This is a genomic window from Allobosea psychrotolerans, from assembly GCF_002917105.1.
GTDB classification, from domain to species: Bacteria; Pseudomonadota; Alphaproteobacteria; order Rhizobiales; family Beijerinckiaceae; genus Allobosea; species Allobosea psychrotolerans.
The window spans coordinates 113156-333056 of sequence record NZ_PQFZ01000001.1; the positions used below are offsets into that span (position 1 = coordinate 113156).

Annotated in this window: 228 protein-coding genes, 1 tRNA gene and 1 pseudogene (2 of these 230 cut by a window edge); 120 read left to right on the forward strand and 110 right to left on the reverse strand. The window is 66.0% G+C overall.

Annotation, left to right across the window (positions count from 1 at the left end; translation table 11 throughout):
- Both CYD53_RS00520 and CYD53_RS00525 read left to right on the forward strand, forming a co-directional pair.
- A protein-coding gene (locus tag CYD53_RS00520) for a mannose-1-phosphate guanylyltransferase/mannose-6-phosphate isomerase (RefSeq protein ID WP_103716626.1) crosses the window boundary here: on the forward strand, positions 1–401 show its 3' portion. It extends 1018 nt beyond the left edge of the window; only the last 401 of its 1419 coding nucleotides appear in the window; the start codon falls outside the window, past its left edge; the stop codon is at positions 399–401.
- Between the two features lie 60 nt (positions 402–461).
- Entirely contained in the window at positions 462–1211 is a 750-nt protein-coding gene (locus CYD53_RS00525; protein ID WP_103716627.1) for an aspartate/glutamate racemase family protein, read from the forward strand.
- Positions 1212–1227: 16 nt separating this feature from the next.
- Here CYD53_RS00525 and CYD53_RS00530 read toward each other — a convergent pair whose 3' ends face one another.
- The 4 genes from CYD53_RS00530 to CYD53_RS00545 form a co-directional block, all read right to left on the reverse strand.
- Positions 1228–2145, reverse strand: a complete 918-nt coding sequence (locus CYD53_RS00530; protein WP_103716204.1) for a 3-hydroxyacyl-CoA dehydrogenase NAD-binding domain-containing protein — start codon at positions 2143–2145, stop codon at positions 1228–1230.
- Between the two features lie 6 nt (positions 2146–2151).
- Positions 2152–3882 carry an L-arabinonate dehydratase gene (araD, locus tag CYD53_RS00535; RefSeq protein WP_103716205.1) on the reverse strand — a complete coding sequence of 577 codons (1731 nt, stop codon included), beginning with the start codon at positions 3880–3882 and terminating at the stop codon, positions 2152–2154.
- A gap of 84 nt (positions 3883–3966) precedes the next feature.
- On the reverse strand, positions 3967–4914 hold the full coding sequence (locus CYD53_RS00540; protein ID WP_103716206.1) for a dihydrodipicolinate synthase family protein: 948 nt from the start codon (positions 4912–4914) through the stop codon (positions 3967–3969).
- A complete protein-coding gene (locus tag CYD53_RS00545; protein ID WP_245928020.1) occupies positions 4904–5623 on the reverse strand; it encodes a GntR family transcriptional regulator in 720 nt (239 codons plus the stop codon). Before CYD53_RS00545 ends, CYD53_RS00540 begins: the two co-directional genes overlap by 11 nt.
- 225 nt (positions 5624–5848) lie before the next feature.
- Here CYD53_RS00545 and CYD53_RS00550 point away from each other — a divergent pair, with 225 nt between their 5' ends.
- From CYD53_RS00550 to CYD53_RS00565, 4 genes are all read left to right on the forward strand, one after another.
- A complete protein-coding gene (locus CYD53_RS00550; protein ID WP_103716207.1) occupies positions 5849–6817 on the forward strand; it encodes a Bug family tripartite tricarboxylate transporter substrate binding protein in 969 nt (322 codons plus the stop codon).
- Positions 6818–6978: 161 nt separating this feature from the next.
- Positions 6979–7692: a ribonuclease activity regulator RraA gene (locus tag CYD53_RS00555; RefSeq protein ID WP_103716208.1), complete on the forward strand. Its 714-nt coding sequence runs from the start codon at positions 6979–6981 to the stop codon at positions 7690–7692.
- Positions 7693–7813: 121 nt separating this feature from the next.
- Complete coding sequence (locus tag CYD53_RS00560; RefSeq protein WP_103716209.1) at positions 7814–8908, forward strand: SMP-30/gluconolactonase/LRE family protein; 1095 nt, start codon at positions 7814–7816, stop codon at positions 8906–8908.
- A 194-nt stretch (positions 8909–9102) separates the two neighbouring features.
- Positions 9103–10605, forward strand: coding sequence for a methyl-accepting chemotaxis protein (locus CYD53_RS00565; protein ID WP_181011654.1), 1503 nt, complete (start codon positions 9103–9105; stop codon positions 10603–10605).
- Here the strand turns inward: CYD53_RS00565 and CYD53_RS00570 are convergent, their stop codons facing one another.
- Positions 10606–11643 (reverse strand): NAD-dependent epimerase, encoded by a 1038-nt coding sequence (locus CYD53_RS00570; RefSeq protein ID WP_103716211.1) that lies wholly within the window; start codon positions 11641–11643, stop codon positions 10606–10608.
- A gap of 442 nt (positions 11644–12085) precedes the next feature.
- On the opposite strand from CYD53_RS00570, the gene CYD53_RS00575 reads away from it, so the two are divergent.
- From CYD53_RS00575 to CYD53_RS00590, 4 genes are all read left to right on the forward strand, one after another.
- Positions 12086–12661 carry a hypothetical protein gene (locus tag CYD53_RS00575; protein WP_103716212.1) on the forward strand — a complete coding sequence of 192 codons (576 nt, stop codon included), beginning with the start codon at positions 12086–12088 and terminating at the stop codon, positions 12659–12661.
- Positions 12662–13095: 434 nt separating this feature from the next.
- Positions 13096–14070, forward strand: coding sequence for a GAF domain-containing protein (locus tag CYD53_RS00580; RefSeq protein ID WP_103716213.1), 975 nt, complete (start codon positions 13096–13098; stop codon positions 14068–14070).
- 148 nt (positions 14071–14218) lie between these two features.
- Positions 14219–15736: an aldehyde dehydrogenase gene (adh, locus tag CYD53_RS00585; RefSeq protein ID WP_103716214.1), complete on the forward strand. Its 1518-nt coding sequence runs from the start codon at positions 14219–14221 to the stop codon at positions 15734–15736.
- A 139-nt stretch (positions 15737–15875) separates the two neighbouring features.
- A complete protein-coding gene (locus tag CYD53_RS00590) occupies positions 15876–16283 on the forward strand; it encodes a DUF779 domain-containing protein (protein WP_103716215.1) in 408 nt (135 codons plus the stop codon).
- Between the two features lie 200 nt (positions 16284–16483).
- Here CYD53_RS00590 and CYD53_RS00595 read toward each other — a convergent pair.
- Positions 16484–16560: transfer RNA gene (locus tag CYD53_RS00595), tRNA-Met, on the reverse strand.
- Positions 16561–16776: 216 nt separating this feature from the next.
- Positions 16777–16980, reverse strand: coding sequence for a hypothetical protein (locus tag CYD53_RS29795; protein WP_146055782.1), 204 nt, complete (start codon positions 16978–16980; stop codon positions 16777–16779).
- Between CYD53_RS29795 and CYD53_RS00600 the strand changes: the two genes are divergently transcribed.
- Positions 16979–17200, forward strand: coding sequence for a hypothetical protein (locus CYD53_RS00600; protein ID WP_146055783.1), 222 nt, complete (start codon positions 16979–16981; stop codon positions 17198–17200). The two genes, CYD53_RS29795 and CYD53_RS00600, sit on opposite strands and share 2 nt — an antisense overlap.
- A gap of 49 nt (positions 17201–17249) precedes the next feature.
- On the opposite strand, the gene CYD53_RS00605 is transcribed toward CYD53_RS00600, so the two are convergent.
- Both CYD53_RS00605 and mnmA read right to left on the reverse strand, forming a co-directional pair.
- Positions 17250–17897 carry a class I SAM-dependent methyltransferase gene (locus tag CYD53_RS00605; RefSeq protein ID WP_103716217.1) on the reverse strand — a complete coding sequence of 216 codons (648 nt, stop codon included), beginning with the start codon at positions 17895–17897 and terminating at the stop codon, positions 17250–17252.
- Positions 17898–17951: 54 nt separating this feature from the next.
- Positions 17952–19136, reverse strand: a complete 1185-nt coding sequence (mnmA, locus tag CYD53_RS00610; RefSeq protein WP_103716218.1) for a tRNA 2-thiouridine(34) synthase MnmA — start codon at positions 19134–19136, stop codon at positions 17952–17954.
- 238 nt (positions 19137–19374) lie between these two features.
- Between mnmA and CYD53_RS00615 the strand changes: the two genes are divergently transcribed.
- The 8 genes from CYD53_RS00615 (at position 19375) to flbD (ending at position 27336) form a co-directional block, all read left to right on the forward strand.
- The gene (locus tag CYD53_RS00615; protein ID WP_103716219.1) at positions 19375–20907 is read left to right on the forward strand and encodes a flagellar hook-length control protein FliK; all 1533 of its coding nucleotides are present in this window, start codon (positions 19375–19377) and stop codon (positions 20905–20907) included.
- A gap of 17 nt (positions 20908–20924) precedes the next feature.
- The gene (locus CYD53_RS00620; protein ID WP_103716220.1) at positions 20925–21614 is read left to right on the forward strand and encodes a flagellar hook assembly protein FlgD; all 690 of its coding nucleotides are present in this window, start codon (positions 20925–20927) and stop codon (positions 21612–21614) included.
- A 110-nt stretch (positions 21615–21724) separates the two neighbouring features.
- Positions 21725–22000: a CtrA inhibitor SciP gene (gene sciP, locus CYD53_RS00625; protein WP_038359348.1), complete on the forward strand. Its 276-nt coding sequence runs from the start codon at positions 21725–21727 to the stop codon at positions 21998–22000.
- Positions 22001–22196: 196 nt separating this feature from the next.
- Positions 22197–23870 (forward strand): flagellar basal-body MS-ring/collar protein FliF, encoded by a 1674-nt coding sequence (gene fliF / locus CYD53_RS00630; RefSeq protein ID WP_103716221.1) that lies wholly within the window; start codon positions 22197–22199, stop codon positions 23868–23870.
- A 14-nt stretch (positions 23871–23884) separates the two neighbouring features.
- Entirely contained in the window at positions 23885–24964 is a 1080-nt protein-coding gene (gene fliG / locus CYD53_RS00635) for a flagellar motor switch protein FliG (protein WP_103716222.1), read from the forward strand.
- Between the two features lie 2 nt (positions 24965–24966).
- Positions 24967–25566, forward strand: coding sequence for a FliH/SctL family protein (locus CYD53_RS00640; RefSeq protein WP_092167400.1), 600 nt, complete (start codon positions 24967–24969; stop codon positions 25564–25566).
- Positions 25567–25576: 10 nt separating this feature from the next.
- Complete coding sequence (gene fliN / locus CYD53_RS00645) at positions 25577–25927, forward strand: flagellar motor switch protein FliN (protein ID WP_092167398.1); 351 nt, start codon at positions 25577–25579, stop codon at positions 25925–25927.
- A gap of 44 nt (positions 25928–25971) precedes the next feature.
- Positions 25972–27336: a sigma-54-dependent transcriptional regulator FlbD gene (flbD, locus tag CYD53_RS00650; protein ID WP_103716223.1), complete on the forward strand. Its 1365-nt coding sequence runs from the start codon at positions 25972–25974 to the stop codon at positions 27334–27336.
- 15 nt (positions 27337–27351) lie between these two features.
- Here the strand turns inward: flbD and CYD53_RS00655 are convergent, their stop codons facing one another.
- The 3 genes from CYD53_RS00655 to CYD53_RS00665 all read right to left on the reverse strand — a co-directional run bounded on the left by CYD53_RS00655 (position 27352) and on the right by CYD53_RS00665 (position 29664).
- Positions 27352–27648 carry a hypothetical protein gene (locus CYD53_RS00655; RefSeq protein ID WP_146055784.1) on the reverse strand — a complete coding sequence of 99 codons (297 nt, stop codon included), beginning with the start codon at positions 27646–27648 and terminating at the stop codon, positions 27352–27354.
- Between the two features lie 124 nt (positions 27649–27772).
- Entirely contained in the window at positions 27773–29236 is a 1464-nt protein-coding gene (locus CYD53_RS00660; protein ID WP_103716225.1) for an MFS transporter, read from the reverse strand.
- 119 nt (positions 29237–29355) lie between these two features.
- On the reverse strand, positions 29356–29664 hold the full coding sequence (locus CYD53_RS00665; RefSeq protein WP_103716226.1) for a hypothetical protein: 309 nt from the start codon (positions 29662–29664) through the stop codon (positions 29356–29358).
- A gap of 271 nt (positions 29665–29935) precedes the next feature.
- Here CYD53_RS00665 and flhA point away from each other — a divergent pair, with 271 nt between their 5' ends.
- The 3 genes from flhA to CYD53_RS00680 all read left to right on the forward strand — a co-directional run bounded on the left by flhA (position 29936) and on the right by CYD53_RS00680 (position 33669).
- Positions 29936–32059: a flagellar biosynthesis protein FlhA gene (flhA, locus tag CYD53_RS00670; protein ID WP_103716227.1), complete on the forward strand. Its 2124-nt coding sequence runs from the start codon at positions 29936–29938 to the stop codon at positions 32057–32059.
- Between the two features lie 153 nt (positions 32060–32212).
- Positions 32213–32701 carry a GNAT family N-acetyltransferase gene (locus tag CYD53_RS00675; protein WP_103716228.1) on the forward strand — a complete coding sequence of 163 codons (489 nt, stop codon included), beginning with the start codon at positions 32213–32215 and terminating at the stop codon, positions 32699–32701.
- Positions 32701–33669 (forward strand): DMT family transporter, encoded by a 969-nt coding sequence (locus tag CYD53_RS00680; protein WP_181011656.1) that lies wholly within the window; start codon positions 32701–32703, stop codon positions 33667–33669. The genes CYD53_RS00675 and CYD53_RS00680 overlap by 1 nt, the downstream gene beginning before the upstream one ends.
- A 127-nt stretch (positions 33670–33796) precedes the next feature.
- Here the strand turns inward: CYD53_RS00680 and CYD53_RS00685 are convergent, their stop codons facing one another.
- Entirely contained in the window at positions 33797–34876 is a 1080-nt protein-coding gene (locus CYD53_RS00685) for a lysylphosphatidylglycerol synthase transmembrane domain-containing protein (RefSeq protein ID WP_103716230.1), read from the reverse strand.
- Between the two features lie 414 nt (positions 34877–35290).
- On the opposite strand from CYD53_RS00685, the gene CYD53_RS00690 reads away from it, so the two are divergent.
- Positions 35291–35905 carry a GNAT family N-acetyltransferase gene (locus CYD53_RS00690; RefSeq protein ID WP_181011657.1) on the forward strand — a complete coding sequence of 205 codons (615 nt, stop codon included), beginning with the start codon at positions 35291–35293 and terminating at the stop codon, positions 35903–35905.
- A gap of 183 nt (positions 35906–36088) precedes the next feature.
- Here the strand turns inward: CYD53_RS00690 and fliJ are convergent, their stop codons facing one another.
- Positions 36089–36499, reverse strand: a complete 411-nt coding sequence (gene fliJ, locus CYD53_RS00695) for a flagellar export protein FliJ (RefSeq protein WP_103716231.1) — start codon at positions 36497–36499, stop codon at positions 36089–36091.
- Positions 36500–36737: 238 nt separating this feature from the next.
- On the opposite strand from fliJ, the gene CYD53_RS00700 reads away from it, so the two are divergent.
- The gene (locus CYD53_RS00700) at positions 36738–37958 is read left to right on the forward strand and encodes an MFS transporter (protein ID WP_181011658.1); all 1221 of its coding nucleotides are present in this window, start codon (positions 36738–36740) and stop codon (positions 37956–37958) included.
- A 20-nt stretch (positions 37959–37978) separates the two neighbouring features.
- Here the strand turns inward: CYD53_RS00700 and CYD53_RS00705 are convergent, their stop codons facing one another.
- Together CYD53_RS00705 and fliI are read right to left on the reverse strand one after the other, a co-directional pair.
- Positions 37979–38332 carry a DUF1304 domain-containing protein gene (locus tag CYD53_RS00705; protein WP_103716233.1) on the reverse strand — a complete coding sequence of 118 codons (354 nt, stop codon included), beginning with the start codon at positions 38330–38332 and terminating at the stop codon, positions 37979–37981.
- Between the two features lie 153 nt (positions 38333–38485).
- Positions 38486–39826 (reverse strand): flagellar protein export ATPase FliI, encoded by a 1341-nt coding sequence (gene fliI, locus CYD53_RS00710; RefSeq protein ID WP_103716234.1) that lies wholly within the window; start codon positions 39824–39826, stop codon positions 38486–38488.
- Between the two features lie 342 nt (positions 39827–40168).
- Here fliI and ctrA point away from each other — a divergent pair, with 342 nt between their 5' ends.
- The gene (gene ctrA, locus CYD53_RS00715) at positions 40169–40870 is read left to right on the forward strand and encodes a response regulator transcription factor CtrA (protein ID WP_069692841.1); all 702 of its coding nucleotides are present in this window, start codon (positions 40169–40171) and stop codon (positions 40868–40870) included.
- 247 nt (positions 40871–41117) lie between these two features.
- Here the strand turns inward: ctrA and CYD53_RS00720 are convergent, their stop codons facing one another.
- From CYD53_RS00720 to chpT, 6 genes are all read right to left on the reverse strand, one after another.
- On the reverse strand, positions 41118–42008 hold the full coding sequence (locus CYD53_RS00720) for a CheR family methyltransferase (protein WP_103716235.1): 891 nt from the start codon (positions 42006–42008) through the stop codon (positions 41118–41120).
- Positions 42005–43117: a chemotaxis-specific protein-glutamate methyltransferase CheB gene (cheB, locus tag CYD53_RS00725; protein WP_103716236.1), complete on the reverse strand. Its 1113-nt coding sequence runs from the start codon at positions 43115–43117 to the stop codon at positions 42005–42007. The genes CYD53_RS00720 and cheB overlap by 4 nt, the downstream gene beginning before the upstream one ends.
- Positions 43118–43193: 76 nt before the next feature.
- On the reverse strand, positions 43194–43559 hold the full coding sequence (locus CYD53_RS00730) for a response regulator (protein WP_043237911.1): 366 nt from the start codon (positions 43557–43559) through the stop codon (positions 43194–43196).
- A gap of 31 nt (positions 43560–43590) precedes the next feature.
- Complete coding sequence (locus tag CYD53_RS00735) at positions 43591–44106, reverse strand: chemotaxis protein CheW (RefSeq protein WP_103716237.1); 516 nt, start codon at positions 44104–44106, stop codon at positions 43591–43593.
- A complete protein-coding gene (locus tag CYD53_RS00740; protein ID WP_103716238.1) occupies positions 44103–46724 on the reverse strand; it encodes a hybrid sensor histidine kinase/response regulator in 2622 nt (873 codons plus the stop codon). Before CYD53_RS00740 ends, CYD53_RS00735 begins: the two co-directional genes overlap by 4 nt.
- Before the next feature lie 98 nt (positions 46725–46822).
- Complete coding sequence (gene chpT, locus CYD53_RS00745) at positions 46823–47464, reverse strand: histidine phosphotransferase ChpT (protein ID WP_103716239.1); 642 nt, start codon at positions 47462–47464, stop codon at positions 46823–46825.
- 130 nt (positions 47465–47594) lie between these two features.
- On the opposite strand from chpT, the gene CYD53_RS00750 reads away from it, so the two are divergent.
- Positions 47595–48434, forward strand: coding sequence for a 3'(2'),5'-bisphosphate nucleotidase CysQ family protein (locus CYD53_RS00750; protein ID WP_103716240.1), 840 nt, complete (start codon positions 47595–47597; stop codon positions 48432–48434).
- A 15-nt stretch (positions 48435–48449) separates the two neighbouring features.
- Here CYD53_RS00750 and CYD53_RS00755 read toward each other — a convergent pair whose 3' ends face one another.
- Positions 48450–49034 (reverse strand): YHS domain-containing (seleno)protein, encoded by a 585-nt coding sequence (locus CYD53_RS00755; RefSeq protein ID WP_245928021.1) that lies wholly within the window; start codon positions 49032–49034, stop codon positions 48450–48452.
- Positions 49035–49375: 341 nt separating this feature from the next.
- Here CYD53_RS00755 and CYD53_RS00760 point away from each other — a divergent pair, with 341 nt between their 5' ends.
- From CYD53_RS00760 to CYD53_RS00775, 4 genes are all read left to right on the forward strand, one after another.
- Positions 49376–49903, forward strand: coding sequence for a DUF1134 domain-containing protein (locus tag CYD53_RS00760; RefSeq protein WP_245928055.1), 528 nt, complete (start codon positions 49376–49378; stop codon positions 49901–49903).
- 100 nt (positions 49904–50003) lie between these two features.
- Entirely contained in the window at positions 50004–51260 is a 1257-nt protein-coding gene (locus CYD53_RS00765; protein WP_103716242.1) for a coiled-coil domain-containing protein, read from the forward strand.
- Positions 51261–51441: 181 nt separating this feature from the next.
- Positions 51442–52386, forward strand: a complete 945-nt coding sequence (locus tag CYD53_RS00770; protein WP_245928022.1) for a sugar kinase — start codon at positions 51442–51444, stop codon at positions 52384–52386.
- Positions 52386–53246, forward strand: a complete 861-nt coding sequence (locus CYD53_RS00775; RefSeq protein WP_103716244.1) for a TIGR01459 family HAD-type hydrolase — start codon at positions 52386–52388, stop codon at positions 53244–53246. The genes CYD53_RS00770 and CYD53_RS00775 overlap by 1 nt, the downstream gene beginning before the upstream one ends.
- 12 nt (positions 53247–53258) lie before the next feature.
- Here the strand turns inward: CYD53_RS00775 and CYD53_RS00780 are convergent, their stop codons facing one another.
- The 3 genes from CYD53_RS00780 to ribA form a co-directional block, all read right to left on the reverse strand.
- Positions 53259–54794 (reverse strand): MFS transporter, encoded by a 1536-nt coding sequence (locus tag CYD53_RS00780; RefSeq protein ID WP_425428247.1) that lies wholly within the window; start codon positions 54792–54794, stop codon positions 53259–53261.
- Positions 54795–55022: 228 nt separating this feature from the next.
- Entirely contained in the window at positions 55023–57389 is a 2367-nt protein-coding gene (locus CYD53_RS00790) for a glycosyltransferase family protein (RefSeq protein ID WP_103716245.1), read from the reverse strand.
- Positions 57390–57420: 31 nt separating this feature from the next.
- Positions 57421–58548 (reverse strand): GTP cyclohydrolase II RibA, encoded by a 1128-nt coding sequence (gene ribA, locus CYD53_RS00795; protein ID WP_103716246.1) that lies wholly within the window; start codon positions 58546–58548, stop codon positions 57421–57423.
- 257 nt (positions 58549–58805) lie between these two features.
- On the opposite strand from ribA, the gene CYD53_RS00800 reads away from it, so the two are divergent.
- Complete coding sequence (locus CYD53_RS00800) at positions 58806–59390, forward strand: cytochrome b (RefSeq protein WP_245928023.1); 585 nt, start codon at positions 58806–58808, stop codon at positions 59388–59390.
- A 121-nt stretch (positions 59391–59511) separates the two neighbouring features.
- Here the strand turns inward: CYD53_RS00800 and CYD53_RS00805 are convergent, their stop codons facing one another.
- The 4 genes from CYD53_RS00805 to CYD53_RS00820 form a co-directional block, all read right to left on the reverse strand.
- A complete protein-coding gene (locus CYD53_RS00805) occupies positions 59512–60354 on the reverse strand; it encodes a class I SAM-dependent methyltransferase (protein ID WP_103716247.1) in 843 nt (280 codons plus the stop codon).
- The gene (locus tag CYD53_RS00810; RefSeq protein WP_103716248.1) at positions 60354–61403 is read right to left on the reverse strand and encodes a glycosyltransferase family 4 protein; all 1050 of its coding nucleotides are present in this window, start codon (positions 61401–61403) and stop codon (positions 60354–60356) included. The genes CYD53_RS00805 and CYD53_RS00810 overlap by 1 nt, the downstream gene beginning before the upstream one ends.
- Positions 61400–61801, reverse strand: coding sequence for a 6-pyruvoyl trahydropterin synthase family protein (locus CYD53_RS00815; RefSeq protein ID WP_092167351.1), 402 nt, complete (start codon positions 61799–61801; stop codon positions 61400–61402). The genes CYD53_RS00810 and CYD53_RS00815 overlap by 4 nt, the downstream gene beginning before the upstream one ends.
- A 121-nt stretch (positions 61802–61922) precedes the next feature.
- A complete protein-coding gene (locus CYD53_RS00820) occupies positions 61923–62930 on the reverse strand; it encodes a zinc-dependent alcohol dehydrogenase (protein ID WP_103716249.1) in 1008 nt (335 codons plus the stop codon).
- A gap of 89 nt (positions 62931–63019) precedes the next feature.
- Between CYD53_RS00820 and mdoH the strand changes: the two genes are divergently transcribed.
- The 6 genes from mdoH (at position 63020) to CYD53_RS00850 (ending at position 69637) form a co-directional block, all read left to right on the forward strand.
- Positions 63020–64855, forward strand: a complete 1836-nt coding sequence (mdoH, locus tag CYD53_RS00825) for a glucans biosynthesis glucosyltransferase MdoH (RefSeq protein WP_103716250.1) — start codon at positions 63020–63022, stop codon at positions 64853–64855.
- Positions 64852–65610, forward strand: coding sequence for an FkbM family methyltransferase (locus CYD53_RS00830; RefSeq protein ID WP_210202270.1), 759 nt, complete (start codon positions 64852–64854; stop codon positions 65608–65610). Before mdoH ends, CYD53_RS00830 begins: the two co-directional genes overlap by 4 nt.
- A gap of 8 nt (positions 65611–65618) precedes the next feature.
- Positions 65619–66602: a hypothetical protein gene (locus CYD53_RS00835; RefSeq protein WP_146055785.1), complete on the forward strand. Its 984-nt coding sequence runs from the start codon at positions 65619–65621 to the stop codon at positions 66600–66602.
- 174 nt (positions 66603–66776) lie between these two features.
- A complete protein-coding gene (otnI, locus tag CYD53_RS00840) occupies positions 66777–67556 on the forward strand; it encodes a 2-oxo-tetronate isomerase (RefSeq protein WP_103716253.1) in 780 nt (259 codons plus the stop codon).
- Complete coding sequence (locus CYD53_RS00845; RefSeq protein ID WP_181011659.1) at positions 67553–68554, forward strand: glucokinase; 1002 nt, start codon at positions 67553–67555, stop codon at positions 68552–68554. The genes otnI and CYD53_RS00845 overlap by 4 nt, the downstream gene beginning before the upstream one ends.
- A 36-nt stretch (positions 68555–68590) precedes the next feature.
- Positions 68591–69637 (forward strand): acyltransferase family protein, encoded by a 1047-nt coding sequence (locus tag CYD53_RS00850; protein WP_245928024.1) that lies wholly within the window; start codon positions 68591–68593, stop codon positions 69635–69637.
- A gap of 57 nt (positions 69638–69694) precedes the next feature.
- Here the strand turns inward: CYD53_RS00850 and CYD53_RS00855 are convergent, their stop codons facing one another.
- Positions 69695–70054, reverse strand: coding sequence for a hypothetical protein (locus tag CYD53_RS00855; protein ID WP_342751631.1), 360 nt, complete (start codon positions 70052–70054; stop codon positions 69695–69697).
- Between the two features lie 154 nt (positions 70055–70208).
- On the opposite strand from CYD53_RS00855, the gene CYD53_RS00860 reads away from it, so the two are divergent.
- A complete protein-coding gene (locus CYD53_RS00860; RefSeq protein WP_103716256.1) occupies positions 70209–72020 on the forward strand; it encodes an ABC-F family ATP-binding cassette domain-containing protein in 1812 nt (603 codons plus the stop codon).
- A 374-nt stretch (positions 72021–72394) separates the two neighbouring features.
- Complete coding sequence (locus CYD53_RS00865) at positions 72395–73141, forward strand: SDR family oxidoreductase (RefSeq protein WP_103716634.1); 747 nt, start codon at positions 72395–72397, stop codon at positions 73139–73141.
- Positions 73142–73379: 238 nt separating this feature from the next.
- On the opposite strand, the gene CYD53_RS00870 is transcribed toward CYD53_RS00865, so the two are convergent.
- Positions 73380–74273 carry a metallophosphoesterase family protein gene (locus CYD53_RS00870; RefSeq protein WP_103716257.1) on the reverse strand — a complete coding sequence of 298 codons (894 nt, stop codon included), beginning with the start codon at positions 74271–74273 and terminating at the stop codon, positions 73380–73382.
- A 416-nt stretch (positions 74274–74689) separates the two neighbouring features.
- Between CYD53_RS00870 and CYD53_RS00875 the strand changes: the two genes are divergently transcribed.
- The 3 genes from CYD53_RS00875 (at position 74690) to CYD53_RS00885 (ending at position 76375) form a co-directional block, all read left to right on the forward strand.
- A complete protein-coding gene (locus tag CYD53_RS00875; RefSeq protein ID WP_245928056.1) occupies positions 74690–75136 on the forward strand; it encodes an NUDIX domain-containing protein in 447 nt (148 codons plus the stop codon).
- A gap of 67 nt (positions 75137–75203) precedes the next feature.
- On the forward strand, positions 75204–75653 hold the full coding sequence (locus CYD53_RS00880; protein WP_103716259.1) for a hypothetical protein: 450 nt from the start codon (positions 75204–75206) through the stop codon (positions 75651–75653).
- A 221-nt stretch (positions 75654–75874) separates the two neighbouring features.
- On the forward strand, positions 75875–76375 hold the full coding sequence (locus CYD53_RS00885; protein WP_103716635.1) for a GNAT family N-acetyltransferase: 501 nt from the start codon (positions 75875–75877) through the stop codon (positions 76373–76375).
- Positions 76376–76516: 141 nt separating this feature from the next.
- Here CYD53_RS00885 and CYD53_RS00890 read toward each other — a convergent pair whose 3' ends face one another.
- The 4 genes from CYD53_RS00890 to CYD53_RS00905 form a co-directional block, all read right to left on the reverse strand.
- The gene (locus CYD53_RS00890) at positions 76517–78613 is read right to left on the reverse strand and encodes a hypothetical protein (protein ID WP_103716260.1); all 2097 of its coding nucleotides are present in this window, start codon (positions 78611–78613) and stop codon (positions 76517–76519) included.
- Between the two features lie 3 nt (positions 78614–78616).
- Positions 78617–81433: a DUF4159 domain-containing protein gene (locus CYD53_RS00895; RefSeq protein WP_103716636.1), complete on the reverse strand. Its 2817-nt coding sequence runs from the start codon at positions 81431–81433 to the stop codon at positions 78617–78619.
- A 215-nt stretch (positions 81434–81648) separates the two neighbouring features.
- The gene (locus CYD53_RS00900; RefSeq protein WP_103716261.1) at positions 81649–82563 is read right to left on the reverse strand and encodes a DUF58 domain-containing protein; all 915 of its coding nucleotides are present in this window, start codon (positions 82561–82563) and stop codon (positions 81649–81651) included.
- 14 nt (positions 82564–82577) lie between these two features.
- Positions 82578–83600, reverse strand: coding sequence for an AAA family ATPase (locus CYD53_RS00905; RefSeq protein WP_103716637.1), 1023 nt, complete (start codon positions 83598–83600; stop codon positions 82578–82580).
- Positions 83601–83834: 234 nt separating this feature from the next.
- Between CYD53_RS00905 and CYD53_RS00910 the strand changes: the two genes are divergently transcribed.
- From CYD53_RS00910 to opgC, 5 genes are all read left to right on the forward strand, one after another.
- Positions 83835–84425 (forward strand): DUF1285 domain-containing protein, encoded by a 591-nt coding sequence (locus tag CYD53_RS00910; protein ID WP_103716638.1) that lies wholly within the window; start codon positions 83835–83837, stop codon positions 84423–84425.
- Positions 84422–85081: a CoA pyrophosphatase gene (locus CYD53_RS00915; RefSeq protein ID WP_103716262.1), complete on the forward strand. Its 660-nt coding sequence runs from the start codon at positions 84422–84424 to the stop codon at positions 85079–85081. The genes CYD53_RS00910 and CYD53_RS00915 overlap by 4 nt, the downstream gene beginning before the upstream one ends.
- A 21-nt stretch (positions 85082–85102) precedes the next feature.
- Entirely contained in the window at positions 85103–85360 is a 258-nt protein-coding gene (locus CYD53_RS00920) for a DUF6111 family protein (protein ID WP_103716263.1), read from the forward strand.
- Positions 85357–86649 (forward strand): CCA tRNA nucleotidyltransferase, encoded by a 1293-nt coding sequence (locus CYD53_RS00925; protein ID WP_103716264.1) that lies wholly within the window; start codon positions 85357–85359, stop codon positions 86647–86649. The genes CYD53_RS00920 and CYD53_RS00925 overlap by 4 nt, the downstream gene beginning before the upstream one ends.
- Before the next feature lie 131 nt (positions 86650–86780).
- Positions 86781–87923 carry an OpgC domain-containing protein gene (gene opgC / locus CYD53_RS00930; RefSeq protein WP_181011660.1) on the forward strand — a complete coding sequence of 381 codons (1143 nt, stop codon included), beginning with the start codon at positions 86781–86783 and terminating at the stop codon, positions 87921–87923.
- 42 nt (positions 87924–87965) lie between these two features.
- Here the strand turns inward: opgC and hemF are convergent, their stop codons facing one another.
- A complete protein-coding gene (hemF, locus tag CYD53_RS00935) occupies positions 87966–88853 on the reverse strand; it encodes an oxygen-dependent coproporphyrinogen oxidase (RefSeq protein WP_103716639.1) in 888 nt (295 codons plus the stop codon).
- Between the two features lie 41 nt (positions 88854–88894).
- Positions 88895–89374: a tRNA (cytidine(34)-2'-O)-methyltransferase gene (locus CYD53_RS00940; protein ID WP_103716640.1), complete on the reverse strand. Its 480-nt coding sequence runs from the start codon at positions 89372–89374 to the stop codon at positions 88895–88897.
- Positions 89375–89581: 207 nt separating this feature from the next.
- Between CYD53_RS00940 and CYD53_RS00945 the strand changes: the two genes are divergently transcribed.
- The 10 genes from CYD53_RS00945 (at position 89582) to CYD53_RS00990 (ending at position 99878) form a co-directional block, all read left to right on the forward strand.
- On the forward strand, positions 89582–89806 hold the full coding sequence (locus tag CYD53_RS00945) for a helix-turn-helix domain-containing protein (RefSeq protein WP_103716266.1): 225 nt from the start codon (positions 89582–89584) through the stop codon (positions 89804–89806).
- A 409-nt stretch (positions 89807–90215) separates the two neighbouring features.
- A complete protein-coding gene (locus CYD53_RS00950; protein ID WP_103716267.1) occupies positions 90216–92081 on the forward strand; it encodes an ABC transporter ATP-binding protein in 1866 nt (621 codons plus the stop codon).
- 222 nt (positions 92082–92303) lie between these two features.
- Positions 92304–92855: a ubiquinol-cytochrome c reductase iron-sulfur subunit gene (petA, locus tag CYD53_RS00955; protein ID WP_281261237.1), complete on the forward strand. Its 552-nt coding sequence runs from the start codon at positions 92304–92306 to the stop codon at positions 92853–92855.
- Between the two features lie 86 nt (positions 92856–92941).
- Positions 92942–94225 (forward strand): cytochrome b, encoded by a 1284-nt coding sequence (locus CYD53_RS00960; protein WP_103716269.1) that lies wholly within the window; start codon positions 92942–92944, stop codon positions 94223–94225.
- Positions 94226–94232: 7 nt separating this feature from the next.
- Complete coding sequence (locus CYD53_RS00965; protein ID WP_103716270.1) at positions 94233–95114, forward strand: cytochrome c1; 882 nt, start codon at positions 94233–94235, stop codon at positions 95112–95114.
- Positions 95115–95284: 170 nt separating this feature from the next.
- The gene (locus CYD53_RS00970; protein ID WP_103716271.1) at positions 95285–96163 is read left to right on the forward strand and encodes an S-methyl-5'-thioadenosine phosphorylase; all 879 of its coding nucleotides are present in this window, start codon (positions 95285–95287) and stop codon (positions 96161–96163) included.
- Between the two features lie 74 nt (positions 96164–96237).
- Complete coding sequence (locus CYD53_RS00975) at positions 96238–96765, forward strand: adenine phosphoribosyltransferase (protein ID WP_092167307.1); 528 nt, start codon at positions 96238–96240, stop codon at positions 96763–96765.
- 4 nt (positions 96766–96769) lie between these two features.
- Positions 96770–97876: an S-methyl-5-thioribose-1-phosphate isomerase gene (gene mtnA / locus CYD53_RS00980; protein WP_103716272.1), complete on the forward strand. Its 1107-nt coding sequence runs from the start codon at positions 96770–96772 to the stop codon at positions 97874–97876.
- Entirely contained in the window at positions 97873–98517 is a 645-nt protein-coding gene (locus tag CYD53_RS00985) for a class II aldolase/adducin family protein (RefSeq protein ID WP_103716273.1), read from the forward strand. The genes mtnA and CYD53_RS00985 overlap by 4 nt, the downstream gene beginning before the upstream one ends.
- Positions 98518–98570: 53 nt before the next feature.
- Entirely contained in the window at positions 98571–99878 is a 1308-nt protein-coding gene (locus tag CYD53_RS00990) for a GGDEF domain-containing protein (RefSeq protein WP_103716274.1), read from the forward strand.
- On the opposite strand, the gene CYD53_RS00995 is transcribed toward CYD53_RS00990, so the two are convergent.
- The 3 genes from CYD53_RS00995 to ychF form a co-directional block, all read right to left on the reverse strand.
- Entirely contained in the window at positions 99879–100889 is a 1011-nt protein-coding gene (locus tag CYD53_RS00995; protein ID WP_103716275.1) for a MaoC family dehydratase, read from the reverse strand.
- A 101-nt stretch (positions 100890–100990) separates the two neighbouring features.
- Positions 100991–101164 (reverse strand): hypothetical protein, encoded by a 174-nt coding sequence (locus CYD53_RS30075; protein ID WP_181011662.1) that lies wholly within the window; start codon positions 101162–101164, stop codon positions 100991–100993.
- Positions 101165–101287: 123 nt separating this feature from the next.
- The gene (gene ychF, locus CYD53_RS01000) at positions 101288–102385 is read right to left on the reverse strand and encodes a redox-regulated ATPase YchF (protein WP_103716276.1); all 1098 of its coding nucleotides are present in this window, start codon (positions 102383–102385) and stop codon (positions 101288–101290) included.
- A gap of 324 nt (positions 102386–102709) precedes the next feature.
- Here ychF and CYD53_RS01005 point away from each other — a divergent pair, with 324 nt between their 5' ends.
- Positions 102710–103315 carry a hypothetical protein gene (locus CYD53_RS01005; protein ID WP_103716277.1) on the forward strand — a complete coding sequence of 202 codons (606 nt, stop codon included), beginning with the start codon at positions 102710–102712 and terminating at the stop codon, positions 103313–103315.
- A 25-nt stretch (positions 103316–103340) separates the two neighbouring features.
- Here CYD53_RS01005 and pth read toward each other — a convergent pair whose 3' ends face one another.
- From pth to CYD53_RS01040, 7 genes are all read right to left on the reverse strand, one after another.
- On the reverse strand, positions 103341–103955 hold the full coding sequence (gene pth / locus CYD53_RS01010; RefSeq protein ID WP_103716278.1) for an aminoacyl-tRNA hydrolase: 615 nt from the start codon (positions 103953–103955) through the stop codon (positions 103341–103343).
- A 91-nt stretch (positions 103956–104046) separates the two neighbouring features.
- Positions 104047–104676 (reverse strand): 50S ribosomal protein L25/general stress protein Ctc, encoded by a 630-nt coding sequence (locus CYD53_RS01015; RefSeq protein ID WP_103716279.1) that lies wholly within the window; start codon positions 104674–104676, stop codon positions 104047–104049.
- Positions 104677–104825: 149 nt separating this feature from the next.
- Positions 104826–106691, reverse strand: a complete 1866-nt coding sequence (locus CYD53_RS01020; protein WP_245928025.1) for a putative bifunctional diguanylate cyclase/phosphodiesterase — start codon at positions 106689–106691, stop codon at positions 104826–104828.
- 97 nt (positions 106692–106788) lie between these two features.
- Positions 106789–107352, reverse strand: coding sequence for a VUT family protein (locus CYD53_RS01025; RefSeq protein ID WP_069692786.1), 564 nt, complete (start codon positions 107350–107352; stop codon positions 106789–106791).
- Positions 107342–108088, reverse strand: a complete 747-nt coding sequence (gene queC, locus CYD53_RS01030; protein ID WP_103716280.1) for a 7-cyano-7-deazaguanine synthase QueC — start codon at positions 108086–108088, stop codon at positions 107342–107344. Before queC ends, CYD53_RS01025 begins: the two co-directional genes overlap by 11 nt.
- Before the next feature lie 16 nt (positions 108089–108104).
- Complete coding sequence (locus CYD53_RS01035) at positions 108105–109049, reverse strand: ribose-phosphate pyrophosphokinase (protein WP_103716281.1); 945 nt, start codon at positions 109047–109049, stop codon at positions 108105–108107.
- 278 nt (positions 109050–109327) lie between these two features.
- Positions 109328–109888, reverse strand: a complete 561-nt coding sequence (locus tag CYD53_RS01040) for a hypothetical protein (protein WP_103716282.1) — start codon at positions 109886–109888, stop codon at positions 109328–109330.
- A gap of 336 nt (positions 109889–110224) precedes the next feature.
- Here CYD53_RS01040 and CYD53_RS01045 point away from each other — a divergent pair, with 336 nt between their 5' ends.
- From CYD53_RS01045 to CYD53_RS01075, 7 genes are all read left to right on the forward strand, one after another.
- The gene (locus CYD53_RS01045; protein ID WP_092167283.1) at positions 110225–110479 is read left to right on the forward strand and encodes an accessory factor UbiK family protein; all 255 of its coding nucleotides are present in this window, start codon (positions 110225–110227) and stop codon (positions 110477–110479) included.
- A 377-nt stretch (positions 110480–110856) separates the two neighbouring features.
- A complete protein-coding gene (locus CYD53_RS01050) occupies positions 110857–111363 on the forward strand; it encodes a type III secretion system chaperone family protein (protein ID WP_103716283.1) in 507 nt (168 codons plus the stop codon).
- Between the two features lie 123 nt (positions 111364–111486).
- Positions 111487–112308 carry a pyrroline-5-carboxylate reductase gene (proC, locus tag CYD53_RS01055; protein WP_103716284.1) on the forward strand — a complete coding sequence of 274 codons (822 nt, stop codon included), beginning with the start codon at positions 111487–111489 and terminating at the stop codon, positions 112306–112308.
- A 66-nt stretch (positions 112309–112374) separates the two neighbouring features.
- Positions 112375–113121: a TetR family transcriptional regulator gene (locus CYD53_RS01060; RefSeq protein ID WP_103716285.1), complete on the forward strand. Its 747-nt coding sequence runs from the start codon at positions 112375–112377 to the stop codon at positions 113119–113121.
- A gap of 104 nt (positions 113122–113225) precedes the next feature.
- Positions 113226–115190 (forward strand): methyl-accepting chemotaxis protein, encoded by a 1965-nt coding sequence (locus CYD53_RS01065; RefSeq protein ID WP_210202271.1) that lies wholly within the window; start codon positions 113226–113228, stop codon positions 115188–115190.
- A 2-nt stretch (positions 115191–115192) separates the two neighbouring features.
- Positions 115193–115546, forward strand: coding sequence for a tRNA-binding protein (locus tag CYD53_RS01070; RefSeq protein ID WP_103716642.1), 354 nt, complete (start codon positions 115193–115195; stop codon positions 115544–115546).
- A gap of 30 nt (positions 115547–115576) precedes the next feature.
- Positions 115577–116110, forward strand: coding sequence for a GNAT family N-acetyltransferase (locus CYD53_RS01075; protein ID WP_103716287.1), 534 nt, complete (start codon positions 115577–115579; stop codon positions 116108–116110).
- 114 nt (positions 116111–116224) lie between these two features.
- On the opposite strand, the gene CYD53_RS01080 is transcribed toward CYD53_RS01075, so the two are convergent.
- Positions 116225–117136 (reverse strand): pyridoxamine 5'-phosphate oxidase family protein, encoded by a 912-nt coding sequence (locus tag CYD53_RS01080; RefSeq protein ID WP_103716288.1) that lies wholly within the window; start codon positions 117134–117136, stop codon positions 116225–116227.
- A 5-nt stretch (positions 117137–117141) separates the two neighbouring features.
- The gene (locus tag CYD53_RS01085) at positions 117142–117765 is read right to left on the reverse strand and encodes a glutathione S-transferase (protein ID WP_103716289.1); all 624 of its coding nucleotides are present in this window, start codon (positions 117763–117765) and stop codon (positions 117142–117144) included.
- A gap of 98 nt (positions 117766–117863) precedes the next feature.
- Here CYD53_RS01085 and CYD53_RS01090 point away from each other — a divergent pair, with 98 nt between their 5' ends.
- On the forward strand, positions 117864–118772 hold the full coding sequence (locus CYD53_RS01090) for a LysR family transcriptional regulator (protein WP_103716290.1): 909 nt from the start codon (positions 117864–117866) through the stop codon (positions 118770–118772).
- Positions 118773–118790: 18 nt separating this feature from the next.
- Here the strand turns inward: CYD53_RS01090 and CYD53_RS01095 are convergent, their stop codons facing one another.
- Positions 118791–119480, reverse strand: a complete 690-nt coding sequence (locus CYD53_RS01095; RefSeq protein WP_146055786.1) for an alpha/beta hydrolase — start codon at positions 119478–119480, stop codon at positions 118791–118793.
- 130 nt (positions 119481–119610) lie between these two features.
- Positions 119611–120534 carry a transcriptional regulator GcvA gene (locus CYD53_RS01100; RefSeq protein WP_103716292.1) on the reverse strand — a complete coding sequence of 308 codons (924 nt, stop codon included), beginning with the start codon at positions 120532–120534 and terminating at the stop codon, positions 119611–119613.
- A 104-nt stretch (positions 120535–120638) separates the two neighbouring features.
- Here CYD53_RS01100 and CYD53_RS01105 point away from each other — a divergent pair, with 104 nt between their 5' ends.
- Positions 120639–120863, forward strand: coding sequence for a YjiS-like domain-containing protein (locus CYD53_RS01105; RefSeq protein WP_103716293.1), 225 nt, complete (start codon positions 120639–120641; stop codon positions 120861–120863).
- Between the two features lie 127 nt (positions 120864–120990).
- Here CYD53_RS01105 and CYD53_RS01110 read toward each other — a convergent pair whose 3' ends face one another.
- The 3 genes from CYD53_RS01110 to CYD53_RS01120 all read right to left on the reverse strand — a co-directional run bounded on the left by CYD53_RS01110 (position 120991) and on the right by CYD53_RS01120 (position 123804).
- Positions 120991–122346, reverse strand: a complete 1356-nt coding sequence (locus CYD53_RS01110; protein WP_425428257.1) for an ATP-binding protein — start codon at positions 122344–122346, stop codon at positions 120991–120993.
- A 98-nt stretch (positions 122347–122444) separates the two neighbouring features.
- Positions 122445–123173, reverse strand: a complete 729-nt coding sequence (locus tag CYD53_RS01115; protein WP_103716294.1) for a response regulator — start codon at positions 123171–123173, stop codon at positions 122445–122447.
- 112 nt (positions 123174–123285) lie between these two features.
- A complete protein-coding gene (locus CYD53_RS01120; protein ID WP_103716295.1) occupies positions 123286–123804 on the reverse strand; it encodes a MarR family winged helix-turn-helix transcriptional regulator in 519 nt (172 codons plus the stop codon).
- Between the two features lie 190 nt (positions 123805–123994).
- Here CYD53_RS01120 and CYD53_RS01125 point away from each other — a divergent pair, with 190 nt between their 5' ends.
- Positions 123995–124882 (forward strand): branched-chain amino acid aminotransferase, encoded by an 888-nt coding sequence (locus CYD53_RS01125; RefSeq protein WP_092167263.1) that lies wholly within the window; start codon positions 123995–123997, stop codon positions 124880–124882.
- 100 nt (positions 124883–124982) lie between these two features.
- Here CYD53_RS01125 and CYD53_RS01130 read toward each other — a convergent pair whose 3' ends face one another.
- The 5 genes from CYD53_RS01130 to uvrC form a co-directional block, all read right to left on the reverse strand.
- Positions 124983–126053, reverse strand: coding sequence for a DUF1176 domain-containing protein (locus CYD53_RS01130; protein ID WP_181011665.1), 1071 nt, complete (start codon positions 126051–126053; stop codon positions 124983–124985).
- Positions 126054–126065: 12 nt separating this feature from the next.
- Complete coding sequence (locus CYD53_RS01135; RefSeq protein ID WP_245928027.1) at positions 126066–126527, reverse strand: molybdenum cofactor biosynthesis protein MoaE; 462 nt, start codon at positions 126525–126527, stop codon at positions 126066–126068.
- 148 nt (positions 126528–126675) lie between these two features.
- The gene (gene moaD, locus CYD53_RS01140; RefSeq protein WP_103716645.1) at positions 126676–126927 is read right to left on the reverse strand and encodes a molybdopterin converting factor subunit 1; all 252 of its coding nucleotides are present in this window, start codon (positions 126925–126927) and stop codon (positions 126676–126678) included.
- Between the two features lie 26 nt (positions 126928–126953).
- Positions 126954–127565, reverse strand: a complete 612-nt coding sequence (pgsA, locus tag CYD53_RS01145) for a CDP-diacylglycerol--glycerol-3-phosphate 3-phosphatidyltransferase (protein ID WP_103716297.1) — start codon at positions 127563–127565, stop codon at positions 126954–126956.
- Positions 127566–127631: 66 nt separating this feature from the next.
- The gene (gene uvrC / locus CYD53_RS01150; protein ID WP_425428248.1) at positions 127632–129680 is read right to left on the reverse strand and encodes an excinuclease ABC subunit UvrC; all 2049 of its coding nucleotides are present in this window, start codon (positions 129678–129680) and stop codon (positions 127632–127634) included.
- 249 nt (positions 129681–129929) lie between these two features.
- Between uvrC and CYD53_RS01155 the strand changes: the two genes are divergently transcribed.
- From CYD53_RS01155 to CYD53_RS01160, 3 genes and pseudogenes are all read left to right on the forward strand, one after another.
- Entirely contained in the window at positions 129930–130997 is a 1068-nt protein-coding gene (locus tag CYD53_RS01155; protein ID WP_103716298.1) for a ParA family protein, read from the forward strand.
- Positions 130990–131589 (forward strand): HEPN domain-containing protein, encoded by a 600-nt coding sequence (locus CYD53_RS29800; protein ID WP_181011666.1) that lies wholly within the window; start codon positions 130990–130992, stop codon positions 131587–131589. The genes CYD53_RS01155 and CYD53_RS29800 overlap by 8 nt, the downstream gene beginning before the upstream one ends.
- A gap of 67 nt (positions 131590–131656) precedes the next feature.
- Positions 131657–131851 (forward strand): annotated as a pseudogene (locus CYD53_RS01160) (NADP-dependent oxidoreductase); the annotation flags it as partial.
- Between the two features lie 30 nt (positions 131852–131881).
- On the opposite strand, the gene CYD53_RS01165 reads toward CYD53_RS01160, so the two are convergent.
- Entirely contained in the window at positions 131882–132274 is a 393-nt protein-coding gene (locus CYD53_RS01165; RefSeq protein ID WP_103716300.1) for a RidA family protein, read from the reverse strand.
- A 127-nt stretch (positions 132275–132401) separates the two neighbouring features.
- On the opposite strand from CYD53_RS01165, the gene CYD53_RS01170 reads away from it, so the two are divergent.
- The 6 genes from CYD53_RS01170 (at position 132402) to CYD53_RS01195 (ending at position 137447) form a co-directional block, all read left to right on the forward strand.
- Positions 132402–133418, forward strand: a complete 1017-nt coding sequence (locus CYD53_RS01170; RefSeq protein ID WP_103716301.1) for an NADP-dependent oxidoreductase — start codon at positions 132402–132404, stop codon at positions 133416–133418.
- A 96-nt stretch (positions 133419–133514) separates the two neighbouring features.
- Positions 133515–134375, forward strand: coding sequence for a prolipoprotein diacylglyceryl transferase (gene lgt / locus CYD53_RS01175; RefSeq protein WP_181011667.1), 861 nt, complete (start codon positions 133515–133517; stop codon positions 134373–134375).
- On the forward strand, positions 134372–135463 hold the full coding sequence (locus tag CYD53_RS01180; protein WP_103716303.1) for a class I SAM-dependent methyltransferase: 1092 nt from the start codon (positions 134372–134374) through the stop codon (positions 135461–135463). Before lgt ends, CYD53_RS01180 begins: the two co-directional genes overlap by 4 nt.
- A 36-nt stretch (positions 135464–135499) precedes the next feature.
- Entirely contained in the window at positions 135500–136264 is a 765-nt protein-coding gene (gene pgeF / locus CYD53_RS01185) for a peptidoglycan editing factor PgeF (protein ID WP_103716647.1), read from the forward strand.
- 103 nt (positions 136265–136367) lie between these two features.
- Positions 136368–136652 carry a hypothetical protein gene (locus CYD53_RS01190; protein ID WP_103716304.1) on the forward strand — a complete coding sequence of 95 codons (285 nt, stop codon included), beginning with the start codon at positions 136368–136370 and terminating at the stop codon, positions 136650–136652.
- A gap of 165 nt (positions 136653–136817) precedes the next feature.
- A complete protein-coding gene (locus CYD53_RS01195; protein ID WP_103716305.1) occupies positions 136818–137447 on the forward strand; it encodes a 2-hydroxychromene-2-carboxylate isomerase in 630 nt (209 codons plus the stop codon).
- Positions 137448–137510: 63 nt separating this feature from the next.
- On the opposite strand, the gene CYD53_RS01200 is transcribed toward CYD53_RS01195, so the two are convergent.
- Entirely contained in the window at positions 137511–138257 is a 747-nt protein-coding gene (locus CYD53_RS01200; protein WP_103716648.1) for an SDR family oxidoreductase, read from the reverse strand.
- Positions 138250–139047: a glycosyltransferase family 2 protein gene (locus CYD53_RS01205; protein ID WP_103716306.1), complete on the reverse strand. Its 798-nt coding sequence runs from the start codon at positions 139045–139047 to the stop codon at positions 138250–138252. The genes CYD53_RS01200 and CYD53_RS01205 overlap by 8 nt, the downstream gene beginning before the upstream one ends.
- Before the next feature lie 375 nt (positions 139048–139422).
- Between CYD53_RS01205 and CYD53_RS01210 the strand changes: the two genes are divergently transcribed.
- The gene (locus CYD53_RS01210) at positions 139423–140106 is read left to right on the forward strand and encodes an outer membrane protein (RefSeq protein WP_103716307.1); all 684 of its coding nucleotides are present in this window, start codon (positions 139423–139425) and stop codon (positions 140104–140106) included.
- Positions 140107–140302: 196 nt separating this feature from the next.
- Here the strand turns inward: CYD53_RS01210 and CYD53_RS01215 are convergent, their stop codons facing one another.
- From CYD53_RS01215 to CYD53_RS01230, 4 genes are read right to left on the reverse strand one after another with little or no spacing between them, the layout of a single operon-like run.
- Positions 140303–140908, reverse strand: a complete 606-nt coding sequence (locus tag CYD53_RS01215) for a glutathione S-transferase (RefSeq protein WP_103716308.1) — start codon at positions 140906–140908, stop codon at positions 140303–140305.
- A gap of 44 nt (positions 140909–140952) precedes the next feature.
- On the reverse strand, positions 140953–141804 hold the full coding sequence (locus CYD53_RS01220) for a 23S rRNA (adenine(2030)-N(6))-methyltransferase RlmJ (RefSeq protein WP_103716309.1): 852 nt from the start codon (positions 141802–141804) through the stop codon (positions 140953–140955).
- 31 nt (positions 141805–141835) lie between these two features.
- A complete protein-coding gene (locus tag CYD53_RS01225) occupies positions 141836–142507 on the reverse strand; it encodes a ribonuclease T2 family protein (RefSeq protein ID WP_103716310.1) in 672 nt (223 codons plus the stop codon).
- Positions 142508–142524: 17 nt separating this feature from the next.
- Positions 142525–142986, reverse strand: coding sequence for a hypothetical protein (locus CYD53_RS01230; protein WP_103716311.1), 462 nt, complete (start codon positions 142984–142986; stop codon positions 142525–142527).
- Positions 142987–143167: 181 nt separating this feature from the next.
- Between CYD53_RS01230 and CYD53_RS01235 the strand changes: the two genes are divergently transcribed.
- The gene (locus CYD53_RS01235; RefSeq protein WP_103716312.1) at positions 143168–143803 is read left to right on the forward strand and encodes a pyridoxamine 5'-phosphate oxidase family protein; all 636 of its coding nucleotides are present in this window, start codon (positions 143168–143170) and stop codon (positions 143801–143803) included.
- A gap of 64 nt (positions 143804–143867) precedes the next feature.
- Here CYD53_RS01235 and CYD53_RS01240 read toward each other — a convergent pair whose 3' ends face one another.
- Both CYD53_RS01240 and CYD53_RS01245 read right to left on the reverse strand, forming a co-directional pair.
- A complete protein-coding gene (locus CYD53_RS01240) occupies positions 143868–144968 on the reverse strand; it encodes a TRAP transporter substrate-binding protein (protein WP_103716313.1) in 1101 nt (366 codons plus the stop codon).
- Between the two features lie 104 nt (positions 144969–145072).
- The gene (locus CYD53_RS01245) at positions 145073–146206 is read right to left on the reverse strand and encodes an iron-containing alcohol dehydrogenase (protein ID WP_103716314.1); all 1134 of its coding nucleotides are present in this window, start codon (positions 146204–146206) and stop codon (positions 145073–145075) included.
- A 140-nt stretch (positions 146207–146346) separates the two neighbouring features.
- Here CYD53_RS01245 and CYD53_RS01250 point away from each other — a divergent pair, with 140 nt between their 5' ends.
- On the forward strand, positions 146347–147048 hold the full coding sequence (locus CYD53_RS01250; protein WP_181011669.1) for a FadR/GntR family transcriptional regulator: 702 nt from the start codon (positions 146347–146349) through the stop codon (positions 147046–147048).
- Here CYD53_RS01250 and CYD53_RS01255 read toward each other — a convergent pair.
- Positions 147035–147952, reverse strand: a complete 918-nt coding sequence (locus CYD53_RS01255; protein WP_103716316.1) for a DMT family transporter — start codon at positions 147950–147952, stop codon at positions 147035–147037. The genes CYD53_RS01250 and CYD53_RS01255 overlap by 14 nt on opposite strands.
- Positions 147953–148229: 277 nt before the next feature.
- On the opposite strand from CYD53_RS01255, the gene CYD53_RS01260 reads away from it, so the two are divergent.
- The gene (locus CYD53_RS01260) at positions 148230–148568 is read left to right on the forward strand and encodes an ArsR/SmtB family transcription factor (protein ID WP_103716649.1); all 339 of its coding nucleotides are present in this window, start codon (positions 148230–148232) and stop codon (positions 148566–148568) included.
- Positions 148549–149103 (forward strand): SRPBCC family protein, encoded by a 555-nt coding sequence (locus CYD53_RS01265; RefSeq protein WP_103716317.1) that lies wholly within the window; start codon positions 148549–148551, stop codon positions 149101–149103. Before CYD53_RS01260 ends, CYD53_RS01265 begins: the two co-directional genes overlap by 20 nt.
- A 226-nt stretch (positions 149104–149329) precedes the next feature.
- Here the strand turns inward: CYD53_RS01265 and CYD53_RS01270 are convergent, their stop codons facing one another.
- Entirely contained in the window at positions 149330–149893 is a 564-nt protein-coding gene (locus CYD53_RS01270; protein ID WP_103716318.1) for a TetR/AcrR family transcriptional regulator, read from the reverse strand.
- 119 nt (positions 149894–150012) lie between these two features.
- Here CYD53_RS01270 and CYD53_RS01275 point away from each other — a divergent pair, with 119 nt between their 5' ends.
- A complete protein-coding gene (locus CYD53_RS01275; protein WP_181011691.1) occupies positions 150013–150669 on the forward strand; it encodes a glutathione S-transferase in 657 nt (218 codons plus the stop codon).
- A 306-nt stretch (positions 150670–150975) separates the two neighbouring features.
- Here CYD53_RS01275 and CYD53_RS01280 read toward each other — a convergent pair whose 3' ends face one another.
- The 4 genes from CYD53_RS01280 to CYD53_RS01295 all read right to left on the reverse strand — a co-directional run bounded on the left by CYD53_RS01280 (position 150976) and on the right by CYD53_RS01295 (position 154594).
- On the reverse strand, positions 150976–151500 hold the full coding sequence (locus CYD53_RS01280; RefSeq protein ID WP_103716320.1) for a winged helix DNA-binding protein: 525 nt from the start codon (positions 151498–151500) through the stop codon (positions 150976–150978).
- A gap of 209 nt (positions 151501–151709) precedes the next feature.
- Complete coding sequence (locus CYD53_RS01285; protein ID WP_103716321.1) at positions 151710–152699, reverse strand: TRAP transporter substrate-binding protein; 990 nt, start codon at positions 152697–152699, stop codon at positions 151710–151712.
- Between the two features lie 39 nt (positions 152700–152738).
- Positions 152739–154043: a TRAP transporter large permease gene (locus CYD53_RS01290; protein ID WP_103716322.1), complete on the reverse strand. Its 1305-nt coding sequence runs from the start codon at positions 154041–154043 to the stop codon at positions 152739–152741.
- A 2-nt stretch (positions 154044–154045) separates the two neighbouring features.
- Positions 154046–154594 (reverse strand): TRAP transporter small permease, encoded by a 549-nt coding sequence (locus tag CYD53_RS01295; RefSeq protein ID WP_103716650.1) that lies wholly within the window; start codon positions 154592–154594, stop codon positions 154046–154048.
- A gap of 227 nt (positions 154595–154821) precedes the next feature.
- Here CYD53_RS01295 and CYD53_RS01300 point away from each other — a divergent pair, with 227 nt between their 5' ends.
- The gene (locus tag CYD53_RS01300) at positions 154822–158421 is read left to right on the forward strand and encodes a hydantoinase B/oxoprolinase family protein (RefSeq protein WP_103716323.1); all 3600 of its coding nucleotides are present in this window, start codon (positions 154822–154824) and stop codon (positions 158419–158421) included.
- 13 nt (positions 158422–158434) lie between these two features.
- Here CYD53_RS01300 and CYD53_RS01305 read toward each other — a convergent pair whose 3' ends face one another.
- Positions 158435–159229, reverse strand: a complete 795-nt coding sequence (locus CYD53_RS01305) for a class I SAM-dependent methyltransferase (protein WP_103716324.1) — start codon at positions 159227–159229, stop codon at positions 158435–158437.
- A gap of 95 nt (positions 159230–159324) precedes the next feature.
- Between CYD53_RS01305 and CYD53_RS01310 the strand changes: the two genes are divergently transcribed.
- Positions 159325–160020: an SDR family oxidoreductase gene (locus CYD53_RS01310; protein ID WP_103716325.1), complete on the forward strand. Its 696-nt coding sequence runs from the start codon at positions 159325–159327 to the stop codon at positions 160018–160020.
- 18 nt (positions 160021–160038) lie between these two features.
- On the opposite strand, the gene CYD53_RS01315 is transcribed toward CYD53_RS01310, so the two are convergent.
- Complete coding sequence (locus tag CYD53_RS01315; protein WP_103716326.1) at positions 160039–160656, reverse strand: LysE family translocator; 618 nt, start codon at positions 160654–160656, stop codon at positions 160039–160041.
- 91 nt (positions 160657–160747) lie between these two features.
- Here CYD53_RS01315 and CYD53_RS01320 point away from each other — a divergent pair, with 91 nt between their 5' ends.
- Positions 160748–161332, forward strand: a complete 585-nt coding sequence (locus tag CYD53_RS01320; protein WP_103716327.1) for a GNAT family N-acetyltransferase — start codon at positions 160748–160750, stop codon at positions 161330–161332.
- 7 nt (positions 161333–161339) lie between these two features.
- Here CYD53_RS01320 and CYD53_RS01325 read toward each other — a convergent pair whose 3' ends face one another.
- Positions 161340–162197, reverse strand: a complete 858-nt coding sequence (locus tag CYD53_RS01325) for an alpha/beta fold hydrolase (RefSeq protein ID WP_103716328.1) — start codon at positions 162195–162197, stop codon at positions 161340–161342.
- A gap of 196 nt (positions 162198–162393) precedes the next feature.
- Between CYD53_RS01325 and dapB the strand changes: the two genes are divergently transcribed.
- The 4 genes from dapB (at position 162394) to CYD53_RS01345 (ending at position 166591) form a co-directional block, all read left to right on the forward strand.
- On the forward strand, positions 162394–163197 hold the full coding sequence (dapB, locus tag CYD53_RS01330; protein ID WP_103716329.1) for a 4-hydroxy-tetrahydrodipicolinate reductase: 804 nt from the start codon (positions 162394–162396) through the stop codon (positions 163195–163197).
- A gap of 161 nt (positions 163198–163358) precedes the next feature.
- Positions 163359–165020, forward strand: a complete 1662-nt coding sequence (locus CYD53_RS01335) for a methyl-accepting chemotaxis protein (protein WP_103716330.1) — start codon at positions 163359–163361, stop codon at positions 165018–165020.
- Between the two features lie 240 nt (positions 165021–165260).
- The gene (locus tag CYD53_RS01340) at positions 165261–166352 is read left to right on the forward strand and encodes an ATP-dependent DNA helicase (protein WP_103716651.1); all 1092 of its coding nucleotides are present in this window, start codon (positions 165261–165263) and stop codon (positions 166350–166352) included.
- Between the two features lie 11 nt (positions 166353–166363).
- Positions 166364–166591 (forward strand): hypothetical protein, encoded by a 228-nt coding sequence (locus tag CYD53_RS01345; protein ID WP_103716331.1) that lies wholly within the window; start codon positions 166364–166366, stop codon positions 166589–166591.
- Between the two features lie 103 nt (positions 166592–166694).
- Here the strand turns inward: CYD53_RS01345 and CYD53_RS01350 are convergent, their stop codons facing one another.
- On the reverse strand, positions 166695–167465 hold the full coding sequence (locus tag CYD53_RS01350; RefSeq protein WP_245928029.1) for an anti-sigma factor: 771 nt from the start codon (positions 167463–167465) through the stop codon (positions 166695–166697).
- Positions 167462–168025: a sigma-70 family RNA polymerase sigma factor gene (locus tag CYD53_RS01355; protein ID WP_103716332.1), complete on the reverse strand. Its 564-nt coding sequence runs from the start codon at positions 168023–168025 to the stop codon at positions 167462–167464. The genes CYD53_RS01350 and CYD53_RS01355 overlap by 4 nt, the downstream gene beginning before the upstream one ends.
- A 197-nt stretch (positions 168026–168222) precedes the next feature.
- Here CYD53_RS01355 and CYD53_RS01360 point away from each other — a divergent pair, with 197 nt between their 5' ends.
- The 3 genes from CYD53_RS01360 (at position 168223) to CYD53_RS01370 (ending at position 171971) form a co-directional block, all read left to right on the forward strand.
- Positions 168223–169017 carry a DUF4394 domain-containing protein gene (locus CYD53_RS01360; protein WP_103716333.1) on the forward strand — a complete coding sequence of 265 codons (795 nt, stop codon included), beginning with the start codon at positions 168223–168225 and terminating at the stop codon, positions 169015–169017.
- Between the two features lie 207 nt (positions 169018–169224).
- Entirely contained in the window at positions 169225–170718 is a 1494-nt protein-coding gene (locus tag CYD53_RS01365) for a DUF1800 domain-containing protein (RefSeq protein WP_103716334.1), read from the forward strand.
- A gap of 8 nt (positions 170719–170726) precedes the next feature.
- Entirely contained in the window at positions 170727–171971 is a 1245-nt protein-coding gene (locus CYD53_RS01370; RefSeq protein ID WP_245928030.1) for a DUF1501 domain-containing protein, read from the forward strand.
- Between the two features lie 101 nt (positions 171972–172072).
- Here CYD53_RS01370 and leuD read toward each other — a convergent pair whose 3' ends face one another.
- The 7 genes from leuD to CYD53_RS30080 form a co-directional block, all read right to left on the reverse strand.
- Positions 172073–172675: a 3-isopropylmalate dehydratase small subunit gene (leuD, locus tag CYD53_RS01375; RefSeq protein ID WP_103716335.1), complete on the reverse strand. Its 603-nt coding sequence runs from the start codon at positions 172673–172675 to the stop codon at positions 172073–172075.
- 44 nt (positions 172676–172719) lie between these two features.
- Positions 172720–173352: a LysE family translocator gene (locus CYD53_RS01380; RefSeq protein WP_103716336.1), complete on the reverse strand. Its 633-nt coding sequence runs from the start codon at positions 173350–173352 to the stop codon at positions 172720–172722.
- On the reverse strand, positions 173349–174146 hold the full coding sequence (locus tag CYD53_RS01385; protein ID WP_103716337.1) for an RDD family protein: 798 nt from the start codon (positions 174144–174146) through the stop codon (positions 173349–173351). Before CYD53_RS01385 ends, CYD53_RS01380 begins: the two co-directional genes overlap by 4 nt.
- 3 nt (positions 174147–174149) lie before the next feature.
- Complete coding sequence (locus CYD53_RS01390) at positions 174150–174620, reverse strand: metallopeptidase family protein (protein WP_103716338.1); 471 nt, start codon at positions 174618–174620, stop codon at positions 174150–174152.
- Entirely contained in the window at positions 174620–174865 is a 246-nt protein-coding gene (locus tag CYD53_RS01395; RefSeq protein ID WP_092167190.1) for a hypothetical protein, read from the reverse strand. The genes CYD53_RS01390 and CYD53_RS01395 overlap by 1 nt, the downstream gene beginning before the upstream one ends.
- 25 nt (positions 174866–174890) lie before the next feature.
- Positions 174891–176309, reverse strand: a complete 1419-nt coding sequence (gene leuC, locus CYD53_RS01400; protein ID WP_103716339.1) for a 3-isopropylmalate dehydratase large subunit — start codon at positions 176307–176309, stop codon at positions 174891–174893.
- Positions 176310–176433: 124 nt separating this feature from the next.
- Positions 176434–176610 carry a hypothetical protein gene (locus CYD53_RS30080; protein WP_158516284.1) on the reverse strand — a complete coding sequence of 59 codons (177 nt, stop codon included), beginning with the start codon at positions 176608–176610 and terminating at the stop codon, positions 176434–176436.
- A 172-nt stretch (positions 176611–176782) separates the two neighbouring features.
- Here CYD53_RS30080 and CYD53_RS01405 point away from each other — a divergent pair, with 172 nt between their 5' ends.
- The gene (locus CYD53_RS01405; protein WP_146055789.1) at positions 176783–177181 is read left to right on the forward strand and encodes a hypothetical protein; all 399 of its coding nucleotides are present in this window, start codon (positions 176783–176785) and stop codon (positions 177179–177181) included.
- A 115-nt stretch (positions 177182–177296) separates the two neighbouring features.
- On the opposite strand, the gene rplS is transcribed toward CYD53_RS01405, so the two are convergent.
- Positions 177297–177692, reverse strand: coding sequence for a 50S ribosomal protein L19 (gene rplS, locus CYD53_RS01410; protein WP_244546293.1), 396 nt, complete (start codon positions 177690–177692; stop codon positions 177297–177299).
- Between the two features lie 222 nt (positions 177693–177914).
- On the opposite strand from rplS, the gene CYD53_RS01415 reads away from it, so the two are divergent.
- Positions 177915–178703 carry an SDR family NAD(P)-dependent oxidoreductase gene (locus tag CYD53_RS01415; RefSeq protein WP_103716341.1) on the forward strand — a complete coding sequence of 263 codons (789 nt, stop codon included), beginning with the start codon at positions 177915–177917 and terminating at the stop codon, positions 178701–178703.
- A gap of 78 nt (positions 178704–178781) precedes the next feature.
- Here CYD53_RS01415 and CYD53_RS01420 read toward each other — a convergent pair whose 3' ends face one another.
- Positions 178782–179684, reverse strand: a complete 903-nt coding sequence (locus tag CYD53_RS01420; protein ID WP_103716342.1) for a LysR family transcriptional regulator — start codon at positions 179682–179684, stop codon at positions 178782–178784.
- Positions 179685–179779: 95 nt separating this feature from the next.
- Here CYD53_RS01420 and CYD53_RS01425 point away from each other — a divergent pair, with 95 nt between their 5' ends.
- The 4 genes from CYD53_RS01425 to CYD53_RS01440 all read left to right on the forward strand — a co-directional run bounded on the left by CYD53_RS01425 (position 179780) and on the right by CYD53_RS01440 (position 185957).
- Positions 179780–180499, forward strand: coding sequence for an SDR family oxidoreductase (locus CYD53_RS01425; RefSeq protein ID WP_103716343.1), 720 nt, complete (start codon positions 179780–179782; stop codon positions 180497–180499).
- A gap of 288 nt (positions 180500–180787) precedes the next feature.
- Positions 180788–182866, forward strand: coding sequence for an elongation factor G (locus CYD53_RS01430; protein ID WP_103716344.1), 2079 nt, complete (start codon positions 180788–180790; stop codon positions 182864–182866).
- 167 nt (positions 182867–183033) lie between these two features.
- On the forward strand, positions 183034–184740 hold the full coding sequence (locus CYD53_RS01435) for an AMP-binding protein (protein ID WP_181011692.1): 1707 nt from the start codon (positions 183034–183036) through the stop codon (positions 184738–184740).
- Between the two features lie 110 nt (positions 184741–184850).
- Positions 184851–185957, forward strand: a complete 1107-nt coding sequence (locus CYD53_RS01440) for a sulfite oxidase (RefSeq protein ID WP_103716346.1) — start codon at positions 184851–184853, stop codon at positions 185955–185957.
- 19 nt (positions 185958–185976) lie between these two features.
- On the opposite strand, the gene mtaB is transcribed toward CYD53_RS01440, so the two are convergent.
- Together mtaB and dapF are read right to left on the reverse strand one after the other, a co-directional pair.
- Positions 185977–187251, reverse strand: a complete 1275-nt coding sequence (gene mtaB / locus CYD53_RS01445; protein WP_103716347.1) for a tRNA (N(6)-L-threonylcarbamoyladenosine(37)-C(2))-methylthiotransferase MtaB — start codon at positions 187249–187251, stop codon at positions 185977–185979.
- Positions 187251–188135 (reverse strand): diaminopimelate epimerase, encoded by an 885-nt coding sequence (gene dapF, locus CYD53_RS01450; protein WP_103716348.1) that lies wholly within the window; start codon positions 188133–188135, stop codon positions 187251–187253. Before dapF ends, mtaB begins: the two co-directional genes overlap by 1 nt.
- A 141-nt stretch (positions 188136–188276) precedes the next feature.
- On the opposite strand from dapF, the gene CYD53_RS01455 reads away from it, so the two are divergent.
- Positions 188277–189140, forward strand: coding sequence for a GyrI-like domain-containing protein (locus CYD53_RS01455; RefSeq protein ID WP_146055790.1), 864 nt, complete (start codon positions 188277–188279; stop codon positions 189138–189140).
- 202 nt (positions 189141–189342) lie between these two features.
- Here CYD53_RS01455 and CYD53_RS01460 read toward each other — a convergent pair whose 3' ends face one another.
- The 5 genes from CYD53_RS01460 to CYD53_RS01480 all read right to left on the reverse strand — a co-directional run bounded on the left by CYD53_RS01460 (position 189343) and on the right by CYD53_RS01480 (position 192914).
- Positions 189343–190401, reverse strand: coding sequence for an MBL fold metallo-hydrolase (locus tag CYD53_RS01460; protein WP_103716350.1), 1059 nt, complete (start codon positions 190399–190401; stop codon positions 189343–189345).
- A gap of 90 nt (positions 190402–190491) precedes the next feature.
- A complete protein-coding gene (locus tag CYD53_RS01465; protein ID WP_342751640.1) occupies positions 190492–191094 on the reverse strand; it encodes a class I SAM-dependent methyltransferase in 603 nt (200 codons plus the stop codon).
- A 66-nt stretch (positions 191095–191160) separates the two neighbouring features.
- A complete protein-coding gene (locus tag CYD53_RS01470) occupies positions 191161–191787 on the reverse strand; it encodes a LysE family translocator (RefSeq protein WP_103716352.1) in 627 nt (208 codons plus the stop codon).
- A gap of 63 nt (positions 191788–191850) precedes the next feature.
- A complete protein-coding gene (locus CYD53_RS01475; protein WP_103716353.1) occupies positions 191851–192417 on the reverse strand; it encodes a CAP domain-containing protein in 567 nt (188 codons plus the stop codon).
- A gap of 65 nt (positions 192418–192482) precedes the next feature.
- A complete protein-coding gene (locus CYD53_RS01480) occupies positions 192483–192914 on the reverse strand; it encodes a hypothetical protein (RefSeq protein WP_245928031.1) in 432 nt (143 codons plus the stop codon).
- Positions 192915–193305: 391 nt separating this feature from the next.
- Between CYD53_RS01480 and ffh the strand changes: the two genes are divergently transcribed.
- The 6 genes from ffh to trmD all read left to right on the forward strand — a co-directional run bounded on the left by ffh (position 193306) and on the right by trmD (position 197532).
- Positions 193306–194892 carry a signal recognition particle protein gene (gene ffh, locus CYD53_RS01485; protein WP_103716354.1) on the forward strand — a complete coding sequence of 529 codons (1587 nt, stop codon included), beginning with the start codon at positions 193306–193308 and terminating at the stop codon, positions 194890–194892.
- Positions 194889–195152 (forward strand): hypothetical protein, encoded by a 264-nt coding sequence (locus CYD53_RS01490; RefSeq protein ID WP_069692704.1) that lies wholly within the window; start codon positions 194889–194891, stop codon positions 195150–195152. Before ffh ends, CYD53_RS01490 begins: the two co-directional genes overlap by 4 nt.
- Positions 195153–195194: 42 nt before the next feature.
- Positions 195195–195554: a 30S ribosomal protein S16 gene (gene rpsP, locus CYD53_RS01495; RefSeq protein WP_069692703.1), complete on the forward strand. Its 360-nt coding sequence runs from the start codon at positions 195195–195197 to the stop codon at positions 195552–195554.
- 99 nt (positions 195555–195653) lie between these two features.
- Complete coding sequence (gene rimM / locus CYD53_RS01500; protein WP_103716355.1) at positions 195654–196181, forward strand: ribosome maturation factor RimM; 528 nt, start codon at positions 195654–195656, stop codon at positions 196179–196181.
- On the forward strand, positions 196171–196842 hold the full coding sequence (locus CYD53_RS01505; RefSeq protein ID WP_103716356.1) for an HAD family hydrolase: 672 nt from the start codon (positions 196171–196173) through the stop codon (positions 196840–196842). Before rimM ends, CYD53_RS01505 begins: the two co-directional genes overlap by 11 nt.
- 3 nt (positions 196843–196845) lie before the next feature.
- Positions 196846–197532: a tRNA (guanosine(37)-N1)-methyltransferase TrmD gene (trmD, locus tag CYD53_RS01510; protein ID WP_103716357.1), complete on the forward strand. Its 687-nt coding sequence runs from the start codon at positions 196846–196848 to the stop codon at positions 197530–197532.
- Between the two features lie 79 nt (positions 197533–197611).
- On the opposite strand, the gene CYD53_RS30085 is transcribed toward trmD, so the two are convergent.
- Complete coding sequence (locus tag CYD53_RS30085; RefSeq protein ID WP_103716358.1) at positions 197612–197830, reverse strand: hypothetical protein; 219 nt, start codon at positions 197828–197830, stop codon at positions 197612–197614.
- Positions 197820–197984, reverse strand: coding sequence for a hypothetical protein (locus CYD53_RS30090; protein ID WP_181011671.1), 165 nt, complete (start codon positions 197982–197984; stop codon positions 197820–197822). The genes CYD53_RS30085 and CYD53_RS30090 overlap by 11 nt, the downstream gene beginning before the upstream one ends.
- Positions 197985–198112: 128 nt before the next feature.
- Between CYD53_RS30090 and CYD53_RS01520 the strand changes: the two genes are divergently transcribed.
- Positions 198113–198952: a DUF6502 family protein gene (locus CYD53_RS01520; protein WP_103716359.1), complete on the forward strand. Its 840-nt coding sequence runs from the start codon at positions 198113–198115 to the stop codon at positions 198950–198952.
- On the forward strand, positions 198949–200136 hold the full coding sequence (locus CYD53_RS30095) for a DUF5666 domain-containing protein (protein WP_181011672.1): 1188 nt from the start codon (positions 198949–198951) through the stop codon (positions 200134–200136). The genes CYD53_RS01520 and CYD53_RS30095 overlap by 4 nt, the downstream gene beginning before the upstream one ends.
- Before the next feature lie 48 nt (positions 200137–200184).
- On the opposite strand, the gene CYD53_RS01535 is transcribed toward CYD53_RS30095, so the two are convergent.
- Both CYD53_RS01535 and CYD53_RS01540 read right to left on the reverse strand, forming a co-directional pair.
- Positions 200185–201312 carry a PQQ-dependent sugar dehydrogenase gene (locus CYD53_RS01535; RefSeq protein ID WP_103716655.1) on the reverse strand — a complete coding sequence of 376 codons (1128 nt, stop codon included), beginning with the start codon at positions 201310–201312 and terminating at the stop codon, positions 200185–200187.
- 99 nt (positions 201313–201411) lie between these two features.
- Complete coding sequence (locus tag CYD53_RS01540; protein WP_103716361.1) at positions 201412–202386, reverse strand: Bug family tripartite tricarboxylate transporter substrate binding protein; 975 nt, start codon at positions 202384–202386, stop codon at positions 201412–201414.
- A gap of 158 nt (positions 202387–202544) precedes the next feature.
- Here CYD53_RS01540 and CYD53_RS01545 point away from each other — a divergent pair, with 158 nt between their 5' ends.
- Positions 202545–203357, forward strand: a complete 813-nt coding sequence (locus CYD53_RS01545; RefSeq protein ID WP_103716362.1) for a crotonase/enoyl-CoA hydratase family protein — start codon at positions 202545–202547, stop codon at positions 203355–203357.
- A 109-nt stretch (positions 203358–203466) separates the two neighbouring features.
- Here the strand turns inward: CYD53_RS01545 and CYD53_RS01550 are convergent, their stop codons facing one another.
- Positions 203467–203946, reverse strand: coding sequence for a YaiI/YqxD family protein (locus CYD53_RS01550; RefSeq protein ID WP_103716363.1), 480 nt, complete (start codon positions 203944–203946; stop codon positions 203467–203469).
- Positions 203947–204102: 156 nt separating this feature from the next.
- On the opposite strand from CYD53_RS01550, the gene CYD53_RS01555 reads away from it, so the two are divergent.
- Together CYD53_RS01555 and CYD53_RS01560 are read left to right on the forward strand one after the other, a co-directional pair.
- Positions 204103–204462 carry a DMT family protein gene (locus tag CYD53_RS01555; RefSeq protein WP_103716364.1) on the forward strand — a complete coding sequence of 120 codons (360 nt, stop codon included), beginning with the start codon at positions 204103–204105 and terminating at the stop codon, positions 204460–204462.
- Entirely contained in the window at positions 204459–205220 is a 762-nt protein-coding gene (locus CYD53_RS01560) for a class I SAM-dependent methyltransferase (RefSeq protein ID WP_103716365.1), read from the forward strand. The genes CYD53_RS01555 and CYD53_RS01560 overlap by 4 nt, the downstream gene beginning before the upstream one ends.
- Positions 205221–205232: 12 nt before the next feature.
- Here the strand turns inward: CYD53_RS01560 and CYD53_RS01565 are convergent, their stop codons facing one another.
- Together CYD53_RS01565 and CYD53_RS01570 are read right to left on the reverse strand one after the other, a co-directional pair.
- Positions 205233–205679 carry a rhodanese-like domain-containing protein gene (locus tag CYD53_RS01565; protein ID WP_103716366.1) on the reverse strand — a complete coding sequence of 149 codons (447 nt, stop codon included), beginning with the start codon at positions 205677–205679 and terminating at the stop codon, positions 205233–205235.
- 6 nt (positions 205680–205685) lie between these two features.
- Entirely contained in the window at positions 205686–206888 is a 1203-nt protein-coding gene (locus CYD53_RS01570) for a pyridoxal phosphate-dependent aminotransferase (protein ID WP_103716367.1), read from the reverse strand.
- Between the two features lie 118 nt (positions 206889–207006).
- Between CYD53_RS01570 and CYD53_RS01575 the strand changes: the two genes are divergently transcribed.
- Entirely contained in the window at positions 207007–207246 is a 240-nt protein-coding gene (locus CYD53_RS01575) for a hypothetical protein (protein ID WP_146055791.1), read from the forward strand.
- Positions 207247–207338: 92 nt separating this feature from the next.
- Positions 207339–208154 (forward strand): transglutaminase-like domain-containing protein, encoded by an 816-nt coding sequence (locus CYD53_RS01580; RefSeq protein WP_103716369.1) that lies wholly within the window; start codon positions 207339–207341, stop codon positions 208152–208154.
- Positions 208155–208169: 15 nt separating this feature from the next.
- Here CYD53_RS01580 and CYD53_RS01585 read toward each other — a convergent pair whose 3' ends face one another.
- Together CYD53_RS01585 and CYD53_RS30820 are read right to left on the reverse strand one after the other, a co-directional pair.
- A complete protein-coding gene (locus CYD53_RS01585; RefSeq protein WP_103716370.1) occupies positions 208170–208364 on the reverse strand; it encodes a hypothetical protein in 195 nt (64 codons plus the stop codon).
- The gene (locus tag CYD53_RS30820; protein WP_280141730.1) at positions 208361–208492 is read right to left on the reverse strand and encodes a hypothetical protein; all 132 of its coding nucleotides are present in this window, start codon (positions 208490–208492) and stop codon (positions 208361–208363) included. The genes CYD53_RS01585 and CYD53_RS30820 overlap by 4 nt, the downstream gene beginning before the upstream one ends.
- Positions 208493–208849: 357 nt before the next feature.
- Between CYD53_RS30820 and CYD53_RS29810 the strand changes: the two genes are divergently transcribed.
- Entirely contained in the window at positions 208850–209080 is a 231-nt protein-coding gene (locus CYD53_RS29810) for a hypothetical protein (RefSeq protein WP_146055792.1), read from the forward strand.
- On the opposite strand, the gene CYD53_RS01590 is transcribed toward CYD53_RS29810, so the two are convergent.
- Both CYD53_RS01590 and CYD53_RS01595 read right to left on the reverse strand, forming a co-directional pair.
- Positions 209014–209247, reverse strand: a complete 234-nt coding sequence (locus CYD53_RS01590) for a hypothetical protein (RefSeq protein WP_103716371.1) — start codon at positions 209245–209247, stop codon at positions 209014–209016. The genes CYD53_RS29810 and CYD53_RS01590 overlap by 67 nt on opposite strands.
- Positions 209248–209257: 10 nt before the next feature.
- Positions 209258–209443, reverse strand: a complete 186-nt coding sequence (locus CYD53_RS01595) for a hypothetical protein (protein ID WP_146055793.1) — start codon at positions 209441–209443, stop codon at positions 209258–209260.
- Between the two features lie 188 nt (positions 209444–209631).
- On the opposite strand from CYD53_RS01595, the gene CYD53_RS01600 reads away from it, so the two are divergent.
- The 6 genes from CYD53_RS01600 to CYD53_RS01625 all read left to right on the forward strand — a co-directional run bounded on the left by CYD53_RS01600 (position 209632) and on the right by CYD53_RS01625 (position 216114).
- A complete protein-coding gene (locus tag CYD53_RS01600; RefSeq protein ID WP_103716656.1) occupies positions 209632–210810 on the forward strand; it encodes a lytic murein transglycosylase in 1179 nt (392 codons plus the stop codon).
- Positions 210811–210908: 98 nt separating this feature from the next.
- A complete protein-coding gene (locus tag CYD53_RS01605) occupies positions 210909–211295 on the forward strand; it encodes a RidA family protein (RefSeq protein WP_103716373.1) in 387 nt (128 codons plus the stop codon).
- A gap of 121 nt (positions 211296–211416) precedes the next feature.
- On the forward strand, positions 211417–213006 hold the full coding sequence (locus CYD53_RS01610) for an ABC transporter substrate-binding protein (protein ID WP_103716374.1): 1590 nt from the start codon (positions 211417–211419) through the stop codon (positions 213004–213006).
- A 222-nt stretch (positions 213007–213228) separates the two neighbouring features.
- Positions 213229–214338: a 3-isopropylmalate dehydrogenase gene (gene leuB / locus CYD53_RS01615; RefSeq protein WP_103716375.1), complete on the forward strand. Its 1110-nt coding sequence runs from the start codon at positions 213229–213231 to the stop codon at positions 214336–214338.
- Positions 214339–214481: 143 nt separating this feature from the next.
- Positions 214482–215438, forward strand: coding sequence for a protein-methionine-sulfoxide reductase catalytic subunit MsrP (gene msrP / locus CYD53_RS01620; RefSeq protein ID WP_103716376.1), 957 nt, complete (start codon positions 214482–214484; stop codon positions 215436–215438).
- A 112-nt stretch (positions 215439–215550) separates the two neighbouring features.
- Positions 215551–216114, forward strand: a complete 564-nt coding sequence (locus CYD53_RS01625; protein WP_103716657.1) for a methylated-DNA--[protein]-cysteine S-methyltransferase — start codon at positions 215551–215553, stop codon at positions 216112–216114.
- A 720-nt stretch (positions 216115–216834) separates the two neighbouring features.
- Here CYD53_RS01625 and CYD53_RS01630 read toward each other — a convergent pair.
- The 3 genes from CYD53_RS01630 to CYD53_RS01640 all read right to left on the reverse strand — a co-directional run.
- Positions 216835–217725, reverse strand: coding sequence for a LysR family transcriptional regulator (locus tag CYD53_RS01630; RefSeq protein WP_092167121.1), 891 nt, complete (start codon positions 217723–217725; stop codon positions 216835–216837).
- Positions 217726–217867: 142 nt separating this feature from the next.
- Complete coding sequence (gene trxB / locus CYD53_RS01635; protein WP_103716658.1) at positions 217868–218833, reverse strand: thioredoxin-disulfide reductase; 966 nt, start codon at positions 218831–218833, stop codon at positions 217868–217870.
- Between the two features lie 87 nt (positions 218834–218920).
- Positions 218921–219901, reverse strand: partial view of a mitochondrial fission ELM1 family protein gene (locus CYD53_RS01640; RefSeq protein WP_245928032.1) — the 3' portion only. It continues 9 nt past the right edge of the window; only the last 981 of its 990 coding nucleotides appear in the window; its start codon lies beyond the right edge, outside the window; the stop codon is at positions 218921–218923.

The window sequence follows — 219901 nt, forward strand, 5'->3', positions numbered from 1 at the left end:
GCAACGTCAAGGCCCTGGTCGAGCAGATGAAGAGCGACGGCCGGCGCGAGGCGAGCGAGCATCTGCGCATCTACCGGCCCTGGGGATGGTATCAACGCATCGATCTCGGGGCACGGTTCCAGGTCAAGCGCATCAACGTCAAGCCCGGCGGTTTGCTCAGCCTGCAGAAACATTTCCACCGCGCCGAGCACTGGGTCGTGGTCTCGGGAACCGCCGAGGTCACCCTCGACGGTGCGGTGTCCTATATCCACGAGAACGAGTCGATCTACCTGCCGATCGGCTGCACCCATCGCCTCGCCAACCCCGGCAAGATCGCGCTCGAACTCATCGAGGTCCAGGTCGGCTCCTATACCGGCGAGGACGACATCGTCCGCATCGAGGATGTCTACGCGAGAACCTGACACCACGGGCGGGTAGCGTCTTTGCCGCCCTCCATTGCGCAGCTTTTGTGGAATATCCTGATGACGTCACGAGCCCCTTCGCCGCCAACAGGCCGCATTGCGCGCGGCGGCAAGGCGATCTATGGCGCGCCGCTCGGCATCCTTATGCTGGAGGCGCGCTTCCCTCGCATCCTCGGCGATATGGGCAATGGTGCGACCTGGCCGTTCCCGGTGCTGTATCGCGTCGTGTCGGGTGCGAGCCCCGACAAGGTGGTGATGCAGGGCGCTGCCGGCCTGCTGCCGGCTTTCATCGATGCAGCCCGGGATCTCGTCCGCCTCGGTGCGGAGGCGATCACGACCAATTGCGGCTTCCTCTCGCTGTTCCAGCGCGAAATCGCGGCCGCCGTCGGCGTTCCCGTCGCGACCTCGTCGCTGATGCAGGTGCCCTGGGTGCAGGCGACGCTGCCGCCGGCCAAGCGCGTCGGGCTGGTCACGGTTTCGGCCAGGACGCTGAGCCCGGCCCATCTCGAAGGGGCGGGCGTGCCGCTCGACGTGCCGGTTGCGGGCACCGAGAACGGCCAGGAGTTCTTCCGCGTCCTGATCAAGGCCGAGAAGGACGACATGGATATCGACCTCGCCGAGCAGGATGTGGTCGAAGCCGCGCTCGACCTCATCGCGAAGAACCCGGATGTCGGCGCCATTGTGCTGGAATGCACCAATATGCCGCCCTATGCCGCGGCGGTGCAGGCGGCCACCGGATTGCCGGTCTACGACATCTACTCGATGATCACCTGGTTCCACGCAGGATTGCGGCCGCGCGTCTTCGCCTGATCACAGGCGAAGCGAGCTACTCGCTGACGAGTTTGCGTGATTTCAACAAGGCGAGCAGGCCCTCGTCGCGGCGCATCTCCAGTTCAGCGATCGAACGGCCGGCGGCTTCTTCCGCGACGCCGGCGATGATCGCGCGCTGGACCTCCTCGCCCAGGCCGGGATTGCCCAGCGCCTGCCAGCGCCGCACCTGGCTTGGGCCGAGATGGGCGAGGTAGCCAGCGATGCCGCCTTCGCCGCCGCCGAGATGATAGGTCATATGCGGCCCCATCAGAGCCCAGCGTAGGCCGGGACCATTGCACAAAGCCGCGTCGATTTCGGAGACGCTGGCGACGCCCTGCTCGACCAGATGCACCGCCTCCCGGTAGAGCGCCGAGGCCAGCCGGTTGGCGATATGGCCGGGCATTTCGCGGTTCAGGATTACCGGCCGGCGGCCAAGCTCGCGATAGAAGGCGGCGGCGCGCGCAACGACAGCCTCGTCTTCGCCGACGATCTCGACCAGCGGCACGAGATGCGGCGGGTTGAACGGGTGGGCGACGATGATACGGGCGGGGTTGGCGCAATCGGCGACGATGGCGCTGCGGACCAGCGCCGAGGTCGAGCTGGCGATGATCGCATCCGGCGGGCTGCCGGCATCGATGCGGGCGAGCAGCTCGCGCTTCACGGCCTCGTTCTCGGGACCGTTCTCCTGCACGAATTGCACACCGGACAAGGTCGCTGCGAGATCGGCGGAAAAGGCGATGTTGCCGGTGCCGATCAGGCCGAGTTCGGCGAGCTGCGCGCGAGCGCGTTCGACATGAGCGCGAAACTTTACCTCGGCTTCCGGCGCCGGATCATAGGCGGAAACGTCGAGGCCGTGGGCGGTGGCAAGCGCCGCCCAGCTCGCGCCGATCATGCCGGCGCCGACGATGGCGACACGCTGGATGGTTTGTGTCATCGGCGCCTAGTGAATCTCCGGCTCAGGGATCTTCGCCGTGCCTTCGAGATAGTCGAAATCGCAGCCCTTGTCGGCCTGGCGGATATGGGCGGCGGACATCTTGCCGTAGCCGCGCGGGTAGTCGCGGTTCGGCGGCGACCAGATCGCGAGGCGGGCAGCGATCTCTGTGTCGCTCAGATTGACATTGATGCTGCGCGCCTCGACATCGACGCTGATGATGTCGCCGGTCCTGACCGCCGCGAGCGGTCCCTTGATATAGGCTTCGGGCGCGACATGAAGCACGCAGGCGCCGTAGCTGGTGCCGGACATGCGGGCGTCCGAAATGCGCAGCATGTCGCGCACGCCCTGCTTCAGCAGCTTGCGCGGGATCGGCATCATGCCCCATTCCGGCATGCCGGGACCGCCGACGGGGCCGCAATTCTTCAGCACCATGACATGGTCGGCGGTGACGTCGAGGCTCTCGTCGTTCACCGCCTTCATCATCGCATCATAGTCTTCGAAGACCAGCGCCGGACCTGAATGCTTGAGCAGGCGCGGCTCGGCGGCGGAAGGCTTGATGACGCAGCCATCGGGAGCGAGGTTGCCCTTGAGCACGGCCAGCCCATTGGCGGTCGAGACGGCGCGGTCGAGCGGGCGGATGACGTTGTCGTCATAGATCTTGGCCAGCGCGATCGTCTCCGAGATCGGCTTGCCGGTTACCGTCATCGCGTCGGTGTGGAGCTTGCTCTCGAGCTGCTTGAGCAGGGCCGGCAGCCCGCCGGCATAGAAGAAGTCCTCCATCAGGAACTCGCCGGAGGGGCGTAAGTTGGCGATCACCGGCACCGTCCGTGAGAAGGCGTCGAAATCATCCGGCGTCAGCGACACGCCGGCGCGTCCGGCCATGGCGATCAGATGGATGATGGCGTTGGTCGAGCCCGCCACCGCCATATGCACCGTCAGCGCGTTCTCGAAGCTTTTCCGCGTCAGAATCCGGTCAGGCGTCAGATCCTCCCAGACCATCTCGACGATGCGCTTGCCCGCCGCCGCGGCCATGCGGGGATGGGCCGCATCTGCTGCGGGGATGGCTGATGCGCCGGGCAGCGTCAGGCCCAGCACCTCGGCATGGCTCATCATGGTAGCGGCAGTGCCCATCACCATGCAGGTGCCATAGGAGCGGGCGATGCCGCTCTCCATGTCGCGCCATTGATCGTCGGTGATGTTGCCGGCTTCCTTCTCGGCCCAGTATTTCCAGACATCGGCGCCGGAGCCCAGCACCTTGCCGGCCCAGTTGCCGCGCAGCATTGGGCCGGCCGGGACGAAGATGAAGGGCAGGCCGGCGCTGCAGGCGCCCATGATCAGGGCCGGGGTGGATTTGTCGCAGCCGCCCAGCAGCACCGCGCCATCCAGCGGATGGGAACGGATCGATTCCTCGGCCTCCATCGCCAGGAAGTTGCGATAGAGCATCGTCGTCGGCTTTTGGTACTGCTCCGAGACCGACATCACCGGGATCTCGACGGGAAAGCCGCCCGCGGCCCAAACGGCGCGCTTCACCGCCTCGGCGCGGTCGCGCAGATGGGTGTGGCAGGGGTTGATCTCGGACCAGGTGTTGAGGATGCCGATGACCGGCTTGCCCATGAACTCGTCATGGCCGAAGCCCATCTGCAGCGCCCGCGAGCGATGGCCGAAGGAGCGCAGGTCGCTGGCGCCGAACCAGCGCTTGCTGCGCAGGGTGTCGGGCGTCTTGCGGGGATGGGTCATGGCGGCGTGTCCTCGGATGGTTTCTTGATGATGCGTTGTCATTCCGGGTTCGGCCCTATGGGCAGCCCCGGAATGACAACGGTATTACTCCGCCGCTACGCGGGCCGGGCTCCAGCCGGAGACGATGCGGCGCAGTTCCGCGCGCTCGGCCTCGTTCAGTTCGGGCAGGCCAGGCAGGCGCACCGGGCCGACAGGAGTGCCGAGCAGGCCGAGCGCCTCCTTCACCACCGTGACATTGGCGCCGTTACCGTATTTCGTCCGCATCGTCTCGAAGCCGGCGATCTCGCTGACCTGCGCACGCGCCTTGGCGAAGTCGCCCGCCTCCAGCGCCTGCCAGATCGCGAGCGAGCGTTCGGGCGCGACATTGACCAGCCCCGAGGTGAAGCCGCGGGCGCCCAGCGCGTAGAAGGGCGCGGCCCAACCTTCGGCCAGGCCGCAGATCCAGTTGGCGCTGCTGCCTTCCGTGGCGCGGACGCATTCGGACAGCAGCATCACATTGGTCGAGGCGAATTTCACGCCGGCGACATTGGCATGCGTCGCCACGCGGACGAGATCCTTCACGCCGATCGCATCCGAGCGGATATAGGCGACGACGGGCAGCGTCAGCGCCTCGGCGATGGCGATGATGTAGTCGGCCTGCGACTGCGGCGCGGCGAAGGGGTCGAGCGGGTGATGCACCATCACCGCGTCGCAGCCCGCGGTCGCGGCGAGCCTGCCGGTCGAGACGGCTTCGCGCAGCGAGCGGCCGATGCCGGCGGTCACCAGCGCCTTGCCATTGGCGGCCTGCGCGGCGACGGCATGGCTGCGCACGACCTCGTCGGTCGTCATCGGGTAGAACTCGCCGGTGTTGCCGGCGGAGACGATGTTGTGGATGCCTGCGGCAGCGATGCGCGCGACGATCTTGGCCGTCACCGCCCAATCGGCCTCGCCATCTGCCCCCCAGGCGGTGACATGCACGCCGGAGATGCCGCGCAAAGCCTTGCGCACTTTGTTTTCGTGTTTTTGGCTTTCGTGTTTTTGGTCATTCGTCATAGGCCAGTCCCTCCGCATCCGCGCCGAACACCTGGCGCACATGGGCTTTCGCCGAGCGCACGATGTGGCGTCTCATCCTCGTCTCGGCGAGCGCCGGATCGCGTCCCGCCAGCGCCTCGAAAATCGATTTGTGTTCCTCAAAGCCCTGGCCGCGCTCGGCAGGCTCGGAGAGCAGGGCGATGCGCTGGGCGTGATCGTACATGCGCTGGCCGTCGAGCCGGCGCTCGAGATAGGTGCAGCCTGAAATCCGGTGGATCGCGCCGTGATACGCCTCGTTCAGGGTGACGAGGTCCTCGAGCGCGCTATGCGCCGTGGCATGCTCCATGTCGTCGATCAGGCGCGCCATCTCGGCGATGTCGGAATCGCGCAGCCGGTTGGCTGCGATATGGGCCATGACGCTTTCGAGTGCGGCGCGGCCGAGGGCCATTTCCAGAGCCTGCCGGGCCGAGAACTCGACGAAGACGCCGCGCCGGGGTTCCGTCCGGACCAGGCCCTCGCTTTCCAGCTTGCGGATCGCGTCCTTCACCGGGGTGGTGCTGACGCCGAGCATCTCGGCGAGCTGGCGCTCGTTCAGGCGCTCGCCATTGCGGAAGCGCCCGGCGACGATCGCACGACGCAAGCGCTCATGCACATGCTCGCGCAGGGAGCGCAGCAGATGCGGAGCGACGGGCTCGATGGCGATCGATTGCGACACTGCATTCCAGGACATGGCGATTCCAAGACATGGTTTCACGGCCGACGAATCCCGGATGGGAGTTGAGGCCGGCCAGGAGCCCATGGCGGCACCAAACATCACAAACCGCAAGTGCAGGCAAGTCTGAAATTTCAGATTTCAAATCCCGAATGCCGTGCTATGTCACCCTTAAGGCCAAGCCAAGGGCCGCACCGGCGCAACGAGCCGGGACTGGAAAACGCAATGGGAGGATCGCCGACAATGAGACTGACACGCAGGGCCATGGTCGCCGCCGCTTGCCTGGCTGCCGCGCCGGCCGCGATGGCCCAGGGAGATTATCCCTCCAAGGTGGTGACGATCGTCGTGCCCTTCGCCGCGGGTGGCACCACCGACATCCTCGGACGTCTGCTCGCCGAAAGGCTGGGCGCCCGGATGAACGGCCGCTTCATCGTCGAGAACCGGGCCGGAGCCGGCGGCAATACCGGCGTCGCCGCCGTCGCCCGCTCGACGCCCGATGGCTACACGCTGACCATGGGCACGGTCTCGACCCATGCGATCAATCCCGGCGTCTACGCCAAGATGCCCTATGACCACGTCAAGGATTTCGCGCCGATCTCGCAGGTGGCGAGCGTGCCGAACATCCTGATGGTCAATATCGACCTGCCGGCCAAGACGGTGCCGGAGCTGATCGCGCTGTTGAAGGCCAATCCCGGCAAATACTCGTTCGGCTCGTCGGGTGCCGGCACCTCGACGCATATGGCCGCAGAGTTGTTCAAGGTCGCGACCGGAACCGACATGGCCCATGTGCCTTATCGCTCCAGCGGGCAGGTGACGCAGGATCTGCTCTCGGGCCAGATCCAGGTCTCCTTCGACAACATCACCATCGCCTGGCCGCATGTCGAGGCCGGCAAGATCCGCGCGCTCGCCACCGCGACGCCGGAGCGGCTGGGCGTCGCCCCGGACCTGCCGGCGCTGGCCGAGTTCATCCCGGGCTATGCCGCGACCTCCTGGCACGGCTTCTTCGCGCCGTCGGGCGTGCCCAAGGAGATCGTCGCCAGGCTCTCCACCGAGGTGCAGGCGATCATGCGCGAGCCCGGCACGATCGAGCAATTGAAGAAGCTCGGCGTCGATCCCGTCGGTTCGACGCAAGAACAATTCGCCGCCCATATCGCCGCCGAGACCAAGCGCTGGGGCGAGGTGGCGCAGAAGGCGAATGTGAAGATCGAATGATCGAAGGGCCGATCATTCCGCCAGCGCGGCCGCCCGACGTGGCGGTCTGCGCTTCCGGTGCTCACGTACTCGAGTACGCTCCGCTCCGGTTCTCGACCGCCACGCCATCCGTCTCAAGCTGACGAAATGCTCGACCCTTCGCTGGAGCCCCGCTCAAGATCATGACGACCCTCACTCCCGAAAACCGCACCAAGCTGAAGCGCGTCTCGACCGCCACGCTCACCACGGCCCTGTTCAAGCGCGGCTTCCGCAACGTCTTCATTCAGGATGTCAGGCCGCTCAGCCAGAAGTCCGGCTCGATGGTCGGGGAGGCCTTCACGCTGCGCTATATCCCGGCGCGCGAGGATCTCGACCTGCTCTCGGCCTTCGAGGGCACGCAGCATCCGCAGCGGCGCGCGGTCGAGGACTGCCCGCCCGGCCATGTCATGGTCATCGACAGCCGCAAGGATCCGCGCGCGGCCTCGGCCGGCGGCATCCTGGTTTCGCGCCTGATGCAGCGCGGCGTTGCCGGCGTCGTCACCGATGGCGGCTTTCGCGATACGCCGGAGATCGCCGCGATGGCGATCCCCGCCTATCACAACCGTCCGAGCGCGCCGACCAACCTGATCCGCCACCATGCGCTCGACATCAACGCGCCGATCGCCTGCGGCGACGTCGCGGTCTATCCCGGCGACATCATCGTCGGCGACGGCGAGGGCGTCTGCGTCATCCCCGCCCATCTCGCCAACGAGATCGCGCCGGAGGTCTATGAGCAGACGGCCTATGAGGATTTCGTCGCCGAGCGCGTGCGCGCCGGGCAGGGCATCTTCGGGCTTTATCCCGCCGATGCCGAGACCAAGGCAGAGTTCGCCAAATGGCGGCCGAGCTGGTCCTGACCGTTCGCGCCGCCCGCTGCTGAGGCGGCGCGCAGGCTCCAGGACCATATTCGGCGGAAGGCCGGCGAAGACCGGCTGCCGCGTTCCAAGACCATCAACGACAAAAAATCTGGGGGAAACAATGGTTGAAGCATCTCGTCGTCATCTGCTCGCGGGCGGCCTGGCTGCCGTCGCCGGCTCCGCGCTGGCCCGGCCCGCTCTCGCGCAAGCCTTCCCGTTCAAGCCGAACCAGCGCTACCCGGATCCCGCGGTCGAGATCCTCGATCCCAGCTTCGCGAAATACCGGATCTATTCGAGCTCGATCGAGCAATTGGCGACCGGCATGCGCTGGGCCGAGGGGCCGGTCTATTTTCCGCAGGGACGCTACCTGCTGCTGAGCGACATCCCGAACAACCGGATCATGAAATATGACGAGGTGAAGAACAGCTTCACCGTCTTCCGCGAGAATGCCAACTACGCCAACGGCAATGCCCGCGACCGCCAGGGCCGCCTCGTCACCTGCGAGCATTCGGTGACGCGCCGGATCACCCGGACCGAGAAGAACGGCAAGATCACCGTTCTGGCCGACAGCTATGAGGGCAAGCGCCTCAACGCGCCGAACGACATCGTCGTCAAATCCGACGATACGATCTGGTTCACCGACCCGCTCTTCGGCATCAGCGGCGAATGGGAAGGCTTCCGCGCCAAGCCGGAGCAGGCGACGACCAATGTCTATCGCATCGGCACCGACGGCAAGCTCACGGCGGTGATCACCGATCTCTTGAACCCGAATGGCCTCGCCTTCTCGCCCGACGAGAAGAAGCTCTATGTCGTCGAATGGCGCGGGACGCCCAATCGCAGCATCTGGAGCTACGACATCGACGCGCAGGGCAAGGCCGCGAACAAGACCAAGGTGGTCGATGCCGCCGATTTCGGCGCGCTGGACGGCTTCAGGGTCGATCGCGACGGCAATCTCTGGTGCGGCTATGGCAGCAATGGCGCGCTTAACGCGGAAGCGGCCGACGCCGGCGGCCGCAAGGTCTTCTCGTTGAGGGGCAAGCCGGAGGATCTCGACGGCGTCATGGTGTTCAGCCCCGCCGGGAAGCCGCTCGCCTTCATCCGCTTGCCGGAGCGCTGCGCCAATCTGTGCTTCGGCGGCCCCAAGGGCAATCGCCTCTACATGGCGAGCAGCCACTCGCTCTATGCGCTTTACGTCGAGGCGCATGGCGCGGTGTAGCAGGCAGAGTTCGCCAAATGGCAGCCGAACGGGTCGTGCGGCGAGATTAACCTAGTCTTGAGCTCGCGCGTCCAAGCTGTCCATGGGGGAACAAGCGCACGACAGCAAAGCATGGCATGGAGAGAGCGTATCAGCAGCGCCAAGTGCCGAAGATCATAGCGCTTTTGGCGCGCTATCAGATATGGATCAGCAGATTGCTGCGCCTGCCTCTCCTGAATGAGAGGGAGGCGGCGCTGCTGCGGCAGTCGCAGGCGGGCACCTTCGTCACTGTCCTGCCGCCGATCCTGATCTCGAATGTGCTGGCCGCCTGGGTCATCGCGCTCGCGGCGCTTTATTACGGCTGGATCCTGCTGCCTGTCTCCTGGGCGGCCAGCGTTGCTGCCATCGGCTTCCTCGGGATTCGGCAGATCAGGCAGATCAAGGCGCGCCAGCGCAGCGAGCCACCTTCGGAACGCTTCGTCGCGCGCATCATCGCCGACTCGGCCATCATGGCAATGCCTTGGCTGTTGATCGCGGTCGGGCTCAATCCGGGCGTCGCGCCGCAGATGGAGGTGCTCTTTTCGACCATCCTGGCGGGCCTCATCTTCGCGGGCATCTTCACGATGGCGAGCATGCCGGCCGCCGCGTTGATGTTCTCGGGGCTGATCATGGCCGGTCGACTGACCCAGCTCGTCTTCACGGGGCTCGACCAGGCAGTCGCCAACCTTGCCATGCTGCTGATCTACAGCACCGTTCTGGTCATCTCGTTACGGGCCTTCGCGCTGCTTTATATCGAGCGCGTGCGGGGCTCGATCACAGCGGCAACGCTGCGCGAGGAGGCACAGGCGCGCGCGCTGAGCGAGGAACGGCGGCGCCTGCAAGTGGAGGCGCAGGCCGCGGGTTTCCGCGATGATGTCGGCGACATCCTCGGCGCCTTCTCGCAATCGGCGAGCCGCATGAACGAGGCCGCCGAGGGACTGCGGACCATCGCCCGCAGCTCGCACGAATCACTGTCGGGAGCGCTCGGACGGGTCGGTTCGGCCAAGAGCGACATCGCCTCGGTCGAGTTCTGTTCGCGCCGGCTGACGGAGACGATCGGACTGATCCGCCACGAGACCGATGCGACGACGCAGCTCGTGCGCATGGCGGCCAGCGATGTCGTGGCGTCTATTGCTATCAAGACAGGGCTGACCGAGGCGGTGCGCGATATCGGCCAGGTTTCCAACCTGATCCGTGACATTGCCGCCCAGACCAATCTGCTCGCCCTCAATGCGACGATCGAGGCGGCTCGCGCCGGCCCTGCAGGCCGCGGGTTCGCGGTCGTCGCCAGCGAGGTCAAGGATCTCGCCGCGCGTACCGGAGCGGCGACGGAAGACATCGCCCAGCGTATCGAGGAGGTCCGGCTGGCGACCGAGCGTTCGCTCGCGGCTGTGATGAACATCAGTGCCTCGACGGATGCGATCGTGGGTGCGACCGGCGGCATCGTCATTGCCGTCGACCAGCAAGCCGAGGCCATCGAGACCATGTTGGCCCTGCTGGCGCGCGCCGTTTCCGAGGCCGAGCAGGCGGCGCAAGCGATCGACCGCGTCGTGGCCGATGCCGCCCGCACGCTGGAGAGCGGCGAGGAGATTTCCCAGGCCGCGGCCGGAATCGATGTTTCGGCGATCCGTCTCGACGAATCCGTCGCCCGGTTCTCCCGCGACGTCGTCAGGGGCTGATCAGCCGGGTGTTCCGATGCGGTAGAATTCGCGGTACCAGGCGACGAAACGCGCGATGCCGGTCTCGATCGGCGTGTCCGGCCTGAAATCGACCTTCGCCATCAAGGCGGAGACATCGGCGAAGGTCGCGGGCACGTCGCCGGGCTGCATCGGCAGGTGATGCTTGATCGCGGGCTTGCCGCAGGCCTGCTCGACCGCCGCGATGAAGCGGTCGAGCCGCACGGGCGTGTGGTTGCCGATATTGTAGATGCGGTGCGGGGCGGCTGCCGTCGCCGGATCCGGGCGGGCCTGGTTGAAGGCAGGATCGGCCTGGGGCGGCGCGGCGACGAGCCGGACGATCGCTTCGCTGACATCGTCGACATAGGTGAAGTCGCGGCTCATCTCGCTTTCGGCGTAGACGTCGATCGGCCGACCCTCGAGGATCGCCTTGGTGAACTTGAAATAGGCCATGTCCGGCCGACCCCAAGGGCCGTAGACGGTGAAGAAGCGCAGGCCCGTCGCCGGGATGCCGTAGAGATGGGCGTAGGAATGCGCCATCAGCTCATTGGCGCGCTTGGTTGCTGCGTAGAGCGAGACCGGATGATCGGCGCCGTCATGCTCGCTGAACGGCGTCTTGGCGTTGGCGCCGTAGACCGAGCTCGACGAGGCATAGATCAGATGATCGACGGGGTTGTGCCGGCAGGCCTCCAGCACCGACAGGAAGCCGTCGAGATTGGCGCTGGCATAGGCGCGCGGATTGTCGAGCGAATAGCGCACGCCGGCCTGGGCCGCGAGGTGAATGACGGCGTCGGGCCGGTAATCCGCGAAAGCCGACAGAAGCCGGTCGTAATCGGCGATATCCAGCGCTTCGAAGGCAAAGTCCTTGCGCGGGGTGAGCCGGTCGAGCCGGGCCTGCTTCAGCGCCGGGTCGTAATAAGGCGTGAGATTGTCGATGCCCAGAACCTGGACGCCCTGGGCGAGCAGCGCCTCGGCGACATGGTAGCCGATGAAGCCGGCGGCTCCAGTCAGCAGGATGCGTTGCTGGCGAGTGTTGGTCATCTGGCGACGCGCCGTCCCTTGCCGCGGAGATGGCTGGCAGCGGGAGAATGTTTCGCCGCCGGCTCCCCCATAGCGCCGGCAGCGAATGGCGGCCTGCGGGCCGCGACCGGGTTCGATTGCAGCCTCGTCCTCTTCGGATGATTTGCGGCGTGAGGCAAGAGCCCGAAGCTGCCGCGCCGCGCCGGTTCCGCGGGATTCCCGGCCATGACGGCCTATGGCAGACCGGCGATGAGCCGGGAAGAACCGGCAATTTCTGCCTCCTGGACCTCGCAACGTGGCAAAAGCTGCCGGATCATTATGGCAAATAATTGATTAATCAATTGATTCAATTGCGTTTTTCTCCGGCTCGGCAATTGCGTGCCGCTTGCCAAGGGGGCCGGTACCGATGCGGCCCTCGCCACCGGCATCGATGACCCAGAGGGGCCAGTCAGGAGAGCGTTCCATGAGTAGCGTATCGTCCAGCGCGCAGAACTATTCCCGGTTCGAGACGCGCGTCCAAAGCCGGCTGAGCGCCGACATTGCCTCGGGCAAGATTTCGGCAGCGGACGGGACCGCGCTCGGCAGCGCGCTTGGCGACATCCAGCAGCAGCTCACCGCCAGCTCGACCCAAAACAGCTCATCGTCCACCAGCGGGAAGCTGGGAACGACGGTCGGTTCGCTCATCGATGGCGAGGTGTCGTCGGGTAAGCTGACCAGCGCGCAGGCCGACGAACTCAAGAGCCTGCTCGGGGGCGGGCACCGCATCGGCGGCGGGCATCATGGCCACAAATCCCAGGCGGCCAAGAGCGACCGCAGCGATCAGGATAGCGACGATACCCAGACGGAGCTCGCCGGGGTGCTGAACGCGGCCTCCTCCAACGCGGCGGATTCCAGCGCCGCTGCCGATCCGCTCGCGGAATTCCTCAAGATCCTGCAGAGCGCCCAGCAGACCTTGTCCAGCTCATCCTACAACGCGGCCGGCGCAAGCGCGACCAAGACCCCCAGCGCAAGCCTTGGCCTGGTCGACACCACCTGCTGACGGGCGCGGCGGCAAAATAGAACGGCAGGGATGGAAACGGGACGGGCCGATGCATGTTGGCCTGGTCCCTCATCGATGTCATCTGACAACCGCACCCCGTTTGGGGAAAGCGTTGGTAGCGGGAGAGGGCGCCATACCGCTGCCCCGAGCGCCCAGGCAATTTCGGTTAGCAACCGAGTCGAGTGAAGAACAAGCTCCGACCTGCGCGCGCCAACTTCTCGGCGATGAGGGAGCGATTCCGGCTTGGACGACGTGATCATTGCATGTTGGGCCAAGCTGAAGTCCGCCTTACCCAGAACGAGCTGTTTGGGAAGCTGACTTGGTTGACAATAAGATCGGAACGGCCGGAACATGTCTGAAATCGCATGCAAGCGATGGCGTCGCTGCCCTCGGCCTCAAAAGACATGCGAGGCGGGTGGAAACGGGTGTCAGGCATGGCTGAGACGGGACGGGCCCATCACGCCAATCGGATATATTCGACCCTGAGCAACGCGGCTGCCGTCGGGCAGTCTGCGGTGGCGGCGTCCTGGTCGCGCTCGGTCGTGAAGTACGGCCTTGATCCTGAGCACACTCGCCCGCCTTGGCGCCTCGGCCAGGCCGAATTTGATGCTGCCTTCGAACGCCTGGATCCGTTGATCAGGCTGGCGCAGACCTCCCTGGATCGCCTCTTCCAGTCTGTCGACGATGCCGGCTGCTGTGTGCTGCTGACCGATCGCGAAGGCATTCCGCTCGACCGACGGGGTGCTGCCGGAGACGATCTCGACTTCCGCAATTTGGGCCTCTGGACCGGCATGGTCTGGAGCGAGGCCAGCGAGGGCACCAACGGCGTCGGCACCTGCGTCGTCGAAGGTCGCCCGCTGACGATCCATCGCGACCAGCATTTCCTCACACGCAATATCGGCCTGAGCTGCACCGTCGCTCCGATCTGGGATGCGCGGGGACGGCTGATCGCGACGCTGGACGTGTCGACTTGCCGCGCCGATCTGACACCGGCCATGCTGAAGCTGGTTGCCAGCGCGACGGTCGAGGCGGCGCACCGGATCGAGGCTCATCATTTCCGGATGGCCTTTCCGAAAGCGCGGATCGTGGTCGCACAGGACGGCGCCGGTGGAGGCGGCGGGCTTCTGGCGGTCGACAAAGGAGACCTCGTCATCGGCGCGAGCCGCGCCGCGCGACTGGCCTATGGTCTGACTGACGAACGGCTCGCGCAGCCCTTTCCTGCGGAAGACCTGTTGATGGGCCACGAGGCCAAGCCGGGCGAGGAGCTGAGCGTCGCCGAGCGCGGCGTCGTGCAGAGAGCGCTGGCCCGGGCCAATGGCAATGTTTCCGCCGCTGCGCGCGCGCTCGGCGTCAGCCGCGCAACCATGCACCGCAAGCTTGCGCGGCTGGGGCTTGAACGCGCCCGATAAAGCCAATGCGGCGATCTCTTCCGCGATCTGTCGCAAAGCTGAGACAGTTCTGCTGTCGAAAATGCGGGTCTGATCCTGACAGCGGCGCCGAATAGGGCCGATCCTCCGTCTCAGGGCGCGGCCTCAATGCGCCGAAAAGGAGGACACCATGAACAAGCCAGAATTCATCCGCTCGTCCGCGACGCCGTTCAAGGCGCGCTACGGCAATTTCATCAACGGCAGATGGGCCGAGCCGATCTCGGGGCGCTATTTCGAGAACACGTCGCCGGTGAACGGCCGGCTGCTCTGCGAGATCGCGCGCTCCGACGCCAAGGACATCGAGGCGGCGCTGGATGCCGCGCACGCCGCCAAGGATGCCTGGGGTCGCACGAGCGCAGCCGAACGGGCGCTCCTCCTCAACAAGATCGCACAGGTGATGGAGGACAACCTCGATCTCCTGGCGCAGGCCGAGACCTGGGACAACGGCAAGCCGATCCGCGAGACGACCGCTGCCGATATGCCGCTGGCGATCGACCATTTCCGCTATTTCGCCGGCGCGATCCGCGCGCAGGAAGGCGGCCTCTCCGAGATCGACCACGACACCGTTGCCTATCACTTCCACGAACCGCTTGGCGTCGTCGGCCAGATCATTCCCTGGAACTTCCCGATCCTGATGGCGGTGTGGAAGCTGGCGCCCGCGCTGGCCGCCGGCAACTGCGTCGTGCTCAAGCCCGCCGAGCAAACCCCTGCCTCGATCCTGATCTTCGCCGAGCTGATCGCCGACATCCTGCCGCCGGGCGTGCTCAACATCGTCAACGGCTTCGGCCTGGAGGCGGGCAAGCCGCTGGCCTCGTCCAACCGCATCGCCAAGATCGCCTTCACCGGCGAGACCACGACCGGCCGGCTGATCATGCAGTATGCCAGCCAGAACCTGATCCCGGTGACGCTGGAGCTGGGCGGCAAGTCTCCGAACATCTTCTTTAAGGACGTCGCGGTCGAGGACGACGACTTTCTCGACAAGGCGATCGAGGGGTTCGTCATGTTCGCGCTGAACCAGGGCGAGGTCTGCACCTGTCCCAGCCGCGCGCTGATCCATGAGAGCATCTACGACCGATTCATGGAAAAGGCGCTGAAGCGCGTCGAGGTGATCAAGCAGGGCGACCCCCTGGATGCCTCCACCATGATCGGAGCGCAGGCGTCGTCCGAGCAGCTCGAGAAGATCCTGAGCTATTTCGACATCGGCCGTCAGGAGGGCGCACAGGTGCTGACGGGCGGAGAACGCAGCCTGCTGCCGGGCGATCTGGCTGGCGGCTTCTACGTCAAGCCGACGGTCCTGAAGGGCCACAACAAGATGCGGGTCTTCCAGGAAGAGATCTTCGGGCCGGTGGTTTCGGTGACGACCTTCAAGGACGACGAGGAGGCGCTCGCGATCGCCAACGACACGCTTTATGGGCTCGGCGCCGGCGTCTGGACGCGCGATGGCAGTCGCGCCTATCGTTTCGGCCGTGCCATTCAGGCCGGCCGGGTCTGGACCAACTGTTACCATGCCTATCCGGCCCATGCAGCCTTCGGCGGCTACAAGCAGTCCGGCATCGGCCGCGAGAACCACAAGATGATGCTCGACCACTACCAGCAGACCAAGAACATGCTGGTCAGCTATTCCCCCAAGAAGCTCGGCTTCTTCTGAGAGACCTCTCCAAGGCCTGAAGCAGGGCCACTTCCCGGCACGATCGCGGGCGCCCGTCGCCAATACATCGTGCCGGGCCTTCGCGATCCGTCACGGCAAGATGTTGCCGGCGGCGGCTCCAGATGCAGGAGGCTTCGACATGAGCCAGCATGAGATTAAGCAGGTTTCGGCCACGCCGGCCGCGCTCGACCTGATCGCGAGGCTGCAGGCGGAAAACGGCCCTGTGCTGTTCCATCAATCCGGCGGCTGCTGCGACGGCTCCTCACCGATGTGCTATCCGCAGCACGAGTTCATCGTCGGCGCTCATGACGTGAAGCTCGGAGAGGTGGGCGGAGCTCCGGTCTATATCAGCGCATCGCAATTCGCAGTCTGGCGGCATACCCAACTGATCATCGATGTGGTGAAGGGGCGGGGTGGCATGTTCTCGCTTGAGAACGGCACCGAACAGCGCTTTCTGACGCGCTCGCGCGCCTTCTCCGGCGAGGAAATGTGCCGTCTCGATGCCAGGTGCCTTGACTTGGCGGACGAACGCGCGCCGACGGCTTAAGCATCGATCGCCGCCATCTTTGCGACCGCAGAACCCGAGGCAGTCAATTGTCGCGTTGGTTGCTGCGACGCCAACAAGGATAGGAACCGGACCGAAGCACGCCAACCGCTCGGGTCGGACAGTCAGGGACCTGCGTGGTCAGCGAAACTTCCCTGAAAATGGGCAATTCGTACGCCCATGGCCGATATCGGCCTCGATTTTGGTAGCGGGAGAGGGACTCGAACCCCCGACACGCGGATTATGATTCCGCTGCTCTAACCAGCTGAGCTACCCCGCCCCGAGACGAAGGCTTGCCGCTGACGGCGTGCCTTTGTGAGGGCGCGTATAGGGGGCGAAGGGTGATGCCGTCAAGCCTCCGGATGGCATGAGATATAATCATATGACATGCGCATTACGCTGTTCGCGGCGGGTATCGTAGGCTTGCCATGCGTTCATTGCATTGGCGCAGTCTTGAAGCCCGGATGCGACGGCTTAGCTGATAGTCAGGCCGGCGTCAGGGGCCGTTGCGGGAATGGCCGACGATGATCGCCGCCATCGCTCCGCTGCGCAGCCGGTCATTTCGGAGGCCGCTTTTCATGGCAACGCTCATTTCATCCTTCACGGTTTCGTTTACGCAGTCCCTTTTTACGCGTGTTAGGCCGCGTATCGCCCAGACCGTGGCGGCTATCGCTCTTGGCGTCGCGGCGTTCGGCGCCATGGTGAGCGCTCCGGCTGCCGCTGCCGAGCGCCCCGCCTGGGAGACCGCCTGCGCCTACAAGCAGCCCTCGGGCATGTTCGGCAACGGCTATGCGGTCGTGACCGACATGTGTACGCGCCTGCGCTCCTGCCAGGCCATCTCGGATCGGGGCGGCGACCTCGCGCAGGCAGGCTGCTTCGGCTTCGAGGCCGCGCCGCGCCCGGGCGACCGGCGTCCCTGAAACACCCTTCCGGCCCAGCAGGCGCCATGCCTGCCGGGCCGGAATCATCTTAGACTGTGGCGGCTTGACGCGACGCGGTCTTGCGCAGGCGGACGACCTTGAAATAGCCCCGGCCGACATGGACGGTCTCGTAGCGTCCGGTGCGCGCCGCCCAGTCGGTCAGGCGGCTGACCTTGAAATCCGTGCTCCAGCCGATCGCCTTGGCGAGGGGGGCGAGCGCCGCCCAGACTGGCGCGAGCAGGCCGCCATCGTCGACGAGGCGGCTCGAGATCACGATCTCGCCGCCGGGTTTCAATACGCGGTCCATCTCGGCCAGGGCCTGCTCGGGGTCGGGCACCAGCGTGATCACGAATTGCGCGGTCACGGCGTCGAAGCGCTCGGCCTCGAAGCCCAGGCGGCAGGCATCCATCACCATCAGCCCGCGGACATGGGCAAGCCCTTGGCTCGCGACCTTGCGGTTGGCGACCTTGAGCATGTCGAGGGAGAGATCGACCCCGAGCACGCGTGTGCCCGGCGTGAAATAGGGCAGGGTCAGCCCGGTGCCGACGCCGATCTCCAGGATGTCGGGGCCGCAGGCGCAGGCCGCCGCGACGGCCTCGCGCTGCGGGCGGGCCAGCATGCGCAGATAGACCTTGTCATAGAACTTGGCCCAGGCCGCATAGGCGCGCTTCTGGGCTTCGAGGTGAGGCACCGACATGGAGCGGCTCGCGGCGATTGAGGTTGCAGGAAAGCCGGGGCGGCGGCGTCGGGCTCAGGGCTGCGCGTGGGCGAAGGCAGGCGCGCGCGCCAGCATAGCGAGCGGCGGCCGCAGGATCGTCCCGCCGCCGAGCACGCGCGCATCGGGGCCGGCATCGGTGTAGATGACGCAAGCCTGACCGGGCGAAACGCCCTCTTCATCGTTGGCGAGCTCGATCTTGAGGCCGTCCTCGTCGCGCACCAGGCGGGCTTCGCGCGGCGCCCGGGTCGAGCGCACCCGGACGGCGACATCCAGCCCCTCGGCCGGGAGCGCATCCAGAGACAGGTCGCCGAGCCAGTTGACGTCGCGCAGCCTGATCTCGCGCACGCCAAGCGCCTCGCGCGGGCCGACGATGACACGGGCGAGATCGGCATCGAGGCGCAGCACGTAGAGCGGCTCGGTCGCGCTGAGGCCTAGCCCCTTGCGCTGCCCGACGGTGTAACGAAGCACGCCGTCATGGCGCCCGAGCACGCGCCCGTCGAGATGGACGATCTCGCCGGGGCGCGAGGCGCCGGGCTTCAGCTTCTCGATCACATCGGCATAGCGGCCATTGGGAACGAAGCAGATGTCCTGGCTGTCGGGCTTGTCGGCGATGCCGAGCCCGAGTTCGGCGGCGAGCGCGCGGGTCTGCGCCTTGTCGATGCTGCCGAGCGGGAAGCGCAGCAGATCGAGCTGCTCCTGCGTCGTTGCATAGAGGAAATAGCTCTGGTCGCGCGAGGCGTCGGCGGCGCGGAACAGGCCACGATGGCCGGTGCCGAGGTCGCGGCTGACGACATAATGGCCGGTCGCCAGCGCGTCGGCGCCCAGCTCCCGGGCCAGGCCCAGGAGGTCGCGGAACTTCACCGTGCGATTGCATTCGACACAAGGAATCGGCGTCTCGCCGGCGAGATAGCTCTCGGCGAAGCGCTCGATCACGGCGTCGCGGAACCGGCTCTCATAATCGAGCACGTAATGGGGGATGCCGATGGCCTCCGCGACGCGGCGGGCGTCGTGGATATCCTGGCCGGCGCAGCAGGCGCCGGCGCGGTGCACGGCTGCGCCATGATCGTAAAGCTGCAGCGTCACGCCGATGACATCATAGCCCTCGCGCTTCAGCAGCGCGGCGACGACGGAGGAGTCGACGCCGCCGGACATCGCCGCGACGACGCGCGTGGCCGCAGGCGGCTTGGCGATGTCGAGGGAGTTGAGGGGCGTGGTCATGCGATGGTCCGGTCCGGGACGGCGGCGGATGCGATCGGCGGTTCTATAACGGCTTTGCCACGCGCCTGCCAGCGCGCGATCGGCAAATCCTGCCGGGCTAGGATGCAAGACCGGAGCTTCTTGCCGCCATGCTGAGCGCGATAGTCATCTAAGTTATTGATATAAATCAGGCATTACATGGCGTGGGACTTGCTCCGCGGAGGGGCGGGCGTTGTGTTGCCCGCGTCCGGAAACGCCGATGTCTGTTCAGTCGCTCACGCTTTCGTCTGCCTTGACCGAGCCCGCTCCCGTGCGTCGCCGCGCGGCAGAGCCGGATTCCGGTCGCGCGGCTGAGGCGTTCACGCTGCCAGACGATCCGTCTCGCGAGACGGCGTCCCGCGCGCAGGACGCCTCGGCGCCGCGCCCTAAACCCGAGCGGGCGCAGACCGAGGATCAATCGTCGCCGCAAAAGCCCGATGCCAAGACGAACGCCACCCAGACGAGCGAAGACAAGGCCATTGAAGACAAGGCGAGCGCGGGCAGGACGGATGCTGCCAAGACGGACACTACAAAGACCGACGCTGTAAAGACTGACGCGGCAAAGACGAATGCCGCCACGCCGGCGCCGATTGCCGTCAAGCCGGGCGAGACCACGCCTGGCGCTCAGGCCGCCACGGCCTCGCCTCCGGTGCAGCAGGATGTCGGCGCGCTTGTCAGTATCGCCGTCGCCACGCAGGCCGAGGCGCAGACGGGTGGCGACGGCGTAAAAGAGAAGGACGCCGAGGGCCCCAAGGACAAGGCGGCCGAGACGCCGGCGGCGGATGCCTCCGCGCTTCCCACCACGCCAGCCGAAGGCGTCGTTGTCCTGGCATTGCCGACCATCGATCTCTCCGCCGCGCTCGTTCCAGCTGCCGTACCCGCCGCTGCAACCGAAGCGGCTGCGCCTGCTGCGGGCGCCGTCCCGACTGCCGGTATCGCAAAGGCCGGTCTCGCCTCGCCGAAATCGGCTGTCGCCGCCTTCCTGCAGGGCGATGCCGCCGTCGGCGGCGCGGGTGCGGATGTTGGCGCTCCCGCGAATGGCGAAGGCGGCAAGGCTCAGCTTGCAATCGGCGGGCAGCAGACTGCGCATGCGGCCAAGACCGCCAAGGAGGAGCCTGCTGCATCTTCGACCGCGCCGGCTGCGCCGCAGGCCGATTTCAAGCCGCTCGAATTGCTGCAGACGCCGCAGAACCTGGTCGATCTTTCGGCGCTGGCCCAGCCGCGCGCCGGTAAGACGGGGGCTGCCGCTGACCTGGCCACCCCGGAACAGACTGCCGCGGGGCAGGCCACGACCGCCCATGGCCAGGCTGCCGCAGCCACGCAGACGACGCCACTCCACATGGTTCCGATCGAGATCGGGATGAAGGCGCTTGCGGGCTCCCGCTCGTTCGACATTCGGCTCGATCCGGCTGAACTCGGCCGCGTCGACGTCAAGCTCGAGGTTTCCGACAAGGGCGAGGTCAGCGCCAGGCTGGTCGTCGACCGGGTCGAGACGCTGCACATGCTCCAGCGCGACTCGCGCACGCTGGAACGGGCCTTCGAGCAGGCCGGCCTCAAGCCGTCGGATGCGGGTGTCGACATCAGCTTGCGCGATCCCGCCGACCAATCCGGCTTCCGGCAGAACCGGCAGCAGGACGACGCGCCGCGCCGCCCGCCGACCGTGTCGGAAACCGGCGAAGACATCGTCGCACCCGCCAAGCCGATCCAGACCCGCCGCCTCGTCAGGCTCGGCGGCGTCGATCTCAGCATCTGACGGCAAGGAGAAGCACCATGGCCGTTTCCAACACCTCCTCGACGACGGGCGCGGGGTTCCAGAACACCTCCTCGACGACGAACAGCACCAGCACCGTGTCCGGCTCGCAGACGGCGATCGCCGGGAATTTCGACCAGTTCCTGTCGCTGCTGACGACGCAGCTCAAGAACCAGAGCCCGCTCGACCCGCTCGACACCAACCAGTTCACCGCCCAGCTCGTGCAGTTCGCCGGTGTCGAGCAGCAGCTCAAGATGAATGACACGTTGAGCGCACTGCTCACTCTCAACAAGGCGACGACGACGACGGATGCGGTCGGCTTCATCGGCGCGACGATCACCGCCGATGGCGCAACGGCGCCGCTCAAGAACGGGGTGGCCTACTGGTCGGTGAACATGGCGAGCGCCGGCACCGCCAACATCACCGTGAAGGATTCCAGCGGTTCTGTGGTCCGGACCCTGACGACGAGCCTCGCCGCCGGCGAGCAGACCGTCCAATGGGACGGCAGCACCTCGACCGGCGGGACAGCGCCCGCCGGCGACTACACCATCACCATCGACGCCAAGGATGTGTCCGGTCAGGCGGTGGTCGCCAAGACTGAAATCATCGGCGTCGTCGACAGCATCGATCTGAGCGGGGACACGCCGATGCTCAAGATCGGCACGATCAGCGTCCCGATCGACAAGGTCAAGAAAGTGATCAAGGGCTGATGGCGGCCGGCGCGCAGATAGGGAAAGCCGTCCGTTTCGCTTTAGGTAAATCTTAAAGCCGGACGCCTATGCTCAGCAGAAGTAGGTCTGTTGAGTTGTGTGAGTGTACCATGACCGAGCCTTTGCGACCGCGGGTGAAGTACGTGATCGGACCGGACGGAAGTCCGTTGACGATCGCCGATCTGCCGCCCATGAATACGCGCCGCTGGGTGATCCGGCGCAAGGCCGAGGTGGTCGCGGCCGTTCGCGGCGGCCTTCTCAGCCTTGAGGAAGCCTGCCAGCGCTATACGCTGACCGTCGATGAATTCCTGAGCTGGCAGATGTCGATCGATCAGCACGGCCTTGCCGGGCTGCGGACGACGCGCATCCAGCACTACCGCCAATAGGATCCCTTTTCCGGTCCATTGCCCGGTTCATTACCAAGGCGTCGGTTCGATCGGACCGGCGCCTTTCGCATTTTCGGTGGCTATCGCCATCAATCCACCATTCGTTAACCCGGCGCTAACCATGCACTGGGAAAAACTTGCCTAGTGCGTCGTGCCTCGTGTGCGGCGATGTCGGTTTTGTGGAACGGATGGCTGCGTGAACGGCATCGTCGGTCAGTTTACGAAATTCGGAGCGGCGCGCCTGGCGGCGATGCTGGCGGTGACGCTTGGCCTTGTCGGCTTCTTCGGCTTCGTCATGCTGAGGATGTCGCAGCCGGCGATGAGCGTGCTGTTCTCCGACCTGTCGAACCAGGATGTCAGCGCGATCCTGAAGGATCTCGATACGCGCGGCATCAAATACGAGCTGCGCGGCGACGGACAGACCGTACTCGTCGCCAAGGCCGATGTGCCGCGGCTGCGGCTCGACCTCGCCAGCAAGGGAATCCCGTCCGGCGGTGGCGTCGGCTATGAGATCTTCGACAAGGGCGACGCCTTCTCCTCGACCAGCTTCGTCCAGAACATCAACCATCTGCGCGCGCTGGAGGGTGAACTCTCGCGCACCATCCGCTCGATCAGCCGCGTCCAGGCGGCACGCGTGCATCTCGTCATCCCGGAGAAGCGCCTGTTCGAGCGCGATCGCGAACCGCCGCGCGCCTCGATCGTGCTCAAGCTTGCCGGCGAACTCGACGCGGCGCAGGTGCGCGCCGTGCGCCATCTCGTCTCCTCCGCCGTTGACGGGCTCAAGCCCGAGCGCGTCTCGATCGTCGATGAGCGCGGCAGGCTCCTGGCCGACGGCGCCCAGGGCGAGCAAGGGCTTATCGGGCTCGGCATCGACGAGCGGCAGGTGGGGATCGAGAAGCGCGTCAAGACGCAAGTCGAGGATATCGTCGCCAGCGTCGTCGGGCAGGGGCGGGCGCGGGTCCAGGTCTCGGCGACCCTCGACGCCAATCGCATCGAGAGCCGCTCGGAGACCTATGACCCGGAAAGCAAGGTCATCCGCTCCAGCCAGAACCGCACCGAGAATGCGACGACGACCGATGGCGCGAACGGGGCCGTCACGGTCGGCAACGAACTGCCCGGAGCCCAGGCGGGGCAGGGCACCCAGCAGAATCAGAAGGACGCCTCCTCGAAGAACGAGGAAGTGGTCAACTACGAGATCTCGCGTACGACCCGCACCGAGGTGCTGGAGGGCGGGCGGGTCAAGCGGCTCTCGGTCGCGGTACTGGTCGATGGAAACTACACCCGCAACGGCACCGAGGTCGCCTACCAGCCCCGCAGCAGCGAGGAGCTGGACCGGATCGGCCAGTTGGTGCGCATGGCGATGGGCTATGACGAGGCGCGCGGCGACAAGGTTGAGGTCGTCAATCTGCGCTTCGCTGAAGCGCCGCAGGCGATCGTCGAGCTGCCCGAACAAACCTTGATTCAGCAGCTGCTCTCCTTCACCAAGGAGGATCTGATCCGCTTCGCCGAACTCGGTGTCATCTCGCTGCTGACGCTGATCGTGCTGATGGTGGTGGTGCGGCCGCTGCTGAAGCAGGCCCTTGCGCCCGATCCGAGCATGCGGGCGATCCCGAGCTTCATGCGCGAGGGCTTGGCCCTCGTTCAATCCGACGGCACCGGCGACCCTGCAAGCCCGCGCTCCGTGGTGGGGGCGGACGGCTCGCGCGACATGGACGTCGAGGCGCCGTCCGAGCGTATGCTCGCGGTCGCGCAGATCAAGGGACAGCTCAAGGCCCAGTCCGTCGAGAAGATCGGCGCACTGGTGGCGCAGAACCCCGCCGATTCGGTCGCGGTGCTGCGCGGCTGGATTCACGAAAAGTCTGCGGCATGACGGGTCTTTGAGCCATGGCCGCTGAACGTTCCATCGCCACGCGCAACTCCAGCAACCGGGACAGCGAAGCCGCGAGCTATGGCGGCGTAACCACGATCGCGGAAATGAACGGGCCGCAGCGCGCCGCGGTGATCCTGCTCGTGCTCGGGGAGGATCATGGCCGCACGATCTGGCGGGAGTTCGATGATGAGGAGATCCGCATCATCACCCGCGCTATGGCCGAGCTCGGGACCGTCGACGCCGACGAGGTCGAGCGGCTGATGCTGGACTTCGTCGGCCGGCTGTCGAGCGCGGGCGCGGTCACAGGTTCATTCGATCGGACGATCTCGCTCCTGGAGAAGATCCTGCCGAGCGATCAGGTCGCGCTGATCATGGAGGAGATCCGCGGGCCGGCCGGCCGCAACATGTGGCAGAAGCTCGGCAATATCGATGCGGTCGTGCTCGCGAACTTCCTCAAGAACGAATATCCGCAGACGATTGCGGTCATCCTTTCGAAGATCAGGGCGGAGCACGCCGCCAATGTTCTGCGCAACCTGCCCAATGAACTCTCGATCGACGTCGTCAGCCGCATGCTGCGCATGGAATCGGTGCAGAAGGAGGCGCTCGACCATATCGAGAACACCCTGCGCACAGAATTCGTCTCGACCTTGACGCAGACCCGTCGGCGCGACCCGCATGAGATGATGGCGGAGATCTTCAACGGCTTCGACCGCCAGACCGAGATCCGCTTCCTCGCGGCGCTCGACGATTCCAACCAGGAATCGGCCGCCCGCATCAGGGCGCTGATGTTCACCTTCGAGGATCTCGGCAAGCTCGATCCCGCCGCGCTGCAGACGCTGATGCGGCAGGTCGACAAGGATACGCTCGCGCGGGCACTCAAGGGCGCGAGCGAGGACATGCGCAACTTCTTCTTCAGCGCGATGTCGCAGCGCGCCACCAAGAACATGCAGGACGACATGCAGGGCCTTGGCCCCTTGCGCCTCAAGGAGGTCGACGAGGCGCAAGCCAAGATGGTGGCCTTGACCAAGGAGCTCGCCGACAAGGGCGAGATCGTCCTGGCCAAGGGCAATTCCGAAGACGAATTGGTTTATTGACGATGCGTACCGCCACGAAATTCACATTCGGCACCGATTTCCGCGAGGGCGGCCGGCGCGCGGCCGGCGAAGCCGATCTCGCCGCGGCGAAGTCCGAGGCGTTCCGCGCGGGCGAGGCCCAGGCGCGGCGTGACGCCGAGGGACAGCTCAACGGCATGGTCGCCCAGCTCGCCCGCACGGCCGAGCGCCTGCTCGCCCAGGAGGACGCCCGCACCGCCGCGATCGAGGCGCAGGCTGCCCATATCGCCATCGCCACGGCCAAGGCGCTGGCGGGCGCGGCGCTTGCCGAGAAGCCGCTGGCCGAGATCGAGCACGCCGTACGCGAATGCCTTTCACATGCGCGGCTGGCGCCGCACCTCGTCTTGCGGGTGAACGACAGCGCGGCGGAGGCCGTAGAGGCGTTGATTGCTCGTCTGGCGCGGGAGAGCGGCTTTGCCGGCCGTCTCGTCGTGCTCGGCGAGCCGGAGATTGCTCCCGGCGACGGGCGCATCGAATGGGCCGATGGCGGCTTCGTGATCGACGCGCAGCGGCTATCGCAACTGGTCGAGCAGGCTGTGACGGGCGTTTTCGGCCATGCCGGTCCGCGCAGTCTTGCCGAGTGAGGACACCAAGATGACCCAAGGCAACGACTTGAACCTGCCACCACTGAACCCGGCCGATCTCTCCTTCGATCGCGAGGCGCCCTCGGTGGCGCGCTCGGGGCCGGTCCCGGTCAAGACCGCCGAGGATCTGGAGCAGGTGTTCGACGTGCCGGTCACGGTCTCGGCGGTGCTGGGCTCGTCGCGGATCGCGGTCGGCGACCTCCTCCAGATCGTGCCTGGCGCCGTGCTCGAACTCGACCGGCGCGTCGGCGAGGCCATCGACATCTTCGTCAACGAGCGGCTGGTCGCGCGCGGGGAGGTCGTCGTGGTCGAGGACCGACTCGGCGTCACCATGACCGAAATCATCAAGGCCGACCGGTGAAGACCGGCCGCCCCATCACGCTCTCATACGGAAAGGCCTGAGCCATGCGCCTCATCATCGTCGGCGGTCTCAAGGGGCAGATCATCGCGGCCGCCCGGATCGCGATCGCTCATGGCGCCAGCGTCACGCATACGGAGAGCCTCGACCAGACGCTCGCCGTGCTGCGCGCCAAGGGCGCGGATCTCCTGATGATCGATGTCGCGCAGCCGATCGCGAAATATGTCGCGGCGCTGGAGGCCGAGCGCATCCGCACACCGATCGTCGCCTGCGGCACCTCGACCGATGCGCGCGCCGCCGTTGCCGCGATCCAGGCCGGGGCGCGCGAATATGTGCCGCTGCCGCCTGATCCCGAACTGATCGCTGCCGTGCTGGAGGCCGTCGCGGCTGATCAGTCGAGCCTGATCTGGCGCGATCCGGCGATGGAACGCGTCGTCCAGCTCGCGGCCCAGATCGCCCGCTCGGATGCCCCCGTGCTGGTCACCGGCGAAAGCGGCACCGGCAAGGAGGTGATTGCGCGCCATCTGCACCAGAAGTCGCTGCGCAAGGACAAGCCCTTCGTCGCCGTGAACTGCGCTGCCATTCCCGACAACCTGCTGGAATCGGAGCTCTTCGGGCATGAGAAGGGCGCCTTCACCGGCGCGGTGGCACGACGCATCGGCAAGTTCGAGGAAGCGAGCGGCGGCACGTTGCTGCTCGACGAAATTTCCGAGATGGATGTGCGGCTGCAGGCCAAGCTGCTGCGCGCCTTGCAGGAGCGCATGATCGACCGTGTCGGCGGCACGCAGCCGGTCAGGGTCGATCTGCGCATCATCGCGACCTCGAACCGCAATCTGGGCGATGCTGTCCGCGAGGGCTCGTTCCGCGAGGATCTGTTCTACCGGCTGAACGTGGTGCATCTGCGCCTGCCGGCGCTACGCGAGCGGCCGGCCGATATCCTGGCGCTCGCCGACCACTTCACCAAGAAATATGCTGAGATCAACGGCCTGCCGCTGCGGCCGCTGGCGAGCGACGCGCGCAAGCTCCTGCTGACCAATTCATGGCGGGGCAATGTGCGCGAGCTGGAGAATACGATCCATCGCGCCGTGCTGTTGGCGCAAGGGCCTGAAATCGGCACTGAGGCCGTGATGACGCCGGAGGGCGAGACGCTCGGCCCCGCCAGCGGCAGGGACCCGGCGGCGCGCGCGGCGCAGACGGCGGAGGCGGTGACGCGCTCGCTCGTCGGTCACACGGTCGCCGATGTCGAGCGCGAACTCATTCTCGACACGTTGGACCACTGCCTCGGGAACCGCACACATGCGGCCAAGATCCTGGGGATCTCGATCCGAACGCTGCGCAACAAGCTGAGCGAATACGGAGCGGCCGGCATCGCCGTGGCCGAGCCGGGTCAGGCGCGCGTGAGCGCGGCCTGACCCGCTCCCGTCAGCTCACCAGCGGCGATAGCGGCGATAATAGCGGGGCCGACGATAATAGCGCGGGCGGTAATAGTACCGTGGGCGACGATAGTAGCGCGGCCGGCGGTAGTAATAATACTGGCTGAACTCGGCGTCGGTCTTGTCCAGGCCGTCCTTGACCTCGGCGGCGATCTGGTCGTCGGCCCTGGCCGGCTGTGGTTCCGGCAGCGGTGCGGGCTTGGGCTGGGCGGCTTCGGCAACAGCCATGCCGCCGAGGCTGGCTGCGGCCATGCCGCCGATCAGGGTCATGATGAATGAGCGTCTATCCACGACATCCTCCGAAGACTGGTTTTCCATTCCCTATTGGTACCCGCATCACAGCGCGCAATCGGGGCCGAAAGATAACGCATTTTCGTGGTCTGGGTTCCCATTCCCCAAATTTCTCTGATCATGGCTAAAGCTGCCCGGGAGCGGGCTCGTCGACCGCGCTGAGAGGGCGAGTGACGTCTTCAAGCGATCTGCGCTCGGCGCGGACGGCAAAAAGCGCAGCTATCAAGGCCGCGGTCAGCATCAGGGCGGCGCCGAACAGGTAGCCGCCGAAGACGCTCAGGCGCGAGCCGGTGTCGATCAGCGCGCCGAACAGCCAGGGGCCGGCGACGCCGCCGATGCCGGTGCCCACGGCATAGAAGGCGGCGATCGCCAGGGCGCGCATTTCGACCGGGAAAGTTTCGCTGACGGTGAGATAGGCAGAGCTCGCGGCGGTGGAAGCGAAGAAGAAGACGATGCTCCAGCAGGCCGTCAATTGCGCGGCGCTGACGAGGTCGCGCCAGAACAGATACCCCGTCGCGGCCAGCAGCAAGCCCGACATCGCATAGGTGAAGGCAATCATCCGCCGCCGCCCCAGGGTGTCGAAGAGGCGGCCCAGGATGATCGGCCCAAGCACGTTGCCCGCGGCGAAGGGCAGGATGAACCAGCCGATCGCCTGCGAGGGCACCGCGTAGAAATCCGTCAGGATCAGCGCATAGGTGAAGAAGATCGCATTGTAGAAAAACGCCTGTGCGGCCATCAACGCCAGCCCCACCAGCGCCCGCTGCCGGTGCCTGACGAACAGCGCGTGGAAGACCTCTCGAAGCGGGGTCGCCGCGCGCGGACGTAGGTGGATCTTCGGCAGGGGCCGGTCTGGGTTGTAGGAAACCCCGGCACGCCGTTCGATCCCGGCGACGATCATGGCGGCTTCGTCCGGGCGGCCATGGCTGATCAGCCAACGTGGGCTCTCCGGTATCCATTGCCTGAGGACGAGGATGACGAGGCCGAGAGCCGCGCCGATGAAGAAGGCGAACCGCCAGCCCAGTTCGGGATCGATGACCCCGGGATCGAGCAGGATAATCGCGCCGACGGCGCCCAGCGCCGCGCCTATCCAGAACGAACCGTTGATCACGAGGTCGACCCAGCCGCGCATCCGCGCCGGGACGAGCTCCTGGATGGTCGAGTTGATGGCCGTATATTCGCCGCCGATACCCATGCCGGTGAAGAAGCGGAAGATGATGAAGCTGGCAAAGCTCCAGGAGAAAGCGGTCGCCGCCGTCGCGACGAGATAGACCAGGAGCGTGATCGTGAAGAGCCGTTTGCGGCCAAGCCGGTCGGTCAGCCAGCCGAAGAAGAGCGCGCCGAGAACTGCGCCTGCGAGATAGGCCGCCCCGGCGATACCGATCTCGGTGTTGCTGAAGCGCAGCGTCGGGCTTTGCTTCAGGGCGCCGGCGACCGAACCGGCGAGCGTGACCTCGAGCCCGTCGAGGATCCAGGTGACGCCGAGCGCCACCACCACCAGCGTATGGAACCGCGACCAGGGCAGGCGGTCGAGCCGGGCCGGGATATCGGTCGAGATCGTCGGCTGCAAAGCCATGTCCGGCGCTGTCATGCCGGTGCCCTCCCGATGGTCACGAGGCCGCTATCGGTTGAACGGCCTCTTCATGAAAAAGGCGGCGCCTTGCGGACGCCGCCTCGTTAGGTCAGGGCGCCTGGGTCCGGGCGCTGACGTCAGCGCACGTAGATCGGGCGTCGGCGGATGACGCGATGCGGGCGCCGGACGATGACGCGCCGGCGCACGACGACGGGCCGGCGCACGATGACCGGGCGGCGATGACGCGGGACGAAGGGCCGGTGTGGACGATGACGCCCGACATATTGGCTGAACTCAGCCTCGGTGCTGTCGAGCGCGGTCTTGCTTGCGGGGTCGATCTCGTCGGTTGCCGGCACGGCCGGGGCAATCTCGGGCTTGCGCGAAGCGGCCTGCGCGATCGCGGTGCCGCCCAGGCTCGCGGCAGCCAGGCCGCCGAAAATGCTCATCACAAAGGAACGTCTATCCAAGTCTTCCTCCAATATCTGCGGTCTTGCAAAACCAGTTTTGTCGACCTGTGCAAAGTTACCTGGTGCAATGCGGCGACAACGCGGCAGTTCGATAACGGTCTGTTCAGGGAAAGGTTCCCGGGGCAGTTTTTTCGACCATCTTAACCACTCGTTCACCATGTACCCGGCAAGAATTGCCGGGTTATGCCTCTGTCGGGGCATATGTCCGCATGCGGACGGGTTCGCCGTGGCGACGGGAGTGGGTTGGTCGATGACCGATGTGACGGCAGGCCAGGGCGGCGGCTTCAACATGCCGAGCCGCGGCGCGATGGGGAAGCTCCTCAATCGGCCGGACCTTTTCCTGGCGATCGGCGTCATGGGCATCCTGGTGGTGCTCATCTTCCCGCTGCCGGCACTGATGCTCGATCTGTTGCTGGCACTCTCGATCATCCTGTCGGTGCTGGTCCTGATGACGGCGCTCTTCATCGAGGAGCCGCTGGAGTTCTCTGCCTTCCCGACGGTCCTGCTGATCGTCACCATGCTGCGCCTGTCGCTCAACCTCGCCTCGACGCGCCTGATCCTGGCGCATGGGCATGAGGGCAGCGCGGCCGCGGGCCACGTCATCGAAGCCTTCGGCAACTTCGTGATGAGCGGCAATTTCGTGATCGGGGTGATCGTCTTCACCATCCTGATCATCGTCAATTTCGTCGTCATCACGAAGGGTTCGGGCCGTATCGCCGAGGTCGCGGCGCGCTTCGCGCTCGACGCCATGCCGGGCAAGCAGATGGCGATCGATGCCGATCTCTCTGCCGGGCTGATCGATCAGGAGGTCGCGAAAGTCCGGCGCAAGGCGCTGGAGGACGAGGCGAACTTCTTCGGTTCGATGGACGGCGCCTCCAAGTTCGTGCGCGGCGACGCGATCGCCGGCCTGCTGATCACCTTCATCAACGTGCTCGGAGGCATCATCATCGGCGTCGCGCAGCAAGGCATGAGCTTCGGCGCCGCCGCCCACAACTACACCCAGCTTACGGTCGGCGACGGCCTTGTCAGCCAGATCCCGGCGCTGATCGTCTCGACGGCGGCTGGCCTGCTCGTCTCCAAATCGGGCGTGCGCGGCGCGGCCGACAAGGCGCTCGGCAAGCAGCTCTCAGGTTACCCCAAAGCGCTCGGCATGTCGGCGGCGGTGATGCTGCTGATCGCGATCCTGCCCGGCATCCCGATGATGCCCTTTCTCGTGCTCGCCGGCGGCTCGGGCTGGCTTGCCTATCATTTCGGCAAGCTGGCCAAGACCAAGCAGACGGAGGAAGCGGTTGCGGCGCAGGCTGCCTCGCCGCTCTCCGCCGACGGCACGCCGAAGGAGGAGACGCTCAACGACCTGCTCAAGCTCGACGAGCTCAAGATCGAGATCGGCTACGGCCTCCTGCCGCTGGTCAATGCGGCGGGGGGGCAGGACAGGCTGACGGACCAGGTCCGCGCGCTGCGGCGCCAGCTCGCGGCCGAGCTCGGCTTCGTCATGCCGGCGGTACGCATCGTCGACAACGTCCAGCTCGAGGCGAACTACTACTATATCAAGATCAAGGAGATCGATGCCGGGCACGGTATCGTCTATGCTGGCCAGTACATGGCCATGGACCCGATGGGTGGCGCGGTGAACCTGCCCGGACACAATGTCCTGGAGCCGACCTTCGGTCTGCCTGCGACCTGGATCGACGCCGCCTTGCAGGACGAGGCGCAATTGCGCGGCTTCACTGTGGTGGACGCCGCGACTGTGATCTCGACGCATCTCACCGAGGTGCTGAAATCGAACATGCCCGAGCTGCTCTCGCATGGTGAGGTGCAGAAGCTGCTGCGCGAGCTGCAGAAGGACCATGCCGACCTGCTCAAGGAGATCGTACCGAGCCAGATCTCGACCACGGGCATCCAGCGGGTGCTGCAATTGCTGCTGGCGGAACGCGTCTCGATCCGCGATCTCGCCACCATCATCGAGGGCATCGCGGAGGTTGCCGGCAGCGTCAAGAATCCGCGCGACATCGCCGAGCATGTCCGCACGCGCCTGGCCCGTCAGATCTGCGCGCAGTTCTCCAACGCCCAGGGCAACCTGCCGATCATCACCCTCTCCTCGGCCTGGGAGAGCATCTTCGCCGAATCGATCATCGGCCAGGGCGAGGATCGCCATCTCGCCATGCAGCCCTCACGGCTGCAGGAATTCGTGCGCCATGTCCGCGACAAGTTCGAGGAAGCGGCGCGCATCGGCGAGATGCCGGCGCTCGTCACCTCCGGGCTGGCGCGCCCCTTCGCGCGCCAGATCATCGAGCGCTTCCGCAGGGAGACGCCGGTGCTCTCGCAGGCCGAGATCCATCCCCGCGTCAGGCTGAAGACGGTCGGCAGCGTCTGAGACGGCTGTCGGCGACACCGGCTATCGCCTGACCCCGCTCGGGCTTGTCTCCTGGAATTCGCGTCCCGGCCGCGGGCGCCCAGCCAGCTTGACGCTCGATTGTTCACTATAATAGTATATCGTACCCTATAGTGGACGATTGAGAACGCGAGCATGAGCATCCGACCGGCCCTTGCGGCCGACCTGCCGGCGATCCTGGCGATCTACAACGCTGTGATCGCGACCTCGACCGCCGTCTACACGGAGACGCCGGCGACCCTGGTGGATCGACAGACCTGGTTCGCGATGCGGAGCGAGCAGGGCTATCCGGTGCTGGTCGCCGATGAAGCTGGCGAAGCTGTCGGCTACGCGAGCTTTGGCGATTTCCGGGCTTGGCCGGGCTATCGGCACACCGTCGAGCACAGCGTCCATATCCGCACCGACAGGCAGGGCAAGGGGCTCGGCAGGGAGCTGGTCTCGGCACTGTTCCCCTATGCGGCCCGGCTCGACAAGCATGTGATGATCGCGGGCATCGACGCGGCCAACGAAGCGTCGCTGCGGATGCATGAGCGCCTCGGCTTCACCCAGGCGGGGCGTTTCAACGAGGTCGGGCGCAAGTTTGACCGCTGGCTCGACCTCGTCTTCCTGCAGCGCTTCATATGATGGATCTGCGCAGCAGTGCCGGGGCATTCGTCGCGCCGGCCGCGACCCAGGCACGGGGCCGCGTGGCCTGGCATCGATATCTATCCCTGAATGCTTTTCTCTTCGCCGCGATGTGCCTCGCCTGGGGGCTCACCTTCCTGCCGGTCAAGATCGCCGTGGCGCATGTGCCGCCGATCTTCCTGGCGGCGGCACGCTTCAGTCTCGCCGGCCTGCTGCTGCTCGCCTGGGCCGGGCGTGACGCGTTCAAGGTTCCGGTGCAGGCATGGCTGCGGCTTGCCGGCACGGCACTGCTGGTCAACAGCTGCAATTACGCCTTGCTGTTCTGGGGCATGGCGCATGCGCCCTCGGGCCTCGCGGCGATCATCAACATGGCGACGATCCCGATCTATACCGTGCTGGCAAGCCGCGTGATCGAGGGGCAGCCCATCAGCGGGCGCCGCATCGCGGCGGTCTCTCTCGGAGCCCTCGGGCTGGGCTTCCTGTTCGCGACGCGGGCGCTGGGTGGCTTGAGCGCGGCAAAGGGCGATGGGCTGGAACTCTGGGGCCTGGCGGCGATCGCGCTGGGTACGTTCTGCCACTGCGTCGGGGCGGTGCTGAGCCGCAAGGTCGCCGGCACGATGCCCACCCTGACGCTGGCGGGCTGGCAGACCGCGATTGGCGCGCTCGGTTTGATTGTGGCCTCGCTCGCGCTCGAGCCTGTCGGCGTCGCGCATCTGCGCGCGCTTGTGCAATGGCCGACGGCACCGGCGCTCGCCTTCGTCGTCATCGTCGGCTCGCTGATCGGCTTCACCATCTTTCTGAGGCTGCTGCGCGATTGGGGCGCGTTCTATGCCGGGCTCTTCGCCTTCGTCAGCCCGGTCATTGCGGTCGGCGCCGGCGTGGTCGCGCTGGGCGAGCCCTTCGGATGGCCCGAGGCGGTCGGCGCGCTCCTGATGTTCGGCGCGGCGGCGATCGCGCTCAGGAAATAGCCCGGCCGGCCTTCGCCTAGTGCAATTTCCGAACCAATGGGATCGGAAATCGATCCAGATCTTTGTTTCAACGCGTTTTCTTTCAGGGCGAACCGGCTTCCGCTTCGCTCGAAAACGCTCAAGAGCCTCAAAGGATCGGCGGGTCGGCGCTTCGGGCCTTGGCGTCGGCCTGCGCGACCGCAACCGCCAGCTTGTGTTTCTTGAGCTGGGAACGCTCGAAGGCGAGCACCACCGGCAGCGACACGACCAGCGGGAGAATGAGGTAGAACAGACGCCAGATCAGCAGTGCGGCGAAGACGGCGGGTGCCGGCACGCCCGGCATCACGGCGAGGAAAACCGCCTCCATCACGCCGACGCCGCCCGGCACCTGGCTCAGCAGCCCGGCCGAGAAGGACAGCAGGAAGGCGCCCAGCACGATCATGAAGCCCGGGTTGCCCTGCTCGGGCAGGGCGAAATAGATGATGCCGGCCGCACCGGCGAGCTCCAGAGGCGCCGCCAGATATTGGCGCGCGACGATCGGCAGGCGCGGATAGATCAATTCGAACTTGCCGATCTTGAACGGCTTGAACTTCAGCCAGGAGCCGATCGTGTAGAGCACGACGAAGCCGAGCATGCCGAAGCCGATCAATCGTGCCGTCTGATCGCCGATCGCAAAGCGCGTCGAGAGCTGCGTCAGGGGGCGCAGGATTTCGGGTTCGATCACCAGGACGAGCCCGAGCAGCAGGATCGTGCCGAACGCGAAGGTGAAGGAGCACAGCGCCACCAGCACCGCGACATCGGCGGCCGTCAGCCCCTTGGCCGTATAGGCGCGGAACCGCACCATGCCGCCGGAGAAGACCGACGCGCCGATATTGTGGGACAGCGCATAGGTGACGAAGGAGCACAGCGAGATATAGGGCCAGGAGATGCCCTTCTCCTTGCCGATATGGATGAGCGCGATGCGATCGTACCAAGCCAGCGCGGCATAGGCGACGAGGGTGGCGAGCGCGGCATGCAGGAAGGCGTCGGGCGAGATCAGGCCGATCTTCTGGCCGATGCGGATCGCGACGATCTTGATGTTGTCCCAGAGGCTGCCTTGCTCCAGCAGGGCCTGGATCGCGGCGTCGGTGCCGGCCTCGGTCTTGAGCTTCTCCCAGAGCAGGTCGACCGACCAGACGACCGCGAGAAGCCCGATGATCGGCCAGAGATAGTCGAGATACTTTTTCATTGGACCCGCGGCTGCGAGGAGACGAAAAGCCATAGATGCGCCATGGCTCGCACATGCGGGAAACGCGCGAGCCGGAGGCTTGCATCTTCTCTGCCAGCCGTCGCGCGCCAGGGCAAGCGGCGCTTGGCTGGATGCCCCTTTGGGAGCGGACTGGGCACTAGAGCCGGATGATTTCAGATGGAATCACGAAGCGATCCCATCTGAAATCTGAATCCGTCTCTCATCAAGGAGTTAGAGCAGGATCAATGCGAAAAAACCGGTTCCCACTTTTTCGCATCCTGCTCTTGCGGCCGGCTCATGTGCTGATCACGGGGACGGCTCTTGTGTCACGGGCGAAATCCCCCGACCCTGCCGCCGCGATCATGTCATGATCGTGGCATTGTCCGTCCCACCTTGTCGCATCAAGAAGCCAGCATGTCCGAAAGCCTTTCCATCAGCCTGACCGGCATTACCGATCTGCCGCCGGGCAAGATCGCCGCCATCGTCACCTCGCTCGAAATGTTCGAGGCACCGCCGCTACGCTCCGACCCGCCCGGCATGGAGGGGTTCGCACTCGATCCGATCGGGCGCGAGGATGTCGCCCGCTATCTCGCGATCTACCGCGCGCTGGGCGAGCGCTGGATGTGGTTCAGCCGGCTGGTCAAGCCGGTGGCGGAGCTCCAGGCGATCCTGGCCGATCCGGGCGTGGAGTTTTTCGCCGTCCGGCATGATGGCCGCGATGTCGGCTTGCTCGAACTGGATTTCCGCGTGTCCGGCGAAGGTGAGCTTGCCTTTTTCGGCCTCGATGAGAGCGTGATCGGGCGCGGCGCGGGACGCTGGCTGATGAACCGGGCCCTCGCCAAGGCCTGGGCAAAGCCGATCGGCCGTTTCTGGGTGCACACCTGCACGCTGGACCACCAGGGTGCGCCGGAGTTCTATCAGCGCTCCGGCTTTACCGTGTTCAAGCGCAGCGTCGAGGTCGATGACGATCCGCGGCTGCACGGCCATATGCGGCGCGATAGCGTGCCGCATCATCCCGTCATCGCCTGAAACGAACGAAGCCCTCATCCCGGCGAAAGCGAGCCATGCTCACCTCTCGCTGGAATGAGGGCTGATCGCTGCGGGCCTCGCTTAGAGCGCTTTCGAGCGAAGTGGCTGCCGGGCTGCGTGAAGAGAACGCGCTAAAACAAAGATCGAAAGCAATTGAACGATCCAATCGGATCGGAAGTTGCGCTAGGCGCCGGCGCGGGCGCGCAGTCCAATCGAGTCCATCACCGCCTGGTCGCGGGCGGCCTCGGCGGCGCGCTCCGTGGCGCGTTCGCGATCGTCGAGAATCTCGACTTTCTTCATATCCTCGAAGGCTTCCTGCAATTCGGCCTTGGCCTCGTCGAGCTGACCCTTCAGATTGTCGGCCGACTGACGCAGGTTGTCGCGACGGCCGAGAGCCGCTTTGGCATAGGTCGGGTAGGCGAAATGCGCGGGATCGGAAATTCCGGCCCGGGTTTCTTCGCTCTGGATCTCGCGATCCAGATCGGTCGCCATCCGATGAAACTCGGCGATCATCATCTCAATCTGGCTAACCCGGCGACGCTTTTCGTCCACCTGGAAGCGTTTGAGACGCAAAAGGGTCTCTCGCGACTTCATGTTGTGTCCAACTCCTGATTACGCTTGGTCGCGCGCCGACCCCTCGACACGCAACCGGAACTCCATCCGCGAGACAAAAAGCACAATGGGGCAAGGAGGTTGACCGTTCCTTACCGAAATCGGTTGCTTTGCGCGCATGTTGAGACCGCGTCGCGGCCTCTGCCGCTCCTGACAGGCTTCAGCTAAGGCTTCCGCGACAGAGTGGGGCACTGTTCCCGCCATCGACGGAAACGCCTTCTTGCCCGCCCCTTTCCTGTCTGCCCCCTCGCGCCTGTCCAAGCATACACCGCTGCTCTGCGGCCTGGCGCTGACCCGCATCATCGGCTGGGGGTCGACCTATTACGCACCGTCCGTGCTGGCGGGCTATCTCGATCGCGAAATGGGGCTCGGGCCCGAACTCGTCTTCAGCGGCATCACCATCCTGTTGCTCACCGGGGCGTTCGCGGCGCCGGCCCTGGGCAAGCATCTCGACGTGCATGGCACGCGCCGCTCGATGTGCGTCGGCGCGGTGATCTGCGGGCTCGGCCTGGCGACGCTGGCCCTGGCGCAGGGGCCGGTCAGCTATCTCGCGAGCTGGTTCGTCATCGGCATCGGCCATGCGATGACGCTGGCCAATGTCGGCAACGTCACCGTGGCCCAGGTCATGGGCGAGCGCACGCGCCGGGCGCTCGGGCTGATGATGCTGGTGACCGGGTTCTCCTCGAGCGTGTTCTGGCCGCTCGCCGCCTTCCTGTCGCAGGCCTATGGCTGGCGCGTCGCCTGGCTGATCTTCGCGGCCATGCAGATCGTCATCGTGCTGCCGATCCATTTCGCCATCCCGGCCTATCATCGCTCGCCGGCCGTGGAGGCGGTGGCTGAACCGGCGAAGACGGTCGATGCGGGCAGCGCTCCCCATGCGCAGCGCCGCGGCATCTTCTGGTTGCTCGCCCTGATCTTTTCCGCCAGCGGGCTCGTCTCCTGGGGCTTGCCCCTGAATCTCATCGCCCTGTTGCAAAGCTCGGGGCTGAGCCAGGCGAGCGCGGTCGGCATCGCCTCCCTGGGTGGTCCGGCGACGCTTTTGGCGCGCCTGGTCGATGCGGTCGCGGGCGAGCGTTTCCCGGTCGAGCGCGTGGCGTTGGGCGGGCTCGCGCTGGGGCCGCTCGCCTGCCTGATCATGGTGTTCGCGCCGGGCTCAGCGATGACCGCCATTACCTTCGTCGTCTGCTTCAGCGCCGCGATGGGAGTGATCTCGGTCGCGCGGGCCACGCTGCCGCTGGCGCTCTTCGGCCGCCAGGGGTTCGGCGCGATGCTGGGCAAGCTCGCGGTGCCGCAGAACATCGCCTTCGCCGTGGCGCCCCTGCTGTTTGCGGTGATGATCGAGAGCATGGGCAACCGCGCCACGCTGGTCGCCTCGGCGGCGATCCAGCTCGTCGGCTTCCTGGCGATGCTGCGGCTGGTGCGCCTTATGCGACGTGCCTAGCTAGACGTTCCGGGCACGCTTCAGATCCTGATCAGCAGCGCCAGCAGGGCCAGGGCGGCGGGGGCGGCCTGAATGTAGAGGATCTTGCGGCTCGCCGTGGCCGCCCCATAGACGCCCGCGACGATGACGCAGGTGAGGAAGAAGGTTTTGAGCGCGAAACCCGCCTCGCCGAGCCACAGGCCCCAGACCAGTCCCGCGACCAGGAAACCATTGTAGAGGCCCTGATTGGCGGCGAGCGTCTTGCTTTGACTCGAGAACTCCGCCGTGGTGCCGAATGCCTTGCGGCCGCGCGGGGTGTCCCACCACAGCATTTCCAGCAAGACGATATAGGCGTGAATCAGCGCGACGACGCAGATCAGGATGGTCGCTGTCATCGGGCTTGCTCCAGTCATGCTAGGTTCGGCGGCAGGCGGCAATGAACGTCCATTCGCGCAGATTCAGCAAGCGGCCAGCCAGGTCCTCCCCAGACTCCATAGCGACCTCGAAAGCTGCGCGCGCTCGTCGCAGGCACGGCCGTCGCCCGCGCCTCAACCGTTCATGATCGCCGACAGCATGGCGTAGCATTCGGGCAGGGAGGTCGCTTCGTCCTTGGCCTGCTTGAGGAAGCCTTCCAGCGTCGGGTTGAGGCGGATCGCCTCGTCGACTTCGGCCGATGCGCCCTGGCGGTAGGCGCCGAGCCGAATCAGCTCCTCCATGTCGGCATAGGTCGCGAGAGTCGCGCGCGCTTTCTGCACCACCGGATAGAAAGCCGGGTCGCAGGAGCGCGGCATGGTGCGCGAGACCGATTTCAGGATGTTGATCGCCGGATAGCGCCCGCGCTCGGCGATCGAGCGCTCCATCACGATATGGCCGTCGAGGATGCCGCGCACCGCATCCGCCACCGGCTCGTCATGGTCGCCGCCATCGACGAGCACTGTGAACAGGCCGGTGATGGCGCCGTCCCCGATGCCCGGCCCGGCACGCTCGAGCAGGCGTGGCAGTTCGGCGAAGACGGTTGGCGTATAACCCTTGGTCGTGGGCGGTTCTCCCGCAGCGAGGCCGATCTCGCGCATCGCCATGGCGAAGCGCGTGACCGAATCCATCAGGCACATCACCTGCTTGCCCTGATCGCGGAAATACTCGGCGAGCGTCAGCGTGGTCATGGCCGCCTGCTTGCGCATCAAGGCGGGCTCGTCCGAGGTCGCGACGACCACGACAGAGCGCGCGAGACCGGTGGGGCCGAGATCGTCCTGCAGGAATTCCTGCACTTCGCGGCCGCGTTCGCCGACGAGCCCGATGATGTTGACGTCGGCCTTGGCGTAGCGCGCCAGCATCGAGAGCAGCACCGACTTGCCGACGCCCGAGCCGGCGAAGATGCCCATGCGCTGGCCGAGACAGCAGGTCAGGAAGGCGTTGAGCGCCCGCACGCCGAGATCGAGCGGCTTGCCGACGCGGCGCCTGGAGTGAGCTGGCGGTGGATCGTTGCGGAAGGTGCAGAGCTTTTCGCCCTCGGGCAAAGGCGGGCCGCCATCGACAGGGCGGCCAAGCGCATCGACGACGCGACCGAGCCAGGCGGAGGTTGGTTTGATGCCGGGCTGCGCCTTGTCGACATAGGCGGGACAGCCGCGGCGCACGCCGTCGAGCCCGCCATAGGGCATCACCAGCGCCTTCTCTCCGGAGAATCCGATGACCTCGCAGGGCACGCGGATACCCGGCGCGATCTCGATCTGGACGCGGCCGCCCAGGCTCATCGCGCCGATCGGTCCCGAAATCTCGACGAGCAATCCCCGGACCGCGGTGACACGGCCGTAAACCGTGACGCTGTCGAGGCCGCCAATGACGGCAGCGAGGTTGGAAAGCCGGTCTGGGCCGCGCGAGGCGCTGTTCATAACTGCTTCCGTCAACCTTTCATTTACCTGTGTGATTAACACTGTGTTTCGAGGCTGCGTCGTTTCGCAGGGCCTTTCAGCCCTGTTCCACGACGCTGGTCTCCGCGAAAGGCGATTTCGCGGGTGAAGGCTTCACGATCCGTGTCAAATTCGACTCACCTCGACAAGGATCGTTCACTTTCTCCCAAGAAGCGCTTGCGCTCGGGAATCACGGTTTGTTAACCATTTCTCCGTAGCGTGTCGCGTGGCGTTTCATCGGGCAAGCACGTCATCGTCCTGAGCCGCGGGGGCCCGGATGAGAAGAACGATCAGCTTGCCTGCGGGCGGAATTGGGGACGTGACATGCGGGTTCTGCTGATCGAGGACGATAGCGCAACCGCTCAAAGCATCGAGTTGATGCTCAAATCGGAGAGCTTCAACGTCTACACCACCGATCTCGGTGAGGAAGGCGTCGATCTCGGCAAACTCTACGACTACGACATCATCCTGCTCGACCTGAACCTGCCCGACATGTCGGGATACGAGGTTCTGCGCTCTTTGCGTGTCGCCAAGGTGAAGACGCCCATCCTGATTCTGTCCGGCCTCGCCGGCATCGAGGACAAGGTGAAGGGTCTCGGCTTCGGCGCCGACGACTATCTGACCAAGCCCTTCCACAAGGATGAGCTCGTCGCCCGGATCCACGCCATCGTGCGGCGCTCGAAGGGCCATGCCCAGTCGGTCATCACGACGGGCGACCTCGTGGTCAATCTCGACACCAAGACCGTGGAAGTCGACGCCGCGCGCGTCCACCTCACCGGCAAGGAATACCAGATGCTGGAGCTGCTCTCGCTCCGCAAGGGCACGACGCTGACCAAGGAGATGTTCCTGAACCATCTCTATGGCGGCATGGACGAGCCCGAACTCAAGATCATCGACGTGTTTATCTGCAAGCTGCGCAAGAAGCTCGCCAATGCGTCGGACGGCAAGAACTACATCGAGACCGTCTGGGGCCGCGGCTATGTGCTGCGCGAGCCGATGGACGTCGAGGAGCGTATCCCGGCCTGAAATGCGCTAGCCCGTTCCGCTCGTCATTGGGCGGTCATGAACGGATGTCAGAACGCCCTTGGCCTGATCGTCGGATGTACACGACAGGTCGACGGGGACCCCGCCGAGAGGCGGGGTTTTTGTTTGGGCGAACCCCGGTTTTCGTCGGGAACTGCGCGGCGATTCTAAAAGCTCAGAGCATTGCTCGGGCGAAGAAACCGGTTCCCACTTTTTCGCATCCGGCTTTTGCGCACCGACGAGAGTAGTCTCAACCGCGGACGCTGCTCAGCGTTGGCGTCCTCGTCCGGTCGAAGGGCAGGCCGAGGCCGGCGCTTTGCGCATTGCTCGAGCGGCTTTCGCGATAAAGACCGCGATGGCTCTTGTCGGGCACGATGGTCGTGGTGATGCCGATGACGGTTTCGGCGGCGCCGAGCACGAAGACGCCGTCCGCCGTCAGGCGCTGGGCAAGCGCCGCCATCACCTTGGCCTTGGTTGGTACGTCGAAATAGATCAGCACGTTGCGGCAGAAGATGATGTCGAATTGCCCGAAATGGCTGTTCGGCAGCAGCAGATTATGGGGTTTCAATTCGACCATGGCGCGGATGCGCTCGGACACCTGCCATTTGTCGCCATCCTGCCGGAAATGCCGCAGCAGCATCTGGATCGGCAGGCCGCGTTGCACTTCGAACTGGCTATAGATGCCGGCCCGCGCCTTCTCCAGCACCTCCGAAGAGATGTCCGTGCCGAGAATCTCGACCTTCCAGCCAACGAGCCGTGCGGCCATCTCGTCGAGGATCATGGCAAGCGAATAGGCCTCCTGGCCGGTGGAGACCGCCGCGCACCAGATGCGCAGCGTCCGGCTGGCCGCGTTGGCGGTGAGCTTTTCCGGCAGGATCACGTCACGGAACAGGTCGAATGGCGTCCGGTCTCGAAAGAACAGGGTTTCGTTGGTCGTCATCGCCTCGATGACGGCGTTCTCGAGCAAGAGATCGGTGCCCGGGCGCAGCGCCTGCACGAGCGTGCTCAAGCCGTCGATGCCGCGGCGACGACAGAGCATGCCGAGGCGGCTCTCGGCGAGATAGCGCTTGTCCTGACTCAATGAGAGACCGGAGCGCTGATGCAGCAGGGCGCGCAGGAAATCGAAATCCGCCTCGGTCATGAGGGTCTGCCCCCACGCACCAGGTCGCGGATCGCGTTGCCGATGCCGTCGAGCGGGATCACGGCACTGGCATGCCGCGCCCGCACCACGGAGCCCGGCATGCCCCAGATCGTGCTCGACAATTCGTCCTGGGCGATGACGGCAGCGCCGGCCCGTCGCAATGCGCCGGCTCCCTCCGTTCCGTCGCTGCCCATGCCGGTAAGGATGAGGCCGAGCGCCGCGGAACCGAGATGGCGGGCGCCCTCGGTGAAGAGAACGTCCACGGCGGGCCGGCAGAAGCGTACCGGCGGCGCATCGCTGATACTGGCGACGAGATGGCCGAGCTTGCGGTCGATGCCGAGATGCCGGCCTCCGGGCGCGACGTAGATCGTTCCGCGCGAGAGGCGCTCGCCGTCATAGGGTTCGCGCGCCGGCATGCCGATCTGCGCGCTGACCTGCTCGGCGAAGGAGGCAGTGAAGAGCGGCGGCATATGCTGGACGACCAGGGTCGTCAGGTCATTCAACGCATCGCCGATATCGGAGAGGACCTTGGCGACGGCGCGGGGGCCTCCGGTGGAGGCGCCGATCATCAGATAGCGCGGCATCACCGAGACGAGATTGCGCAGGTTCACCGGCCCGACTGGGGCGAAATCGAGGTCGATCTCCGGCGGCAGCGCTCCCGCGCGGGCCGAGGACTGGGCGATGTTGCCGAGCTTGAGCAGGAATTCGCTGCGGAAGTCGAGCGACAGCGTCATGCCGCTACGGCTGTCCGGCTTGGAGAGCACATCCATCGCGCCCTTGGTCATGCATTCCAGCGCGATGCGGGCGTTGCGCTCGGTCAGCGTGGTGGCTAGCAATACGCCGGTATGGGGGCTTTCCCTGAGGATCTGGGGCAGGGCTTCGGCTCCGCCGAGGCCGGGCATGTCGAGGTCGAGCACCATCACGTCCGGGTGGAAGCGCCCGGCATGGGCCACCGCCGTTTCGCCGTCGCCAGCGACGGCGACGACATGGAACTGCCCGCTCTCGCCGAGCCAGCGCGCGAAGAGGCCGCGCACGACGACGGAATCATCGGCGATCACGACCGTCTTGGGTCGCTGCGCCGCTGCTCTCGCTGGTGAGAGGCTCGTCATGTGTCGCGCCTCCGGCGGACTTGTCACAGGTCGTAGAGGCACCAGGCAGCGGCGAGGGAACGCGCCGCGCTATGACTCACAACAGGCCAACTTGATGGAATTTTGAGGCGACGATTTCCTTGTCGAAGGGCTTCATGATGTATTCGTCGGCGCCGGCATGCATGGCCCGTGCGATATGGGCGATGTCGTTCTCGGTCGTGCAGAACACGACCTTGGGCCGTTTGCCCCCCGGCATCTGCCGCAAGGTGCGCAGAAAATCATAGCCGTCCATGATCGGCATGTTCCAGTCGAGCAGGACGGCGTCCGGCATCTCGCCCTTGCAGGCGTCGATCGCGCGCGCGCCATCCTCCGCCTCGGCGATGCGGAACTGCAGGCCTTCCAGAATACGGCGGGCGACTTTGCGGATCACGGCGGAGTCGTCGACGACAAGACAATATTTCATGGTTTTTCTCCAGAAATCGTAGGGCGGCGCCTCAGGCGGCCACCGGCAAATCAAGTTTCAGGACGGCATCGACATCGAGGACGACGAGCAGACGCTCGTCGAGACGATGCACGCCGGCCGCAAGCGCGGCCCAACTGGCATCGAGATGCACGGGAACGGGTTCGAAGGTCGACTGGTCGAGGCGCATCACCTCTCCGACCGCATCGACGATGAGCGCATAGGCCTCGCCGCCGAGGTCGATGCCGACCGCGACGAGTTCGCAGGCTTCGTCACTGTGCGTGGTGGCTGCGACCGGGTGGCCGAGACGCCGGCGCAGGCAAATGGCGGTCACGACACGCCCGCGCAGGTTCAGCAGGCCGACGATCTCGGAGGGCGCGCGCGGGACGGTCGTGATGTGGTTGGCGATGAAGACATCGTGGACGCGGCCGATCGGCAGCCCGAGCAGCTGCTCGCCGACCGTGACGGTGACATAGTCGAGTGATTCGCCGAAAGCTGCAGCCGCCGAGGCGGCGCCGGGTGCGGGCGCATTGGCTTCATGCTTGCTCATGCGGCCTGCCTCATGCCGGATTTGCGTTCCGCCAGCTCGCTCAGCAAGGCGCGGCGATCGAATTTGGCGATGACTTCGTCGAGCCGCACCTGTGCTGCGCGCATATGCAATTCCGGGGTGGCGAGCGAGGTCAGGCCGAGGATCCGGAGGCTATCGCCGCTTGCGGAGGCGCGCAGCGCCGCGGCGAAGGTGAAGGCGGCGTCCGGGGTGCGGTCGAGATCGATCAGCACGCAGGTCATCGCCTCATGCGCGGCCAGCCGCGTCGCGGTCTCGAAATCGGAGGCGAAGGCGATCTGCCGCCCCGAGGCTTTCAACACAGGGCCCAACATCTCGCGCAGGAAGTCGGAGGGCTCGACCAGCAGGATTTGCGCGGCATCGATCGGCCGTGCGTCGGAGCGGCGGCCGCTTAGCCAGCCCGGGTCGTCCTTCGGCAGGTAGTGGGCGAGGTCGAGGATGTCGGTGGCGCGGCCGCGAATGACGGCCGAGCCGATCACGCCGCGGTCGCTCATCGAGGCGATCTCGACATCGAGCACTTCATCGACGATGTCGACGATGGCATCGACCGCGAGCCCGAGGATCAGTTCGCCGTCGGAGATGATCACGAGCGGCTGCAGCCCTTCCGTGCGGATCGCGGCCTCGCCGACCGGAATGATCGGCATCAGCCGGTCGCGATAATGCAGCAGAACGCGACCGCCGCTGTGCTGGAATTCGCCGGCGTCGACCTCTTCGAGCCGGGTCACCAGCGAGAGCGGCACCGCCTTGACGCCTTCGAGCCCGGCGCGGAACACCAGCATCGTCGTCTTCTCGGCAGCCGGCGGCTGGGCTTGCGCCGGCGTCTCGACACGCAGCGCATCGACGGTCGCAGCCGCGCCGACAAGCCGGGCGATGCCGTTGGGATCGACGATCAGCACCACTGCGCCATCGCCGAGGATCGTGTTGCCGGAGAACAGCGGGATATGCCGCAGTTTCGTCGACATCGGTTTGACGACGATTTCCTCGGTGTGGAAGACACCGTCGACCAGGATTCCGAACTGGCGCTCGCCGATCTGCGTCACCACGATGAAGCCGTCATCGGTCGGCGCGCCGGCTGCCCCCATCAGGGCGGACAGGGCGATGATCGGCAGCAGGCGGTCGCGCAGGCGCAGCACCGGCGCCCCGTTGATCTGTTCGACGCGATGGTCCGCGCCCGCCTTCACCCGGACGAGCTCGCGCACCACGATCTGCGGAATGGCGAAGCGCTGCTTGCCGGCCACGACGATGAGGGCGGAGACGATTGCCAGCGTCAGCGGGATCTTGATGGTAATGGTGGTGCCGACGCCGGGCGTGCTGGCGATGTCGATGATGCCGCCGATGGCGTCGACATTGACCTTGACGACATCCATGCCGACGCCGCGGCCCGAGACCGCTGTCACGCTTTCCGCGGTCGAGAAGCCGGGGTGAAAGATGAAGCGGCTGATCTGCGCGTCGCTCATGCGCTCGAGCTCGGCCTCCTGGGCGAGACACTGCTGCAGGGCCTTGCGCCGGATGCGGGCGATGTCGAGGCCGCGCCCGTCATCGGAGACCGCGATCGTCACCGAGCCGCCTTCGTGATAGGCGGCGAGACGGATGGTGCCGTGTTCGGGCTTGCCAGCCGCGAGCCGCTCTTCCCGTGACTCGATGGCATGGTCGGCGCAGTTGCGGACCATATGAGTGAGCGGATCCTTGATCAGGTCGAGGATCTGGCGGTCGAGCTCGGTGTCTGTGCCCTCCATCACCAGTTCGATGCGCTTGCCGAGTTCGGCGCCGAGATCGCGTACGATGCGCGGCAGCTTCGACCAGGCGTTGCCGATCGGCTGCATGCGCGTCTTCATGACGCCGTCCTGCAGCTCCGCCGTGATCAGCGAGAGCCGCTGCAGCGGCGCCTTGAGGCCGACATCCTCCTGCTTGCGGGATATCTCCAGAAGCTGGTTGCGGGTCAAAACGAGCTCCGACACCATCGTCATCAGATGCTCTATGGTGTCGACGCTGACGCGCAGCGTCGCGGAGCCGCCGGGCCTGACCTCGCGTGGCGCTGCCTCGTCCGCCGCCTTCGCCGTGGCTGGCGCTTCGATGCGTCCGTTCGGACCGCGCTCCGGCCCTGGCGCACTGCGGAAGACGAGATCAAGCTCGTCCTCGCTCAGAGGCGAGCCATGACGGGTGAGATAAGCGGCGACGGGGTCGCTCGGCTCGCCGTTCTCCGGCAGCCGATGCGATAATTCGGCTTTTGCCTGGTCGGCCAGAGCCAAGAGTTCGGTGATCAGCACCTCGTCATTGCCGACGGGCTCCTGGCCTTTCTCGGCGAGCTCGGCGAGAATCTCCTTGATGCAGTCGATGGTTTCGAGAATGGCGGTGACGGCGATCGCGCTGACTGTGGCCCCATCCCGGAACTGGCCGATCACCGATTCGGCCGCATGAGTCAGCGCTTCCAGCCGGGGCAGGCCGATGAAGCCGCAGGTGCCTTTCACCGTATGCACCAGCCGGAAGATATTGCGCAGGATCTCGCGGTTGTTCGGCTCCTGCTCAAAGCGTACGAGTTCCCGATCGACCGTGTCGATGTTCTCGCCGGTCTCGCTCAGGAACTCTTGCAGCAGATCATCCATGCCGAAGACCATCACCCACGCAACAATACCGGGCGATCTAAGCAGCAGAAGGGTTTATGATCGGTTTCGATTGGACCCGCAGTGCAATGATTCGGCGCTCAATCAGCCTTTTGCGCGGTAATGCTGACCGTGTCGGCCTCGATGGCGAAGCTGATCGTCATGCCGGCGGCGCGGGCGACCATGCCGGTATAGAGCGGCTGGACGGCATGGGCGTCGATCGTGCCGGTCTCGGAATGGCCCGCGATCAGATCCTCGACATGGTTGGGAATGCGCGCATGCGAGCCCGTGGCGGTGATGACGAAGCGGCCCTGCTCGCCGTCGATCGTGGCGCGGGAGACCAGTTTGCCGCCGCGCGGCACCGCATGGGTCGCCAGAATGAGCAGGTTGAGGAGCAGCTTGACCTGGTTCTTCGGCAGCAAGGCGCGTGGCGCCTCCCAGTCGAGCGAGAGCTTGTCGTCGTTGAGGAAGCCGTTGGCGACATTGCCGGCATCGCCGAGGTCGATCATCGCGCCGGCGGAACCGGCCGCTCCAAAGGCGAGGCGGGCGAATTGCAAGCGCGCCGAGGCGCTGCGCGCGCTCTTCTTGATCAAGTCCAGCGCGAAATCACGCATGGAGGGATCGTCTTCCTCCAAGACCTCCAGCGCGTTGACAATGGCGCCGACCGGGCTGATCACGTCATGGCAGACGCGGCTGCAGAGGAGCGCGGCCAGGTCTAGCGGCTCGAGCGAGATGGCGGTCATGGCTTGGTGTCCTGCGATCGACGGTGCGGAGCGCGCGGTGTAAGGCGGCGCCATTCGTACAAAGATATGGTGCCATCTTGGTTTGCATGTGGTTAACCCTGGTTTTCTTGTCGAAGGGGCCTTCGGGACGATGATCGGCCAAGACGACCCCCGACTTTGCGACTGCAACGATCTGGCGCGCCGGCTCGCGGAAGCCGCGCGCCTGAGCGCGGCGGTGCTGCTGACGATGCGCATGGCGCGCGACGTCAAGGTCAAAGCCGACGGGTCGCCGGTCTGCTCGGCCGATCTCGCTGCCGACCACACCGCCAAGAGCGCGCTCACACGACTGCTGCCCGGCTTCCCGGTGATCAGCGAGGAAAGCGCCGACGCCGTCGCGCCCGCTCCGGTCTTCATCCTGCTCGATCCGCTGGACGGCACGCGCGAGTTTCTGGCCAATGGCGACAGCTATTGCGTGGCGATCGCGATCATCCGTGATGGACGGCCGGTCGCGGGCGCCATCGCGGCCCCGCAGCTCGGGCGGCTCTGGTTCGCCGGGGAGGGCGCCTTCTCGCAGCGCCTGGCATCGGACGGCGCGGCGCTGGGCGAGCCCAAGCGCATTCATGTCCGGTCGCTTCCGCCCGATGGGCCGGTCACCCTGGTCAGCCGCTTCCATGGCGACGAGCTCAGCGACAAGGTCGCGGTGGCCATGGGATCGCGCGCCACGATGCCGATGTCGTCGGCGGTCAAGTTCGGGCTCATCGCCTCGGGCGAGGCCGATCTGCATGTGCGCGCCGGCCAGACGATGGAATGGGACATCGCGGCCGGAGACGCGATCCTGAAGGCTGCGGGAGGCAGCGTGCTGATGCTGGACGGGGACCTGCCGCGCTATGGCGCAAGCGAGCGCCAGTTTCGCAATCCGCCCTTCGTGGCGGCCAGCAGCGAAGCGCTTGCACGTCGCGCAATCTCGACGGCGAACGCCTCCCGGGGCTGATCGGGGCCGCCGGAATTAGTTCCGCGCGATGGTCCCGTAGACATCCTTCCACTGCGCTTCGGCGAGCTGGAACAGTGCGGCGTTGTTGAGGAAGCGCCGGCGGTTTTCCCCGGTCCGGAACAGGTAGAGCCGCGAATCGATCACGGCGAACAGGTGCGGATCGCTCTCGACCGCCCGGCCATCGGCGACGCCTGTGGCATCGAAACCGGCGAAGGCCGGCTCATAGACGTCAGGCGCGTCGCGGAACGCCTCGCGGTTGGCGGCGGAGGCGAAGCGCCAGACCGCACCGCCATGAACGAGTTCGTAATCCGGGAGGCCCGGCGTCGCGCGCCCCAGCAGTTGATAGGCAACGGGGTCATAGCCGTGGAGCGCGAAGCCCGAGCGCGTGTCGCGCTGCATCGTTTCGCCCAGCCGCGGCAACTGCGGCAGGCCCGAGGGCAGGCCGGGCATGACCGAATCCGCGGCGGCGAGGCTTGGCGGTGAAGAAGGGCTCGGCGCGGAGGCGAGCGGCTGCGTGGCCAGGGCCGGCTGGACCGCAATGGCAAGCACGAGCGCGCCGACCGCAATCGAGTTCCAGCCCTGCCATGTTACGGCCTTCATCGCGTCAAATCCTTTGGATGTCAGTTCTTCGGTGAGCCGTAGCGCGCCGGAATCTTCACGGGTTGGATACACTTGCGAGGTATCAAACCCGTTACCGAAATGGTGCGTATTTGCGCGGTGTCATGCTTCGCGTTCGAAAACCGCGCATTTCTGCGCGGTCCAGAACTCCCCTCCGACAGGGAGATCGGCACGGAACTGCAGTCGACTGCACTGCGGCCTCCACGGTCTTCCGGTCGGTTTGAATTCACGAACTGGCGCCCAGCCCGGAGATGATCTCGATGACACAGACACGCCGCAGCTTCGTCGCCGGAGGGCTCGCGCTTGCGAGCGCCGGCCTGGCGATGCAGCCCGCTCCCGCCCTCGCTCAGCAGAACTACAGCCAGAGCCGGTCATTCTCGCAAAACGAGCTCGTCACCTCCGGTCATCAATTCTTCGGAAACGTCTCGCGCGGCCTTGCCTTGACGATTGAAGAGGCTGTGCGGCGCTGGGGCGAGCCCAATGGCTATGTGCTGGGCCAGGAGGCCTCAGGCGCCTTCGTCGGCGGGTTGCGCTATGGCGAGGGCACGCTGTTCACCCGCAATGCCGGCGATCGCAAGGTGTTCTGGCAAGGGCCGTCCGTCGGCTTCGATTTTGGCGGCGAGGGCGCCCGCACGATGATGCTGGTCTATAACCTCCCGGCGGTCGAGGCGCTCTACCAGCGTTTCGTCGGCGTCGACGGCTCGGCCTATTTCATCGGCGGCTTCGGCTTCACCGCCATGGCGGCCGAGAACGTGACGCTGGTGCCGATCCGTACAGGCATCGGTTGGCGGCTAGGCGTCAATCTCGGCTATCTGAAGTTCACGCCCCAGGCGACCTGGAACCCTTTCTGAGAGGGGTCTGCCGAGAGGGGGGTGTCGAAGCGCTGGTCATGATGCGGCCGGCGTGGCAGGTTCACGTGTCTGATCATGTCCAGATGCGGAGCGGCAAGTCTTGATCGAAGCCGTCATGCTCGTGATGCTCGGCTTTCTGTCGGCGACGCTTCTTGCGTTGGCGGCGGTCCCGGCCTTGGCGCGCCGCGCCGACAGGCTGGCGCGCAAGCGGGCCGAGGCGGCTTTCCCGCTGTCGCTTGCCGAGATCGCTGCCGACCGCGACCATTTGCGCGCGGAACTCGCCCTGCGCGCGCGCGGGCTGGAGCAGCAGGCCGAGCGTGGCTTTGCCGCCAAGGCGGCGGCGATGCAGGATATCGGCCGGCGCGATATGAGGATCAGCCAGCTCGAACGCGATCTGCGCGCCGGTGAGGCGCGGATCGCCGATCTCGACGCGGATCTGACCGCCACGCGCGGCAAGCTCGTGGAGACGCAAGCCAGGCTCGCCGCCGAGAGCGCAAGCCATGTGGAGACGGGCCAGCTGCTCGACAAGCGCGTCGCGGACCTCGCCGTCCTCGAGCGCAGCCTCGCGGAGGCGCGCATGGCGCTGACCGGCACCAGCGCCGATTTATCTGCGCGCGCCGCCGAGCTTGACCAGGAGCGTGCGACTTTGGGCCGGGTTCAGGCGCTGCTGAGCGAGCGCGATGCGGAACTCGCCGCGCTGCGGGCGCAGAGTGACGTGATGCAAGCCTCGCAACTCAAGCATCAGACGCAGATGCTGGTGCTGGAAGGCCAATCCTTCGAGCTGTCGAGCCGCCTTGCGGCGGCTGAGCACGGGCTCGCTGTGACCAAGACCGCGCTCTCCGCGATGACGGTTGATCGCGACAGCGAAAGGCTGCGCGCCGACACTCTGTCCACGCGGGCGGCACAAGCTGAAGCCGGGCTGGCGGCGGCGGACGCCGCGAGCGCTGTGGCGGCGGCTGAGATCCGCCGCTTCCAAAGTTTGCTGAAGCAGGAGGCCGAGGCGCTCGCTTTGGAGATCCAGGCGCGCGAGGCGGCCGAGCGGCTCGCCGAGGAGATAAAGGCCGCGAGGCTCGGAGCCGAGCATAAGCTCAAGCAGGAAAACGAGGCTCTGCGCGGGTATTTGCGTGAGCGCGAGGAGCGCCTCGAGACGTTGCATGCAGAGATCCAGACCTTGCAGGGCGCGCTGGTGCAGGCGCGGACCGAACGAGATGTCCCGAAGCGCGATGACGTCAAACCGGCCGTGCCGGTCACATCCGCCGCCGTGCCCGCCAGCGGCAAGACCGCGCTCCGGCGCGACATCATGAAAGCCTCCGAGCGCTTGAAGACCGGGCGGCCGAAGCAGGAAGCCGCCGAATAGATCCCGCGACAGACCCGGTATGGGGTCGTCAGCTCTGGCTTCGAAAACCGCTTTCCACTTTCCCTGCCGATGCTCGAGAGGCGGATCAACGCGAAAAACCGGTTTCCACTTTTTCGCGTCCTGCTCTAGGAAAGCGCGCCCGCGCATCCCTGCGAGACCCCTGTCCGAAATGGTTCCTGCCGTGACCGAACCCAAGATCGACCTGCTTTGCATCGGCGAACCGCTGGGCGAGTTCAACGCGACGCGCGGCGAGCCCGGCGCCTTCCAGTTCGGCCATGGCGGCGACACCTCCAACTGCGCCGTCGCCGCGGCTCGCCAGGGCGCCTCGGTCGCCTATGCGGGTGCGCTGGGCGACGATAGTGCCGGCCGCTCCCTGCGTGGGCTGTGGCAGCGCGAGGGCGTCGATGATCGCCATGTCTCGACGCATCCAAGCGCACCGACCGGGCTGTATTTCGTCGATCATGGGCCAAGCGGACATGTCTTCTCCTATCTGCGGGCGGGCTCCGCCGCGAGCCTCTACGGGCCGCGCGATCTGCCACGCGACCTGATCCGCTCCGCGCGCATCATCCAGGCCTCGGGCATCAGCCAGGCGATCTCGGCAAGCGCCTGCGATGCGGTGTTCGAGGCCTTCGCGACCGCGCGCGAGGCCGGTGTGCTGACCGCCTACGACACCAATCTGCGCCTCAAGCTCTGGCCGCTGACGCGGGCGCGCGCGATCATCCACGCCGCCTGTGCGATGTCCGACATCGTGCTGCCGGGGCTGGACGATGCGACCCAGCTCACTGGTCTGAATTCTCCCGACGCCATCGTCGATTTCTATCTCGGTCTCGGCGCACGGGTGGTGGCGCTGACGCTCGGCCATGAGGGCTCGCTGGTGGCGACGCCTGTCCGGCGCGAGCGTCTGGTGCCGATCAAGGTCGATGCCATCGACGCGACCGGAGCGGGCGACTGCTATGATGGCGCGTTCCTGTCGGAATATATCCGCACCGGCGACGCCTTCGCGGCCGGGGCTTACGCCAATGTCGCCGCGGCGCTCTCGACGCAGGGCTATGGTGCGGTCGCGCCGCTGCCCCGCCGCGCCGATGTCGAAGCGCGGATGGCGCTTGAGGCGAAGGCTGCACAGTGATGGGTGTTCCGGTCCTGACCGAGGCGGGCGCGCTGCTCGCCCGCTATGATGTGCTGATCAGCGATGTCTGGGGCGTGGTTCATGACGGCGTCTGGGCGCTGCAGCCGGCCTGCGACGCCTTGATCCGCTTCCGCGAGGCGGGCGGGGCGGTGGTGCTGCTCTCGAACGCTCCCGGCCCCTCGCAACAGGTCGCCGGCGTGCTCGACAAGAAGCGCGTGCCGCGCCAGGCCTGGGATCGGCTGGTCACCTCGGGCGATGTGACGAAGGCGCTGATCGCTGCGAGCCATCACCAAAAGGTCTTTCACATCGGCTGGCATGACGACCGCTCGATTTTCGAAGGCGCCGACATCGTCCTGGTCGGGGAGGAGGAGGCCGATCTCGTCGTCGCCACCGAGCTCAATGACTACCGTACCGAGACGCCGGAGCAGTACCGCCCGCAGCTCGAACGTTTTGCCGCGCGCGGCGTGCCCTTCATCTGCGGCAATCCCGATCTCGTCGTCCATGTCGGCGAGGACCTCCTGCCCTGCGCCGGCGCACTGGCGACGATCTATGAGGAGCTCGGCGGCAAGGTCGCCTGGGCCGGCAAGCCGCACCGGCCGGCCTATGACCTCGCGCTGGAGGCCGCCCGTGCAGCGCGCGGCGGTCGCGCGGTCGACCCCGCCAAGGTGCTGGTCATCGGCGATGCCGTGCGCACCGACCTTGCCGGGGCGCGCATGATGGGTTTCGACAGCCTGTTCATCGCCGGGGGCATCCATCGCGACGAGACGATGCGTGGCGGCGAAGTGGACCCGGCCGGACTCGCCAAGGTGCTCGCCGGACTGCCTGTCCAGCCGAGGGCGGCGATGGGGGCGCTGGGCTGAGCCTGATGCGTTTTAGTGCGGCTCTCCTGGACGGGCGTCGCGCAGCACCGTCAGCGTGATGGCGATGCAGAACAGCATGCCGGCGACCGACAGGATAGCCGATGCGCGGAAGCCTGCCATGAAAGCCGCGCTCGCTTGCGCCAGAACCGGTCCCGCCTGATCGGGAGAAAGCTTGGCCGCGAGCGAGAGTGCCCCGCCCAGCGTCGCCCGCGCCGGGGCGAGCGCGTCCGCGCTGAAGCCGGGCACCACGATATCCGTCATGCGGCTGCGATAGAGCGCGGCGCCCAGGCTGCCCAGCACGGCGATGCCGAGCGCGCCGCCGAGCTCCGCGCTGGTTTCCGACATGGCGGAGGCTGCGCCCGTCCGCTCTGGAGGCGCCGACCCGACGACGATTCCGGTCGTCAGGGTGATCACCGGCGTGAAGCCGACCGAGAAGACCACCGATGCCGCGACGATCTGGACGAGATCGGGCGCGAAGACGAGCCAAATGAATCCAAGCGCGGAGACTGCCAGGCCGCTCGCCATCAGCGTCGCGGGTTTGCAGCGGGCGGCGAGCGCTGGCGTCACGAAGGAGGCGAGCGTGAAGGCGATGGCCGAGGGCAACGACCAGAGGCCGGCCTGCAGCGGCGTCAGGCCGGCGACGAGCTGGAAATACTGCGCCAGGAAGATGAAGCTGCCGAACATAAACAGGATGCTGGCGAGATTGATCGCCAGCGCAGCCCTGAAGGCGGGGATGCGGAACATGGCGAGGTCGATCATCGGGTCGGCCAGCCCTGCCTGCCGCCGCAGGAAGATCCAGGCGAGACCAAGCCCCGCCAGGATCGCGACCGCGGCCAGCAGCCCGAAGCCCGACTCGGCCCAGTGCTTGATGCCGTAGATCAGCCCGAGCACCGCCGCCAGCGAGAGCAGTGCGCTGAGGATATCGATGCGTCCGGCATTCGGCGCCCGGTATTCCGGCAGCAGAATGGGGCCGATGACCAGCAGCAGGAGCATCGGCGGTACGGCGATGAGGAACACCGAGCCCCACCAGAAATACTCGATCAGAAAACCGCCGACGACCGGGCCGATGATGGCCCCGGCAGAAAAACTCGCGATCCACATCGATATCGCGAAGGTCCGTTCCTTCTCGTCTTCGAACATCACGGCGATGAGCGAGAGCGTGGAGGGGGCAAGCGTTGCGCCGGCGATGCCGAGCACGGCGCGCATCGTGATCAGCATCTCGACGCTGTTCGAGAAGGCGGCGACGGTCGAGGCGAGGCCGAAGAACGCCGCGCCGACCATCAGCAAGCGGCGGCGGCCGATGCGGTCGCCGAGCGTGCCCATGGTCATCAGGAAGCCCGCGACCATGAAGCCGTAAATGTCGATGATCCAGAGAAGCTGGCTCGCGCTGGGCTTCAGCTCGCGTGTCAGCGTCGGGACTGCGAGGTTCAGCACCGTCAGATCCATCGAGTAGATCATGCAGGGCAGGGCGATCGCGATCAGGCCAAGCCATTCGCGGCGCGTCGCCTTTCTGCCGCCCTGCGGCGAGGCGGGTGCCGAAGTCATCATTCTCTCGCAGTCGTTCTGTCAGGGGCAGACCTTCTGCCACGAGAGTGCGGCTGAAGCTGGCAGGAGATCGTGTATCAGCTCTCCCTGCGACGAGTCTGCCAGCGCGCGTTCGAGCAGGCCTGAACGCGAAGCGCGATCGCTATGGTGAGGCGAGCGGTTCGGCCCGATAGGCCCGGTGCAGCCGTTCCAGGAAGGACGGCGCTTCGGGCCGGGGCATGGAGCCTCTCTTCACCCCTGTAGCTTTGTCCGCTCCGCGCGCAGCCGCTTGCCGATATCCTCGAACAGTCCTTCGAACGGTCTGAACACGAAGCGCACGGTCGAGCGGCCGGGAGGCACCGCGACGGCCCGGAACAGCACATTGGCGCGCAGCAATTCGGCCGGCTTGCCGTTGATCTCGGCCTGCCACCAATGGTGCCAGACATCGTTGAGCACGACGAAGCCGCCGCGCGGCGCATCGACCCTCAGCGACACCTCGGTTGTGCCGTAGTCGGTGATGATGACCGAGCCGGGCTGGGCCGGGCCGGTCGGGACCGGGGGCGGGGTGCGGTCGAGCAGCACGGTCGCCTTCGGATCGAAACCCTGCGGCCATTTTCCGCTCGTCAGGATCGCATCGAAATCCACCTTCTGCGCCTGGGTGACGAGCAGCACGCGCGGCAGCGCGCGCGGGTTCTCGTAGACATAGGCGTCCTTGGTGCGGGCGATCTGGATGAGGTCGCCAGGCTTCAGGTTTTTGTCGATCTGCTCGACGGGAACGCCGGTCGCGATGAAGCGCAGGCCCAACATATCGGCGAGCAGCGAGCGATAACCCGGCATCAGCGGTGAAAATTGGCGCTGCTCGGGCAGGGCGACATGATCCTCGGCCCCGGTCGCCTTGCTGTAGAGGCGAAGCCGGAGCGGGTTGTAGCCCAGCGTGTTGTCGAGCTCGTGCACGAGGCTGGCATTGGGCCAGTGGAAGCCGATGCCGGCGAGTTCGATGCGGTCGCGCCGGTCGGGCGCGGCGGTGCGGGCGGTCTCGCGTTTGAGCAGGGCGATCGTCTCGTTCTTGCTGTCGGCGCGCAGCACCTCATAGCTCTGCGATGGCAAGGCGGTCGATTCGCTGGGTCCGTTATTGACGGACAGATCGACGGTCAGCGTCGCAGCCAGCACGATCGCCGCGGCCAGCCCCGAGCCGCGCAGGCTCAAGCCGCGCGCCGCAACCAGCGCGCCCAGGCTGAGCACGGCGCAGAGCAGCGCGATCAGCAGCGGCATGGCCGCAACCGGCAGCCGGCCGACGGTCCAGGCAAGCCAGAGCGCAAGGCCAAGCGCGCCAAGGAAGATCGTCGCTTCAACGACATAGTGCCAAGGCCGGGCGCGCGGCGCGGTGTCGGTCATGACAAGATGAATGAGGTAGCCGCCGAGCAGCGCGAGAAGCGCGCCGAGAATGAACAGAGCATCGGCCGGCCTCCGGTAGAAATCGATGCCGGGCAGTTCGAACAGCAGGCGGAAGCCCGGTGTGTAGCGGCCGAGCGCATAGACCAACACGATCGCGGCGGCTGCGCTCAGCGCGATGATCTCGCGCCTGAGCAGTGCCCCGCGCACGATTCCCACGGTGAGGATCAGCAGCATCGGCAGGAGGCCGAGATAGAGCTGGCTCATATTGCGCGCGAGATAGAGATCGAGCGGCCCGAAACGCGCCTCGAAGGCCGGGCTCGGCGCGCCCCAGAAATTTTCCAGCGGGCCGGCCGCACCGTAGAGATTGGCGAAAAGGGCGGTGAGCAGCGCGGCTGGATGCAGCGAGCCCTTGCCCGCCCCGACCAGATCGATCTCGGGCCGGTTGGATTCCTGGGCGAAGAAGGCGGTGAGCAGGATCGGTACGGTCGCGACCAGGGCGGCGCCGAGGACGCCGGCCATGAGCGGCCACAGGCTCGCGCGCAGCGCCCGCCAGGGATGATGCGCCATCGCGATCGCAGCGATGACGAGTCCGATCAGCACATAGACGCCGATCAGCGCGACCTGATCGCGCCCCAGCACCATGAAGCCGGCCATGACGCCCGCCGCGAAACCATAAAGCGCCGAGCCGCGTTCCAGCGCGCGCGCGACCAGCAGCAGCGTGATCGCGAAATAGCCCAGGCTCAACACCTGCCCGACATGCTGGATGCGCCAGGCTGCCGAGGCGCCGAAGGCGAAGGCGAGCGCGGCGACGACGGCGCCCGCGGGGTGCCAGTCGCGGTCCCGGAACAGCAGGACGATGGCGAAGGCGCCTGCCAGCAGCGTGCCGAGCACAGCGCCGTCGCTCCAGCGGAAATCGGGCGTCGGGTTCAGCGCCGCGATCAGGGCGAAGGAGGGCGAGAAGATCAGCGATTGCGGATCGGCGACCTGCGGCGAACCGGAAAAGACGTAAGGCGTCCAGAACGGCGAGAGCCCCTTGTGCCAGGCGCTCGCCAGGAACTGGAGCTGCGGATGGAAATGCGCCTTGGCGTCCCAGGGAATCGTGACGGCGCCGGACAGCCACGGCCAGGACAAGGCGAACCAGGCCAGCGCCACGATGCAAAACACGCTGGCGAGCGGCCAGCGTGCGCGACGAAGCGAGGCGTGGTCGAGCGCGGGCTCGGACATCGGTCGACTCTGCCCGGAGTCGCGCTTGCGATCAATCCTTCGGCGCGGCCCGCGCCATCAGCGCGTCCATGTCGATGATGTGGCCGGCACGATCGCGCTTGGAGGCGAGATAGCGGACATTGTGGATATTGGGGCGGCCGAGCACGCGCTGGGTCGCTGCGACCTCAAGCCCCGCCGCCTTGATGGCGCCGACCTTGAGCGGGTTGTTGGTCAGAGCGGTGACCCGGGTCACGCCGAGCTGCTTCAGCATCGTCGCCGCAAAATCGTAATGGCGCTGGTCAAGGTCGAAGCCGAGGACCTCGTCGGCGTCATAGGTGTCCCAGCCCTGGCTCTGCAGCTTGTAGGCGCGCATCTTGTTGGAGATGCCGTTCCCACGGCCCTCCTGGTCGAGATAGAGCAGGATGCCGCCATCGTTCTGCGCCATCCACTGGACGGTTTCGCGGAGCTGGTCGCCGCAATCGCATTTCAGCGAGCCGAACAAGTCGCCGGTCAGGCAGGCCGAATGCAGCCGCACAGGGACCGCCTCGGACAGGTCAGGCTTGCCGACGATGATCGCGACCTGGTCGCGCAGGCCTTCGCCACCACGGAAGACGACGAATTCGGTGTCGGGTGCGCCCTCCAGCGGCACGGGCGCGCGGCCGACGATCGTCAGCGAGGCGGCCTGCGCGGCGCGGTAGGCGTTCACGGCTTCGATCGAAACCTCGATCAACGGTTCGCCCGAAACGGCTTCGGCGCTGACCGGCACGAGGATGACAGCCGGCAGCACAAGCGCCAGGCGGGCAAGCTCAAGCGCGACATTGTCGACCTCGGAGGTGGGGGCGACGGGCGCATCGACCTTGCCGTCGGTCTTGAGGGCGAGCGTCTCGACGCGGTCCAGATCGATCCGGGGCATTGCGAGCACGCCGGTTTCACCGCGCCCCTTCGCGCCCAGGCGGCGTAGCCGCGCAGCGCTCAGGACGAGATGGGCATGGCCCTTGGCAAGCTCGTCGAGGCGCTGGACCAGCACGGCGTCGGCGAGTTCGGCGGAGAGGGCCAAGGCCAGATGCTCGCCGGCGCGCAGCAGTACGGGGCGGCCGGCGCGGAATTCCGAGATCGCGCGATCGACGGCCACCAGGCTCGTCTCATGCGGGCGTCCGAAGAGCGTACGCGACTTGGGCATCGGGATTGTATCCGTCAGATTGCGCCGGTGATCGGCAGTGGAGTGTAGCTTCTACAGACGAAAGGTCGATATGGATGCGACCGCATGGCCGTCTCACCAAACCCGCCGACTGCGATGGGGTTCCCGCCGCCGGCATTATCTCGTCGCCCGACCCCGCAGCCATCCCATTCCATGACGTCGCCAATGACGTCGCGTATAGGGTTGCGACGTTGAACGTGAGATGAATGCGAAGGCATCGACCCGGCCCGGAGAGTTGCATGACGCAAGATCACGACCCGTTCGCGACCATGGCTTCGCCACCGCCGACATATAGTGCAGCCGCGCGCCATTTCCATTGGGCTACGGCCGCGGCCGTGCTCGTCATGCTGCCGCTCGGCTTCGCGATGACCTATCGCGGCAATACGCTGGATATCTGGGACGGGCTGACCGATGCGCTGTTCAGCACGCACAAGCTCATCGGTTTCCTGCTGATCTGGCTCGTTGCCGGGCGGCTTGCCTATCGGCTGTTGCGTGGCGCTCCGCCTGACGAGCCCAGCCTGCTCTGGTGGCAGAAGGCGGCTTCGCATCTGGTGCACTGGCTGCTCTACGGGCTGCTGTTGATCGTACCGCTGCTCGGCTGGATCGGCGTCTCGCTTTATCCGTCGCTGACGCTCTTCGGCCTGTTCGACCTGCCGCGACTGGCCGCGCCCAACCAGCCGCTGGCGGAGAATGTGCTGCGCGTCCATGGCAAGCTCGCCATCCTGACGGCGCTGCTCGTCGGCGGGCATATCGCGGCCGCGCTCTACCACCATCTGATCCGCAAGGACGGGGTGCTGCGCCGGATGCTGCCTGGGCTGCGATAGAACATTGCGCGAAAAAGCGGGCACCGGTTTTTCGTGGGGAGCAATGCTCTAGGCTCTTAGAATCGATCACGTTTTTCGCATTCGGCCGAATGCCGTCCGAATGCGACGTGATCGAGGGGCTTCAGACCGGGCGCGCCCAGAGATCGTTGTGCCCGATCAGGCCGGAGGCCGCCTCCCCCGTGTGGGCGCCGAGCCAGTCAGCGACGATGCCGGCCTCGACATGGCCGGTCTCCAGAACGGCGGCGGCGATGCCCTGTGTCAGGGCCCTGGTAAGCTCGCGCTGCCCCGCATCGAGGGTCCAGGCGCTATCCGCGGTCGAGACCGCGAAACCGGATTTGCGGAAGGCTTCCGCCATGACCTCCGTTGCGTCGGGGCCGGCCGCCGGGCCGAAACCCTTGTCGGTGCGCTGGTGATGCGCGAAGGCGGCGAGCATCCTGGCGTCGGCCTCATGGGCTGGCTGCCATTTCTCGCGCCCGTCATAGGTCAGCACGGTGTAGAGCGGCAGGCGCTGGCTGGCGAGCGCCGCGACGAAGCGCTCGATCCAGCGTTTCGAGGTCAGGTCGAACAGGGCGGCGGCGGTGACGAGATCGGGCTGCCAGCCGAGAACCCATTCCAGGTCCTTCATCAGGTCTGCCTGGCGGAAATCGACCGTGATCGACTTGCCGGCCTTGGCGAGGACGAGTTCCTCGCCTTGGTCGCGCGCCTCGTCGGCCCAGAGGCCGAGGGTTTCACGCGCGGCGTCGAGCAGGCGCTGGTCGAAGTCGACCAGCGTCCAGTGCTGGCGCGCGGGCAAGGCGGAGAAGGCGCCGCGCAGATTGGAGCCGGCGCCGCAGCCGAGATCGACGATCGAAATCGAGGTCTTGGGCGCAAAATGCGCACCGACGGCCGCAAGCAGCTCCGGATTGCGCGCTGCATGGTCGGCCGGCTCGCGCAGCGCCAGCCATTCGGGGGAGAAACCACCCATCACATCACCTTCCGACAGGTTTGCGCGACGATCGTCGCGGTATCGCGCCAGCGCGGTAAATCGTCAGCCGCGGCCCAGGCTGCATTCGCCATGCCTTCGCGAAGCGCATGATCGTCGATGAGCTTGCCTAGCATCTCAGTGAAGGCAGCGATATCGCCGGGTGGAACCTTGAGTGCGGCAGCATCCGGTGCGGTCTCGGCGGCCGCCCCGCCGGTCGTGCACAGGATCGGCAGAGCGCGCGCCAGCGCCTCGGTCAGCACCATGCCGTAGCCCTCAAACAGGGAAGGCATGACGAAAAGGTCAGCTTTGTCGTAGGCCTCGGCCAGGGTGTTCGCGTCCACGGCTCCGACCAGCGAGATGCGGTCCTCAAGCCCGACCGCCTCGATCTGCGCTTGGAGTGCGCGGGCCGTATCGGGTGCGCGGTCGGAGGCGCCGATGATCGTCAGCCGCCAGTTCCGGTCCTTGAGATCGGCAAGGGCGGCGACGAGCACGTCGTATCCCTTGCGCGGGACGAGCGAGCCGACGGCGAGCAGGGCAAGCGGGCTGCCATTGGCGCTGCCGCTGGCGCGGGGCGCGCGATCGACGCCGGGCAGCGCGACGGTGATCCTGTCCTCGGCGAGGCCGAAATCGGCGACCAGGATGCGCTTGGTAGCCGGGCTGGTCACGATGACGGCGCCAGCATAGCGCAAGGCAGCCGCTTCGCCCGCCAGCAATGCGCGGGCCCGCTCCGGGCGCAAGCCCGTTTCCAGCCCGAGCGGGTGGTGGACGAGCGCCACGACGCGGCCGGCGAGACCTGCCGCGATGCTTTCGGGGAAGGCGCCATAGGCCAGGCCGTCGATCAACAGGGCCGCATCGAAGGGCTGCGACAGGATCAACCGCCCGGTCTCGGCGAGGTCGCCAGGCGTCGGGTTCGGGAAGGAAGAGGGGAGAGCGAGGTGGCGCGCCGCGATGCCCATCTCGCGCCATTCGGCGAGCAGCCGGCGATCATAGCCATAGCCGCCTGTCGGCAGGTCGATGTCGCCGGGGACGGCGAGGACGATGCCGCTCACGCGAGCGCGCCCTCATAGCTAGCGCGCGCCAGATCGGTCTCGTGCAGCGTCACCTTGATGCGGGACAGGCCGGCTCCATCCTCGCCGAGCGCTCCGGAGGCCGCGGCCTGCGCCATCGCGTCGAAGATGTGCTTGCAGAGGAATTCTGTCGTGGTCAGCACGCCGGCAAATTGCGGCAGCGCGTCGAGATTCTGATAGTTCAGCGGCTTCAGCGTCCTGTTCAGCACCTCGAGCGCGGCTCCGATGTCGACGACGACATTATGCCGCGTCAGCCGCTCCCGAAAGAAGGCGACATCCACGATGAAGGTCGCGCCGTGCATGTTGCGGGCCGGGCCGAAGAACGGATCGGGCAGCGAATGGCCGATCATGATGCGGTCGCGAACTTCGACGGAAAACATGGATGCGACTCCTGCAGGCCGGCGGCTAGAGACGGATCAATGCGAAAAGCCGGTTCCCGCTCTTTCGCATCCTGCTCTTGTCAGCTGACCGGCCTGTCTTGGCCAAAGCCGCGGGGTCAGGTCAATAGCGCAGCACGGCGGTCAGGCCCGACCAATCGGCGGCAAGGATGCCTGGAAGCAGCGCCGGGGCATCCGCGAAGGCGATCTCCTGGCTGATCAGCGCATCCAAGCGATCGTCGCCGAGAAGCGCCATCGCGGCCTGGCTGCGGCGCGCATAACTCCAGCGGGGACGGCGCGAAGGCGCGACCTGTCCGACCTGCGACGAGATCAATTGCAGGCGCCTGGAATGAAATGCGCCGCCCAGCGAAACGGGGACGGCGCCCTCGCCATACCAGCTCAATTCGACGATACGGGCCTCGAAGCCGGCGGCATTGATCGCAGTCGCCAGCCCCGCGCCCGAGCCGCTGGCATGAAAGACGAGATCCGCGTCGCCGGGCGCATCCGCTGGCAGAGCAAAGCCGAAGCCGAGCGTGGCGGCAAGCGCGGCGCGGCCGGAATCGATGTCGACCAGCGTCACCTGCGCGCCCGGCAGCCGGGCCGCGAGCCACGCGACCAGCAGCCCGAGCACGCCGCCGCCGACCACGACGATCCTGTCGCCGGGGCCGGAGCCCGCATCCCAATGCGCGTTGAGCGCGGTTTCCATATTGGCGGTGAGTACGGCCCGGCGCGCCGGCACATTCTCGGGCACGAGCGTCAATCGGTCGCTGGGCGCGGTGAAATGGTCCTGATGCGGATGCAGGCAGAAGACGGTCTTGCCGAGCATGCCGGGCGGGCCTGCATCCACCTGGCCCACCGCGCAGTAGCCGTATTTCACCGGAAAGGGGAATTCCCCGTCCTGGAAGGGGGCACGCATGCGCTCATATTCGCAGGCCGGCACGCGGCCCTCCAGGACGAGACGCTCCGTGCCGCGACTGATGCCGCTCCAGAGCGTGCGGATGCGACAATCTTGCGGGCCGGCCTCGGGAAAAGCATCGGCGTTCAGGGCGCATTCACGCGGCGAAATATACCAGAGAGCGGTCGCCTTCGCGCTTGCGCTCGCTACGGTTGCCGGCTTTAGCTCCTTCGCCATATCGAGCCGATCCCTGTTCCCGACCAAGCCTTTACCGCAAGCCTTTACCGACCGCAGGCCTTTCGACTGATATCATGACAGAGACCGCCATGAACCAGCGCCCCGCTCCGACCACGTTCCAGTCGGCGGCGCAAGAGGCCGAGAGCCTGCGGGGCCTGACGCCGACGGGGGTGCAGGCGACGGCGACGCTGAGCGCGCGGCGCTGGCTCGTGCTGGCGCTGAACATCGTCACGCTTGCCGCATTGCTGCTGGGGCTGGGGCGTGTGCTCGGGGTCGGCGGCTGGACGGTGACGGATGTGGCCATCTTCGTCGCCTTCCTGTTCGGTGCGCCCTGGACGGTGCTCGGTTTCTGGAACGCGGTGATCGGCCTCTGGCTCCTGCACGGCGCCGACGATGGGCTCGACCAGGTCGCACCCTTCGCAGCCGACGGCGAGGCCGCAACGCCAATCGCGATCCGCACCGCCATCCTGATGACCTTGCGCAATGAGGATCCGGAACGCGCCTTCCGCCGGCTGCGCGTGGTCAAGGACAGCGTCGAGGCGACGGGCCAAGGCGCCTGGTTCGATTATTTCGTGCTGTCGGATACGAGCGATGCCGCTGTCGCGGCGACGGAAGACCGGCTCGCGGCGCAATGGGCGAGCGAGATCGGCGCGACCGCGCGCCTCACCTATCGCCGCCGCACCGACAATGCCGGCTTCAAGGCGGGCAATGTCAGGGATTTCTGCGAGCGCTGGGGCGATCGCTACGAGGTCATGCTGCCGCTCGACGCCGACAGTGTCATGTCGGGCGATGCCATCGTGAAGCTGGCGCGGATGATGCAGGCGCATCCGAAGCTCGGTATCCTGCAAAGCTTGGTCGTGGGCATGCCGAGCCGGTCGGCCTTTGCCCGCATCTTCCAGTTCGGCATGCGCCAGGGCATGCGGCCCTACACCATGGGCTCGGCCTGGTGGATCGGCGATTGCGGTCCGTTCTGGGGCCATAACGCCATGGTGCGGATCGCTCCCTTCCGCGATGAATGCCATCTGCCGGTTCTGTCCGGCGAGGGGCCGCTCAGCGGGATGGTGATGAGCCATGATCAGGTCGAGGCGACGCTGATGCGCCGCGCCGGCTATGAGGTCCGTGTCTTGCCGCAGGAGATGGGAAGCTGGGAGGAAAACCCGCCGACCATGCTCGAATTCGCCAAGCGCGACCTGCGCTGGTGCCTCGGCAACCTGCAATATCTCAAATTGCTCGACCTGCCCGGCTTGAAGCCGATGAGCCGCTTCCAGCTGGTCTGGGCGATCCTGATGTTCCTGGGGCTACCAGCCTGGACGCTGATGATCGCGCTCGTGCCGGTGAAGGTCATCGAGGATGCCGGCATCGCGGGCTATCCCGCGGGCCTGGCCGCTTCCCTTTATGTGCTGTTTTTCGCGATGTATCTGTCGCCGAAGCTTGCAGGCTTCATCGACATTCTGCTGACCAGGGGCGGCACCCGGCGCTATGGCGGTACCGGGCGCTTCGTCGCCTCGGCGCTGATCGAGATCGTCTTCGCCTTCCTGCAAGGCGCGGTCTCGACCTTCCGGACGACGCTGTTCATGGTCGGCCTCGCCTTCGGACGCGCCAGGATCGGCTGGAACGGCCAATCGCGCGATGCGCATGCCTTGTCCTTCGCCACGGCCCTCGCCGGCTTGTGGCCGCACCTGCTGTTTGGGCTCTACATCTTCGGCGCGCTGATGCTGCTCTCGCCGACCGTGCTGCTCTGGTCGCTGCCGCTGACCGCAGGCTATGTGCTGGCGATCCCCTTCGCCATGCTCACGGCCATGCCCGCACTGGGGAGATGGTTCGCGCAGAGCGGGCTTTGCGGGATCCCCGAGGATTTCGACCCGCCGGTCGAGCTCTTAGCGATCGCAAATCTCCCGGCGATCGCAAATGAGGCGTCACGATGAGGCCAGCTACTTATCCGAAGGGCATGGCCAAGGCGGTTTCGCGCTCCTTGCGGGTCTATCACGGGGATACTGCGCGCAACGCCGCGATGGACGCGCTGTATGCGCGCTTCCTCAAACCAGGCGATCTCGCCTTCGATATCGGCGCGCATGTCGGGGACCGGGTCTCCTCGTTTCGCCGGCTGGGCGCGCGCGTCGTGGCGCTGGAGCCGCAGCCGGGGCCGGCGCGCGCGATCCGCCTGATTCATGGCCGCGACCCGCAGGTGACGCTGATCGAAGCCGCCTGCGGCGACAATGAAGGAGCCGTGACGCTGCAGATCAACAGCGCCAACCCAACGGTCTCGACAGCCTCGCCGGCTTTCGTCGGCGCTGCGCAAGGGGCTGGTGGCTGGGAAGGGCAGGTCTGGGACCATGAGATCACGGTTCCCTGCACGACGCTCGACAAGCTGATCTGGCGCCATGGCCTGCCGGCGCTCATCAAGATCGATGTCGAGGGCTTCGAGGCGCATGTGCTGGCGGGGCTGACCAAGGCCGTGCCGGTGATCTCCTTCGAGTTCACGACGATCCAGCGCGACGTTGCGGAGGCTTGCCTGGCGCTGCTGGATACGCTTGGACCTTATCGCTTCAATGTCGCGCTCGGCGAAAGCCAGAGCCTCGAACTCGCCGAGCCGGCGAGCGCGGAGGCGATCGGCGGCTTCCTGCGCGACCTGCCTCATTCCGCCAATTCCGGCGATGTCTACGCCATGCTGACGAGTTGATATCGATGATGACCCTTCTCTCCCGCTTGCGCTCCGTGATCCTGCCGCTCGCCTTGGCCTGCGCCGCTTGTCCGGCTCTCGCCGCCGGCGATGTCGCCGTCGAGGTCAAGAACGAGTCCGAGCCGGTGCTCTGCGCCGAGAAGGACAACGTCACCATCAAGGCGATCTCACCCGAGGTGCGGCGCTTCCAGATCGAGGCGGCGCATCCTGCCTACAATGCAGGTCTCCTGCGCGATAACTGGGATGCGGACTGGACCGATTGCGAGATGAAGGGCGATCCCTCCTTCGCAGCCCCGGTGCCGCCCCGGCGCGTCACCTTCTACGAGAGCATCGACTACTGGCTCGTCGGCTACACCTTCCCGACCTTCTGGCGCCCTGCCGATACCACCTTCAGGGTCGGCGACCGGGTCGAGAAGGGCCTGCACCTCGTCCAGCTCTGGAAGCTCGGCAAGGATCGTTCGCATGAATTGCTCGTGGTCTATCCGCAGGACGGCTATTGGCGCGCCAGACCGATGCCGCCGCAGCAGCTCGCGTCTTCGGCCTATGGCTCGTCCTTCCTGTTTGGGCCGATCGAGACCGATGGGCGCCCGGTCGTGAACATCAAGGAGATCGAGTTCGATCCCAAGACCACCACCTTCAAGCTGAGCTTCAAGGACGGTTCGTCCGGCAGCCTGAAGCTCGACAGCGTCGACGAGAACCGCATGGTGCTCGACGCGGTGCTCGACAAGCCGGTGACCGGCGGCAAGGGTTTCGTGGCGCTGCGCTCGATGTATGTCACCGAGTTCAACAACGACGTTGCCCGCATCGCGGTGCGCGAGCCCGGCGCCAAGGGCTGGCGCGAGGAGCCGCTGATGCCGTTCACCGGGGGCAAGGCGACCGATATCTGGATGGGCCGAACCACCCATTCGCGCCACAACACCTCCTCGCCCGACATGGTCTTCCGCAATTTCTCGAAGGACCCGAACCCGCCGGTTAAGGCGGAGAAGAAGTAGATCTGCTTCTACATCCGCACCGTCATCCCGGGTCGGCGCGGCTTCGCCGCTTGCCCGGGATAGCGGCGCGGATGGGATTGGCGGACGGAACGCAAGCTGCCCGGTTGCGTTTGATCATGACGGCCGCGGCGCTTCGCGCTAGCTTGCCCACCCTGATCCAGCCTCGAGGCCGACATGCCGCGCTTTGCCGCCAATCTCTCGATGATGTTCACCGAGTGGGACTTCCTCGACCGCTTCAAGGCTGCGGCCGATGCCGGTTTCGAGGCGGTCGAGTTCCTGTTTCCCTATGAGCATGCGCCTGAAAAAATCGGCCTGGCACTCGCCGGCGCCGAGGTCGAGCAGGCGCTGTTCAACCTGCCGCCGGGCGACTGGGCCAAGGGTGAGCGCGGCATGGCAGCGATTCCCGGCCGCGAGGAGGAGTTCCGGGCGGGTATTGAGGCTGCGCTGCCCTATGTCCATGAAACCGGCGTCAAGCGCCTGCACATGATGGCGGGCCATGCCGATCCGCAGGACCCCGCCGCGCAGAAGGCCTATCGCGCAGCGCTCGCCTATGCTGCCGACAAGCTGGCCGAGCACGACATCGATCTGCTGCTGGAGCCGATCAACGGCAAGGATATGCCCGGCTATTTCCTCAATGATTTCGACCAGGCGGCAGCTTATGTTCGCGAGTCGGGGCGCCGGAACGTCAGGCTGCAGTTCGACATGTATCATTGCGAGCTGATCCATGGCGACGTCTCCGGCAAGCTGAAGGCGCTCTATCCGCTCATCGGCCATGTCCAGATCGCCCGTGCCAATGGCCGCCACGAGCCCGACGCTTCGGGGCCCGACTATCCGCGCCTGTTCGATGAGCTGGACAGGCTCGGCTATGAGGGCTTCGTCGGCTGCGAGTACCGGCCGGCGGCCGGCACGCTCGAAGGGCTCGGCTGGTTCTCCGATTTCAGGAAGCCGGCGTGACCTCGCCTTTCGCCCATCCGGTTCTGGTCGCCGATATCGGCGGCACGAATTGCCGGCTTTCGCTCGTATCCGCGCAAGGGGCGCAGCACGAACCCCTGGCGCGGATCAGCACAGGCGTTCACCCGACGCCGGAGGCGGCGTTGGAGGCTGTGCTGTCGACGCTGGTGCAGCGGCCGCGCAGCGCCATCCTCGCCGTTGCAGGTCCTCTGGACGGGCGGGAGGCGCAGCTCACCAATGCCAATTGGCATTTCGACGGTCCGCGGCTCGCCAAGGCGCTCGGGCTCGAACAAGGCCTGCTGGTCAATGATTTCGAGGCGCTGGCGGCTTCGCTCGCCGTATTGCGCGAGGCGGATTTGACGACGCTGGTTCCGGGCCAGCCGGAGCCTGAAGGGCTCCGGCTCGTGCTTGGGCCTGGCACGGGCTTCGGCGCCGCCGCGCTCCTGATGCGGGGCGAGCGCGGCGTCCTGGTGCCGACCGAGGCCGGCCATATCGGCATCGGCCCGGAAGACCCGACCGAGCACAAGCTCTGGTCGGCGCTTGCCGCCGAGCAGCCGCGCGTCACGGTCGAGGGGCTGCTCAGCGGCGACGGGTTGTTGCGTTTCCATCGCGCAGTGGCGAAGCAATCGGGCATGCTGGAGGCCGATGTCAGCGCCGCTGATGTGACGACGCTGGCGCTCGACGGCGACCCTGCCGCGCTGATGGCGGTGATCTGCTTCTGGCGATTGCTGGCGCGGGTCGCAGGCGATCTCGCGCTCGCCTTCAAGGCGACGGGCGGTGTCTATATCGCTGGCGGCATCGTGCCGCGGCTGCTGCCGCTGGCCGATCTCGCGACGATCCAGGCCGTGTTCCATGGCAAGCCGCCGATGGAGGATCTGGCGAAGCGTTTCGCTTTGCATGTGATCACGACACATGATGCCGCCGAGCAGGGGCTGGCCGCCATCGCCGCCGCTCCGGCGCGGTTCGGACTGGACGACCCTACGCGGCTGTGGTTTGCGTGAACGCGTCGGTTTCGCGCGTCTGAGGCTCTTTCCGGTTTGTTCCAGCTTTACGGCATCCAGGCCCTGCGCGCGGCTGCGGCCTTCATGGTCGCCGTGCACCATGTCCAGTATGATGCGATTGCGCTGGCGGCGCGCAGCGGCACCGGATTCTCGCCTTCGCTGCTGTTGCCCTGGATGGCGGGCGTCGACATCTTCTTCGTCGTCTCCGGCTTCATCATGGTGCATGCCTCCGCCGATCTCTTCGGCCGGGCGGATGGTGCGAGGCTCTTCCTGCAGCGCCGGCTCGCGCGCATCGTGCCGCTCTACTGGGCCGCGACGACGCTGTTCCTGCTCGTTGGCCTGGTTCTGCCGGGCGCACTGAATTCGGGCGCGCCGGATCTGGCGCAGATCGCCGGCTCCTATCTGTTCTGGCCCACGATCTCGACGATAGGGCTCGTCCAGCCGGTCTATTCACTGGGCTGGACGCTGAACTACGAGATGCTGTTCTACGCCCTCTTCACCCTGGGGCTATTGCTGCCGCGCGCCTGGACGCTGCCGGCCATCACCTTGGCCCTGGTGGCGCTGGTCGCGGCCGAGAGACTGGCCGGACCGCTGGCCGTGCCGCTGCGCTTCTGGGGCCAGCCGATCGTGCTCGAATTCGTGGCCGGGATGGGGATCGCCCTGCTGTGGCGGCGCGGCTTTCGACTGGGGCTCGCCGCGCGCGCCGCGGTCGCGGCGCTGGGCGTGGCGCTGCTCCTGGTCGCGGCCCAGATGCCGGGCAGCGATGCGCCCTGGGCGGCGCTTGCATGGCGCGGCTCGGCCGCGGCCCTGCTCGTGCTGGCGGCAGCATGCGGCAGGCGGCGGGAGGAGCCCTCAATGCCGGTTCGCTGGCTGGCGCTCGTCGGCGACGCGTCCTATGCGCTTTATCTGGTGCACCCCTTCGTCATTCGGGGCCTGCGCGAGCTGTTCCAGCGCCTAGGTCTGGGATCGCCGCCGCTCTTCATCATCATGGCTCTGGCGGGCGCAGTCGTTGCGGCGCTCCTGGTCCACCGCGCCTTCGAGAAGCCGGCGACGCGCTTCATGCGGCGAAAGTTCGGCGCCTGAAAGCTCAGAGACTTGCTCCTGCGAAAAAAACCGGGTTCCCCATCTCGGGTGGTTGCTCTATTTCAAGCGCAATCCCTTCAGCGACTGGCCGACGACACCTCCGGAGCGGCGTCTCTCGGCGCGCTTGGCCTTGATGCCGGCAACATCCTCCGGCTGTGGATGGCGGCCGCGCTCCAGCAGTTCGAGCGTATATTCCTCATAGGTCAGGCCGAGCGCCTCGGCGCGCTCCTCGCGGCGCAGCGCGATTGCCGGCGGCTTGCGCCAGGCCCGGCGATGGGCCGTGCGCCATTCGAAATAGCGGTTGATCTCACCCTTGCCCCATTCCGGCTCATATGGTGGCGGCTCATCGAGCGGTGGGCCGCCATTGTCGCCCATGCGGGCCGGGCGTTCATCTCGCTGTCGCTTCGGTCTGGCCAAGGGGCACTCCGGGTGGGCGCTCGTTCGAAAGGGGCTCCTGCGCTTACGATAATCGCGGTTGTGCGCCGCACCAAGATCGAACTCATCGCAGCACGGCGCGTGACAGAGCCGCCGCGCCGGTCTATCCCGCCTGCATTCCCCTCACGGACACCCCATGGCCCCCTTGCTCCATCTGCGCGACGTCGCGCTCACCTTCGGCGGACAGCCGCTTCTCGAGGCGGCGGAGATTGCTGTTTCCGCCGGCGAGCGCGTTTGCCTGGTCGGCCGCAACGGCTCGGGCAAGTCGACCTTGCTGAAGATCGTGGCGGGGCTCGTCGAGGCCGACAGCGCCGACCGTTTCGTGCAGCCGGGTTGCACGGTCCGCTATCTGCCCCAGGAGCCGGATTTTACCGGCTACAAGACATCGCTCGCTTATGTCGAGGCGGGCCTGGGACCGGGCGACGACGCCTATCGCGCGCAATATCTGATCGACGAGCTCGGCCTGACCGGGCAGGAGGATCCCGCCACGATGTCGGGCGGCGAATCGCGCCGCGCGGCCTTGGCGCGGGTGCTCGCGCCCGAGCCCGACATTCTGCTGCTCGACGAGCCGACCAACCATCTCGACCTGCCCGTGATCGAATGGCTGGAGCAGGAGCTGAAATCCTTGCGCTCGGCCATGGTCCTGATCAGCCATGACAGGCGCTTCCTGACCTCGCTGTCGCGCGCCACGATCTGGCTCGATCGCGGCCTGACGCGGCGCATGGACAAGGGGTTCGGCGAGTTCGAGGCCTGGCGCGACGAGGTGCTCGCCCAGGAAGAGCTCGACCGGCACAAGCTCGACCGCAAGATCGCCCGCGAGGAAGACTGGCTGCGTTACGGCGTCAGCGCGCGCCGCACCCGCAACCAGCGCCGCCTCGGTGAACTGCATGGCCTGCGTGAGCAGCGCCGCACGGCCCGCAATGTCGTCGGCAATGTCCGCCTCGAGGCGAGCGAGGCGCAGACCTCCGGCAAGCTCGTGATCGAGGCGATCGACGTCGCGAAATCCTTTGGCGACAACGCGGTGGTGAAGTCGCTGTCGCTGCGCGTGGCGCGTGGCGACCGGATCGGCATCGTCGGCCCCAATGGCGCCGGCAAGACCACGCTGATCAACCTGCTGACCGGCGCGCTCGCGCCCGATTCCGGCAAGGTCAAGCTCGGCGTCTCCTTGAACATGGTCACGCTCGACCAGCGCCGCGAAAGTCTCGACCCTGCGACGCCGCTCGGCGATGCGCTGACCGGTGGTGGTTCCGACCAGGTCATGGTCGGCGACACGCCGCGTCATGTCATCGCTTATATGAAGGACTTCCTGTTCCAGCCGCTGCAGCGGCGCACGCCGGTGGGAGCGCTTTCGGGTGGCGAGCGCGGTCGATTGATGCTGGCGCGGGCGCTGGCAAAGCCTTCCAACCTCCTGGTGCTGGACGAGCCGACCAACGATCTCGACCTCGAGACGCTCGACCTGCTGCAGGAGCTTCTGGCCGATTATCAAGGCACGGTCCTGCTGGTCAGCCATGACCGTGACTTCATCGACCGTGTCGTCTCGGCGACGCTGATCTCGGATGGCGACGGCGTCTGGACGGAATTCGCCGGCGGCTATTCCGACATGCTGGCGCAGCGCGGGCGCGGCGTCGGCGCGAAGGTGAGGGCGGTTCCCGGGAAAGCGGCGCCGACCGAGGACAAGTCCATGGTGGCAGCCGCTCCTGCGCCGGCCGCGAAGCGCAAGCTTTCCTTCAACGAGAAGCATGCGCTGGAAACCTTGCCCAAGCGCATCGAGGTTCTGCAGGCGGAAGCCGCCAAGCTCAGCCAGGCGCTCTCGGGCGATCTCTATACGCGCGATCCCAAACTTTTCGCCAAGGCGACGATGCGGCTGGAGGAGGTGACGCGCGAGATCGCGCAGGCGGAAGAGCGCTGGCTGGCGTTGGAGATGTTGCAGGAAGAGTTGGGGGCGTGAGACCCAGCCTTTGCCGAGACAAGCGCGGGGAACCCTCTCCCATCCAAGTCGGATGTTTCCGACTTGGACCACGATCTCTGCCAATCTCGGGCAGGCCCGAGATTGGTGGGAGAGGGCAGGGTGAGGGGTCGGCCGTTTGACGCTTTGGCTGTGACCTCACCGCAGCCACGCTGTGAGGTTTTTACTCCACTGGTCCAGGGGCCTACACCTCACCCCTGCCCCTCTCCTTACAGGAGAGGGGTTCCCCGCGCCCTGTCCGCCATACAATTTCCGTCTCCGCCCAATCGCGAAAACGCATTTGTTGCCGGCGGCAAATCTCACCAATGTCGCGGACCCCGAGAAAAACGGATCCCAACAAAACCTGAGGAAGCATGATGAGATTGAAGGGCAAGACGGCGCTGATCACCGGCGCGGCACAGGGGTTCGGGCTCGGCATCGCCGAGACCTTCGTGCGCGAGGGCGCGCGGGTGGCTGTGCTCGACATCAATGCCGACAAGGCCAAGGAAGCGGCCAAGGCGATCGGCCGCAAGGCCTTCGCCGTCGGCTGCGATGTCGGCAAGGGCAAGAGCGTCGACAAGGCGGTGGAGCGCGTGCTGGCGAAGTTCGGGCGGCTCGACATCGTCATCAACAATGCCGGCATCAGCCATCGCAACCAGCCGATGCTGGATGTCTCCGAGGAGGAGTTCGATCGCGTCTTCGCGGTGAACGTGAAGTCGATTTACCTGATGGCGCGCGCGACCGTGCCGCATTTCCGCGAGCATGGCGGCGGCGTCATCCTGAATATCGGCTCGACCGCCGGCATTCGGCCGCGCCCGGGCCTGACCTGGTATAACGGCTCCAAGGGGGCAGTGAACCTGCTCTCGAAATCGATGGCGGTGGAGCTTGCGCCCGACCGCATCCGCGTCAACGCGATTGCGCCTGTTGCAGGCGAGACGCCGCTGCTCGCGACCTTCATGGGCGAGGACACGCCGGAGAAGCGCGCACAGTTCAAGGCGACGATCCCCTGGGGCCGGCTCTCGACGCCGCAGGACATGGCCAATGCGGCGCTCTATCTCTGCTCGGACGATGCCGAGATGGTGACGGGGACGGTGCTGGCCGTGGACGGCGGGCGCTGCATCTGAGAGGGCCTGCCAATCCGCCATCGCGGCCGCCTGACGCGACGTTCTGCGCTTCCGGTGCTCACGGAGGTTGATGGGGGGGCGTTGCGTCTGATGCAGAGCGTCATCCCGTGCGCGTCGCGGCGCGAAGTGCCGCTACGCAGACACGGGACCGTCATCAGGAAAAGGCGCCCTTATCGTCGCGCGGTCCCGCATCTGCGCGGCGGCATTGCATGCCGCAGCGCGTGCGGGATGACACCGCTCAGACCGGTTTCGCGTGCAGCGCGATGTCCTGGCGCAGCATCACGGTGCCGTCGGCCTCGAAGCCGCGCTGCTCGACGCTGATCTGGGGGGCGCTTGCGTCGCCCTCGATCTTGAACAGATGCCAGGTCGCCCTCTCGCCATGGCCAAGCGGGCCGATCGAGGCCGAGGGCACGCCGACGATGGGCACGTCGCGGCCCAGCCCCGGCCGCCAGGCCAGCGAGAATGTATGGTTGTGGCCGTGCAGGATCAGATCGGCGCCGCTGCGCGCGAGCATCGCCTCGAAAGCCTCGGCATCGACGAGCTCGCGCGCGCGCCGCGCCCCGCCGACATAGGGAGGATGATGGATCAGCACGACACGGATCAGCCCCTCGTCGCGGGCCCGATTCAGCAGGACCTCGGCCTTGGCGATCTGCGCCTGGCCGAGGCGCCCCGTCGCCATGAGAGGCAGGGTCGGAATGCCGCTGTTGAGGCCGATCAGCGCGACCGGGCCACGACGACGATACCAGGGATAGCCGGCCGCGCCCTCGTCATCGGCGCACCACGGGCCGAGATGGCTGGCAAGCGGCTTCAGGGATGAGGGGGCATAGGCGTCGTGATTGCCCGGCACGAAGCTGACGGAATCGCGGGGGCCGAGCGTGTCGAGAAAGGTGACGGCTGTCTTGAATTCGTTGGGAAGGCCGATATGGGCGACATCGCCGGTGCAGGCGACATGGTCGGGCGCCTGTGCACGGATATCGGCGACGATCAGCGCCAGCACGTTCATGTCATGGGCGTGGCGCCGCTTGCGCCGCCAATTGACATAGCCCGTCGCACGCTTGCCCAGGAGCTGGTGCAGCGAAAAACCGGCGAGAGGGCCGAGATGGGGGTCGGACAGATGCGCGAGCTTGAACACAGCCTAAGCGCTTGCCCTTGCCGCCCGCCAGCCGTCAAGCGCGAAAGATGCGTCGATAGCGACGCAAGCCTCGCGCTGGTCGGCTCAGTTGGCGGTGCCGGTCAGTTCGGAGACGATGAACGAATCGGTCAGGGTGACGGCGGGCTTCCAGACATAGGCCGGCTTGGCGCGCAGGCGAGCAATAATGAAAGAGAGTAGCATGACGGGAGTTCCTGTTTGTGAGGCTGTCTTCTCTGCCTCGTTTGCGGCGCGTTTGTGACGTAACGGAACCGGAAACGGGCCTCTGCCATGCGTTATTTGCATAGACAATTAGGAGTTCGTTTGGATTTGACGAGTCCATGACCGTGGAACGCACATCAGAGCCCCCTTCTGACCGGCCGCCGGGGGCCGAGACCGGTCGAAGCTTGCCGCAAAAGATGCTTGGCCGGCTGCTGCACCTCTATTTCCGCATTGTGCGAGGCATGACGCTGGGCGTGCGGGCCGTGGTGCTGGACGACGAAGGCCGCGTCTTCCTGGTCCGCCATACCTACACCCCCGGCTGGCACCTGCCGGGTGGCGGCGTCGAGGTCGGCGAGACGCTCGAGGCGGCGCTGGCCAAGGAGCTGCGCGAGGAGGGCTGTATCCGGCTGACGGGGCCAGCGATGCTGCACGGCATGTTCTTCAACAGGGCGATGTCGCGGCGCGACCATGTCGCGGTGTTCGTGGCGCGGGAGTTCGTGGTGGAGAGCGTCAAGCAGCCGGACCTGGAGATCGCCGAGTCGGGGTTCTTTCCGCTCGACGCGCTGCCGGAGGGGACGACGGCGGGGACGCGGCGAAGGCTGGGGGAGGTCGTGGAGAGGCGTATGGCGGGTGTGGACTGGTGAAGTCCGTTCAGCATGGGAATTGGCCGCCCGCTTCCCTGCTGTTCGATTTGCAACGGGGACTCGGAAGATGTCGATCAAGGCTGAAGAGTTCGACGACCTTAGGGCTTGGTGCGCTCTCATGATCGAGCTTGCTATACCGTTGCCACCCGGTCTTCCGTTGGAAGCGCACCCGATTACGCTGCTAGACGCAATGGCAAACAAGGCGCCATCACGTGCACGGCAGGGGCTCGCAATGGCAATTGGTGATTTAGTCGAAGCGACGGCTCATCTTGCACCTGCCGATATTGCAAACGTTGACGCACACTTTTCCAAGGCCAATTTGCCGACGCTTTCCACCATCCGGCTTCGCTTTCAGAGGCAAATAAATGGCATCCTGAGGCGGGGGGCGGTTCGGAACGAAGTTGAATACCACGCCCTTCGCAATGTGGCGGAAAGCGCTATCGACGAAGGAGACCAGCGGCGGCTTTGGGCATTGCTCGACGCTTACAAGGGGGAGCGGACAGAGCGGCGAACTTGAATGTCTGCAATGGCCCGGAGCCGGACCCTTCCATCCGAGGCAATCCCGATGGACGCCCGCCCGCCACTCTGCTACAGCCCGCCGCCATGACGAACGGGCAACGCCTTTCCACCCTGCGACGACCGGCGCGCTGAGCGCGCCCTCGAGGCATGCCGCCGATGCGCGGCCATGTCCTCGCCATCCTCTCCGCAGGTTTCTGCCCGCCCGCAGGTTTGCCCGTCATGACCTCCTTGCCTTTGACCATTCGCCATGAGCTTCCCGCCGATGCCGCCGCGATCGAGCGCCTGCATGAGCGCGCCTTCGGGCCGGGGCGTTTCGCGCGCACGGCTTTCCGTCTGCGCGAGGGCGTGCCGCCCGATGCGAACCTGACCTTCGCCGCCCATGTCGGCACGTTTCTGGTCGGCTCGATCAGGGTGACGCCGGTTTCTGCGGGCGGCAACACCGCTCTTATGCTGGGGCCGCTGACGGTCGATCCGGCTTTTGAGGGACGCGGCATCGGGGCGGCCCTGATGAACCGCTCGATCGAGGCGGCGCGGGCCGCAGGGTACGACCTGATCATGCTGGTGGGGGATGCACCCTATTATGCCCGCTTCGGCTTCAGGCCGATCCCGCCGGGCCAGCTCGTCTTGCCGGGGCCGGCAGACCCGGCGCGTTTCCTCGCGCTCGAACTGGTCGAGGGCGTGCTGGCGCAGCGCAAGGGCGCCGTCATGGCGTATCGCTGAGGGGCGTGTCATTCCGGGGCTCGGCGAAGCCGGGAACCCGGAACCCATGACTGGGTGAGGCCTTGGCTATGCGCCGTCGAAAACGCTCGCCCGGTCGTGGGTTCCGGGTTCGGCCCTTTGGGCCGCCCGGGAATGACAGGGTTATGCTGTGTCCGGGCGTCGATTGAACCTGCGCCCGCTCTCGCCCAGCCAGCCGGCGACGAGCGCGCCGAACAGCAGCGCCAGACCGAGCAGGCCGATGAAGAGCGGCGAGATCTGGACGCCGCGCACGATGCCGGAATCGCTGATGCGCAGGCCGATCCAGTCAGAGCCGGCGAATTGCGATCCGGACCGTATCGGCACGATGCGCGGAATGGTCACGTTCGAGCCGATCTCCTGGCCGATCCGTCGTGACGAGCCGCCGCTGGCCTCGGCCAGGGTCTGAAGCTGGGCCGGGTTGCTGACCACCTCCATCAATTCGCGCGGATTCTCGGGGCCGACACTGGCGAAGGCGGTGAGATTGTCGGCCGCGACGCGGTGCAGGCCGAATTCGCTGGTCGGGATGCGCGCGGTGAAGAGGCCGGGCCGGCCGGCTTCGAGCGGCACGGAGCGCGATTGCCCGTCCGGTCCCGTGATGGTCACGGGGGAAGGCGTGTCGCCCAGCGTCTGGCGCTCGACTTCGATGACGCCGCCGCGGGCCGAGGCGCGCAGCGCTTCCTCTTCCAGCTCCGGTTCCTTCATCAGCCAGTGGCTGAGCCGGCGCAGCAAATCGAGATAGGGGCCGCCATCGCGAAAGCCGCGCGCCCAGAGCCAGGCATGGTCGGAGAGGAAGAGCGCGACGCGGCCCTTCTGCTCGCGCGCCAGCATCAGCAAAGGCCGCTCGCCGGGGCCGGTCATCACGGCCGAACCGGTGCGGGCGCGGGCGCCGACCATGCGCAGCCATTCGCCCCAGCGCGGCGGCTCGACCTCGGAGCCCGGCAGGTCGCGGGTGACGGGGTGGCGCTTGCCGGGTTCGCTGACATGGGCGCGATAGGCCTCGTCGATCACGGAGCCATCCGGCACGGCAGGCAGGATCTGGCCCAAGGGCGTGCGCGACAGGCTTTGCGAGCCGGCATATTCCGGCCCGGCCGCGATCAGCAGCGCGCCGCCCTCGCGGACATAACGGACGATGTTGTCGAAATAGATCAGCGGCAGGATCGATTGGTTGGCATAGCGGTCGAAGATGATCAGGTCGAATTCCTTGATCTTGACCTGGAACAACTCGCGCGTCGGGAAGGCGATCAGTGAAAGCTCGTTGATCGGCGTGCCGTCCTGCTTCTCCGGCGGGCGCAGGATGGTGAAATGCACGAGGTCGATATTGGCGTCGGCCTTGAGCAGGTTGCGCCAGGTGCGCTCGCCCGGATGCGGCTCGCCCGAGACCAGGAGCACGCGCAGCTTGTCGCGCACGCCTTCGATGGTGATCACGGCGCGGTTGTTGGCGAGGGTGAGCTCGTTCTCGAGCGGATCGGCTTCGATCTCGACGACATTGGGGCCGCCGCGATCGATCCGGATCGGCACCTGCACGATCTCGCCGGCGGTGACCTCGCGGCGCGCGATGATCTCGCCGTCGCGGCGGATGGTCAGCCCGGCCCGGCCCGGTCCGCCTCTCTCGACGACGCGCAGGCGGACGTTCTGGTCCTTGCCGACGATGCCGAAGCGCGGCGAATCGACCAGCACGATGCGGCGGTCGATCTCGGCGTTGCGCCCCGTGGTCAGCACATGCAGCGGCGCGCGCAGGCCGAGCGCCTCGGCATTAGAGGGGGCGTCATGGGCGAGGCCGTCGGTGATCATGATCGCGCCGGCGACGCGCTCGGAGGGCACGTCGGCAAGGCTTGCGGCCAGCGCCTCGAACAGGCGGGTGCCGTCGCCCGAACCTTGCGCATCGCGAACCTCGACGATACGCGATTCGACATTGTTCAGGCCGCGCAATTGGCGCTCGACCTCGGCCTGGGCGGCCTGCGTCTGTGCCGCGCGGTCGGCCAACCGGTTCGAGCCGGAGCGGTCGACCACGACCGAGACCACGTCCTTGACCGGCTCGCGGTCCTCGAAGACGAGCGAGGGGTCGGCCAAGGTCAGCGTCAGCATGACGAGCGCGAGCGCGCGCAGGATGGCGCTGCGCCCCGCCAGCACGATTGCCGCGCCGGCTGCGAGCGCAGCCAGCAGGCTCAAGCCTATCAGCAGCGGCAGCGGCACCAGCGGGGCAAAGGAGAGGCTCCACATGACCTATTGTCCCAGACGCTCGAGGAGGGCCGGGACATGGACCTGGTCGGCCTTGTAGTTGCCGGTGAGCGCATACATCACAAGGTTGACGCCGGCCCTGAGCGCCATTTCGCGCTGGCGCGGATCGGAGCCCGACAGCGGCACCAAGGCGTCGCCGCGCCGGCCGACGGCCCAGGCGGAGGCGAGGTCGTTGGAGGTGATGACGATCGGCGAGACATTGTCGCCGGCACGCGCCGGGCGGCGGCCGTCCTCGCCGGCAGGGGGCAGGATCTCGACCCAGGTCGTGCCGGTGTCGTAGCGGCCGACGAAGCCGTCGAGGATGTAGAAGGTCTTGGTCAGGACATGGTCGCGCGGCAGCGGTTCGAGCTCGGGAATGTCGAGCGTCTGCAGCATGCGGCGCAACTGTTCGCCCTCGGGAGTGGTGCCGCCGCCGGGCCGTGCGCTCATCGCGTCGCGGGTGTCGAAGATCACGAGCCCGCCGCCCTTCATATAGGCTTCGAGCTTGCGCAGGGTCTCGGCGGCGGGGATCGGGCGGCCCGCCACGATCGGCCAGTACAGCACCGGAAAGAAGGCGAGTTCATCGCGGTCGGCATTGACGCCGACGGCCTCGCCGGGTTCCAGCGCGGTGCGCGCGCCGAGCACGATGTTGAGACCGGCAAGCCCGGCCCTTGACATGTCGTCGACGGCCTTGTCGCCGGTGACGACATAAGCCAGCCGGGTCACGGCACCCGCTGCGAAAAGCTCGCGCGGGATCGGCGGGCGGTCGTCCGCCGGGGCTGCCGGCACGGCTTGAGCGCGCGCCATTTCCGGCGTTGCGGTGCCGACGAGCACGAGCGCCAGCAGGATCGCTGCCGGCGCGGCGCGCCCTGCACGGCGCGCAATGTTCAGCCGGCCGCCGAGCCAGAGCGTCGCCAGCGTGTCGGCGATCAGGCACAGCAGCGCCAGCACCAGCAACTGCGGGCGGATGTCGAACGCGACCGGCTTGTCGACCGGCAGGATCGGCGCGCCGAGCGCTGCCAGATCGATCGCGCTGAGGCTGTCGGCCGGGTTCAGGGCGTTCACCGCGAGCGAGCCGTCGGTGGGGCCGTAGATGCCTGGCGGATGCGCCAAGGTCGCCCGTCCGGCGAAGGTCCGGGCCACCGGCTGGGCGGTCGCGGGCGGACTGCGGAAGGCGCCGTGGCCATCGAGCACACGGGTCGGCGACAGCGTGTCCACGCGCGCATCCTCTCCTTTAGCCTCGCTCGGCCCGGTTCCGGCAAGGTTGACGACTTTGCGCAGCATATCGACGAACAAACCCGAGAGCGGCAGGTTCGACCATGTCGTGTCGGCGGTGACATGCATCATCGCGATCATGCCGTCGCCACGGCGTTCGCCTGTGACGACCGGCGTGCCGTCCTCCAGTGCAGCCCAGGTCTTCCTGGCGAGGTCAGCCTCGGGCTCGGCCAGGATTTGCCTGGAGACGCGGACATCGTCGTTGATGGCGATGCCGAAGAAGGGGCTCTCGCGCGTAAAGGGGGCGAGCTTGCGCGGGGTCTCCCAGGAGAGGCCGCCGCCGAGCGTGCGGCCGCCACGGCGCAGGCGCACCGGCGTGAGGTCATCGGTCGCTGCCGCCAGCCGCGCTCCGGCGAAGCGCAGCAATACGCCGCCGCGCTGGATGAAGCTGTTGATCTTGCCGACCGTGTCACCATCGAGCGCGCCGATATCGGCGAGCACCAGCACGGAGAGGTTTTGCGCCAATAATTCGCCGATCGGGTCGGTCGAACCCGGGCGCGGCTCGCGGATCTCGGCGAAGGGGGAAAGCGCGCGCGAGACGTAGTAGGTCGGTGAAAGCAGCGGCTGGGCCGTGTCGGTGGTGGTGCCGGAGACGATGCCGACGCGCCGGCGCTTGGCGCGGTCGTCGAGCAGCGCCACGGCGGCCGCGCTGCGCTCGCCCACGATCTCGATCCGGGATACGGCGTTGCGAACCTCGATCGGCAAGGTCAGGCGCGCCGAGGTCTGCAGGTCCGAGCCGTTGAAGATGAAAGGCGCGTCGCCGAGCGGGAGCCCCTTGAGATCGAGTGCGCGGACATGGCCCGTGGCAGTGGCGGCGCCGGTGGGGCGCAGCACCTTCACGGCAAGCGCGCCGGCGAGGTTCTCGGGCGATGTCAGGGCGAGCTGGCCGGGGGAGCCGGCATGGATCGAGAGCCGGCGGGCATCGGCTTCCTGCTTCAGCCGGGCGAGGAAGGGGCCGTCATCCGCGATCGAAAGGCCATCGCTGACCCAGACGGTCTCGGCCTCGGGCGCGCTGCGCAGGAAGGCCTCGATACGCTGGAGATGGGCGGAGCGGTCGGGCGCATGCGGCTGCAGCGCCAAGGCGCGCAACCGGTCGAGCGCGGCACGAGGCTCCGACAAGGTGATTTCACCGGGCGCCTCGGCAAGGCCGACGATGGCGACGGGGCGGCCTTCGCGGGCGGCGGCGGCGAGGCGGGATTCGGAGATCGCCTGCCGTTCGGGCCAATCCGTCGCAGCGCCGAAACCGTTATCGATCAGCAGCAGCATCGGGCCGCGCATCGGGCCGGCCTCACGCGGCGGATTCCAGACCGGGCCGGCGACGGCGAGGATCGCGAGCGCCGCGACGGCCATGCGCAACGCCAGCAGCCACCAGGGCGTATGGGCCGGCATTTCCCGTTTGGCGATGAGGTCCGCCATGATCTTGAGCGGCGGAAAATCGATGCGTCTCGGGCGCGGCGGGGTCACGCGCAGGATCAGCCACAGCGCCGGCAGCAAAGCCAGCGCGGCGAGCGCCAGCGGGGCGGAGAAGGCGATCGGCAGGGAGCTCAACATGAGGGCTGCTCCCTCTCACTTGCCGGTTTCTCACTGAAACACCGCGTCCCGGATGCAGCCCTCGGGTCCGATCTTCGATCGGCCCAAGGATAAACTCCGCGAGGATCCGGGAGCCACCGTAGAACTCCGGAGTCCTTCCATGGATCCCGGATCTGCGCCGCTGCGCGGCTTGTCCGGGATGACGTAATGGTTCCGGGCAAATCTGTCATGGCCTAGCGCCCCGGGCCACGCGAAGCGGCGATCAGGCTGGCGATGCGCAGCACACCTTCGCTCGCCGGCCGGTCGGTGCGATGCAGCGTCAGCGTCCAGCCCGCCTTGCGGCAGGCTTCCTTGATCGCGTCACGATGGGCTTCCAGCCGCTGCCTGTATTCCTCGCCCCAGGAGCCGGCATCGCCGACCCTGAGCGACAAACCGTCTTCCAGGTCGAAGAGTTCCGCCTGGCCGGTGAAGGGGAAGGTCTCCTCGATCGGATCGGCGATCAGCAGGACATGGCCGCGCGCGCCCGATGACGCCATCGTGGCGATGCGCTTGGCCAGCGAGGCGGCGGGGGAGAGGCCGTCGGTGATGATGATCGCATCGGCCAAACGCGGCAGCGGCGCGTCCGGCGGCAGGTCGGCGTCTGCGCCCTTGGCGTCGACCAAGATCGCTTGCGCCAGCGTCTCGACGATGCGGCGCGAGGCAAGCGCGCGGGTCAGGCCGAGATGGCCGACGCGCTCGCCGCCCTCGACCAGCGTCTCGGCGAGGGCGAAGCCGGCGATGAGCGCACGGTCGACCTTCGAGGCCAGGGCGAGCGAGGAGGCAAACCCCATCGAGGCCGAGCGATCGATCCAGAGCCAGATCGCATGCGAGGCTTCCCATTCGCGTTCGCGCACGAAGAGATGGCCGTCACGGGCCGAGCGGCGCCAATCGATGCGCGAGGCGGATTCGCCGGTGACCAGCGGGCGATACTGCCAGAAGGTCTCGCCGGGGCCGGCGCGCCTGCGCCCATGGATGCCGTGCACGCTGGCCGAGACCCGTCGCGCCTCCAGGATCAGCCGGGGCAGACGCGCGGCGAGATCGAGCGAGGCGGTGAGAACCGGTCGGGCCGGTTGGCGTTCGGAGGTCCCGAGAACGCGCATGCGCAGCATTGTCGTGTCGCCTCCTATCCCAACCGTTCCACCAGCTTGGCGATGATGCCCTCGACGGTCTCGCCATCGGCGCGCGCGGCGAAAGTGAGCGCGATGCGATGCTTCAGAACGGGAATGGCCAGCGCCGCAACGTCGTCCACCGACGGGGCGAGGCGGCCTTCGACCAGCGCCCTGGCGCGGCAGGCCAGCGTCAGCGACTGGCTGGCGCGAGGCCCCGGGCCCCAGGCGAGCTTGTCGGTGATGGCGGCGTCGCCGCCCTCGGGCCTGGCCGAGCGCACGAGGTCGAGGATCGCATCGACGACGGTCTCGCCTACCGGCAGGCGGCGCACCAGTCGCTGCGTCGACATCAGCGTCTCGGCGGTCATCGCCTGGACGGGCTTGTGCTCGGTCGCGCCGGTGGTCTCGAGCAGGATGCGGCGCTCCGCCTCGCGGTCGGGATAGGCGACGTCGATCTCGAGCAGGAAGCGGTCGAGCTGGGCTTCGGGCAGGGGATAGGTGCCCTCCTGTTCGATCGGATTCTGGGTCGCGAGCACATGGAAAGGCGCCGGCAGGTCGTAACGCTCGCCGCCGATGGTGACATGGTGCTCCTGCATCGCCTGCAGCAGCGCCGACTGGGTGCGGGGGCTGGCGCGGTTGATCTCGTCGGCCATCAGCAATTGCGCGAAGACCGGACCCTTGATGAAGCGGAAATGACGCTTGCCCTCCGGGCTCTCGTCGAGCACCTCGGAGCCGAGGATGTCGGAGGGCATCAGGTCCGGCGTGAACTGGACGCGGCGGGCGTTCAGGCCGAGCACCGTGCCCATCGCCTCGACCAGCTTGGTCTTTGCGAGGCCCGGCACGCCGACGAGCAGGCCGTGGCCGCCGGCGAGCAGGGTGATGAGCGAAAGATCGACGACCTTCTGCTGACCGAAGATGACCTGGCCGATTTCCTTGCGCGCTGCACCGATGGCGCCGAGCGCGGCCTCGGCCGCTTCGACGATGCCGGTGTCGAGATTGATCGGCGGGTTGCTCTCCGCCGCACGGACTTGCGCCACCATGTCGATCTCCTTCACCCTTGTCGTCGCAGCTTGCGTCTTCTGGTCCCGGCGTCTTTGCTTCCGGCCCGTCCCGAACCCACAAGGCCTTGAGCCGTTGAGTGTGGACGGGTCGCCATGCCGGCTCAAGGGGCCCGATGGCGCGGTGCACATAAACTCCGCTTCACGATTATGTGGAGTTCAAGGCAAGAACACGATGCAACCAATATGCCGCATGCGGTGCAGCCGGGGTTTTCGATGACAGAATCCGTTTCCGCGATGGACCGGCTGCTGACCTCGCTGCGCGATGGCAAGGGCCGGGGGCTGCCGCCGGTCGAGCGCTGGAATCCGCCTTTTTGCGGCGATATCGACATGCGCATCGCTGCCGACGGCACCTGGTTCTATCTGGGCACGCCGATTGGAAGGCCGGCCCTGGTCAAGCTTTTCTCCTCCGTGCTGCGCAGGGATGATGGCGCTTACGTTCTCGTGACCCCGGTCGAGAAGGTCGGGATCACGGTCGAGGACGCGCCTTTCCAGGCTGTCGAGATGGCGGTGGACGGCGAGGGGGAGGGGCGCTCGCTGGCGTTCCGGACGCAAGTTGACGATGTCGTGAGCGCGGGGCCCGGCCATGCGATTCGTTTCGAGCGCGCGGCCAAGGGTGGGCTCAAACCCTATATTCACGTCAGGCACGATCTTTGGGCGCGGGTGACGCGGGCCGTGACCTATGACCTGCTCGCGCTCGGCGAGGTGCGTGAGGTCAACGGCTTGCCGATGTTCGGCGTGGCTGCTGGCGGCGTGTTCTACCCGGCGGTGCCGGCCAGCGAGATCGAGGACGGCGAGGCGGAATGACGGCGTTGAACCTGACAGCGGATGCGTTCGCGGCACTGGCGCTCGAACGGCTGCGCCACGAGCCGCCGGCACTTGGCGACCTGATCAGCCGTCTGCGCGGCGACCATGAGATGCAGCCCGAAGACTTGCAGTGCGAGCCGTTTGCCATGCCCGACGAGGCGACCGCGATACAGGCGGCGGTGCTGATCGGTATCGTGGCTCGCCCGGAGGGGCCGACCGTGCTGCTGACGCAGCGTGCGGCGGCGCTGCGCAGCCATTCCGCGCAAGTCGCCTTTCCCGGTGGGCGGGTCGATGCCGTCGACGGCTCGCCGGTGGTCACGGCGCTGCGCGAGGCGGAGGAGGAGATCGGCCTGCCGCGCCAGCAGGTGCGGACGCTTGGCTTTCTCGACGCCTATCTGACCGGCACGGGCTATCGCATCGTGCCGGTGGTTGCGCTGATCGAGCCGCCATTCTCGCTGACGATCAACCGGTATGAGGTCGATCAAGCCTTCGAGACGCCGCTCGCCTTTCTGCTCGACCCCGCCAATCACCATCGCGAGGGGCGCCTGTGGGAAGGCCGCTATCGCACCTACTATGCGATGCCGTTCGGGGAGCACTATATCTGGGGTGCAACCGCTGGCATGATCCGCAACCTCTACGAACGGCTCGCCGGCTGACCTGACTGGGAAGAAGCGCCGATGCTGCGTTCGCTGATCGAGGAGTTCCTGCTCTTCGTCCTGCCTTTCTGTGCCTTTGCGGCCTATCTCGTGATCAGGCGGCGCAATCCGCTCGATGTCGAGCATTGGAGTCCGCATCTGTTCCGGCTCTCCGTCGGGGGGCTTGCTCTGGGGATCGGCTTCTTCTTCGTCGCCGGATGGATCGCACCGCGGAACCGGGGCGCCTATGAGCCGCCGCATATGGAAAACGGCCAGCTCGTGCCGGGACGGTTCAAATGAACCAAGCGGCGACAATGCGGATCGCGGCCTTCCTGGCCCGCCCCGCCGTTGCTGCCGTGCTCGCGGCGCTGAACCCGGAGGGCGAGGAGACCCGCATCATCGGCGGGGCCGTCAGGAATCTCCTGCTCGACGAGCCCATCGGCGATGTCGATCTCGCCACCACGGCGCTGCCGCAAGAGACGATCCGGCTTGGGCGAGCGGCAGGTTACAAGGCGGTTCCGACCGGCATCGAGCATGGCACGGTGACGCTCGTCCGCGACGGGGCGAGCTTCGAGGTGACGACGCTCAGGCGCGATGTCGAGACCGATGGACGCCGCGCCAAGGTCGCCTTCGGGCGCGCCTTCGCCGAGGATGCGCTGCGGCGCGATTTCACCATCAACGCGCTGGGCCTTGATCGGCATGGCGGCCTTCACGACTACGGCGATGGGCTGGCCGATCTCGCCGCGCGGCGCATTCGCTTCATCGGTGATCCGGCCGAGCGCATCCGCGAGGATTACCTGCGCATCCTGCGCTTCTTCCGGTTTCATGCCCAGTATGGACATGGCGGCCCCGATCCGGCCGGGCTCGCCGCCTGCATCTCGGGACGTGCCGGGCTGGAGGGGCTGTCGCGGGAGCGTGTGCGGGCCGAGACGCTGAAGCTGCTGATCGCGCCGGGCGCCGCGTACGCCGTTATGGCGATGGCTGGAGCGGGTCTGCTGATGCCACTCATTGGCGGCGTGCCCTACCTCTCGCGTTTTGCGGCGATCGCGGATGGGGGCGGGCGGAAGCGAGGAGCGGCGGCACCGTTTCATCCCGCTTTCCGGCTGGCAGCCCTGGCTGTCGCTGTTGGCGAGGATGCGCTGCGGCTGCGCGAGCGATTGCGCCTCTCGAATGAGGAGTTCGACAGGATCGAGCGCATCGCGGCCGCGCTGGAGGCGTTGTCGGGGCAGGTACCCTCGCCGATGCTCGCCGCCCTGCGTCACCTGGCGCAGCGGATCGGGGTCGATGCGGTAGCCGCGGGGCTCATCCTTCTCACGGCGAATGCCGGCGAGCCGCAGCGGCTGGAGGCGCAGGCGCTGATCGCCGATCTCGGCCGGACGCCGCCTTTCCTGCCGAACGGCCGCGACGTTCTGGTGCATGGCGTTGCGGCCGGGCCGAAGATCGGGCGCGTTCTGGAGGCGGCGCGGAGCGCCTGGATCGACGCAGGCTGTCCGGCCGGGCAGGTTGAGCAGGCGGCTTTTGTCGAGGCGGCTGTCGAGATACTCGAGGGTGCCGCGACAGAGGCGGAGTTTACCAATCGGCAATCATGAATTGAAGCAATGGTCGTTTAGGCGCCCGCAACGCCAAGTTTTATCTGACCAAGGTTTGCGACTTCATAGATTGTTCTGCAACCTCCGGTAGGGTCGATGTATCGCTTCGCCAGGATGGTTGCAGGCTAATGATGAGTCGGATTCATTCCATCGATGCGGCTCGAGGACTCTGTCTTCTCAATATCTTTATCAACCACATCACTCTTGGTTTCAGTAAAGAAATATCGTTCTCCAAACTTGGCTTGTCGGATGCCGCCGAAATTTTCGTGCTGGTTTCGGGAGTTTCGACTTATTTGTTTTATGGAACGCTCCAGATCGAAGCCATGACTCTTGGCCTTTGGAGGCGCGCTATAAGATTGTATTTCGTCAATGCCATCATCGTCTTATCGACGTTGGGTGTGATAATGTCGATCGATCATTTCACGGGAGACCTTAAGATATTCGATCAAGACATTGTTGATGCGCTTCGATCGAACGAAGTCGAGCGTTCATTGTGGCTTATTTTCAGTTTTCAGCAAAGTGTCGGATATTCGGTCGTATTGAAATTATACATGTATTTTATGCTGTTGTGTCCGGCCCTGATATGGCTCTCTTCCAGAACATGGTGGTACTCGCTTCCTCCAGCGGTCCTCATCTGGGCTGTGGCCGGGCAGTTCGATCTGGTCCCGCGCAACAGCCTGACCGGGGAGCCGTTTGCGCTGACGATCCTGCCCTGGACATTGATCTTTACATGCGGAATTGCGCTCGGAGCCGCGATCAAGCAGGGCGTCGAAGTGCCGCAATCGCGCTTTCTCAAGATTTTGGCGTTCGCCTATGTGCTGGGATATGTGGTTTTCGTCACGCTGATAGCGCCTCATTGGCCGGCGGCGATTGATTGGTTCGCAACGCGCAACGATCATTTCTGGCTGGGCGGAAGCAAGACCTACCAGTCACCATTGCGGCTGCTGCACGCTCTGTCGCTGGTCTATCTGTTCATTTCCTGCCCAGGGGCACCTTTGATAAGGCTACTGCACCAGGCCAATCCGCGGGGCTTCCTTTGCCGGATGGGGCGCAGATCGCTGCCGATCTTTGCATTTGGTGCGGTGGTTTCGGTTGCCGCGGACGAGGCGCTTTTCGCCGCCCAGCATTTTTTCGGGGCAAGGTCTCTGCCATCGATCGCTGTCGAGCTTGTTTTCGTTGCGCTGGGCATCGCAGCCATGATCGCCATCGCAGATCGTCGATGGCCATTCCAACGGCCAAACCGCATCGTTGCAGAGCAGCCGATATCGCCTTAATCTTTTGCGCGACCGGGCTGCGGCGCACGGGCGCCGCTCACTTTACGGCCATCGGACGGTCGGCGGCAGCGATGAGAGGATCGAGTCGACATTGCCGCCGGTTTTCAGCCCGAAGATCGTGCCGCGGTCATAAAGCAGGTTGAACTCGACATAGCGGCCGCGCCGGACCTGTTGCTCGTGGCGGTCAGCCTCCGTCCAGGGCGTCGTCATGTTGGCGCGCAAGATGGCGGGATAGGCTCCAAGAAAGGCCTCGCCGACCGCTTGCGTGAAGGCGAAATCGCCTTCCGGTTCGCCCGACCAGACATAGTCGTAGAAGATGCCGCCGATGCCGCGTGGCTCGTTGCGATGCTTCAGGTAGAAATATTCGTCGCACCATTGCTTGAAACGGCGATAGTCGGCGATGGGCGCGAAGCGCTCGCAAGGGCCGCGCATCGCGGCGTGGAAGGCGATCGCATCCGGATCCTCCTGCGAGCGTCGCCGGTCCAGGACCGGGGTGAGGTCCGCGCCGCCGCCGAACCAGGGCTTCGTCGTCACCACGAAGCGCGTGTTCATGTGCACGGTCGGTGCATGCGGATTCCAGGGATGGGCGATCAGCGAGATGCCTGTCGCATGGAAGCGCGGATCCTCGGAGGCGCCCGGAATCTGGCCGGCGAATTCAGGCTGGAAGGTGCCATGTACGGTCGAGACATGGACGCCGACCTTCTCGAAGACGCGGCCCTGCATCACCGACATGACGCCACCACCACCCTCGGCACCGTCATGGTTCCTGCGCTGCCAGGGCGTGCGCACGAAGCGTCCCGGGGTCGAGGTCTCGGGCGGGAAAGGGCCGGTCGCCTCATCCTCGATCGCCTCGAACGCGGTGCAGATACGGTCGCGCAAGCTGGCGAACCAGGTGGCCGCGCGCGGCTTCATCGCCTCTGCAAGCGCCATCTGGGTTTGTTTGGCGCGGTCTTCCGCCGCCGTAGCCTCGGTCATCGTCCGTCCTCGCGGGCGGCTGGATAGCCACCGACCTGCCGCAAGGCTTCGCCCAGAACGATGGCGGCCGCAACCGCTACGTTGAGCGAGCGCAGGCCGAAGCGCATCGGCACATGCACGCTTGCCTGTGCCGCCGCATAGACCTCCGGCAGGACGCCGGCGGATTCCCGCCCGACCATGATGATGTCGCCCGGCTGGAAGGCGAAGGCAGTGTGCGTGGTTGCCCCGTCGGTCTCGGCCAGGATCAGGCGGTGGCCGGCCGCGCGCCGCCAAGCGTCGAAGGCAGCGAAGGAATCATGGCGCGCGATCGCGGCTCGTTCGAGATAATCCATGCCCGAGCGCCGGAAATGCCGATCAGAGACGTCGAAGGCTGCGGGCTCGACGATGTCGACGGTGACGCCGAGACAGGCGCAAAGCCGGATCATCGTGCCGGCATTCTGCGGGATGTCGGGCTGGTAGAGGGCGAGGCGCAACATGGCCGCCGTCATGGGCCGGTGGCTCGACGGGCGTCAAGAAGGCCGAAGGCGATTTGCAAGGATGGAGGCTTGGCGCCCGGTCCGCATGCCTGGCGCAAAGCGCCGGCCGTGGGCGGCGCGCCCCTTGGTTTAACCAAGCATTAACCGTTTTCTCGGCCTCATCCGGCTTTCCTGAGCTGGAGCTGGGGGCTCTCGAAGGACAATGTGATGCACGATTTCAACCCCGATCCGCACGCCACGGACCATCTCGTCGGGCGTCCGGTGGCCGATGTCGAACGTGAGCTGATTCTGGCCACGTTGAGGGAAACCGGCGGCAACCGCACGCATGCGGCCAATATGCTCTGCATATCGATAAGAACCCTGCGCAACAGGCTCGGCGCCTATGCGTCCGAAGGATATGACGTACCCGAGCCCGGGCAGGCGTCGCAATAAAGCAGGCTTTTTATCGCTTTCTGCCGAAAACACGCCGCCGTCCCGGGCCTCCCTTCAGGCGTCCGGGATGATGGCGTGTTTTCGGCCTGAGCCAGTCTGCATCAGCGCGCATTGGCGACGGGCATGGCTGTCGGCTGCGCATGTCGAGACGCTCATTCCCTTCAGACCGGGGCGGGCGCTGTCCGTGCCCGGCAACGATCCGGCCGCGCTTGCGGCGCGGCTTGGGAGTTGTATTGCCCCTTGCCGGACAACACATTGCGGGCGCGGCTGCCGAGTGGCGGCTCCTGACGTGATTGGCCTTTGCTTCAGCTGATACTCGACCGTCTCACCCCGGTGTGGCCGGGGCTAGTCTTTTTCCAGAACGGTTTACGCCTTAATTTCAAAGATATACGGGATTAATCAGACGATTATGTTCGCCGCCCTGTTCCGCTATCTCGAAACCCGCATCGATGTGTTCGCGCCTTTCGACGAGCGCGAGACGCCGCCGCGTGGCGTGTGGCCCTTCATGTGGCACCATATCAAGGGCGTGAAGGGCTGGATGGCCCTGATCATGCTGACGGGGCTCGCCTTCAGCGGCATCGAGGCGCTGATGTATCTGATGGTCGGCTGGTTCGTCGATCTCCTGGCAACGCAGTCGCCGCAGACGATCTGGAGCGACCACGGCTGGCTTCTGGCCGGCGCGGCCTTCCTGCTCGTCGTCGTCCGGCCAATCGTCTATTTCGCCAACCACGCCATCGTCGACCAGGTCGTGGTGCCGCAGATCACCAACCAGATCCGCTGGCGCAACCATGTCTATACGCTTGGCCACGCGCTCTCCTATTTCCAGAATGATTTCGCCGGGCGCCTCTCGGCGCGCGTCATCCAGGCGGGTCAGTCGATCCGCGGCGCGACGATCGAGGTCATCGACGACCTCTGGTACGCGTTGATCTTCGTCGCGGTGGCTCTTGGCTTCTTCGGCAAGACCAGCCCCTGGCTCGCCTTGCCGGTGGTCGCCTGGCTTGCGGCCTATGTCGCGCTGCTGATCTATTTCGTGCCGCGCGCAAAGAAGCGCTCGGAGGCCAATTCGCTCGGCCGCTCCTCTACGACGGGGCGTATCGTCGACGCCTACACCAATATCCTCACCGTCAAGCTGTTTGCGCGCGCCGATGCCGAGCGCTCGTCGGTGCGCGATTCGCTGACGCGCTGGAACGCCTCCTTCCTGCATCTCTCGCGCCTGATCACCGGCGTCAGCGTCATCCTGCAGACGATGAACAGCTTGCTCGTCGTGGTGACGGCCGGCCTGAGCCTCTGGCTCTGGAGCCATGGCGAGATGACGCCTGGCGCGGTTGCCGCTGCGATCGGCCTCGTGCTGCGGCTGGTGCAGATGTCGGGTTGGCTGATCCATCTCGTGCGCGGCGTCTTCGAGAATATCGGCTCCGTGCAGGAAAGCATGGAAACGATCGCCAAGCCCCACGACCTGACCGACGCGCCCGACGCCGTGCCGCTCGTCGTGGACAAGGGCGGTATCCGCTTCGATCATGTGCGCTTCAATTATGGCCGTCAGGCCGGGCTCTTCGAAGATCTGACCCTCGACATCAAGCCGGGCGAACGCATCGGTCTCGTGGGTCCTTCCGGCGCCGGGAAATCGACGCTGGTGAATCTGCTGCTCAGGCTCTATCCGGTCGCCGGCGGGCGCATCCTGATCGACGGCCAGGATATCGCGCTGGTGACCCAGGACAGTCTGCGCGCGCAGATCGGCATGGTGACGCAGGACAATTCGCTGCTGCACCGTTCGATCGGCGACAACATCGCCTATGGCCGTATCGGCGCGACGGAGCGCGAGATCATCGCGGCGGCCGAGCGCGCCTCGGCCCATGATTTCGTGCAGGGCCTCAGCGATCAGGACGGCCGCCAGGGCTTCGAATCGCGCGTCGGCGAGCGCGGCGTCAAGCTCTCGGGCGGGCAGCGCCAGCGCATCGCGATCGCCCGTGTTCTGCTCAAGGACGCGCCGATCCTGATCCTGGATGAGGCGACCTCGGCGCTCGATTCGGAGGTCGAGGCGACGATCCAGGAGCAATTGACCAGCCTGATGCAGGGCAAGACGGTGATCGCAATCGCGCACCGGCTCTCCACCATCGCCGCGCTCGATCGTCTGATCGTGCTCGATCAGGGCCGGATCGTCGATTCCGGCAGCCATGCCGAGCTGGTGGCGCGGGGCGGGCTCTATGCCAGGCTCTGGTCGCGGCAATCGGGCGGATTCCTGGCCGCCACCGACTCCGAAATGGTTTCGGTTTGAATCTCTGCTGCATCGCCTCCAGCCTCGCGTCGCAAGAGGGAGGGGCGAGCGCACCGCAACAGTAGACTTCGTCCAAACTGCATGCCAAAGAGCGCGACAGTGACGTGCCGTCGCATTGCGGTGGTAACGACACGCCCGTAAGACCGGATTCAGGCGATAATTTCGAGTCATTCCAGACTTGGATGAATTGCCGGGCCAGAGCGACTTGCAGAGGATTGGATCGTGGCGCACGCGACCGATACGACATCGACCGAAACCACTCGCCGCGACTTCCTCATGCTAGCGACCGGCGCGGCCGGCGTCGTCAGCCTGGGCGCCGTCGTCGTGCCGCTGGTGAGCCAGCTCGCTCCCGACGCGCAGACGATCGCCGCCGGCGCGCCGATGGATGTCGATCTCGCCCCGATCGCCGAAGGACAGGCGATCAAGCTGTTCTGGCGCGGCAAGCTGATCTTCGTGCGGCACCGCACCAAGAAGGAAATCGACGAGGCGCTGGCGGTCGATATCTCGACCTTGCGCGACCCGCAGACGGACCAGCAGCGCACCAAGCCGGGCCACGAGCCCTTCCTCATCGTCTATGGCAACTGCACCCATCTCGGCTGCGTGCCGCTGGGCAACTCGCCCGGCGACCCGAAGGGCGATTTCGACGGCTGGTTCTGCCCCTGCCACGGCTCGCACTACGATTCCTCCGGCCGCATCCGCAAAGGCCCCGCGCCGCTCAACCTGCCGGTGCCTCCCTACGCGTTCAGCGCCGACACCAAGATCAGGATCGGCTGAACCATGCCGGCTTCCTCTGGTTTCCTTGCGGGTCTTCCCTGCCCGACGCGCCTTCGCCAAGACGACACAGCCCCGAGGCATTCCTCATGAGTGGTCATAGCTCCTACGTTCCGAAGTCGGGCATCGAACGCTGGCTGGATGTGCGCCTGCCGATCGTGCGGCTGATGCATGATTCGGCGGTGTCCTACCCGACGCCGCGGAACCTGAACTATTTCTGGACCTTCGGCGGCATCCTGACCTTCATGCTGGTGGCGCAGATCGTCACCGGCATCATCCTGGCGATGCACTACACGCCGCAGTCGACGCTGGCCTTCAACTCGGTCGAGCACATCATGCGCGACGTGAACTATGGCTGGCTGCTGCGCTACCTGCACGCCAACGGCGCCTCGATGTTCTTCGTCGCCGTCTATGTCCACATCTTCCGCGGCCTCTATTACGGCTCCTACAAGGCGCCCCGCGAGGTGCTCTGGATTCTCGGCGTGGTCATCTTCCTGCTGATGATGGCGACCGCCTTCATGGGCTACGTTCTGCCCTGGGGCCAGATGTCGTTCTGGGGCGCGACCGTCATCACCAACCTGTTCTCGGCGCTGCCGGTCATCGGCGAGACGATCGTGACCTTCCTCTGGGGTGGTTATTCGGTCGACAATCCGACGCTGAACCGCTTCTTCTCGCTGCACTATCTGCTGCCGTTCATGATCTTCGGCGTGGTGATCCTGCACATCTGGGCGCTGCACGTCGTCGGGCAGAACAACCCGACCGGCGTCGAAGTGAAGAACGTCGCCAAGGACACCGTGCCGTTCACGCCCTATGCGACGATCAAGGACATCTTCGCGATGGTGGTTTTCACCATCGTGTTCTCCTGGTTCGTCTTCTATCAGCCGAACTTCATGGGCCATGCCGACAACTATATCCCGGCCAACCCGGCGGTGACGCCGTCGCATATCGTGCCTGAATGGTACTTCCTGCCGTTCTACGCGATCCTGCGCGCCATCCCCGACAAGCTCGGCGGCGTGGTCGCCATGGGCTCGGCCATCGTGGTGCTGGCCTTCCTGCCCTGGATCGATACCTCCAAGGTTCGCTCGATGTCCTATCGGCCGATCGCGCGCCAGCTCTTCTGGGCCTTCGTGGCTGTCTGCATCGGTCTCGGCTATCTCGGCGCCATGCCGGCGGAGGGTGGCTATGTCACCGCCTCGCAGATCTTCACGGTGCTGTATTTCGGCTTCTTCGTCGCCCTGTTCATCATCGGCTTGTTCGAGCGGCCCCAGGCGCTGCCCAACTCGATCGCCGACTCCGTGCTGGACACGCTGAAGGGTGGCTCGGGAGCGCGCCTGGCCACCGCCACCGCTTCAGAACCGAACGCCAAGGGCTGACGAAACCATGACGACCACTTCGTTTCGCCTGGCTCTCGCCGGCCTCGCCGCGGGCCTCTCGCTCTCCCTGACGGTCCCGCCGGCGCTTGCCGCCGAAGGGCGCGTCGAGCCGCCGGCGCAGAGCTGGTCCTTCTCCGGGCCCTTCGGCAAGTTCGACCGCGCCCAGCTGCAGCGCGGCTACAAGGTCTACAAGGAAGTCTGCTCGAGCTGCCACTCGGCAACGCTGGTCCGCTTCCGCAATCTGGCGCAGCCGGGCGGTCCCGAGTTCTCCCGGGGGCAGGTCACGGCGCTGGCGGCGACCTTCCAGGTCAAGGACGGCCCCAACGATCAGGGCGAGATGTTCGACCGGCCAGGCCGGGCTGCGGACGCCTTCCCGTCGCCGTTTCCCAACGAGCAGGCGGCGCGCGCGGCCAATGGCGGCGCCTATCCGCTCGACTTCTCGGTTCTGGCCAAGGCGCGCACCTATGAGCGCGGCTTCCCGCGTTTCATCTTCGACATCTTCACCCAGTATCAGGAGCAGGGGCCGGACTATATCCACGCGCTCCTGACCGGCTACAAGGATGCGCCGCAGGGCTTTCCGCCGCTCCTGCCTGGCCAGAACTACAACGAGTACATGCCGGGCCATCTGATCGCGATGCCCAAGCCGATCTCTGATGGGCAGGTCGAGTATCCCAAGGGGGCCGACGGCAAGTCGCCGGTGCCTGAGACGGTCGATCAATACGCCAAGGACATTGCGGCCTTCATGGTCTGGATGGCCGAGCCTCACCTCGAGGAGCGCAAGCGCATCGGCCTGTTCTGGATCAGCCTCATGGTGATCCTGGCAGGGCTGCTCTACTACACCAAGAAGAAGGTCTGGGCCCGCATGCCCGACGGCTCGCCGCTTCACTGAGCGGGTCGTGACGATCAGGAAGGCCCCGGCGACGGGGCCTTTTTTGTTACGGCGCGCTCTTTGCTCATTTTTGCGCAATGCTCTGGCTGCCCGGTTGTCGTCACAACCGTCATACAAAGCTGATCTGTCCTGCCCATGGATCTCTCCCGTCTGACATCGAGGAATCACGCATGAGCGAAGCCGTTCTGGGAATCATCGGCGGATCGGGCATCTACGATCTGCCGGGTCTGACCGATCTGCGTGAGGAGCGCATTGAAAGCCCCTGGGGCGAGCCTTCCGACGCCCTGCGGATCGGCCGCATCGGCAAAACCAAGATCGTCTTCCTGCCGCGCCATGGCCGCGGCCACGCGATCCCGCCCTCGGAGATCAACTACCGCGCCAATATCGACGTGCTGAAGCGCGCCGGCGTCACCGACCTCGTCTCGCTCTCGGCCTGCGGCTCCTACAAGTCGGAGCTTTATCCCGGCCTGTTCGTCCTGGTCGACCAGTTCGTCGACCGCACGTCGCGGCGTGAGAGCACCTTCTTCGGTACGGGGTGCGCTGCCCATGTCTCCTTCTCGCATCCGGTCGGTCCGGTGCTGCAGGCCCGCATCGCCGAGGCCGCCACGGCCGAGGATCTCGCCTTCGTGCGCGGCGGCACGCTGGTGACGATGGAAGGGCCGCAATTCTCGACCTATGCCGAATCCCTGACCTATAAGGGCCTCGGCTATGACTTGATCGGCATGACCGCGATGCCCGAGGCGAAGCTCGCTCGCGAGGCCGAGATCACCTATGCGACCGTGGCAATGGTCACGGATTTCGACTGCTGGCACCCCGAGCATTCCATCGTCGACGTCGCCTCGGTGGTCGCGGTGCTGCACGGCAACGCCGAGAAGGCGCGCCGGCTGGTGGCGCGGCTGGCGCTGGATTTTCCGGCTGAGCGCGAGCCCTGTCCGGCCGGTTCGCACAACGCGCTCGACTACGCCATCATCACCGCGCCGGAGTATCGCGACCCGGCCTTGCTGGCGAAGCTCGATGCGGTGGCCGGGCGGGTGCTGAAGGCCGGCTAAGCGGCGCGCTCTTGACGTCGAGCCTTCAAGGCCCGACCAAGGCGGCGCTGCCATTCCGTTCGAGACGGTCTTTCATGAACCTCGCCGACACGATCCGCGCGATTCCGGACTACCCCAGGCCCGGTATCATTTTCCGCGACATCACCACGCTGCTGGGGGATGCGCGCGCTTTTCGCCGCGCCGTCGACGAGCTGGTCCAGCCTTTCGCCGGGCTGAAGATCGCCAAGATCGCAGGCATCGAAGCGCGCGGCTTCATTCTCGGCGGGGCGGTGGCGCACCAGCTCTCTGCCGGCTTCATCCCCGTGCGCAAGAAGGGGAAGCTGCCGCATGAGACGGTCAGCGTGACCTATCAGCTCGAATACGGGACCGACGAGATCGAGGTGCACAAGGATGCGGTCAAACGCGGCGAGCGCGTGCTGCTGGTCGACGATCTGATTGCGACCGGCGGCACGGCGGAGGGGGCGGTCAGCCTGCTCTCCAGCTTGGGCGCCGAGGTCGTGGCCGCCTGCTTCATCGTCGACCTTCCGGATCTGGGCGGGGCCGACAAGGTCAGGCGGCTCGGCGTGCCGGTGCGCACGCTGGTCTCCTTCTCCGGACATTGAGCCCATGAAGATCCACGGCCAGCCCTATCGCACGATCTGGCTCGCGCAGGATGGCTGGCGTGTCTGCGTCATCGACCAGACCAGGCTGCCCTTCCGCTTCGAGACGGTGACGCTGGGCTCCGTCGAGCAGGCGGCCGACGCGATCGCAACGATGATCGTGCGGGGCGCACCACTGATCGGGGCGACGGCGGCCTATGGCGTGGCGCTGGCGATGCGGAGCGATCCGTCCGATGCCGCATTGGAGGCTGTGATGGCGCTGCTGGGCGCGACACGACCGACCGCCGTCAATCTGCACTGGGCCTTGAACCGCATGCGCGTCCGGCTCGTGGGCCTGAAGCCCCGGGTGCGTGCCCAGGCCGCGTACACCGAAGCCGCCCTGCTTTGCGACGAGGACGTCGCGCTCTGCCGGGCGATCGGCGATCACGGCCTGCCGCTGATCCGCGAGATCGCGTCGCGCAAGCCTGCCGGCGGGCCGATCAACATCCTGACCCATTGCAATGCCGGCTGGCTCGCCACTGTCGATTGGGGCACGGCGCTGGCGCCGATCTACCGCGCTCATGATGCCGGCCTGCCTGTCCATGTCTGGGTCGATGAGACGCGCCCGCGCAACCAGGGAGCGGCGTTGACGGCCTATGAACTCGGTGCCCATGGCGTGCCCCATAGCGTGATCGTCGACAATGCCGGCGGCCATCTGATGCAGCGCGGCCAGGTCGACATGGTCATCGTCGGCACCGACCGCACGACCGCGACCGGCGATGTCGCCAACAAGATCGGTACCTATCTCAAGGCGCTCGCCGCGCATGACAATGGCGTGCCCTTCTATGTGGCGCTGCCTTCGCCGACGATCGACTGGAGCCTGCGCGACGGCTTCAGCATTCCGATCGAGGAGCGCGCGGCGCGCGAGGTCACGCACCTCTCGGGCCTGAATGAAGATGGCGAGGTCGCTTCGTTCCGCGTCGCTGCGCCCGGCAGCCCAGCGGTGAATCCCGCCTTCGACGTCACGCCGGCCCGGCTCGTGACCGCGTTGATCACCGAGCGCGGCGTCGCCCCGGCCACGGCCGAGGGGCTGGCCGCTCTCTTCCCCGACCTCGCGCGCGGAGCCGCAGCATGAATGAGGCAGCTCTGCGCTCGCAGATCGTCGCGGTCGCCCAGGCGATCGACAAGGCCGGTTTCTGCCCGTCGAAATCCGGCAATGTTTCGGCTCGCTTCGGGGATGGCTTGCTGATCACGCCGTCAGGTCTGCCCTATGCCCAGACGGCGCCTGACGACCTGATCCATCTCTCGCTGGAGGGAGTTGTTGTCGGCGGGGCGCGCAAGCCCTCTTCGGAATGGCCGTTCCATGTCGAGATCTACAAGGCGCGGCCGGATGCGCAGGCGATCGTGCACACGCACTCGCCGCGCGCGACCGCGCTCTCCTGCACGCGGCGCGGCATCCCGGCATTCCACTACATGATCGCGCTTTGCGGTGGGGTGGATGTCCGCTGCGCGCCTTACGCAACCTTCGGTACGCCGGAGCTGGCGGCAAACGCGGTCAGAGCTCTGGAAGGTCGCAAGGCGGTCCTGCTCGCCAATCACGGCGTCATCGCGCTGGGCGGCTCGCTTGCCGGCGCGCATCAGATCGTGGCCGAGGTCGAGAACCTTGCCGGACAGTATCTCGACATCCTGGCGGCGGGGCTGGAGCCGGCGATCCTCGACGACACGGAGATGGCGCGGGTGAGCGCGAAATTCACGGGCTACGGCAAGGTCGGCTGATCCGACGAATGCATCTTACTGCTTGTTAAGGCCTCTCGCCTAATGACTGGGGGATGAAGCTCTCGCGCTATCTGTACGATTCGCTCGACATGCTCGGCATTGCCGCTTGCGAGTACGATGAATGCATGAACGCTATGGGCTGGAACAGCACCTTCCTGCAATTCTTCCCCGAGGATGATGGCGAGATCTTCGTCGGGGAGTCCTATCGCGACAATCTGCGGCGGTTTTATAGCGGCCGCCTGTCGCCCGAAGAGATGCCGGAGATCGAGCGCTACATCGCGGAGGGCGTCGCTCGCCACGAGAACCAGACGCAGCCGTTCGAGTTCAAGCATCATGGCCGCCGCCTGCGCGCCTCTTCGCTGCGCGCGCCCGATGGCGGCCGCGTGCGCTTGTGGCAGTGGCTGGACAACGAGCGCCACGCCGGCAGCTCGCCGGCATTCGCGCTGCCGATCATCGACGCGCTGCCCTTCATTCCCGATGGCGCCACGATTCTGGACGCGTCGGATCGCATCATCGCGGCCAATGATGCCTTCGCCCGGCTCTACGATCTGCCGCGCGGCCACACCGTCGTCGGCCGTACGCTGGACGAGATCATCGCCTGGTGCTGGCGCGATGCCTCGCCGGCCGGCGCCTGGCGCGCCGCCATCCGTAACGGCCTGCGCTATGATGGTGCGCCTTTCGAGATCGAATTGCCGGGGCAGCGCTGGCTCAGGGTGATCGCGCGGCACAGCGCCGACGGCGTCGGTTTCTTCACCCATGCCGACATCACTTCCGCAAAACGCCAGCAGATGGAGCTGCTGGAGGCGCAGGAGGCCCTGCGCCAGGCCAATGCGGCGCTGGCGGAGCTTGCCGAGACGGATGGGCTGACCGGCCTTGCCAACCGCCGCCGCTTCGTAACCGGCCTTGCAGAGGCCGTTGCGCTGGCGCAGCCGCTTGCGCTGATGATGATCGATGTCGATCATTTCAAGACGATCAACGACCGCTTCGGCCATCTGGTGGGCGATGCCTGCCTCAAGGCCATCGCCGATGTCGTGGCTAGGCAGGTCTCGTCGGCCACGGCGCTCGTCGCGCGGATCGGAGGCGAGGAGTTCGGCATCCTGTTCGGTGGCATGCGGATCGAGGCGGCCTATCAGATCGCAGTTGCCATCCGCACCGCCCTGGCGCGGGCGCCATGGCGAGCGTTGCACCCGAATCTGGCTGATGTAACCGTGTCGATCGGACTTTGCGCCGATGAAGGCCCGCTGGATGGTACGCGCCTCCATGCCTGCGCCGACGAGGCCCTCTATGCGGCCAAGCGCAACGGCCGCGATCGCATCGAGATCCTGGATCTGCCGCAGATGCCGCTGCAGATCGCGGGCTGATCAGGAGCGGCGCTCCACGAAGGCGCAGCCGTCGAAGCTGAAGACCTCTTCGCCATGCTGATTCACCCCGGTGTTGTGGTGGAAGAACAGCCCCCATTGCGGGCGCGAGGCGCTGGCGCGCTTGTCGGTCACCGCCGAGTGATAGGTGATGCGGTCACCGACGAAGACCGGCCTCGACCAGCGCAGATTGCTGAAGCCGGGCGAGGGGCCCAGGCGTGGCGCCGTCTCGGGCAGGCTGGCTGCGACCTGGCGCTTGCGATGGGCGACCATCGCCGCCATCCAGACCGAGCCGGTATGCCAGCCTGAGGCGGCAAGGCGCCCGAAGGAGCTCTTGGCGGCCGCCTCCGCATCCATGTGGAAAGGCTGCGGATCGAAGGAGCGGGCGAAACCGATGATCTCTTCATCCGTGAACAGGAAGCTGCCGAGCTCATGGCTGCTGCCGATCTCCAGCTCCTCGAAGAAACGCGCCGGCTCGATCTCCGCGCGCGGTGCTTCGAGCGAGCTCTCTACGGTCGGGCGGACATAATGCGACGAATGCGCCAGCCAGTTGCCGGGATAGGGGGCGATGGAGGAGCCGCGACGGCCGAACATGATCCAGTTGGTCTGTTCGAGCACGGGTTCGTCGCGCTGGTTCAGGAGCTCGAAGCGGAAGCGCACCAGCCCCATCTCCGGCCGTGAGCGCGAAGCCTTGCTTTCGAGCACGGTGCGGCGCGCGCTCAATCGATCGCCCGGCTTGACCGGCCGTAGCCATTTGACCTCGTCGATGCCAGGTGCGCCCATCGCGGTCGAGTCGAGCAGGACATTTTCCGCGATCAGCCGCATCAACAGCGAACAGCTGTGCCAGCCCGAGGCGATCAGGGTCCCGACGAAGCTCTGCTTGGCGGCGATCGGGTCGGTGTGGAAGTCCTGCGCGTCATAGCGTGAGGCATAGGCGATGATGTCGGATTGCGAGATGCCGATACTGCCGGCCTGCGCCGTCTCGCCCGCAATGAAATCCTCGAAACAGATCATGAAGCGCACCCTCGGCTTGCAATGCGCCGAGGGTGTATCACGCCGAAACGGGGGTGGAAGGCCTGTCCGTGCAAATGCCGCGTGCAGGCTGCGCCGGCCGCTCACAGATGCCGAGGCTGATGCTTTGTATCGGTTGCGTCGTCCCTGCGTCCGGTGACAAGCCAGATGATCAGCCCAAATGCCACGCCCAGGCCAAGAACCAGCTCATTGGAGACTATTGCCAGGATGCCGGCAAAGCCGCTTGCGGTTTCGAACACGGTCTCGAGAGTGTCCATCGGAACCTCCCTTGCTGCGTTCATGAGATATCTGCCTGACGAAGAGGCAATTCAACTTACAGTTTCGTCATCTTTCATGAGCGCGGCGCATAGCTGCCCCGCCCGACGCTCCGGAAAGCCGACTCAGTTGGCGAAACGGAAATGCAGCACGTCGCCGTCGGCGACGACATAGTCCTTGCCTTCGAGCCGGAACTTGCCGGCCTCACGCGCGCCGGCCTCGCCCTTGTTGGCGATGTAGTCGGAATAGGCGATCGTCTCGGCGCGGATATACCCCTTCTCGAAATCGCTATGGATCACGCCGGCGGCGGCCGGCCCCTTGGTGCCCTTTTCAATCGTCCAGGCGCGGGCTTCCTTCGGGCCGACGGTGAAATAGGTCACGAGGTCGAGCAGGGTGTAGCCGGCGCGGATGACGCGGTTGAGGCCAGGTTCCTCCAGGCCTACCGCCTCCAGATAGTCCCTCTGGTCGGCCGCCGGCAGGACGGCGATCTCACTCTCGATCTTGGCGGATACGACGACGGCGACCGCGCCTTCCTCGGCCGCGCGCAGCTTCACCGCTTCCGAGAAGGCGTTGCCTTTGTCGGCGCTGGCTTCCTCGACATTGCAGACATAGAGCACGGGCTTCGACGACAGCAGGCCGAGCGTCTCGAACATCTTGCGCTCGTCGGCAGCGACCTGCACCAATCGTGCAGGCTTGCCCTCCCGCAGCAGCACGAGGCAGCGATTCATCAGATCGGCCAGCTCCTTGGCCTCCTTGTCGCCGGCCTTGGCCTTCTTCTCCAGCGGCAGCACGCGCTTCTCGAGGCTTTCGAGATCGGCGAGCATCAATTCGGTCTCGATGATCTCGATGTCGTTGATCGGTGCGACCTTGCCCTCGACATGGGTGATGTCGCCATCCTCGAAGCAGCGCACGACATGGGCAACGGCATCGCACTCGCGGATATTGGCGAGGAACTGGTTGCCGAGCCCTTCGCCCTTCGAGGCGCCGCGCACGAGGCCGGCGATGTCGACGAAGGTCAGCCGCGTCGGGATGATCTCCTTCGAGCCCGCAATGGCGGCGAGCTGCTCAAGCCGATCGTCAGGCACGGCGACGTCGCCGACATTGGGCTCGATCGTGCAGAAGGGATAGTTCGCGGCTTGTGCCGCCGCCGTCTGCGTCAGCGCGTTGAACAGGGTCGACTTGCCGACATTCGGCAGGCCGACGATACCGCATTTGAAACCCATGATGGCTGGTCCGTTGCGTCGCCGCCAATATCGCGGTCGCGCTGATGCTCTCGTGAATGGTTCGCGCCTTATTGGGGGCGAGGCGCGATAAACACAAGATGCCGCGCTGCAATAGGCTTGAGCAATTTCCGATCCAGTTGGATCGTTCAACAGCTCTAGCTCTTTGTTTTGACGCGTTTTCTTCACGCGAACCGGTGTCCGCTTCGCTCGAAAACGCTCTCAGCCTAGAGGCTCACGCGAACGTGCATGGCGACGATGGCGGGAGCATGCACGACATAGGGCAGGCTGTGGCGGCATGCCGGGCCGCATTCGGAGACCTCTGTCATGCGCCGTGTTCCCGCCAGCCTGCTTGCCGCCGGCATCATCTTCGTGTCCAGCCTGGTGCAGGCCCAGGCGCCGACCACGCGCGTCCGGGGTACGGTCGAACGGGTCGAGGCTTCGGCCTTGAGCCTCAAGACCCCGGCAGGGGATGCCGTCACGGTTGCCCTGGCCCCGGGCTATGCGGTCGGCGGCGTGGTCAAGGCCTCCGTCGCCGACATCAAGAAGGGCGGTTTCATTGGCGTCGGCGCGCGGCCGCAGGCGGATGGATCGCTGCTCGCCGTGCAGGTCTTCATCTTTCCCGAGGCGATGCGCGGCACCGGCGAGGGCCACAGGCCCTGGAGCGTCCTGCCCGAATCGACCATGACCAATGCGACGGTGGCGGAGACGGTTACCCGCGTCGACGGCGCCAATATCGTGCTGAGCTATCCCGGCGGCGAGCAGAAGGTGACGATCACCGCCGATGCCAACATCATCATGGCGGCGCCGGCGCAGGCCTCGGATCTGGCGGCGGGCGCGCAGATCGCGCTGACGGCGAACCGGCAGCCGGATGGGAGCCTCGTTACCAACCGCATCACGATCGCCAAGGCAGGCGCGCAATTGCCGCTGTGACGGGCTGAGGCCTCGACCTCTCGATCTATTCGGGGGTCTTCTCGCCGAGCCGCTTCACCGCGCCATGGCCGCGCGCATCCATGAAGAGATGCACCTTGTTCTGGAAACCGGCATCGTCATGGGCGGCGAGCAACGTCGCATTGTCGGCGCAGGCGATGCAAAGATCCTCGACCCAGGGCTGCTCCGCCTTGCCGAAATCGTTCAGCACATAAGCGTGGACGAGCTCCTTGAGGCCGGGATGGCCAATGCCCATCCGGACGCGGCGATACTCGTTACCGATCGCACCCGTGGTCGAGCGCAGGCCGTTATGGCCGGCATTGCCGCCGCCGAGCTTCATGCGCAGCTTGGCGGGGGCGAGGTCGAGCTCGTCATGGAAGACGATGACATCCTCAGGCGCGACCTTGAAGAAGCGCGCCGCCTCGCCGATCGCGCGGCCGGATTCGTTCATATAGGTCTGGGGCTTGAGCAGGATGACCTTCTCAGAGCCGATCGTCGCCTCGCAGGCCTCGGCCTGGAAGCGCGCGCGCCAGGGCGAGGCGCGATGGGCGCGCGCGATCGTCTCGACCGCCATGAAGCCGATATTGTGGCGGTTGCGCGCATAACGCGCGCCTGGATTGCCGAGTCCGGCGAAGATCAGCATGGCGATGGGTCCGGCAGATGGCGAAACGGCCGGGAAAACCCGGCCGTTCCTGTCGTATCAGGCAGTGCTCGTGCCGGTCGGGCCCGACTTGTCAGGCCTTCTTGGCCTCAGCGGCGGGAGCCTCGGCAGCGGCCTCAGCCGCAGGCTCTGCTTCCTCGCCCATCGGCGGGACGATGGTCACGAGCGTGATGTCGGCGCGCGAGAGCAGCGTGGCGCCGGCGGGCAGGGTGAGCGCGTCGCCATGCAGCGAAGCGCCGATCTGCAGCCCGGCTACCGAAACCTCGAGGAATTCCGGGATGCTCTCGGGAGCGACGTCGATCTCAACGGCATGCTCGACGATCTGCATCGCGCCGCCAGCCTTGAGGCCGGGGCAGGCATCCTGGCCGACGACGTGCACCGGCACTTCGACCTTGATGGTCTGGCCTGCCGCAACGCGCAGGAAATCGACATGGATCGGGAAATCCTTGACCGGGTCGAGCTGATAGTCGCGTGGGACGACGCGCGTCTTCTTGCCGTCGACGCTGACTTCGAACAGCGTGGTCAGGAAATGTCCGCCATAGATCAGGAGGCGGGTCTTGTTGGCATCGAGAGCGATGGCTTCGGGAGCAGCGCCCCCGCCATAGATCACGGCAGGTGTAAGGCCTTGACGACGAACTGCACGGGCGGCCCCCTTGCCGACCTGTGCGCGCGCCGAAGCCTCGATTTGCTTCACGGCGGTCATGATTTTAGTCCTTGCTTCAAATGACAAGGCCGCCAGCTGGCGGCCTCTTTCGGTTCGCGCCCGTGCCTCCAAGGGTGTCAGTCGGGTGCTGGCAGGCTCATAAGCGAATTGGCCGGCAATCTCAAGTCCGTGACGGGAGATCCGCGCGCTCAGGCGGCGGAGGCCGTGATGGCGGCAGGCTGCTGTGTCTGCGCCCGGGGTCTCTCGCCGAGATGCTGCAGCAAGTCGGTGACGATCCCAGCGGGAACCGCGCGCGAGTAGAGATAGCCTTGGCCAAGGCGGCAACCGATCACCTGCAATCGCTCGGACTGCCCTTGCGTTTCGATCCCCTCGGCGATGACCTTCATGCCGAGGCGGTTGGCGATCCCGGCCAGCGCCTCGACGATCACGCTGCTCCTGGCGCCGCTTTCGATGCCGCCGACGAAGGAGCGGTCGATCTTGATGATGTCGACCGGGAAATCCAGCAGATGCGTCAGCGACGCAAAGCCGGTGCCGAAATCGTCCAGCGCCACGAGAATGCCCCGTTCGCGCAGCGCTGCCATGGTGCGGGCGACGCTGTCCTTGCGGTCTCCCATGAACACCTGCTCCGTGATCTCGACGACGAGATGTTCCAGCGGGAGATTGAAGCGCTCGAAGGTCTTGCTGATGCGCTGGACGAGATCGCCCTTCTGGAAGTCTGCGGAGGTGACGTTCAGGCCGACATGCTGGACGTGGATGCCGGCCTGCTTCCAGGCGGCCATGTCGGCCGCGACGGCGGCCAGCATCTGCCCGGAGATCCGGTAGGCGATCTTGGGATCGAGCATGGCCTCGTGGAATTCGCCGGCCGCGACGGTCCTGCCATCGTCGAGGCGCATCCGGGCCAGCGCCTCGACGCCGACGATCTTGCCGGTGTCGAGACGGATGATCGGCTGGTAGTAGGGGACGATGCGTCCTTCGGTCAGGGCGTCCGCAACGCTGCGGATCGTCTGGATGCGCCGCGTCATCGAGGTACGCAGGCCGTGCCGGAAGTGGACATAGCCGCCGCGTCGCGTCTCCTTGGCATGGTAGAGCGCGAAATCTGCATTTTGCCGAAGGGTCGTGCTGTCCGTGCCGTCCTCGCCGGCGAGGACTCCGCCGATGGTGACGCTCGGGATGATGCTGTGCCCGTCATGCTCGAATGGTGTGAGCATGGCGGCGAGAATGCCGCAGGCCACCGAGCGAAGCTGCGTCGTCTGGGAGCAATCGGGCAGCAGCACGGCGAACTCGTCGCCTCCGATCCGGCAGGCCATGCCGTTGACGGCGACCCGCGCGAGCCGCGCGCCCACCGTCTCGATCAGCGCGTCGCCGACGACATGGCCCATGGTGTCGTTGATCGTCTTGAGGTGATCGATGTCGATCAGCATCAGGCCGAAAGCCAGGGGCGACGCGGCGGTCATGCGGGCGATGGCGTCATTGAAATGCACGCGGTTCGGCAGGCCGGTCAGCGTGTCGTAATAAGCGAGCCTGTGATTGCGGGAGCCGACCTCCTCATGCTCGATCGCGATCGCGCAGAGATGAAGGCAGGTCGTCACGATCTGGCGCTCGAGATCGTTGGGGCCGCGTCGCTGCTTGTAATAGAAGGCGAAGCTGCCGATCACGCGGCCGTCCCGCGCCGTGATCGGGCTCGACCAGCAGGCGCGCAGCCCGAGCGGCAAGGCCAGCGCCTTGTAATCGGCCCAGAGCGGGTCGTTCTCGATGTCCGTGACTTCGACCGCTTCACCGCGATGGATCGCCGTGCCACATGAGCCGACCGTCGGACCGATCGGTGTTCCGGTGATCGCGGTCGAGTAGTCTTGCGGCAGGCTCGGGGCGGCCAGCGTTTTGAGCCTGTATTCGGTGTCCGCCGCGATCACGGTGCAGATCACGCCGGGTGCGATCACCTCGACCTGCCGGCAGAGGCTGTCCATAATCGCGGCCAGCGGTTCGCCGCGCGCAATCGCCTCAAGGGTCTCGTTCTGCAAGGATTGTAGGCGTTCGACCGAATCCATCACCCGCATCGCGGTACTCGTTTCCTATGAGGAAGCGACTATGGGACCGGGGCGTGAAACCCGCGTTGCGGCGTTGTGTCGAATTGTCTGCTTCGAGCGAACGACTTCAGGCCGGCATCAGCCCCAGCCGCTCATCGCGGCGACGCAGCAGATGCATCAACGGCAGTGCGAACAGCACCATCCAGGCTTTGCCGATGATCTGGCCGGCGACGAAATCCAGGCTGCCGAAGGCGAGCCAGAGAAAGACGATGCTGTCGACGATGAGGCCGACAATGCTCGATGCGACGACGGCCGTGACGAAGCGGCGGCGCTGAAGCGGCGTATAGACAGCGAAATCCGCCAGCTCGGAGAGGAGGAAGGCGGCGACCGAGGCGAGGACGATGGCGGACGGGGCGAGGAAGGCGGAGATCGCGGCGCCGACGGCGATCGCGCCGAGGCCGGCGACGGGGCCGAGCCGGCGCTGGACGATGTCGCGCAGCACGAGCGCGAGGCCGATCATCAGCACGCCGCTCGGCGCGGCGATGCCGGGCGCAACCGGCACGAGGCATGGGCCATTGGGCACGCAGACCGTGCCGGCATTGCCGATCAGCCAATTCGCGGCGGGGATGGTGAGGGCGAAGAGGGCGAGGGCAACGAGACCCTCGGTGCGGCGCTGCTGGTCAAGTGTCATGGCTTGGTCCGGTGTCGTCGGGAGAAATCAGATAGGCGGAGTAGCCGTTGGCGCGCAATTCGCAGGCCGGGCAATGGCCGCAGCCATGGCCCCAGGCATGGCGCGTCGCCCGGTCGCCGAGATAGCAGCTATGGCTGTCCTCGACCACCAGCTCGAGCAGGGGCTGTCCGCCGAGCGCCTTGGCCAGAGCGAAGGTCTGCGCCTTGTCGCGCCACATCAGCGGCGTGTGCAGCACGAGCCTGCGGTCGAGTCCGAGTCCGAGCGCGACCTGCATCGCCTTGATCGTGTCGTCGCGGCAGTCGGGATAGCCGGAATAGTCGGTCTCGCAGACGCCGAGCACGATGTGCCTGCAATCGCGGCGATAGGCCAGCGCCGCGGCGAAGGAGAGGAAGATCAGGTTGCGGCCCGGAACGAAGGTGGTGGGAAGCCCGGTCTCAGCGAAAGCGATCTCGGTCTCGCGCGTCAGCGCCGTGTCGGAGATCGCGCCCAGCGCCCTGAGGTCGACGAGATGATCGGGGCCGAGCCGTTCCGAATGGAGCGTGGGCAGGGCGGGCAGCTTGTCGCGAATGCTCTGCCGGCATTCCAGCTCGATGCGATGGCGCTGGCCATAGTCGAAGCCGACGGTCTCGACGTTGGCGAAGCGCTCCAGCGCCCAGGCGAGAGCGACGGTCGAATCCTGGCCGCCGGAGAACAGCACGAGCGCCCGGCTTTCACTGGCTGAGGCCGCTGCCGCCATCAGACCACTCCTTGCCTCAGTCGAACAGGCTGGAGACGCTCGATTCACTTGCCGTGCGCTCGATCGCCTCGCCCATCAGGGAGGCGATCGAGATGACGCGGATATTGCGCGCCACCTTCACGGCCTCGGTCGGCAGGATGGAATCGGTGATCACCAGCTCCTTGAGCTTGGAGTTGGCGATGCGAGCCACTGCACCGCCTGAAAGTACGCCATGGGTGATGTAGGCGTAGACGTCCTTCGCCCCCTGGTCGAGCAGCGCTTCGGCGGCATTGCAGAGCGTGCCGCCGGAATCGACGATGTCGTCGAGCAGGATGCAGGAGCGCCCCTCGACCGAGCCGATGATGTTCATCACCTCGGATTCACCGGGGCGGTCGCGGCGCTTGTCGACGATGGCCAGCGGCGCGTCGATGCGCTTGGCGAGCGCGCGCGCCCGGACCACGCCGCCGACATCGGGCGAGACCACCATGGCGTTCTTCCAGTCGAGCCGCTCCTTGATGTCGCGCGACATCAGGGGGGCGCCGAACAGGTTGTCGGTCGGGATGTCGAAGAAGCCCTGGATCTGGCCGGCGTGGAGATCGAGCGTCAGCACGCGGTCGACGCCGGCATGGGTGATCAGGTTGGCGACGAGCTTGGCCGAGATCGGCGTGCGGCCGGAGGCGCGGCGGTCCTGCCGTGCATAGCCGAAATAGGGGATCACCGCCGTGATGCGCCTGGCCGAGGAGCGGCGCAACGCGTCGGTGATGATCAGCAACTCCATCAGATGGTCGTTGGTCGGGAACGAGGTCGACTGGATGATGAAGACATCCTGGCCGCGCACATTCTCCTGGATCTCGACGAAGACCTCCATGTCGGCGAAGCGCCTGACGGAGGCCTTGGCGAGAGGAATGCCGAGATGCGCGCAGATCGCCTCCGCGAGCGGCCGGTTTGAATTGCCGGCGACGACTTTGATCGAAGAGGGCATGCCGGGGCGCACCGTTTGAGACTTGGCTGGGCTGGACCAGCAGAAAGCTGGCTCATTTCGCAGGGCTCATAACAGCGAGATGACAGCGAGTCGACCGCTGCACTGCAACAGAAGCGTGCAAAACCGCCTATCCCTGGGCGCTTTATCGCGATTGCGCGGCGCCAGGGTGGCTCAGACCCGTGGCCGAGGCGCGGCCGCAGCCCGACCGTCAGCACAATGCCAGGATCCAGCTGGCTGAGGTGGAAAGCGTCGAGCCCGCCCAGAGAGGAACTCGAATCCTAGAGCTTCTTGCTGCCTGTTGCCGAAGCGGTCTTGGCTCCCGCCGCAGTCTTGCCCTTGGTCTTGTCGCTGGGATTCAGCGCTTCCACAGCGGGCGCCGTCACCAGGAAGCTCGCGATCGCATCCATCGATTCGGAAGCTGCCTTGGCGACGATGGTCTGGTCGAGGCCAGCCCAGGGATCGGTGCCGCTGCCGCGCCTGCCGAGGCTCTCGCCCTGGACGCGCTGGGCGCGCTTCTTGCCCGCATCATAAACGTCCCAGACGAAGGCGAGCGAGGTCTGGCCGTCCTCTGTCGGTTGTGCCGTGAGATAGCCGCGCACCCGGAAGCGGGCGGGCTTGTCGCCGGGCACGATCTCCATGCTGCGCTCGGCCGCCGCTTCGCCGAGCAGGCCGGCAAAGCGAGTCGTCACCGAATCGGGTGCGCCGGTAATGCTCTGAACCGACACGGGCACGCCGGGCGCATCGACCCGCTGCCGTGCCGCCGTCGTGGTTTCCTGGCAGCCAGCGAGTGCAAACGCTGCCACCGGCCCCAGGACGAGGCCGCTCAAACGTTGGATCATGACGCCTCCGCTCGGTTGGTTCGAGCTTGGATTGCTGTTCACTGCGCCGCAGGTTGTAAGCTCAACCGATGGCGAGGTCCAGTTCGGGGAGATTTAGGGCCTCAATGCGGTTTTCGCCCATGAAATCGACCCGTCCCGGGCGTGTCGCCAGCTCGGTCGTCGAATCGATCAGAGCCCCACAAGGCGGCTCCGGGGCGGGCTGATCTTGTCGGTGAGCGCTCGGGCGGATGCGGCATGGCGGTCGGCATGGGCGGTGCGCGAAAGATTGCGGGTTTTGTCCTTGTCGCCCATATGTGGGCCAGCGCGGGCTGACGAGGCCCCTTTTCGGAGAGCCCCATGGTCACCACCAGCAACCGCTTCCTCGACGACATCGCCCGTCTCGCCACGGATGCCGCCGGCGCGGCCCAGGGCGTGCGCCGCGAGGTCGAGACCGTCGTGAAGACGCAGATCGAGCGCCTGCTGCGCGACATGGACGTGGTCACCCGCGAGGAGTTCGAAGCCGTGCGCGAGATGGCGCTGCTGGCGCGAGAGGAAAACGACAAGCTGGCGCAGCGCCTGGCGGCGCTGGAAGGCAAGAAAGCCAAATCCTGAAAAGCCAAGTCCTGATGCCAGATCTCCGAAACCAGGCCCGATGCCTGGCCGTGAAGGTTTCGCGCCCTGCGTGCCCTTAGGTCGCGCCATCCACAACCATGTGCTGTGGACAGGCGTGGCCGGGTCTTGAGCCGCGCCCCCGAATCCGAAGAGCTTCACGCCGTGTTGGGAGCGTCACAGCGCCTGCGCTATCGTCGAGGAAGAGAGTTGATTCGACGGTCGGTCCCGCGCCTCGGGATCTGCCGCCGGAAACGGGGCGCAGACTAGCGCGTTCCGGCAGTCGGGTTGTGTCCGTTGCGCTTTCCAGTCGCCGTGTTCCCGTTCTCGAACGTGCCGTCCCCGTCAGCCGATGGGCAGCGGCAGTTGGACCTTAGGGCATGATGGATCTTGACCTGGATGCTGAACTCGACCGGCCTTCCAACCCCCTCGACCTGATCGAACGCTTAGCCGCCCTCAACAACTGGACCTTCGACCGGGACAGCGACGACGAACTCTCCGTCGCGGTCACGGGCGGCTGGGCCGATTATCATGTCGCCATCACCTGGCTTGCCGAGGTCGAGGCGATCCATATCGCCTGCGCCTTCGACCTGAAGGTGCCCGACCGCCGCCGGGCCGAGGTGCTGCAGCTCGTCAGCCTCGTCAACGAGCAGCTCTGGCTTGGCCATTTCGACCTCTGGAGCTCGGAAAACGTGGTGATGTATCGCCACGCCCTCCTGCTCTCGGGCGGGGCGGAGCCGACCGACGAGCAGGCCGCCGCGTTGATCAAGGCGGCGATCGAGGCCTGCGAGCGCTATTTCCAGGCCTTCCAATTCGTCGTCTGGGCGGGAAAGACGGCCAAGGAAGGCCTCGAGGGCGCGATGCTGGAAACGGTCGGCGAGGCCTGAGCTTTCGGTTTTCGTCATGCCCGGGCTTGACCCGGGCGTCTCATGACGAGAAGGCTTCCTGAAAGAGAGATGCTCGGGGCAAGCCTGGGCATGACGTCCGTTACCGCCTTGCGAGAGACCGCCATGTCCAACCCCTTGCCGCAGACCCTCGTCCTCATCGGTGCGGGCAAGATGGGGGGCGCGATGCTGGAGGGCTGGCTGCGCATCGGCATGAATCCGGCCGGCATCAGCCTGATCGATCCCAAACCCTCCGACGAGATGGTGGCGTTCGCGACCGAGAAGGGCATGGTGCTCAACCCCGCGCCGGGCGCCATCGCTCCGGCCGAGGTCGTGGTGCTCGCGACCAAACCGCAGATGCTCGACACGGCGGCGCCTGCCGTCCAGGCCTTCATCCATCCCAAGACGCTGCTGATCTCGATCCTCGCCGGCAAGACACTGGGTGATCTCGCCGCGCGCCTGCCGAACGCGACCGCGCTGATCCGCGCCATGCCGAACCTGCCGGCCTCGGTGCAGCGCGGCGCCACGGCGGCGGCTCCCGGACCAGGCGTCAGCGCGGCGCAGCGGGCGATGGCCGATGCGCTGCTCGGCAGCATCGGCAAGGTCGAGTGGCTCGATAACGAGAACCTGATCGATGCCGTGACAGCCGTCTCCGGTTCCGGCCCGGCCTATGTCTTCCATCTCGTCGAATGCCTGGCGGCCGCGGGGGCGGCGGCGGGTTTGCCGCTCGATATCGCCGAGAGGCTGGCGCGCGCTACAATCGAGGGGGCGGGCGAGATGCTGTTCCAGTCGTCGCTTTCGCCTGCGACCCTGCGCCAGAACGTGACGTCTCCGGGCGGGACCACGGCCGCGGCCCTCGAGGTCCTGATGGCCGATGACGGGCTCAAGCCCCTGATGGGCCGGGCGGTGGCTGCCGCTAAACGTCGCGCCGAGGAGCTTTCAGGCTGATCGGCCTTTCAACGGTCGCGATCGAGACCTAGTTTTATCGGATCGCGTCGCGAGAGGAGATCTCCTATGGCCCGCAAACCCGTTTCCCCGACATCCGAGACCGCCGCGCCGCCGAGCGACGACCCGCGCAAGCGGGCAATCGAGGCGCTGATGCGGCTGGCCGCCAATCGCGCCTGGAGCGAGATCGAGCTCAGCGACATTGCCGCGGAGGCTGGCCTGTCGCTCTCCAGCCTGCGCGGCCTCTTTCCCTCGAAGCTCGCCATGCTCGGCGGGCTGACGCGCCTCGTCGACGACGCCGTACTGGCGGGCTCTTCCGACGATCTCGCGGGCGAGCCCATCCGCGAGCGGCTGTTCGATCTCGTGATGCGCCGGCTCGATGCGCTCGCGCCCTATAAGGAGGGGTTGCGCCGGATCGTGCCGGTCATCCGGCGTGATCCGCTGACACTTGCCGCCCTCAATCGTGGTGCGGTGAACTCCTGGCGCTATATGCTCGCCTCGGCTGGCATCCCAACCGAGGATGCGCTTGGCGGCCTGCGTGTGCAGGGCGCGGTGCTGTTGATGGCGCGCGTCGGCGAGACCTGGCTCGGCGAAGACGAGCCCGAGCTGTCACGGACGATGGCGCGGCTGGATCGCGAATTGAAGACGGCTGGCGCGATCATGGCGCGCGTCGAGGACGTTCACAGGCTCACCGCGCCGCTGCGCGGGCTGGCGCGGGCGCTGTGCTCAGGCAAGCGGCCACATATCCGCCGCCGGGAACGCAGTGATGAGCGCCCGCGCGGCGGTGATGCCGAGGACTACGTGCCGGCAATCTGAGGCCTGCCGGAATCATGGCGAAAACGAGGCATCGTTAAGCGGTCCTTAGCCATTTCTCGCAAATGTGGGGAATCTCACTTTGCGCGGGGGCCGCGGTGTCGCTGATGAAGAAATTTGCCATGTTGTCGATCGGCCGCTCCTTCGGGCTGGTCGCGCTTCTCGCCGCGATCATCGCCATCGGCAGCGTGAGCTTCACGCTGTTCGAGGCGCGCAAGGAGATGATCGAGCTCAAGCGCGCCGAGATGAAGAATGCAGTCGAAGCCGCGGCCTCGACCGTCAACAGCTATCTCGCGCGCGCGGAGAAAGGCGAGCTGAAGGAGGCCGATGCCAAGAAGATGGCGATCGACGCGATCTCCAATGCCCGCTTCGACAACGGCAACTACTATTTCGTGGTCAACTTCGACAGCATCAGCGTCTCGCATGCCAACAAGAAGATCGAAACGACCGACATGTCGCCGCTCAAGGATTCGACCGGCAGGTTCTTCGTCAAGGACATGGTCGAACTGGCCAAGACGAAGGGCACAGGCTTCATCGACTATGGCTGGACGAAGCCGGGGGACAAGGAGCCTTCGCTCAAGATCTCCTATGTCATCGCCGTGCCGAAATGGCAGTGGGTGATCGGCTCTGGCCTGCATGTCCACGATGTCGACGCCGCGTTCAACAGCGTGATCGGCGACGTCGCCAAGGTGCTGGTGCCGCTCGGCCTCGTCATGCTCGGCGTCGTGATCTTTCTCAGCCGGCGCGCCTCCGGCATGCTCGCCTCGATCGCCAGCACGATGAACGGCCTTGCCGCCGGCGATTTGCAAACTACGATCGCGCATCAGGAACGGTCCGACGAAGTCGGTTCGATGGCGCGGGCGCTCGTCGTGTTCCGTGACGCCGGCCTCGCCAAAGCCGAGATGGAGGCCGACAAAACCCGTGTCGAGGCGCAGGCGAATGCCGAGCGCGACGCGGCCGACAGCGCGCGGCGGCACAATGAAGCCGAGCGCGCCGAGGCGTCCAGGACGCAGGAGGGCGTCGTCCAGGCGCTCGGCGCCGGGCTCGAGCGGCTCGCCGTGGGTGACCTAACCTACCGGATCAACGAGGCCTTCAGCGCCGACTACGCCAAGCTGAAGGACGACTTCAACGGCACCATCGCGACGCTGCAGGAGACGATGCGGCAGATCGCGACCAACACCGAGAGCATGAAGGCGGGCTCGGTCGAGATCAGCCAGGCGGCCGACGACCTCGCCGGGCGCACCGAGCAACAGGCCTCCTCCGTCGAGGAAACCGCCACGGCGCTGGACGAATTGACCGCGACCGTGCGCCAGACCGCCGAGAGCGCTCGCCTCGCCAGCCAGGTGACGAGCGAGGTCAAGGCGGAGGCCGAGCAGTCGACCTCGATCGTGCGTGACGCGGTGCTGGCCATGGGCGGCATCGAGAAATCGGCGGACGAGATCTCGCAGATCGTCGGCGTCATCGACGAGATCGCCTTCCAGACCAATCTGCTTGCGCTGAACGCCAGCGTCGAGGCGGCTCGCGCCGGCGACGCCGGCAAGGGCTTTGCCGTGGTCGCCTCCGAGGTGCGTGCGCTGGCGCAGCGCTCGGCGGAAGCCGCCAAGGAGATCAAGGGCCTGATCTCGGCCTCGAATGTCGAGGTCGAGAAGGGCGTCACGCTGGTCGGGCAGACCGGCGGCGCATTGCAGAGGATGGCCGAGGAGATCACGCGCGTGACCTCGCTGGTTGCCGAGATCGCCAGTGCAGCGCAGGAGCAGGCGGCGGGTCTGCAGGAGGTTAACGCCGCCGTCAACGAGATGGACCAGGCGACGCAGCAGAACGCCGCCATGGCGGAGGAATCGACCGCCGCCGCGCATTCGCTCTCGCAGGAGGCCGACAGGCTCGCCGGGCTCGTGGCACGCTTCCAGCTCGGCGGCGATGTCAGCGGGCTCAAGGCCATGGCCAGGACGATGCAGGCGGCGGTGGCCGCCGCGCCGCGCGCGGCTGCGCCCAGGGCGGTGCGGACCATGGGCGCCGCTGCGGCGGCGACCATGTCAAAACGCGACCATGACAAGGCTTGGGAGGAATTTTGAGCATCTCTTCGGAACCCGCCGCCACGATCGGCTTCGACGACTTCCTCAAGGTCGACATCCGTGTCGGCACGATCGTCGAAGCCTTGCCCTATCCCGAGGCGCGCAAGCCCGCGATCAAGCTCGTGATCGATTTCGGCGGCACCATCGGGCTGAAGAAGTCTTCGGCCCAGATCACCAAGCATTATCGGCCTGAGGATCTGCCCGGTCGGCAGGTCCTCGCAGTGGTGAACTTCCCGCCGCGCCAGATCGGCAAGTTCATGTCCGAGGTCCTGACGCTCGGCGTACCGGACGCCGATGGCGAGGTCGTGCTGCTCGCGCCGACCCTGGCCGTGCCGAATGGCGGGCGGCTCTATTGAGCCTGCGACGCGGTTCTAAGGGAAAGGCGCATGTCGGAGCCTTCGCAGCAGCATGAGGCCGTAGCCTCCCGCCGGTCCAGCCGCCTCGTGCTGCGTATCCCGCGGCCCGACGATCTCGACTTCCTGGTCGCGCTGTTCCAGCGACCCGAGCTCGTGGCGCATCGCCCACACCCGGTTCCCGACACGCCCGCGGCGAGCGCCGAGCGCCTGGCGCGCGACATCGCGCATTGGCGCCAGCATGGCTTCGGACGCTGGGCGATCGAGCAATCGGGAGCGCCGATCGGCTTCGGCGGCCTGACCGCGAAGCCAGGCGTCGAGGGGCTCAACCTGTCCTATCATCTCGATCCTGCCTCCTGGGGGCGGGGCTTCGCATCCGAGTTCGTGGCGGAGGCCCTGGCGGTCGCTTTCGGCCCGCTGCGGGCTGGGCGCGTCATCGGCCTGGTGCGCCCGGCCAATCCGGCTTCACGCCGCGTGCTCGAAAAATCCGGCTTCGTCTTCGAGCGCGAGATCATGCTCGAGGGTGCACCAACGCAGCAATTGGCGCGGTTTCCGCAGGCGAATTGAGGCGGGCGACGTCCCAGAGTTTTTCGCCTTGCTCCGAAATGCGGAAATACTCTGCCTCTTTGTTTTGGCGCATTTTCTTCACGCGAACCGGTATCCACTTCGCTTGAAAATGCTCTAGGCCCAGACTCCGGTCGCAAGCGTGGTCGCGGCCGGTTCGGGCGGCGACCATTGCAGCGGCAGGGCAGCGTGGCGCCGCCAGCCCCCGGTGATGCGCAGGCGCCAGATCCGCTCGGCGCCGGTCAAGCGTGCGACCTCGGGCCCCGACCAGACGATCTCGACGTGGCCCTGAAGCTGCAGCATCGCGCCGTTCTCGAAATCGATGAAGAGCAGGGAGGCGCGAGGATCGCGCAGCAGATTGCCAAGGGTGTTGAAATAGTTGTTGCCGGCGAAATCCGGCACGCTCAGCACCTCGCCGTCGATACCGACGAAGCCGGGCCTGCCGCCGCGATGCGAGATGTCGAGGCCGCCGAGCTTGCGCGCCCCACTCGTGCTGGCGACGAAGAAGGTGTCGGAACGGCCGATCAAGGCACACGCCGCGTCGTCGAGCCGCGCGATGGGCTCGATCGAGCCGCCATCGGCAGGCGCGATTGGCTGCGGCGTCCGGGCCTGAATGTATTTCGCGCAATTGCCGAAGCTCTGCGTCACCGCGACCGAGAACCCCCCGGGATCGCGCGCCGCGATCAGGCCGTTGGCGCGGTTACGCCGGCGCGTCGGGAATTCGAGGCCGAGCAGGCCGATCGGCTGGCCCGGCTTGAGGTGAGGGGCGGCGGGATCATCGGAAGCGGGGAGGGCGCGGATCGCGAGCGTTGTCGGCGTCGGGCTGCGGATGAAGCCGGGTTCGCCGCTCAGCACGGTTGCGATCGGATGCCCCGTCTCGTCGCCCAGTGCAGCGAAGAGCAGCGGCAGCTGCCCGAAGAAGACGCGGTGCTGTTCCGGCATGAGATCGCGGATGCCGGCGCCGCGCGTGCCCACCCCGGCGAGGGCTTGCGCCTCGAGCTCGCCTGGATGGAAGGGCGTCCCGTCCATGGCGTTCAACTCGCTTTGGGCAAGGGCGAGGCGGGCATCGCCTTGAAGAAGGGCAATGCCTCGATCCGGGCGATCCAGGTCCGCAAGGCGGGATAGGGCGCCAGCGATATGCCGCCTTCCGGCGCATGCGCGACATAGGAGAAGCAGGCGAGGTCGGCGAGGGTGGGGTGCTCAGCGGCGAGGAAGTCGCGCCCGGTCAGGTGCTCCTCCATGAAGCCGAACAGCTTGCTGGCGATCCGGCCGGCGCGTGCAGGGTCATCGATCACGCCGAACTGCGCGATCAGGCGGGCGCTGCCCGGCCCGTGCATGACCTCGCCAGCGGCGATCGAGAGCCAGCGCTGCACTTGCGCCGCCGCGAGCGGTTCCTCCGGCAGCCAATGGCTGCCTGCGCCGTAGCGCTTGGCGAGATAGACCATGATCGCATTGCTGTCGCAGACCGTGAGCTCGCCATCCTGCAGCACCGGGATCTGCTGCATCGGGTTCAGCTTGCGGAAGGCGTCGCTGCGGCGGATGTCCGCGGGAGCAGAGGCAAGCTCATAAGGCAGGCCAAGCGCCAGCAGCAGCAATTCGACGCGGTGGGCATGGCCGGAGAGCGGCGTGCCGTGGAGAACGATCCGGGGCTGTGTCATGGGAACCTCGCTGAAGGATGCCCGCAAGATGGTCGTTCCAGTCACCCAAGAAAATCTGCTATCCGTCGACTTCAGAATTTCATTCTTCGGAACAGTCCGTGGATCGTCTCGACGAGCTCGCGATCTTCGTCGCCATCATCGACGCCGGCAGCCTTGCGGGCGCGGCGCGGCGCCTGCGTCGCTCGCGCCCGGCCATAACGCGCGCGCTCGCCGGGCTCGAGGAGCGTATCGGCGCAAGGCTGATCGCCCGCACCACCCGGCAGCTCACGCCGACCGAGGCCGGGCTGGAACTGGCGGTCGCGGCGCGACGCATGCTGGCGGATTACGAGGAATCGCTGGGCGGCGTGGCGGCGGCGCCGGTTCGCGGCCTGTTGCGGGTCACCGCGCCGCTCGCCTTCGGGAGGAGGCATGTGACGCCGCTGGTCGCCGAGTTCCTCGATCTTCATCCCGAGCTTCAGGTCGAGCTCGTGCTGGCCGACCGCAATCTCGATCTGATCGAGGAGGATCTGCATGTCGCGCTGCGGATCGGGACGCTGCCCAATTCGCGGCTGGTCGTGCGCAAGGTCGGTGAAGTCAGGTGCGTATTGGTAGCGGCTCCGGCCTATCTGCAGCGCCGGCCCGCGCCCAAGCGCCTTGCCGATATCGCTGGGCACGATGTCATCGCCAATGTCGGCGCCGGCGGCGATCTGATCTGGCGTTTTGGGGGAGGGGGGCAGTCCTCGCGCATCGCGATCACGCCGCGCCTCATCATCAACGAGGTCGAGGCGGTGCTGATTGCGGCACGCGCCGGGCGCGGATTGGCGCGGTTGCTGTCCTATCAGGCGGCCGACGATCTCGCGGCGGGTGTGCTCGTTCGCCTGCTGCCGGAATTCGAGCCGTCGCCGTCACCGGTCCAACTCGTGGTGCCCAGCGGCCAGCGCCTGGCACCGAAGGTGCGCGCCTTCATCGATTTCGCGGCTTCCCGCCTGCTGCATACGAGCGTCATCCGGCCCGAGCCCGGCCGCTGAGGCGACCTCAGGAACACATCAGCGCAGCGATCCCGCAAAGCTCGTGATCGCGGAGACGACGGCGCCTTCGCGGCCGATGAAGCCGTGATAGGCTCGCGCCTGACAGGGATTGCCGGTCGAGGTGCCGCCATCGATCCAGACCGTCCTGGCGCGAATTCCAGCCCAGCTCTGGAAGGGCGCGACCGAGTCCGCCAGCGTCACGCGGCAGCTATCCTGGCGATGATGCACGACCAGCGTCGGCGGCAGGCGCGAGGGATCGCCCAGCGTGGCGCGGACGTCGTCGAGCATCGACGAGACGAAGACCACGCCGTCGGGCCGCGACGCGAGCAGGCCTGGAACCTTGAGCGAACCCCGGCTCATCGCGACAATGATGACGCGCGGCGCGATGCTGCGCATGACATCGATCGCCTTGCTCGGATCGGCGTCGCCATCGACGAGAATGCTGGCGATGCCGCTCCGGGCATAGGCGCCGCGCATGCGTACGATCCAGTTGCCTTGCCGGGCGACATCGCCGCCGCTGCTTATGCCGACATAGCCGTCGCCGCCGGTCAGCAGAACAAGCCCGGCCCGGGCCTTGCCGGCAGGCTTGTTGAGCAAGGCTCGGCCGCCCCCGAACAGGCCGCCGCCGAGTTCGACGACCTCTTCGGCTGAAGCAGCGCAGGGCAGCGCCAGCAGCAGCGCCGAGAGCAACAGAATCTTCGTCGCCACCATCATCTGTTCCCCCCGTCCCGATCGGCAAGCTGTGCTGCGCTCGCCACAGGCCATGATGCGATGAGCTGTGGCAGGACGCTACTGCCATTCGGGGCGGCGGCCGTGGCGCACTGGCTGCCCGCCGTGATCAGCGCAGATCGGCGTGCTGGGCGGCCTCTTCGCGGATCCAGCTGCGGAACGCGGCGATTGCGGGCCGCTCTGCGGAGGCCTCGGGGCAGACCACATAATACTGGAAGGAGCTCTGCAACTGTTGCGGAAACGGGCGGACGAGGCGCCCGGCGTCGAGATAATCGCCGATCAGGGCGCTCGTCGCCAGCGCGATGCCCTGGCCGGAGGCTGCCGCCTGCAAGGCGAGGAAGGTGTGCGAGAAGCGCGGTCCGTGCGTCGCGTCGATGTCGTCGACACCGGCGAAGGCGAGCCATTTCGGCCAGGTGACGTAGTCCGGGATGCCCTCCACGTGCTCGTGCAGCAAGGTATGGTGGCGCAGATCCGAGGGCTGGCGCAGCGGGCGCGCCGGATCGTTGAGCAGGGCCGCGTTGCAGACGGGAAAGAAGCTCTCCGCCATCAGCAGCTCCGAATGCAGGCCCTGGTAGCCACCGGGCCCGTAGCGGACCGCCACATCGACGTCCTCGCGCGCGAAGTCGGTCAGGTGCAGCGAAACCGAGATGCGAACCTCGAGCTCGGGATGGCGCTGCTTGAGCGTGCCCAGTCGCGGGATCAGCCAGCTCAGGGCGAAGCTCGGCATGGTGCTGACCGTCAGGACGTTCGACGCATCGGGCCGCAGCGCCCGCGCCGTGGCCTCGTCGAGCTGGTCGAGCAATTGCGAGATCGAGGCGGCATAGCGCTGTCCGATTCCCGTCAGCGCGACGCCCTTGCTCGGCAGTCTGATGAAGAGCGGTCGCCGGAGCCAGGCTTCAAGCGTCTTCACCTGCTGTCCGACCGCGCTGGCCGTGACGGCGAGCTCGTCGCCCGCCCGCTCATAGTTGAGGTGCCGCGCCGCGGCCTCGAAAGCGCGCAAGGAGGTGAGGGGTGGGAGCTGGCGGCGGGTCATCGTATGGCCAAGTTTTGCTTGGGCTGGGGCGAAGAACTTCTCATTTGCTTACGGGCTCCACAATCCCCAATTTATGGGCAGGAAATCTCTCACAGGAGGCCGCCATGCCGGCCATGACCACCACAGAAAATCTTGCCTTCACCACACACCGCAGCGCGCATGGGCTTTCCAGCCTGTTCCTGCGTCTGGAGGATTGGCTCGCGGCGCGGGCCAGCGCGCGGGCGCTATACCGCATGGACGACTCCGCGCTCTCGGACATCGCGCTGTCGCGCAGCGATGTGGAGCGGGTGAACGAGACGGCCCGCTGGGCGTTCTGGAAGCGCCGATAGCAGCAGGCCTGCTTCAGCGGGACATACAGGAATAACAGCTCGTCCCGGCTGCCGCTGGGACGAGCTGGCGTTTACCGACAGGCTTCCGGAGATGATCTACCGGAGCCATAGCCCCTTCAGCCTCTGGTCAGACGGGCAGCCGCACCGTCGCCCGCAACCCACCCAGGCTGGAATCCGCCAGGATGATGTCGCCGCCATGGGCGCGCGCGATGTCGCGGGCGATGGCAAGACCGAGCCCCGTGCCGCCGCTGTCGACATTGCGGGCCTCATCCAGCCGGAAGAAGGGACGGAAGACATCCTCGCGCTGCTCGGGCGGGATGCCTGGGCCGTCATCCTCGACCATCACGATCAGGTAGCGCGCGTCATGCATCGCGCGGATGGCGATGCGGTCGCCGAAGCGGGCGGCGTTGGAGACGAGATTGGTCAGCAGGCGGCGAAAGGCGTCGGGCCTGATCACGACGAGCGGGTCGCCGACGACCTCGAGCTCGGTCTGGTGACCCTGCCTTTCCGCGTCGAATTTCAATTCCTCGAGCAGAGCGCGGATGTCGGTTTCGACAGGCGCTTCGCCGGCGTCGCCGCGCGCGAAGGCGAGATAGTCCTCCAGCATGCGGCTCATCTCGTCGACGTCCTTTTCAAGCGCGTCGATCTCGGTGGAGCGCTCCAGAAGCGCGAGCGAAAGCTTGAAGCGGGTCAGGATGGTGCGCAGATCGTGGCTGACCCCGTTCAGCATCGTCGTGCGCTCGCCGATGGAGCGTTCGACGCGGCGCTTCATCTCGATGAAGGCGTTGCCGGCGCGGCGGACCTCGCGCGCGCCGCGCGGGCGGAACTCGGCGTCGCGGCCCTTGCCGAAGGCTTCCGCCGCATCGGCCAGCTTGAGGATCGGCCGGATCTGGTTGCGCAGGAACAAGACCGCGATCGTCAGCAGGATCAGCGAGGTGCCGAGCATCCAGAGCAGGAAGATGTGGCTGTTCGAGGCATAGGCCGAGTTGCGCCGCGTCAGGACGCGCATCACGTTCTTGCCGAGCTTGATCCTGATCTCGATCAGGCTGGAGCGGCCGACCGTGTCGAGCCAGAACGGGCGCGCCACCTGCTGGCTCAGCTCGGTCGAGAGCGCGTTGTCGAGCAAGGAGAAGAAGGGCCGCGGGCCGGGCGCCGGCAGATCGGAATCGGGCAGGATATCGACATCCATGCCGAGCCTGTCGGCCGCGATACGCGACAGGATCGTGGTGTCGGCGTCCTGCGGATAGCTCTCATAGACATCGATCAGCATGGCGATGTCGGCCGAGACGGCCGAGGACAGGCGCTGCGTCACGGTCTGCCAATGCCGCTCCATGAAGACATAGGCGATGACGGATTGCAGCAGCACGACCGGCGCGATCACGATGACGAGCGCGCGCGGATAGAGCCCCTTGGGCATGTAGCGCGCGACCCCGCGCAGCGGCCGGCCGGCGGTCCGCAGGATCGGCTTCAGTGTGCTGTTCAGGTTGGTGCGCCAGCGCGCGCCCGCCGCCAGCGCCCGGTTCAGGCCCAGCCCTGCCGCCCGGGCCAGGCGCGACCGGCGATCGGCGGGCTGCACGGGCGTCACGCGCGATCCGTCACGAGACGATAGCCGACACCGCGCACGGTCTGCAGATAAAGCGGATCGGCGGGGTCGCGCTCGACCTTGCGGCGCAGGCGGTTCATCTGCACGTCGACGGTGCGGTCATTGGCGGCGCTGCCCTGGGCGGCGAGCTGCTCGCGCGGCACGACCTCGCCGGCGCGTTCGGCGAGCGCGGTCAGGATTTCGCGCTCGCGCTCGGTCAGGCGGATCATCTCCTCACCCTTGTGGAGATCGCCACGCGCCAACCCGTAGACGAAGGGGCCGAAGCGGACGAAATCCGGGCGTGTCGCGGATTGCGCGCTATCGACGACGATCGTGCGCTTGAGGATGTTGCCGAGCCGCAGCAGCAATTCGCGCGGCTCGAAAGGTTTGGCGAGATAGTCGTCGACGCCCAGCTCGAGCCCGTTGATGCGGTCCTTGCTGTCGGCGCGAGCGGTCAGCATCAGGATCGGGATCGCGGAATCGGAGCGGAAGCGCTTGGCGAAATCGAAACCGTTCTCGCCCGGCATCATGATGTCGAGCACGATGGCGTCGAAGACGAAGTTGGCCAGCCGCAAATCGGCTTCCGCGGCACTGGCTGCGGTGGTGATGCGGTAGCCATTGTCGCCGAGGAAGCGGCCGAGCAGATCGCGCAGGCGGCGGTCGTCATCGACCACGAGGATATGGGGCGCTTCGTCGGGGAGCGGTTGTCGCGCGCTGGCGGCGGCCATCGGCTGTTCACATCCTTGTTTTCGGCCCGGGGCGGCCCCGGCATGCCGGTCAAGCCATCCTTCTGGCACGCCATGGTGGCGCTGGCGTGTTGCTGGCCCCCGGCCCCCTCCCTCATCGAGGCTTGGCGAGGAATCCCAGCACTTTGTGGCGTTCCGATGCGTCGATCAACCCCGCGAGATAGCGTGCGACGATTGGGGCCGCCTCGGGACCGATGCCGTCGAGAGCGGCGTTGATGCGCTTGGCCTGCAATTGCACCAGGCTGAGTGCGAGCTTCTCGCCCGCCGGCGTACTGTGGAGATGGCGCTGACGCTTGTCCTGGACGCCGGTGCGCTGCTCGACATAGCCGGTCTCGACCAGCTCCTTGAGGACACGGTTCAGGCTCTGCTTGGTGATCTGGAGGATGTCGAGCAGCTCGGCAATCGTGAGGCCGGGTCGCCGCAGAACGAAATGCAGGACGCGATGATGGGCCCGTCCGAAGCCGTATTCGGACAGGATGCGGTCGGGATCGCCGACGAAATCGCGATAGGCGAAGAACAGCAATTCGATCAGATCGAAGGGCACCTCTTCGGTCGTTGCCGGGGCTTTCGCCGGGTCGATCGGTCGAGCCTGCGTGTCCGTCACCAGAAGCATCCCCGCTATACGTCAGTGATGTTGACATATCTCAGACGTAAGATTACCGGTCAAGCGTGCATGGCGACGGAATATGTCGCAATAGGCCGCCGTCGCGCATTTTTTGGTCCGGACTTGCGCGGTTTGCGCCGTTGTGGCGGTGTTTGGCCGAACCGGATGTTCAAAATCGGATGTGCAAGAGGAGCACCCCATGTCAGTCATTCCTTTCGACCAGCGCGACGGCGTCATCTGGTTCGACGGCAAGCTCGTGCCGTGGAAGGACGCCAAGGTGCACGTACTGACCCATGGGCTGCATTACGGCTCCTGCGTGTTCGAGGGCGAGCGCTCCTATGACGGCGTCATCTACAAGGGCACCGAGCATTCGCAGCGCTTCCACAAATCGGCCGAGATCATGGATTTCACGATCCCCTATTCGGTCGCAGAGCTCGACGCCGCCAAATATCTCTGCCTGAAGGAAAACGGACTGAAGGACGCCTATATCCGCCCGGTCGCCTGGCGTGGCTCGGAGATGATGGCGGTGTCGGGCATGAACAACACGATCCATACCGCGATCGCGGTCTGGGAGTGGCCGAGCATGTTCGACATGGCGCAGAAGCTGAAGGGCGTGCGCCTCGACGTCGCGACCTATCGCCGGCCTGATCCGGCCTGTGCTCCGGTCCATGCCAAGGCTGCGGGCCTCTACATGATCTGCTCGCTGTCGAAGCATAAGGCCGAGCGCGCCGGCTATGCCGATGCGATGATGCTGGATTGGGAAGGCAATGTCGCCGAATGCACCGGCGCCAACATCTTCTTCATCAAGGACGGCGTGGTCCATACCCCGCTCGCCGACCGCTTTCTCAACGGCCTGACCCGCCAATCGGTGATCGAGCAGTGCAAGAAGCGTGGCTTCGAGGTGATCGAGCGCCGCATCCGCCCCGAGGAGCTGGAGAGCTTCAACGAGTGCTTCATCACCGGTTCGGCCGCCGAAGTGACGCTGGTCTCCGAGATCGGGCCTTATTCCTTCATCACCGGCAATATGGGCAAGGTGATCATGGAGGATTACTCAGCCGCGGTCAGGCCGCAGTCCAAGGCGGCGTGAGGCAAACGCTCTATGCTCGGGCTTGTCCCGAGCATCTACCCCCGGAGATTCTCGGTCTCCGCTGCACTCCGGCCGAGCATGACGGCCGGAGTGATGCAATCTACTTCGCGACCTTCACTTCGCTGCGGAACAGGGTGATCCAGTCGTCGCCGATCAGGCCCTTGCATTCGTCCATCGCCTGGAAGGCGGCCAGCGCGAAGCCTGACCCGGTCCAGGCATAGCTGCCGCTGGCGCCGCAATCGCCTACGCCCCGCCCCTTGCTGAAGAAGCTGACCTGCCCGCTGGCGGGGTCGAACGCCGCGTTGACGAGGAGATTGTCCTTGCCGCCGTCGAGCTGGGGGAACACGGCCTTGCGCGCCTTGGCGACATCCGTGCCTGGCACGATCCAGAAACCCGTCGAGAGATTATAGGCGCCGCGCGAGCAGAGCAGGCCGACAAGCCGGGTCGCTGCGTCCAGCGGCCAGGCATTTTCGGTATCGGCCAAATCCTCGGGATTGTCCTCGCAGGCGTCGCGATCGAGCTGCTTCAGCTGCTTGCGTAGCGCCACGGTCAGCGCTTTCGCCGCCTTGGGCGGGATGGCGGGCAGGGCTGAGCCCTTCGCCGTGATGACCGGCAGCGCCGGCGCGGCCGGAACGGTCGTGCCGGGTCCCTTTCGGATCAGCGCCGAAGTGGTGTTGAGCCTGCCCTGCTGCTCGTCGATCCAGAGCATCGCGGCGACCGAGCCGGCAAGCGAGACGCCATAGCTCTTGCCGGCGAGCTTCACGGTGAGCTTGGTGCCTTTGCGCGCGGCGGCGATCAGCGCCTCGGTTTCCGTGGGCGAGAGCGCGATCGTCGCGTTCTCGTCGTCGACTATTGCGGCGGTGAGGCGCTTTCCCGCTGCGGGAAAGGGCGCGCCGTCGATCGCGAGATCGGCGGCAAGCGGGGCTTTCAGCTTTTCGCTCCGGACCTTGATCGCGAGGTTTGCGATGCCATCCGGTCCGGCCGGCCGTTCGAGCTTGAGGAAGGCGATCTGTTCCTCTGCCTCGCCCGGCAGGGACAGGGCCGTGCAACTCTTGACGTTGTCGCAACCGGCGACCCAATCGCGGAATGTCTTGCTCGCCGGGCCAGCGGCCCAGGCCGCGCCTGAACACAGCAGAGCGAGAGCCAGCCCTCCAGCCAAAGAATGTCCCAACCGAACCATATCCTAATCCCAGCGTTGCGCTGCGGCGTCGTCTTCCGCCTTGGCCTCGACCCAGCCGCCAGTCGTGCCGTCGACCAGATGCTCGCGTTTCCAGAACGGCGCGCGGGTCTTGAGATAATCCATCAGGAACTCGGCCGCCTCAAAAGCGGCGCGGCGATGGGCGGAAGCCGCAATCACCAGCACGATCTGCTCGCCTGGCGCGACCAGCCCATGACGATGGACCGCAACGAGGCCGGAGAGCGGCCAGCGCCGCGCCGCCTCCTCAGCGACGCGGGCGATCTCGGCCTCGGCCATGCCGGGATAATGCTCCAGCTCGAGCGCCTTCAGCCGCCCGCCCTCGTCGCGGCAGAGCCCGGCGAAGCTGACGACCGCCCCGATATCGCTGCGGCCGGCCGTGAGCGCCGCGATCTCGGCCGAGAGATCGAAATCCTCGCGCTGAATGCGGATGATGGGCGTCATGGCCATAGCGTCATTCCAGGGCGCGCCGCAGGCGCGAGCCGAGTACCCGCGACCGGGCGAGCGAACCTGGATGGAACCTGCCGTCCCGCCCAGTCATGGGTTCCGGGTTCTTCGCTCCGCGAAGCCCCGGAATGACAGAGGGGCGGCTCACGACTCATCCTCCCGTCATCGGGGGGAAGAAGGCGATCTCGCGGGCGCCGGTGATCACCGCATCCGGCTTGACGTGATGGTGGTCGATTGCGGCGCGCACGATCGCCTCGTTCTCGAAAGCCGCCTCGTAACCCTCGTCGCGCGTCTTCAGCCAGCGCACCAGATCGGCGATCGTTTCCGTCCCGGCAGGCGGCGCGACGGTCTCCTCGGACACACCGATGCGCTCGCGCACCCAAGCGAAATAAACCAGCTTCACAGTGCGAGCCTGGGTCGGCGCTTGCGTCATGGCGTACGCGTATCCTCCTCGACGAGGTGGCGGATGCCGGCATTGAAATAATCCCAGCCGGTATAGATCGTCAGTCCCGCCGCGATCCAGAGCATGACGATGCCGATCTGCGTATTGTGAGGCAGCACCGTGTCGCCCGCGGGGCCGGCGACGAGGAAGCCGAGCGCCAGCAATTGCGCCGTGGTCTTCCATTTCGCGACCCTGCTGACGGGGACACTGACCTTGAGGTCGGCCAGGAACTCGCGCAGGCCCGAGACCAGGATCTCGCGGCAGAGAATGACGATCGCGGCCCAGATCGCCCAGCCCTTGATCGTCTCGGTATGGACCAGCATCAAGAGCAGCGCGCAGACGAGCAATTTGTCGGCGATGGGATCGAGCATGCGGCCGATCGCCGATTGCTGGCTCCAGGCGCGCGCGATCCAGCCGTCGAGATAGTCGGTGACGGCGGCAAGCACGTAGACGGCAAGCGCAATCCAGCGGACCCAGTCGTCCTTGGGCCAGAATAGCAGGCCGACCAGCGCCGGAATCGCCAGGATCCGGCCGTAGGTCAGGAGGTTTGGCAGCGACCAGGGGCCCCGCCGCCTTATGGCGTCTGGAAGAATCGTCACGGAAGACACCAAAGCAGTGCGGCTGTGACAGCGTCAACACGCAAGGACGCGAGGTCGCAAATACGTTCAAGCATCATGAAAGAATTCATGCACAGCCTTCGCGGTGGCGGCGTTGACGCCGGGCGTGCGCATCAGGTCGTCGAGCTTGGCGCGCTGGATCGCCTTCACGGTGCCGAAATGCAGCAGCAGCGCGCGTTTGCGCGAGGGGCCGATGCCGGGAATCTCGTCGAGCGGGTTCTTCATCGTGTCGCGCTTGCGCTTGGCCCGGTGGGTGCCGATGGCGAAACGGTGCGCTTCATCGCGCAGCCGCTGGATGAAATAGAGCGCCGGATCGCGCGGCGGCAGCTTGAAGGGCTCGCGGCCGACCATGAAGAAGGTCTCGCGCATGGCGTTGCGGTCGGCGCCTTTGGCGATGGCGACGAGGGGAATGTCGGCTGCGCCGAGCTCGGCCATGATTTTCCGCGCCGCCTCGAACTGCCCCTTGCCGCCGTCGACGATGACGAGATCGGGCCGCGAGGGGAAGACGGCGTCGCCTTCGGGCTCCAAAACAGCCGAGGAGTTGGTAGCGGGAGAGGGACTCGAGCCCCCGACATCTCCCTCTTCGGCGGCCGGACCGGCTCCTCCACTCTCCTTCGCCAACCGCGCAAAGCGCCGCTGCAGCACCTCCCGCATCATGCCGAAGTCGTCGCCTGCGATGGTGTCCGTCGAGATGTTGAAGGTGCGGTAGTGGCTCTTCATGAAGCCGTCCTTGCCGGCGACGATCATGCCGCCGACCGCATTGGTGCCCATGATGTGCGAATTGTCGTAGACCTCGACGCGGCGCGGTGGCCTCTCCATGCCGAAGGCGGCGCCCAGCGCTGCCAGCAGCGATTGCTGGCCGGCATTGTCGGCAAGCTTGCGCGAGAGCGCCTCGCGCGCGTTCTTCTGGGCATGGGCGACGAGATCGTATTTCTCGCCGCGCTTGGGTGCCGCGACCTCGACCTTGCGGCCGGCGCGGGTCGAGAGCGCCTGGGCGATCAGCTCGATCTCCTCAAGAGGGTGGGAGAGCAGCACGAGGCGCGGCGGCGGCTTGTCGTCGTAGAACTGGCTGACCACCGAAGCCAGGACCTCCGCCGGGGTCAGGCTCTTGTCGGCGCGCGGAAACAGCGCCCGGTTGCCCCAGTTCTGGTGGTTGCGGAAGAAGAAGATCTCGACGCAGAACTGCCCAGCCTGTTCGTCGATGGCGAAGACATCCGCCTCCTCGACGTCTTGCGTGTTGATGTCCTGCCCGGCCTGCACGGCCGAGAGCGCCGCGAGCCGGTCGCGATAGCGCGCCGCCTTCTCGAATTCGAGCTCCTCGGCCGCCTCCTGCATGCGGGCGGACAAGGTCTGCTTCACCGTCGATGAGCGCCCCGACAGGAAATCGCGGGCCTGGCTGGCGAGCCCCTGATAGTCGGGGATCGAGATCTCCCCGGTGCAGGGTCCGGAACAGCGCTTGATCTGGAACAGCAGGCAGGGCCGGGTGCGGTTCTCGTAGAATGAGTCGGTGCAGGAGCGCAGCAGGAAGGCCTTCTGGAGCGCATCGATGGTGCGCGTCACCGCCCAGACCGAGGCGAAGGGCCCGAAATAATCGCCCTTGCGCTGGCGCGAGCCGCGGTGCTTGGCGATCTGCGGCGCCTCGTGGTCGCCACTGAGCAGGATATAGGGGAACGACTTGTCGTCGCGCAGCAGCACGTTGTAGCGCGGCCGCAACTGCTTGATAAGGTTGGATTCGAGCAGCAGCGCCTCGGCTTCGGTGCCGGTGGTGACGAACTCCATATTCGCCGTCTCGGCGATCATGCGCGCGACGGCGTTGGTGTGCGCCATGCCGCGGGCATAGGCCGTGACCCGGTTCTTCAGGTTCTTGGCCTTGCCGACATAGAGCACCTCGCCTGCACGATCGAACATGCGGTAGACGCCGGGCTTGCCCGGCAGATGCCTGGCGAAGCCGGCGATCACCTCAATGCCGTGCTTCAGCGCGCCGGGAGTTGCCTCGGTGAGATCAGCCGCGGGGGCGGGAAGCGGGAGGCTTTCCTCCTCATCCTCCATCTCGGCATCCGGCAGGTCGTCTGGACGTTCGCGATTCATCGCCTGCATGTAGGGTGTCGGCGGCACTTCGTCATGTCAGGAGTGTAGTGAGTTGCGGGCATGACTGGGCGGGATAACAAATCTAACTTTAGCGTCGACGAACGCTTGGCGACTCAACGGAGCAGCCGCTGCTATGGTGGCCCAGTGCTGATTCGGTGTTCGCTTGGTCTTTTTTTGCTTTTTGACATTTTTGATGAGTAAATTCATTGAAATTGTAGTATAATCAACGTTATAGCAGCTTTTTAGGAAGTTTATTAAATGAAGAAGCCGCATCAGATCGCTTTTTTTAATCACAAGGGTGGCGTTTCAAAGACGACGTCAGCCTTTAATATTGGCTGGAAGCTCTCAGAGATGGGTAAGAGAGTGCTTTTGGTCGATTGCGATCCTCAATGCAACCTGACGGGGCTTGTTCTAGAGTATGGGCACGAGGAAGAGTACCCATTTGAAGGGCCTCGAAACCAACCCCCAAAGAACATACGAGATGGGCTCGCGCCCGCCTTCGAGGCAAGGCCAATCCCTATTGTGCCGGTCGAGGTTCAGGAAGTCGTATTGAGGCCGGGGCTTTTTGTAATGCCGGGCCACGTAGGGCTGTCTGAGAACGAAAACTCGCTTTCGATAGCGCATGAGTTGTCATCGTCTCTTACGGCCTTTCAAAATATCCCTGGATCATTGCGATATTTATTCGATCTTACCGCGGCTAAAAATAATATAGACTACGTCATAGTTGATATGAGTCCAAGTCTTGGCTCGTTGAATCAAAATATATTATGTACGAGTGATAGTTTTATTGTCCCCATGGCGCCGGATTTCTTTTCTGCGATGGCGCTTCGGTCGTTGGCGCGCGTCTTGCCCCGCTGGCGTGCTTGGTCGTTGAAGGCGCGGGAGCTGGATATCTTGAAGGAGGCGGATTACGCGTGGCCGAGTTCGGATCCGAAGTATCTTGGTTCTATCGTTCAAAATTATCGTCGGCGGTCGCGCGGCGGTCAGGAAGCTCGACCTACCCAGGCCTATCAAAAATGGTTCGATGAATTGAAGAGAGCGAATTCTGCTCATCTGATCCCTGCCCTTCGGGAGATAGGGTACCTGCTCCCAGATAATGCGTATGAAGCCGCCAGTGCGAGCATCGACGATTTTCTGCTCGAGGTGCCCGATTTCAACAGTCTGATCGCGGTAAGTCAGATTGTTTCAAAGCCTGTATTCGCCCTTACTCAGGCAGATATAGGCAGTAGCGGTGTCGTTTTTGAAGCTCAAGATAAAAATATTCAAGATTTTAACGGAATATATAACGTCGGCGCAGAAAAAATTATAAGTATGACGAATGGATGAGTTTTCTAATTTTTTGACATCGTTTAAGTCAAGTTTAACTAGGGCTAGAGGTCTTTGTGATATTCATGATTATCTATCCAAAAATCATACTAGCGCGCTAGATATGACAGACATGTTGCGAGCTTCTGTTGTTTTGAGTGTGAGTGCGTTTGATTATCTTGTTCATGAGATTTTTCGTGTCGAGGCTATAAGAAGACTTAAGGCGAAGCGGCCGGTTAGTCGATTTACTGTGCCTTTTAATATTTTAAATCACGATAATGCCGATTTCGAGATGCATTTGGATGCGCATATTCGAGAAATTAATTCATACAAATCTTTCGTTGATCCAAAGAAATTCTCGGAAGCATTGGGGTGTTTTGTTGCTGACCCGTGGACAAAAATTGCTACCCAAATTGGATCGAGGCCTGATGAATTAAAAACCAGAATCCGTGCAATATATCGCTGGAGAAACAGAATAGCGCATGAAGCTGATATTAATCCAGTTCTTTCTGGAATCGGCTTGTGGCCCATACATAAATCTGACGTTGTGGGCGCAATAGAGGATATTGAACTTGTTGGCGTTGCTTCCGTTAAGTTGTTGCGTGAAAGCTAGTATTTTATATAGGAGGCGGAGTGCGCAAGGGCGTCAGGTAACGTTGATTCGTTAGATGGAACGATTCATGTGCGAAACCGACAAACAGTGCCTCGTTCTGGCCTCTCGCCCCGTGGGCCGGCAGCGCCTGAGCGATTTCCGGCTTGAGCTCGCCGCGATCCCTACGCCAGCTGAGAGAGAAGTGCTGCTCCGCACCCTCGATCTCTCGCTTGATCCCTATATGCGCGGGCGGATGAGCGCCGCGCAATCCTATGCCGCGCCGGCCGGTCTCTAAGGTGTGACGACGAGGCGCTCACACCGCGGCGATGCAGTCGATCTCGATGTCGAACGGTCCGAACCAGGCCGGCACGCAGAGAAAGATGCGGGCGGGCGGATCCTTGGGGAAGTAGCGCGCATAGACAGCGTTCACGGCCGAGAACTGTTCGACGGAGGTGCAATAGACATTGCATTTCAGCACATTCTGCAGCGACGAGCCGGCGGTTTCGAGGCAGAGTTTCATCTGCTCCAGTACGATCTCGGTCTGGCGTTCGATCGAGGCCTGGACGATCTCGCCGGTCGCCGGATCGAAGGGCGGAATGCCCGAGAGATAGAGCGTGTCGCCATGGCGGACGAGCGTCGAGACCGGCACCTTCAGGCGCTCGCCCCAGCTCGAGAACGGTTCGACGCGGATGACTTCTCGTTTCATGGGGCAGCTCCGAGTCATGTGTTCTGGAACGTCTTGCGTTCCGGCGGTGTCGTGCCGAGCTTAGTGGAAAGCGGCATCGTTGCGACGCCGAACGCTACGGCCTGCGCCGAAGGATGGGAGATCGATCATGACTGCAGCGGACAACCGGCGCATCGTTCTCGCCTCCCGCCCCACCGGCCGGCCGACGCCCGGCAATTTCAGGCTTGAGACGGTCGCTTGCCCGAGCCCGGCCGAGGGGCAGGTGCTGCTGAAGGTCCTCTATCTCTCGCTCGACCCCTATATGCGGGGGCGGATGAGCGCGGCAAAATCCTATGCCGCGCCGGTCGAGATCGGCCAGGTGATGGAAGGCGGCACGGTCGCGGAGGTGCTGGAGAGCCGCCATCCCGGCTTCAAGCTAGGTGATATCGTGCTCTCCCATTCCGGCTGGCAGTCCCATGCGGTGGCCAACGGAGCGCAGCTGCGCAAGCTCGATCCCGCTGTGGCGCCCGTCACGACGGCGCTTGGCGTGCTCGGCATGCCGGGTTTCACTGCCTATGCCGGCCTGTTGACGATCGGCCAGCCCAAGCCGGGCGAGACCGTGGTCGTGGCGGCGGCGAGCGGGCCGGTCGGCTCGGCCGTTGGCCAGATCGCCCGGATCAAGGGCGCGCGTGCGGTGGGCATCGCCGGCGGCGAGCAGAAATGCGCCTTCATCCGCGAGACCTTCGGCTTCGATGCCGTCATCGATCACAGCGCTCCCGATTTCGCAGAGCAGCTGGCGGCCGCCTGTCCTGACGGCATCGACGTCTATTTCGAGAATGTCGGCGGCAAGGTCTGGGACGCTGTCTTCCCGCTATTGAATACCTTTGCGCGGATTCCGGTCTGCGGTCTCGTCGCCCAGTACAACAGCGAGGGCGATTTCGAAGGTCCCGACCGATTGCCGGTCGTCATGCGGCAGGTGCTGTCGAAGAGCCTGACGATCCGCGGCTTCATCCAGCGCGAGTTCGTCGCTCAGCGCCCGACCTTCGAGCAGGAGATGTCGCGCTGGCTCGCGGAAGGGGCGGTCAAGTACAAGGAGGATATCGTCGAGGGGCTGGCCAATGCGCCCGAAGCCTTCATCGGCCTGCTCGAAGGCAAGAATTTCGGCAAGCTGATCGTCAAGCTCTGAGCGGGGCGGGCGAGATAGGCGCCATGTGCCTTTTCGCTTGACCGCGCGGCAGACGGGTGACCATCACCTTGCGCCCGTCCACCGGACCCTTTGCCCATGCCCGTCTTCGCCATTCCCTTTCCGGTGATCGACCCGGTTGCGCTGTCGATCGGCCCGCTTTCAGTGAAATGGTACGGGCTTGCCTATGTCGCGGGGCTGCTTGGCGGCTGGTGGTATTCGCGCCGGCTGGTCTCGGCTGATCCACTCTGGGCTGGGCGGTCGCGGCCGAAGGCGGAAGAGCTCGACGACATGATATTGTTCGTGGCGCTGGGCGTCGTGCTCGGCGGGCGACTCGGCTTCGTGCTGTTCTACGATCTGCAGCGCTACCTCGCTCGCCCGCAGGACATCATCGCGATCTGGCAGGGCGGCATGTCCTTCCATGGCGGGCTGCTTGGAGCGGCGACCGGCCTGTGGCTGTTCGCGAAGCGGCGCGGCTATCCGGTGCTGGCAATGTTCGATCTCGCCTCCGCCGTCGTGCCGATCGGGCTGTTCCTCGGCCGCATCGCCAATTTCATCAATGCCGAGCTCTGGGGCCGGCCGGCGCCCGGGCTGCCCTGGGGCATGGTCTTCCCCAATGCCGGGCCGTTGCCGCGCCATCCGAGCCAGCTCTACGAGGCCCTTGGCGAGGGATTGCTGCTGTTTGCCCTGCTCGCGCTCGTCGTGCGCCTCGGCGGCTTCAAGCGGCCAGGACTGGTCGCCGGCATCTTCGGCATGGGCTATGCGGTCGCGCGCATCGTCTGCGAGTTCTTCCGCGAGCCCGATCCGCAGCTCGGCTTCCTGTTCGGCGGCAATGTCGATGCGCTGAGCGGCGGCGTCACCATGGGCATGCTGCTCTCGCTGCCGCTCTTTTTCGCGGGGCTCGTGCTGGTGCTGCGGTCGAGGCGCCCCCATCAGATGTCGTCCGGCGCCAGCGCGTGAGCGCGCTCAAGGCCGAGCTTGCCGGCCTGATCCGCGAGGAGGGGCCGATCAGCGTCTCTCGCTACATGGCGCTCTGCCTCGGCCATCCCAGCCACGGCTACTACATGAAGCGCGATCCCTTCGGCGCGCAGGGGGATTTCACCACTGCGCCCGAGATCAGCCAGATGTTCGGCGAATTGATCGGGCTCTGGGCGGCGCATGCCTGGCAGGCGATGGGCGCGCCGGCCTCGCTGCGCTTGATCGAGCTCGGGCCGGGGCGCGGCACGTTGATGGCCGATGTCCTGCGTGCGACGACAATCGTGCCCGGCTTTCGCGAGGCCGTCTCGGTACATCTCGTCGAGACCAGCCCGGCGCTGCGCGAGGTGCAGGCGCGGACGCTGGCAGGGCAGACCGAGCCCGTCTGGCATGACGGCATCGCGACGGCGCTGGACGGCCCGGTGCTCGTCCTTGCCAATGAATTCCTCGACGCGCTGCCGCTCGACCAGTTCGTGATGACGCCGCAGGGCTGGTGCGAGCGTCTGGTCGGGCTCGATACGGCGGGCGAGCTGAGCTTTGGCCTGTCGGCAATCGACGCCGGGCTGTCGCTGGCTGCGCCACAGGGGGCGCTTCTCGAGCAGCCGCTTGCGGCGCTCGATATTGTCGCAGGGCTTGCCCGTCACCTTGCCGAGGCTGGCGGGGTGGCGCTGCTGATCGATTACGGCTCGACCCGGTCCGGCTTTGGCGACACGCTCCAGGCTATGAAGCGCCACGCCTTCACGCCGCCGCTCAGCGAGCCCGGCGAGGCTGATCTCACCGTCCATGTCGATTTCGCGCGTATGGCGCAGGCCGGCCTGTCGTCCGGTGCAGCGGCGCATGGTCCGGCGACCCAGCGTGATTTCCTGCTGGCGCTGGGCTTGGGGGCGCGCGCGCAGGCGCTGTCGCGCAGGGCCAGCGGCGACCAGGGGGCCGCGATTTCTGCCGCCTTCGACCGCCTGACCGAACAAGGCGCGACCGGCATGGGCGAATTATTCAAGGTTTTGGCGCTATCGCATCGGAGCCTGCCGCCACTGCCCGGATTTGACCTTCATCGGCTGCCAGAGCAGGTCTGAAGCCAGCGGCTCCAGCAGATGAAACCGGATCAGACGATGTTCATCACCTCTCCCGATCTCGCCAATGAACCCGGCATCCGCCACGCCTTCTTCACTCGCGAGGGCGGCGTTTCGACCGGGATCTTCGCATCGCTCAACGGCGGCATGGGTTCATCCGACGAACCTGCGGCGATCGCCGAGAATCGCGCGCGCATGGCGGCGCATCTCAAGGTCGCGCCCGATCATCTGCTCAGCCTCTACCAGGTGCATTCGCCCGACGTGGAGGTGGTGACCGGCCCCTGGCCGGGCGAGAGGCCCAAAGCCGACGCGATGGTGAGCATGGCCCATGGCGTTGCGCTTGGGGTGTCGAGCGCCGATTGCGGGCCGATCCTCTTCGCCGATAGCGAGGCACGCGTCATCGGCGCGGCGCATTCGGGCTGGAAAGGCGCCTTCACCGGCGTCGTCGCCGCGACGGTGACGGCGATGGAGAAGCTCGGAGCGAGGCGCGAGCGCATCCTGGCCGTGCTCGGCCCGACGATCAGCGCCCAAGCCTATGAGGTGGGTCCCGAATTCGTCGAGCGCTTCAAGGCCGCGAATCCGACCTATGCGCGCTTCTTCGCTGCCTCCGAGCGGCCGGCCCACGCCATGTTCGATCTGCCCGCCTTCATCGGGCTTAGGGCGCAGGAAGCCGGTATCGGCCGATTCGTCGATCTGGGTCTTTGCACCTATGGCGATGAGCAGCGCTTCTTCAGCTATCGCCGCACGACGCATCGGGCAGAGGCGGATTATGGCCGGCTGATCTCGGCGATCGCGCTGGATTGACCGGTAAGGGCGAGTCTTTTCATCTTTTCGATCTGGAGTTGCATCGTCCGGCGGACGGAGTCATCGTCCGTTCGCCACATGGCGTGGCCTCTTGGGGGGAAACATGGAACAGATCTTGATGAACCTCGTCGCCGGTGCCATCGGCGGAAATGCGGTGGGCAAGGCCACTCCGACCTTCGATCTCGGCACATTGGGTAACACCATCTCCGGTCTTGTCGGCGGCGGCGTTCTCGGTCAGCTCATCCCGCTCGTCCTGCCGGCTCTCTCCACGGCGATGCAGGGCGGCAGCTTCAGCGTGGGCAGCATCCTCACGAATCTGATCGGCGGCGGTGCCGGCGGCGCCATCCTGACCGCCATCATCGGTGCCGTGAAGAACAAGGCGGCCTGAGCCTGGGCCAGCGGCGGCTGGACTGGCCGGCTGCCGGTTGAAAGATCCGAGGCTGATTTTGTCGGGCGGTAGCGCATCAAGGGCGCGCTCCTGGATTGGGTGCGCCCTTGTTTCGTCGTGCTGAAGGATCGTAGCTTCGTTTGCCTCCAACGAGTTGAAACCAGCATGCCCCGCTCCATCGACTATTATTTCACGCTGCTCTCGCCCTGGACCTATCTCGGTCATTCCGCTTTCGTCGCGATGGCGCGGCGGCATGGCTGCGAGATCGTGTACAGGCCGACGCCGTTGCGCATGGTCTTCGACGAGACCGGCGGCCTGCCCTTGCCGAAGCGTCATCCGGTGCGCCAGCGCTATCGCATCCTCGAACTCCAGCGCTGGCGCGAGAAGCGTGGCTTGCCGCTGGTGCTCTACCCCAAGCATTTTCCATTCGACGTCTCGCTGGCGGACCGCGTCGTGATCGCGATTCAAGAGGCTGGGGGCGATCCTTCCGGTTTCGTCGGAGAGGTGCTCGCCGGCGTCTGGGCGCGGGACGAGGATCTATCGCAGCGGGATCTGCTCTCCGGCATCGCCGATGCGGCGGGCTTCAACGGCGCCGCCCTGCTTGAGACCGCCGATAGCGAGGCCGTGCTTCAGATCTATGCGGCGACGATCAACAGCGCCATCGCAGCCGGCGTGTTCGGCGCGCCGAGCTATGTGCTGGATGGCGAGGTGTTTTGGGGGCAGGACCGGCTCGAATTGCTGGACGATGCCTTGAGCAGCCAGCGCGCGGCCTATCGCGTCGACGCGCAGGTCTGACCGACGCGCGAGTCTGACCGAGGCGCAAATCCGACGCTGATCCGAAGCTCAGCGGAGGCTCGGTCAGCCGACGATATCGGGCGTACGCCAGCCGAGATGCTGGCCGGCGTCGACCGCTATCATCTGTCCGGTCACCGAGCGCGCCCGGGCGAGGTAGAGCACGGCCTCTGCGATCTCTGCCGCGTCGACCTTGTGCCGAAGCAGGGTTCCGGCGATCTCCGCTTCCATCAGCGCGGCGCCGTCATGCGAATTGGGCAGGGTCGGACCGGGGCCGACGGCGTTGACGCGGATATGCGGCGCCAGCGCCTGCGCCATAGTCTGCGTCGCCGTCAGCAGGGCGGCTTTGCTCAGGGTGTAGGAGTAATATTGCGGCGTCAGCTTCCAGACCCGCTGGTCGATGATGTTCACGATCGCGCCGTCGATCCCGGTGGGCAGGCGGTTGGCCATCGCGCCGGCGAGCACCGAAGGCGCACGCAGGTTGATCGAGAACTGACGGTTCCAGGTCGGCACGTCGATCGTGCGGACATCGTCGAGCAGGAAGCTCGATGCGTTGTTGACGAGCAGGGTGACCGGGCCGAGCACCGCCTCGACCGCTGGCAGGATCGCTTCGACGGCTACGGGATCGGCGAGATCGGCGGGAATCACGCAGGCCTGGACACCTTGCGCCACCAGGCTGGCGGCAAGCGCGTCCGCCTCCTCGCGCGCGCTGCTGCAATGGATCGCGACGACATAGCCGGCCTCCGCCAGGCGCTCGACGATGGCGCGGCCGATCCGCTTCGCGCCCCCCGTGACCAGTGCGACCTCAGCCATCGCGGCCATCCGGGCGTTTCGCGGAAGAGCGGCGCTGCAGCCGCCGCTCCCAATGCTTGGCGACGCGCAGATAACGATAGAAGGCGTAGTTCATCGCCGTCATGAAACCGTAGACGCCGCGCAGCGCATGGCGGCGGCCGATATAGGCCTTGATGAAGTTGGCGGGGAATTCGGCTACGAGCCGGAACACGGACAAGGTCGCGTTGCGCCGGTCGAGATCGTCAGCCTGCGCGTCGCTATAGCCGTTGAGCTTGTCCATCTGCTCGCCGAGCGACCGGACGGAATAGTGATGCACCGTGCCCTTCAGCCGCGCGACGCGGGCATCGGGGGCAAGGTCGACGCGGTCATGGACCGGGGAGGGGGAATAGCGGCCCTTCGCCTTGCGGTAGAGCCGCACCGGTGAGAGTGCGTAAGCGAAGCGATGCGGCGCGGGCTCGCCGGGAAAGATCTCCGCGATGCGCAGCTTATAGGCGTCGGCGGCCGGCTGGCCCTGGCTGAAGAGCTCCGTGATCTCGGTCGCGAGATCGGCTGGGACGACTTCGTCGGCATCGAGATTGAGCAGCCAATCATGGCGGCAGAGATCCTCGGCGAAGCGCTTCTGCGGGCCGTAACCCGGCCAGGGATTGAAGACGACGCGCGCGCCAAGGCTCTCCGCAATGGCCTGCGTGCCGTCCGTCGAGCCGGAATCGACCACGAGGATGTCATCGCTCAGCGCGCGGACCGCCTCAATTGTCCGTGCGATGCGATCGGCCTCGTCGCGCGTGATAATGAAAATCGAAAGAGGCGGCACCCGCGGTATCTCATTCTGTGATTGGTCGTTTCCGGCTTAAGCACGCGTCGCCGATACCGGCAAGCGGGTCGATGAGACCCCCGCGCCAGGAGCAACGGAACCTTACGACAAGGCCGGCGTTATGCGTTTGGAAGGGTGGGGCGTTTCAAAAGTGTATTAGTATTCAATTTACTATTCAGTGTGCTTTAACAGTGATTAATCTGGATTAATGCTTTTGCCGTAGTCATCCCCATTCGTGCCGCATTTCTGCCGCGGTCTGCAAGCCTGATGTGCTTCTGACGCAACAGACAAAGGCGCGGCGACGTCTTATATACGGTTCATCGAATTCACCCGCCGCGCCTCAAGCCGGCACTAGCGACGACTAAGGAGTATACCATGAAGAAATATCTGCTTTCGAGCGTCGCGGCTCTGGGCCTCGTCGCCGCCGGCGCCGCCTCCGCCGCTGACCTGCCGTCCCGCAAGGGCCCGGTCGTCGCTCCGGTCTATGCCCCGATCTTCACCTGGACCGGTTTCTACGTCGGTGCGAACGCCGGCTACGGCTTCGGCCAGGTCGACTCGACCAATCTCGGCGTCATCGGCAAGTACGACGATCCGGATGGTTTCGTCGGCGGCGGTCAGATCGGCTACAACTACCAGATCGGCCAGTTCGTCCTCGGCCTCGAGGCTGACTTCCAGGGCGCTGATCTGAAGTCGCAGACCGCTCTCGTCGCCTCGGGCATCCGCGCCTCGAACGAGCTGAACTATTTCGGCACCGTCCGTGGCCGCGTCGGTTACGCGTTCGACCGGTTCCTGCCCTACGTCACCGGCGGTTTCGCTTACGGTCAGGTGAAGAACAAGATCACCACCCCGGTTGCGTCGTTCAGCGACGACAACACCCAGTATGGCTGGACGCTCGGTGGCGGTCTTGAATACGCCTTCACCAACAACTGGACTGCCAAGATCGAGTACCTCTACGTCGACCTCGACAAGGAGTCGCTCAATGTTCCCGGCGGCACCTTCACCTCGAAGGTCGAGACCAAGTTCTCGGTCGTCCGCGCTGGCCTGAACTACAAGTTCTAGTCTCGATCCCCTCACGGGGTTGATGAGCCCGGTGGCTACGGCCACCGGGTTTTTTATTGTCTGGAGCGCTGTCGCCGTGTTCGGGCTTGCGTCATCCCGATACGCGCCTCGGAATGCGAGGGTCTAACACGGAAAACGCGCCGTCATCCCGGATGACAGCGCGTTTCCAGTAGAAGACAAGCCGCGTTGCGGTCGTTCAGCCTTTGAAGCGGGTTGCCTCGAAGGCCGGCACCTTTGCCGCGAAGGCATCGAGCCAGGCGACAAGCGCCGGATACTCGGCACGCCAGGCCCCGGCAAAGCGCAGATCGAGATAGCCGAGCGCGCAGGCGAGCGCGATCTCGCCGATGCGCGGCCGGTCGGGATAGGCGGGAGGCGCGACTTCCAAGGCGATCAGCGCCCGCGAGACCTTGCCCGCTTGATTGGCGACCCAGGCCGCGTTGCGGCCTTCCTCGGGACGGAAGCGGGTCTCATAGACCTGCAGCAGCGCAGCGTCGCAGATGCCGTCGGCCAGCGCCTGCAGGCGCAGCTGAGGGAACCTGGCCACGCCGGCTGGGATGATTTTGCCGCCGCCGGCGAGATGGTCGAGATAGTCGACGATGACGCGCGAATCGAACAGCGTGGTGCCGTCCTCCAGCACGAGCGTCGGGATCTTGCCGAGCGGGTTCTGCTGGCGCAGCGGGTCGGCCGGGTCGTTGGTGTCGGCGGCGACGATGTCGATTGTGTCGATCAGGCCGAGCTCGAGCGCGGCGATCTTGACCTTGCGGCCGAAGGGAGAGGCGGGCGAGGAGCGCAAGGTCAGCATCGGTCGTATCCTGGTCGTGGGAAAAAGGCAGGCGAGGGGGAATGTCAGCCGTCCGGGCGGATCGGCTCGCAAAGGTAGCGCGGGCTCGGCCCCTGGGCGAGGCGCTCGGTCAGGGCCGGCAGCAGAATCGCGGCATCCTCCGCCAGCTTCCAGGGCGGATTGACGATGAGCAGGCCCGTCGCGCTCAGACCCCCGGCGGCTTCGGGGCGATCGACATCGATCTCGAGACGCAGCAGCCGCCCGATTCCCGCAGCCAGAATGGCGCTGGTGAGATTGGCGACGGCGACGCGGTCCTTGACCGGATACCAGAGCGCATAGATCCCGTTGGGCCATTTGCGGTGAGCGGCGATGAACTCGGCCTCCAGCGTCGCGAACTCGTCCTTCTCCTCGAAGGGCGGGTCGATCAGCGCGAGGCCGCGCCGTTCCTTCGGCGGCACATTGGCGCGCAGCACGTTCCAGCCGTCGATCGCCAGCGCCTTGCAGCGCGAATCGCGTCCAAGCACGGCGGCGAGCTTCTTATGCGTGTGCTCGTGCAGTTCAGCTGCGATCAGCCGGTCGTCGGCGCGCATGGCGTGGCGGCAAAGCCAGGGCGAACCGGGATAGGCGTCGGCGCCATAAAGCGCGCGCGCGCCGGCAAGCGCATTGCGCCAAGGCTTCAGCAGCTCTTCGACGGCAGGCGACAGCAGCGATCGGTCGATTCGGGCGACGCCGTCCTTCCACTCATGGGTACGCAGCGCTTCTTCCGAGCCGAGATCGTAGCGGCCGGCTCCGGCATGGGTGTCGACGACGCGATAGGGCGTGTCCTTGGCGTTCAGATGCGTCAGGATGCGCGTAAGAATCACATGCTTCAGGACGTCGGCGAAATTTCCGGCATGGAAGCCGTGACGATAGTTCATTGCGCGCTCTTACGCGGCTTTTACGCGCGTGTCAGCGTGGCGCGACGACGGTGATGTCGCGGGCGCGGCAGCCGGAGCGGTCGACCTCCTGGCAGGTCTGGAAATTGCGCAGATCCTTGCTGAAGCAGATGCGCACCTCCTGCAGCACGCCGCGCTTGCAGCCGACCGACATCATGTCGGTGCGCAAGCCCGGATTGGCGGCCACAAAGGCGCGTTCGATGTCGAGCGCCGTCCAGTTCTGGTCGCTATCGGCTTTCGCCAGGGAGGGCGGGATCACGACCTTGTCGCGGGCGCGCCGGATGTCGGCGAAATAGTCGCTCGGGCTCGATCCCGAACAGGTGCCGTGCTTGCGCCATTCATACCGGGCGAGGCTTTCGCTCGGGAACAGGCCTTGCGCCTGGTCGAGTGCGATTCGCGACGGGGTTCGGCCGGACGGTCCGCAATCGCTGGGGTAGCCGCGCTCATATTGCGGCCACAGGCCATGCACGACGAAACGCAGATTGGCGCCGCTGGCGCATTGCTCGCGATTGCGGTCGCTGCCGCCGTCGAGTTCGCAGAAGCCGGGCGACCAGGACAGGGCCAGTACGTAGAAATCGAAATCGCCGGGCTCGGCGCCGCGGTTGTTGCGGCCCTGCGCCAGTGCCGGCAGGCCTGAGAGAATCAGGCCGGCGAAGAACAGGGCGATGAGGCGCCGCTTCGTCATGGCGCGCGGTCGGCCGTTCAGGGCCGCGCCATCTTGCAGTCCGGTGCATAGGAGCGGTGCCGGTCGAGCCCGCTGACGCACCAGTTGACGTTCCAGGTGTAGCCGAACAGGCCGAGGCTCTCGCGCACGGAATAGTCGACGCGGTGCAGGCTGCCATCGTTCAGCGCGACGCGCCCGGTGCAGAAGCGGCGCGGAATGAAGTCGTCGCCCCAGGGCCTGAAGGCGACCGGCGCGATGCGGTCATAGGTCACGACCTGGAGCGGCCCCCAGAACTTGGCTTCGCGCGAGTTGAACCAGCTGCTGATCTGGCCCAGCACGGCAGGGTCCTCGCAAGCCGGCAGGTTGCCGTACATCGGGATGACCCGGTTCTCGGCGATGTCGGGCGGCGCGACATGGCGGCGACTCGATGCCTCGGCAGGCAATACAGCCGTCAGGCAAGCGAGAGAGAGCAGGGCGGTTCGCAGCAAAGCGCGGCGCATGGGAGCAAAGCCTCGTGCAGGTGGGCCAGATTATGACGCACGATGGCTGGCGGCGGAGTCGGGGTCAAGGCGCTCGCATGCGCGCGGGTGTCTCTGGGCATGCGCTGTTGCATTTCGATCCGGTCTGGTGCGGCTGATCGGATCGTGGAAACTAATTACCTTAGCGCAGCTGGAGGGCAGAATGACCGCGACTTTCGATGATCCCACGGCCCGGATCGAGGATCCGGCGCAATTGCGCAGCCATGTGGGGGCGGTCGCTCCGCTCGCCGAGCGCAAGGTCCTCGATCACCTCGATCAATTCTGCCGCGATTTCATCGCGCTCTCGCCCTTTCTCGTGTTGGCGAGTGCGGACGAGGCCGGGCGTGCCGATGCCAGCCCGCGCGGCGATGCGCCGGGTTTCGTTCGCGTGCTGGACGACAAGACCCTGCTCATTCCGGACCGGCGCGGCAACAACCGGGTCGACAGTTTCGCAAACATCCTGTCGGCGGCCGGTGTCGGCCTGATCTTCATGGTGCCGGGCATCAGCGAGACCCTGCGCGTGAACGGAACGGCGCGGGTGACGCACGACCCGGCGCTGCTGGAACCTTCGACGGTTCAGGAGCGGACGCCGACGATCGGCCTGCTGGTCGCGGTCGAGGAGGCGTTCTTCCATTGCGGGAAGGCGCTGATCCGCTCGAAGCTTTGGGATCCGGCGTCACAGGTCGAGCGCGGCAGCTTCCCAACGCTTGGCCGCATCGTCGCAGAGCAGACGAAGGTGATCGGCGTCGCGGAGCTGGAGGCGACCCTGGAAGAGGGGTATCGGACCCGGTTGTACTGAGCGATGCTAGCTGAGCGTGGTCTCCGGGCCGCGTGCGACGCGCCCCGGAGCTTTGTGCTGTTCGTCAGCGGCGGCTGCGCGAACGGATCTGGTAGGCGTCGTAGTTGAACTCGGCGACCTGTTGCCAGAGCAATTGCTCGTTGCGATACGCCATCATGTGGTCATGCAGCTTCTTGAACATCGGGTTCTTGGCGCCGATCTCTTCGTAGAGTTCGTTCGCCGCCTTGGCACAGGCATCCATGATCTCGGGCGAGAAGGCCCGCAACTGCGTACCCGACGCAATCAGGCGCTTGATCGCAGCGGGGTTGACGTCGTCATATTTGGCGATCGTCAGCGAATTGGCCTGATGCGCGGCGGCGACGAAGATCGCCTTGTCGGTAGCGCTGAGTTCGTTCCATTTCGACCGGTTGATCATCAAGAGGATGGCGGATGCGCCTTCCCACCAGCCGGGGTAGTAATAATAGGGCGCGACACGGCTGAAGCCGAGCTTCTCGTCGTCATAGGGGCCGACCCATTCCGCCGCGTCGATGGTGCCGCGTTCCAGCGCCGGATAGATGTCGCCGGCGGCGATTTGCTGGGGCACGGCGCCGAGCTTCGCGATGACCTGGCCGGCGAGGCCGCCTATCCGCATCTTGAGGCCCTTGAGATCGTCGACCGTTTTGATCTCCTTGCGAAACCAGCCGGCCATCTGGGCATTGGTGTTGCCGATCGGCAGGCCGATGACGTTGAACTGAGCAAGCAGTTCATTGAAGAGCGCGAGCCCGCCACCCTGGAAGAACCAGGCATTCTGTTGGCGCGTGTTGAGGCCGAAGGGGACTGCCGCGCCGAAGGCGAAGGACGGATCCTTGCCGACATAGTAAAACGAGGCGGTGTCGCAGCATTCGACAGTGCCGTTCTGGACGGCGTCGAGCGCCTGCAGGCCCGGGACGATTTCGCCCGAGGCGAAATGCTGGAGCTGGATGCGGCCTCCCGACATGTCCGAGACGGCCTTGAGGAAGATGTCGCCGGCTCCGAAGACGGCGTCGAGCGCCTTTGGATAACTCGACGCCATCCGCCAGTTGACCGCTGCCGCGGTCTGCTGGGGCTGGGCCGAAGCGGCCGTCGTGGCGAGGGCCGCGCTTGCGCCGGCCAGCCCGCCCACGAGCATATCACGTCTGTTGGTCATCTCGGTCTTCTCCCTTTCTCGGCCCTTCGGGTCTTGGTGTCGGCGGGCCTTGTGCTCGACGGTGCGCAGGCCGGCATGGCCTGCGCGGTATGCGACGGAGGGGCTCAGCCGAAGGAGGCCTCCAGCATGGCGGCATAATCGGCGGCGCTTGCGGCGCGCGGATTGGTGGCGCTCGAATGGTCCTTCACTGCGGCCGCGGCGATGGCGGGGATCACGGCATGCGGCAAGCCCATCTGCGACAGGCTGGCTGGCATGCCGAGCCGTTTGACCAGGTCCGCGATCCAGGCGGCGAGGTCGGTCTCGGGGGCAAGGCCGAGCGTGCGGCGGATCTCGGCGTACTTCGCCTTGGCCTCGGGCTCGTTGAAGCGCAACACAGCCGGCAGCAGCACGGCGTTCAGCGTGCCGTGATGCAGCGAGACCTCCTTCAGCCCGCCGAGCGGGTGGGACAATGCATGCACGGCCCCCAGCCCCTTCTGGAAGGTCAGGCCGCCCTGGAGAGCCGCCATCATCATTTCCTTGCGGGCTTCGCGGTCGGAGCCGTCCCTCACAGCCGCCTCGATGAAGGTGATGGCGCGCTTCAGCCCGTCGAGCGCGATCGCCTCGGCGGGCGGATTCTCGCGCGGGCTGAGATAGGTCTCGATGCAATGCGTGACCGCGTCCATGCCGGTCGCTGCGGTGAGCCAGGCCGGCAGACCCAGCGTCAATTCGGGGTCGCAGATCGCCAGCCGCGGGATGAGATGGGGCGAGATGAAGCCGAGCTTGCGCCCATCGTCGAGCGTCACCAGCGCGGCGCGGCCGACCTCGCTGCCGGTGCCGGCGGTCGTCGGCACCGCAACGACTGGGGCCACGGCCGGCGTGATCCTGCCGATGCCGCCGAGAATCGCCGCATAGGTCTCCAGTTTGCCGTCATGGGTCGCGAGTAGGGCGACGGCCTTGGCGAGATCGATCGGAGAGCCGCCGCCGATCGCGACGAGGCCGTCGCAGCCATGCTGCCGGTAGATGGCCAAAGCGGCGAGGGTCGCGCCCTCGGTGGGGTTGGTCGGCGTTGCGTCGAAAACGGGGGCCGCGGTGAGCAGGGGCGAGTGCGCGCAGATGCCGGAAATCAATCCGGCACCGACGATCCCCTTGTCGGTGACGATCAACGGCCTGGTGATGCCGAGCCCGGCGAGATCGGCCTCGATGCCGGCGATTTCGCCAAAGCCGAATTTCACGGTGGTGAGATAGGTGATCAAAGCCATGATGGTCCTCGCCAGGTGCCGGCGACCACGCGCATGGTCTACGCTGCCTTGTCGGGCTTTGGTCTTACCGGTATGGCCACGAATTGACATGCGTCACCGGTGCCGTCAACGGCTATGATGGGATGAGAGGGGAGAGGACCATGCGCGTCGAGAAGGACAGGCGGCCGGTCACCACTCAGCTGGTCCAGCAGATCCGTCGTCTGATGGCCGAGACCGGGCTGAAACCGGGCGACCGCGTTCCCCCGCAGCGCGAGTTGGCACAGCGCCTGGGCGCGAGCCGGCCGACCGTGCGCGAGGCGGTCCTGCAACTGGAGGGAATGGGGCTGATCCGGATAGAGCCGGCCCGCGGCGCCTTCGTCGCGGAGGGCTTCGACCGGCCCGACGCCGACCTCACGGGCTGGACCTTCGAGCAGCGCTTCTCCGAGGTCGAAATATACCAGCTTCGCTTTGCGCTCGAGGGCTTCACGGTCAAGCTTGCCGCGCGCCATGCCTCGCAGGACGATATCGCTCGCCTCTCCGATCTGAACGAGGCGATGCGCGAAGCGATCGAGCAGGCCCGCTTCCTCGATGCGATGGAATGTGATTTCGCGCTGCACATGGCCATCGCCGAGATCGCGGGCAACCGCTCCATCAGCGACATCATAGGCCTCTATCGGCCGATCATCACCCGGACCCAGCGGCCGCCGGTCCTGGAACCTAGTCGCCTGTCAGAGGCTTTCAACGAACATGGCGCCATCCTGCGCGCCCTGAGCCGGCGCGATGGCGAAACCGCCGCCATCGCGATGCGCCATCATATCGTCCAGTCTTCGGACCGGATGAAGGTGCCCTTCATCGCGAGCTGAGGTCCGGCGAGGAGGAGATTTCGACCTCCTTCGCAACGAGCCGCGTCGCCACGCGGCGTTCGAGCAGGAGCAGGGCAAGCCCTGCCGCGACGATCAGGGTCGAGCCGAACAGCATCGCCGGCGTCGGCCAGTCGCCGAAGACGAGCCAGCCGAAGAGCAGGGCCCAGACGATCAGCGTGTACTGATAGGGCACGACGACCGAGGCTTCGGCGAGCTTGAGCGAACGCGTGACGCAGAGATGCGCGACCATCGCGACGACGCCGAGCAGGCTAAGAAGCGCGGCATCGGTCAGCGTCGGCTTGACCCAGCCGAAGGGCAGCAGGACAAGCCCCATGATCAATGCACCCAACGTCTGCCAGGCGACGAGGGTGACGTCGGGTGTGCCGCGCAATTGCCGCCCGGCGATCATCATCGCCGCGAACAGGAGGCTGCCGGCGAGCGCGATCAGCGCCGGCAACGAGAGGCTCGCGCTGGTGGGATTGAGTGCGATTGCGACGCCGATGAAGCCGGCCGCGGCGGCAAGCCAGCGCGCGGCGTCGACGCGCTCGCCGAGCAGGACCGCCGCCAGCACCACGACCCAGATCGGGGCCGCGAGCCAGATCGTCATCGTGTCCGCCAGCGGCAGGTAGGAGACGGCAAGATAAAACAGCGCGACCTCGCCGGAGCCGAAGATCACGCGCAGGAGCTGAAGGCCCGGCCGTTCGGGCCTGAGCGTGCGCATCACGCCCTGCTTGAAGACGAAAGGCAGCAACAGCGCGAGGCCCGCAGCGCTGCGCAGCAGCAGGACCTGGCCGACCGAATAGGTGGCGACCAGCCATTTCCCCATCACATCGTTGAGCGAGAACATCAGGATGCCGATGAGCATCATGAAGATGCCATTCAAGGTCGCATTTCGTGAAGGCATGGCGGGCGGCAGGCAGCTCCGGAGCGGGCCGCTGCTTTGGCGCAGAGACCGGCTGGATGCAATCCTGCGGTGCAGCATGGCCGGCGGCGTTTCATCCTCAGCCCTCATCCTGAGGAGCCGCGCAGCGGCGTCTCGAAGGATGCTCCAGCTCATGCTGGAATCGCCTTCTGGAACATCCTTCGAGACGCGCTTCCTCCGGAAGCGCTCCTCAGGATGAGGGCTGAGAAGGCTTTATTTCGTACTTGACTTAATTAAGTGAATGCCGAATTATAAGAGCATGGATCGTTTCGCCGCCCTTGCCGAGCCGACACGCCGCAGCATCGTCGAGATGCTGGGGCAGGGGGCGCTGTCTGCCGGCGAGATCGGGGCGCGGTTCAAGGTCAGCGCGCCGGCGATCTCGCAGCACCTCAAGGTGCTGAAGGAGGCCGGGCTGGTCAGGGTCGAGGTCAGCGGTCAGCGCCGCATCTACCGGCTCGATCCCGCAGGTCTCGATGAGTTCGACGCCTGGGTGCGCAAGGTCCGCGGCTTCTGGGGAGCGAAACTCGACGATCTGGAGCAGGAACTGGCGAAAGCCGAGACAATGAAGGGAGAGAGCGATGCCAATAGCGGCACATGAATACGGTGTGGTTCTGGAAAGCGGCGCGGTGCGCTTCGAGCGGCTTCTGCCTGGCCCGATCGAACGGGTCTGGGCGTATCTGACCGAGAGCGACAAGCGCGCGACCTGGTTCTGCGGCGGCGAGACCGAGCCGCGCAATGGCGGCCATGTCGCGCTGTTCTTCAAGCATTCGCAGATCACCAAGGAGACGCCCCCCGAAGGCGCACGGAAGATGAACGACGAGGGCGCGCTGATGGGGGGCACGATCACCGCCTGGGAGCCGCCGCATCGCTTCGCCTTCACCTGGGACGGCATGGGCGATCCCGACTCGGACGTCGAATTCGTGCTGTCGCAGGCCGGCGACAAGGTCCGCCTCGTCCTGACCCATCGCAGGCTCGCCACCAAGGACCGGATGGCGATGGTCTCCAGCGGCTGGCACCTGCATCTGGGCCTGCTCGAGGACCAGCTTACGGGGCGGCCGCCAAGCGGATTCTGGTCGCTGCATGAGGCGCTGAAGGCGGAGTATGCGGAGCGGCAGAAGGGCGCGCAGGCGTAGGGGGGCGATTGCCGGCTTAAGGTGTTTCAGGGGCGGCCTGGCGAGATGCCGGGCCGCTTCGTGTTGCGTAGGCGGCTGCGGTCGTGGGTGCCGCGCTGCTCAACAGGCTTGCCGCCGCCCACGCCGCCTGGTCGTAATGGCCGAGAGCGAGCGCATCGAGGGGCGATCGCGGAGAGGCTCGCCGGGCCCTCTCATGCTGCGCGTCAGCTTTGGAAGATTGCCCCGTCTACGCCGGCAGAAGCCCCGCCAAGCGATAGCTGTCGATCAGCGCGTCATAGAGGGAAATATCCGAGCGGCTTCTCGCAATCAGCTGGGCGCCGACGATCGCCGCGAAGATGGCGCGAGCCCGCCCTTCGCTTTCCTCGGAACTGACCACGGCCGTCGCCAACAGGACCTTGCTCAGCCAAGCCACATTGACATCGGCAAAGGTCTGGACCTCGTTTTTCACGGCTTCCGGAAGCCCGTCATATTCGGCAGCCATGAAGCTGCACAGGCAGATGCGGTTATCATTCTCGAGCGCCTTGCGAAAAATATCGGGATATCGACGCAGACAGTCGGCCGGATCCGAGTTTTCGGCCAGCATAGCCTCCAGGCCAGTGGCTGTGTCTTCCCAATAGCGTCTCGCGACCGCTGCGCCGAGATCGGCCTTGCTCGGGAAATGATAATGGATGCTTGCGGCCTTGATGCCCACATCTTCCGCGAGTTCCCGGAAATTCAGACCGCCATAGCCATGCGCCTGTGCCGTCCTTCTGGCGGCCGCCAGGATGGCCTCCCGAGAGCTCGAACTCATTTTGCCGCCTCAACGCTTTGTAGCTTGCAACCTACCAAGTGACAGATAGGCGTTGACCAGGGCAGTGTGAAGCTCTACGTTTTGCCTACCAAGTGGCAGGTAGACGGAATAAGATGGCGATGAAGATTTACGATTGGCCCACCGGGCCTTACCCCGCCCGCATCCGTATCGCTTTGGCCGAGAAAGCCCAGCGATCGCGCGTCCAATTCGTGTCGGTCGATCTCTGGAAAGGCGAGCACAAGACGCCCGAGTTCCTAGCCAAGAACTACTCCGGCACGCTGCCGGTGCTCGAACTCGATGACGGGACCTTCATTGCCGAGTGCACCGCCATTACCGAATACCTCGATGCGCTTGACGGCGCTCCCACGCTCACCGGCAGAACACCGCGCGAAAAGGGCTTGATCCATATGATGAGCAAGCGCGCCGAGCTGGAGTTGCTCGACGCCATCAGCGTCTACTTCCACCACGCCACACCGGGGCTTGGACCCGATGTCGAGATTTATCAGAACGCCGAGTGGGGCTTCCGTCAGCGCGACAAAGCCCTGAAGGGCATGCACTATTTCGACGGCATTCTGAAAACACAGCCATTCGTCGCCGGTGAGGTCTTCTCGATGGCCGATATCACGGTCATAGGCGGCTTGATCTTCGCGGGGCTCGTGGAGCTTCCGGTGCCTGCGGAGTGCGAGGCGCTTCAAGCCTGGTATGCAAGGATGCAGGAGCGTCCAAGTGTCAAGAACCGAGTGACGATGTCAGAGCCGGCCGAGGCATCTGTCTGAAATCGTTGTCTGACCGGGCGTATCGGCACGCAGCGGCGCCTGCGACGGCACCCGGCTCCGGCATCCCCTTGGATGCGTGCAAAGACAGAGCTGAAACCCTCGCGGCCGGTGGCCCGCGGGGCTTTCGGTGCGCGCTTCCCTTCTCCACTGGCGGGAGAAGGTGGATCGGCGAAGCCGAGACGGATGAGGGGGCGCTGTGAGCTTTCCATCTAGCCGAACACGACGCCAACCGGACAGGGCACGGCGCCCCCTCATCCGGCGCTGCGCGCCACCTTCTCCCGCCAGGGGAGAAGGGAAAAGGCCGCTCTACAGGCTCGCCGCCGCCCGCGCCGCCTGGTCGTAATGGCCCGAGAGCGAGCGCATCGCGGCGGCGATCTCGGAGAGGCGCGCCGGGTCGAGGCCGGTGCCCAGCACCGATTTGACCAGCAGCTGCTCGCGGATCTGGGCGTAGCGCCTGCAGGCGTCCTCACCGGCCTGGGTGACCTGGACGGTCTTTTCCTTGCCCTTGCGGCCGCCTTTCAGGAGCTTGAGACGCTCGAGCTTCTTGAGCGAGTAGTTCACCAGATGCGTGTCCTCGATATTGAGGACGAGGCAGATATCGGCGAGGCGCTTGGGCTTGGCGCGATGGTTGACGTTGTGCAGCACCAGCACGTCGAGCGGCGACAGATCGGCCAGCCCGGCAGCCGCCATGGCGCGCACCATCCAGCGCTGGAAGGCGTGCGCCGTCATGTTCATGGCGAACTCGAACTCCGACAGCGCCGGCATCGCGCCCGAGGCGAGATGGCCGGAGGAGACGATGGGTCCGAGATCGTCGGGGGGAATGGAAGACATGCTCGCAACCCGAATGAGGCGCGGGGAACCCTCTCCCGTAGGGAGAGGGCAGGGTGAGGGGTCGGCCGTTGGACGCGCTTGCTTTGACCAAAACGCCGCCATTGTGGGCCGGCGCTTGACTGGTCCAGGGGCCTACACCTCACCCCTGCCCCTCTCCTTGCAGGAGAGGGGGCTCCGTTGCGGTTCGCCTACCTGGCCGGATGACGGCCTCACATCTTCCTGTAGGCGTCGACGATCGCCTGGCCGTCGGCGCCGGCCTTCTTCAGCCAGTCGGCGGTCAGGGTCTCGCCGGCCTTCTTGAAGCCGGCAGAAAGCTCCGGCGAAGGGGCTTGTACCTTCATGCCCTTGGCCTTGAGCTGGTCGAGATACCAGCCGGCTTTCTCCTGCCACATCTTCCAGCCGCGCTCTTCGGCGGTGGCGGCGGCCTTGAGGATCGCATCCTGGGTCGGCTTGTCCAAGGCGGCGAAGGCGGCCTTGTTGACGAAGGTGGCGTCCTTCGGGATCCAGGCCTGGACATCATAGAAATGCGTCAGCGACTCCCAGGCCTTGGAATCATAGCCGGTGCCGCCCGACGACATGAAGGAGTTGACGACGCCGGTGGCCAGCGCCTGGGGCAGTTCTGCCGCCTGGATCGTGACGGACTGCATGCCCAGGAGCTCGCCGAGGCGGGCTGTACCGACATTGTAGGAGCGCCATTTCAGCCCCTTCATGTCCTCGACCGTGTTGATGTCCTTCTTGGCGTAGACGCCCTGGGGCGCCCAGGGGACCATGAACAGGAGCTTGATGCCCTGGGCGTCGAGCTTCTTCTCGACCGCGGCTTTCGAGGCTTTGTAGAGCTTCAGCGAGTCGGCAAAGCTCGTCGCCAGGAACGGCACGACGTCGATGCCGAAGATCGGGTCCTCGTTCTCATGGATCGACATCAGCACCTCGCCCATCTGGGCCTGGCCGCTGGCGACGGCGCGCTTGATCTCGGGCGCCTTGAACAGCGAGGCGTTGGGGTGGACGGTGATGACGAGCTTGCCTGACGTCGCCGCCTCGACCTCCTTGGCAAACAGCGAAAGGTTCTCGCTGTGGGGATTGTCGAATGGGTAGGCGCCCGGCAGGTTCCACTTGGTCTGAGCTGCGGCGGGAGCCGCGAAGGCGAGTGCGCTGACGCCGAAGGCGAAAGCCGCGGTGGTCAAGGTTCTGCGATTGATCATGATGTCATTCCCTCTCTGTTGTTTGCTTGTGATGGTCTGTCAGTCCGGGAAAGCGAGTTTCGGCAGATAGAGCACGATCTGTGGGAAGGTGGTGATGATGATGACGGCGACGTTGAGCAGAAGGAAGAACGGAAAGGCCGCTTTCGCAATCGTCATGGTGTCCTTGCCGCTCATGTTCTGCAGCACGAACAGGTTGAAGCCGACCGGCGGGGTGATCTGCGCCATTTCGACATGGATGACGAGATAGACGCCGAACCAGACCAGGTCGAAGCCGGCTTCCTTGACCATCGGCAGGACGATCACGGCGGTGAGCACGATCATCGAGATGCCGTCGATCAGGCAGCCCAGGATGATGTACATGCAGGTCAGCGCCAGCACGAGCATGTGGGGCGAGAGCGACTGGCCCTTGACCCAGTCGGCGAGCGCCGCCGGGATGCCGGTATAGGCCATCGCCGCCGTGCAGAAGGCCGCGCCTGCCAGGATCAGCATGATCATGCAGGTGAGCCGCGTTGCGCTCATGATGCTTTCGAACAGCGTCTCCCGGGTCAGCGTGCCGCTCCACCAGGCCAGGAAGAGCGCGCCAGTCACGCCCCATGCCGCGCATTCGGTTGCGGTTGCGAAGCCGAGGACGAGCGACAGGAAGACGGCGGCGATCAGGAGGAGGCAGGGCGCGAGCTTGGCCGATTGACGCAGCTTGGCGAGAAAAGCCATCGGAGGATCGCGCGGAGGAACCTTGTCCGGATTCAGCCAGGACCAGATCATGACGTAGCCCATATAGAGCGCCATCACGAGCAGCCCGGGCAGGAAGCCGCCGAGGAAGACCTGCAACACGGAGACGTTGGCGGTGACGGCATAGACCACCATCGGGATCGACGGCGGAATCAGCAGGCCGAGCGTGCCGGAGCCCGCCAGCGTGCCGATGCTGATGCTCTCGTCGTAGCCGCGCTTCTTGAGCTCGGGCAGGGCGATCTTGCCGATGGTCGCGCAGGTCGCGGCGGAGGAGCCGGAGACGGCGGCGAAGATGCCGCAACCGATGATGTTGGTGTGGATCAGGCGCCCGGGGAGCCATTGCAGCCAGGGCGAGAGACCCTGGAACATCTGCTCCGACAGGCGCGTCCGGAACAGGATCTCGCCCATCCAGATGAAGAGAGGCAGCGCCGCAAGCGTCCATGAGCTGGACGCGCTCCAGACGGTGGTCGCGAGCACCTGGCCGATCGGCACATCCGTGACGAGGACCATCGACAGCAATCCGACGAGACCGAGGCCGACGGCGATCCAGACACCGCTTGCCAGAATGGCGACGAGGAAGCCGAGCAGGACGATCGAAAGAATGGGCAGGCTCATGATCAGACGCCCCCGCCCTGCGCGATGCGCTCGATCAATTCCTCTGTCGTCTGGGGCGGTTCGGCCTCATAGGTCGGTTTGCCCCGACGCAGAACGATTACCAGCTCGTCGACGATTGCGATGAGCAGGATAGCGAGGCCCGCGACCAGGCCCATCTGCGGAATCCAGAGCGGGACGGAGACCACGCCGGTCGACATGTCGAAATACTGCCAGGAATCATAAGCGAGCTTGCCTGCCTGGACGGTGAAGTACCCAATGAAGAGCGTGGCGATCGTCAGCGAGAACAATTCGGCGGCGCGCTTTGCGGGGCCGTGCAGCCGCTCGAGCAGCAGCCCGACCCGGATCATCTCGCCGCGCTTGAAAGTGTGCGCAAGGCCGAGGAAGGCCATCGCCACCAGAGACCAGCCGGCGAAATCGTCGCCCGAGGGCACGTTGAAGTTGATCTCGCGACCGACCGACAAGAGCATCATCAAGACGAAGATCGAGACGAGGAAGAAGCCTGCGGCATAGCCTGCGGCAAGATAGAGGGCATCGAGCGCGCGGCGGATCATGAGCGAGCCCCCGTCGCAGGCGCGCGCCAAGCGCGGCCCATTGCCAGGATTGAGCCTGTCATCGCATCCTCCACTCTCAAAGGCGGCCGTCTGGCCCCTCAGCCATGTTCCGGTCACAATTGGGATCGTAGCCGTCGAATCCTGCTTGTCAACGTTTCATCGACAATTTATCGATGAAACGTCATCGGGCCTCTCGCCCGCTTGTTCACGCCGGGGGGAGGCTTCGCATGACGACGGGTCGCTGGGACTTCTGGATCGACCGTGGCGGCACCTTCACCGACGTGATCGGCCGCGATCCCTCAGGCAAACTTCACGCCAGGAAGCTCCTCTCCGAGAATCCGGGCGCCTATCGCGATGCGGCCGTGCAGGGCATCCGCGACCATCTCGGACTGAAGGCGGGGGAGCCGATCCCAGCCGGGCTGATCGACGAGGTGCGGATGGGCACCACGGTCGCCACCAACGCGCTGCTCGAGCGCAAGGGCGACCGCACGCTGCTGGTCATCACCAAGGGTTTCCGCGATGCGCTGCGCATCGGCTACCAGGCGCGGCCCGACATCTTCGCCAAGGAGATCATCAAGCCCGAGCAGCTCTATGACGCCGTGGCCGAGATCGACGAGCGTGTGCTGGCCGATGGTGAGGTCGAGCGCGCGCCTGACGAGGCTGCGATCCGTACTGCGCTTCGGGCGCAGTTCGATGCCGGCTTCCGTGCCGTCGCGATCGTCTTCATGCACGCCTATCGCTATCCCGCCCATGAGCAGGTCGCGGCCCGCATCGCCCGCGAGATCGGCTTCCCGCAGGTTTCGGTGAGCCATGAGGTCTCCCCCCTGATCAAGCTGGTCGGGCGCGGCGATACGGCGGTGGTCGATGCCTATCTCTCGCCGATCCTGGGCCGTTATGTCGCGCAGGTCTCGGAGGAACTCGACATCGCCCGCACCGGCGCGCGATTGATGTTCATGATGTCTTCGGGCGGGTTGACCGCCGCCGAACTGTTCCAGGGCAAGGACGCGATCCTGTCCGGCCCGGCCGGCGGCGTCGTCGGCCTTGCCGAGACCGGCCGCTCGGCCGGCTTCGACAAGGTCATCGGCTTCGACATGGGCGGCACATCGACCGACGTCGCCCATTTCGACGGCGAATATGAGCGTGCCTTCGAGACCGAGGTCGCCGGCGTTCGCATGCGCGCGCCGATGATGCTGATCCATACCGTTGCGGCCGGCGGCGGCTCGATCCTGCATTATGACGGTGCGCGCTTCCGCGTCGGGCCCGATTCCGCCGGCGCCAATCCGGGGCCGGCCGCCTATCGCCGTGGCGGGCCGCTCGCTGTGACCGACGCGAACGTCATGGTCGGCAAGCTGATCCCCGCCTATTTCCCGCCGATCTTCGGCGAGCAGCGCGATCAGCCGCTCGATGTCGAGACCGTCAAGGCGAAGTTCGCGGCGCTCGCGGCCGAGGTCGGCGATGGCCGCTCGCCCGAGGAGGTCGCCGACGGCTTCATCCAGATCGCGGTCGCCAACATGGCCGAGGCGATCAAGAAGATCTCCGTCCAGCGCGGCTACGACATCACTCGCTATGCGCTGAACTCCTTCGGCGGCGCCGGCGGGCAGCATGCCTGCCTGGTGGCCGATGCGCTCGGCATCAAGACCGTGCTGCTGCATCCGTTCTCCGGCCTGCTCTCCGCCTATGGCATGGGGCTCGCCGAAATCCGCTCGACGCGGACGGCGGCGCTCGATGTGCCGCTCGATGATGGGGCGAAGGCTACCATCGCAGGCGTTGCCGACAAGCTCGCGGCCGAGACCCGCTCCGAGCTGACGGGGCAGGGCGTGCCCGCTGGGGCGATTGCCATCCATGTCAGAGCTCATATCCGCTATGCCGGCACCGACACGGCGATCGCCGTCGCGGCCGGTACCCGCGACGAGATGAGGCAAGCCTTCCAGCTGGCGCATAAGGCACGCTTCGGCTTCATGGATGAGAGCAAGGCTCTGGTCGTCGAGGCGGTCGAAGTCGAGGCCGTCGGCGGCGGGGCGAAGTTCGAGGAGGCATCTTCGGCGGAGAGAGCGGGCGAGCCGGTGACGGCGGAGCGCACCCGCCTGTTCTCGAAGGGGCAGTGGCATGAGGCGGCGATCGTGCGCCGGGAGGCGATGTCGCCCGGTCAGCAGATTGCGGGGCCCGCCATCATCATCGAGCCGAACCAGACCGTCGTGGTCGAGGAGGGCTGGTCGGCCAGGCTCACGGCCAAGGACCATCTCGTGCTGGTGCGCTCGAAGGCGCTGGTCCAGAACGCCGCGATCGGCACCAAGGCCGATCCCGTGATGCTGGAGATCTTCAACAACCTGTTCATGTCGATCGCCGAGCAGATGGGCGTGACGCTGCAGAACACGGCCTATTCCGTGAACATCAAGGAGCGGCTCGATTTCTCCTGCGCGGTCTTCGATACCACCGCCTCTCTCGTCGCCAACGCGCCTCACATGCCGGTGCATCTGGGCTCGATGGACAAGTCGGTCGAGACCGTCATCAAGAACAATCCGGCGATCATGCCGGGCGACGTCTATTGCCTGAACGCCCCCTATAACGGCGGCACGCATCTGCCCGACATCACCGTCTGCACTCCGGTCTTCGACGAGGCGCAGAAGCAGATCCTGTTCTGGGTGGCGAGCCGTGGCCATCATGCCGATGTCGGCGGCGTGGCGCCTGGCTCGATGTCGCCGCTGGCGACGCATATCGAGGAGGAGGGCGTCTATATCGACAATTTCAAGATCGTCGATCAGGGCCGCTTCTGCGAGGATGAGCTCGTCAAGCTCCTGACCGGCGCGCGCTACCCCGTCCGTAACGTCGTCCAGAACGTCAATGATCTGAAGGCCCAGATCGCCGCCAATGAGAAGGGCGTGGCGGAGCTCAGGAAGATGATCGCCTCCTTCGGGCTCGACGTGGTCCAGGCCTATATGGGCCATGTCCAGGACAATGCGGCCGAGAGCGTGGCGCGGCTTTTGACCAAGCTGCACGACGCCGAGTTCACCTATCCGATGGACCAGGGCTGCGCGATCAAGGTCAAGGTCACGATCGATCGCGAAAAGCGCGAGGCGACGGTCGATTTCACCGGCACTTCGGAGCAGCGCGGCGATAATTTCAATGCGCCGGCCCCGGTGACGCGCGCTGCCGTGCTCTATGTCTTCCGGGTCATGGTCGATGATGCGATCCCGATGAATGCCGGCTGCCTCAGGCCGATCAGGATCATCATCCCGGAGGGGTCGATGCTCTCGCCGCGTTATCCGGCCGCCGTGGTGGCGGGCAATGTCGAGGTGAGCCAGGCGGTGACGAACACATTGTTCGGGGCGCTGGAGGCGATGTCGGCCTCGCAGGGCACGATGAACAACCTCACCTTCGGCAATGACGAGTATCAGTATTACGAGACGATCTGCTCGGGCTCGCCTGCGGGCCCGGGCTTCAACGGCACCTCGGGCGTGCATGTCCATATGACGAACTCCCGCCTGACCGATCCGGAAATCCTGGAGACGCGTTTTCCGGTCGTGCTGGAGGATTTCCACATCCGCGTCGGGTCCGGCGGCAAGGGGGAGTGGAGCGCCGGCGACGGCACCAGCCGCACCATCCGCTTCCGCAAGACCATGGACTGCGCCATCCTCGCCTCGCATCGCAAGGTCCGCCCGTTCGGCGTGAAAGGCGGCGAGGCCGGGCAAGTGGGCAAGACGACGGTGCGCAGGCTGTCCGGCGTGGTCGAGGAGCTGAAGCCCTGCGACCAGACGCTGCTGCAGGCTGGCGAGGCGGTGACGGTGATCACGCCGACGGCCGGGGGATATGGCAAGCCGAAGGTGTAAAGTCTTCCCATCGTCAGATGCGCGCTGGCGTCATGCCTTTCACGGCGTTGGCGCGCGCGACATAGGACACGCGGCCGGCTTCGCCGACCGTTACGCGTGCCCTCACTTTCTCTTTCAGGAGCGTGACATCATCGAGCGCCATGCTGGCAATCAGCGGGCCGATCGTCGCTCCCAACAGGCCCGTTCTCCAGAAGTCGTCGAAATCGGCGAAGTCGCGTTGGACGACAATTTCCCGCGTCTCGACATTGATCAGGCCGGCTTCCGTCCAGAGCCGCGCCAGGGCGTCGATACGCGAGACGTCGGCACTTGGCGGACGCAGCGGCTCGAACCCGAAGGCCCTCATCTCCGCCTGGATCGGCTCGAGCGGGAAGCCGCCGCCGGGAATGTCCCAGGCATAAGCCGCGACCAGCCCGCCCGGGCGCACCACCCGGACCATTTCCGCGACGCCTTTGGCGGGGTCGGGAACGAAGAAGATCACCAGCGCCATGATGGCCACGTCGAATTCCGCAGCCGCAAATGGCAGTGCCATCGCGTTGCCGAGCTCGAATTCCGCGAGCTGAGCTGACGGCCTCGTCCGCGCGAACTCCAATTGCGCTGGCGATGGATCGATTCCCTTCAACACCGAGGGGGCGCAGCGATCATAGATCATCTGGGTCGAGGCACCGTTGCCGCAGCCGACATCGACCCAGCGCAGGCCCTGGGCCGGGCCGAGCCAATCGAGGAAGACCTCGCCGGCGAGGCGGCTCCATTTGCCCATCATCTGTTCGTAGGCAGCTCCGTCGTTGAAGACGATCTGCTGTTCGGCCATTGCAGTGACCCTCCGGGCGCGGGGAGCGATAAATCATCCGACTGGCAAGTCGCAGGTGCAAGGTCTAATTGCAGTCTCAACCACGGAGACCCCTCATGCCCCAGACTTGGATGATCACCGGCGCCAATCGCGGCATCGGCCTAGCCATCACGATGGAATTGCTGCGCCGTGGCGACCAGGTCGTGGCGGCGGCGCGCAACCCCTGGGGCGGGGCGCTGGCGGAACTTGCAGCCGAGCACACATCGGCGCTGATCCCGCTCGAGCTCGACGTCACCTCCGATGACAGCGTCGCCGCAGCCAAGGCCGCGCTCGGCGATCAGCCGCTCGACGTGCTGGTGAACAATGCCGGCCTCTACGGTCCGCGTGACAGGCAGACCGGGCTGAGCGTCGATTTCGACGCCTGGCGCGAGGTCTTCGAGGTCAATGTCTATGCACCTGTGCGGGTGGCGCAGGCCTTCCTGCCCAATGTCGAGGCCGGCGCCGGCCGCAAGATCGCGACCATCTCCAGCCGCATGGGCTCGATCGGCAGCAATCCGTCGGGCTCGCTGATCTATCGCTCGTCCAAGACGGCGGTGAACATGGCCATGGTCGTGTTCGGCAACGCCATCCGCGAGCGCGATGTCAGCGTGCTCCTGTTCCACCCCGGCTGGGTCCAGACCGATATGGGCGGCGGCGCGGCCGACATCACGCCGACTGAGAGCGCCTCCAGCCTGATCCGCACGATCGATGCCTCGGGCATGGCCCAGACCAACAGCTTCCGGAGCTGGACGGGCGAGGCGATTCCCTGGTGAGGCGCCGCCTGCCGCCGCTCAGCTCGCGCGCGCCGAGGCCAGCCAGAGGCCGCCGCCGATCAGGAAACCGCCGCTGACCTTGGACAGCAGCCGCACGCGTTTCTGCGAGAGCAGGCGTCCGGCCCGGCTGGAGAGCAGGGCGTAGGCGCTGTCGCTGATCGCGGCGAAGAGCATGGCGGTTGCGCCCATGATCGCGATCTGGGTGACATGGTCGCGGCCTGCGTCGAGAAACTGCGGAAAGAAGGCGCCGAAGAAGAGCAGCGTCTTCGGGTTGCTGAGCGCGACCAGCACGCCCTGCAGGAAGAAACCGCCGCGCGGCGCCTTGGCCGGCGCCGCACCGTCCTCGCTGCCGCCGGCTGCGCGGAACATCTTCCAGCCCAACCAGATCAGATAGGCTGCGCCGGCAAGACGCAACCAATCGAACCAATGCCCCATCGCCGCGATGACCGAGCTCAGGCCGATGCCGACGATGCCGATCATGATCGCGAGGCCGACTTGCGTTCCCGCCACATTCTGGAGGCCGGCGCGGGTACCGTGCTTCAGGCTGTTGGCGATGATCAGCGTGACGGTCGGGCCAGGCACGATGATGATGACGAGGCAGGCAACGAGATAGGCGGCGTAGAGTTCGAGCGACATGGCCGGTGGCCTCCGATGGGACCGGCTCTTGCTCTGCCGCTCCATCATGCGAATCTAGCCTTGTGATCTGTCGAGAGGAAGAGAGGTCGGAATGGGTGAAACCGGTATCAAAGTCGTTCCGCTGACGCCGGAGCACTGGCCCGATCTCGAAGATCTCTTCGGCCCCAAAGGGCCCTGCTATGGCTGCTGGTGCAATCACTTCCGCATGCCGCAGAAGCTGCGCATGCCCCTGCTGGGCGAGGGCGCGCGGCTGCTGTTCGAGGAGCGGGTGCGAAAAGGGCCGCCGCCCGGCTTGCTCGCCTTCGCGGGCGACATGCCTGTCGGCTGGCTGCAGGTCGGCCCGCGCGCCCATATTCCCGAATGGAACAACCCGCGCCGCGCCTCGACGCCGCTGCCGGACGCGCCCGCCGAAGATGAGCGCAATTGGGCAGCCTCCTGCTTTTTCGTGCGCAAGGGCTTTCGCGGCAAAGGCGTGACCGCCGATCTGCTCGACGGAGCGATCAGCTTCGCGCGTGACAGCGGCGCACGGCTGCTCGAGGCCGCACCGATGGATCACGAGTTCAAGCGCAGCAACGAAGGGCTCTATGTCGGAGCCGAGCGTGTCTTCCTGCGGGCGGGCTTCAGCGAGGTCGCGCGGCAGAAGGAAGGTCGGCCGCTGATGCGCCTGGTCCTGTGACGGCTTCTCAGGCGCCGGCGAGAATGAAGTCTCGGATCGCCCGGTCGTAGCGCTCCGGTTCATCCTCCACGATGCCATGGCCGCAATCGGCGAAGCGCTCGAACCGAGCGAGGCCGGCGGGACAATGCTGCATGATCTCCTCATTGAAGGCGATCGGGGTGATCGGGTCGGATTCTCCGGCCATGACGAGCACTGGGCATCCGATGCAGCCGAGCGCCTCGCGGAAATCCATGCGGCCATGCTCGTTGGCTGGGCCGTTGAACCATTGGCCGGTCTCGTTGCGCAGGATGGCGCGCTGGACCCAATCGGGCGGCCCGCGCCGTTTGGTCCGGTAGAGCGGGGCGCAGCGTTCGAGATAAGGCGCGCGTGTTTCTGGCGAAGGATTCGACCAATAGGCTTCGGCGATGCGGCCGGCCTCCGGGCCGCCGAGCCTCTCGAATGCCTCATAGATGGCGGGAAAATCGACTTTCGCCGCCGTGCTGATCAGGATCAGCTTGCCGGGATGATCTGGATGGCGCGTGGCGTAGGACTGGGCCACGAAGCCGCCGAACGAGGTGCCGAGCACGATGGGCTTTTCGATGCCGAGCGCGTCGCAGAGGCCTTTCACGTCATCGCCCCATTGCGCCAGCGTCCAGTTTTCGCGCGGACCGTCCTCGCTGCGGCCGCAGCCGCGATGGTCGTAATAGACGATCTGCGCGATGTCGCTCAGCGTGGAGAAGGCGGGTTTGTAGAGGCTGTGGTCGGCACCGGGACCTCCATGCAGCAGGATCAGCGTCGGCTTTTGCCGCATGCGTGGGCCGTCGGGCACCAGGGCCAAGCCCTCGACGTCGACATACAGCCTGACGCCATTGACCTTGACGAACATGGCCGCGCTCCCTTGCCTCAGGCGATGGAGCGACGATAGTCACGCCCCGGATTCGCTCAAGCCCGCGGCTCCGTTGTCATTAGAGCAATTTCCGATCCGATTGGATCGTTCAATTGCTCTAGATCTTTGTTTTAACGCATTTTCTTCACGCGAACCGGTATCCACTTCGCTCGAAAATGCTCTGAGGAGCCCATCCATGATCCGCATCACGCTCGCCGGCTGCACCGGCTGGGTCGGCAAGGCGCTCGTCGCGGCGATCATGGCCGCGCCCGATCTTGAACTGGTCGCCGGCGTCTCGCGCAAGGCGGCGGGGCATGATCTCGGCGAGGCGGCTGGGCTTTCCGCCAACGGGCTGCCGGTGTTTGCCAGCATGACTGAAGCGCTGCGCGTGCCCTGCGATGTGGTGATCGACTACACCAAGCCCGACAGCGTGAAGGGCAATGTGCTCGCGGCGGTCGCGGCCGGACGCCATGTCGTCGTCGGCGCATCCGGCATGACGGGCGAGGATTATGCCGAGATCGATGCGGCGGCGAAGGCTGCGGGCGTCGGCGTGCTCGCCGCCGGCAATTTCTCGATCACCGCGACATTGCTGCGCCGCTTCGCCCGCGAGGCGGTCAAATATGTCCCCGATGTCGAGATCATCGATTACGCCTCGCCCTCCAAGCCCGACACGCCGTCCGGCACCGGGCGCGAATTGGCCGAGACGCTCGGGGCCGAGCGCATGGCCGCGACCTCCAAGCCGGTATCCGAGCTCGGCGGCGTCCGCGAGACGCGCGGCGGCGCGATCGGCGCGCCTCATCCGGTGCAGGTCCATTCTGTGCGGATGCCGGGCTTCGTGCTCTCCTGCGAGGCTGTGTTCGGGCTGCCCGATGAGCGCCTGGTGATCCGCCACGATGCCGGCACCTCGGCGGCGCCTTATGTCGGCGGGACCTTGCTGGCGGCGCGGCGGGTCTCCGATCAGACCGGCCTGAGGCGCGGGCTCGACAGCCTGATGGGCTGATGATGCCATTGCGAGGAGGCCGCGCCGCGCAAAGATCGATAACTGGCTAAATAACTGATATTATTTGATTTAAATGCGCTCTGTTAACCGCTCGTTCGTCCGGCTCTGCGAAACCTCGCGCCAATCCGGCGAAAGTGGCTTTGGCGATGCGGCGAGTGGGTTTGACGGCGAAGATCACGCTGCTGTTTGCGCTGCTCGGCGTTGCGGCGGGGCTTGGCCTGGTCAGCGCGGTGAAGGGCCTCGACGAGGTGCGCGAGATCGACCGGCAGGCCTTCACCAGCCTGGCATTGGCGAACAAGGCCGCCTTGCTCTCGAACCGGGTGGCGAATGCCTCCTTGCTCAGTCAGTTCGACGAGACGGCAAGCCCGCGCTCCGTCGAGGCGGCGCTCGATACGCTCGACGGCGCGGTCGATCTCGTCGATGCGGCGCGGGCAAGCCTGCTCTCGGCCTTGCCGGACGCGATCCGCCAGGCCAACCCAACACTCGACCCGAACATCCACACCTTCATCGCCTTCAAGAAGGACATCGTCGAGATCGGCCGGCGTATCTCGCCTAAAGCCGCCTTGCTCGAAGCGAGCGCCGATGCGGCCCGCGAGAACGTTCGCCAGATCATCTCCGTCACCTCAAAGCTCACCGACGATCTCGACAAGCGGGCGCAGCTCAGTGCCGCGCAGGCGGGTGCGCTGGCCCAGGCGCTGCGCCTGCGCGCGATCGTGACCGCGCTGTGCCTGCCGCTTGGGGGGGCGTTGCTGGCGGTCTATCTGCTGCGCACCCATCTGACGCGGCCCCTGCGCGAATTGATGGCGGCGATCGGCGTGGCGACCTCCTCATCGCAGGTCATCGAGGTGCCGCATACGCAGCGACGCGACGAGATCGGCCAGCTCGCCCGCACGGTGCGGACATTGAGCGAGGTCCGCGCCACGCTGGTGACGCGCGAGGCCGAGGCTGATCTCGCACATTCGCATGCGGGCGCACGGACGCAGGAACTCGGCCGGATCGCCGAAGCCTTCGAGGACAGGATCGGCGTCCTGCTGGCCGATATCGCGGGGCTCAGCGAGGTGCTGCATGGCGCGTTGCAGGAAGCGGCCGTGCGCGCCCAGCAGGTTTCGGCGGCCTCGGGCACGGCGGCGGCTGCGGTCGAGGGGGCCGGTGCGGATGCGCGCGGCATCACCGAGGCGGCCTTGCGGCTCGAACATGTCGTCGGGCAGATCAACAGCGAGGTCGGCCGAGTTTCGCAGACGGCCTCAGCGGCGAACCGGGACGCGGAGGGCGCCGTCCATCTGGTCGGCCGCCTGACCGAGAACGCGGCGCAGATCCGCGACGTCGTCGGCCTCATCGAGGCGATCGCACGGCAGACCAATCTCCTGGCGCTGAACGCGACGATCGAGGCGGCACGCGCCGGCGTGCATGGGCGCGGTTTTGCCGTGGTCGCCAGCGAGGTCAAGGCGCTCGCCGGCCAGACGGCCGATGCGACGGCGCGGATCGTGCGCCGCATCGGCATGGTCAACAGCGCCTTGTCGGACGCGGCCCAGGCGGTCTCAGGCATCGTCGCCAGCGTCGGCGCGGTCGAGCAGACCAGCACCGAGATTTCGACCATGGTCGGTTCGCATGCCGAACTGCTCGGCTCGCTCGGCGACACCGTCGCGCGGATCTCCTCCGTCACGGGTGCGGCCGCCGGCGCCATGGCCGAGATCGCCATGGCCAATGCGCAATCGGTCGCCCAGGCCGATATGGGCGCAGCCGGCGCTCGCGACCTCGACGCCCGCATCGCGGCGCTGCAGGGCGAGGCCGAGGAGTTCGTTCGCCGCTTGCGCGCGGCCTGAAGCCCATCTGTTTGGAAACTCCGCGAGCCCTCATCCTGAGGAGCCATTCCCCTGGGAATGGCGTCTCGAAGGATGCTCCAGGAGGCTCCGGAACCATCTGGAGCATCCTTCGAGACGCCGCTGCGCGGCTCCTCAGGATGAGGGCTGGAATTTCCAAATACGCTCTGAGGTCGCGCTTGCCATTCCGGCGCGACTCGCGGCGTTGTGCGGCATGATCCGGATCCGCTCTTTTTCCCGCCGATGAACTGGTCGCCGCAGCAGGATGCCGCGCTGACCGCGGTCGCGCGCTGGCTCCAGGCCGGCGATCCGCAGCTTTTCCGGATGTTCGGCTATGCCGGCACCGGCAAGACTACCTTGGCGCGCCATATTGCCGAGGCCGTCGACGGTGACGTCGTCTTCGCCGCCTTCACCGGCAAGGCCGCGCTGGTGCTGCGCAACAAGGGCTGCGTCGGCGCGCAGACGATTCATTCATTGATCTACCGCTCGCGCGGCGTCGAGGAGGAAAGCCCGACCTTCGTGCTCAACCGCGAGAGTGTTGCTGCCAAGGCCAAGCTGATCATCATCGACGAATGCTCGATGGTCGACGAGGATCTCGGCAAGGATCTGCTCTCTTTCGGCACGCCGGTGCTGGTGCTGGGCGATCCGGCGCAGCTTCCCCCGGTCAAGGGCGGCGGCTTCTTCACCGAGGTCGAGCCCGACATCATGCTGACCGAGGTGCATCGCCAGGCGGCCGACAACCCGATCGTGCGGATGTCGATGATCATCCGCGAGGGTGGCCGGCTCGATGTCGGCGATTACGGCCAGAGCCGCGTCATTCGGCGCGATGAGGTGACGCCCGAGATCGTGCTCGGCGCCGACCAGGTGCTGGTCGGCATGAACAAGACACGGCGCAACTACAATGCCCGCATGCGCCAGCTCATGGGCCGCACCGAGACCGTTCCCGTCGCCGGCGAGAAGCTGGTCTGCCTGCGCAACGACAAGAGCAAGGGCCTGCTCAATGGCGGCTCATGGATCGTACAGGAGCTGAAGACCTCGAAGAAGGGGCTCGTCACCATGCGCGTGACGCCGGAGGACGACACCGGCGGCAAGCCCGTCAAGGTTTCGGTTCTGCCGAATTTCTTCGACGGCACCGAGGATGAGGTGCCCTGGGAGCTGCGCAAGCATACCGACGAATTCACCTTCGGCTACGCGCTGACCGTCCATAAGGCGCAAGGCTCGCAATGGGACGACATCGTCCTGTTCGACGAAAGCTTCGCCTTCCGCGAGCACCGGGCGAGGTGGCTCTACACCGGACTGACGCGGGCGGCGGAGACGATCACGGTGGTGGTGTAGGGGTGGGCCCAATGCCGAAGATGACGATGTCGGAGCCCGATGAAAGCGCGACGGCCGCAGGCGCGGTCGACCTTGATCTCGCCGATATCGACGAGAGTTCGTATCTGCGATTGGTGGGGTCGACACTTTGCGAATGGCGCAGCGCTGCCGACGCGGAAGCGTATGACGGCCTTTTGGAAACGATCGGCGTTGCCCCAAGTCGCGACGTCATCCCGGGCTTGACCCGGGGTCCATCATAGGGATCGACGGCGCCTTACGATGGATCCCGGGTCAAGCCCGGGATGACGTAGTGTTTCCGAACTTGACCAGTTTTGCCGCTACGGATTCTCTTGGAGAATCGCCTCACAACGCCTGCGCCGTCGTTCCCTTCGCCACGATCGGCCCGGTCGGGCGGCCGGTCGGCGAACCTGTCGCCGGCTCCAGCGTGATCTCGAAGAGCTGATCCTTGCCGAGCGGGAGCTGGTCGAGCCTCAGCTTCGTCGTGCGGGCGCGCTCGATCAACCCGACCGAGCGCGGGCCGACGGCGCGATCCCAGAGCGTCCAGATTTCCAGCGCCTTGCCCTCGGGCACATGGATCGCCTGCAGCGGCACCATCTCGACGCGGCCATCGGCGAAGGTGTTGACCACGGCCGCCGCGACGCTGGCCTCGGTCAGCAGCACCGCGACCATGACCGGCTGGCGCCTCGCCCGGTCGAGCGCCCCGTCGAGGCCGATGGCGAGCGGGATGGCCGCGAGCGCTCCGGCGAAGGCCGCGCCGCGCCAGACGAAAAGGCTGTTCCACCAGGCCGACAGGCGGCTGCCGGCATAAGGAGCGGTCTTGCGCAGGATTGTCGTCGTTGCCGCTCGCGCCGGGGCTGCGTTCTGCGCCAGCGTCGCCAGTTCGGCTTCGATCCGGCTCCATAGGGTTGGCGATGGAGCAAGCGGTGTTGCCGTCGCGTCGATGCCGGCGAAATGGCGACGCCAGCTTTCGACGGAGGCAGCGAGCTCGGGATCGCTTTCGAGCTGCTGCTCGAAGGCGGTGCGATCGGCCCCCTCGATCAAGCCGAGGACATATTCGCCCGCCTGGGCCGTGCGCTCGTTGGGCGTCAGGTTCATCTTGGCGGAGGGACTCATCCGAGGCACTCCTTCAGCGAGATCAGCGAGCGCCTGATCCAGGATTTCACCGTGCCGATCGGCATGTTCAGCCTGCCGGCGATCTCGCCATGGGTCAGGCCCTGGACGAAGGCGAGCAGCACGATGCCGCGCCGCTGCGGCGGCAGCGTCTCGAGGCACGTGCGCAGGGCTTTGGCGTCCGACAGCTTCGACATGATCGTCTCGGGATCGTCCTCTTCGCTCGCCATTTCCTCGGCGACAGGTTCCTCACGCGTTTCGGTGCGCTTCTCGTCGCGCAGGATCGAGAGCGAGCGGTTGCGCAGGATCGCGTAGATCCAGGTCAGGCCGCTGCCGCGCTCGGGGTCGAACCGCGCCGCATGCCGCCAGATCAGGACAAAGGCGTCCTGCACCGCCTCCTCGGCCAATGCGCGACGCTTCAGCAAACGCAGCGCCACACCCAGCATACGCGCGGACTCGGCATCGTAGATGCGCCGGAGCGCAGATTTATCGCCGGAAGCACAGGCGCGCAGCGCGGATTCGATCTCTGCAGCCTTCGCCGTCAGCGTGGCGTCGCTCGCCATTCCGGTCTCCCTTGCTGGCGCAACGCCCTGCCGGCCGTGGCCAGCCTCTTGTTACACATCTGGGGCCGCTGCGGATGCGCCAGGATTCTTTATTTTTCCTGCCGCATCCGCAAGCGGCAACGCAGCGTTGTCGCATCCGAGTGCCGCGGCCGAACAGAGGCCGACGGCACCGGAACAGACAACCGGAGGATAACGGCATGGACCGCAACACACGCCTTGCACTGATTGCTTCGACGATTCTTGGCGCATCCCTTGTCGCGCCGCTGGCTGCCCAGGCCGGCATGCTGGCCGTGCTCAGCGGTGACGAGACCCTGACGATGATCGACACTGCGACCCTGAAGGCCGGCAAATCGATGAAGGTCAGCGGCATCACCGGCAAGATCGCCGGCATCGACGTGCGGCCGGCCGACGGCATGCTCTATGCGCTGACGACCGACGGCACGATCTATACGGTCGATGCCGCCGGCAAGGCGACGATGAAGTCCAAGATGGATACCGTGCTGTCGGCCGGCGCCATGGCCACCGTCGATTTCAACCCGGTCGCCGACCGCATGCGCGTCATCGGCTCGGACGGCACCAATCTTCGCGTCAATGTCGATGACGGCAAGACCACCGTCGATGGCAAGCTGAAATTCGCCGAGACCGACATGCACAAGGGCGAGGCGCCGATGATCGTCGGCGGTGCCTATATCAACGCGGTGAAGGGCGCCAAGGAGACGGTGCTCTATGACATCGACGCCAAGATCGGCGCCCTGATCAAGCAGGCTCCGCCGAATGATGGCGTCCTTGGAGCGGTCGGCAAGCTGGGTGTGATGCCGAAAACCATCGCTTTTGATATCGAAACAGCGGCGGACGGAACCAATACCGGCTGGCTGCTGGCGGATGGCGCCCTGCACAAGGTCGATCTCGCTACCGGCAAGGCCACGACGGTTGGGCAGCTTACCGGGTTGACCGCGCCTGTGCGTGATATCGCGGCGCTTCCGGCGTCGTAAGTCCGGGACGACCTGATCCGGCCATTCGGTAGGGCTGCCGCCTCGCAAGGGGCGGCGGTCCTTCTCATGGTTCGGTCGCTGGCCCGGACGTGAGACAAGGACGTCGATGTCGCCATCAAATGGCGCGATGTCCCCCAGCTTTTCGCCATTATTTGCATCGACCTTGTATCATGATGTTTCGGTCGAATCCCGATCGGAGATGCAGATATGGCGACCCCGGACGGCAGCCGCGCCGGCGGCATCGGGCTCCAGCGTTTCGGCCTCGGCGCAAGGCCGGGGCAACCGCGCGACCAGCGTGATGCGGCGCGTGAGAGCATGCTCGCCGAGGTCGCGCGCGGGGTCGTCGCGCAGCCGTTGAACCCACCGTTCTCGGGCGCGGCCGAGATTGGCGGCGCGCTCTTCGCCTTCGAGGACAAGGAGCGCATGGAGCGCGAGGCGAAGCGCCTCGCCGGGCAGGCGCAGGCGCAGGCCATTCAGGTTGCAGCCGCGCCGCCCAATCCGCAAACCGCGCCAAACCCGCAAGCGCCTGCCGCTCCGCAGGCTCCGCAGAACCAGATGGCGCAGCCGGCCAAGCCGGCCAACGAGCCGCCGCTGCCCTTCAAAACCTATCGCGACGAGGTCGTCGCCAGGGTGCAGCTCGCGCTCGATGCCGAGAGCGGCTTTGCCGAGCGATTGGTGCAGTTCTGGTCGAACCATTTCTGCATCGCTGCAACCAAGAGCAATATCGGGCGCAGCATGGCGGGCGCCTATGAGCGCGAGGCCATCAGGCCGCATGTCTTCGGCCGTTTCGAGGAGATGCTGGTCGCCGCCGAGAGCCATCCGGCCATGCTGGATTTCCTGGATAACCGGCTCTCGATCGGGCCGGGCTCGCCGGCCGGCAAGCGGCGTGGGCGCGGCCTCAACGAGAACCAGGCACGCGAAATCCTCGAACTGCACACGCTTGGCGTCCATGGCGGCTATTCCCAGGCCGACGTCACCAATCTTGCGCGCATCATCACGGGCTGGACCATGGTCGGGCGCGAGGCGGTGCTGGGGTTCCCCGGCTCCTTCGCCTTCAATGTCGGTTTGCACGAGCCCGGGGCGCAGCCCCTGCTGGGTAAGGAGTACGCCCAACCCGGCAAGGCCCAGGGGCTGGCGGCCTTGACCGACCTTGCGCATCATCCCGCCACCGCCGATTTCATCGCGCTGAAGCTGGCGCGGCATTTCGTGGCCGACGAGCCGCCGCCCGCCCTCGTCGGTTCGCTGTCGCAGGTGTTCCGCCGGACGCAAGGCGATCTCGCCGCTGTCTCGCGCGCGCTGCTCGAATCGAACGTGGCCTGGAATGCCGAGCCGACTAAGATCCGCTCGCCGCAGGAGTTCCTGATCGCGAGCTATCGCGCGCTTGGCCGCAAGGCCGATCCCGGCCAGATTCTCGGACCTCTCGGCGTGATGGGACAGCCCTTCTGGCAGCCGTCGGGACCCAATGGCTATCCCGACACCAACGCTGCCTGGGCCTCGGCCGAAGGCATCAAGACCCGCATCGACGTCGCCGCCGGCTGGGGCCGGCAGGCGGCCGGCAGCGTGCCCGATCCGCGCGCGCTGACCGAGGACATTCTTGGCCCGCTCGCCTCGCCCGAGACCCGCCAGACCGTGGCGCGGGCGGAAAGCAAGCCGCAGGCGCTGGCGCTGCTGCTGATGTCACCCGAATTTCAGCGGAGATGAGCCCGATGATGGACATCGACGACGATTGCGAAGCGATGACGCCCTCGCGGCGGGCGGTTCTGGGCGCGGCGGGGGCGCTCTTCGCCTGGTCCTTCGTGCCGAAATTCGCCTATGCGGCGGCGGGCAGCCGCGATCCGCGCTTCCTGCTTGTGGTGCTGCGCGGCGCGCTCGATGGCCTCTCGGCGGTGCCGCCGATCGGCGATCCCGACTATGCCGGTCTGCGCGAGGGCATTGCCCTGACCAAGGATGGTCCCGATGCCGCCTTGCCGCTCGACGGCTTCTTCTACCTTCATCCCGCCATGCCGAATCTGGCGCGGCTCTATGGTGCCGGCCAGGCCTCGATCGTGCACGCGGCGGCGACGGGCTATCGCGAGCGCTCGCATTTCGACGGGCAAGACGTGCTCGAAAGCGGGCAGGCCGGTCCCGGCCGTACCGATAGCGGGTGGCTCAATCGCCTGATCGCGAGCCTGCCACCCGGCGAGACGGTGTCGCGCCATGGCGTGCTCGGCGTCGGCGTGGTGCCGCCCTTGGTGGTGCGCGGCCCGGCGCCGATCCTGGGCTGGTCGCCGCCGCGCATGGCGCGGGCGGGGCCTGATCTGATGCAGCGCCTGTCCGATCTCTACGGCCAGCGCGATCCCGGGCTGGCGCGCGCGCTCTCGCAGGCGATCGAGACAGAGGGCATCGCCCTGCGCAGCAGCATGAATGGCGAGACGCGTGGCGGTGGCGGGCCCGACAGCGCGGACGGCATGAAGCGCATCGCCGAGGGCGCGGCGGGACTTGTCGGTGCCGATGACGGGCCGCGCATCGCCGCGCTCGCCTTCGAGGGCTGGGATACGCATGCCAATGAGGGCGGCGCCAAGGGGCGCCTTGCGCAACTATTGGGAGGGCTCGACGGCGCGCTGGCTGCCTTCGAGCAGGGCCTCAAGCCGGTCTGGAAGGATACGGTGGTGATGATCGTCACCGAGTTCGGCCGCACCGCGAAGGTCAACGGCACAGTCGGCACGGACCACGGCACCGGTACGATCGCCTTCCTCGTCGGCGGCGCGGTCAAGGGCGGGCGGATGGTCGTGGACTGGCCGGGGCTGAAGCCCGAGCAACTCTACGAGAAGCGCGATCTCAAGCCGACGACGGATATCCGCGGCGTGGCCAAGGGCGTGGTGTCGGAGCTGTTCGGGCTCTCGGGGCCGGTGCTGGCGGAGAGGGTATTTCCGGGCACCGGCGAGCTTGCGCCGATGCGGGGGCTGGTGGGGTAGGGCGGATCGTCATGCTCGGGCAAGCGAAGCGCAGACCCGAGCATCTCGTTCAAGAGCTTCCCGGGTCACTGCTTCGCAGTGCCCGGGAATGACGCTGTCGTTCAAGCCCATTCGCGCTTGGCGAGCTTTTCCTCGTAGGCCTGGATCTTCGGGGCCTTCTCCATGGTCAGGCCGATATCGTCGAGGCCGTTGATCAGGCAGTGCTTGCGGAACGGGTCGAGGTCGAACTTCACCGTGCCGCCGTCGGGACCCTTGATCTCCTGCTTTTCGAGATCGACCGTCAGCGTCGCGTTCGAGCCGCGATCGGCGTCGTCGAACAGCTTCTCCAGATCCTCCGGGCTGACCACGATCGGCAGAATGCCGTTCTTGAAGCAATTATTGTAGAAGATGTCGGCGAAGGACGTCGAAATCACGCAGCGGATGCCGAAATCGAGCAGGGCCCAGGGTGCATGCTCGCGCGACGAGCCGCAGCCGAAATTGTCGCCGGCGACCAAGATCTCCGACTTGCGATAGGCCGGCTGGTTCAGCACGAAATCGGGATTCTCCGAGCCGTCCTCCTTGTAGCGCATCTCGGCGAACAGGGCGGTGCCGAGCCCGGTGCGCTTGATCGTCTTGAGGTACTGCTTGGGGATGATCATGTCGGTGTCGACATTGATCACCTTCAGCGGGGCAGGCGTCGAGGTCAGCGTGGTGAAGGGCTGCATGGCGGGAACTCCGATGGGTCTTTCTGGCAGTGCTTTTGCGGGGTCTAGAGCTGCGAGGTCAGCAGCTTGAAACTGGCGAAGGTGAAGAAGGCGGCGAGACAGGCCTCTGCGCGGCGGCGGATCCGGCGATAGCCGGAGATCATCGAGGCGGTCGAAAACAGCACGGCGTAGAACTGGTTGATCCCCAGCGAGATCAGCATGCAGCCGATAATGATGGCGTAGAGCACGACCGGCGGCGTATCCGGGCGCAATCCCAGCGCGATGATCGCTGTCCAGCTCAGGATCGCCTTGGGGTTGGTCAGGTGCATGAGGTAGCCGCGCAGGAAGCTGCGGCGCCCCGAGATGGCGGCTTTCGGCGGCGGCATCTCGACCCGCATGGCCGAGCGCGCCGAACGCCAGGCCAGGAACAGCAGATAGACCCCGCCGACGATCTTGACGGTGTAGAGCGCTTCGGGATGGGCCACGACCAGGCCGGTGACGCCGATCGCGGCCAGAATTCCCCAGGTCAGCGAGCCGGCGGTGACGCCGAGCGCCAATATGGCGCCCGCATCCCGGCCGCGTTCCATCGAGGTCGCCATGACGACGAGGTTGCTCGGGCCGGGGCTGGCGACAGCCAGGAAGAAGGCCGAGTAGACCAGCGCCAGATCAGGCAGGTGGCGGATCAGGTCGTCGATCATCGTGCAGTGTCCGTTGTGAGGTCCACGGCAGGCTGCGGCGCTGCGCGGACGATCCGCGTGCTGGCCCAGATGTCGTGCAGCGGGGCGCGCGGCAGGCTGCGGCGAAGCTCGAATGGCCGCCACCAAGATAGTGCCACGATAACGGCGGCAAAGAATGCCGGCGCAAGAAGCCAGGCGCTAAGATTGTAAGCACCGACGAGTAAGAACGTGCCGATGCCCAACGCTATAACCAGCACGACGGGAATGTAGGCGTAGACGAGACGCAGAAATACAGCCTTCAGTCCGGCTCTCTCGCCATCCGCAGTCACGAGCTGGAGACCCATCAGCTTCATGCCGGGTGTGGCGCGCAAACGTGAGGCGAGGAAGATGAGGCCCGCAACCAAGAAAAGCAGAAGGCCGAGCGAGTCCAGATAGAATGGTGATGCGGGATTGCCTGCCGTATCAACTGGTACGGAGACGCTGTGTGTAATCACGACGCTGTTCTTCTGCTTCTCGCTACGAGCCAAGACGATGATATGATTCTGCGTGATGCCGAAGCTACTGATGTTGCATTGTGCGGCGGTAGTCCAGTCCACGCCAGGCATTGCCTCGTTGCCGGCTGCCAATACAGCCGGCGATACCTTAGCGGGGCCGCAACTGCGGGTGACGATGCCGAACCCGCTGAGGCGCAGCGTATCGCTCGTGCCGCTGGTCACGAGGGTGAAGGCGAGCACGAAGATCAGCGAGGCTGCGACGAAGTCAATCGCCACCGCGAAGCTGCGGCGCCAGAACCAGAGTTTCTGCGGCTCAGCCATGCTTCATCCCGCCTCGGCTTCGATGGCGTCCATGTCTTCATCGGAAAAGCCGAAATGATGGCCGATCTCGTGAACCAGAACATGGGTGACGATCGCGCCCAGGCTCTCGTCGTTCTCGGCCCAGTAGTCCAGGATCGGGCGGCGATAGAGATGGATGGTGTTGGGCATCTGGCCGGTCTGTGGGGCATAGCCCTGCTGCGGCAGGCCGATGCCGCTGAAGAGGCCGAGGATGTCGAAGGGGCTCTCGGCCTCGAGCTCCTTCAGCACCTCGTCCTCGGGGAACTCGGTGACGTTGAAGACGACGTCGCTGCAGAGCGCGCGGAAAGCATCCGGCAAATGGTCGAAGGCGGCCTGCGCCAAGATCTCGAACTCGGCGATGGAAGGCGCTTTCGCGCCATCCCAACCGATGCTGGAGCTGGCTTGCGCATGAGCGCTCGCACTGGCCGTGGCCGAGACTGAAGGCACGCTTCCCATCACCAGATCTTCAATTGATGGCCGAGCCAATAGGCCAGCACGATTACGCCAAGCAGCGACAGGGACCGGCCGATGCGCCGGCCCCAGAGCTCGATCTTGTCGCCATCAGGCGCATCGCCGCCGGAAAAATGCTCGGCGGCGCGGCCCATGGAGGAGCCGAGCAGGCTCTCGCTGTCGCGCTTGACGCGGTCGAGCGCGGCCTGGGCCTCGGCGGCGCGGGCGGTTTCGCGGGGGTCGTTCGACATGCTCGTTACCCCCGCTGACCGGGTCTCACCCCAACTGCCTGACATCGACGAAGTGGCCGGCCAGAGCGGCAGCGGCGGCCATCTGCGGCGAGACCAGATGCGTCCTGCCCTTGTAGCCCTGGCGGCCCTCGAAATTGCGGTTCGAGGTCGAGGCGGCGCGCTGGCCCGGCTTGAGCTGGTCGGGGTTCATCGCCAGGCACATCGAGCAGCCCGGCTCACGCCATTCGAAGCCGGCGGCAAGGAAGATCTTGTGCAGTCCTTCCTGCTCCGCCTGCTGCTTCACGAGACCCGAGCCCGGCACGATCATGGCGTAGTCGAGCGAGCTCGCGATCTTCTTGCCTTCGACGATCTTGGCGACGGCGCGCAGATCCTCGATGCGACCATTGGTGCAGGAGCCGATCCAGATCACGTCGAGCGGGATGTCGGTGATCTTGGTGCCGGCGGTCAGGCCCATATAGTCGAGCGCGCGCTGCTTGGATGTGCGCTTGGTCTCGTCCTCGATCAGGGCGGGATCGGGCACTGCGCCCGCGACCGAGATGACGTCCTCCGGGCTCGTGCCCCAGGAGACGATCGGCGGCAGGTTGTTGGCGTCGAGCCGGACGATGCGGTCGAAATGCGCGCCCTCGTCGCTGTACAGCGTCTCCCAATAGCGCATCGCCGCATCCCAGGCCGCCCCCTTGGGCGCCTTGGGACGGCCGTTCAGATAGGCGAAGGCCTTCTCGTCAGGCGCGACCATGCCGGCGCGCGCGCCGCCCTCGATCGACATGTTGCACAGCGTCATGCGCCCTTCCATCGAGAGCGCGCGGATGGCGTCGCCGGCATATTCGATGACCGAGCCGGTGCCGCCGGCCGTGCCGGTCTCGCCGATGATGGCCAGCGTGATGTCCTTGGCGGTGACGCCCTTGGCGAGCGTGCCGTCCACCTGGACGAGCATGTTCTTGGCTTTCTTCTGGATCAGCGTCTGGGTGGCGAGCACATGCTCGACCTCCGAGGTGCCGATGCCATGCGCCAGCGCCCCGAAGGCGCCATGCGTCGAGGTATGGCTGTCGCCGCAGACGATGGTGGTGCCGGGCAGGGTGAAGCCCTGCTCGGGGCCGACGATGTGGACGATGCCCTGGCGGATATCGAGCTCGTTGAAATACTCGACGCCGAAATCCTTGGCGTTCCTGGCCAAAGCCTCGACCTGGATGCGGCTTTCCTCTTCGGTGATGCCCTTGCTGCGGTCGGTCGTCGGGATGTTGTGGTCGACGACGGCCAGGGTCTTCTCAGGCGAGCGGACCTTGCGGCCGGTCAGGCGCAGCCCCTCGAAAGCCTGCGGGCTCGTGACCTCATGGACGAGGTGGCGGTCGATATAGAGCAGGCAGGTTCCGTCCTCCTGACGATCGACGATGTGGTCGTCGAAGATCTTGTCGTAGAGCGTGCGTGGGGTGGCGTTGGACGTCATGACGTGGTGGCCTCTGTCGGATACCCAAGAATGTCTTGGCTGATATCGGGAATGTCTTGAACGGGTCCGGCTCATGCCGGAGGGCGCAGCGCAACGGCCTGTCGCCGGCCGAAAACGGCCGGTCTCAGGCGCGCGTAAGGCCTGCGGCGATCGACGCCGTGAAACGTCCGAAAAAGCGCCAGGGCAGGCGGGCGTGATCGTCGAGCGCGACAAAGTCCTGCGTCGTCGGCAGGGCAGGCAGATGGCCTTCACCCTGGACGGCGCAGACGCGCAGCATCGATCGATCGGAACGCAGTGACATGAGGGAGTGTCTAGCAGTTCTAAGGTGGCGCGACAATCGAGATGCGGCCTTGCGAGATACAGCCGCGCGTGGCGCGCATGCCGCGAGGGGATAGATGCCTCGCGACCGCCATGCTGATAAGCAGAGGCGGTGCGCGCGGGCAGGGGCTCAGGCGACGAAGCGAGGTATGGCGATGCTCAGGTTCTTTCCCTTCATGGTGCTGGCGGTCTTGGTATACGCCGTCGTCATCGCCGTTTTGGGGCAGCCGCTGGGGCGCGAAGTCCTCGGCTTCGGTCTGCCGTCGGGCGTGCGCTTTTCGCTGACGGTGAGCGAGCTCCTGCTCTTCGTCGCGACGATCGTGCTGTTCTTCGAGGTCATGAACGCGGCCAGCGCCAAGACGAACTCTATCCTCAATCATGGCCTGTCGATGCTGGTCTTCCTCGCCTGCTTCATTGCCTTCCTGCTGCTGCCGGCCTTCGGCACCGGGACGTTCCTGATCATCACGCTGATGTGCCTGGTCGATGTCATCGCCGGCTATTCGATCAGCATCCTGACGGCCCGGCGCGACATGACCTTCGGATCGCAGGAATAAGCGTTCCTCACCAGGGAGACTCCGCGTCATTGCGTCGTCGGTCGGCGGATTGCCAAAACAAAAACGCGGCCCCGAAGGACCGCGTTTCCAAATCTCTTGCGATTGAAGCCGAAGCTTACTTCGCGGCGGCCTTGTCGGCCTTCGGCGCGCGGGGCTCGACGCGCTCGGCGATACGGGCCGACTTGCCGCGGCGATCGCGCAGGTAATACAGCTTGGCGCGGCGCACCTTGCCCTTGCGGACGACCTTGATGGAGTCGATGTTCGGCGAGTAGAGCGGGAAGACGCGCTCGACGCCCTCGCCATAGGAAATCTTGCGGACGGTGAAGGCCTCGTTCAGGCCGCCGCCATTGCGCGCGATGCAGACGCCTTCATAGGCCTGGACGCGGCTGCGCTCGCCTTCCTTGACCTTGACGTTGACCTGCACGGTGTCGCCGGGCTGGAAATGCGGGATCTCGCGGCCTGCGCTGAGCTTGGCGATCTGCTCTTTGTCGAGCTGTTCGATGATGTTCACGGGTCTCTCCAATAGCCGTTGTCGCGCTTGAGCTGCGCGGGCGTTCGGCACGCTGTTTTCAGTTGTGAGCGGGGCCATACAGCAGAGTCGGGCGCTTGTCGAGCGCGGGTCTTGCGCAGAGCGGCTTGGCCGGCGAAGCGAGGCCTGTCGAGACTTGGCGAGGCCCTTGCCGAGGTGCATAGCGGTACGCAACAACAATGACAGTATCCCGGGTCGGAAACCATGCCTGAAAACCTCGACAAGATCGCCCTCGTCACCGGCGCCGCGCGCGGCATCGGGCTTGCCACTGCCAGGCGCTTTCTCTCCGAGGGCTGGCGGGTCGCGCTGCTCGATATCGACGTCGAAACCCTGGACAAGGCGGTAGCCGAGCTGGCGCAGCCCGAGGCGACGCTGGCACTGGCCTGCGATGTCTCCGACCCTGCCGCGGTAGCAGTCGCCTTCGCCGCGCTGACAATCCGCTTCGGCCGGCTCGATGCGCTGGTCAACAATGCCGGCACGGCCGTGTTCAAGCCTTTGCTGGAGACCAGCTATGAGGAGTGGCAGCGGGTGCTGGCGGTCAACCTCACCGGGCCGTTCCTGACGACGCAGCTTGCCGCCCCCCTGATGGCCGATACCGGCGGCGGCGCGATCGTCAACATCACCTCGATCTCGGGCCTGCGCGCCTCGACGCTGCGTGTCGCCTACGGCACCAGCAAGGCCGGGCTTGCCCATCTCACCAAGCAGCAGGCGGCGGAGCTCGCGGGCTTGGGCATCCGCGTCAATGCGGTCGCGCCGGGCCCGGTCGACACCGCCATGGCCAAGGCGGTGCACAGCCCCGAGATCCGCGCCGATTATCACGATGCTATCCCGCTCAACCGCTACGGGCTGGAGGAGGAACTGGCCGAGGCGATCTTCTTCCTGTGCAGCGACAGGTCGAGCTACATCACCGGCCAGGTTCTGGCGGTCGATGGCGGCTTTGATGCTGTCGGCATCGGGCTGACGACGCTGCGCGGGCAGCGGCGGAATCGCTGACGGGAGGGTTCGGGTCGGCTTCAAGCCCTGATGGACGCTTGGCGTTGAGCACCGAGCCCTGTCCACAAGACCCCACCGTCAAGCTGCGAGGCTGAGCGTGATGAAATCCAGGAAAGCGCGCACCTTGCCCGGCAACTGGCGGCGCGACGCATAGTAGGCATGGAGCGGGAAGCGTTCCTCCGCCCAATCGTCGAGCACGGTGACCAGACGCCCACTGTCCAGCCAGGGCTCAAGCCCCAGTTCAAAGCTCTGGAACAGGCCCAGCCCCGCCTCGCAGGTTGCCAGGGCCGCGGAAGGATCGTCCAGCACCAGGCGGCCGGCGACCGGGACTTCGATTGTTTTGCCGCCTCGATGGAACTCCCAGGTGAACGGCCGCCCGGACTGCGGATCCCGGAACAGGATCGCGTCATGCCGGGCGATGTCGGCGGGCGCGCGAAGAGGAGGGCGGCCGACCAGGTAAGCCGGCGTAGCGACCGTAAGGACCCGTGTGTCCAAGAGCTTACGGGTGATCAGGCCTGAAATCGGCGGAGGACCGAAGCGTATGGCAAGGTCAACGCCTCCTGCGAGCATCTCCTCAAAGGCGTTGGTGACCCGAAGTTCCAGCGAAAGCTCCGGATAGCGGGCCAGTAGAGCCGGCAGCCGTGGCGCGAGCACGATGCGCGCGAACCACGGATCAACGCTCAGTCTCAGTCGGCCGCGAACCTGAGTGGAGTCGGCGGCGGCTGTCTCGGCAGCCTCGGTGATGGCGGCAAGGAGCGGCGCAACCTCAGCATGGAAGCGCGCACCGGCTTCGGTGAGCGCCATCATACGAGGATGCCGGTCGAACAGCCGGGCCCCGACCTGCGCCTCCAGCCGCGCCACGGCTCGGCTGACCCCCGATGGTGTCAACCCGACGGCTTCCGCCGCGCGCGCGAAGCCGCCGTTTTCGACGACGGCGGTCATCACACCGACGCCTGAGAGCAAACGCGCGTCAAATGCCATGAGTGAGTCTCCGTCAACATTGCCGTGACAAAGATGCGTTGGATTCCGGGCCGGGCAAAGCGGATCTTGCGTCTTCCCATCCTCAGGAGTTCGCCATGACCTTGAATGAACAACGCATTGTCGTGCTCGGCGGCACGTCCGGCATAGGCCTCGCGGTCGCGAAGGCCGCCTCTGCAGCGGGAGCCCGGGTCGTGGTCGGCTCAAGCTCCCAGACACGGGTGGCGGCGGCGGTCGCCGCCCTGGGGGCGGACGCCGAAGGGCGGACGGTCAACCTCTCGGACGAGACGGCGACGCGAGCGTTCTTCGAAGAGGTGGGTGAGTTCGATCATCTCGTCTACACGGCAGGTGAGCCATTGCAGCTTCTCGGATTGGAGGCCGATCTCGCCGAGGTCCGCCGATTCTTCGAGCTGCGGTACTGGGGCGCGCTCGCCGCGGCGAAGTACGGGTGCAAGACGATCCGGGAAGGCGGCTCCCTGGTGTTCACCTCCGGCACGGCGGGGGCTCGGCCGCTTGGCCCCGGCTGGGCGGCGGCGTCGAGCATCTGCAGCGCGATGGACGGGCTCACCCGGGCGCTCGCCGTGGAACTGAAGCCCCTACGGGTGAACTGTGTGGCGCCCGGTGTCGTGAAGACCGACCTCTGGGCCGGCATGGGCGAGACGCAACGCGACGCCTTCTACGCCTCTGAGGCCGCACGCCTGCCTGTCGGCCACGCCGGCGAGGTGGAGGAGATTGCGGAAAGCTACCTCTACCTCATCCGCCAGACCTATGTGACGGGCCAAGTGCTCTACGTCGACGGCGGGGGCCTCCTCGCTTAGTCGTTGTGCTGCGGCTACACGCCTGAGCAAGCCAGCCACGATCCGGCCGTGGCGTCCAATGCACGCCACGGTGCAGCAGACAATTTACTTGCGCCGCCTCCCGAACGGCGCGAACCTGCTCCTCGAAATCCCTCTTCGACGGCCGCCCGACCCTTGTCGGGCCTGAGCGACCGCCGCCCTTTCGGCGTGGGTGCTTCACTTGTCTTCCCGCGCCGGTCCCTGCCGCGTCGGAGCCCTGAGCCCAACGGCTTCTCGCCCCTTCGCGGCCAATGACCGAAGGAGGAAGCCATGGCTGCGACATCCCGGAACGAAGGAAACGCAAACGGAGTCAGAGGCGGGGGCCCGCGATGCATCGCCATCGTCGGCCCCTTCCAGAGCGGCAAGACGACTTTGCTCGAAAGCATCCTGGAGCGCTGCGGCGGCGTCTCCCGCGCGGGCTCGGTCAAGACCGGCAACAGCGTCGGCGATGCGAGTGCGGAGGCCCGCGCGCATCAGATGAGCACGGAGCTCAACGTCGCCTCCGTCGAATTTCTCGGTGAGCGCTTCCAGTTCGTCGATTGTCCCGGCTCCGTCGAGTTCCTGCACGAGATGCGCCATGTCCTGCCGGTGGTCGACGCCGCGGTGGTGGTCTGCGAGGCGGATGACCGCAAGGCGCCGGCGCTAGAACTCGTCCTGCGCGAGCTCGAGGAAGCGGATATTCCGCGCTTCCTGTTCCTGAACAAGATCGACACCGCCTCGCGCCGGGTGCGCGAGACGCTCGGCATCCTGCAGCGCGCCTCGCGCACGCCCCTGCTGCTGCGCCAGATTCCGATCTGGCAGAAGGGCATTGCGGTCGGCTTCATCGATCTCGCGCTGGAGCGCGCCTTCATCTACCGCGAGCATGCGCCCAGCGAGATCGTGCCGCTCGGCTCCGAGGAGACGGGGCGTGAGAAGGAAGCGCGCTTCTCGATGCTGGAGAAGCTCGCCGATTACGACGACGCGCTGATGGAGGATCTGCTCGGCGACATGGAGCCGCCGCGCGACCGCATCTTCGACGATCTCGCGCGGGAATTGCAGCATCGCCATGTCGTGCCCGTACTGATCGGCTCGGCCGAGCGCGGCAATGGCGTGACGCGCCTGCTCAAGGCGCTGCGGCACGAGGCCCCCGGCCTTGGCGAGACGCGCGGACGCATCGGCGTCGTGGCCGAGGGCGCGCCGCTCGCGCAGGTGATGAAGACCTGGCATTCCGGCCAGGGCGGCAAGGTCTCGCTTGCCCGCATGCTGCGCGGCAGGCTGGCCGAGGGCGATGTCGTGACCTCCTCGGGCGGCGTCGAGGCGCGGATCGCCGGCGTGCTCGCGGTCAAGGGCACGGAGCAGACGCGCAAGCCGGCGGCGGAAGAGGGCGAGATCGCAGCCTTCGCGCGGCTCGAAGGCGTGGTGACCGGGGACGCGCTGACGCTCGGCAAGCTGCGCGCGAGCGTGGTGAACTCGGTCGCGCCGCCCGAAGCGGTGCATGCGCTGGCGGTCTCGGTGAAGGACCGCAAGGACGATGTCAGGCTGGCGGCGGCGCTGGCGCGATTGGCGGAGGAGGATACCGCGCTTTCGATCACGCATCTGCCGGAGTTCGGCGAGATGCGCCTGTCCGGTCAGGGCGAGATGCATCTGCGCGTCACGCTGGAGCGGCTTGCCGGCCGTTATGGCGTATCCGTCGAGAGCGGCCCGCCGCAGATCGGTCATCGCGAGACCATCCGGGGCAAGGCCGGCGCACGCGGCCGGCACCGCAAGCAGAGCGGCGGGCACGGGCAATATGGCGATGTCGTGCTGGAGGTCGCATCGCTGCCGCGCGGCGAGGGCATTCGCTTCGTCGACCGCATCACCGGCGGCGTGGTGCCCCGGCAATATATCGCCTCTGTCGAGGCCGGCGTGCGCGACTTCTGCCAGAACGGGCCGCTCGGCTTTCCGCTGGTCGATATCGAGGTTACGCTGACCGACGGCTCCTATCACACGGTCGATTCCTCCGACATGGCGTTCAGGCAGGCGGCGCGTATCGCCATGAGCGAGGCCGTGCCGCAGGCGAAACCCGTGCTGCTGGAGCCGATCCTGGCGGTCGAGGTGGTGATCCCTTCCGAAGCGATGTCGCGGGCCTCGGCCATCGTCTCGAGCCGGCGCGGACAGATTCTCGGCTATGATTCGCGGCCGGGATGGCGCGGCTGGGACCAGATCAATGCGCTGATCCCCGAGGCGGAGATGCCGGGGCTGATCGTCGAGCTGCGTTCGGCGACGGCGGGCGTCGGCTCGTTCAGTGCACGCTTCGACCATCTTGCCGAACTCGCAGGCAAGCCGGCCGAGGCCATCGTTGCCTCGCATGCTCTGGCGCAGGCACGATGAAAAGCCTGTGACCCGAAAGGTTCATATCTAAACCTTTTGGTGTATTCTTGGGGGCGGGCGCTTGCGCCCGCCCATTCGGTTCAGCACTGTATGGTCATGAAAAAGCACTGGCACGGCTGCTCCTGCGGTCGCAAAGCCGGCGAGATGGGAGGATGACCATGAATGCGATGAGCGCCGCCGCGGCGAAGCCGGATCCGCGTCCCTGGTTGGCGCACTATCCCGCCGCCGTGCCGCCGGAGCTCGATCCTGCCAAGGTCGGCACATTGGCCGATCTCGTCCACACCGCCTGCACGACCTATGCCGCGCGCCCGGCCTTCGAGAGTTTCGGCAAGGCGATCAGCTTCGCCGAGACTGGCCGCTCCGCACAGGCCTTCGCCGCCTGGCTGCAGGCGCAGGGCTTCAAGAAGGGCGACCGCATCGCGCTGATGATGCCCAACATCCTGGCCTATCCGGCGACGATCTTCGGGGCGCTCATCGGCGGCTTCACCGTCGTCAACATCAACCCGCTCTACACGGCGCGCGAGCTGACCCACCAGCTCAACGATTCCGGCGCGCGCGTGCTGGTGGTGATCGAGAACTTCGCCCATGTCGTCGAGGAGGCCAAGCCCAACCTCAAGCTCGATGCCGTCGTCATCGCCACCGCCGGCGACCTGATGGGCTTCAAGGGCACGATCGTCAATTTCGTCGCCCGCAAGATCAAGAAGGTGGTCAAATCCTTCAATCTGCCTGGCTCGATCCCGCTCAAGGATATCCTGGCGGGCTCAAGCGTGATGGCGCCGGTAACGGTTACTCCAGACGACGTCGCCTTCCTGCAATATACCGGCGGCACGACCGGTGTCGCCAAGGGTGCGACGCTGACGCATCGCAACGTCGCCTCCAATGTCGAGCAGTGCGCCTTATGGCTGGGCTGGGCGCTGGAGCCGCCGCTGGGCCGCAGCGACTACCAGCACGTCATGGTCACGGCCCTGCCGCTCTACCACATCTTCGCACTGACCTGCTGCTGCATGTTCATGCTGCGCATCGGCGCCAAGGGGCTGCTGATCGCCAATCCGCGCGACATCGCCGGCTTCGTCAAGACCCTGAAATCGAGCCGGATCACGCTCTTCTCCGGCGTCAACACGCTCTACAACGCGCTGGCGAACCATCCCGAGATGAAGGAGGTCGACTTTTCCGAGCTGCGTTTCGCGGTGGCGGGCGGCATGGCGACGCAAGCCGCCGTCGCCAAGCGCTGGAAGGATGTCACAGGCCGGCCGATCGTCGAGGGCTACGGCCTGTCGGAAACCTCGCCGGTGGCTTCGGCGAACCGGCCCGATATTTCCGAGTTTACCGGCACGATCGGCTATCCGCTGCCCTCGACCGACTTCGCCATCCGCGATGCCGAGGGCCACGACATGGCGCCTGGCGAGCCTGGCGAAATCTGCATCCGTGGACCGCAGGTCATGGTCGGCTATTGGAACCGCCCCGACGAGACGCAGAAGGTGATGACCGCCGACGGCTATTTCCGCTCGGGCGATGTCGGCGTGCTGATGCCAGACGGCCAGATCAAGATCGTCGACCGGATGAAGGACATGGTCCTGGTCTCGGGCTTCAACGTCTATCCCAACGAAGTCGAGGATGTGCTCGCCAGCCATCCCGGCGTGCTGGAGGCCGCCGTGATCGGCCTGCCCGACGAGCATTCCGGCGAGGCCGTCGCCGCCTTCGTGGTCAGGAAGGACCAGGCGCTGACGGCCGAGGCCCTGCGCGCCTTCTGCAAGGACAGCCTGACCGGCTACAAGGTGCCCAAGCAGATCGTCTTCCGCGACAGCCTGCCCAAGACCAATGTCGGCAAGGTGCTGCGCCGTGCGCTGCGCGAGGAGGTCGCCTCCCACAAATGAGAGGGTCGGCGGCTTGATCGCGGAGAGGGCGATGGCTAGTTTGCCCCGCCAAGGCCGAAGGCCTGCGCCATCCGCCGCGTGCGTCCGCGCGCCGACGAAAAGGTTGCTGATTGCCCCGTCGCCTTCTCGAATTGCCGCTGCTGCGCCGGCTGAAGCCCGGGCTCTATGTCCATGACGAGGAGGCGCTGAACGCGGAGCCGGCGCTCGATCTGCTGGCCGAACCGATCACGCCGATCGACGCCTTCTTCATCCGCAACAATGGCGATCTGCCCGAGACAGGGCCGACTGAGGCCTGGCGATTGACGATCGATGGCGAGGTCGAGCGGCCGCTGGTCTGGTCGATTGCCGAACTGCGCCAGCGCTTCGAAACCGTCACCGTCACCGCCGTGCTTGAATGCGCCGGCAATGGCCGCTCGCAATTCTCGCCCGCGACCGACGGCTTGCCCTGGCGGCTCGGCGCCGTCGGCTGCGCGCGCTGGACCGGCGTCAGGCTGAAGGATGTGCTGGAGGCGTCCGGTGTGAAGGCGGGCGCGGTCTATACCGCGCATTACGCGCCCGACCGAAACTTGTCGGATCCATCGCGGCCGGCCCTGTCGCGCGGCTTGCCGATTGCAAAGGCGCTGGCGCCGGAGACGCTGATCGCCTTCGCGATGAACGGCGAGCCTCTGCCGCCGCTGCATGGCGGACCGCTGCGCATCGTCGCGCCCGGTTTTCCCGGCTCGGCCTGGCAGAAATGGCTCGACCGGATTTCGCTGCGCGATGTCGAACATGACGGCGAGAAGATGCGCGGCACGGATTATCGGATGCCCCTGGTGCCGGTGAAGCCGGGCGAGGCGATCGATCCGGCCCGGTTTACCATCATCACCGACATGCCGGTGAAGTCGCTGATCACCGCGCCGGCACAGGGGTTCAGCGTCGCTGTGCGATCGAGCCTCGTCGTCGAGGGCTTTGCCTGGAGTGGCGCGATTCCGCTGGCCGGCCTGCGCGCCTCCTGCGATGGCGGGGCAAGCTGGCTCGAGGCGGAGCTTGGGGATAGCGAGGGGCCGTTCGCCTGGCGGCGCTTCCGCCTGGGTTTCGCCATCGAGCGGGCTGGACCGCTTTCGGTCGTGACGCAGGCGCGCGACGTCGAAGGGAATGTCCAGCCTTTCGAGACGCCCTGGAATCCGCGCGGCTACTGCAACAATCAGGTGCAGCGGGTGAGCGGCACGGCGCGTTAGCGCTTTGATCTTGCGTCGGCTAAGCCGCGATCAACGCCTTTTCATCCGCCGCTTCCGCCGCCACCGCCACGATCTCGCCGGGCGCGACGTCGTGTTGGAAGCGCACCAGCGTGAAATCTTCGGCGCGGCCGGTATTGCCGCGTTCGGTGAGCACCGAGAGAGGCCGGCCGAGGCGGGCGTCGAGGTGCCGTCTGTGCGCGTCGCGAGCGGCCTCGCGCAGGCGGCCCGCCCGTTCCGAGACAATGCCGCCGGGCAATTGCGGCATGCGCGCGGCCGGCGTGCCCGGGCGCGGTGAATAGGGGAAGACATGGACGAAGCTCAGGCCGCATTCCTCGACCAAGGAGAGCGAGCGCGAGAACATCGCCTCGTCCTCCGTCGGGAAGCCGGCGATCAGATCGGCACCGAAGACGATGTCGGGCCGTAAGCTCCGCATCTCCGCGCAGAAGCGGACCGCATCCTCGCGGCCGTGCCGGCGCTTCATCCGCTTCAGGATCAGATCGTCGCCGGACTGCAGCGAGAGATGCAGATGCGGCATCAGGCGCGGTTCGATCGCGATCGCCTCGCAGAGTTCGTCATCGACCTCCACCGCATCGATCGACGACAGGCGCAGGCGCGGCAATTCGGGCAAGGCGCGCAGGATCGCCCGCACCAGCCGGCCCAGCGTCGGCGCGTCCCGCAGGTCGCGGCCATAGCTCGTCAGGTCGACGCCCGTCAGCACGATCTCGCGCGCGCCGGCCTCGCTCAGCCTGCGGCATTGCGCGACCGCCTCGGTCAGCGCGAGCGAACGCGAATTGCCGCGCCCAAACGGGATGACGCAGAACGTGCAGCGATGGTCGCAGCCGTTCTGGACCTGGACGAAGCCGCGTGTATGGGCGGCAAAGCGGCCGGTCCGGGCATCGGACAGGATCGTCTGCGCCATGATGTCGGAGACGGCGATCTTGGCGTCGGCTGCGGCTTCTGCGTCGCCGAGCAGGCTGTTGGAGCGGGCGAGCGCCGCCCATGTCCCGGGCTTCATCTTCTCGGCATTGCCGAGAACACGCGCGGTTTCCGGCATGGCGGCGAAGCGGGCGGGCTCGATCTGCGCGGCGCAGCCCGTCACCACCACCGGCCGGCTGGGCTGTTCGCGCTTCAACCGGCGGATCGCCTGCCTGGCCTGGCGCGTCGCCTCGCTGGTGACGGCGCAGCTGTTGACGACGGCGAGGTCATCGAGGCCTGCGGCCAGTGCGCGCTCACGGATCGCCTCGCTCTCGACGATGTTGAGGCGGCAGCCGAAGGTGACGACCTCCAGCGCCATCAGGCCGCCCTCTCGAACCAGTCCGGCTCGAGCACGCCCTCCCATTCGAAGGCGACCGGTCCGGTCATCAGCACATGGCCGTCGCGCTCGCGCCATTCGATGGTGAGATCGCCGCCGGGCAGGCTGACGACCGCCTTGCGGGCGGATAATTCGCGCCGCACCGCCGCGACCAGGGCCGCGCAGGCGCCCGAGCCGCAGGCCTGGGTGATGCCGGCGCCGCGCTCCCAGACGCGCAGCACGATATGATCGGGCGCGGTCACTGCCGCGAGCTCGATATTGGCGCGGTCGGGGAAGATCGGGTGGTTCTCCAGCAGCGGCCCGATCTGCTCCAGATTGAAGCGGTAGGGATCGTCGACGAAGAAGACTGCGTGCGGGTTGCCCATATTGACCGCGCAAGGCGTGTGCAGGATCGGATCGTCGATCGGGCCGATCTGCAATTCGAAATGGGCGGTGTCGTGGAACGGTTCGGCGAGCGGGATCTCGTCCCAGGCGAGGCGTGGCGCACCCATATCGACCGTGAAGACGAACTCGCTCTCGCGCACGGCCGGCAGGAGGCCGGCCTTGGTCTGGAGCGTCAGCCTGGTCTTGGACGGATCGCCCATCGCAGGGTCGGCCATCATCGCCCAGGCGACGCAGCGCGTGCCATTGCCGCAGGCGCCGGCTTCCGAGCCGTCGGTGTTGTAGATTCGGACATAGGCATCGGTGCCGGGCGTCGTGGCGTCGTGCAGCACCATGAGCTGGTCGAAGCGGGCGCCGGGTTGCGCCGCGATGGCGCGGGCGTCGGATTCGCTGACGCGCAGCTGCGATCCGCGCAGGTCGAGCACGGTGATCTGGTTGCCCAGACCGTTCATTTTCAGGAACCGGCGGGTTGCCAGAGCGTTCATTCGGTCACACGTCCACAAACTACGGCGTCTATGATGGAACCGACGCGAAAAAGCCACCCTTCGCCCGTTCCTGCGTGAAGGTGGACATTCTATGTTGCGCTGCAAGGGCGCGAATCGTTCTTTTTGGGCAGGACCATGATGATGCGGCATTCCCGGATTGGTGTTCTGGCGCTGGCAGCGCTGCTCGGCGCCTCCATGCCTGCCTTCGCGCAGACGCGCGTCGCGCCTCCGACGGCTGTCGATTCTGCGCCGCTCGCGCCGCCGCCGGGCGCGGCCGCTCCTGCTCAGGCGCAGGCCGTGCCTCCGGTGGCCGAGCCGCAGCCGGTTCAGCCGCCCCCGGTGCTGCAGGGGCCGGCCGCGCCGCAGCCCGTCCAGCCACCGCCGGCGTCGCCGCTTCCGCCTGAGCCGCAGCCGGTCCAGCCGCCTCCGACCCTGCCGGCTCCCGGTCCGGCGCTGCCGGTGCCGCCTGTGCCGCAGCAGCAGACGGGCATGCCCGATCCGAACGCGACGCTCGCCGGCAAACGCGGCGATGCGAGCGATGTCGATGCCGTCCTGCTCGTCTCCAAGCCGGTGCTGTCGCTCGCCGGCCAGTCGAGCTGGGATCAAGGCTTCCAGCGCCTGAACGAGAGCTTCAAGATCCTGCGCGAGGAGGCGGCCAAGGCCGGGTTGCCGATCGCCGGCCGACCGCTGACGCTGTTCGTCGAAACCGACGACAACGGTTTCCGCTTCGAGGCGATGCTGCCGGTCGGGCAGGCGCCGGAGGGCTCGCGGACCTCCGAATTCGCACGCGGCGTCAAGGTCGGCCTGTCGCCGGCCGGCCCGTCGCTGCGCTTCGTCCATGTCGCGCCCTATGACGACATCGATTCGACCTATGAGACGATCACGGCCTATCTCGAGGCCAAGAGCATCGTGGTGAAGGACGCCTTCCTCGAGGAGTATGTCAGCGATCTGAACGATCCGGGCGACCCGAACCTCGAGATCAACGTCTACGTCCAGCCGCGCTGAGCGCGGGGCGTATTCGGGTTCAGAGCTTCATTCTCGGGCTTGTGCCCCAAGAATCTCGTGACCGGAGCGCCCTGGTTTACGAGATGGTCGGGTCAAGCCCGACCATGAGGCGCTTCGGATTCCGGGTCTGTGCGGAGTTTATCCTTGGCCCGATCGAAGATCGGACCCGGGGGCTTTGCCCGGGATGACGCGGTGGACAAGCTCAGGCCGTCCAGCTCAGCCCCGGCCGCATCGGCCTGAAGCGCTCCTCCGGCAGGCCGGCTTGCGCCAGGGCCGCCTTCAGCGCCTCGGGCGGACGCTCGATGCCCTCGTCGGTAAGCTGGAACGTGCCCCAGTGATGGCCGATCGCCTGGCGCGCCCTAAGCGATGTCATCACCTTCACGGCCTCTTCCGGGTTCATGTGGTTGTCCGACATGAACCAGCGCGGCTCATAGGCGCCGATCGGCAGTACGGCGAGATCGAACGGACCATGCTCCTGGCCGAGCCGTTCATAGAGCGAGCCGTCATGATAGCCGGTGTCGCCGATATGGAAGACCTTCGTTCCGTGGGTCTCGATAACGAAAGAGCACCACAGCGCCATGCGCCGGTCGAGCGCGCCGCGCGCCGACCAGTGATAGGTCGGAACCAGCGTCGCCGAGATCGTATCCGACAGAGCAACGCGGTCACCCCAGTCATAGGCCTGCGTCAGCGCGTCGGGAATGCGCGCCTTGACGATCGTGTCGTTGCCGAGCGGCATGATCATGCGCGGCATGTCGCGGGCATGGATGCGGGCCAGCGTCGCAAGATCGAGATGGTCGTAATGGTTATGCGTGATCAGCACGATGTCGATCTTCGGCAAATCGTCGAAGGCGACGCCGGGCTCGTTCACGCGCTTGGCGCCGGCAAAGGAAAGCGGGCTGGCGCGCTGCGCATAGACCGGGTCGATCAGCAGGTTCAGCCCCGCGACTTGGTACAGGAACGAGGCGTGGCCGAGATGGACGATGCGAACGCCGTCGACCCGCGCCGGCGGCTTGTCCTGCGGCGGGGCCGGGTAACGTGCGGGAAAGGCCTCGCGCTCGCGCCTGGAGGTCTGCCACCTCCAGACATCGAGCAGCCCCTTGGTGACGGGGCGCCCGTCGCTGAAGCTCAAGCCATCGAAATGAGCGGTGACGGGGCCCTGGTAATAGGGATTGCGCGAGCGCGTGAGCGTCGCCCAGGCGGCACCGGTCGAGCCGAGCAAGGCGGCGAGGCCGAAGAAGGAAAGGAGCTTGCGACGATTCATGGTGTCAGAAGTGGGGCGTGAGTACGCTGGATCAAGTCCAGCGATCCTGATGCATGCCGATGCCTCCGCCCAGAGGAGGATGGCCCATCGTCACGGCATCTTGAACGCGAGCACATGCAGCCATCGGGTCGGCTCGCCGTCATAGCCGCCGCCCATGTCCTCGTCGATGTCGAGCTTGCGCCAGCGCTCGGCATCGTACGCGCCGCGCAGCCAATCCGGTGACGGATAATTGTAATAGCGTCCGAAGCAATCGCGCCCCTCAGCGGTGCCGGCCTTGAAGCTGGCACAGAACACGCCGCCCGGTTTCAGCGCAGCTTGTATCTTGCCAATGATCGCCGGCAGGGCTTCGCGCGGCACATCCAGCAGGCAGGCATTGGCCCAGATGCCGTCGAAGGCATCGGTCTCGTCCAGATCTTCGAACAACAGCACCTCGACCGGCCGCCCAAGCCGCCGCGCGGCCTGGCTCGCGAGTTCCTGCGAGCCATCGGTCGGCGTCACCGCGAAGCCGCGCGCCAGCAAGGCCTCGCTGTCCTGCCCGCCGCCGCAGCCGAGTTCGAGAACGCTGCCGCCGGTCGGGAGTGCTGTGGCGAATGCATCGAGGCGGTCTAATCTGACCTTGCGCGTCCGCCGGCATAAGTCCCGGCCTCGACCCCGTAGAAGTCGAGGGTGGCGGTGTCTTTGCCAGAGCAGGATGCGAAAAAGTGGGAACCGGTTTTTCGCATCCTGCTCTAACTATTTGCTCCAGGCATCGATTGCGCCTCAGTTGCTGCCCGAGCGCACCGCGACCGTCGCGATGCCGGCCCCGACCAGCAGCGTGCCGCCGGCCTTGTTGAACAGCCCGATCGCGCGCGGATTGCCGATCAGCGAGCGGGCGCGCGAGGCGACCAGCGCGTAGCCGAAGGCATTCATGAAGGCGAGGGTGATGAAGGTCGCCTCGAAGATCAGCATCTGCGTCCAGAAATCGCCCTTCGCATCCAGGAACTGCGGCAGGAAGGCGACGAAGAAGGTGATGCTCTTGGGGTTCAGCGCCGTCACCAGCCAGGCATGGGCGAGCATCTTCCAGGGCGAGACGGCGTCCTGGCGCGGCTTGGCGTCGAGCGCGCCGCCGGCGCGGAAGAGCTTGATCCCGAGATAGATGAGGTAGGCCGCTCCGGCCCATTTCAGCGCGGTGAAGATGGTGGCCGAGGCCGCCAGCAGCGCGCCGACGCCGAGCATGGAGAGCGTCATCGCCGTGAAATCGCCGAGCGCGACGCCTACCGCCATGGGGAATGCCGTGCGCCAGCCCTGGCCGAGCGCATAGGAGATCACCAGCAGGATCGTCGGGCCGGGAATCACCAGCAGGACGGCGGTGGCGGCGGCAAAGGCGGCCCAAGCTTCAAAGGTCATGACGGCAGGCTCCGGTGGTCGAGGGCCGGAGCAATCCCCAAGTGCCGCCAGTTGTAAAGAGGGCTAGCGGATGGCCGGCGCGCCCGTGCCGAACGGTCCTGCGGTGATCTCCCGTCGCCTTTCCGGCTCGCCGGCGATCACCAGCGCCCACCAGGCCCCGTATTGCGTCTGCGGGGCCTTGGCCAGTGCGATGCCGAAGCGCGTCGCCTCGGGCATGCGCAGATTGAGGTCGTGGCCCGACGACGCCTTCCAGCCCGCGAAGGCCTCCTCTGTCGAATAATAGCCGCCGCCGACATTCTCCGCCGTGCGTCCCGCGTTCAGCCCGGCGCCATGGACGCGGGAGACGAAGCTGCCGCCGGCATCGTGGGAGAGCGTGTTCGCCGCGGCCATCGCATTGGCCTGGCGCTGGGCCATCGCGGTCAGCGTCGGGTCGAGCTTGACCGGGCCGAGGCCATGGCTGGCGCGATAGGAATTGAAAATGCGGGTGGCGGCAACGGTGTCGAGCTTGACGGTGGCCAGGCGCGCGGTGGCCGTGGCGCCGAGAGGGGCGGCACCGCGCGGATCGCTGGCACAGCCGGCGGCGAGCAGGGTCATGGCGAGCGTCGCCATGCGGAAAAGATGCTTATCCATCGTCGGCTTTCGGTCTGTCGGGTACGCTCGGCTTGTACCGTAGTCTCAGCAATTATACGACGATCTCAGCCGCGGCCTCCGGCGATGACGCGGCAGAGCGCGTCGCGGACATAGCCTTCCGGTGCGATCTGGCCCTGCTGGACGACAAAGGCGGCGTCGACGCGCGTGGCCGGCCCGCTCTTGCGGGCGGTGACGCGCAGGGTCTGCGGCCGGCCCGAACCGGTGGTCTCCTGGATCGCGACGACGGAACTCGTGGCATTGTCGACGCGGATACCGGCGAAGCCCTCCGCGGCGACGGCGGCCGCCAGGTTCTTCAGCACGGCTGCCGGTGCGCGATTCGTGACGAGATCCCAGCTGCGATAGGTCAGGCCTGTCACCATCGGAACGCCATCGGTCTTGAAATTATTGTAGCAGGCCTGCTGCGCCTGGGCTTGCGACAGGCTGAGGAACAAGGCGGCGAATGCAAGGGCTGGGAGGGTCGTCGTGCGCGCGGCCATGGTTCATTCCCTGATGAAAATTTGGGCGCGCCTATAAACCTCAGGGTTGTGTCTCGGGCAAGCGTTCAAGCCCTGCAGCTAGATCGGTTTCCGATCCAATCGGATCGGAAACCGATCTAGCTTTTTGTTTTGACGCATTTTCCACACGCGAGCCGGTGTCCACTTTGCTCGAAAATGCTCTGACCCGATGGGCCAACCTTGACTTTCGCCACAATCTTCGGCTTTAACCCGCGCATTCGTTTCGCCGACATCGTCGAGACCACATCAGCCGACCGGGCCGCTCATCAGAGCCTCGCGAGCCCGGAGGTCAACGCCCGACAGCGCGTCTGCGCCCTCGGGCGCGAAACCGTTTGGCGATAGGGCTTTTCGTTTCGGCTCGTTGAGGCACAGCATGTTCGGCACTTTGAGCGACAGGCTATCGGGCATCCTCTCGGGGCTCACCCGCAGGGGTTCGCTGACCGAGGAGGACGTCAACGCCGCGCTGCGCGAGGTGCGCAAGGCGTTGCTCGAGGCCGACGTCGCGCTCGAGGTCGTGCGCTCCTTCACCGAGAAGGTGCGCGAACGGGCCGTCGGCGCGGAAGTGCTGAAATCGGTCACGCCCGGCCAGCAGGTCATCAAGATCGTCAATGACGCGCTGATCGACATGCTCGGCGGCGAAGGCGAAGGCATCACGCTCGATGCCGTGCCGCCGGTGCCGATCCTGATGGTCGGTCTTCAGGGCTCGGGCAAGACGACCTCGACGGCCAAGATCGCCAAGCGCCTGACCGACCGCAACAAGAAGCGTGTCCTGATGGCCTCGCTCGATACGCGGCGACCCGCCGCGATGGAGCAGCTCGCCATCCTGGGCAAGCAGGTCGGTGTCGAGACCTTGCCGATCGTGGCCGGCCAGAGCGCCGTGCAGATCGCGCGCCGCGCGATCGAGGCCGGCAAGCTCGGCGGCTACGACGTCGTCATGCTCGACACTGCCGGCCGCGTCACGCTCGACGACACGCTGATGGCGGAAGTCGCCGAGGTGAAGGCTGCGACGAATCCGCATGAAGTGCTGCTCGTCGCCGACGCGCTGACCGGCCAGGACGCCGTCAACACGGCGCGCGCCTTCGATGCGCGCGTCGGCCTCACCGGCATCGTCCTGACCCGCATGGATGGCGATGGCCGCGGCGGTGCGGCGCTCTCGATGCGCGCCGTCACCGGCAAGCCGATCAAGCTCGTCGGCACCGGCGAAAAGGTCGATGCGCTCGAGGATTTCCATCCTTCGCGCGTCGCCAATCGCATTCTCGGCATGGGCGACATCGTCGGCCTGGTCGAGCGCGCGGCCGAGACGGTCGATGCCGACAAGGCCCAGGCGCTGGCGCAGCGTCTCGCCAAGGGCAATTTCGACCTCTCCGACATGCGCACGCAATTGCAGCAGATGGAGAAGATGGGCGGGCTTGGCGGCGTCATGGGCATGCTGCCCGGCATGAAGCAGATGCAGGGTCAGCTCGCCAATTCCGGCGTGAACGACAAGATGATCAAGCGCCAGATCGCCATCATCGATTCCATGACGGCGGCCGAGCGCAAGAACCCGGACCTGCTCAAGAACAGCCGCAAGAAGCGTATCGCAGCGGGCTCGGGCACGTCGCCGGAGGCGATCAACAAGCTGCTCAAGATGCATCGCGGCATGGCCGACATGATGAAGGCGATGAGCAAGCAGAAGGGCGGCATGCTCGGCAAGCTCGGCCAGATGTTCGGGATTGGCGGCGGCGGCATGGGCGGCTTGCCGGGCGGGCTCGACCCGTCGAAGATGGATCCGGCGCAACTCGCCGAACTGCAGAAGCAGATGGGCGCAGGCGGCGGCATGCCGGGCCTTCCGCCGGGCGGTTTCCCGGGGCTGCCCAAGGGCGTCACCCCGCCTGCCGGCATGATGCCGAAGCTGCCGGGGCTTGGCAGCGGTCTCCCTGGGCTTGGGGGCAACAATCCCTTCGGAGGGAAGAAGAAATGACCAAACCGACCGATATGCGCGTCGGCATGTTCGACGTGTTCAAGCAGGTGAAGGCGCGTCTCGACGATGCCAACCTGTCCTACGAAACCTCATCCTACCGGGACGACGCCTTCTCCTTCTTCGTGCATGCGCCCGGAGAATACTGGGAGATCGACGTTCTCGAGGACGGCTCCATCGATCTCGAAGTCTTCACGTCGACCGGCATGAAGGACGATCCCTGGGCCATGATCGATCAACTGGTCGACGACAACAAAGCCTGAGTTCAACCCAACCCAAACGATACCCAACCAAGGAAGACGCGAATGTCCCTCAAGATCCGCCTGACCCGTGGCGGCGCCAAGAAGCGCCCGTACTACCGCATCGTCGTCGCCGATGCCCGCTCGCCGCGCGATGGCCGCTTCATCGAGAAGATCGGCTCCTATGACCCGATGAAGGCGAAGGATTCGGCCGAGCGCGTCGTGCTCGATCTCGAGAAGGCCAAGGATTGGCTCGCCAAGGGCGCCCAGCCGACCGACCGCGTGCTGCGCTTCCTCGACGCTGCCGGCCTCGCCAAGCGTCCGGCCCGCAACAACCCGAACAAGGCTCTTCCTGGCGAGAAGGCCAAGGAGCGCGCCGAGAAGAACGCCGCCAAGAGCGCTGCCCCGGCTGAAGCCGAGGCGTGAGCTTGATGCGGGTCCAGGCGTCATTCTCGGGCGAAGCTCAGCTTCGATCCGGGAACCTCTGGCAGGAGATGGTCGGGTCAAGCCCGGCCATGACGCCTGATGGCCGCTGATACCGATCTCGTCCTGCTCGGCGTCATCGGCGCAGCCCATGGCATCAAGGGCGAGGTCCGGATCAAGGCCTTCACCGGCGACCCGCTGGCGATCGCCGATTACGGCCCACTCAGTGACGAGGCGGGCCGGCGTTTCGAGATCGCCGATATCCGCCCGGCCAAGGAAGTCGTCGTCGCCCGGCTCAAGGGCGTGACCAGCCGTGAGGCGGCCGAGAGCCTGGCCGGGGTGAAGCTCTTCGTCGCCCGCGACAAGCTCCCGCCGGTCGAGGATGAGGACGAGTTCCTGCAGGCCGATCTGATCGGCTGTGTGGTCGTCGGACCCGATGGCGCGGTGCTCGGCACGGTCACGGCCGTCGCCAATTACGGCGCCGGCGATCTGCTAGACATCGCGACGCCTGACGGCCGCTCGGTGCTGATGCCCTTCACCAGGGCTTTCGCACCGCGCATCGACGTCGCGGCCCGCCGCATCGAGGCCGAGCCGCCCGAGGGCTTGTTCGAGGTCGACGATGACAAATAACGGTCCCGTCGGCGCGCTGATCTTCGATATGGACGGCACGATCGTCGACAATATGCGCTTCCATGAGGATGCCTGGGAGCATCTGCATGTGACGCATGGATTGCCCTTCGACCGCGACAGCTTCTTTTCGCACACTGCCGGCATGGCAGTCGGCGAAATCATCAGCCCGCTCTTTCCCAATGCCACTCCGGCTGAGATCGAGGCGATGGGCAGGGAGAAGGAACTCTTCTACCGGCGGAACTACGGCCCGCATGTTGCGCCGATGCCCGGGCTTCTCGAGCTGATGGCGCGGGCCGATGCGGCCGGCGTGCCGATGGCTGTCGCCACGGCGGCTCCCCCCGGCAATATCGACATCGTGCTCGACACGCTGGGCCTGCGCTTGCGCTTCGCCACGATCATCGCGCCGTCCCAGGGCTTTCGCGGCAAGCCGAATCCGGACCTGTTCCTCGGGGCTGCCGAACGCATGACGGTCGCCCCCGAAGCTTGCATCGTCTTCGAGGACGCGCCCAACGGCGTCGAGGCCGCACGCCGCGCCGGCATGCGCGCGGTCGCGATCCTGAGCATGCTCGGCGCCAGGGATTTCGACAGCTTCGACAACGTCATCGCCAGCGCCAAGGATTTCGCGGCACTGGACGGGCTGCCTGCGCTGCGCTTTGCTTGAGCGATGGCTTTTCGCGCCTCTGTCCTGACGCTCTATCCCGAGATGTTTCCCGGCCCGCTTGGTGTTTCGCTGGCGGGCGAGGGCTTGCGCAAGGGCCTGTGGTCGCTGGAGACACACCAGATCCGCGACCATGGCATCGGCCGCCATCGCAATGTCGACGACAACCCGGCCGGTGGCGGGGCCGGCATGGTGCTGCGCTGCGACGTGCTGGCTGCGGCGATCGATGCGGCGGTTCCCGCTGACGACGGCCGGCCGCGCCTGCTGATGTCGCCGCGCGGCCGCAGGCTCGACCAGGGGCAGGTGCGGGAATGGGTGGCGGGCGAGGGCGTCGTCATCGTCTGCGGCCGTTTCGAGGGCGTCGACGAACGCGTCATCGAGGGGCGCGGCCTGACCGAGATCTCCGTCGGCGACTATATCCTGTCAGGCGGCGAAATGGCGGCGCTGCTGCTGCTCGATGCCTGCGTGCGCCTGATCCCCGGTGTGATGGGCAAGGAATTGTCGGGCCAGGACGAAAGCTTCGAGAACGGGCTGCTCGAATACCCGCACTATACGCGCCCCCGCGAATGGGAGGGCAGGGGCCTGCCCGAGGCGCTGCTTTCGGGCGATCATGCCCGCATCGCCAGATGGCGGCGCGAACAGGCGGAGAAGATCACGCGCGAGCGGCGGCCGGACCTGATCGGCAAGGCCTGACCGGCAAGGTTTGATGGACAAGGCTTGATCGGCAAGCAAGCTCTGCCGAGGTCCTCGCGCCCCGGTTCTGTCCGGGCCGCTATTCCAGCCCGAGCATGAAGACCGCATAGGGCACGGCGAAGACGAAGCCGATGATCAGCCCGAGCATGAAGATGATCAGCCCGGTGTTGAGGTCGAAGCTTGCTGCCTCCTGCGGGCCCGCTGTCACCTGGCGCGCAGGCTGAGCCTTGCGATTGGCCGGTTCGAACGCGTTCATCGAGAAGACCCGGTTGGCGGAAGCGACAGGTTCAGCGCGCATGGCTCTGCCACAGGAAGACGAGATAGGGCGTTGCGAAGGCGCAGCCGAGCCACAGGCAGCGGCCAAGCCGGGCAAGCCCGGCGTGGTGGCTCGGTTGCGAGGCTGGGCGGTCGATCGTGAGGGGAGGCTCTGCGGCGAAGCTGGCGGCGACCATGTTTTTCTCGAAGTGTTTTGTGTGGGTATATTTCCCACATACAAATCCAGGCGAGCTGCCCGCGTCAAGAGTGCGGCGCAAAATTTTGTGGGATTGTGTCCCACGTCGTGATTGAGTAAGTGAGAGCGATGACATTCGTGCCGCCGCGTTCCGCCCCGGAAGCCGCCGCGCTGCAGGGGCCACTCGCTCGCCTGCTGCGGCCATTGGTGCGATTATGCATCCGCAGCGGCACGACCTTTCCGGCGCTGGCCCAGCTCCTGCGCGAGCTTTACGTCAATGTGGCCGAGCATGATTTCGGCCTGCCGGGCAAGGAACAGACGGATAGCCGCGTCAGCCTGCTGACGGGCATTCATCGCAAGGAGGTCAGCCGGTTGCGCGGCGCCGGGGCTCCGGTCGCGACCGTGCCGGCCTCTGTCTCGCGGACCTCCTCGATCGTCTCGCGCTGGCTGGCCGATCCGGCCTTCAGCGCGCCTGACGGCAAGCCATTGCCGCTGGCGCGCCTGGCGGGCGATGCCGAGCCCTCCTTCGAGGCGCTCGTCGCTTCGGTGACGCGCGATGTCCGGCCGCGTGCCGTGCTCGACGAATGGCTCGACAGCGGCCTCGTCAGCCTCGATGGCGAGGGGCGGGTCGTACTCGCCGAGGCGGCCTTCATCCCGCGTGGGGACGATGAGCGGAAGCTGTATTATTTCGGCCGTAACCTGCACGATCATGTCGCCGCGGCGGTCTCCAACGTGCTTTCCGCCGAACCTCCCTTTCTGGAGCGCGCCGTGCACTATGACGGTCTCTCGCCGGAGCTTGCCCGCAAGCTCGAGCAGCGCGCCCGCGTGCTGGCCCTGGAGGCTCTGCAGACGGCCAATCGGGAGGCGCACGCTGCCTGCCTGACGGATCCGGGCGGTTCGGCGCGCTGGAATTTCGGTGTCTATGTCTATGGCGAGGCGACCGGCGCAGACGCCGGCGAGCCGCGGTGAGGCGCGCTTCCCTGCTCTCGCGCCGCCATTTGCTGGCCCTGCTCGCCGGCGGCTTTGTCTTGCCGGAAACGGTGCAGCGCCTGCAGGCGCAGGCAGTCGGAGACCGGGGCATTGGCGGCACGGGAGCTGCGCCCTCCACCGAGGCCAGCGGGGATCGCGGCATTGGTGGCACCGGCTTCGTCGGCACCATTCGCCGTTTCGGCAGCATCGTCGTCAACGATGTCCGTATTGCCTATCCGCCACGCGTTCCGGTGACGATCGATGGCAGGGCCGCATCGTCGCGGGATCTGCGCCTCGGCCAGATCGTGCGTGTGGCGGCCAGGCCGGGAAGGGCCGGGCCGGTCACCTCCCGGATCGCGGTGGTGCACGAGGTCGTCGGCCGGATCCGCGAGATCGCAGATGGGACGATGAATGTGCTCAACCAGCGCGTCGATGTGTCCGGGCTGGAGCAAGCTCCCTGGTGGCGTCCGGGCGCCTATGTTGCGGTCAGCGGCCTGCGCCGGCCCGACGCGGTCATCGTGGCGAGCCTGGTCGAGCCTGCCAAGGCGGGGCGCGATCATGTCACCGGGACGGTCGAAGCCGATGATGAGGGCTTCTGGATCGGTGGGCTGAAGCTCGCCGGGGCCGACGCCGCCTGGGTCGGGCAACGCCTCGTCGTGACCGGCCGGCCGAGCGCAGCGGGCTTCGTCGTCGCGCATATGGCGCCCGAGGCGCTGCCGCTCGAACCGGGCGTGACGCGCCTGTCGCTCGAGGCCTTCCTGCGTCGCGAGGGTACGAATCTGCGCTTCGGCAGCGGCCTCGCCTTTGCCGACGCTGCCGGCGTAGCATCGATCCCCGATCTGACGACGGCACGTGCAGTGGTCGAACTCATGGTCGATACACGGGGCGGGCTGAGCCTTGCCGCGATCCGGGTCGAGGGCGGCGGCAACGGCTCGGAAGGCGGTGGCGGCTCCGGCGGCGGTGCACCCGGATCGGGTGGTGCGGGGCCGGGTGGTCCCGGAGCTGGCGGCCCCGGAGGCGGACCGGGCGGTGGCCCGGGAGGCAATGGCGCCGGTGCCGAGGGCGGCGGTGGCGGCCCCGGCGGCGGAGGTGGTGCTGGTGGAAGTGGCGGTGGTCCCGGTGGCGGAGGAGGTGCCGGTGGAGGTGGTGGCGGCTCCGGTGGCGTAGGTGGGGGGCCGCGCTGAGCCTTCAGGACAGGGCTGCCGCAGGCAACCGTCGAACGGGCCTGGTGATCACCGCGCCGGGCGCAGCCTCAGCACCTTGCCTTTGGCGTCGTCGCTGAGCAGATAGAGATAGCCGTCGGGTCCCTGGCGGACATCGCGGATGCGCTCACCCAGCGTGGTCAGCAGCCGCTCCTCGCCGCTTACCGTCTCGCCGCTGGTTGAAAGCCGGATCAACATCTGCCCGGCGAGCGCCCCGACGAAGAGCGAGTTCCTCCAGGCGGGCCAGATGCTGCCCGTATAGAAGGTTGCTCCCGAGGGCGCGATCGACGGGTCCCAGTAGAACAGCGGCTGCTCCATGCCGGACTTGGCCGTGCCCTCGCCGATCTTGGCACCGGAATAGTCGACGCCATAAGTGATGACGGGCCAACCATAGTTCAGCCCGGCCTTCGGCGTGTTGACCTCGTCGCCGCCGCGCGCGCCGTGCTCGGCGGTCCAGAGCTGGCCGGTGTCGGGGTGGAGCGCCGCGCCCTGCACATTCCGGTGGCCGATCGACCAGATCTCCGGCTGCCAGCCCGGCTTCTTCGGATTATCGGCGGGCGTGCCGCCTTCGGGACGGATGCGGATGATCTTGCCGAGGTGGTTCCCCGGATTCTGGGCCTGGTCGCGCTCGCTGTAGCGATCCCCGACCGTGACGAAGAGCGCGCCGGTGCGGTCGAAGACGAGCCGCGATCCGAAATGCAAGGTGCTGTTGATCGCCGGCATCTGCCGGAAGATGACGGCGACATTCTCCAACCCCGTGCCGTTGGCATTGAGCCGGCCGCGCGCCACGCTCGTGCCGTTGCCGCCGACGCGAGGCTCGGAGAAGGAGAGATAGATCAGCCGGTTCTCGGCGAATTTCGGATCGAGCGCCACATCGAGCAGGCCGCCCTGGCCTCGGCCGGCGACATTGGGCACACCTGTCAATGGCCGCGAGAGCGTGCCGTCGCCGGAGGCGATTCGCAGCCGGCCCGGGCGCTCCGTCACCAGCATGCGGCCATCGGGCAGGAAGGCGAGGCCCCAGGGATGCTCCAGCCCGCCTGCCACGGTCTCGACCAGAAGCTCGCCTGCGCTCGAGGGAAAGCGCTGCTGGGCCCGGGCCGACGGGAAAGGCAGGGACAGTGCGGCCGCGAGCGCCAGGGCGAGAACGGGTCGATGCATCATGGCGCTCCTGATCCGACGTCAGACAGTCAGATAGGAACAACCGCGCCGATCACCACTCGGTTGCTTCCAACTCACGCTGACGTGAGTTGGCGTGCGTCATTCCGGCTTCACGCCGGCATCGGCGATGATCTGCTTCCAGGTCGCGATCTCCTGAAGATGATAGGGCCTGAAGGTGTCGGGATCGCGGACCTTCAGCGTGAAGCCGAGCTTCAGGATCGACTCGGTGATCGCGGGCTTGGCGATCGCCGCCATCACCGCCTTGGAGAGCTGGTCGAGAACAGGGGCGGGCGTCGCCGCGGGGGCGAAGAACGCCGCCCAGCTGTCGGCATCGGCATTGCTCACGCCCTGTTCGCGCAAGGTCGGGATGTCCTTGGCGCGCGGGTTGCGCTCGGGGCTCGCCAAGGCAAGGGCGCGCATCGTGCCGGCGTTGATCTGTTCAAGCACGCTCGGCAGCGTTGAATTGGCGATGTCGATGCGCCCGCCGACGATCTCCTGCACCAGGGGAGCGGCCCCCCGGAAGGGCACATGCGTCATCTTGATGCCGGTGCGCTGCATGAACAATTCCATCGCAAGATGCGAGCCTGAACCGACGCCGGTCGAGCCGTAGTTCAGCTTGCCCGGTTCGGCCTTGGCCAGCGCGACCAGTTCCGCGATGGTCTTTGCGGGCAGGTCGTTGCGGACGACGAAGGCGTGCTCGAAGGCGCCGACGCCGCAGAGCGGGGCAAAATCCTTGACGGCGTCATAGCCCGGCTCCTTCAGCAGGAACATGTTGTTGCCATGCGTCTGGTTGTTGCCGAAGACGATGGTGTAGCCGTCGGCTGCACCATGGGCGACGGCGCGCGTCCCGACCGCGCCCGAGGCGCCGGCGCGGTTGTCGACCAGCACGTTCTGGCCGATCGAACTCGACATCTCCTGCGCCACGAAGCGGGCGATGGCGTCGGTGGGGCCACCCGCCGGATAGGGCACGACGAGGCTGATCGGCCTGGCCGGAAAACTCTGCGCCCGGACGATCGACGGCGCGAAGACGGCTCCGGCCATCAGGCCGAGCGCGGAACGGCGGGTCAACGACATGAATTTCCTCCCCAGCGCCCGTCTTGGAGACGGGCCTTGTTGCCTGGTGATTTACGGACAAAGGCGTCATGCGTCCAGCGGCAGCTCTATGCGCAGCCAAGGCCTGTAGCCTGTGCGAAAATCAGACCCTCGACGACAAGGGACAGGGAGGAGATCGGATGGCCATCCGCATCGAACGCGCCGGCAAGGTCGCGACCGTGATCCACAGCCGGCCCGAGGCGCGCAATGCCATGGACCCGGAAAGCGCTGAGGCGTTGACCAAGGCATTTCTTGAACTCGACGCGGAGGCTTCCGTGTCGGCGATCGTATTCTGGGGCGAGGGCGGGGCGTTCTGCGCCGGCTGGGATTTGAAATATGCGCAGGCCTTTACCGACGCGGCGCGATTCCAGGCCGAGATCGTCGAGGGGCTCGCTTTTCCCGCCGACGGAACCATGCCGCCGCGCGGGCCGATGGGGCCCTCGCGGCTGGAGATGAGCAAGCCGTTGATCGCGGCGATCGAGGGGCCGGCGGTGGCGGGCGGGATGGAGCTCGCACTCTGGTGCGATGTCCGCGTGATGGCGGAGAATGCCTATTTCGGGGTCTATTGCCGGCGCTGGGGCATCCCGCTGATCGATGGCGGCACAGTGCGGCTGCCGCGCCTGGTCGGGCAAGGTCGGGCACTGGAGATCATCATGACCGGCCGCAAGGTGGAGGCGCAGGAGGCGCTGCTGATCGGGTTGTGCGAGCAGACCGTGCCGCACGGGCAGGCGCGTGCGGCCGCCGAAGCGATGGCGCAGCAGATCGCTCGCTTTCCGCAGGGCGCGATGCTCGCCGACCGCCGCAGCGCGATCGCCGGCCATGGTCTGCCCGTGCGGGAGGCGCTGGCGCGGGAATGGGCCGGTGGCGTTGCTACAATTGCGACGGAGGGCGCGGCTGGAGCGGGACGGTTCGCCAGCGGCAAGGGGCGCGGCGGAGATTTCGGGGATATCTGAGACTGAACGTCATTCCCAGGCGGAGCGAAGCCTCGACCCGGCAGCCGTCTGGGCGCCTTCTTCGGGCAAAGGCGGTCGGCTCAAGGCCAGCCATGGCGATTTTGACTGGCTACCCTGCGAGCCCCGCCCGCTTCAGGCGCTGGATCGCCAGGTCGAGCGCCTGGAGGAAGGCCGAGCGGTCCTTCGGCGAGAAGGGTTTTGGTCCGCCGCTTGCCGCGCCCATCGCCCGCAGATCCTCCATCATGTCGCGCGTTGCCAGCGCCATGCCGATCGAGGCCTCGGTGAAGGGTTTGCCGGTCGAGCCGATGACGTCCGCGCCGGCCTTGATGCAGCGGTCGGCGAGCGGGATGTCGGAGGTGATGACGATCGACCCGCGCGAGACACGTTCGGCGATCCAGTTGTCGGCGGCATCGAAACCGTCGGAGACGATCACGCGCTCGATCCAGGGCTCGCGCGGCACCGCCATGAAGCTGTTGGCGACGACGAAGACCCTCAGGCGATGGCGCTCGGCGACCCGGTAGATCTCCGGCTTCACCGGGCAGGCATCGGCATCGACATAGATGGCGATCGTTTTGGGATGATCCGTCATCGGTTCGCTATAGCAGGCCTGTCTTCCCGGTGAAGGGTGATTGCGCTCGGCTCACGCTGGTGCCATCGCATCCCCGCGCTTTGACCCCGACGCTGTCGGGAACAGTGCAGCCGCCCTAGAGTTGTCCAGCGTCCCGCCAACGGAACCATTCTTTCCATGCCCGCAATCTCCGCCGCGCATATCCTGCCGATCGTCATGCTGATCGGCTCCAATGTCTTCATGACCTTCGCCTGGTACGGGCATCTCAGCTACAAGAGCACGGCGCTCTGGATCGCCATTCTGGTCAGCTGGTCGATCGCGCTGGCCGAATACATGCTGGCTGTGCCCGCCAACCGCATCGGCTCTGCGGTCTATTCCGCCGCCCAGCTCAAGACGATGCAGGAGGTCATCACCCTGACCGTCTTCGCGCTGTTCTCGGTGTTCTGGCTGAAGGAGCAGCTGAGCTGGAACCACGTCATCGGCTTCGCGCTGATCGCAGCCGGAGCCTTCTTCATCTTCCAGGGCAAGGTCGCGTGACGGCGATTCCCTCGCCCGGGCACCCTGCAGTCGCTGCCTATCTCGCGCAGGGCTATGACGGTGTCGTCGGCATGTCCTCGCGCTTTGCCGCCGCGATCTGCGCGCGGCTGCTGCGGCTCCAGACGGAAGAGGGCCTGGGCGGGCCGCTGGCAGAGATCGGTGCGTTCGAGGGCCGCTTCTTCATCGCGCTGGCGCATGCATTGGCGCCCGGTGAGCTTGCGGTTGCGCTCGACATCTTCTCCTGGCCAGATGACGGGGTGAAGGACCGCTTCGAGGCCAATTGCCTGAAGCATGGCATCGAGCCCGAACGGCGCGTTACCGTGAAGGGCGACAGCGGCGCGATGACGCCGGCCGAGCTGATGGACCATGCCGGCGGTTCGCGCTTCCGCTTCATCCATATCGATGGCGAGCATTCGCGTGCGGCGCTGGGCAAGGACCTGGCGCTCGCCACGGCCTGCCTCACCGAGGGCGGGCTGATCGTGCTCGACGACATGCTGCATCCGGGCTACCCGACCTTGATGGTGACGGTGCAGGCCTATCTCGAGGCCAATCCGGAGATCGTGCCGCTCTGCGTGATCGACCGCGAGACCATCGTCGGAGCGGCCAAGTTCGTGCTCTGCCAGAAGGCCTGGTTCGAGCGCTACCAGGCGCGGCTGCTTGCGATCTTCGAGGATTTCATCTGGCCGCTGGGCGCCGATTTCGAGCCGCATTGGTGTCTGGTGCTGTCGCAGGACACAAGGCTGGCTGAGATCACCTGATCTGCAGGACGGTCAGGGCACTACCGGCAGCTTCTCCGAGAGCCAGCCGCCTGGCCCCAGCATGCCGCCGCGGACCAAGACGAGGTCGCGCCAGCCGCGGCCGGCGAGCTTCGCCTGGATGCTGGCTGCCAGCCCGCCGCTGCGGTCGATCAAGGCGATGCGCTTGCCGGGATGGTCGAGCCGTATGCCTGCGAGCCGGACCTCGAAGCCGGCCGACTCGGCGTCGAGCCGGACCGCTCCCTGCGGGATGCCGGTGTCGGTCCATTCGTCGGGCGTGCGGATGTCGATGACGAGCAGGGCGCCGGCTGCGAGGCCGTCATGGGCCTCGCGGGCCGACAGCGTGCCCGAGCTTTGCGCGCGGGCGGTTTCCGCCAGCACTATCGAGGACAGCGCCACCAGCAGATGGCGGCGGGACAGAGGGCGAGCGGCAGCCTGCAGCCGGCTCTCGCCCCCTGACATTGAGTCTCAGCGCAGTTCGGCGCAGAAGCGCTGGATGCGGCGGCAAGCCTCTTCCAGCTTCTCGTCGGAGGTCGCGTAGGAGATGCGGAAGTTGGGCCCGAGCCCAAAGGACGAGCCGTGCACGGCGGCGACGGCCTGATCTTCCAACAGGCCCATCACCAGATCCTCGTCGGTCTCGATCGTCTTGCCGTTGGGCAGCTTCTTGCCGATCAAGGCCGAGCAGTCGGGATAGACGTAGAAGGCGCCTTCGGGCTTGGGGCAGACCAGCCCGCGCGTCTGGTTCAGCATGGAGACGACGAGGTCGCGCCGGCGCTCGAAGGCCTTGCGGAACACCGGGATGTGCTCCTGCGTGCCGTCCAGCGCCTCGACCGCGGCCCATTGCGAGATCGCCGAGGTGCCCGAGGTCTGCTGGCCCTGGACGAGGTCCATGGCGTTCATCAGATGCTGCGGGCCCGCCGCGTAGCCGATGCGCCAGCCGGTCATGGCGTAGGACTTCGAGACGCCGTTCATGGTGAGCGTGCGCTCGTAGAGGCCGGGCTCGACCTGGGCGGGCGTGACGAATTTGAAGTCGCCATAGACAAGGTGCTCGTACATGTCGTCCGTCAGCACCCAGACATGGGGGTGGCGCATCAGCACGTCGGTCAGCTTCTTCATCTCGGCATGGCTGTAGGCCGCACCGGAGGGGTTCGAAGGCGAGTTGAGGATGACCCACTTGGTCTTGGGCGTGATCGCACGCTCGAGTTCCTCCGGCTGGAGCTTGAACTCATTCTCGATCTTGGTCTCGGCGAAGGTCGGCGTTCCCCCGCAGAGCGCCACCATCTCGGGATAGCTGACCCAATAGGGCGAGACGCAGACGACCTCGTCGCCCGGGTTCAGCGTGGCGAGCAGGGCGTTGTAGATGACGTGCTTCCCGCCTGTGGAGACGATGGTCTGGCTCGGCTTGTAGTCGAGGCCGTTCTCGCGCTTGAGCTTGCGCGTGATCGCCTCGCGCAATTGCGGGATGCCGGAAACCGGCGTGTACTTCGTCTCGCCGCGGCGGATGGCGGCAATGGCAGCTTCCTTGATGTGGTCGGGCGTATCGAAATCGGGCTCGCCGACGGAAAGCGAGATCACGTCCTTGCCCTGCGCTTTCAGATCGCGGGCCTTCTGCGTGATGGTGATGGTCGCAGACGGCTTCACGCGCTTCAGGGCGTCGGCAAGAAAGGCCATGGGACTGATCTCCGGGGAGCGGACAAGGTAGCGCCGATGCTGGCGCGCGCGTGGTTTAGGACTCAAGCGCCGCCACCGCAAGCAAGAGTGCTTGATCATTGCCAGCAACGAAGCGAATTTGACGGCGACGACCGGTCGACGTGCGGAGCGCGAGCGCGATTGCTATCGTGCGCCGCTATCGGCCGGCTCTGTCCACGAGATCGCCTCGCTGTGTCCGCGCCGCCCGGCCTGGCTCGATACGCCTGCGGTCGCGTCCCGCCTGCCCGGTGCGCCGAGCCAGGCCGAGCGGCCGCGCGAGCTGTTCCAATGGGCTGACCGTCTGCGCAATCAGCCGGGCCGGCCGGCTGCTTCGCCATGAAGCGCGCCAAGTTGGCCGGAAACGTGCATGATGGTCGCACCGGCTGAGGGGCCACTTATCACCAGCGCGCAATGTCGCGCGGAAGGAATCGCGTGAAACTTAGGATCGGCTACGAGCTCGACTACGACTTTCCGCAACCGACCCCGGTCATCCTGATGCTGCATGTGCATTTCAGCCGGGTCTCCGACCTCGCCGCGCCCGACCATATGCGCATCAGCCCCTCCGTCCCCGTCAGCGCCTATCGCGACGTGTTCGGCAACTGGTGCAGTCGGCTGCTTGCGCCGCAGGGCCATATGCGGATCACGGCCGATGCCGTGATCTCCGACACGGGCCTGCCCGAAGCCTTCAATCGCAATGCGGGGCAGGTTCCAGTCGAGCAATTGCCGGAGGAGTGCATCACTTTCCTGATCGCGAGCCGGTTTTGCGACTCCGACCGCTTGCTCGATCTCGCCTGGCAGCTCTTCGGGCACACGCAGCCCGGCGCGCCGCGCGTTCAGGCGATCTGCGATTTCGTCAACCAGCGCATCGCCTTCAACTACAACGACGCCAGCGTGACGCGTACCGCGTCGGACGCCTATCGTGAGGGACGCGGCGTCTGCCGCGACTACGCCCATCTCGCCATCGCCTTCTGCCGGGCGATGAACATCCCGGCGCGCTATTGCACCTGCTATCTCGGCGATATCGGCACGCCGAAGCCCTGGCCGCCCGGCGATTTCGCGGCGTCCTTCGAGGCTTATCTCGAGGGCGGCTGGCAGATGTTCGATCCGCGCAACAATGTCGCGCGCATCGGCCGGGTGCTGATCGCGCGCGGCCGCGACGCCGCCGACGTCGCCATCGCAACCACCTTCGGCCCCAATGTGCTGACGAGCTTCAAGGTCTGGACCGATGAGGTGACGGAGGCAGCGTAAACTCTGCTGCCGCCGCTACTTGTCGAAAAGCGGCGCCGCTTCCTGCCGCTTGGCCCGCAGCGGCGTCTTGCGGGTCATGCCCTTGGGCTTGGCAGCCGGCTCTTCGTCGTCGGTCGCCGGCTCCGGTGCCACGACCGCTGGCGGCGCTGCGACAGGCTTGTCCGCCGGCTTTTCGGCCTTGTCGGGCTCGATCGTCTTGAAGCGGATCATTTCTTCTTCGGTCCGCCTGCCGCTTTGGCGACGACGGCCGCGAAGGTCGATGGTGCCGCGGCCGCGACCTTCGGCTTGTCCTGCTTGGGCTTCTTGGCTTCGCGATTGCCGCGCTGTTCTTTGGACATCGTCAGGCTCCTGGGCTTGAGGTTGTTAGGGACTATGGGGTTCGCGGTCTGCGAACCTTGGGATGCGCACGCCAAGGCGCACCCGAGTCGAGCCGACGCGGCCGGCGCGCCGGGCGGCGAGGGGGGATCGCTGTATCCTGGGATCGCCACGTCATGGCTGGCCGGCTTTCGCCTGCTGCGGCCGAGCCTGGCGGAACGCCAAGCCTCGTCATATCGAAGCAGATGATGAGTCTAGGACAGTGGCGCGGGCAGCGCACGCTGTTTCTTCATGCCGCCGGTTCTTCACGCGGCTTCATCCCGGGCAAGCTTGCGCCGCAGCACGGACTTCACCGCGCCCGCGGTCCAGCGGGAGCGCCCATGGCAGGGGAAGCCGCGCCGATTGAGCCGGCGCGCGATATCGGCGGGATCGGTGATACCGACCCCGACGAGCTGCTCGATAATCTCGCCGGCTGCGCGGAGCAGGATTGTGGCGAGGTCGCGGTCCAGGCGGCGAGCCTGCCTGGCCGCCTGTTCGGCGTCGGTCAGCTGACACCCATGCCGAAGCTGGGCTCGACCGCGTTGGGCGAGAGCATCACGGCATTGGCGTGACCGCCCTCGAACAAGGCGAAGCGGACTGCGTCCTTCTTGTCGCGGAAAATCCCTTCCGAGCGGCCTTCGAGATCGCGCGCGACCCAGAAGCCGGCTGTCGAGCGGCCGACCAGGAAGAGATGGCTTGTGGTGTCGAGTTCGGGTTGGAACGGCTTGGCTTGGCCCATCGTGACGCTCTCAGTTCGCCACTGTGAGCCAGGCGCGCAGGCCGATGAAGCCGGCGGCAGCAAGGGCGATCAGGCCCAGCAGGCAGAGCTCCGCCGCAAACAGGCGCACCATCGGCCGCTTGCTGGGCAGCGTGCCGTAGACCGCTTTCGCGCGGTGCTGCCGGTTGGGGTTGGGGTAGTGCGAATGCGTGGTCATTTCGATCTCCATCGATGCCGGAGATGTAGGTCCATGCCGGTAAGCTTGCGATGTGGAAGACGCCGGCCCGCATAAAGCGGGCATAAAGACGGAACGACCGGCCTCCGTCAGGGTTAACCCCCGTTAACCGGCCAGCCCTAGATTTGCGCCAAGCTTGTGATTCGGTGGCCCCAGTTTTCGGTGAGATGATGCGCGCATTGACCTTGGCCCTGCCTCTGATCCTCGTCGCCTCGGCGGCGCAGGCGGATTTCCAGTCCTGCCTTGCGGGCCTGCGTTCGGAGGCGGGCGCCAAGGGCGTCTCAGGCGCCACTTTCGACCGCGCCATGGCGGGTGTTCAGCCCGACATGAAGGTGATCGAGGCGATGAACAACCAGCCGGAGTTCAAGACGCCGATCTGGGACTATCTCGGCACGCTGGTCGATGACGAGAAGGTCGCGGAAGGCCGCGCCATGCTGCGCCAGCATGCCTCGACGCTCGCCGCCGCCGAAAGCCGCTTCGGCGTCGACCGCCACACCATCGTCGCGGTCTGGGGCGTCGAGAGCGATTTCGGCAAGGCGAGGGGCAAGATGCCGCTCGTCCAGGCGCTCTCGACCGGGGCCTGTCTTGCGCCGCGCCGCAACGCCTTCTTCAAGGGCGAGCTGATCGCGACGCTGCAGATCATCCAGCGCGGCGACGTTTCGGCCGATCGGCTGTTCGGCTCCTGGGCTGGCGCCTTTGGCCATACACAGTTCATCCCCTCGACCTATCTGCGCCTGGCCGTCGATGGCGATGGCGATGGCCGGCGTGATCTGGTCGATTCCATCCCCGACGCGCTGCATTCGACCGCGAACTTCATGGCCAAGGCGGGCTGGGTCACCGGCGCGCCCTGGGGCTATGAGGTCAAGGTGCCATCAGGCTATTCTGGTCCGACCGGACGCAACCCCAAGCAGCCGGTCTCGTCCTGGGCGGCGCGCGGCATCGCCAAATTCGACGGCTCGGCGCTGACCGGCTCCGGCAATGCGGGGCTTCTGATGCCGGCGGGGCGCGAGGGGCCGGCCTTCCTCGTCTTCAAGAACTATGATGCGGCCTACAGCTACAACGGCGCAGACTCCTATGCCCTGGCCATCTCCCTTCTGTCCGACCGTATTCGCGGCCGGCCCGGCGTGCAGGGCCGGTGGCCGACCGACGATCTGCCGCTCTCGCGCGAGCAGCGCCGTGAGCTCCAGCGCCTGCTGATCGCGCGCGGTTATGATGTCGGCGAACCGGACGGTGCGGTCGGCGCGCTGACGCGAGCGGCGATCAAGCAGATCGAGGCCAAGATCGGCATGGCGCAGACCGGCCGGCCGGGCGAAAAGGTGCTGCGGGCGCTGAAGAGCGGGCGGGTGTGAGGGGCTGAATCCGGTGCTTTCCGCCGCGCGCAGAAATCGGGTGTCATGACGCGCCGCCCGATTCCAGACAGGGCGGGTGATCTCATCGGAGCCATCGCATGACCCGCCGCCTCATCTCCACCGGTTCACCCTTCGAGAGCGCCTTCGGCTATTCCCGCGCCGTGATCGACGCAGATCTCGTCTTCGTTTCCGGCACGACAGGCTATGACTACACCAGCATGACGCTGCCGGAGGATGCAGCCGAGCAGGCGCGCAATATTTTCCGCACGATCCAGGCCGTGCTGGCGGAGGCCGGCTCGTCGCTTTCGCAGGTGGTGCGGGCGCAGTATTTCGTCACTGACCGGAGCTATTGCGAGCCGGTGCTGGGCGTGTGCGGCGAGGTCTTCGGGCAGATCCGCCCGGCTGCCGGCATCTATGTCGTCGCCGGGCTGCTCAAGCCCGAGATGAAGGTCGAGATCGAGGTCACCGCGCGGCTGGTGCCGTGACCGCGCCTGCCGTAGCGGCAGAGGCCGTGCGGCGATGGCCGATGAGTGATTGACGTCTGGTATATCTCTTGCTTGAGTTGGGCAGATCAACGAGCTGACCCGGACAGCAGGAGGAGATGCCATGCCGATCAATCGCCGCAATGCCTTGAAGGGAGCGGCCGCGCTCGCTGCTTCTGGTTTCATGCCGAACCGGGCTTTTTCGCAAAGCCGCGGCAATATCCTGCGCTTCATCCCGTCGACGCCCCTGCCGTCGCTCGACCCGATCACGGCGACGAGCTATGTGATCCGCAATCATGGCTATCTGATATATGATACCCTGTTCGCGACCGACGCGCAGTTCGGCATCAAGCCGCAGATGGTCGAAGCCTGGGAGACCGCGCCGGACGGATTGAAATGGACCTTCCGGCTGCGCGACGGGTTGTTCTTCCATGACGATCAGCCGGTCCGGGCACAGGATTGCATCGCCTCTATCGCGCGCTGGTCGAAGCGCGACGCTTTCGGCCAGACCTTCGCGACTTTCGTTGAAGGTTACGACGCGCTCGACCAGCGCAGCTTCGCGATCCGGCTGAAGAAGCCGTTCCCGATGCTGCCGGCGGCACTCGGCAAGCTGTCGTCGAACGTGCCGTTCATCATGCCCGAGCGGGTCGCGGCGACCGACCACATGAAGAACATCACCGAGGCCGTCGGCTCCGGCCCCTGGCGCTTCATGGACAAGCAATGGGTGCCCGGCCAGAACGCGATCTATGAGCGCTTCGCCAAGTACAAGCCGCGCGAGGAAGCGCCGTCCTGGGCGGCGGGTGGCAAGGTCGCCAGGATCGACCGCATCGAGTGGGTGGCGCTGACGGAAGCCTCCGCGGCGGTCGGCGCGCTGATGCAGGGCGAGGTCGATTGGTACGAGCAGCCGCCGGTCGATCTCCTGCCCGTGCTCAAGGGCAACAAGGACATCGCCATCGAGAACGTGCCGCTCGGCCTGTTCCTGCTGATGCGCTTCAACCAGATGCAGCCGCCCTTCAACAACCCCGGCATCCGCCGCGCCGTGATGATGGCGGTCAACCAGACCGACTACATGGAAGCCGTGGTCGGCGACAAGGCGTACTATCAGGAGGCCAAGACCTTCCTCACGCCGGGTTCGCCGATGTCGACCGGGGCGGGCGGCGCGGAAGCGATGCAGGCCAATATCGAGAAGGCCAAGGCCATGCTCAGGGAGGCCGGTTACAAGGACGAGAAGGTCGTGCTGCTTGCGCCGGCCGACCAGCCGATCGCCTATCAGCAATGCCTGGTGACCGAGGATCTGTTCAAGAAGCTCGGCATCAATTCCGAGCTCGTCGCCACCGACTGGGCGAGCTTCATCGGCCGGCGCGCCAATCGCGGCGCGCCCGAACAGGGCGGCTGGTCGGCTTTCCACACGCTCTGGTCCTGCGCTGACACGCTCAACCCCGCGCTGCACCCGCTGATGCGCGCCAATGGCGGCGCCGCCTGGTTCGGCTGGCCGGACGACCCGGCGATGGAAGGCCTGCGCGATCAATGGATCGCCGAGCCGGATGCCGGAAAGCAGAAGGAGATCGCGGCCTCACTGGAGCGGCGCGCCTTCGAGTTCGTGCCCTATGTTCCTGCCGGGCTGGTGCAGCAGCCTATGGCCTTCCGCAAGAGCCTGACCGGCATGGTGCTCTCGCCGGCGCAGTTCTTCTGGAACATGGAGAAGAAGGCCTGAGGCGAGCCTGGTCGCCCTTGCAAGCGTAGCGAAGCAATCCGGGAGGTTCCGCTCCGTGCCCCTGGCTTGCTTCGTCGCTGCGCTCTTCGCGATGACGGATCTGCGCGCGCCGCGAGGCTGCCCGCAACGTGATGCGCTTGCCTCCGCGCGCTTCCGCTCGTAATCACGCCACGCTGGGCTTTCAGGCCGGAGCGAGACCAAGAACCACGCGCGAGGCGATCCATGGCGACCCACAAGCTCCTGCTCCTGCCCGGCGACGGCATCGGCCCCGAGGTGATGGCCCAGGTCGAGACCGTGGTCTCCTGGTTCGAGAAGCGGGGCCTTGCCGGCTTTGCGATCGAGAAAGGGCTCGTCGGCGGCTGCGCCTATGACGCGCATAAGCAGGCGATCTCCGAAGGCGACATGAAGCTCGCCCAGGACGCGGATGCCGTGCTGTTCGGCGCGGTCGGCGGGCCGAAATGGGCCGATGTGCCCTATCAGCACCGCCCCGAGGCCGGCCTGCTGCGCTTGCGCAAGGACCTGGGACTCTTCGCCAATCTGCGTCCCGCCATCTGCTATCCGGCGCTGGCCTCGGCCTCCTCGCTCAAGCCCGAGGTCGTCGAAGGCCTCGACATCCTGATCGTGCGCGAGCTCACCGGCGGCGTCTATTTCGGCGAACCCAAGGAGATCGTCACGCTGGAGGACGGCTCCAAGCGCGGTGTCGACACCCAGGTTTACACCACCCCCGAGATCGACCGGATCTGCCGCGTCGCCTTCGAGCTGGCGCGCACGCGCCGCAACAAGGTCTCCTCGGCCGAGAAGCACAATGTCATGAAGACCGGCGTGCTCTGGAAGCAGACGGTCACGGCGCTGCACGCCAAGGACTATGCCGATGTCGAGCTCGAGCATGTGCTCGCCGACAACTGCGCCATGCAGCTCGTGCGCTGGCCCAAGCAGTATGACGTCATCGTCACCGACAATCTCTTCGGCGATATCCTGTCGGACGTCGCGGCGATGCTGACCGGCTCGCTCGGCATGCTGCCCTCGGCCTCGCTCGGCGCGGAAGATGCCGTCACGGGCAAGCGCAAGGCGCTCTATGAGCCCGTCCACGGCTCGGCCCCGGACATCGCCGGCAAGGGCCTGGCCAATCCGATCGCGATGATCGGCTCCTTTGCCATGGCGCTGCGCTATTCCTTCGGGGCGATCGAAGCCGCGGACCGGCTGGAGGGCGCTATCGCCGACGTGCTCGGCTCCGGCACGCGCACCAAGGACATCGCCGCGCCCGGCACGAACGCCGTCTCGACCAGCGAGATGGGGGCTGCGATCGTCAAGGCGTTGGAGGCACGGGGCTGAGGCTGTTGCGTGGGCAGCAGGCAGTAGGCAGTTAGGAACGGTCCGACTGCCGACTGCCCTTTCACCTCTCTCCCTCGTGAGTTGCGTGTGACCTCGGAGCGTGCGCTAGACTGATCGCATCTGAAACGGAGCATGTCCGTCCGATGTTGATCAAACGCCACGCTGGCTGGGAAATGCCCGAAAGCCAGGCCACGCCCGAGGCCGTCTTCATGAACCGCCGCGGCCTGCTCGGCGCGGGCGCGGGGCTGATCGCGAGCGCGGCCCTGCCGAGGCTCGCCGCTGCGCAAGGCGCCGACCCGACGCTCGATCTCTACCCCGCCAAGAAGAACGCCGCCTACACGCTCGACCGGCCGGTGACGGAGGAGGATCTGGCGGCGAACTACAATAACTTCTACGAGTTCGGCACGTCCAAGGATGTCGCCAGCGCCTCCAAGCGGCTGGCGACGCGGCCTTGGATGATCGCGATCGATGGCCTGGTCGAGAAGCCGATGGAGATCGGCATCGATGATCTGATCCGCAAGATGACGCTGGAGGAGCGGCTCTATCGCTTCCGCTGCGTCGAGACCTGGTCGATGGCGGTGCCCTGGACCGGTTTCACGGTGAAGTCGCTGGTCGAATTCGCCAAGCCGCTCTCATCAGCGAAATACGTGAAATTCGAGACCTTCATGAACCCGAAGGTCGCGCCCGGCCAGTCGCAGCGCTGGTATCCCTGGCCCTATACCGAGGGGCTGACCATCGCTGAGGCGACCAACGACCTGCCATTGATGGTGACGGGTATCTACGGCAAGCCGACCCCACCCCAGCATGGCGCGCCGCTGCGCCTGATCACGCCGTGGAAATACGGCTTCAAATCGGTGAAGTCGATCAGCAAGATCTCCTTCGTCACCGAGCGTCCCAAGACGTTCTGGGAGGGGCTGCAGGCTTCCGAATACGGCTTCTGGGCCAATGTGAACCCCGAGGTTCCGCATCCCCGCTGGAGCCAGGCGAGCGAGCAGGTGCTGGGTACGCGCGAGCGCCGTCCGACGCTGCTGTTCAACGGCTATGCCGAGCAGGTCGCGGGGCTCTACAAGGGCTTGGAGGGCGAGCGGCTCTATGTCTGAGCGCGAATTCTAGCGTTGCGGCGGTCTGACGCGGCTTTCTGCCAGGCGGCTCAGATGTCGGCGAACTCGTGAGAGCCTTCTGCGGCTGCCGCCATTGGGCTATAAGGCCGTCATGCAGCATTTCGTTTTCTTCGACACGGCGATCGGCCCTTGCGCGCTGGCCTGGCAGGGCGAGCGCATCATCGGCGCGCAATTGCCCGAACGCGACGAGGAGACGGCGCGCCGGCGCCTGACGCGGCGCTTTCCGGAGGCGAGCGAGGACGCACCCGTCGCCTTCATTACGAGCGCCATGGACGAAATCCGGGCGCTTCTCGAGGGGCAGCCGCGCGATCTTGCGCATCTGCCGATCGATCTCGACAGCGCGCCGGCCTTCAACCGCAAGGTCTATGACGTTGCACTGACGATCCCGCCGGGTGAGACGCTGACCTATGGCGAGGTCGCGGTCCGTATCGGCGAGCCGGGCGCAGCTCGTGCGGTCGGTATGGCGCTGGGCTCAAATCCGTGGCCGATCATCGTGCCCTGCCATCGCGTGCTGGCGGCCGGCGGCAAGACCGGCGGGTTCTCCGCCGATGGCGGTGTCGAGACCAAATTGCGTATGCTGACGATCGAGAAAGCGCGCACCAGCGCCGAGCCCAGCCTGTTCGGGGCGCTGCCCCTGGAAGCGCGGCGGCGGTAGCGGGCGACTTTCGGAGACGCGCAGCCGTCATGCCGCCTTTGTGGCGAGCGTCTTACGTTTGGACGCAGGTTTCGATCAGCGAAGACGTGGATGTCGGGGCAAGCGCCACCATGACATAAATTGTCTCGGCGCGTTTCAGGCATGCCGAAAATGCATGAAAAAAAGGCCGACCCCCGAGGGAGCCGGCCTTTGAAGTTTGAAACATCCAGCGCAAGCGCCAAACATCTCAGAGGGGAACGGCTGCAACGAACTCAACGCCGGGAGGAGGTAGCGGAGCCCGTTGCGAACAACCGTGTTTGCTATATCGGGCAGCAGCTGCCTTTTTGCAATGCAGCATAGATTGTATCGGCTATGCGCCTTGCGCATGATGATCGCTAAATAGTTGTAAATTGTCACGAATTTGTTGGAGTCTTATGCGTCTGACGCAGAAAAGCCGCCTCGCGTGATGCGCAAGACGGCTTTTGCCTGAAAGCCGGGCCCAGCTCATGTCGCACTCGGATAGCCACATCCGAGTGCAAAAACCGTGATCGATTCGAAAAGTCTGGAGCATCGCTCACGCGAAAAACCGGTAATCACTTTTCCGCGCAATCCCCCGGAGCCGTTTTCGATCCAATTGGATCGTTCAACAGCTCCAGCTTTTCGTTCTAGCGCGTTTTCTCCGCGCAAACGCTTCGCGTTTGTCGCGGGGGGGGGGCGGTGTTCACTTCGCTCGAGAACGCTCTAGTAGGTCCAGCGCTGCGCCTTCTGGATCAGGAAGTCGCGGAACACCTGCACGCGGGCGACCGACTTCATTTCTTCCGGATAGACCAGATAGCTCTCGAGCTGCGGCATTTCGGTCTCCCGCAGCAACTGCATCAGGGGCGAGCCGGTCTCGATCAGATAGTCCGGCAGCACGGCGATGCCGGCGCCCGAATCGACTGCGCGCTTCATCGCGGTGATGTTGTTCACGGTCAGATGGATCGGGCGCGGGTTGCGCTGGTCACGACCCAGCGTACCCAGCCAGTGCACGGCCGTGAGGTAGGATGGCGAGGTGCCGCCGAAGGAGAGGATGCGGTGGTTGTCCAGCTCCTCATAGCTCTTGGGCTCGCCGAAGCGCTTCACATAGGCCGGCGATCCGTAGACGTGGAAATGCACGGTGAAGAGCTTGCGCTGGATCAGGTCAGGCTGCTGCGGCTGGCGCAGCCGGATCGCGATGTCGGCCTCGCGCATCGAGAGATCGAGTTCCTCGTCGGTGAGGATGAGCTCGACCTTGATGTCGGGATAGAGGTCCAGGAACTCGGCGAGGCGGGGCGTCAGCCAGTGTCCGCCCAGGCCGCGCGTCGCGGTGACCTTGAGCTCGCCGGAAGGGTGTTCGCGCGTCTCCGAAAGCTGGGCGCGGGTTCGCTCCAGGCGCTGCGTCATCTCGCGCGCAGCACGCCAGAGCAACTCGCCCTGCTCGGTCAAGATCAGCCCGCGCGTATGCCGATGGAACAAGGGCGCACGCAATTCGCGCTCCAGCGCGCCGATCTGGCGGCTAACCGCAGATTGGCTCAGGCCCAGAACGTCTCCCGCCTTGGTAAAACTGCCGGATTCAGCGACGGTATAAAAAATCCTGATGCGGTCCCAATCCACCGCGGTCCCCCCGTTATGCGTTTCGTGCATGTTGGGGGGCAAAACCATTGCAGGTCAATGTCTGCGTGACATTGATGTTCTTTTTTCGCACTGAATCTGGTGACGAAATCCATCACAATTGGTGATCTATCGTGGTGTGATCTCACTCGGCCGCCTGCCGCCGTTCCAATTCGCTCGCCTGCAACCAGCGTTCGGCATCAAGCGCGGCCATGCAGCCCAGGCCCGCTGCCGTCACGGCCTGGCGGTAATGTTCGTCGGTGACGTCGCCCGCTGCGAAAACGCCCGGGATATTGGTCTGGGCGGTGCCGGGGACGACGTCGAGATAGCCCGAATCACGCATGGCGAGCTGGCCGACGAAAAGCTCGGTCGCAGGCTTGTGGCCGATCGCGATGAAGACGCCATCGGTCTTGAGTTCGCTTTCCGCTCCGGTCTTGAGGTTGCGCAGGCGCAGATGCGTGACGTTGGGCGGCTGCGTGCCGCCGCATATCTCGGCAATCTCGCTATCCCAGACCACGGCGACCTTGGGGTGCTTGAACAGCCGATCCTGCATCACCTTCTCGGCGCGCAGCGAATCGCGGCGGTGAACCAGCGTGACCTTGCTCGCGAGGTTGGCGAGGTAGAGTGCCTCCTCGACTGCCGTATTGCCGCCGCCGACGACCACGACCTCCTTGTTGCGGAAGAAGAAGCCGTCGCAGGTGGCGCAAGCCGAGACGCCGAAGCCCTGGAAGGTCTGCTCGGAGGGCAGGCCGAGCCATTTTGCCTGCGCGCCGGTCGCGACGATCAGCGCATCGCAGGAATAGGTCTCGCCGCCATCGCCCCAGAGCCGAAAGGGCCGCTGGGAGAGGTCGACCTTCGAGATGTGGTCGGAGACCATCCTGGTGCCCATATGCTCGGCTTGGGCGCGCATCTGCTCCATCAGCCAGGGGCCCTGGATCACATCGGCGAAGCCGGGATAGTTCTCGACGTCGGTGGTGATCATCAGCTGGCCGCCGGCCTGTATGCCGGAGATCAGCACCGGCTCGAGCATGGCGCGGGCGGCATAGATCGCGGCGGTGTAGCCGGCGGGGCCGGAGCCGACGATCATGACGCGGGCATGGGTATGGGCCATCGTCTCATATTCCCGTTTGCGCGGCCGATGCCGCGACTTCATTCAATCAGATACGGTCTCGATCGGCCGGTGCAAGGCCGCACCGGCTCAAGGTTCGGCAAGCCCGAGTGCCGCCCGATGCCTGAGCCAGCCCTGGCGGACTGCCTCTGCAATCTCGGCCGTCGAGTCTAGCGGCTCATAGCGCGCGCCAGCAAGATGCCCCTCGAAGTGATGCACAGCGCCTTGCCGCTTCAGCGCCTCCAGGAATTTCGCCAGCTTGCCGTGGCCGCCATGCGGTTCGAAGACCAGGATCGGCACCCCGGCGGCGGTCGCCTCGCCGATCATGTTGGTCGAATCGGCCGTCGTGACGATCGCGTCGGCATTGGCGAGCAGCGCGACGTAGGGGTTCTCGCCCGTGCCATTCCACCACCAGCCCTTGTGGCGGGCAAAGACCTCGGCGACCGCCGCGTCGAGCGCCGCCGATGTGCGCCGTGAGCGTGAGCCCATCAGCGCCACGCCTGATGTCGCGAGCAGGTCGAGCAGGCCGGCGAAGCGCGCGATATCTGCGGGCCGGAAGCTATGGTGCCGGCTGTCGCCGCCGACGATGACTGCCGCACGTGGCGAGGGCAGGGCCGCGATCGCGTCGGGCGGATGCGCGCGGGCCTGCGCCAGCTGCTCCGGCGCGAGCCGGTGCGGCGAGGTCGTGGTGACGAGCACGTTGCGTCCGCGCAGGCGGTCGTGCTCGGCGACCCAGATGAAGTCTGCTGCGGCGGTCCCCGTGCGCGGGTCCTTCAGGATGGCGGTGAAGCTGCGGCCGTTCGACGCCTTCTTGACAGCGCGCAGATAGGCGACCGCGCGCCGGCCCGAGGCGATGACGATGTCGGGGAAGGGGGGGCGAATCGGGCTGCCCTCCCGTTCCGGTCCTTCGCGAGGGTCGATCGGCCCGCGCGGCATCAACCAGACGAAAGGCGCGCGTGGCGCGACGCGCCTGATCTCAGGCACGACGCCGAGACGCTCGGCCACGCCGAGGCACTGCACCTCGTCGCCGGCCTTGCCATCGGTCAGGACCCAGATTGTCGGAAGCGGGTG

Excerpts from the sequence above, each read along its gene's own strand:
- CYD53_RS01065 (WP_210202271.1), top strand. The coding sequence starts at position 113,226 with ATGAAGAAATTTGCCATGTTGTCGATCGGCCGCTCCTTCGGGCTGGTC.
- CYD53_RS01570 (WP_103716367.1), bottom strand. The coding sequence starts at position 206,888 with ATGGCCTTTCTTGCCGACGCCCTGAAGCGCGTGAAGCCGTCTGCGACC.
- CYD53_RS01015 (WP_103716279.1), bottom strand. The coding sequence starts at position 104,676 with ATGACCGCCGTGAAGCAAATCGAGGCTTCGGCGCGCGCACAGGTCGGC.
- CYD53_RS01270 (WP_103716318.1), bottom strand. The coding sequence starts at position 149,893 with ATGAGTTCGAGCTCTCGGGAGGCCATCCTGGCGGCCGCCAGAAGGACG.
- CYD53_RS30820 (WP_280141730.1), bottom strand. The coding sequence starts at position 208,492 with ATGTCCAAAGAACAGCGCGGCAATCGCGAAGCCAAGAAGCCCAAGCAG.
- CYD53_RS01490 (WP_069692704.1), top strand. The coding sequence starts at position 194,889 with ATGACCAAACCGACCGATATGCGCGTCGGCATGTTCGACGTGTTCAAG.
- CYD53_RS01275 (WP_181011691.1), top strand. The coding sequence starts at position 150,013 with ATGAAGATTTACGATTGGCCCACCGGGCCTTACCCCGCCCGCATCCGT.
- CYD53_RS01195 (WP_103716305.1), top strand. The coding sequence starts at position 136,818 with ATGCCCCGCTCCATCGACTATTATTTCACGCTGCTCTCGCCCTGGACC.
- CYD53_RS01625 (WP_103716657.1), top strand. The coding sequence starts at position 215,551 with ATGCAGCATTTCGTTTTCTTCGACACGGCGATCGGCCCTTGCGCGCTG.
- CYD53_RS00830 (WP_210202270.1), top strand. The coding sequence starts at position 64,852 with ATGAGGCCAGCTACTTATCCGAAGGGCATGGCCAAGGCGGTTTCGCGC.
- mtnA (WP_103716272.1), top strand. The coding sequence starts at position 96,770 with ATGAAGATCCACGGCCAGCCCTATCGCACGATCTGGCTCGCGCAGGAT.
- CYD53_RS01595 (WP_146055793.1), bottom strand. The coding sequence starts at position 209,443 with ATGACCACGCATTCGCACTACCCCAACCCCAACCGGCAGCACCGCGCG.
- CYD53_RS00750 (WP_103716240.1), top strand. The coding sequence starts at position 47,595 with ATGATCGGCCAAGACGACCCCCGACTTTGCGACTGCAACGATCTGGCG.
- CYD53_RS01425 (WP_103716343.1), top strand. The coding sequence starts at position 179,780 with ATGACCTTGAATGAACAACGCATTGTCGTGCTCGGCGGCACGTCCGGC.
- CYD53_RS00975 (WP_092167307.1), top strand. The coding sequence starts at position 96,238 with ATGAACCTCGCCGACACGATCCGCGCGATTCCGGACTACCCCAGGCCC.
- mtaB (WP_103716347.1), bottom strand. The coding sequence starts at position 187,251 with ATGGCGCTGGAGGTCGTCACCTTCGGCTGCCGCCTCAACATCGTCGAG.
- CYD53_RS01200 (WP_103716648.1), bottom strand. The coding sequence starts at position 138,257 with ATGGCTGAGGTCGCACTGGTCACGGGGGGCGCGAAGCGGATCGGCCGC.
- CYD53_RS01345 (WP_103716331.1), top strand. The coding sequence starts at position 166,364 with ATGCCGAAGATGACGATGTCGGAGCCCGATGAAAGCGCGACGGCCGCA.
- CYD53_RS01555 (WP_103716364.1), top strand. The coding sequence starts at position 204,103 with ATGCCCGCAATCTCCGCCGCGCATATCCTGCCGATCGTCATGCTGATC.
- queC (WP_103716280.1), bottom strand. The coding sequence starts at position 108,088 with ATGGCGGCAGCGGCCTCAGCCAGTGAAAGCCGGGCGCTCGTGCTGTTC.
- chpT (WP_103716239.1), bottom strand. The coding sequence starts at position 47,464 with ATGACCGCCATCTCGCTCGAGCCGCTAGACCTGGCCGCGCTCCTCTGC.
- CYD53_RS01455 (WP_146055790.1), top strand. The coding sequence starts at position 188,277 with ATGCGGCATTCCCGGATTGGTGTTCTGGCGCTGGCAGCGCTGCTCGGC.
- CYD53_RS01235 (WP_103716312.1), top strand. The coding sequence starts at position 143,168 with ATGACCGCGACTTTCGATGATCCCACGGCCCGGATCGAGGATCCGGCG.
- proC (WP_103716284.1), top strand. The coding sequence starts at position 111,487 with ATGTCCAACCCCTTGCCGCAGACCCTCGTCCTCATCGGTGCGGGCAAG.
- CYD53_RS01350 (WP_245928029.1), bottom strand. The coding sequence starts at position 167,465 with ATGAGTCCCTCCGCCAAGATGAACCTGACGCCCAACGAGCGCACGGCC.
- CYD53_RS01300 (WP_103716323.1), top strand. The coding sequence starts at position 154,822 with ATGACGACGGGTCGCTGGGACTTCTGGATCGACCGTGGCGGCACCTTC.
- CYD53_RS01360 (WP_103716333.1), top strand. The coding sequence starts at position 168,223 with ATGGACCGCAACACACGCCTTGCACTGATTGCTTCGACGATTCTTGGC.
- CYD53_RS00890 (WP_103716260.1), bottom strand. The coding sequence starts at position 78,613 with ATGTGGAGCCTCTCCTTTGCCCCGCTGGTGCCGCTGCCGCTGCTGATA.
- CYD53_RS00865 (WP_103716634.1), top strand. The coding sequence starts at position 72,395 with ATGAGATTGAAGGGCAAGACGGCGCTGATCACCGGCGCGGCACAGGGG.
- CYD53_RS00580 (WP_103716213.1), top strand. The coding sequence starts at position 13,096 with ATGGCTGAGACGGGACGGGCCCATCACGCCAATCGGATATATTCGACC.
- leuC (WP_103716339.1), bottom strand. The coding sequence starts at position 176,309 with ATGACGTCCAACGCCACCCCACGCACGCTCTACGACAAGATCTTCGAC.
- CYD53_RS01585 (WP_103716370.1), bottom strand. The coding sequence starts at position 208,364 with ATGATCCGCTTCAAGACGATCGAGCCCGACAAGGCCGAAAAGCCGGCG.
- CYD53_RS00575 (WP_103716212.1), top strand. The coding sequence starts at position 12,086 with ATGAGTAGCGTATCGTCCAGCGCGCAGAACTATTCCCGGTTCGAGACG.
- CYD53_RS00960 (WP_103716269.1), top strand. The coding sequence starts at position 92,942 with ATGAGTGGTCATAGCTCCTACGTTCCGAAGTCGGGCATCGAACGCTGG.
- CYD53_RS00800 (WP_245928023.1), top strand. The coding sequence starts at position 58,806 with ATGACGCAAGATCACGACCCGTTCGCGACCATGGCTTCGCCACCGCCG.
- ychF (WP_103716276.1), bottom strand. The coding sequence starts at position 102,385 with ATGGGTTTCAAATGCGGTATCGTCGGCCTGCCGAATGTCGGCAAGTCG.
- CYD53_RS00910 (WP_103716638.1), top strand. The coding sequence starts at position 83,835 with ATGACAGAATCCGTTTCCGCGATGGACCGGCTGCTGACCTCGCTGCGC.
- fliG (WP_103716222.1), top strand. The coding sequence starts at position 23,885 with ATGGCCGCTGAACGTTCCATCGCCACGCGCAACTCCAGCAACCGGGAC.
- CYD53_RS01610 (WP_103716374.1), top strand. The coding sequence starts at position 211,417 with ATGCCGATCAATCGCCGCAATGCCTTGAAGGGAGCGGCCGCGCTCGCT.
- CYD53_RS01280 (WP_103716320.1), bottom strand. The coding sequence starts at position 151,500 with ATGTCTTCCATTCCCCCCGACGATCTCGGACCCATCGTCTCCTCCGGC.
- CYD53_RS00905 (WP_103716637.1), bottom strand. The coding sequence starts at position 83,600 with ATGGTGGCGCAAGTCCGTGCGGCGGAGAGCAACCCGCCGATCAATCTC.
- CYD53_RS01220 (WP_103716309.1), bottom strand. The coding sequence starts at position 141,804 with ATGAACTATCGTCACGGCTTCCATGCCGGAAATTTCGCCGACGTCCTG.
- CYD53_RS01315 (WP_103716326.1), bottom strand. The coding sequence starts at position 160,656 with ATGTCGCTCGAACTCTACGCCGCCTATCTCGTTGCCTGCCTCGTCATC.
- CYD53_RS01550 (WP_103716363.1), bottom strand. The coding sequence starts at position 203,946 with ATGACGGATCATCCCAAAACGATCGCCATCTATGTCGATGCCGATGCC.
- CYD53_RS01420 (WP_103716342.1), bottom strand. The coding sequence starts at position 179,684 with ATGGCATTTGACGCGCGTTTGCTCTCAGGCGTCGGTGTGATGACCGCC.
- CYD53_RS01085 (WP_103716289.1), bottom strand. The coding sequence starts at position 117,765 with ATGACACAGCCCCGGATCGTTCTCCACGGCACGCCGCTCTCCGGCCAT.
- flbD (WP_103716223.1), top strand. The coding sequence starts at position 25,972 with ATGCGCCTCATCATCGTCGGCGGTCTCAAGGGGCAGATCATCGCGGCC.
- CYD53_RS00995 (WP_103716275.1), bottom strand. The coding sequence starts at position 100,889 with ATGATCTGTTTCGAGGATTTCATTGCGGGCGAGACGGCGCAGGCCGGC.
- CYD53_RS01060 (WP_103716285.1), top strand. The coding sequence starts at position 112,375 with ATGGCCCGCAAACCCGTTTCCCCGACATCCGAGACCGCCGCGCCGCCG.
- CYD53_RS01325 (WP_103716328.1), bottom strand. The coding sequence starts at position 162,197 with ATGTTCGTCAAGGTCAATGGCGTCAGGCTGTATGTCGACGTCGAGGGC.
- CYD53_RS00705 (WP_103716233.1), bottom strand. The coding sequence starts at position 38,332 with ATGACAGCGACCATCCTGATCTGCGTCGTCGCGCTGATTCACGCCTAT.
- CYD53_RS00755 (WP_245928021.1), bottom strand. The coding sequence starts at position 49,034 with ATGAAGGCCGTAACATGGCAGGGCTGGAACTCGATTGCGGTCGGCGCG.
- CYD53_RS00530 (WP_103716204.1), bottom strand. The coding sequence starts at position 2,145 with ATGACACAAACCATCCAGCGTGTCGCCATCGTCGGCGCCGGCATGATC.
- CYD53_RS00660 (WP_103716225.1), bottom strand. The coding sequence starts at position 29,236 with ATGACAGCGCCGGACATGGCTTTGCAGCCGACGATCTCGACCGATATC.
- CYD53_RS29810 (WP_146055792.1), top strand. The coding sequence starts at position 208,850 with ATGGCAGGGGAAGCCGCGCCGATTGAGCCGGCGCGCGATATCGGCGGG.
- fliN (WP_092167398.1), top strand. The coding sequence starts at position 25,577 with ATGACCCAAGGCAACGACTTGAACCTGCCACCACTGAACCCGGCCGAT.
- CYD53_RS01460 (WP_103716350.1), bottom strand. The coding sequence starts at position 190,401 with ATGAATCGTCGCAAGCTCCTTTCCTTCTTCGGCCTCGCCGCCTTGCTC.
- mdoH (WP_103716250.1), top strand. The coding sequence starts at position 63,020 with ATGAACCAGCGCCCCGCTCCGACCACGTTCCAGTCGGCGGCGCAAGAG.
- CYD53_RS01250 (WP_181011669.1), top strand. The coding sequence starts at position 146,347 with ATGCGCGTCGAGAAGGACAGGCGGCCGGTCACCACTCAGCTGGTCCAG.
- CYD53_RS01020 (WP_245928025.1), bottom strand. The coding sequence starts at position 106,691 with ATGCGGGTGATGGATTCGGTCGAACGCCTACAATCCTTGCAGAACGAG.
- CYD53_RS00885 (WP_103716635.1), top strand. The coding sequence starts at position 75,875 with ATGACCTCCTTGCCTTTGACCATTCGCCATGAGCTTCCCGCCGATGCC.
- CYD53_RS00640 (WP_092167400.1), top strand. The coding sequence starts at position 24,967 with ATGCGTACCGCCACGAAATTCACATTCGGCACCGATTTCCGCGAGGGC.
- rimM (WP_103716355.1), top strand. The coding sequence starts at position 195,654 with ATGGCCGCTGATACCGATCTCGTCCTGCTCGGCGTCATCGGCGCAGCC.
- CYD53_RS00950 (WP_103716267.1), top strand. The coding sequence starts at position 90,216 with ATGTTCGCCGCCCTGTTCCGCTATCTCGAAACCCGCATCGATGTGTTC.
- CYD53_RS01260 (WP_103716649.1), top strand. The coding sequence starts at position 148,230 with ATGGATCGTTTCGCCGCCCTTGCCGAGCCGACACGCCGCAGCATCGTC.
- CYD53_RS00790 (WP_103716245.1), bottom strand. The coding sequence starts at position 57,389 with ATGTCCGAGCCCGCGCTCGACCACGCCTCGCTTCGTCGCGCACGCTGG.
- msrP (WP_103716376.1), top strand. The coding sequence starts at position 214,482 with ATGTTGATCAAACGCCACGCTGGCTGGGAAATGCCCGAAAGCCAGGCC.
- CYD53_RS01365 (WP_103716334.1), top strand. The coding sequence starts at position 169,225 with ATGGCGACCCCGGACGGCAGCCGCGCCGGCGGCATCGGGCTCCAGCGT.
- leuD (WP_103716335.1), bottom strand. The coding sequence starts at position 172,675 with ATGCAGCCCTTCACCACGCTGACCTCGACGCCTGCCCCGCTGAAGGTG.
- dapF (WP_103716348.1), bottom strand. The coding sequence starts at position 188,135 with ATGAACGCTCTGGCAACCCGCCGGTTCCTGAAAATGAACGGTCTGGGC.
- CYD53_RS01405 (WP_146055789.1), top strand. The coding sequence starts at position 176,783 with ATGCTCAGGTTCTTTCCCTTCATGGTGCTGGCGGTCTTGGTATACGCC.
- CYD53_RS00555 (WP_103716208.1), top strand. The coding sequence starts at position 6,979 with ATGACGACCCTCACTCCCGAAAACCGCACCAAGCTGAAGCGCGTCTCG.
- ffh (WP_103716354.1), top strand. The coding sequence starts at position 193,306 with ATGTTCGGCACTTTGAGCGACAGGCTATCGGGCATCCTCTCGGGGCTC.
- cheB (WP_103716236.1), bottom strand. The coding sequence starts at position 43,117 with ATGACGAGCCTCTCACCAGCGAGAGCAGCGGCGCAGCGACCCAAGACG.
- CYD53_RS00945 (WP_103716266.1), top strand. The coding sequence starts at position 89,582 with ATGCACGATTTCAACCCCGATCCGCACGCCACGGACCATCTCGTCGGG.
- CYD53_RS01415 (WP_103716341.1), top strand. The coding sequence starts at position 177,915 with ATGCCTGAAAACCTCGACAAGATCGCCCTCGTCACCGGCGCCGCGCGC.
- CYD53_RS01165 (WP_103716300.1), bottom strand. The coding sequence starts at position 132,274 with ATGAAACGAGAAGTCATCCGCGTCGAACCGTTCTCGAGCTGGGGCGAG.
- CYD53_RS01050 (WP_103716283.1), top strand. The coding sequence starts at position 110,857 with ATGATGGATCTTGACCTGGATGCTGAACTCGACCGGCCTTCCAACCCC.
- CYD53_RS01210 (WP_103716307.1), top strand. The coding sequence starts at position 139,423 with ATGAAGAAATATCTGCTTTCGAGCGTCGCGGCTCTGGGCCTCGTCGCC.
- CYD53_RS01120 (WP_103716295.1), bottom strand. The coding sequence starts at position 123,804 with ATGCTTCTGGTGACGGACACGCAGGCTCGACCGATCGACCCGGCGAAA.
- CYD53_RS01035 (WP_103716281.1), bottom strand. The coding sequence starts at position 109,049 with ATGCCCTCTTCGATCAAAGTCGTCGCCGGCAATTCAAACCGGCCGCTC.
- CYD53_RS30080 (WP_158516284.1), bottom strand. The coding sequence starts at position 176,610 with ATGTCACTGCGTTCCGATCGATCGATGCTGCGCGTCTGCGCCGTCCAG.
- CYD53_RS01565 (WP_103716366.1), bottom strand. The coding sequence starts at position 205,679 with ATGTCAGGGGGCGAGAGCCGGCTGCAGGCTGCCGCTCGCCCTCTGTCC.
- CYD53_RS00915 (WP_103716262.1), top strand. The coding sequence starts at position 84,422 with ATGACGGCGTTGAACCTGACAGCGGATGCGTTCGCGGCACTGGCGCTC.
- CYD53_RS01265 (WP_103716317.1), top strand. The coding sequence starts at position 148,549 with ATGCCAATAGCGGCACATGAATACGGTGTGGTTCTGGAAAGCGGCGCG.
- fliJ (WP_103716231.1), bottom strand. The coding sequence starts at position 36,499 with ATGAAGTCGCGAGAGACCCTTTTGCGTCTCAAACGCTTCCAGGTGGAC.
- CYD53_RS00990 (WP_103716274.1), top strand. The coding sequence starts at position 98,571 with ATGAAGCTCTCGCGCTATCTGTACGATTCGCTCGACATGCTCGGCATT.
- CYD53_RS00685 (WP_103716230.1), bottom strand. The coding sequence starts at position 34,876 with ATGAAAAAGTATCTCGACTATCTCTGGCCGATCATCGGGCTTCTCGCG.
- CYD53_RS01190 (WP_103716304.1), top strand. The coding sequence starts at position 136,368 with ATGGAACAGATCTTGATGAACCTCGTCGCCGGTGCCATCGGCGGAAAT.
- CYD53_RS00775 (WP_103716244.1), top strand. The coding sequence starts at position 52,386 with ATGGGTGTTCCGGTCCTGACCGAGGCGGGCGCGCTGCTCGCCCGCTAT.
- CYD53_RS00760 (WP_245928055.1), top strand. The coding sequence starts at position 49,376 with ATGCAGCCCGCTCCCGCCCTCGCTCAGCAGAACTACAGCCAGAGCCGG.
- CYD53_RS01540 (WP_103716361.1), bottom strand. The coding sequence starts at position 202,386 with ATGTCGTTGACCCGCCGTTCCGCGCTCGGCCTGATGGCCGGAGCCGTC.
- CYD53_RS00735 (WP_103716237.1), bottom strand. The coding sequence starts at position 44,106 with ATGAGCAAGCATGAAGCCAATGCGCCCGCACCCGGCGCCGCCTCGGCG.
- CYD53_RS00605 (WP_103716217.1), bottom strand. The coding sequence starts at position 17,897 with ATGTCGGTGCCTCACCTCGAAGCCCAGAAGCGCGCCTATGCGGCCTGG.
- CYD53_RS00985 (WP_103716273.1), top strand. The coding sequence starts at position 97,873 with ATGAATGAGGCAGCTCTGCGCTCGCAGATCGTCGCGGTCGCCCAGGCG.
- CYD53_RS01155 (WP_103716298.1), top strand. The coding sequence starts at position 129,930 with ATGAAGAAGCCGCATCAGATCGCTTTTTTTAATCACAAGGGTGGCGTT.
- CYD53_RS01245 (WP_103716314.1), bottom strand. The coding sequence starts at position 146,206 with ATGGCTTTGATCACCTATCTCACCACCGTGAAATTCGGCTTTGGCGAA.
- CYD53_RS00860 (WP_103716256.1), top strand. The coding sequence starts at position 70,209 with ATGGCCCCCTTGCTCCATCTGCGCGACGTCGCGCTCACCTTCGGCGGA.
- CYD53_RS01230 (WP_103716311.1), bottom strand. The coding sequence starts at position 142,986 with ATGCGCCGCGCTTTGCTGCGAACCGCCCTGCTCTCTCTCGCTTGCCTG.
- trxB (WP_103716658.1), bottom strand. The coding sequence starts at position 218,833 with ATGGCCCATACCCATGCCCGCGTCATGATCGTCGGCTCCGGCCCCGCC.
- sciP (WP_038359348.1), top strand. The coding sequence starts at position 21,725 with ATGACCGAGCCTTTGCGACCGCGGGTGAAGTACGTGATCGGACCGGAC.
- CYD53_RS01340 (WP_103716651.1), top strand. The coding sequence starts at position 165,261 with ATGAACTGGTCGCCGCAGCAGGATGCCGCGCTGACCGCGGTCGCGCGC.
- CYD53_RS00615 (WP_103716219.1), top strand. The coding sequence starts at position 19,375 with ATGTCTGTTCAGTCGCTCACGCTTTCGTCTGCCTTGACCGAGCCCGCT.
- ribA (WP_103716246.1), bottom strand. The coding sequence starts at position 58,548 with ATGCCCAAGTCGCGTACGCTCTTCGGACGCCCGCATGAGACGAGCCTG.
- dapB (WP_103716329.1), top strand. The coding sequence starts at position 162,394 with ATGATCCGCATCACGCTCGCCGGCTGCACCGGCTGGGTCGGCAAGGCG.
- CYD53_RS01355 (WP_103716332.1), bottom strand. The coding sequence starts at position 168,025 with ATGGCGAGCGACGCCACGCTGACGGCGAAGGCTGCAGAGATCGAATCC.
- CYD53_RS30090 (WP_181011671.1), bottom strand. The coding sequence starts at position 197,984 with ATGGTCGCCGCCAGCTTCGCCGCAGAGCCTCCCCTCACGATCGACCGC.
- CYD53_RS00675 (WP_103716228.1), top strand. The coding sequence starts at position 32,213 with ATGAGCATCCGACCGGCCCTTGCGGCCGACCTGCCGGCGATCCTGGCG.
- CYD53_RS00525 (WP_103716627.1), top strand. The coding sequence starts at position 462 with ATGACGTCACGAGCCCCTTCGCCGCCAACAGGCCGCATTGCGCGCGGC.
- CYD53_RS00550 (WP_103716207.1), top strand. The coding sequence starts at position 5,849 with ATGAGACTGACACGCAGGGCCATGGTCGCCGCCGCTTGCCTGGCTGCC.
- opgC (WP_181011660.1), top strand. The coding sequence starts at position 86,781 with ATGAGTCGGATTCATTCCATCGATGCGGCTCGAGGACTCTGTCTTCTC.
- rpsP (WP_069692703.1), top strand. The coding sequence starts at position 195,195 with ATGTCCCTCAAGATCCGCCTGACCCGTGGCGGCGCCAAGAAGCGCCCG.
- CYD53_RS01040 (WP_103716282.1), bottom strand. The coding sequence starts at position 109,888 with ATGATCCAACGTTTGAGCGGCCTCGTCCTGGGGCCGGTGGCAGCGTTT.
- CYD53_RS01295 (WP_103716650.1), bottom strand. The coding sequence starts at position 154,594 with ATGATCCGCCGCGCGCTCGATGCCCTCTATCTTGCCGCAGGCTATGCC.
- CYD53_RS01480 (WP_245928031.1), bottom strand. The coding sequence starts at position 192,914 with ATGGCCGCGCGCACGACGACCCTCCCAGCCCTTGCATTCGCCGCCTTG.
- CYD53_RS00680 (WP_181011656.1), top strand. The coding sequence starts at position 32,701 with ATGGATCTGCGCAGCAGTGCCGGGGCATTCGTCGCGCCGGCCGCGACC.
- CYD53_RS01255 (WP_103716316.1), bottom strand. The coding sequence starts at position 147,952 with ATGCCTTCACGAAATGCGACCTTGAATGGCATCTTCATGATGCTCATC.
- uvrC (WP_425428248.1), bottom strand. The coding sequence starts at position 129,680 with ATGCAGGCGATGAATCGCGAACGTCCAGACGACCTGCCGGATGCCGAG.
- pgeF (WP_103716647.1), top strand. The coding sequence starts at position 135,500 with ATGTTCATCACCTCTCCCGATCTCGCCAATGAACCCGGCATCCGCCAC.
- CYD53_RS00540 (WP_103716206.1), bottom strand. The coding sequence starts at position 4,914 with ATGACGAATGACCAAAAACACGAAAGCCAAAAACACGAAAACAAAGTG.
- CYD53_RS00780 (WP_425428247.1), bottom strand. The coding sequence starts at position 54,794 with ATGATGACTTCGGCACCCGCCTCGCCGCAGGGCGGCAGAAAGGCGACG.
- CYD53_RS01285 (WP_103716321.1), bottom strand. The coding sequence starts at position 152,699 with ATGATCAATCGCAGAACCTTGACCACCGCGGCTTTCGCCTTCGGCGTC.
- CYD53_RS01605 (WP_103716373.1), top strand. The coding sequence starts at position 210,909 with ATGACCCGCCGCCTCATCTCCACCGGTTCACCCTTCGAGAGCGCCTTC.
- leuB (WP_103716375.1), top strand. The coding sequence starts at position 213,229 with ATGGCGACCCACAAGCTCCTGCTCCTGCCCGGCGACGGCATCGGCCCC.
- CYD53_RS01100 (WP_103716292.1), bottom strand. The coding sequence starts at position 120,534 with ATGACCCGCCGCCAGCTCCCACCCCTCACCTCCTTGCGCGCTTTCGAG.
- CYD53_RS00900 (WP_103716261.1), bottom strand. The coding sequence starts at position 82,563 with ATGCTGCGCATGCGCGTTCTCGGGACCTCCGAACGCCAACCGGCCCGA.
- CYD53_RS00920 (WP_103716263.1), top strand. The coding sequence starts at position 85,103 with ATGCTGCGTTCGCTGATCGAGGAGTTCCTGCTCTTCGTCCTGCCTTTC.
- CYD53_RS01125 (WP_092167263.1), top strand. The coding sequence starts at position 123,995 with ATGTCAGTCATTCCTTTCGACCAGCGCGACGGCGTCATCTGGTTCGAC.
- CYD53_RS01430 (WP_103716344.1), top strand. The coding sequence starts at position 180,788 with ATGGCTGCGACATCCCGGAACGAAGGAAACGCAAACGGAGTCAGAGGC.
- CYD53_RS00590 (WP_103716215.1), top strand. The coding sequence starts at position 15,876 with ATGAGCCAGCATGAGATTAAGCAGGTTTCGGCCACGCCGGCCGCGCTC.
- CYD53_RS00970 (WP_103716271.1), top strand. The coding sequence starts at position 95,285 with ATGAGCGAAGCCGTTCTGGGAATCATCGGCGGATCGGGCATCTACGAT.
- pth (WP_103716278.1), bottom strand. The coding sequence starts at position 103,955 with ATGCTGATCTTCGCCGGACTCGGCAATCCAGGCGCGCGTTATGCGCGC.
- CYD53_RS01045 (WP_092167283.1), top strand. The coding sequence starts at position 110,225 with ATGGTCACCACCAGCAACCGCTTCCTCGACGACATCGCCCGTCTCGCC.
- CYD53_RS01310 (WP_103716325.1), top strand. The coding sequence starts at position 159,325 with ATGCCCCAGACTTGGATGATCACCGGCGCCAATCGCGGCATCGGCCTA.
- CYD53_RS00820 (WP_103716249.1), bottom strand. The coding sequence starts at position 62,930 with ATGGCGAAGGAGCTAAAGCCGGCAACCGTAGCGAGCGCAAGCGCGAAG.
- CYD53_RS00570 (WP_103716211.1), bottom strand. The coding sequence starts at position 11,643 with ATGACCAACACTCGCCAGCAACGCATCCTGCTGACTGGAGCCGCCGGC.
- mnmA (WP_103716218.1), bottom strand. The coding sequence starts at position 19,136 with ATGACCACGCCCCTCAACTCCCTCGACATCGCCAAGCCGCCTGCGGCC.
- CYD53_RS00880 (WP_103716259.1), top strand. The coding sequence starts at position 75,204 with ATGTCGATCAAGGCTGAAGAGTTCGACGACCTTAGGGCTTGGTGCGCT.
- CYD53_RS01240 (WP_103716313.1), bottom strand. The coding sequence starts at position 144,968 with ATGACCAACAGACGTGATATGCTCGTGGGCGGGCTGGCCGGCGCAAGC.
- CYD53_RS01320 (WP_103716327.1), top strand. The coding sequence starts at position 160,748 with ATGGGTGAAACCGGTATCAAAGTCGTTCCGCTGACGCCGGAGCACTGG.
- CYD53_RS00815 (WP_092167351.1), bottom strand. The coding sequence starts at position 61,801 with ATGTTTTCCGTCGAAGTTCGCGACCGCATCATGATCGGCCATTCGCTG.
- adh (WP_103716214.1), top strand. The coding sequence starts at position 14,219 with ATGAACAAGCCAGAATTCATCCGCTCGTCCGCGACGCCGTTCAAGGCG.
- CYD53_RS00545 (WP_245928020.1), bottom strand. The coding sequence starts at position 5,623 with ATGTCCTGGAATGCAGTGTCGCAATCGATCGCCATCGAGCCCGTCGCT.
- CYD53_RS01115 (WP_103716294.1), bottom strand. The coding sequence starts at position 123,173 with ATGGCCGCCGCCAGCGCGCGACAACCGCTCCCCGACGAAGCGCCCCAT.
- CYD53_RS00875 (WP_245928056.1), top strand. The coding sequence starts at position 74,690 with ATGCTTGGCCGGCTGCTGCACCTCTATTTCCGCATTGTGCGAGGCATG.
- CYD53_RS01475 (WP_103716353.1), bottom strand. The coding sequence starts at position 192,417 with ATGGATAAGCATCTTTTCCGCATGGCGACGCTCGCCATGACCCTGCTC.
- CYD53_RS00720 (WP_103716235.1), bottom strand. The coding sequence starts at position 42,008 with ATGACCGAGGCGGATTTCGATTTCCTGCGCGCCCTGCTGCATCAGCGC.
- CYD53_RS01395 (WP_092167190.1), bottom strand. The coding sequence starts at position 174,865 with ATGTCGAACGACCCCCGCGAAACCGCCCGCGCCGCCGAGGCCCAGGCC.
- CYD53_RS00690 (WP_181011657.1), top strand. The coding sequence starts at position 35,291 with ATGTCCGAAAGCCTTTCCATCAGCCTGACCGGCATTACCGATCTGCCG.
- CYD53_RS00600 (WP_146055783.1), top strand. The coding sequence starts at position 16,979 with ATGGTGAGCGCTCCGGCTGCCGCTGCCGAGCGCCCCGCCTGGGAGACC.
- hemF (WP_103716639.1), bottom strand. The coding sequence starts at position 88,853 with ATGGCGCTTGCAGAGGCGATGAAGCCGCGCGCGGCCACCTGGTTCGCC.
- CYD53_RS01005 (WP_103716277.1), top strand. The coding sequence starts at position 102,710 with ATGCGCCGTGTTCCCGCCAGCCTGCTTGCCGCCGGCATCATCTTCGTG.
- CYD53_RS01025 (WP_069692786.1), bottom strand. The coding sequence starts at position 107,352 with ATGACACTTGACCAGCAGCGCCGCACCGAGGGTCTCGTTGCCCTCGCC.
- fliI (WP_103716234.1), bottom strand. The coding sequence starts at position 39,826 with ATGAACAGCGCCTCGCGCGGCCCAGACCGGCTTTCCAACCTCGCTGCC.
- CYD53_RS00740 (WP_103716238.1), bottom strand. The coding sequence starts at position 46,724 with ATGGATGATCTGCTGCAAGAGTTCCTGAGCGAGACCGGCGAGAACATC.
- CYD53_RS01225 (WP_103716310.1), bottom strand. The coding sequence starts at position 142,507 with ATGACGAAGCGGCGCCTCATCGCCCTGTTCTTCGCCGGCCTGATTCTC.
- CYD53_RS00620 (WP_103716220.1), top strand. The coding sequence starts at position 20,925 with ATGGCCGTTTCCAACACCTCCTCGACGACGGGCGCGGGGTTCCAGAAC.
- CYD53_RS00925 (WP_103716264.1), top strand. The coding sequence starts at position 85,357 with ATGAACCAAGCGGCGACAATGCGGATCGCGGCCTTCCTGGCCCGCCCC.
- CYD53_RS00665 (WP_103716226.1), bottom strand. The coding sequence starts at position 29,664 with ATGAGCATTTTCGGCGGCCTGGCTGCCGCGAGCCTGGGCGGCACCGCG.
- CYD53_RS01520 (WP_103716359.1), top strand. The coding sequence starts at position 198,113 with ATGACATTCGTGCCGCCGCGTTCCGCCCCGGAAGCCGCCGCGCTGCAG.
- CYD53_RS01470 (WP_103716352.1), bottom strand. The coding sequence starts at position 191,787 with ATGACCTTTGAAGCTTGGGCCGCCTTTGCCGCCGCCACCGCCGTCCTG.
- CYD53_RS01290 (WP_103716322.1), bottom strand. The coding sequence starts at position 154,043 with ATGAGCCTGCCCATTCTTTCGATCGTCCTGCTCGGCTTCCTCGTCGCC.
- CYD53_RS01105 (WP_103716293.1), top strand. The coding sequence starts at position 120,639 with ATGCCGGCCATGACCACCACAGAAAATCTTGCCTTCACCACACACCGC.
- CYD53_RS00730 (WP_043237911.1), bottom strand. The coding sequence starts at position 43,559 with ATGAAATATTGTCTTGTCGTCGACGACTCCGCCGTGATCCGCAAAGTC.
- flhA (WP_103716227.1), top strand. The coding sequence starts at position 29,936 with ATGACCGATGTGACGGCAGGCCAGGGCGGCGGCTTCAACATGCCGAGC.
- CYD53_RS01590 (WP_103716371.1), bottom strand. The coding sequence starts at position 209,247 with ATGGGCCAAGCCAAGCCGTTCCAACCCGAACTCGACACCACAAGCCAT.
- ctrA (WP_069692841.1), top strand. The coding sequence starts at position 40,169 with ATGCGGGTTCTGCTGATCGAGGACGATAGCGCAACCGCTCAAAGCATC.
- CYD53_RS29800 (WP_181011666.1), top strand. The coding sequence starts at position 130,990 with ATGGATGAGTTTTCTAATTTTTTGACATCGTTTAAGTCAAGTTTAACT.
- CYD53_RS01370 (WP_245928030.1), top strand. The coding sequence starts at position 170,727 with ATGGACATCGACGACGATTGCGAAGCGATGACGCCCTCGCGGCGGGCG.
- CYD53_RS29795 (WP_146055782.1), bottom strand. The coding sequence starts at position 16,980 with ATGGCGCCGAACGCCGCGACGCCAAGAGCGATAGCCGCCACGGTCTGG.
- CYD53_RS01385 (WP_103716337.1), bottom strand. The coding sequence starts at position 174,146 with ATGGCTGAGCCGCAGAAACTCTGGTTCTGGCGCCGCAGCTTCGCGGTG.
- CYD53_RS01390 (WP_103716338.1), bottom strand. The coding sequence starts at position 174,620 with ATGGGAAGCGTGCCTTCAGTCTCGGCCACGGCCAGTGCGAGCGCTCAT.
- araD (WP_103716205.1), bottom strand. The coding sequence starts at position 3,882 with ATGACCCATCCCCGCAAGACGCCCGACACCCTGCGCAGCAAGCGCTGG.
- CYD53_RS00560 (WP_103716209.1), top strand. The coding sequence starts at position 7,814 with ATGGTTGAAGCATCTCGTCGTCATCTGCTCGCGGGCGGCCTGGCTGCC.
- lgt (WP_181011667.1), top strand. The coding sequence starts at position 133,515 with ATGCCCGTCTTCGCCATTCCCTTTCCGGTGATCGACCCGGTTGCGCTG.
- CYD53_RS01545 (WP_103716362.1), top strand. The coding sequence starts at position 202,545 with ATGGCCATCCGCATCGAACGCGCCGGCAAGGTCGCGACCGTGATCCAC.
- CYD53_RS01075 (WP_103716287.1), top strand. The coding sequence starts at position 115,577 with ATGTCGGAGCCTTCGCAGCAGCATGAGGCCGTAGCCTCCCGCCGGTCC.
- CYD53_RS01215 (WP_103716308.1), bottom strand. The coding sequence starts at position 140,908 with ATGCTGACCTTGCGCTCCTCGCCCGCCTCTCCCTTCGGCCGCAAGGTC.
- CYD53_RS00805 (WP_103716247.1), bottom strand. The coding sequence starts at position 60,354 with ATGGGTGGTTTCTCCCCCGAATGGCTGGCGCTGCGCGAGCCGGCCGAC.
- CYD53_RS30085 (WP_103716358.1), bottom strand. The coding sequence starts at position 197,830 with ATGCGCGCTGAACCTGTCGCTTCCGCCAACCGGGTCTTCTCGATGAAC.
- CYD53_RS01535 (WP_103716655.1), bottom strand. The coding sequence starts at position 201,312 with ATGCATCGACCCGTTCTCGCCCTGGCGCTCGCGGCCGCACTGTCCCTG.
- CYD53_RS01380 (WP_103716336.1), bottom strand. The coding sequence starts at position 173,352 with ATGATCGACGACCTGATCCGCCACCTGCCTGATCTGGCGCTGGTCTAC.
- CYD53_RS01135 (WP_245928027.1), bottom strand. The coding sequence starts at position 126,527 with ATGGCCATGACGCCCATCATCCGCATTCAGCGCGAGGATTTCGATCTC.
- CYD53_RS00965 (WP_103716270.1), top strand. The coding sequence starts at position 94,233 with ATGACGACCACTTCGTTTCGCCTGGCTCTCGCCGGCCTCGCCGCGGGC.
- CYD53_RS01170 (WP_103716301.1), top strand. The coding sequence starts at position 132,402 with ATGACTGCAGCGGACAACCGGCGCATCGTTCTCGCCTCCCGCCCCACC.
- CYD53_RS01435 (WP_181011692.1), top strand. The coding sequence starts at position 183,034 with ATGAGCGCCGCCGCGGCGAAGCCGGATCCGCGTCCCTGGTTGGCGCAC.
- CYD53_RS01600 (WP_103716656.1), top strand. The coding sequence starts at position 209,632 with ATGCGCGCATTGACCTTGGCCCTGCCTCTGATCCTCGTCGCCTCGGCG.
- CYD53_RS00835 (WP_146055785.1), top strand. The coding sequence starts at position 65,619 with ATGACCCTTCTCTCCCGCTTGCGCTCCGTGATCCTGCCGCTCGCCTTG.
- CYD53_RS00940 (WP_103716640.1), bottom strand. The coding sequence starts at position 89,374 with ATGTTGCGCCTCGCCCTCTACCAGCCCGACATCCCGCAGAATGCCGGC.
- CYD53_RS01080 (WP_103716288.1), bottom strand. The coding sequence starts at position 117,136 with ATGGACGGGACGCCCTTCCATCCAGGCGAGCTCGAGGCGCAAGCCCTC.
- otnI (WP_103716253.1), top strand. The coding sequence starts at position 66,777 with ATGCCGCGCTTTGCCGCCAATCTCTCGATGATGTTCACCGAGTGGGAC.
- CYD53_RS01305 (WP_103716324.1), bottom strand. The coding sequence starts at position 159,229 with ATGGCCGAACAGCAGATCGTCTTCAACGACGGAGCTGCCTACGAACAG.
- trmD (WP_103716357.1), top strand. The coding sequence starts at position 196,846 with ATGGCTTTTCGCGCCTCTGTCCTGACGCTCTATCCCGAGATGTTTCCC.
- CYD53_RS01505 (WP_103716356.1), top strand. The coding sequence starts at position 196,171 with ATGACAAATAACGGTCCCGTCGGCGCGCTGATCTTCGATATGGACGGC.
- CYD53_RS30075 (WP_181011662.1), bottom strand. The coding sequence starts at position 101,164 with ATGGACACTCTCGAGACCGTGTTCGAAACCGCAAGCGGCTTTGCCGGC.